This window comes from Pseudomonas nitroreducens (assembly GCF_010994165.1).
GTDB lineage: Bacteria > Pseudomonadota > Gammaproteobacteria > Pseudomonadales > Pseudomonadaceae > Pseudomonas > Pseudomonas nitroreducens.
The window spans coordinates 1-225526 of sequence record NZ_WMBX01000005.1 but is presented as its reverse complement, the minus strand read 5'-3'; the positions used below and the strand labels follow the sequence as shown (position 1 = coordinate 225526).

General features: G+C 65.1%; 209 protein-coding genes, 3 tRNA genes, 1 other RNA gene and 1 pseudogene (1 of these 214 cut by a window edge). 114 read left to right on the top strand and 100 right to left on the bottom strand.

The genetic code is table 11. The annotated features are described in order from the left end of the window. The 12 genes from GJV37_RS22675 to GJV37_RS22620 form a co-directional block, all read right to left on the bottom strand. Window positions 1-669: the beginning of a hybrid sensor histidine kinase/response regulator gene (locus GJV37_RS22675; RefSeq protein WP_170858909.1), read on the bottom strand. 2142 nt of this gene lie to the left of the window's left edge; only the first 669 of its 2811 coding nucleotides appear in the window; the start codon lies at window positions 667-669; its stop codon lies off the left edge, out of view. Window positions 670-794: 125 nt separating this feature from the next. Beyond that, window positions 795-2084, bottom strand: a complete 1290-nt coding sequence (gene purD, locus GJV37_RS22670) for a phosphoribosylamine--glycine ligase (protein ID WP_170858910.1) — start codon at window positions 2082-2084, stop codon at window positions 795-797. Between the two features lie 250 nt (window positions 2085-2334). Continuing rightward, complete coding sequence (gene purH / locus GJV37_RS22665; RefSeq protein ID WP_193452965.1) at window positions 2335-3942, bottom strand: bifunctional phosphoribosylaminoimidazolecarboxamide formyltransferase/IMP cyclohydrolase; 1608 nt, start codon at window positions 3940-3942, stop codon at window positions 2335-2337. A gap of 87 nt (window positions 3943-4029) precedes the next feature. Further along, on the bottom strand, window positions 4030-4350 hold the full coding sequence (gene fis / locus GJV37_RS22660; protein WP_024766365.1) for a DNA-binding transcriptional regulator Fis: 321 nt from the start codon (window positions 4348-4350) through the stop codon (window positions 4030-4032). Beyond that, window positions 4347-5354 carry a tRNA dihydrouridine synthase DusB gene (dusB, locus tag GJV37_RS22655; RefSeq protein ID WP_037007535.1) on the bottom strand — a complete coding sequence of 336 codons (1008 nt, stop codon included), beginning with the start codon at window positions 5352-5354 and terminating at the stop codon, window positions 4347-4349. Before dusB ends, fis begins: the two co-directional genes overlap by 4 nt. A gap of 222 nt (window positions 5355-5576) precedes the next feature. Continuing rightward, window positions 5577-7184, bottom strand: a complete 1608-nt coding sequence (locus tag GJV37_RS22650) for a DUF3426 domain-containing protein (protein WP_084358591.1) — start codon at window positions 7182-7184, stop codon at window positions 5577-5579. A gap of 61 nt (window positions 7185-7245) precedes the next feature. Further along, a complete protein-coding gene (prmA, locus tag GJV37_RS22645; protein WP_193452964.1) occupies window positions 7246-8124 on the bottom strand; it encodes a 50S ribosomal protein L11 methyltransferase in 879 nt (292 codons plus the stop codon). A 184-nt stretch (window positions 8125-8308) separates the two neighbouring features. Beyond that, entirely contained in the window at window positions 8309-9658 is a 1350-nt protein-coding gene (accC, locus tag GJV37_RS22640) for an acetyl-CoA carboxylase biotin carboxylase subunit (protein ID WP_024766369.1), read from the bottom strand. A 17-nt stretch (window positions 9659-9675) separates the two neighbouring features. Further along, window positions 9676-10143: an acetyl-CoA carboxylase biotin carboxyl carrier protein gene (gene accB, locus GJV37_RS22635; RefSeq protein ID WP_038803357.1), complete on the bottom strand. Its 468-nt coding sequence runs from the start codon at window positions 10141-10143 to the stop codon at window positions 9676-9678. Between the two features lie 24 nt (window positions 10144-10167). Then, on the bottom strand, window positions 10168-10611 hold the full coding sequence (gene aroQ / locus GJV37_RS22630) for a type II 3-dehydroquinate dehydratase (RefSeq protein WP_015479055.1): 444 nt from the start codon (window positions 10609-10611) through the stop codon (window positions 10168-10170). A gap of 350 nt (window positions 10612-10961) precedes the next feature. Beyond that, window positions 10962-12815, bottom strand: a complete 1854-nt coding sequence (locus GJV37_RS22625; RefSeq protein WP_193452984.1) for a protein-disulfide reductase DsbD — start codon at window positions 12813-12815, stop codon at window positions 10962-10964. Window positions 12816-12961: 146 nt separating this feature from the next. Further along, window positions 12962-13870, bottom strand: a complete 909-nt coding sequence (locus GJV37_RS22620) for a LysR family transcriptional regulator (RefSeq protein WP_193452963.1) — start codon at window positions 13868-13870, stop codon at window positions 12962-12964. Between the two features lie 115 nt (window positions 13871-13985). Here GJV37_RS22620 and GJV37_RS22615 point away from each other — a divergent pair, with 115 nt between their 5' ends. Then, window positions 13986-15077 (top strand): polyamine ABC transporter substrate-binding protein, encoded by a 1092-nt coding sequence (locus tag GJV37_RS22615; protein WP_170858913.1) that lies wholly within the window; start codon window positions 13986-13988, stop codon window positions 15075-15077. Window positions 15078-15231: 154 nt separating this feature from the next. Further along, a complete protein-coding gene (speB, locus tag GJV37_RS22610; protein WP_170858914.1) occupies window positions 15232-16194 on the top strand; it encodes an agmatinase in 963 nt (320 codons plus the stop codon). An 87-nt stretch (window positions 16195-16281) separates the two neighbouring features. On the opposite strand, the gene GJV37_RS29880 is transcribed toward speB, so the two are convergent. After that, window positions 16282-16869 (bottom strand): methyl-accepting chemotaxis protein, encoded by a 588-nt coding sequence (locus tag GJV37_RS29880; protein WP_425326842.1) that lies wholly within the window; start codon window positions 16867-16869, stop codon window positions 16282-16284. 1512 nt (window positions 16870-18381) lie between these two features. Beyond that, entirely contained in the window at window positions 18382-19992 is a 1611-nt protein-coding gene (locus GJV37_RS22600; RefSeq protein WP_084358586.1) for a GGDEF domain-containing response regulator, read from the bottom strand. Between the two features lie 288 nt (window positions 19993-20280). On the opposite strand from GJV37_RS22600, the gene GJV37_RS22595 reads away from it, so the two are divergent. From GJV37_RS22595 to speA, 4 genes are all read left to right on the top strand, one after another. Then, the gene (locus GJV37_RS22595; protein ID WP_024766968.1) at window positions 20281-21345 is read left to right on the top strand and encodes a DUF2333 family protein; all 1065 of its coding nucleotides are present in this window, start codon (window positions 20281-20283) and stop codon (window positions 21343-21345) included. Window positions 21346-21348: 3 nt separating this feature from the next. After that, a complete protein-coding gene (locus GJV37_RS22590; RefSeq protein WP_065085527.1) occupies window positions 21349-21888 on the top strand; it encodes an NUDIX hydrolase in 540 nt (179 codons plus the stop codon). A gap of 309 nt (window positions 21889-22197) precedes the next feature. After that, a complete protein-coding gene (locus GJV37_RS22585; protein WP_024766966.1) occupies window positions 22198-22569 on the top strand; it encodes a translation initiation factor Sui1 in 372 nt (123 codons plus the stop codon). 285 nt (window positions 22570-22854) lie between these two features. After that, window positions 22855-24768, top strand: coding sequence for an arginine decarboxylase (speA, locus tag GJV37_RS22580; RefSeq protein WP_037013811.1), 1914 nt, complete (start codon window positions 22855-22857; stop codon window positions 24766-24768). Between the two features lie 284 nt (window positions 24769-25052). On the opposite strand, the gene GJV37_RS22575 is transcribed toward speA, so the two are convergent. From GJV37_RS22575 to pdxR, 4 genes are all read right to left on the bottom strand, one after another. Next, window positions 25053-25754: an anaerobic ribonucleoside-triphosphate reductase activating protein gene (locus GJV37_RS22575; RefSeq protein ID WP_170858917.1), complete on the bottom strand. Its 702-nt coding sequence runs from the start codon at window positions 25752-25754 to the stop codon at window positions 25053-25055. After that, window positions 25751-25897: an anaerobic ribonucleoside-triphosphate reductase gene (gene nrdD, locus GJV37_RS29690; RefSeq protein WP_024766965.1), complete on the bottom strand. Its 147-nt coding sequence runs from the start codon at window positions 25895-25897 to the stop codon at window positions 25751-25753. Before nrdD ends, GJV37_RS22575 begins: the two co-directional genes overlap by 4 nt. A gap of 41 nt (window positions 25898-25938) precedes the next feature. Further along, the gene (locus GJV37_RS22565; protein ID WP_170858918.1) at window positions 25939-27957 is read right to left on the bottom strand and encodes a ribonucleoside triphosphate reductase; all 2019 of its coding nucleotides are present in this window, start codon (window positions 27955-27957) and stop codon (window positions 25939-25941) included. Between the two features lie 156 nt (window positions 27958-28113). After that, window positions 28114-29544: a MocR-like pyridoxine biosynthesis transcription factor PdxR gene (pdxR, locus tag GJV37_RS22560; RefSeq protein ID WP_170858919.1), complete on the bottom strand. Its 1431-nt coding sequence runs from the start codon at window positions 29542-29544 to the stop codon at window positions 28114-28116. Between the two features lie 262 nt (window positions 29545-29806). Between pdxR and cbpA the strand changes: the two genes are divergently transcribed. Continuing rightward, the gene (cbpA, locus tag GJV37_RS22555) at window positions 29807-30772 is read left to right on the top strand and encodes a curved DNA-binding protein (RefSeq protein WP_037011687.1); all 966 of its coding nucleotides are present in this window, start codon (window positions 29807-29809) and stop codon (window positions 30770-30772) included. Beyond that, window positions 30769-31071 carry a chaperone modulator CbpM gene (locus GJV37_RS22550; protein ID WP_024766161.1) on the top strand — a complete coding sequence of 101 codons (303 nt, stop codon included), beginning with the start codon at window positions 30769-30771 and terminating at the stop codon, window positions 31069-31071. The genes cbpA and GJV37_RS22550 overlap by 4 nt, the downstream gene beginning before the upstream one ends. A 4-nt stretch (window positions 31072-31075) precedes the next feature. Here GJV37_RS22550 and GJV37_RS22545 read toward each other — a convergent pair whose 3' ends face one another. Both GJV37_RS22545 and GJV37_RS22540 read right to left on the bottom strand, forming a co-directional pair. Further along, window positions 31076-31831: a hypothetical protein gene (locus GJV37_RS22545; RefSeq protein ID WP_193452961.1), complete on the bottom strand. Its 756-nt coding sequence runs from the start codon at window positions 31829-31831 to the stop codon at window positions 31076-31078. 159 nt (window positions 31832-31990) lie between these two features. Continuing rightward, on the bottom strand, window positions 31991-32551 hold the full coding sequence (locus tag GJV37_RS22540) for an NADPH-dependent FMN reductase (protein ID WP_193452960.1): 561 nt from the start codon (window positions 32549-32551) through the stop codon (window positions 31991-31993). A gap of 186 nt (window positions 32552-32737) precedes the next feature. On the opposite strand from GJV37_RS22540, the gene GJV37_RS22535 reads away from it, so the two are divergent. The 3 genes from GJV37_RS22535 to GJV37_RS22525 are packed head-to-tail and all read left to right on the top strand — an operon-like array spanning window position 32738 to window position 34837. Continuing rightward, window positions 32738-33478: an NAD-dependent epimerase/dehydratase family protein gene (locus tag GJV37_RS22535; protein WP_037011683.1), complete on the top strand. Its 741-nt coding sequence runs from the start codon at window positions 32738-32740 to the stop codon at window positions 33476-33478. Then, window positions 33475-33969: a cupin domain-containing protein gene (locus tag GJV37_RS22530; protein ID WP_024766165.1), complete on the top strand. Its 495-nt coding sequence runs from the start codon at window positions 33475-33477 to the stop codon at window positions 33967-33969. Before GJV37_RS22535 ends, GJV37_RS22530 begins: the two co-directional genes overlap by 4 nt. Window positions 33970-33991: 22 nt before the next feature. Then, window positions 33992-34837: an arylamine N-acetyltransferase family protein gene (locus GJV37_RS22525; RefSeq protein ID WP_193452959.1), complete on the top strand. Its 846-nt coding sequence runs from the start codon at window positions 33992-33994 to the stop codon at window positions 34835-34837. A gap of 6 nt (window positions 34838-34843) precedes the next feature. Here GJV37_RS22525 and GJV37_RS22520 read toward each other — a convergent pair whose 3' ends face one another. The 8 genes from GJV37_RS22520 to GJV37_RS22485 all read right to left on the bottom strand — a co-directional run bounded on the left by GJV37_RS22520 (window position 34844) and on the right by GJV37_RS22485 (window position 40699). Continuing rightward, complete coding sequence (locus GJV37_RS22520) at window positions 34844-35482, bottom strand: hypothetical protein (protein WP_024766167.1); 639 nt, start codon at window positions 35480-35482, stop codon at window positions 34844-34846. Window positions 35483-35604: 122 nt separating this feature from the next. Then, window positions 35605-36060, bottom strand: a complete 456-nt coding sequence (locus GJV37_RS22515; RefSeq protein WP_024766168.1) for a DUF2214 family protein — start codon at window positions 36058-36060, stop codon at window positions 35605-35607. Window positions 36061-36096: 36 nt separating this feature from the next. After that, complete coding sequence (locus tag GJV37_RS22510) at window positions 36097-37140, bottom strand: sensor domain-containing diguanylate cyclase (protein ID WP_193452958.1); 1044 nt, start codon at window positions 37138-37140, stop codon at window positions 36097-36099. Between the two features lie 17 nt (window positions 37141-37157). Beyond that, window positions 37158-38507, bottom strand: coding sequence for an MATE family efflux transporter (locus GJV37_RS22505; RefSeq protein ID WP_038803363.1), 1350 nt, complete (start codon window positions 38505-38507; stop codon window positions 37158-37160). Between the two features lie 64 nt (window positions 38508-38571). Continuing rightward, complete coding sequence (locus GJV37_RS22500; RefSeq protein ID WP_024766170.1) at window positions 38572-38973, bottom strand: YkgJ family cysteine cluster protein; 402 nt, start codon at window positions 38971-38973, stop codon at window positions 38572-38574. 82 nt (window positions 38974-39055) lie between these two features. Beyond that, window positions 39056-39595, bottom strand: coding sequence for an isopentenyl-diphosphate Delta-isomerase (gene idi, locus GJV37_RS22495; RefSeq protein WP_170858923.1), 540 nt, complete (start codon window positions 39593-39595; stop codon window positions 39056-39058). Next, the gene (locus tag GJV37_RS22490) at window positions 39592-40173 is read right to left on the bottom strand and encodes an NUDIX hydrolase (RefSeq protein ID WP_170858924.1); all 582 of its coding nucleotides are present in this window, start codon (window positions 40171-40173) and stop codon (window positions 39592-39594) included. The genes idi and GJV37_RS22490 overlap by 4 nt, the downstream gene beginning before the upstream one ends. A 76-nt stretch (window positions 40174-40249) precedes the next feature. Continuing rightward, the gene (locus GJV37_RS22485; RefSeq protein WP_024766173.1) at window positions 40250-40699 is read right to left on the bottom strand and encodes a DMT family transporter; all 450 of its coding nucleotides are present in this window, start codon (window positions 40697-40699) and stop codon (window positions 40250-40252) included. A gap of 126 nt (window positions 40700-40825) precedes the next feature. On the opposite strand from GJV37_RS22485, the gene GJV37_RS22480 reads away from it, so the two are divergent. Beyond that, window positions 40826-41230: an SRPBCC family protein gene (locus GJV37_RS22480; protein WP_024766174.1), complete on the top strand. Its 405-nt coding sequence runs from the start codon at window positions 40826-40828 to the stop codon at window positions 41228-41230. Window positions 41231-41240: 10 nt separating this feature from the next. Here GJV37_RS22480 and GJV37_RS22475 read toward each other — a convergent pair whose 3' ends face one another. The 3 genes from GJV37_RS22475 to GJV37_RS22465 form a co-directional block, all read right to left on the bottom strand. Further along, window positions 41241-41528 carry a HigA family addiction module antitoxin gene (locus tag GJV37_RS22475; RefSeq protein ID WP_037011676.1) on the bottom strand — a complete coding sequence of 96 codons (288 nt, stop codon included), beginning with the start codon at window positions 41526-41528 and terminating at the stop codon, window positions 41241-41243. Between the two features lie 15 nt (window positions 41529-41543). After that, complete coding sequence (locus GJV37_RS22470) at window positions 41544-41822, bottom strand: type II toxin-antitoxin system RelE/ParE family toxin (RefSeq protein WP_024766176.1); 279 nt, start codon at window positions 41820-41822, stop codon at window positions 41544-41546. A 79-nt stretch (window positions 41823-41901) separates the two neighbouring features. After that, window positions 41902-43938: an FAD-dependent oxidoreductase gene (locus GJV37_RS22465; protein WP_170858925.1), complete on the bottom strand. Its 2037-nt coding sequence runs from the start codon at window positions 43936-43938 to the stop codon at window positions 41902-41904. A 520-nt stretch (window positions 43939-44458) separates the two neighbouring features. On the opposite strand from GJV37_RS22465, the gene fdnG reads away from it, so the two are divergent. From fdnG to GJV37_RS29575, 8 genes are all read left to right on the top strand, one after another. Further along, entirely contained in the window at window positions 44459-47536 is a 3078-nt protein-coding gene (gene fdnG, locus GJV37_RS22460) for a formate dehydrogenase-N subunit alpha (protein WP_170858926.1), read from the top strand. A gap of 8 nt (window positions 47537-47544) precedes the next feature. Then, entirely contained in the window at window positions 47545-48477 is a 933-nt protein-coding gene (fdxH, locus tag GJV37_RS22455; protein WP_084358572.1) for a formate dehydrogenase subunit beta, read from the top strand. Window positions 48478-48533: 56 nt separating this feature from the next. After that, window positions 48534-49160 (top strand): formate dehydrogenase subunit gamma, encoded by a 627-nt coding sequence (locus GJV37_RS22450; RefSeq protein WP_024766181.1) that lies wholly within the window; start codon window positions 48534-48536, stop codon window positions 49158-49160. Between the two features lie 126 nt (window positions 49161-49286). Continuing rightward, a complete protein-coding gene (gene fdhE / locus GJV37_RS22445; protein WP_170858927.1) occupies window positions 49287-50219 on the top strand; it encodes a formate dehydrogenase accessory protein FdhE in 933 nt (310 codons plus the stop codon). 154 nt (window positions 50220-50373) lie between these two features. Beyond that, a complete protein-coding gene (gene selA, locus GJV37_RS22440; protein ID WP_170858928.1) occupies window positions 50374-51780 on the top strand; it encodes an L-seryl-tRNA(Sec) selenium transferase in 1407 nt (468 codons plus the stop codon). Next, entirely contained in the window at window positions 51777-53699 is a 1923-nt protein-coding gene (gene selB / locus GJV37_RS22435; RefSeq protein WP_170858929.1) for a selenocysteine-specific translation elongation factor, read from the top strand. The genes selA and selB overlap by 4 nt, the downstream gene beginning before the upstream one ends. Window positions 53700-53798: 99 nt before the next feature. Then, a complete protein-coding gene (locus tag GJV37_RS22430) occupies window positions 53799-54077 on the top strand; it encodes a hypothetical protein (protein ID WP_024766185.1) in 279 nt (92 codons plus the stop codon). Next, on the top strand, window positions 54074-54253 hold the full coding sequence (locus tag GJV37_RS29575; protein WP_246228415.1) for a type II toxin-antitoxin system RelE/ParE family toxin: 180 nt from the start codon (window positions 54074-54076) through the stop codon (window positions 54251-54253). The genes GJV37_RS22430 and GJV37_RS29575 overlap by 4 nt, the downstream gene beginning before the upstream one ends. Window positions 54254-54553: 300 nt before the next feature. Here the strand turns inward: GJV37_RS29575 and GJV37_RS22420 are convergent, their stop codons facing one another. Both GJV37_RS22420 and GJV37_RS22415 read right to left on the bottom strand, forming a co-directional pair. Next, complete coding sequence (locus GJV37_RS22420) at window positions 54554-56008, bottom strand: alpha/beta hydrolase (protein ID WP_170858930.1); 1455 nt, start codon at window positions 56006-56008, stop codon at window positions 54554-54556. Between the two features lie 65 nt (window positions 56009-56073). Beyond that, window positions 56074-56544 carry a hypothetical protein gene (locus GJV37_RS22415; protein ID WP_037017410.1) on the bottom strand — a complete coding sequence of 157 codons (471 nt, stop codon included), beginning with the start codon at window positions 56542-56544 and terminating at the stop codon, window positions 56074-56076. 246 nt (window positions 56545-56790) lie between these two features. Between GJV37_RS22415 and GJV37_RS22410 the strand changes: the two genes are divergently transcribed. Both GJV37_RS22410 and GJV37_RS22405 read left to right on the top strand, forming a co-directional pair. After that, window positions 56791-56886, top strand: a tRNA-Sec gene (locus GJV37_RS22410). A gap of 103 nt (window positions 56887-56989) precedes the next feature. Next, the gene (locus GJV37_RS22405) at window positions 56990-57400 is read left to right on the top strand and encodes a hypothetical protein (protein ID WP_024766189.1); all 411 of its coding nucleotides are present in this window, start codon (window positions 56990-56992) and stop codon (window positions 57398-57400) included. Here GJV37_RS22405 and GJV37_RS22400 read toward each other — a convergent pair. The 4 genes from GJV37_RS22400 to GJV37_RS22385 all read right to left on the bottom strand — a co-directional run bounded on the left by GJV37_RS22400 (window position 57397) and on the right by GJV37_RS22385 (window position 59156). Continuing rightward, a complete protein-coding gene (locus tag GJV37_RS22400; RefSeq protein WP_170858931.1) occupies window positions 57397-57618 on the bottom strand; it encodes a DUF6434 domain-containing protein in 222 nt (73 codons plus the stop codon). The genes GJV37_RS22405 and GJV37_RS22400 overlap by 4 nt on opposite strands. An 82-nt stretch (window positions 57619-57700) precedes the next feature. Next, window positions 57701-57904, bottom strand: coding sequence for a hypothetical protein (locus GJV37_RS22395; RefSeq protein ID WP_169936344.1), 204 nt, complete (start codon window positions 57902-57904; stop codon window positions 57701-57703). Window positions 57905-57958: 54 nt separating this feature from the next. Continuing rightward, window positions 57959-58585, bottom strand: coding sequence for a GrpB family protein (locus GJV37_RS22390; protein ID WP_170858932.1), 627 nt, complete (start codon window positions 58583-58585; stop codon window positions 57959-57961). 133 nt (window positions 58586-58718) lie between these two features. Next, window positions 58719-59156, bottom strand: a complete 438-nt coding sequence (locus GJV37_RS22385) for an anti-virulence regulator CigR family protein (RefSeq protein WP_037017399.1) — start codon at window positions 59154-59156, stop codon at window positions 58719-58721. Between the two features lie 178 nt (window positions 59157-59334). On the opposite strand from GJV37_RS22385, the pseudogene GJV37_RS29875 reads away from it, so the two are divergent. Beyond that, window positions 59335-59481, top strand: a pseudogene (locus GJV37_RS29875) (hypothetical protein); the annotation flags it as partial. A gap of 360 nt (window positions 59482-59841) precedes the next feature. On the opposite strand, the gene GJV37_RS22375 reads toward GJV37_RS29875, so the two are convergent. The 9 genes from GJV37_RS22375 to GJV37_RS22335 form a co-directional block, all read right to left on the bottom strand. Continuing rightward, the gene (locus tag GJV37_RS22375) at window positions 59842-60525 is read right to left on the bottom strand and encodes a M15 family metallopeptidase (protein WP_083196177.1); all 684 of its coding nucleotides are present in this window, start codon (window positions 60523-60525) and stop codon (window positions 59842-59844) included. Beyond that, window positions 60522-60983 (bottom strand): glycine cleavage system protein H, encoded by a 462-nt coding sequence (locus GJV37_RS22370; RefSeq protein WP_170858933.1) that lies wholly within the window; start codon window positions 60981-60983, stop codon window positions 60522-60524. The genes GJV37_RS22375 and GJV37_RS22370 overlap by 4 nt, the downstream gene beginning before the upstream one ends. Beyond that, window positions 60980-61354: a DsrE family protein gene (locus tag GJV37_RS22365; RefSeq protein WP_024766197.1), complete on the bottom strand. Its 375-nt coding sequence runs from the start codon at window positions 61352-61354 to the stop codon at window positions 60980-60982. The genes GJV37_RS22370 and GJV37_RS22365 overlap by 4 nt, the downstream gene beginning before the upstream one ends. Beyond that, the gene (locus tag GJV37_RS22360; protein WP_037017383.1) at window positions 61341-61835 is read right to left on the bottom strand and encodes a GNAT family N-acetyltransferase; all 495 of its coding nucleotides are present in this window, start codon (window positions 61833-61835) and stop codon (window positions 61341-61343) included. The genes GJV37_RS22365 and GJV37_RS22360 overlap by 14 nt, the downstream gene beginning before the upstream one ends. A 13-nt stretch (window positions 61836-61848) precedes the next feature. Beyond that, complete coding sequence (locus GJV37_RS22355) at window positions 61849-62409, bottom strand: DUF4136 domain-containing protein (RefSeq protein WP_037017378.1); 561 nt, start codon at window positions 62407-62409, stop codon at window positions 61849-61851. Window positions 62410-62525: 116 nt separating this feature from the next. Continuing rightward, window positions 62526-63122, bottom strand: coding sequence for a DUF4136 domain-containing protein (locus GJV37_RS22350; RefSeq protein WP_170858934.1), 597 nt, complete (start codon window positions 63120-63122; stop codon window positions 62526-62528). A 53-nt stretch (window positions 63123-63175) separates the two neighbouring features. Next, window positions 63176-63946, bottom strand: a complete 771-nt coding sequence (locus GJV37_RS22345) for a methyltransferase (protein ID WP_065085499.1) — start codon at window positions 63944-63946, stop codon at window positions 63176-63178. Then, on the bottom strand, window positions 63943-64260 hold the full coding sequence (locus GJV37_RS22340) for a nucleotide pyrophosphohydrolase (protein WP_024766201.1): 318 nt from the start codon (window positions 64258-64260) through the stop codon (window positions 63943-63945). The genes GJV37_RS22345 and GJV37_RS22340 overlap by 4 nt, the downstream gene beginning before the upstream one ends. 47 nt (window positions 64261-64307) lie before the next feature. Beyond that, the gene (locus GJV37_RS22335) at window positions 64308-65165 is read right to left on the bottom strand and encodes a MaoC family dehydratase (protein WP_170858935.1); all 858 of its coding nucleotides are present in this window, start codon (window positions 65163-65165) and stop codon (window positions 64308-64310) included. A 204-nt stretch (window positions 65166-65369) separates the two neighbouring features. On the opposite strand from GJV37_RS22335, the gene GJV37_RS22330 reads away from it, so the two are divergent. Together GJV37_RS22330 and GJV37_RS22325 are read left to right on the top strand one after the other, a co-directional pair. After that, window positions 65370-66377, top strand: coding sequence for an AraC family transcriptional regulator (locus GJV37_RS22330; protein WP_037017366.1), 1008 nt, complete (start codon window positions 65370-65372; stop codon window positions 66375-66377). A 63-nt stretch (window positions 66378-66440) separates the two neighbouring features. Next, on the top strand, window positions 66441-66842 hold the full coding sequence (locus GJV37_RS22325) for an EF-hand domain-containing protein (protein ID WP_170858936.1): 402 nt from the start codon (window positions 66441-66443) through the stop codon (window positions 66840-66842). Between the two features lie 266 nt (window positions 66843-67108). Here GJV37_RS22325 and GJV37_RS22320 read toward each other — a convergent pair whose 3' ends face one another. Further along, window positions 67109-68464: a 3-oxoacyl-ACP reductase gene (locus tag GJV37_RS22320; RefSeq protein WP_170858937.1), complete on the bottom strand. Its 1356-nt coding sequence runs from the start codon at window positions 68462-68464 to the stop codon at window positions 67109-67111. 168 nt (window positions 68465-68632) lie between these two features. On the opposite strand from GJV37_RS22320, the gene GJV37_RS22315 reads away from it, so the two are divergent. Beyond that, window positions 68633-69910 (top strand): acetyl-CoA C-acetyltransferase, encoded by a 1278-nt coding sequence (locus tag GJV37_RS22315; RefSeq protein ID WP_037017360.1) that lies wholly within the window; start codon window positions 68633-68635, stop codon window positions 69908-69910. 357 nt (window positions 69911-70267) lie between these two features. Here GJV37_RS22315 and GJV37_RS22310 read toward each other — a convergent pair whose 3' ends face one another. Further along, window positions 70268-70714, bottom strand: coding sequence for an Lrp/AsnC family transcriptional regulator (locus GJV37_RS22310; protein ID WP_065085495.1), 447 nt, complete (start codon window positions 70712-70714; stop codon window positions 70268-70270). A gap of 178 nt (window positions 70715-70892) precedes the next feature. Here GJV37_RS22310 and yedA point away from each other — a divergent pair, with 178 nt between their 5' ends. Continuing rightward, window positions 70893-71780, top strand: a complete 888-nt coding sequence (gene yedA / locus GJV37_RS22305) for a drug/metabolite exporter YedA (protein ID WP_024766206.1) — start codon at window positions 70893-70895, stop codon at window positions 71778-71780. Window positions 71781-71844: 64 nt separating this feature from the next. Here the strand turns inward: yedA and GJV37_RS22300 are convergent, their stop codons facing one another. Both GJV37_RS22300 and GJV37_RS22295 read right to left on the bottom strand, forming a co-directional pair. Beyond that, window positions 71845-73428: a rhodanese-related sulfurtransferase gene (locus GJV37_RS22300; protein WP_170858938.1), complete on the bottom strand. Its 1584-nt coding sequence runs from the start codon at window positions 73426-73428 to the stop codon at window positions 71845-71847. Further along, window positions 73425-74030 (bottom strand): 3-mercaptopropionate dioxygenase, encoded by a 606-nt coding sequence (locus GJV37_RS22295; protein ID WP_037016387.1) that lies wholly within the window; start codon window positions 74028-74030, stop codon window positions 73425-73427. The genes GJV37_RS22300 and GJV37_RS22295 overlap by 4 nt, the downstream gene beginning before the upstream one ends. 113 nt (window positions 74031-74143) lie before the next feature. Here GJV37_RS22295 and GJV37_RS22290 point away from each other — a divergent pair, with 113 nt between their 5' ends. From GJV37_RS22290 to GJV37_RS22245, 10 genes are all read left to right on the top strand, one after another. Then, the gene (locus GJV37_RS22290; RefSeq protein WP_193452957.1) at window positions 74144-75040 is read left to right on the top strand and encodes a LysR family transcriptional regulator; all 897 of its coding nucleotides are present in this window, start codon (window positions 74144-74146) and stop codon (window positions 75038-75040) included. Window positions 75041-75275: 235 nt separating this feature from the next. Next, the gene (locus GJV37_RS22285; protein ID WP_170858940.1) at window positions 75276-76343 is read left to right on the top strand and encodes an LLM class flavin-dependent oxidoreductase; all 1068 of its coding nucleotides are present in this window, start codon (window positions 75276-75278) and stop codon (window positions 76341-76343) included. Between the two features lie 11 nt (window positions 76344-76354). Beyond that, window positions 76355-77299, top strand: a complete 945-nt coding sequence (locus GJV37_RS22280) for an ABC transporter substrate-binding protein (protein ID WP_024764756.1) — start codon at window positions 76355-76357, stop codon at window positions 77297-77299. A 193-nt stretch (window positions 77300-77492) separates the two neighbouring features. Next, entirely contained in the window at window positions 77493-78389 is an 897-nt protein-coding gene (locus GJV37_RS22275; RefSeq protein ID WP_170858941.1) for an acyl-CoA dehydrogenase family protein, read from the top strand. 174 nt (window positions 78390-78563) lie between these two features. Beyond that, the gene (locus GJV37_RS22270) at window positions 78564-79535 is read left to right on the top strand and encodes an aliphatic sulfonate ABC transporter substrate-binding protein (RefSeq protein WP_037015267.1); all 972 of its coding nucleotides are present in this window, start codon (window positions 78564-78566) and stop codon (window positions 79533-79535) included. Between the two features lie 80 nt (window positions 79536-79615). Next, complete coding sequence (gene tauA / locus GJV37_RS22265) at window positions 79616-80626, top strand: taurine ABC transporter substrate-binding protein (protein ID WP_024764758.1); 1011 nt, start codon at window positions 79616-79618, stop codon at window positions 80624-80626. Window positions 80627-80734: 108 nt separating this feature from the next. Then, window positions 80735-81526 carry a taurine ABC transporter ATP-binding protein gene (locus GJV37_RS22260; RefSeq protein WP_037015270.1) on the top strand — a complete coding sequence of 264 codons (792 nt, stop codon included), beginning with the start codon at window positions 80735-80737 and terminating at the stop codon, window positions 81524-81526. Then, the gene (locus tag GJV37_RS22255; RefSeq protein ID WP_065085489.1) at window positions 81516-82334 is read left to right on the top strand and encodes an ABC transporter permease subunit; all 819 of its coding nucleotides are present in this window, start codon (window positions 81516-81518) and stop codon (window positions 82332-82334) included. Before GJV37_RS22260 ends, GJV37_RS22255 begins: the two co-directional genes overlap by 11 nt. Window positions 82335-82436: 102 nt before the next feature. After that, entirely contained in the window at window positions 82437-83273 is an 837-nt protein-coding gene (tauD, locus tag GJV37_RS22250) for a taurine dioxygenase (RefSeq protein WP_024764760.1), read from the top strand. 240 nt (window positions 83274-83513) lie between these two features. After that, a complete protein-coding gene (locus tag GJV37_RS22245; RefSeq protein ID WP_084358555.1) occupies window positions 83514-85553 on the top strand; it encodes an OPT family oligopeptide transporter in 2040 nt (679 codons plus the stop codon). Window positions 85554-85610: 57 nt separating this feature from the next. Here the strand turns inward: GJV37_RS22245 and betT are convergent, their stop codons facing one another. Continuing rightward, window positions 85611-87569 carry a choline transporter BetT gene (gene betT, locus GJV37_RS22240; protein WP_089285845.1) on the bottom strand — a complete coding sequence of 653 codons (1959 nt, stop codon included), beginning with the start codon at window positions 87567-87569 and terminating at the stop codon, window positions 85611-85613. 773 nt (window positions 87570-88342) lie between these two features. Between betT and GJV37_RS22235 the strand changes: the two genes are divergently transcribed. Continuing rightward, entirely contained in the window at window positions 88343-88678 is a 336-nt protein-coding gene (locus GJV37_RS22235; protein WP_024764762.1) for a hypothetical protein, read from the top strand. A 58-nt stretch (window positions 88679-88736) separates the two neighbouring features. On the opposite strand, the gene GJV37_RS22230 is transcribed toward GJV37_RS22235, so the two are convergent. From GJV37_RS22230 to GJV37_RS22220, 3 genes are all read right to left on the bottom strand, one after another. Further along, on the bottom strand, window positions 88737-89696 hold the full coding sequence (locus GJV37_RS22230; RefSeq protein WP_193452956.1) for a sigma 54-interacting transcriptional regulator: 960 nt from the start codon (window positions 89694-89696) through the stop codon (window positions 88737-88739). Between the two features lie 19 nt (window positions 89697-89715). Then, window positions 89716-90906 (bottom strand): trans-sulfuration enzyme family protein, encoded by a 1191-nt coding sequence (locus tag GJV37_RS22225; protein ID WP_193452955.1) that lies wholly within the window; start codon window positions 90904-90906, stop codon window positions 89716-89718. A gap of 118 nt (window positions 90907-91024) precedes the next feature. Next, window positions 91025-91804 (bottom strand): MetQ/NlpA family ABC transporter substrate-binding protein, encoded by a 780-nt coding sequence (locus tag GJV37_RS22220; protein ID WP_037015272.1) that lies wholly within the window; start codon window positions 91802-91804, stop codon window positions 91025-91027. 474 nt (window positions 91805-92278) lie between these two features. Here GJV37_RS22220 and GJV37_RS22215 point away from each other — a divergent pair, with 474 nt between their 5' ends. Genes GJV37_RS22215 through GJV37_RS22205 form a run of 3 tightly spaced genes read left to right on the top strand, consistent with a single transcriptional unit; the run spans window position 92279 to window position 94889 of the window. Next, window positions 92279-93718 carry a cytochrome ubiquinol oxidase subunit I gene (locus GJV37_RS22215; protein ID WP_084358551.1) on the top strand — a complete coding sequence of 480 codons (1440 nt, stop codon included), beginning with the start codon at window positions 92279-92281 and terminating at the stop codon, window positions 93716-93718. A gap of 2 nt (window positions 93719-93720) precedes the next feature. After that, entirely contained in the window at window positions 93721-94728 is a 1008-nt protein-coding gene (cydB, locus tag GJV37_RS22210) for a cytochrome d ubiquinol oxidase subunit II (protein WP_024764767.1), read from the top strand. A gap of 11 nt (window positions 94729-94739) precedes the next feature. Beyond that, a complete protein-coding gene (locus GJV37_RS22205; protein WP_037007166.1) occupies window positions 94740-94889 on the top strand; it encodes a DUF2474 domain-containing protein in 150 nt (49 codons plus the stop codon). Window positions 94890-94972: 83 nt separating this feature from the next. Here the strand turns inward: GJV37_RS22205 and GJV37_RS22200 are convergent, their stop codons facing one another. Beyond that, window positions 94973-96184, bottom strand: coding sequence for an MFS transporter (locus GJV37_RS22200; protein WP_024764768.1), 1212 nt, complete (start codon window positions 96182-96184; stop codon window positions 94973-94975). A 332-nt stretch (window positions 96185-96516) separates the two neighbouring features. Here GJV37_RS22200 and GJV37_RS22195 point away from each other — a divergent pair, with 332 nt between their 5' ends. Genes GJV37_RS22195 through GJV37_RS22175 form a run of 5 tightly spaced genes read left to right on the top strand, consistent with a single transcriptional unit; the run spans window position 96517 to window position 102632 of the window. Further along, a complete protein-coding gene (locus GJV37_RS22195; protein WP_170858948.1) occupies window positions 96517-99348 on the top strand; it encodes a xanthine dehydrogenase family protein molybdopterin-binding subunit in 2832 nt (943 codons plus the stop codon). Further along, window positions 99341-99880 carry a (2Fe-2S)-binding protein gene (locus tag GJV37_RS22190; RefSeq protein ID WP_084358549.1) on the top strand — a complete coding sequence of 180 codons (540 nt, stop codon included), beginning with the start codon at window positions 99341-99343 and terminating at the stop codon, window positions 99878-99880. Before GJV37_RS22195 ends, GJV37_RS22190 begins: the two co-directional genes overlap by 8 nt. Before the next feature lie 2 nt (window positions 99881-99882). Continuing rightward, window positions 99883-101094, top strand: a complete 1212-nt coding sequence (locus tag GJV37_RS22185; RefSeq protein WP_170858949.1) for a cytochrome c — start codon at window positions 99883-99885, stop codon at window positions 101092-101094. A 3-nt stretch (window positions 101095-101097) separates the two neighbouring features. Next, on the top strand, window positions 101098-102069 hold the full coding sequence (locus GJV37_RS22180) for an XdhC family protein (protein ID WP_170858950.1): 972 nt from the start codon (window positions 101098-101100) through the stop codon (window positions 102067-102069). Continuing rightward, window positions 102066-102632: a nucleotidyltransferase family protein gene (locus GJV37_RS22175; protein WP_170858951.1), complete on the top strand. Its 567-nt coding sequence runs from the start codon at window positions 102066-102068 to the stop codon at window positions 102630-102632. The genes GJV37_RS22180 and GJV37_RS22175 overlap by 4 nt, the downstream gene beginning before the upstream one ends. A 112-nt stretch (window positions 102633-102744) precedes the next feature. Here the strand turns inward: GJV37_RS22175 and GJV37_RS22170 are convergent, their stop codons facing one another. Beyond that, complete coding sequence (locus tag GJV37_RS22170; protein WP_170858952.1) at window positions 102745-103608, bottom strand: alpha/beta fold hydrolase; 864 nt, start codon at window positions 103606-103608, stop codon at window positions 102745-102747. Between the two features lie 65 nt (window positions 103609-103673). Further along, complete coding sequence (locus GJV37_RS22165; RefSeq protein WP_170858953.1) at window positions 103674-104798, bottom strand: methyltransferase; 1125 nt, start codon at window positions 104796-104798, stop codon at window positions 103674-103676. Window positions 104799-105141: 343 nt separating this feature from the next. Between GJV37_RS22165 and GJV37_RS22160 the strand changes: the two genes are divergently transcribed. From GJV37_RS22160 to GJV37_RS22150, 3 genes are all read left to right on the top strand, one after another. Further along, window positions 105142-106134, top strand: a complete 993-nt coding sequence (locus GJV37_RS22160; protein ID WP_170858954.1) for a TRAP transporter substrate-binding protein — start codon at window positions 105142-105144, stop codon at window positions 106132-106134. A 120-nt stretch (window positions 106135-106254) separates the two neighbouring features. Then, window positions 106255-107031 (top strand): ferredoxin--NADP reductase, encoded by a 777-nt coding sequence (locus GJV37_RS22155; RefSeq protein ID WP_170858955.1) that lies wholly within the window; start codon window positions 106255-106257, stop codon window positions 107029-107031. Between the two features lie 230 nt (window positions 107032-107261). Beyond that, the gene (locus GJV37_RS22150) at window positions 107262-108812 is read left to right on the top strand and encodes a TerC family protein (RefSeq protein ID WP_024764777.1); all 1551 of its coding nucleotides are present in this window, start codon (window positions 107262-107264) and stop codon (window positions 108810-108812) included. A gap of 24 nt (window positions 108813-108836) precedes the next feature. Here the strand turns inward: GJV37_RS22150 and mscL are convergent, their stop codons facing one another. Beyond that, entirely contained in the window at window positions 108837-109253 is a 417-nt protein-coding gene (mscL, locus tag GJV37_RS22145; RefSeq protein WP_024764778.1) for a large-conductance mechanosensitive channel protein MscL, read from the bottom strand. A gap of 185 nt (window positions 109254-109438) precedes the next feature. Between mscL and GJV37_RS22140 the strand changes: the two genes are divergently transcribed. The 3 genes from GJV37_RS22140 to radA all read left to right on the top strand — a co-directional run bounded on the left by GJV37_RS22140 (window position 109439) and on the right by radA (window position 111434). Beyond that, entirely contained in the window at window positions 109439-109681 is a 243-nt protein-coding gene (locus tag GJV37_RS22140) for an HP1242/YdcH family protein (protein WP_024764779.1), read from the top strand. Window positions 109682-109757: 76 nt separating this feature from the next. After that, window positions 109758-110000 carry a hypothetical protein gene (locus tag GJV37_RS22135; RefSeq protein ID WP_024764780.1) on the top strand — a complete coding sequence of 81 codons (243 nt, stop codon included), beginning with the start codon at window positions 109758-109760 and terminating at the stop codon, window positions 109998-110000. 54 nt (window positions 110001-110054) lie between these two features. Next, entirely contained in the window at window positions 110055-111434 is a 1380-nt protein-coding gene (gene radA / locus GJV37_RS22130) for a DNA repair protein RadA (protein WP_024764781.1), read from the top strand. A gap of 20 nt (window positions 111435-111454) precedes the next feature. On the opposite strand, the gene GJV37_RS22125 is transcribed toward radA, so the two are convergent. Next, a complete protein-coding gene (locus GJV37_RS22125; RefSeq protein WP_024764782.1) occupies window positions 111455-111823 on the bottom strand; it encodes a PilZ domain-containing protein in 369 nt (122 codons plus the stop codon). Window positions 111824-112002: 179 nt separating this feature from the next. Here GJV37_RS22125 and GJV37_RS22120 point away from each other — a divergent pair, with 179 nt between their 5' ends. From GJV37_RS22120 to yjiA, 4 genes are all read left to right on the top strand, one after another. Continuing rightward, on the top strand, window positions 112003-112512 hold the full coding sequence (locus GJV37_RS22120) for a DUF3015 domain-containing protein (RefSeq protein ID WP_024764783.1): 510 nt from the start codon (window positions 112003-112005) through the stop codon (window positions 112510-112512). Between the two features lie 188 nt (window positions 112513-112700). Continuing rightward, a complete protein-coding gene (locus GJV37_RS22115; protein ID WP_024764784.1) occupies window positions 112701-114767 on the top strand; it encodes a carbon starvation CstA family protein in 2067 nt (688 codons plus the stop codon). Between the two features lie 12 nt (window positions 114768-114779). Beyond that, entirely contained in the window at window positions 114780-114983 is a 204-nt protein-coding gene (locus GJV37_RS22110) for a YbdD/YjiX family protein (RefSeq protein WP_015478970.1), read from the top strand. A gap of 191 nt (window positions 114984-115174) precedes the next feature. Then, a complete protein-coding gene (yjiA, locus tag GJV37_RS22105) occupies window positions 115175-116173 on the top strand; it encodes a GTPase (RefSeq protein WP_193452954.1) in 999 nt (332 codons plus the stop codon). A gap of 150 nt (window positions 116174-116323) precedes the next feature. Here yjiA and GJV37_RS22100 read toward each other — a convergent pair whose 3' ends face one another. Beyond that, the gene (locus tag GJV37_RS22100) at window positions 116324-117010 is read right to left on the bottom strand and encodes a GntR family transcriptional regulator (RefSeq protein ID WP_024764787.1); all 687 of its coding nucleotides are present in this window, start codon (window positions 117008-117010) and stop codon (window positions 116324-116326) included. A gap of 140 nt (window positions 117011-117150) precedes the next feature. Here GJV37_RS22100 and GJV37_RS22095 point away from each other — a divergent pair, with 140 nt between their 5' ends. From GJV37_RS22095 to GJV37_RS22065, 7 genes are all read left to right on the top strand, one after another. Beyond that, entirely contained in the window at window positions 117151-118221 is a 1071-nt protein-coding gene (locus GJV37_RS22095; protein ID WP_193452953.1) for an ABC transporter ATP-binding protein, read from the top strand. 1 nt (window position 118222) lies between these two features. After that, window positions 118223-119131 (top strand): ABC transporter permease, encoded by a 909-nt coding sequence (locus GJV37_RS22090; RefSeq protein WP_193452952.1) that lies wholly within the window; start codon window positions 118223-118225, stop codon window positions 119129-119131. Then, on the top strand, window positions 119128-119919 hold the full coding sequence (locus tag GJV37_RS22085; protein WP_038803366.1) for an ABC transporter permease: 792 nt from the start codon (window positions 119128-119130) through the stop codon (window positions 119917-119919). The genes GJV37_RS22090 and GJV37_RS22085 overlap by 4 nt, the downstream gene beginning before the upstream one ends. 42 nt (window positions 119920-119961) lie before the next feature. After that, window positions 119962-121014 (top strand): extracellular solute-binding protein, encoded by a 1053-nt coding sequence (locus GJV37_RS22080; protein WP_024764790.1) that lies wholly within the window; start codon window positions 119962-119964, stop codon window positions 121012-121014. Between the two features lie 218 nt (window positions 121015-121232). Further along, window positions 121233-122432 carry an amidohydrolase family protein gene (locus GJV37_RS22075; protein WP_024764791.1) on the top strand — a complete coding sequence of 400 codons (1200 nt, stop codon included), beginning with the start codon at window positions 121233-121235 and terminating at the stop codon, window positions 122430-122432. Next, on the top strand, window positions 122429-123928 hold the full coding sequence (locus GJV37_RS22070) for an amidohydrolase family protein (RefSeq protein WP_193452951.1): 1500 nt from the start codon (window positions 122429-122431) through the stop codon (window positions 123926-123928). Before GJV37_RS22075 ends, GJV37_RS22070 begins: the two co-directional genes overlap by 4 nt. An 11-nt stretch (window positions 123929-123939) precedes the next feature. Then, window positions 123940-124611, top strand: a complete 672-nt coding sequence (locus GJV37_RS22065; protein ID WP_193452950.1) for a flavin reductase family protein — start codon at window positions 123940-123942, stop codon at window positions 124609-124611. Window positions 124612-124761: 150 nt separating this feature from the next. Here the strand turns inward: GJV37_RS22065 and GJV37_RS22060 are convergent, their stop codons facing one another. Together GJV37_RS22060 and GJV37_RS22055 are read right to left on the bottom strand one after the other, a co-directional pair. Next, window positions 124762-126246, bottom strand: a complete 1485-nt coding sequence (locus GJV37_RS22060; RefSeq protein WP_193452949.1) for an APC family permease — start codon at window positions 126244-126246, stop codon at window positions 124762-124764. A 131-nt stretch (window positions 126247-126377) separates the two neighbouring features. After that, window positions 126378-127871 carry an aldehyde dehydrogenase gene (locus tag GJV37_RS22055; RefSeq protein WP_170858962.1) on the bottom strand — a complete coding sequence of 498 codons (1494 nt, stop codon included), beginning with the start codon at window positions 127869-127871 and terminating at the stop codon, window positions 126378-126380. A 304-nt stretch (window positions 127872-128175) separates the two neighbouring features. On the opposite strand from GJV37_RS22055, the gene GJV37_RS22050 reads away from it, so the two are divergent. From GJV37_RS22050 to GJV37_RS22035, 4 genes are all read left to right on the top strand, one after another. Beyond that, window positions 128176-128922: a FadR/GntR family transcriptional regulator gene (locus GJV37_RS22050; RefSeq protein ID WP_037016039.1), complete on the top strand. Its 747-nt coding sequence runs from the start codon at window positions 128176-128178 to the stop codon at window positions 128920-128922. A 109-nt stretch (window positions 128923-129031) separates the two neighbouring features. Further along, on the top strand, window positions 129032-129787 hold the full coding sequence (locus tag GJV37_RS22045; protein WP_024764808.1) for a cache domain-containing protein: 756 nt from the start codon (window positions 129032-129034) through the stop codon (window positions 129785-129787). 61 nt (window positions 129788-129848) lie between these two features. Beyond that, entirely contained in the window at window positions 129849-130520 is a 672-nt protein-coding gene (locus GJV37_RS22040; protein WP_193452948.1) for a YceH family protein, read from the top strand. Between the two features lie 109 nt (window positions 130521-130629). Continuing rightward, window positions 130630-130932 carry a hypothetical protein gene (locus GJV37_RS22035; protein WP_193452947.1) on the top strand — a complete coding sequence of 101 codons (303 nt, stop codon included), beginning with the start codon at window positions 130630-130632 and terminating at the stop codon, window positions 130930-130932. 61 nt (window positions 130933-130993) lie between these two features. Here GJV37_RS22035 and ssrA read toward each other — a convergent pair. The 10 genes from ssrA to GJV37_RS21985 form a co-directional block, all read right to left on the bottom strand. Continuing rightward, window positions 130994-131351, bottom strand: a transfer-messenger RNA (tmRNA) gene (gene ssrA, locus GJV37_RS22030). A 73-nt stretch (window positions 131352-131424) separates the two neighbouring features. Next, complete coding sequence (locus GJV37_RS22025; RefSeq protein WP_024764811.1) at window positions 131425-132102, bottom strand: type 1 glutamine amidotransferase domain-containing protein; 678 nt, start codon at window positions 132100-132102, stop codon at window positions 131425-131427. A gap of 86 nt (window positions 132103-132188) precedes the next feature. Further along, on the bottom strand, window positions 132189-133202 hold the full coding sequence (locus tag GJV37_RS22020) for a sodium:calcium antiporter (RefSeq protein WP_065085402.1): 1014 nt from the start codon (window positions 133200-133202) through the stop codon (window positions 132189-132191). Window positions 133203-133602: 400 nt separating this feature from the next. Continuing rightward, window positions 133603-136887, bottom strand: a complete 3285-nt coding sequence (locus GJV37_RS22015) for an acetyl-CoA carboxylase family protein (protein WP_193452946.1) — start codon at window positions 136885-136887, stop codon at window positions 133603-133605. Window positions 136888-137037: 150 nt separating this feature from the next. Further along, window positions 137038-137304: a hypothetical protein gene (locus GJV37_RS22010; RefSeq protein WP_024764813.1), complete on the bottom strand. Its 267-nt coding sequence runs from the start codon at window positions 137302-137304 to the stop codon at window positions 137038-137040. Between the two features lie 86 nt (window positions 137305-137390). Further along, window positions 137391-138743 carry a sensor histidine kinase gene (locus tag GJV37_RS22005; RefSeq protein ID WP_084358673.1) on the bottom strand — a complete coding sequence of 451 codons (1353 nt, stop codon included), beginning with the start codon at window positions 138741-138743 and terminating at the stop codon, window positions 137391-137393. Window positions 138744-138790: 47 nt separating this feature from the next. Beyond that, the gene (locus GJV37_RS22000) at window positions 138791-139468 is read right to left on the bottom strand and encodes a response regulator (protein WP_037017122.1); all 678 of its coding nucleotides are present in this window, start codon (window positions 139466-139468) and stop codon (window positions 138791-138793) included. A gap of 206 nt (window positions 139469-139674) precedes the next feature. Then, window positions 139675-142485: an FAD-binding and (Fe-S)-binding domain-containing protein gene (locus tag GJV37_RS21995; RefSeq protein WP_193452945.1), complete on the bottom strand. Its 2811-nt coding sequence runs from the start codon at window positions 142483-142485 to the stop codon at window positions 139675-139677. Window positions 142486-142679: 194 nt separating this feature from the next. Next, on the bottom strand, window positions 142680-143825 hold the full coding sequence (gene lldD, locus GJV37_RS21990) for an FMN-dependent L-lactate dehydrogenase LldD (protein WP_024764816.1): 1146 nt from the start codon (window positions 143823-143825) through the stop codon (window positions 142680-142682). A 161-nt stretch (window positions 143826-143986) separates the two neighbouring features. Further along, entirely contained in the window at window positions 143987-145666 is a 1680-nt protein-coding gene (locus GJV37_RS21985; protein ID WP_170859944.1) for a lactate permease LctP family transporter, read from the bottom strand. 340 nt (window positions 145667-146006) lie between these two features. Between GJV37_RS21985 and GJV37_RS21980 the strand changes: the two genes are divergently transcribed. Continuing rightward, window positions 146007-146783: an FCD domain-containing protein gene (locus GJV37_RS21980; RefSeq protein WP_024765303.1), complete on the top strand. Its 777-nt coding sequence runs from the start codon at window positions 146007-146009 to the stop codon at window positions 146781-146783. 36 nt (window positions 146784-146819) lie between these two features. On the opposite strand, the gene smpB is transcribed toward GJV37_RS21980, so the two are convergent. Further along, entirely contained in the window at window positions 146820-147299 is a 480-nt protein-coding gene (smpB, locus tag GJV37_RS21975; RefSeq protein WP_024765304.1) for an SsrA-binding protein SmpB, read from the bottom strand. Window positions 147300-147475: 176 nt separating this feature from the next. On the opposite strand from smpB, the gene GJV37_RS21970 reads away from it, so the two are divergent. Together GJV37_RS21970 and GJV37_RS21965 are read left to right on the top strand one after the other, a co-directional pair. Then, window positions 147476-147910, top strand: coding sequence for a type II toxin-antitoxin system RatA family toxin (locus GJV37_RS21970; RefSeq protein ID WP_024765305.1), 435 nt, complete (start codon window positions 147476-147478; stop codon window positions 147908-147910). Then, window positions 147903-148211: an RnfH family protein gene (locus GJV37_RS21965; protein ID WP_170859945.1), complete on the top strand. Its 309-nt coding sequence runs from the start codon at window positions 147903-147905 to the stop codon at window positions 148209-148211. Before GJV37_RS21970 ends, GJV37_RS21965 begins: the two co-directional genes overlap by 8 nt. 72 nt (window positions 148212-148283) lie before the next feature. On the opposite strand, the gene GJV37_RS21960 is transcribed toward GJV37_RS21965, so the two are convergent. Further along, window positions 148284-148820, bottom strand: coding sequence for an outer membrane protein assembly factor BamE (locus GJV37_RS21960; RefSeq protein WP_024765307.1), 537 nt, complete (start codon window positions 148818-148820; stop codon window positions 148284-148286). Between the two features lie 96 nt (window positions 148821-148916). On the opposite strand from GJV37_RS21960, the gene fur reads away from it, so the two are divergent. Next, on the top strand, window positions 148917-149321 hold the full coding sequence (gene fur / locus GJV37_RS21955) for a ferric iron uptake transcriptional regulator (protein WP_009613072.1): 405 nt from the start codon (window positions 148917-148919) through the stop codon (window positions 149319-149321). A 73-nt stretch (window positions 149322-149394) separates the two neighbouring features. On the opposite strand, the gene recN is transcribed toward fur, so the two are convergent. Next, window positions 149395-151071, bottom strand: coding sequence for a DNA repair protein RecN (recN, locus tag GJV37_RS21950; RefSeq protein WP_170859946.1), 1677 nt, complete (start codon window positions 151069-151071; stop codon window positions 149395-149397). 198 nt (window positions 151072-151269) lie between these two features. Between recN and grpE the strand changes: the two genes are divergently transcribed. From grpE to GJV37_RS21905, 9 genes are all read left to right on the top strand, one after another. Further along, window positions 151270-151833 carry a nucleotide exchange factor GrpE gene (gene grpE, locus GJV37_RS21945; RefSeq protein ID WP_024765309.1) on the top strand — a complete coding sequence of 188 codons (564 nt, stop codon included), beginning with the start codon at window positions 151270-151272 and terminating at the stop codon, window positions 151831-151833. A gap of 90 nt (window positions 151834-151923) precedes the next feature. Continuing rightward, window positions 151924-153840 carry a molecular chaperone DnaK gene (dnaK, locus tag GJV37_RS21940; protein ID WP_065085396.1) on the top strand — a complete coding sequence of 639 codons (1917 nt, stop codon included), beginning with the start codon at window positions 151924-151926 and terminating at the stop codon, window positions 153838-153840. A 122-nt stretch (window positions 153841-153962) separates the two neighbouring features. After that, window positions 153963-155093: a molecular chaperone DnaJ gene (gene dnaJ, locus GJV37_RS21935; RefSeq protein WP_038803372.1), complete on the top strand. Its 1131-nt coding sequence runs from the start codon at window positions 153963-153965 to the stop codon at window positions 155091-155093. A gap of 57 nt (window positions 155094-155150) precedes the next feature. Then, a complete protein-coding gene (dapB, locus tag GJV37_RS21930) occupies window positions 155151-155957 on the top strand; it encodes a 4-hydroxy-tetrahydrodipicolinate reductase (protein ID WP_170859947.1) in 807 nt (268 codons plus the stop codon). A gap of 188 nt (window positions 155958-156145) precedes the next feature. Beyond that, window positions 156146-157282 carry a glutamine-hydrolyzing carbamoyl-phosphate synthase small subunit gene (carA, locus tag GJV37_RS21925; RefSeq protein ID WP_170859948.1) on the top strand — a complete coding sequence of 379 codons (1137 nt, stop codon included), beginning with the start codon at window positions 156146-156148 and terminating at the stop codon, window positions 157280-157282. 28 nt (window positions 157283-157310) lie between these two features. Continuing rightward, window positions 157311-157964 (top strand): leucine efflux protein LeuE, encoded by a 654-nt coding sequence (leuE, locus tag GJV37_RS21920; RefSeq protein ID WP_024765313.1) that lies wholly within the window; start codon window positions 157311-157313, stop codon window positions 157962-157964. Window positions 157965-157983: 19 nt separating this feature from the next. Beyond that, window positions 157984-161205: a carbamoyl-phosphate synthase large subunit gene (gene carB / locus GJV37_RS21915; protein ID WP_038803373.1), complete on the top strand. Its 3222-nt coding sequence runs from the start codon at window positions 157984-157986 to the stop codon at window positions 161203-161205. Next, window positions 161202-161678 (top strand): transcription elongation factor GreA, encoded by a 477-nt coding sequence (gene greA, locus GJV37_RS21910; RefSeq protein ID WP_017518953.1) that lies wholly within the window; start codon window positions 161202-161204, stop codon window positions 161676-161678. The genes carB and greA overlap by 4 nt, the downstream gene beginning before the upstream one ends. A 10-nt stretch (window positions 161679-161688) precedes the next feature. Next, a complete protein-coding gene (locus GJV37_RS21905; protein WP_024765314.1) occupies window positions 161689-162093 on the top strand; it encodes a hypothetical protein in 405 nt (134 codons plus the stop codon). A gap of 42 nt (window positions 162094-162135) precedes the next feature. Here the strand turns inward: GJV37_RS21905 and GJV37_RS21900 are convergent, their stop codons facing one another. After that, window positions 162136-162450: a YhbY family RNA-binding protein gene (locus GJV37_RS21900; protein ID WP_024765315.1), complete on the bottom strand. Its 315-nt coding sequence runs from the start codon at window positions 162448-162450 to the stop codon at window positions 162136-162138. A 79-nt stretch (window positions 162451-162529) separates the two neighbouring features. Between GJV37_RS21900 and rlmE the strand changes: the two genes are divergently transcribed. From rlmE to GJV37_RS21810, 18 genes are all read left to right on the top strand, one after another. Then, window positions 162530-163153 (top strand): 23S rRNA (uridine(2552)-2'-O)-methyltransferase RlmE, encoded by a 624-nt coding sequence (gene rlmE / locus GJV37_RS21895; RefSeq protein ID WP_065085392.1) that lies wholly within the window; start codon window positions 162530-162532, stop codon window positions 163151-163153. Window positions 163154-163354: 201 nt separating this feature from the next. Beyond that, window positions 163355-165271: an ATP-dependent zinc metalloprotease FtsH gene (ftsH, locus tag GJV37_RS21890; RefSeq protein ID WP_065085391.1), complete on the top strand. Its 1917-nt coding sequence runs from the start codon at window positions 163355-163357 to the stop codon at window positions 165269-165271. Between the two features lie 9 nt (window positions 165272-165280). Continuing rightward, window positions 165281-166150: a dihydropteroate synthase gene (folP, locus tag GJV37_RS21885; RefSeq protein ID WP_170859949.1), complete on the top strand. Its 870-nt coding sequence runs from the start codon at window positions 165281-165283 to the stop codon at window positions 166148-166150. After that, window positions 166147-167487, top strand: coding sequence for a phosphoglucosamine mutase (glmM, locus tag GJV37_RS21880; RefSeq protein ID WP_024765318.1), 1341 nt, complete (start codon window positions 166147-166149; stop codon window positions 167485-167487). Before folP ends, glmM begins: the two co-directional genes overlap by 4 nt. Window positions 167488-167552: 65 nt before the next feature. Continuing rightward, complete coding sequence (tpiA, locus tag GJV37_RS21875) at window positions 167553-168308, top strand: triose-phosphate isomerase (RefSeq protein WP_024765319.1); 756 nt, start codon at window positions 167553-167555, stop codon at window positions 168306-168308. A 2-nt stretch (window positions 168309-168310) separates the two neighbouring features. After that, a complete protein-coding gene (gene secG, locus GJV37_RS21870) occupies window positions 168311-168703 on the top strand; it encodes a preprotein translocase subunit SecG (RefSeq protein WP_024765320.1) in 393 nt (130 codons plus the stop codon). A gap of 16 nt (window positions 168704-168719) precedes the next feature. Continuing rightward, window positions 168720-168805: transfer RNA gene (locus GJV37_RS21865), tRNA-Leu, on the top strand. A gap of 92 nt (window positions 168806-168897) precedes the next feature. Next, window positions 168898-168974 (top strand) — tRNA-Met (locus tag GJV37_RS21860). Between the two features lie 127 nt (window positions 168975-169101). Further along, the gene (gene rimP, locus GJV37_RS21855; protein ID WP_024765321.1) at window positions 169102-169560 is read left to right on the top strand and encodes a ribosome maturation factor RimP; all 459 of its coding nucleotides are present in this window, start codon (window positions 169102-169104) and stop codon (window positions 169558-169560) included. 45 nt (window positions 169561-169605) lie between these two features. Then, window positions 169606-171087, top strand: coding sequence for a transcription termination factor NusA (gene nusA / locus GJV37_RS21850; protein ID WP_038803375.1), 1482 nt, complete (start codon window positions 169606-169608; stop codon window positions 171085-171087). 27 nt (window positions 171088-171114) lie between these two features. After that, window positions 171115-173640 carry a translation initiation factor IF-2 gene (infB, locus tag GJV37_RS21845; protein WP_084358520.1) on the top strand — a complete coding sequence of 842 codons (2526 nt, stop codon included), beginning with the start codon at window positions 171115-171117 and terminating at the stop codon, window positions 173638-173640. A gap of 106 nt (window positions 173641-173746) precedes the next feature. Beyond that, window positions 173747-174136: a 30S ribosome-binding factor RbfA gene (gene rbfA, locus GJV37_RS21840; protein ID WP_024765327.1), complete on the top strand. Its 390-nt coding sequence runs from the start codon at window positions 173747-173749 to the stop codon at window positions 174134-174136. A 3-nt stretch (window positions 174137-174139) separates the two neighbouring features. Next, window positions 174140-175054 (top strand): tRNA pseudouridine(55) synthase TruB, encoded by a 915-nt coding sequence (truB, locus tag GJV37_RS21835; RefSeq protein WP_037014352.1) that lies wholly within the window; start codon window positions 174140-174142, stop codon window positions 175052-175054. Between the two features lie 98 nt (window positions 175055-175152). Beyond that, on the top strand, window positions 175153-175422 hold the full coding sequence (gene rpsO / locus GJV37_RS21830; RefSeq protein ID WP_017518939.1) for a 30S ribosomal protein S15: 270 nt from the start codon (window positions 175153-175155) through the stop codon (window positions 175420-175422). Between the two features lie 169 nt (window positions 175423-175591). Continuing rightward, a complete protein-coding gene (gene pnp / locus GJV37_RS21825) occupies window positions 175592-177697 on the top strand; it encodes a polyribonucleotide nucleotidyltransferase (RefSeq protein WP_037014346.1) in 2106 nt (701 codons plus the stop codon). 94 nt (window positions 177698-177791) lie between these two features. Next, window positions 177792-179213 (top strand): DUF4013 domain-containing protein, encoded by a 1422-nt coding sequence (locus GJV37_RS21820; protein ID WP_170859951.1) that lies wholly within the window; start codon window positions 177792-177794, stop codon window positions 179211-179213. Between the two features lie 193 nt (window positions 179214-179406). Beyond that, window positions 179407-179754 carry a BON domain-containing protein gene (locus GJV37_RS21815; protein ID WP_024765330.1) on the top strand — a complete coding sequence of 116 codons (348 nt, stop codon included), beginning with the start codon at window positions 179407-179409 and terminating at the stop codon, window positions 179752-179754. 46 nt (window positions 179755-179800) lie between these two features. Then, entirely contained in the window at window positions 179801-179998 is a 198-nt protein-coding gene (locus tag GJV37_RS21810) for a CsbD family protein (RefSeq protein WP_024765331.1), read from the top strand. A gap of 63 nt (window positions 179999-180061) precedes the next feature. On the opposite strand, the gene GJV37_RS21805 is transcribed toward GJV37_RS21810, so the two are convergent. The 19 genes from GJV37_RS21805 to dksA all read right to left on the bottom strand — a co-directional run bounded on the left by GJV37_RS21805 (window position 180062) and on the right by dksA (window position 203543). Further along, entirely contained in the window at window positions 180062-181516 is a 1455-nt protein-coding gene (locus GJV37_RS21805) for a rhomboid family intramembrane serine protease (RefSeq protein ID WP_170859952.1), read from the bottom strand. 65 nt (window positions 181517-181581) lie between these two features. Continuing rightward, on the bottom strand, window positions 181582-181905 hold the full coding sequence (locus tag GJV37_RS21800; RefSeq protein WP_024765333.1) for a DUF2845 domain-containing protein: 324 nt from the start codon (window positions 181903-181905) through the stop codon (window positions 181582-181584). Then, a complete protein-coding gene (locus GJV37_RS21795; protein ID WP_024765334.1) occupies window positions 181902-182192 on the bottom strand; it encodes a DUF2845 domain-containing protein in 291 nt (96 codons plus the stop codon). Before GJV37_RS21795 ends, GJV37_RS21800 begins: the two co-directional genes overlap by 4 nt. Window positions 182193-182203: 11 nt before the next feature. Beyond that, window positions 182204-185353 (bottom strand): DUF748 domain-containing protein, encoded by a 3150-nt coding sequence (locus GJV37_RS21790; protein WP_170859953.1) that lies wholly within the window; start codon window positions 185351-185353, stop codon window positions 182204-182206. Window positions 185354-185453: 100 nt separating this feature from the next. Continuing rightward, window positions 185454-186134, bottom strand: a complete 681-nt coding sequence (locus tag GJV37_RS21785) for a response regulator transcription factor (RefSeq protein WP_226045591.1) — start codon at window positions 186132-186134, stop codon at window positions 185454-185456. Window positions 186135-186259: 125 nt separating this feature from the next. After that, window positions 186260-187438, bottom strand: coding sequence for an acetyl-CoA C-acetyltransferase (locus GJV37_RS21780; protein WP_084358516.1), 1179 nt, complete (start codon window positions 187436-187438; stop codon window positions 186260-186262). Window positions 187439-187537: 99 nt separating this feature from the next. After that, on the bottom strand, window positions 187538-188416 hold the full coding sequence (locus tag GJV37_RS21775; RefSeq protein ID WP_170859955.1) for an oxygenase MpaB family protein: 879 nt from the start codon (window positions 188414-188416) through the stop codon (window positions 187538-187540). A gap of 82 nt (window positions 188417-188498) precedes the next feature. Next, window positions 188499-190436 (bottom strand): acetate--CoA ligase, encoded by a 1938-nt coding sequence (gene acs, locus GJV37_RS21770; RefSeq protein ID WP_037014337.1) that lies wholly within the window; start codon window positions 190434-190436, stop codon window positions 188499-188501. Window positions 190437-190679: 243 nt separating this feature from the next. Next, window positions 190680-192344 carry a glucose-6-phosphate isomerase gene (gene pgi / locus GJV37_RS21765; protein WP_024765339.1) on the bottom strand — a complete coding sequence of 555 codons (1665 nt, stop codon included), beginning with the start codon at window positions 192342-192344 and terminating at the stop codon, window positions 190680-190682. A gap of 89 nt (window positions 192345-192433) precedes the next feature. After that, on the bottom strand, window positions 192434-192814 hold the full coding sequence (panD, locus tag GJV37_RS21760; RefSeq protein ID WP_037014327.1) for an aspartate 1-decarboxylase: 381 nt from the start codon (window positions 192812-192814) through the stop codon (window positions 192434-192436). 122 nt (window positions 192815-192936) lie between these two features. Further along, on the bottom strand, window positions 192937-193788 hold the full coding sequence (gene panC / locus GJV37_RS21755) for a pantoate--beta-alanine ligase (protein WP_170859956.1): 852 nt from the start codon (window positions 193786-193788) through the stop codon (window positions 192937-192939). After that, the gene (gene panB / locus GJV37_RS21750) at window positions 193788-194585 is read right to left on the bottom strand and encodes a 3-methyl-2-oxobutanoate hydroxymethyltransferase (RefSeq protein ID WP_024765342.1); all 798 of its coding nucleotides are present in this window, start codon (window positions 194583-194585) and stop codon (window positions 193788-193790) included. Before panB ends, panC begins: the two co-directional genes overlap by 1 nt. A gap of 141 nt (window positions 194586-194726) precedes the next feature. Then, window positions 194727-195212 carry a 2-amino-4-hydroxy-6-hydroxymethyldihydropteridine diphosphokinase gene (folK, locus tag GJV37_RS21745; RefSeq protein ID WP_054910796.1) on the bottom strand — a complete coding sequence of 162 codons (486 nt, stop codon included), beginning with the start codon at window positions 195210-195212 and terminating at the stop codon, window positions 194727-194729. Beyond that, window positions 195209-196612 (bottom strand): polynucleotide adenylyltransferase PcnB, encoded by a 1404-nt coding sequence (locus tag GJV37_RS21740; RefSeq protein WP_054910797.1) that lies wholly within the window; start codon window positions 196610-196612, stop codon window positions 195209-195211. The genes folK and GJV37_RS21740 overlap by 4 nt, the downstream gene beginning before the upstream one ends. Before the next feature lie 754 nt (window positions 196613-197366). Further along, a complete protein-coding gene (locus GJV37_RS21735; RefSeq protein ID WP_038803379.1) occupies window positions 197367-198803 on the bottom strand; it encodes a sigma-54-dependent transcriptional regulator in 1437 nt (478 codons plus the stop codon). Window positions 198804-198829: 26 nt separating this feature from the next. Then, window positions 198830-201781: a sensor histidine kinase gene (locus tag GJV37_RS21730; protein ID WP_054910799.1), complete on the bottom strand. Its 2952-nt coding sequence runs from the start codon at window positions 201779-201781 to the stop codon at window positions 198830-198832. After that, on the bottom strand, window positions 201765-201941 hold the full coding sequence (locus tag GJV37_RS21725) for a hypothetical protein (protein WP_015478907.1): 177 nt from the start codon (window positions 201939-201941) through the stop codon (window positions 201765-201767). Before GJV37_RS21725 ends, GJV37_RS21730 begins: the two co-directional genes overlap by 17 nt. Before the next feature lie 202 nt (window positions 201942-202143). Continuing rightward, a complete protein-coding gene (gene gluQRS / locus GJV37_RS21720; RefSeq protein WP_170859959.1) occupies window positions 202144-203031 on the bottom strand; it encodes a tRNA glutamyl-Q(34) synthetase GluQRS in 888 nt (295 codons plus the stop codon). A 68-nt stretch (window positions 203032-203099) separates the two neighbouring features. Beyond that, the gene (dksA, locus tag GJV37_RS21715; protein ID WP_015478905.1) at window positions 203100-203543 is read right to left on the bottom strand and encodes an RNA polymerase-binding protein DksA; all 444 of its coding nucleotides are present in this window, start codon (window positions 203541-203543) and stop codon (window positions 203100-203102) included. A 333-nt stretch (window positions 203544-203876) separates the two neighbouring features. Here dksA and GJV37_RS21710 point away from each other — a divergent pair, with 333 nt between their 5' ends. Both GJV37_RS21710 and sfsA read left to right on the top strand, forming a co-directional pair. Further along, window positions 203877-205049: a pyridoxal phosphate-dependent aminotransferase gene (locus GJV37_RS21710; RefSeq protein ID WP_024765345.1), complete on the top strand. Its 1173-nt coding sequence runs from the start codon at window positions 203877-203879 to the stop codon at window positions 205047-205049. Next, the gene (gene sfsA / locus GJV37_RS21705) at window positions 205049-205756 is read left to right on the top strand and encodes a DNA/RNA nuclease SfsA (RefSeq protein ID WP_065085380.1); all 708 of its coding nucleotides are present in this window, start codon (window positions 205049-205051) and stop codon (window positions 205754-205756) included. Before GJV37_RS21710 ends, sfsA begins: the two co-directional genes overlap by 1 nt. 28 nt (window positions 205757-205784) lie before the next feature. Here the strand turns inward: sfsA and GJV37_RS21700 are convergent, their stop codons facing one another. Continuing rightward, the gene (locus tag GJV37_RS21700; RefSeq protein WP_065085379.1) at window positions 205785-206114 is read right to left on the bottom strand and encodes a Rieske (2Fe-2S) protein; all 330 of its coding nucleotides are present in this window, start codon (window positions 206112-206114) and stop codon (window positions 205785-205787) included. Window positions 206115-206354: 240 nt separating this feature from the next. Here GJV37_RS21700 and GJV37_RS21695 point away from each other — a divergent pair, with 240 nt between their 5' ends. The 5 genes from GJV37_RS21695 to GJV37_RS21675 are packed head-to-tail and all read left to right on the top strand — an operon-like array spanning window position 206355 to window position 211039. Beyond that, window positions 206355-207410: a hemin-degrading factor gene (locus GJV37_RS21695; RefSeq protein WP_170859960.1), complete on the top strand. Its 1056-nt coding sequence runs from the start codon at window positions 206355-206357 to the stop codon at window positions 207408-207410. Between the two features lie 26 nt (window positions 207411-207436). Then, window positions 207437-208330 (top strand): heme/hemin ABC transporter substrate-binding protein, encoded by an 894-nt coding sequence (locus GJV37_RS21690; protein WP_024765349.1) that lies wholly within the window; start codon window positions 207437-207439, stop codon window positions 208328-208330. Between the two features lie 50 nt (window positions 208331-208380). Beyond that, window positions 208381-209364 carry a FecCD family ABC transporter permease gene (locus GJV37_RS21685; RefSeq protein ID WP_089285844.1) on the top strand — a complete coding sequence of 328 codons (984 nt, stop codon included), beginning with the start codon at window positions 208381-208383 and terminating at the stop codon, window positions 209362-209364. Then, a complete protein-coding gene (locus tag GJV37_RS21680) occupies window positions 209364-210131 on the top strand; it encodes a heme ABC transporter ATP-binding protein (protein ID WP_037014309.1) in 768 nt (255 codons plus the stop codon). The genes GJV37_RS21685 and GJV37_RS21680 overlap by 1 nt, the downstream gene beginning before the upstream one ends. Before the next feature lie 11 nt (window positions 210132-210142). Beyond that, the gene (locus tag GJV37_RS21675; RefSeq protein WP_170859961.1) at window positions 210143-211039 is read left to right on the top strand and encodes a ChaN family lipoprotein; all 897 of its coding nucleotides are present in this window, start codon (window positions 210143-210145) and stop codon (window positions 211037-211039) included. 539 nt (window positions 211040-211578) lie between these two features. On the opposite strand, the gene GJV37_RS21670 is transcribed toward GJV37_RS21675, so the two are convergent. From GJV37_RS21670 to GJV37_RS21660, 3 genes are all read right to left on the bottom strand, one after another. After that, window positions 211579-212379 (bottom strand): Crp/Fnr family transcriptional regulator, encoded by an 801-nt coding sequence (locus GJV37_RS21670; protein ID WP_024767177.1) that lies wholly within the window; start codon window positions 212377-212379, stop codon window positions 211579-211581. A 104-nt stretch (window positions 212380-212483) separates the two neighbouring features. Then, entirely contained in the window at window positions 212484-212756 is a 273-nt protein-coding gene (locus GJV37_RS21665; RefSeq protein ID WP_024767178.1) for a TfoX/Sxy family protein, read from the bottom strand. A 230-nt stretch (window positions 212757-212986) separates the two neighbouring features. Then, the gene (locus GJV37_RS21660) at window positions 212987-214549 is read right to left on the bottom strand and encodes a bifunctional aminoglycoside phosphotransferase/ATP-binding protein (protein WP_170859962.1); all 1563 of its coding nucleotides are present in this window, start codon (window positions 214547-214549) and stop codon (window positions 212987-212989) included. Window positions 214550-214766: 217 nt separating this feature from the next. Between GJV37_RS21660 and mrcB the strand changes: the two genes are divergently transcribed. Genes mrcB through GJV37_RS21645 form a run of 3 tightly spaced genes read left to right on the top strand, consistent with a single transcriptional unit; the run spans window position 214767 to window position 218255 of the window. Beyond that, on the top strand, window positions 214767-217091 hold the full coding sequence (mrcB, locus tag GJV37_RS21655; RefSeq protein ID WP_024767180.1) for a penicillin-binding protein 1B: 2325 nt from the start codon (window positions 214767-214769) through the stop codon (window positions 217089-217091). Between the two features lie 16 nt (window positions 217092-217107). Continuing rightward, window positions 217108-217926, top strand: coding sequence for a tetratricopeptide repeat protein (locus GJV37_RS21650; RefSeq protein WP_170859963.1), 819 nt, complete (start codon window positions 217108-217110; stop codon window positions 217924-217926). Further along, the gene (locus GJV37_RS21645; protein ID WP_024767182.1) at window positions 217926-218255 is read left to right on the top strand and encodes a YqcC family protein; all 330 of its coding nucleotides are present in this window, start codon (window positions 217926-217928) and stop codon (window positions 218253-218255) included. Before GJV37_RS21650 ends, GJV37_RS21645 begins: the two co-directional genes overlap by 1 nt. A gap of 7 nt (window positions 218256-218262) precedes the next feature. On the opposite strand, the gene GJV37_RS21640 is transcribed toward GJV37_RS21645, so the two are convergent. After that, complete coding sequence (locus GJV37_RS21640) at window positions 218263-218715, bottom strand: DUF4124 domain-containing protein (RefSeq protein WP_065085374.1); 453 nt, start codon at window positions 218713-218715, stop codon at window positions 218263-218265. A gap of 403 nt (window positions 218716-219118) precedes the next feature. Here GJV37_RS21640 and GJV37_RS21635 point away from each other — a divergent pair, with 403 nt between their 5' ends. From GJV37_RS21635 to msrQ, 6 genes are all read left to right on the top strand, one after another. After that, window positions 219119-220849 (top strand): acetolactate synthase 3 large subunit, encoded by a 1731-nt coding sequence (locus GJV37_RS21635; RefSeq protein WP_024767184.1) that lies wholly within the window; start codon window positions 219119-219121, stop codon window positions 220847-220849. A 2-nt stretch (window positions 220850-220851) separates the two neighbouring features. Further along, a complete protein-coding gene (ilvN, locus tag GJV37_RS21630; protein ID WP_017516326.1) occupies window positions 220852-221343 on the top strand; it encodes an acetolactate synthase small subunit in 492 nt (163 codons plus the stop codon). A gap of 44 nt (window positions 221344-221387) precedes the next feature. Further along, window positions 221388-222404, top strand: coding sequence for a ketol-acid reductoisomerase (ilvC, locus tag GJV37_RS21625; protein WP_017516327.1), 1017 nt, complete (start codon window positions 221388-221390; stop codon window positions 222402-222404). A 149-nt stretch (window positions 222405-222553) separates the two neighbouring features. Continuing rightward, on the top strand, window positions 222554-223378 hold the full coding sequence (gene pssA, locus GJV37_RS21620; RefSeq protein ID WP_017516328.1) for a CDP-diacylglycerol--serine O-phosphatidyltransferase: 825 nt from the start codon (window positions 222554-222556) through the stop codon (window positions 223376-223378). Between the two features lie 57 nt (window positions 223379-223435). Further along, the gene (msrP, locus tag GJV37_RS21615) at window positions 223436-224446 is read left to right on the top strand and encodes a protein-methionine-sulfoxide reductase catalytic subunit MsrP (RefSeq protein WP_170859964.1); all 1011 of its coding nucleotides are present in this window, start codon (window positions 223436-223438) and stop codon (window positions 224444-224446) included. After that, window positions 224446-225054 carry a protein-methionine-sulfoxide reductase heme-binding subunit MsrQ gene (gene msrQ, locus GJV37_RS21610; RefSeq protein ID WP_170859965.1) on the top strand — a complete coding sequence of 203 codons (609 nt, stop codon included), beginning with the start codon at window positions 224446-224448 and terminating at the stop codon, window positions 225052-225054. The genes msrP and msrQ overlap by 1 nt, the downstream gene beginning before the upstream one ends. Window positions 225055-225526: the final 472 nt, after the last annotated feature.

The following is a 225526-nucleotide window of genomic DNA, read 5'->3' as shown; positions in this document are numbered from 1 at the left end:
GGGGCTGAGCAGGCCGAACAGGTTGAGGCAGGCCAGCAGCAGGCTGGCGTGTACGCCGGCCAGCCACAGTCCGCTGGCAACGCGGGTATAGGCGAAGCGCACGAGGTTGTAGGCCAGCAGCATGGCCAGGCAGCCGATCAGCACGCCGAAGTGCAGCGGGCGCTGGTCGTTGCTCGGCTGGCCGGCGGCCTCGATGCTGATGTTCGGCCGCAGTGGCATCGTCGAGGCGAGGCGCAGGTAGAGGTCCAGCGGCGCGGCGGCGGCGCGCAGGGGGATCACCAGGTCACTGTTGAGCAGCGGGCGCTGCACTGGGGAGAGGTTGCCGGCGCTCTTCTGCTCGAGCACCTTCTGCCCGTCGAGAATGAACATCTCGAAGCTGTCCAGGCTCGGCGCGAACAGGCGCAGTTGCTGGGGCTCGTCGCTGGCGGGAAGACGGAAGTGCAGCCAGGTCGCGCCGGGGCCGGCGGGGGCGTGCAGGTCGTTGATGTCGAGGGGGCTGAAAAGGGTGCGGTAGCGCGGGGAGATCACGTCCTGCAGTTGCAGGCGGGCGTCATTGTCGTGAAGCTGGGACCAGCCGGGATCCTGGCTTGCCGCGTAGGTCGGAAGACAGACCAGAGCGGCCAGCAGCAAGCTGACGAGGAGTCCTGTGGCAGTCCAGAGCCGACGCACGGCGAAGTCCCTTCGGTAGTGAGTGGGCGGATTATAGCCAAGTGTGCTGAAGGCCGTAATCCACCCGTGCACGCGGGGACCGGTGCAGCGGAGGCGTCCGACGAGGGACGCCTCCGGCCGTCGGATCAGCCTTCGCCGCGCTCGCGGGCGATGGCGCGATAACCGATGTCGGTGCGGTAGAAACTGCCGTTCCAGCGAATCTTCTCGGCCAGGCGGTAAGCCTGTTGCTGCGCGGAGGAAACGGTCGGGCCGATGGCCGTGGCGCACAGCACGCGGCCGCCGGCGGTGACGATCTGGCCGTCCTTGAGCGCGGTGCCGGCGTGGAACACCTTGCCGTCGAGCTTGGCGGCTTCGTCCAGGCCTTCGATGACGTCACCCTTGGCGTAGTCGCCCGGGTAGCCGCCCGCGGCGATCACCACGCCCACGGTGGGACGCGGGTCCCAGGTGGCTTCGACCTTGTCCAGCGCCTTGGCCAGTGCGGCTTCGACCAGCAGGACCAGGGAAGACTCCAGGCGGACCATGATCGGCTGGGTTTCCGGGTCGCCGAAGCGGCAGTTGAACTCGATGACCTTCGGCGCGCCGCTCTTGTCGATCATCAGGCCGGCATACAGGAAGCCGGTGTAGACGTTGCCTTCCTCGGCCATGCCGCGCACGGTCGGGTAGATCACTTCGTCCATCACGCGCTGGTGCACGTCGGCGGTGACCACCGGAGCGGGGGAGTACGCGCCCATGCCGCCGGTGTTCGGGCCGCTGTCGCCATCGCCGACGCGCTTGTGGTCCTGGCTGGTGGCCATGGGCAGCACGTTCTGGCCATCGACCATGACGATGAAGCTGGCTTCCTCGCCGTCGAGGAACTCTTCGATCACCACGCGCGAACCGGCGTCACCGAAGGCGTTGCCGGCGAGCATGTCGCGCACGGCTTCCTCGGCTTCGGCCAGGGTCATGGCGACGATCACGCCCTTGCCCGCGGCGAGGCCGTCGGCCTTGATCACGATGGGCGCGCCTTTCTCTTTCAGGTAGGCCAGCGCCGGCTCGACTTCGGTGAAGTTCTGGTAGTCGGCGGTGGGGATCTGGTGGCGTGCGAGGAAGTCCTTGGTGAAGGCCTTGGAACCTTCCAGCTGCGCAGCGCCGGCGGTGGGGCCGAAGATATCCAGGCCACGGGCGCGGAACAGGTCGACCACGCCTTTGACCAGCGGCGCCTCGGGGCCGACGATGGTCAGTTGCACGTTCTTCGCGGCGAAATCGGCCAGCTCTTCCAGGGCCAGCACGTCGATGGCGACGTTCTCGCACTTGGGCTCAAGGGCGGTGCCGGCGTTGCCCGGCGCGACGAAGACCTTCTGTACGCGCGAATCCTGCGCGACCTTCCAGGCCAGCGCATGCTCGCGACCGCCGCTGCCGATGATGAGTACGTTCATTGGAGTTCTCCTGAACAGTTCCGGCAGTGCCGGATCGTTGGGTATCGCTTCGCTCGCGGAGCGCCGCCCGACCCAACCTACGAATTCTTTATGACCAGTCCTCTCTCAATGGACCGATCTCAAGGGGCGCAATCGGGCTCGTAGATGCAAGGCGCCTGGCCCTTCACCCAGCGGAGTTGCCTTCTGGCAATGAGCATGGGGGAAGGGCCGGGCAACGCCGCAGATGCGAGTCCGAGTGCGTCCTTACCGCTTAATGGCGGAAGTGGCGCATGCCGGTGAACACCATGGCGATTCCCGCCTCATCCGCTGCGGCGATCACTTCGTTGTCACGCATCGAACCACCCGGCTGGATCACCGCGGTGATGCCGGCCTTGGCAGCGTTGTCGATGCCGTCGCGGAACGGGAAGAAGGCGTCGGAAGCCATGACTGCACCCTTCACTTCCAGGCCAGCGTGCTCGGCCTTGATGGCGGCGATGCGGGCGGAGTTCACGCGGCTCATCTGGCCGGCGCCGACGCCCACGGTCTGACGCGCCTTGGCGTAGACGATGGCGTTGGACTTGACGAACTTGGCGACTTTCCAGGCGAAGATCAGGTCGTGGATTTCCTGCTCGCTCGGCGCGCGCTGGGTGACGATCTTCAGGTCATCGGCGGTGATCATGCCGATGTCGCGGCTCTGTACCAGCAGGCCGCCGTTGACGCGCTTGAAGTCCCAGCCCGGCGCACGCTCGGCCGGCCACTCGCCGCATTCGAGCAGGCGCACGTTGGCCTTGGCAGCGACCACGGCACGGGCGGCTTCGGAGATTTTTGGGGCGATGATGACTTCGACGAACTGGCGCTCGACGATGGCCTGGGCGGTGTCGCCGTCCAGCTCGCGGTTGAAGGCGATGATACCGCCGAAGGCCGACTCGGTGTCGGTGGCGTAGGCCAGGTCATAGGCCTTGCGGATGCCGCCCTCGTTCTCCGGGACCACGGCCACGCCGCACGGGTTGGCGTGCTTGACGATGACGCAGGCCGGCTTGACGAAGCTTTTCACGCACTCCAGCGCGGCGTCGGTGTCGGCCACGTTGTTGAACGACAGTTCCTTGCCCTGCAGCTGGATGGCGGTGGAGACGCTGGCTTCGCCCTTCTTCGCCTCGACGTAGAAGGCCGCGCTCTGGTGCGGGTTCTCGCCGTAGCGCATTTCCTGCGCCTTGATGAACTGGCTGTTGAAGGTGCGCGGGAAAGCGCCGCGATCTTCGGTGGACAGGGTGTCGCGCGCCTGGTCGATGGTGCCCAGGTAGTTGGCGATCATGCCGTCGTAGGCCGAGGTGTGCTCGAAGGCCTTCAGGGCCAGGTCGAAGCGCTGGGCGTAGGTCAGGCCGCCGGCTTTCAGGGCGCTGACGATACTGGCGTAATCGCCGGCGTTGACCACGATTGCGACGTCCTTGTGGTTCTTCGCCGCGCTGCGAACCATGGTCGGGCCGCCGATGTCGATGTTCTCGATGGCGGTCGGCAGGTCGCAGTCGGCCTTGGCCACGGTCGCTTCGAACGGGTAGAGGTTGACCGCCACCAGGTCGATCGGCTTGATGCCGTGCTGCTCCATCACCGCGCCGTCGAGGTCACGACGGCCGAGGATGCCGCCGTGGATCTTCGGGTGCAGGGTCTTCACGCGGCCGTCCATCATCTCCGGGAAGCCGGTGTAGTCGGCCACTTCCACGGCGGCGATGCCATTGTCCTTGAGCAGCTTGTAGGTGCCGCCGGTGGAGAGGATCTCCACGCCGAGGGCTGCCAGCTCACGGGCGAAATCGACGACGCCGGTCTTGTCGGAAACGCTGATCAGCGCACGGCGGACGGGCAGGCGGGTGGTTTGGTCGGTCATAACGGCTTCCACAAAGGCTTCGGGCTTTTCGCGTGTCAGGCGTGGGCCCGGCTGACCTTGCGGTCGCGGGCCCGCGCCTGCCACCTGTCAGAGAAGATCGTACTGCTTGAGTTTCTTGCGCAGGGTGCCGCGGTTCAGCCCCAGCAGTTCGGAGGCTTTGGTCTGGTTACCCTTCACGTGGTTCATGACGGTTTCCAGCAGCGGCGCTTCGACTTCGCAAAGCACCATGTTGTACACGTCCGTGACCGGCTGCCCTTCGAGATGGGCGAAATAGTTATGCAGTGCCTTTTCCACGCTGTCGCGGAGGGTCTGGCCCTCCTGCGTCGGAGTGGTCAGGTGCTGTTTAAGGTTGGCATTGTCGCTCACGGGTGTCATTCCACTCACTAATGTCTCGGTCATCGTTGTCATGCGGCCACCCCTTCTCCGTTATTGTGGCGCTCGGCGAAGAACTGCCTGACGCTGGCGCTCTGTGCATCCGTGTCCTGCAAACGATTGAACTGGGCGCGGAACTCCGCCGCGCCCGGTTGGGTTGCGAGGTACCAGCCCACATGCTTGCGGGCAATGCGCACACCCATTTCCTCCCCATAAAACGCATGCAATGCAGCGAGGTGTTCGAGCAGGATGCTCTGCACCTCGTGCAGACTCGGCGCCGGCAATAGCTCGCCGGTGCTCAGGTAATGATCGATCTCGCGGAAGATCCAGGGATTGCCCTGGGCGGCGCGGCCGATCAGCAGGGCATCCACGCCCGTCTGTTCGAATACCTGCCGTGCCTTGCGCGGTGAGTCGATATCACCGTTGGCGAAGACCGGAATCGAAACCGCCTGCTTGATCGCCGCGATGGTTTCGTACTCCGCTTCGCCGGTGTAGAGGTCGGCACGGGTCCTGCCGTGTACCGCCAGCGCCTGGATGCCCGACTGCTCGGCGATCCGCGCCACCGTCACACCGTTCTTGTTCGACCGGTCCCAACCGGTGCGAATCTTCAGGGTGACGGGAACCTCTACCGCCGCGACCACCGCCTCGAGGATATCGGCCACCAGCCGTTCATCCTTCATCAGCGCGGAACCCGCGGCCTTGTTACACACCTTCTTTGCCGGACAGCCCATGTTGATGTCGATGATCTGCGCGCCGAGCTCCACATTGCGCTGGGCAGCTTCCGCGAGCATCTGCGGGTCGCCGCCGGCGATCTGCACCGAACGCGGCTGATCTTCGTTGTCGTGCTGCAGGCGCAGGCGCGACTTGCGGCTGTTCCACAGGCGGACGTCGCTGGTGACCATCTCCGATACCACCATGCCGGCGCCAAGGCGGCGGCACAGCTGGCGGAACGGACGATCGGTGACGCCGGCCATCGGGGCCAGGATCAGTCTGTTGGGCAGTGTGTAGGAGCCGATGCGTACCACCGACTGGATTTCCATGGTCAATGGGGCGGGAACACCGAGGCGCCGCGCGTTGTACCACTCGCGGATGCGTTTCGGAGCCTGCCACCGGTGCTAGCAAAAAAGGGAGGGCATGATACCCGCTCTCGATGACCGGATAAAGGCGATTTTGGATAAATTCTGAACAGCTTCGGGCTTAGCACCCAAGGTAGGAAGACGAGCGGAACTGGCGCGCTCAGGCGCTTTGAGCTACCCGCCGGGTCATTCCGGCGAGTGGAAGCTCAGGCTGTAGTTCACCGCTTTCGGGCCCGGATCGAGGATGTCCAGGGAGATGTGGATCGGCGTCTGCGGCGGCATCTCGCTCTGCCCGGCCAGTTCGCCGGAGAGATATTCGCTGGGCTTGAAACGGCGGCTGGCGATCAGTTGGCCGTTGAGGTCGGCGAAGCGCATTTCCAGCAGCGGGAAGGGCTGGGAGAAGTTGGCGCGGTTGTAGATGATCGCGTCCACGACCAGCGCGCCGCTGAAGTCAGGGTGGCTGCGCACCACCAGGTTACTGCTGCGGATCTGCTCCACGTCGACCTTGGACGGCAGGGTGCAGCCCAGCTCCGGGCAGGCCTGGGCGAACCAGGGACGGTACTGGTCCTGGCGGGCCAGTTCGTCGAAGTGATAAGCGATGTACTGGCCGGCGAGGCCGGCCAGGGCCAGGAGGACCAGCAGCAGCCAGAACAGGCGGAGGCCCCAGCGGCTCTTGGGTTTCTGCCAGTCCAGTTGCAGCGGTTCGTCGCTCAGGTCGTGCAGGCCGGCGCTGCCCAACCCCGGTTCGGCGCGGCGGCTGTCGGCCAGCGGCGGCTCTTCGTCCCCGGCGTCGACGGCGTTGGGCTCGTCCTCATCGCGGCGGGCGCTGAAAGCGGGGAGCTTCTCGTCGTCGGTCTCGGCTCGCAGGGGAGCGGGGTCGATGCGCGGTTCGTGCGCCGGTTCGTCCTCCGGCTCTTCCGACTCGGGTTCCTGGTCGGCTACGGCTACCAGGCGTGCGCTGGCGGGCGGCTCCTCCAGTTCGTCGGCAGGCAGTTGGCCGAGGCTGGGTTCCTGGCGGGACACACGGCTGGCGCCTTTCTGTTCCTCTTCGATCAAGGCCTCGGCCCAGCGTTCGTCGTGCGGGTCGCGCTTCTCTTCCTGGCGAGTCTGCAGGGCTTCGCTGGGGCGCGGCGCGCGTTCGATACTGAGAAACTCCTGGGACAGCTCGAACTCGTCGAGCTTGGCCAGTTCCTCGTCGAGATTGAGGCTGTCCAGGTCGAGATCGTCGTGGATCCACAGCGTCTCGTCTTTCTTTGCCGTCACGGGAGAGGGTTTGGCTGGCTCGCTGATCACGGTTGCCGCCGGGGCGATCACCGTGGTCGCGGCAATGGCCGGGGTGGGCTCGGGAGCCGGTGTCGGTTTTGCTTCCACCTTCGCTTCAGCGATGGCGGGTTTTTCCGCCACATCGCTGGAGTGCCGCGCGGCATGGGGTGCCAGCGGCCAGCCAAGGGTGGCGGTGCCGGGGGGGCTCGCTACGGCTGGCTTCTCGGGGGTGAAGGTGCTGAAGGCCGGCGTGGGAATCGGCGCCGCGGCGACCGGCTCCGGAGCTTTCGGCGGAGTCGCTGGTATGACCGGCTCCGGGGTGGTTGCCGGTTCGGCGGCTTCAATGGGGCGCGCCGCGTTGGCTGCCGCTGCCGGCGCCTGGGTCGGCTCGCCCACCAGGTTCTGTGGCGCGCTGAACACCTTCAGGCAGGTTCCGCAGCGCACAGCACCGCTGGCCGCGCCCAGTTGCGCCGCGTTGACGCGGAATCGGGTCTGGCAATGGGGGCACTGGGTGATGAAGCTGTCGCTCATGCGGCGGTCCGGCGGAAAAAATCTGGCGGTTAGTCTAACTCAAGCCCCGTACGGCGGGCACTCAGCGGCGGCGGCCGCTGATGCGGATCCAGCCATCGCGCTCGGCGGTCGGGTCGAGGTCGAAGGCCCCGGCATAGGCCGCGCGCACTTCATCGGCCTGCTCGGCGAGGATGCCTGAGAGGGTCAGCAGGCCGCCGGATTTCACCAGCCCGGTGAGCTGCTCTGCCAATGTGACCAGCGGGCCGGCCAGAATGTTCGCCACCAGGACGTCCGCTGGTTCCTTCGGCAGATCAGCGGGCAGGTAGACGGGGAACTTCTCCGGCTCGATGCCGTTGCGCGAGGCGTTGTCGCGCGAGGCTTCCAGCGCCTGCGGGTCGATATCGGTGCCAGTTGCCTGCGCGGCGCCCAGCAGCAGCGCGGCGATGGCGAGGATGCCCGAGCCGCAGCCGAAATCCAGTACCTGCTGGCCGGCCAGCTCCTGGCCGTCTAGCCATTCCAGGCACAGCGCGGTGGTCGGGTGGGTGCCGGTGCCGAAGGCCAGGCCCGGATCGAGCAGCAGGTTCACCGCTTCCGGCTCCGGGGCGTCGTGCCAGCTGGGGACGATCCACAGGCGGCGGCCGAAGCGCATCGGCTTGAAGTTGTCCATCCAGCTGCGTTCCCAGTCCTGGTCGGCGATGTGCTCGATCTGGTGCTGGGGCAGTTCGCCGCCGGTCAGCAGGGTCAGATGGGCGATCAACGAGGTTTCGTCGGTGTCTGCCTCGAACAGCGCGAGCAGGTGGGTGTGACTCCACAGCGGCGTGGTGCCCAGGTCCGGCTCGAAGATCGGCTGGTCTTCGGCGTCCATGAAGGTCACCGATACGGCGCCGACTTCCTGCAGTGCATCTTCATAGGTTTCCGCCTGATCCGGGGTGATGGCGAGTCGGACTTGGAGCCAGGGCATGGGCGGAACCTCGATCGTGCTGGGATGGTGCTGGAAAGACAGCGGGCCGCCTGGGCGGCCCGCAGATAAAGGCGGCAAGCTTACTGCACGGCACCTTGCCATGCCAGCGGGCTGGGTCCGCAAAGCACAAGGGCCGCCCGGAGGCAGCCCTTGTGGTGGAGGCGAAGCAGCTTTCGACAGGCGCTTAGTGCTTGTCCATGCCCAGCTTCTTCTCCAGGTAGTGGATGTTCACGCCACCTTTGCAGAACTCTTTGTCGCGGACCAGCTCCTTGTGCAGCTCGGTGTTGGTCTTGATGCCATCGACGATCAGCTCGTCCAGCGCGTTGCGCATGCGCGCCATGGCTTCATCGCGGTCCTTGCCGTAGGTGATGATCTTGCCCACCAGCGAGTCGTAGTTCGGCGGTACGGCGTAGCCGCTGTACAGGTGCGAATCCACGCGCACGCCATTGCCGCCCGGTGCGTGGAAGTGCTTCACCTTGCCGGGGCTGGGCATGAAGGTCTTCGGGTCTTCGGCGTTGATCCGGCATTCCAGCGCATGGCCACGGATGACCACGTCTTCCTGCTTGATCGACAGCTTGTTGCCCGAGGCGATGCTGAGCATCTCCTTGACGATGTCGATGCCCGTGACCATCTCCGACACCGGATGCTCCACCTGCACGCGGGTGTTCATCTCGATGAAGTAGAAGCGGCCGTTCTCGTAGAGGAACTCGAAGGTGCCGGCACCACGGTAGCCGATTTCCACGCAGGCCTGGACGCAGCGGGCCAGCACTTCGGCGCGGGCCTTCTCGTCGATGCCCGGGGCTGGGGCTTCTTCCAGCACCTTCTGGTGACGACGCTGCAGGGAGCAGTCGCGGTCGCCCAGGTGGATGGCGTTGCCCTGGCCGTCGGAGAGCACCTGGACTTCCACGTGGCGCGGGTTGGTCAGGAACTTCTCCAGGTAGACCATCGAGTTGCCGAACGCCGCTCCCGCTTCGGTGCGGGTCAGCTTGGCGGACTTGATCAGGTCTTCCTCGTGGTGCACCACGCGCATGCCGCGACCACCACCGCCACCGGCGGCCTTGATGATCACCGGGTAGCCCACCTCGCGGGCAATCGCCAGCGCGGTTTCTTCGTCTTCGGGCAGCGGGCCGTCGGAGCCCGGTACGGTCGGCACGCCGGCTTTCTTCATGGCGTCCTTGGCGGACACCTTGTCACCCATCAGGCGGATGACGTCGGCGCTCGGGCCGATGAAGGTGAAGCCGGAGCGTTCGACCTGCTCGGCGAAGTCGGCGTTCTCGGCAAGGAAGCCGTAGCCGGGGTGGATACCCACGGCGCCGGTGACCTCGGCCGCGGCGATGATCGCCGGGATGTGCAGGTAGGACTGCGCGGCCGGGGCCGGACCGATGCAGACCGCTTCGTCGGCCAGCGACAGGTGCATCAGCTCACGGTCGGCGGTCGAGTGCACGGCCACTGTCTTGATGCCCAGCTCCTTGCAAGCGCGCAGGATGCGCAGCGCAATTTCGCCGCGGTTGGCGATCAGTACTTTTTCCAACATCGCAGGCTCCCCGCGCTTTAAACGATGGTGAACAGGGGCTGGTCGAACTCGACCGGCTGACCGTTCTCCACGAGGATCTGACCGATCACGCCGCTGGTCTCGGCCTCGATGTGGTTCATCATCTTCATGGCTTCGACGATGCAGAGGATGTCGCCTTTCTTCACGCTCTGGCCGACTTCGACGAAGTTGGCGGAAGTCGGCGACGCAGCGCGGTAGAAGGTGCCGACCATCGGCGAGCGCACGGCGCCGGCGAGGTTCTGTGCAGCCGGAGCGGCTTCGGCGGCCGGCGCGGCAGCGGCGGGAGCTGCAGCCGGGGCGGCGACAGGGGCCGGAGCGTAGGCCGGGGCGGCGGCGTAGACCGGCTGGGCGGCGGTCTTGCTGTGACGGCTGATGCGTACGGACTCTTCGCCCTCTTTGATCTCCAGTTCGTCGATGCCGGATTCTTCGAGCAGTTCGATCAGTTTCTTGACTTTACGGATGTCCATCAGTGTTCGCTCTCCCAGGTGAGGTCACGGGCGTTCAAGTTGTTCGAGGGCGGATTCCAGGGCCAGGCGGTAGCCTGTGGCGCCCAGGCCGCAGATCACCCCTACCGCCACGTCGGAGAAGTAGGAGTGATGCCGGAAAGGTTCACGTTTGTGCACGTTGGAGAGGTGCACTTCGATGAATGGGATGCTCACTGCGAGCAATGCGTCACGTAGAGCGACACTTGTATGCGTAAACGCGGCCGGATTGATCAGGATGAAGTCCACGCCTTCGTTGCGCGCGGCGTGTATCCGGTCGATCAGTTCGTACTCGGCGTTGCTCTGCAGGTGCATCAGGTGGTGGCCGGCCTCGCGGGCGCGGCGCTCCAGGTCCTGGTTGATCTGCTCAAGGGTGACGGAGCCGTACTTGTCGGGCTCGCGGGTGCCCAGCAGGTTGAGGTTCGGCCCGTGCAGTACCAGTAAGGTCGCCATCTGGATGCGGTAGTCCTTGTTATTGGCGGGAAAAGATAGGGCGGGACTATGCCGGAAAGCCGGCGTGACTGTCCAGTCATGCGGGTTTTGCCGTAGATGTCAGCATGTTGCCAGCCGATTACGGCAGAACCGTTGCAGTCAAACTGTGATCAGAAGCTGCTTGCAACCTGCTGCGCGTCGGCATGGCCGCGTGAAAAACGGGGGGCGGAAGCCGCTTGCGGCTAACGCACTTCAGTGCGGCCCCGAAGGGGCGAGCGCAGCGAGTCATGCTCATTTGCTACTCGTAAACTCCGCTTCCTCCCCCGTTTTTGCCTTGCCCTGCCCCAGCTCGCGAGATTGCAAGCAGGTTCTTAGGAGCGCGTTCCCGCCTGTTTGAGGCGGTCGGCGAGGGTGGCGGCGTCGGTCTCGCCGATGATGCGCAGATCGCTCCATTCGTCGCCTTCTGGCGAGAAGAACAGCAGTGCCGGCGGGCCGAACAGGTTGTAGCGGTCGAGCAGGGCGCGCTGTTCCTCGGTACTGGCGGTCATGTCGAAACGCAGCAGGACGAAGCCGGGCAGCTGTGACTGGACCTCCGGCGCTGGCAGCACCTGGCGCTCGATGATCTTGCAGCTGATGCACCAGTCGGCGTACCAGTCCAGCAGTACCGGGCGGCCGGCGGACCGGGCACTGGCCAGGGCGGCATTGAGTTGCGCGGGGCTGGTGATGTTCTGCCAGTCGCCAGGCGTGGAACTGGGTGGGCCGGCATGGATGCGCTGACCGCTGCGCCCCAGCGGGTGCAGCGGGTCGGATTCACCGCGCTGGGCGCCGGTCCAGGCGGCCACGGCGTAGACCAGCAGCATCAGGCCAAACAGTTGCCCAAGGCGCTGCAGCGGCTTCTTCGGCCCCAGCTCGAGGGTGCCGATGGCCAGGGCGACGCCGCCGGCGAGGGTGCCCCAGAGCGTCAGCGCTACCGGGCCGGAGACCAGTCGTTCGAGCATCCAGATGGCCACGGCCAGCAGCATCACGCCGAAGACGTTGCGCACGCCGTTCATCCAGGCGCCGCTCTTGGGCAGCAGTGCCCCACCGCCGACGGCGAAGATCACCAGCGGCGTGCCCATGCCCAGGCCGAGGGAGAACAGCAGCAGGCCGCCGCCCATTGCATCACCGGTGCTGCTGATATAGAGCAGCAGGCCGGCCAGCGGAGCGGTGACGCAGGGTGACACCAGCAGGCTGGAGAGCACACCGAGGGTCGCCGCGCCGGCGATGGAGCCGCCCCGGGTGTTGTTGGCCATGTTGTCCAGGCGTTCGCGCAGGAAGCCCGGCAGGCGCATCTCGAACACGCCGAACATGGCCACGGCGAAGACCACGAAGAACGCCGCGAAGGGAATCAGCACCCAGGGCGACTGCAGCATCGCCTGCAGGTTGAGCTTGGCGCCGAACAGGCCCATCAGGGTGCCGAGCACCGCGTAGCAGGCGGCCATCGGCAGCACGTAGGCCAGCGACAGCGCCAGGCCGCGCATGCCGCCCGGACGGCCGCGCAGGACCACGCCGGAGAGGATCGGCAGCATCGGCAGCACGCAGGGGGTGAAGGTCAGCGCCAGGCCCAGCAGGAAGAAGATCACCAGAGCGCGGCCGAGCTTCTTGATCTTGCCCGGTTCGTGGTCGCCCAGCAGGCTGGCCAGCGGGTTGCCGGAAGCGGCGGCGGACTTTGCGGCAGAGGCGGGCGCGGGGCCTGTCACCACGCTGGCGGCCTGGCCGTCGGCGATCTGCAGGCGGGTGGTTTCCGGCGCGTAGCAAAGGCCCTTGTCGGCGCAGCCCTGGTAGCTGACGACGAGAGTGAAGGGCTTGTGCTGCGGGTTGACCAGCGGGATGTCGATGTCGGTGATGGCGTAGTAGACGACGGTGTCGCCGAAATAATCGTCGTGGTGCTGCTTGCCCGGCGGCAGCTTCACTTCGCCGACGCTCACGCCGCTGTCGGCGGGTTCGACCTTGAAGCTGAACCGGTGCTGGTACAGGTAGTAGCCGTCGGCATTGATGAAGCGCAGTTTCACCTGCTGGCTGTCGCTGTCCTCGACGCTGACGCGGAAGGCCTCGGCCACCGGCAGGAAGTCGCCCTTGGCCGGTTGCGCGACGGCGAAGCCGCCCTTGTCGGCGGGTTTGTCGAACAGGCCGGCGGAGGCGGGCAGGGCGACGAGGAGCAGGAGCAGGGTAAGCAGGCGGCGCATGGACATCTCGCGGACTACAGGGGTGGCGGGCATGATAGCGGAAAGCTTCCGGCGCAGCCCGAGGCGATGCCCGACGAGCTGTCACAAGAAGTGATCGGCCGCTTGGGACTGCGCCAGAGCGGTCGGGTTCCCCTGCTGCTCCTGCGTCAATCCGTCGCGTGCTGGCCGAAGGCTGCCAGCAGGTCGCTGACGAAAGCCTGTTCGGCGTCGCCGGGATGGCGACCGCGATGTCGCGTCAGGCTGAAGGCTACGTCGAAATCCAACTCGCCGGGCAGCAGCTCGCGCAATTGGCCGCATTCGATCCAGGGCTGGGCGACGTGCCGGGGCAGATAGCCGATGTGCGCGCCGGAGAGGATGAAGGCCAGGCTGCCGTCCACCTGCTCGCAGCGTGCGCTGCTGCGACTGGTCTGCAACGGTTCGTCGGCGGCGATGAAGCGGTAGGGGTGCAGCACCTGGTCGGCGTCCGCGAGGGAATCACGGGTCGGCTTCCTTTCCTTGAAGGCCGGGTGGCCGGTGCCGCAGTACAGTCCCTGCGGTTCGATGAACAAGGTGCGGTGCTGCAACGCGGCCTGGGTGCCGGCGAAGTAGCCGACCGCCAGGTGCAGCCGGTCCTGCAGGAGCAGGCGCTCCAGTTCGGCCGGCGTGGCGGTGAGCAGGTCGAGGGTGACCGCCTCGTTGCGCTGGCGGAAGCGCCGGATGGCGTCGGACAGCCGCGCCAGCACGCTCTCTTCGAGGCTTTCCGACAGGCCGATGCGCACCTCGCCGAGCAGTTTGTCGGCCACCCCGCGCGCCTTGTCGCGGAAGTCCTCGATGCACAGGAACAGCCGCCGCGTCGCCTGCAACAGATGCTCACCCTTGGGCGTCAGGCGGAAGCCGCCCTTGCCGCGTTCGCACAGGCGGTAGCCCAGGCGCGTCTCCAGCTTGGCCATCTGGATGCTGATGCTTGGCTGGCTCAGCCCCAGTTCGCCCTGGGCGGCGCTGAAGCCGCCGCATTCGACCACGGTGACGAACAGGCGCAGCAGCTGCAGGTCGAGATCGCGCAATTGGCTGAGCATGGTCGTCCCCAAACATTGTTATGAAGAAATGCCAAAGTAATTAACTTTGTATTTTTGCAAAGTAAAGCCCAGCCCATGCTCGCCCCATAACCACAACAACTCCGAGGCGATGATCATGCGTGTGTTCTTCCGGGCGACTCTCGCGGCGCTGACCGTGGCGCTGGCCGTGCCCCTGCAGGCGCAGGAGCGGGTGCTCAACCTGTACAACTGGGCGGATTATGTCGGCGCGGATGCGCTGCAACGCTTCCAGAAGGAAACCGGCATCCGCGTCAAATACGACACCTTCGACAGCGCCGAGGTGCTCGACAGCAAGCTGATGACCGGCCGCAGCGGCTATGACGTCGTCTTCCCGGCCAGCAGCGGGCTGGCCCGCGCCATCCAGGCCAAGGCAGTGCAGCCGATGGACGATGGGCAGCTGAAGAACGTCGCCAACCTCGATCCGGAACTGCTGGCGAAACTCGCAACCATCGATCCGGGCAACCGCTTCGGCGTGCCCTACACCTGGGGCACCGTGGGCCTGGCGATCAACAAGGACGCGGTGCTCAAGCGTATTCCCGATGCGCCGCTGGACAGCCTCGACCTGCTGTTCAAGCCCGAGTACGCCGGCCGCCTGGCCGACTGCGGCATCTCGCTGATCGATTCGCCCCAGGAAGTCATCAGCGTGGCGCTGAACTACCTGGGCAAGTCGCCCTACAGCACCGAGCCGGCCGACCTTGCCCAGGTGCGCGAGTTGCTGGCCAAGCTGCAACCCAACGTTCGCTACATCGCCAGCGGCAAGCACATCAATGACCTGGCCAACGGTTCGCTGTGTGTCGCGCTGACCTACACCGGCGACGCGCTGATGGGCGCCGCGCAAGCGAAGCAGGCGAAGAAGCCGTTCGAGGTGATCTACCGGATACCCAAGGAGGGCACGCTGATCTGGTTCGACACCATGGCCATCCCGGTGGACGCCCCCCACCCGCAGGAAGCCCGCGCCTTCATCGACTTCATGCTGCGCCCGGAGTCCATCGCCGAGCTGACCAATACCCTGTATTTCGCCAACGCCAACCAGAAGGCCACGCCGCTGCTCAATGCTGACGTGGCAGGCGACCCGGACATCTACCCGCCGGCGGCGATGCGCCAGAAGCTGTTCGGCGAGCAGTTGCTGACCCTCAAGCAACAGCGTGACCGGACGCGGTTGTGGTCGGCGTTCCGGACCCGTAGCTGACGAGCAGGCCGGCTTTCGTAGGGCGCATAACGCGCCAGCGTTATCCGTCGAGCTGAACCAGGGCCGGCGGATAACCTGTTCCAGGTTATGCGCCCTACGCAGGGGACGTTCACCCGAAGCACCGTGACCCACCGATAACCAAGATGAGGAAGCCATGGATCTCGCAAACGACAACGACCAGGCCATCACCCGCGACAGCCTCTACGGCACCGCTGCCGAATCCACGTACGCCGGCATCACCAGCTTCATGCGCCGCCGTTACAGCCGCGACCTGCGCGGCGTCGACCTGGTGGTCAGCGGCGTGCCGTTCGACACCGCCACCACCAACCGCCCCGGCAGCCGCTTCGGGCCGCGGGCGATCCGTGCCGCCTCGGTGCAGATGGCCTGGGCCCGGCATTTCCCCTGGGAGTTCGACCCCTTCGACCACCTGGCGGTGATCGACTACGGCGACTGCTCCTTCGACCACGGCGTGCCGCAGGAAACCCCGGACGTCATCGAAGCCCACGCTGCGCGCATCCTCGATGCCAGCTGCGCGCTGCTGACCCTGGGCGGCGACCACTTCATCAGCTACCCGCTGCTCAAGGCCCACGCGAAGAAGCACGGCCCGCTGTCGCTGATCCACTTCGACGCGCACAGCGACACCTGGCCCGACGAGGACTGCCAGCGCATCGACCACGGCACCATGTTCTACCACGCGGCCCGCGAGGGACTGGTCGACCCGTCGCGCTCCGTGCAGGTCGGCCTGCGCACCACCAACGACGACGTGATGGGCTTCCAGGTGCTGGACGCCCGTGAAGTCCATCGCAACTCGCCGCAAGCCATCGCCGAGCGCATCCGCACGCGGGTCGGCGACAACCCGGTGTACCTGACCTTCGACATCGACTGCCTCGACCCTGCCTTCGCTCCGGGCACCGGCACGCCGGTCTGCGGCGGGCTGAGTTCGCACCAGGCACTGGAAATCCTCCGCGCACTGCGTGGCATCAACCTGGTGGGGATGGACGTGGTGGAAGTCGCGCCGCCCTACGACAACGCCGAGATCACTGCCCTGGCCGGCGCGACCCTGGCGATGGAGATGGTTTGCCTGTACGCGGCACGGCACAAGCTGGGCGAGTGTTGATCGCCCACCTCCTCAATCACGGGGAAACTCGTACGTAGGATGGCGTGGAGCGCAACGATACCCATCCTACGAAGAGTCTGGGCGAAATCAGACGCGGAACGCCCGCACCGCCGTATGCAATGCCCCGCCCAGTTCCTGCAGCTGCTCGCCCTGGCTGCGTCCCTGGCCGATCAGGCGCAGGTTCTGGCTGCCCAACTCGTGGATGCGCTCGCTATGCGAGCGGATCTCGCTGACCGCGCCGCTCTGCTGCGCGGAGCTTTCGGCGATGCGTTCGGCCATGCTGGCGATGGTGCGGATGGCGCCGACCACTTCGTCCAGCGCGCCCTCGGCTGCGCCGGCCTGGTTGGCGGTGATTTCCGCATGCTCGACCTGGCTACGCATCGCTTCCACCGATTGCCGCGCGGCCTGTTGCAGACGTTTGGTGAGCTGCTGGATTTCCTCGGTGGCGCAGGCGGTGCGCAAGGCCAGAGAGCGCACTTCCTCGGCCACCACGGCGAACCCGCGGCCTTGTTCACCGGCGCGCGCGGCCTCGATGGCGGCGTTGAGCGCCAGCAGGTTGGTCTGGTCGGCGATGGAGCGGATCACCCCCAGCACGTTGCCGATGGTGGCCGATTCCTCCGCCAGGTTCTCGATGGCCTGGGCGTTGCTCTGCACTTCGTCCACCAGCGCGCGCATGCCATTGAGGCTGTTGCCGATGACCTGCTGCCCCTGTTCGACGGCCGTGCCGGCGGCATGGCTGGCCGAGGCCGCCTGGCTGGCGTCGCCGGCCACCTGCTGGATGGCCGCTTCCATATCGCCCAGCGCGTCGCGGATTTCCCCTGTGTCGCTGGCCTGGCGCTCGGCGCCGGCGTGCAGTCCGCCGCTGAGTTCGGCCAGGGCGCGGCTGCTGCCGGCCACTTCCTCGGCGCGCTGGTGGATAGTGCCGACCAGGGTGCCGAGGAAGTCGCGCAGGCGATTCAGCGATTCCTGCAGTTCCACCAGGTCGCGGGTACGGGTGTTCAGCGCGATGGGGGTGGCGAAGTCCCCGCGCGCCCAGGTCGAGAGCGCCGGGACCAGTTGACCGAGCACGCGCGCCAGGCGACGTTGCAGGGTGTCGATGAGCAGCGCGGTGGCGAGGATCAGGGCGATCAGCGCGCCCTGGATGATGCGTACCTGCGTCTGGATCTTCGAGCGCTCCTCGCGCACCTGCGGCTCCAGCGTCGCCAGGGCCTGCTGCACGGCGACCAGGCGCTGGGCGGTGGCGCTGGCCAGCTGCTGGCGCTGGGCGATCAGTTGGCGGGTGCGGTTGAGTTCGTCGGGGTAGCGGCGCAATACGCTGGCGAGGTCGCGCTTGAGGGTGACGCCGCGATCCTCGCTCTGCGCCTCGGCGGCCGGCCGGGATTCCAGGCCCATCATCGCGGCGAAGTCGTCGGAGGCAGAGGCCTGCTGTTCCAGCACGCCGAGCAGCGGCAGGGCGTCGATGCGCTCGGCCAGCTGGCGCAGGGTTTCCAGCTCGCGCTGGATATCCTCGGCCAGCGCCGGGTTGCCGCTTTCCACCAGCTTGGCGCGCGCGTGGGCCAGGCGTGTCAGGTGCAGGCCGGCCTGCAGTAGCGGGGTACGGTACTCGGCGGCGGTAGGGTTCTGGCTGGCGTCGGCATAGGTGCCGAGCTGGTCCAGCGCGGCCAGCAGGTCACGCTCGGCCTGCAGCAGCAGACCCTGCGGATCACCCGCCAGCTTGCCGGCGGCGAGCAACTGGTTGCCGCTGAACTGGTGCAGTTCGTCGAGGCTCTGGCCGAGCAATTGGCTGAGGCTGTCCGGCAGTTGCGGCAGCTCCGCGGCCAGTTCGTCCAATGCCTGCTGCGCGGCTTTCTGCTTGAGTGCGTCGCCGCTGGCGAGGTACGCCTGGATGTTCTGCGCCACCTTGCGCTCGAAGCCCTGGGAGAGTTCCAGGTAGCGGTCCATCAGCGTGAAGGGGCGCTCCAGCGCGCGTTGCGACCACCACAGGGTGGCGCCCAGCGCGAGACACACGAGCAGGAGCAGGACGGTGTTGAGGTTGGTGAGCAGCTTGAGGCGCATGGCAGGTCACGACCGACAGCGAAAAAACGGCGAGCCCTGAACCTATTGCAGTTTGGTTACCGGCTGATGACACGGTGCCATCATTTGGTCGGAATGTGTCGCGGCAGAGCGCCGCGCTGCCACTGCCGGGTGTTACTTGAAGACCTCGACGCGATTGCGGCCACCGTGCTTGGCGGTGTACAGCGCCTCGTCGGCCTGCTTGGCGAGGGTCTTGATGTCCATCTCCTCGCCGAGTTCGGCGATGCCGCAGCTGAAGGTGCAGGAGAGGTCATGGGGCTGCGCCGGATAGTGGATCTCGGCGAAGCGCTGGCGGATTTCCTCCAGTACCTTGCGCGCCGACTCGGCGTCGGTGTCCGGCAGCACCACTGCGAATTCCTCGCCGCCGTAGCGGCCGATGTGATCGGTCTTGCGCAGGCGCTGCTTGAGGAACAGCGCCAGGCTCTTGATCACCCGGTCGCCCATGGGGTGGCCGTAGGTGTCGTTGACCCGCTTGAAGTGGTCGATATCGAGCATCGCGAAGGTCAGCGGGCGCTCGTCGCGGCGGGCGCGGAAGCGAGCGTCATCCAGCAGCTGCAGGGTATGGGTGTGGTTGTACAGGCCGGTCAGGCTGTCGCGCACCATCCGCGCTTTGAGGCTGCGGGCGCGGGCGGCGCGGTTGCGCACGGTGGCGATCAGGTGGCGCGGCTTGATCGGCTTGGTGAGGAAGTCGTCGCCGCCTTCGCTCATGGCGTCCAGCTGCTTGTCCAGGTCGTCCTCGGCGGACAGGTAGATGATCGGCACGCTGACATGGCGCTCGTGCTGGCGTATCACCTTGGCCAGCTCGGTGCCCAGGCACTCGGGCATGTACATGTCGAGGATGATCAGGTCCGGCTGGAACTCGGCCAGCTCGGCCATCACCGACAGCGGCGCGGTAAGGGCGCGGGTGACGATGCCGGCGCTGTTGAGGACCATCTCGGTGTGCGCGGCCTGGGCGCGGGAGTCGTCGACGATCAGCACGCGGAACGGCTCGTAGTGCGCCACGCGGGTCAGCGTCTCGATCTTCTCCAGCAGGCCGGAAGCGTCCAGGGCGCCGCTGAAGAAGTCCTGGCCACCGGCGCGGGCAGCCGCCAGGCGGGTCGGGGTGTCGGTTTCCTCATGGCTGAAGAACAGCACCGGCAGCTTCTGCTTGAGGCCGGCCTGGGCTTCGTCGGCCAGGGCCAGGCCCTGGCCGTTGGCAAAGTCGATTTCCATGACGATGGCTGCCGGATGGCGGTCGGCCATGGCGGCACGGAAGGCGTTGGCATGCTCGCAGGGCTGCGCGGCCATGCCGAAGAATTCCAGCTGCTGGGCCAGGCGCTCAGCGCGCTCAAGGTCCTGCAGGGCCAGGTAGACCGGCTTGCGCAGCGGTGGCAGGTGGGTATGTTCGAACTGGTCGCCATGGCGCAGGCCGGTGCGCGACAGGCGCTGCATCAGCCGGTTCAGCTCGGTGATCAGCTCGCTGGAGAGGCGCCCGCGGTTGTCCTGCACGGCGCGCAGGCATTGGTCGATGGCCTTGGCGAGGTCGGCGTGCTCGGCCTGCTCGAAGCGTTCGGCATAGCGCTGCAGGCGCAGGCAGGCCTCGGCCAGCTCGGCCATGCCGGCGCTGTTCCACTCCGAGCGCGACAGGCGCTGCCAGACCTCCAGCAGGTGGCGGGCCTGGTGTATCACCCGCTGGGCGAAGTGATGCTTGAGGCGGTCGAGGGATGGATCGTCGAGCTCGGTCATCGCGCGCTTCTTTATAGGGCCGTACCGGCGGCCTGCGGGGCGAATATGTTTCCGCCGTGATACACACTGATGGCCCTATGCTACCAATCCTTGATGGCAATAACAGTGCCTTCGGTCAAACATCTCAAGCTTTGTAATTCGCACCATTACCTAGCACCATGCGCAGGGTAGGCTGCGCTGGCCTGCCCGGGTGCGGCATGCTTGCGCAGCGAGGCCTAAAATCGCGGCACCCTGGGGCCGGTTGTGGGTCCAAGCTATCTTCGAATTCGGGACATCAAGGAACTTGCCATGTGGAACTGGAAGAAACGCGGCTCCGTGCGTGATCGCGTGGATGACACGGTAGACAATGCACGCGCCTACTTCGGCGGCCCCTGGCTGGGTCGCGTGCTGGGCGGCCTGCTGGGTGCCTACCTGGTGGTCTGCGGGGTGATCGGCTGGTACTGGAGCCAGGAACCGGATCTGTTCCCCGTGCAGCAGAACGCCCAGGCCGCCGCCGAGCGCGCCGGCCGGCAGATGGTGGTGGGCTACACCACGGTGGAAACCCTCAAGGAAGTGGTCGCCACCATCCTCAACAAGCCGGGCGGCTACCTGTCCAACGACATCTTCCCGCCGGGCGTCTGGCTGGACAACATGCCCAGCTGGGAATATGGCGCCCTGGTCCAGGTGCGCGACCTGTCCCGCGCGCTGCGCAAGGACTTCGCCCGCTCCCAGTCGCAGTCCACCGAGGACGCCGACCTGGCGCGCGCCGAGCCGCGCTTCAACTTCGACAACAAGAGCTGGGCGCTGCCGTCCTCGGAGTCCGAGTACGCCGAAGGCATCAAGTCCCTGGACCGCTACCTCGGCCGCCTGTCCGCCGATCCGGCCGGCGCGCAGTTCTACGCCCGCGCCGACAGCCTGAACAACTGGCTGGGTGACGTCTCCACCCGCCTGGGCTCGCTGTCCCAGCGCCTCTCGGCCAGCGTTGGCCGGGTCAAGCTGAACACCAACATCACGCCGATGCAGCCGGTCGCGCCCGGCCAGGCGCCGCAGGTCGAGGAAGTGGTCCAGGAAACCCCCTGGATGCAGATCGACAACGTGTTCTACGAAGCCCGTGGCCAGGCCTGGGCGCTGTCGCACATCCTGCGTGCCATCGAGGTGGACTTCGCCGACGTGCTGGCGAAGAAGAACGCTACCGTCAGCGTGCGCCAGATCATCCGTGAACTGGAGGCCGCCGAGGCGCCGCTGTGGAGCCCGATGGTCCTCAACGGCAGCGGCTTTGGCGTGCTGGCCAACCACTCGCTGGTGATGGCCAACTACATCTCCCGCGCCAACGCCGCGATCATCGACCTGCGCCAGCTGCTGGCCCAGGGCTGATCGATGGAAGGCATCAGCCGCAAGGAGGCCGCCCACCGGGCGGCCTCGGACGCCGAGAAGATCGCCTGGGTCGACGATGACGACCAGTTGCTGGGCAGCCTGCCGCGCGCCGAACTGCGCGCGCGCGGGCTGATCGGCCGGGGCACCTTCATCCTGCTGTTCAACTCTGCCGGCGAGCTGTGCGTGCACCGCCGTACCCTGAGCAAGGCGGTCTACCCCGGCTACTGGGACCCGGCAGCCGGCGGCATGGTCCAGGCCGAGGAAAGCTACGCCGAGTCCGCCGCCCGCGAGCTGGAGGAAGAGCTGGGCATCGCCGGCGTCGAGTTGCGTCCCCACGGCACGTTCTTCTTCGACCAGCCGGACAACCGCCTCTGGTGCGCGGTGTTCTCCGCCGTTTCCGATGCGCCTCTGACATTGCAGCCCGAGGAAGTGCTGGAAGCGAAATTCATCGACCCGCACCAGGCGCTGGCCGAGGCCAAGGCGGGCACACCTTATTGCCCGGATTCGCTGGCGGCGTTGCGCAAGTACCTGGTCAGTTTCTGACGTCGGGTTGCTTTTCGTAGGAGCGAGCTTGCTCGCGAACTGAGCCCCGCTGCGGGGTTTGTTCGCGAGCAGGCTCGCTCCTACAGGCACCCCAAGACTCCGGTTGGGTTGGGCATGTCGCCAAACCACCGATCAATGACGCATTTTCGCTCTTAGCATTTGCCTCCAATGCTGCTAAATTGCGCGACCTTTCCGGCAGGGTCCTCCGCCGGGAATTGCGCAGCCCCTGCCTGAGTGGGGCGTCGCGGTCGGCACCCGCCGGCCATTCGTTGACCTGGCCCGAAGAGGCCAATCCTGGGGAAACGCCCGGTGGTCAAGAAAGCATCCTCCCTGTCCGCCCTCGGCGGGCTCGTCTACTCCACTGATTCCGGCCGGCACTGCCCGGACTGCAATCAGCCCGTTGGCGCGTGCATCTGCAAGCAGGCCGAGATTCCGGCCGGCGATGGCATCGCTCGCGTGCGTCGTGAAACCAAGGGCCGCGGTGGCAAGACCGTGACCACGGTGACCGGCGTGCCGCTGGCGGCCGATGCGCTGAAAGACCTGGCGACCGCGCTGAAGAAGCGCTGCGGCACGGGTGGCGCGCTGAAGGACGGCATCATCGAAATCCAGGGCGACCACGTCGACCTGCTGCTCGAAGAGCTGACCAAACGCGGCCTCAAGGCGAAGAAATCCGGCGGCTGAGCCGTCTCTCCCGAACGATTCTCCTCTGCAGAGAAGGGGTTCCAGGCGATGTGCGTTGCGTGCATTGCCGGCAAGCCCTTTCCCTAGATGGGAGATTTATCGGCGCGCCCTGGGCGTGTCGTCGGATTTTCCTAAACTTACCGCCAACCCCGGCGGTCAACACGGCAACGTCACGAGGCCCGGCTAGGTTTACACCACCAGGCTTTGACGACTCACCCGCACGCCGGGCGGGCGCCTGCACACATTCGCGCAATTCATTCGTGCTACTTGAGGAGACCACCCCGCATGGCCGCTAGACGGACCCGCAAAGACGACGGCAGCAACTGGACCGTGGCAGACAGCCGCAGCATCTACGGAATTCGCCACTGGGGCGCTGGCTACTACGCCATCAACGACGCCGGTAACGTGGAAGTTCGCCCGCAGGGCGCTGATGCCCAGCCGATCGATCTGCACGGGCTGGTCGAGCAGCTGCGCGAGGCCGGCCTGTCGCTGCCGCTGCTGGTGCGTTTCCCGGACATCCTGCAGGACCGCGTGCGCAAGCTCACCGGCGCCTTCGATGCCAATATCGCGCGTCTGGAATACACCAGCCGTTACACCGCGCTGTACCCGATCAAGGTGAACCAGCAGGAAGCGGTGGTGGAAAGCATCATCGCCACGCAGAACGTCTCCATCGGCCTGGAAGCAGGTTCCAAGCCCGAGCTGATGGCCGTGCTGGCGCTGGCGCCCAAGGGCGGCACCATCGTCTGCAATGGCTACAAGGATCGCGAGTTCATCAAGCTGGCGCTGATGGGGCAGAAGCTCGGCCACAACGTGTTCATCGTGATCGAGAAGGAATCCGAGGTGCAGCTGGTGATCGAGGAAGCCGCCGTGATCGGCGTGCTGCCCCAGGTCGGCCTGCGCGTGCGCCTGTCCTCGCTGGCGTCCTCCAAGTGGGCCGATACCGGCGGCGAGAAGGCCAAGTTCGGCCTGTCCGCCGCGCAGCTGCTGTCGGTGGTCGAGCGCTTCCGCGCCGCCGGCCTGGACCAGGGCGTGCGCCTGCTGCACTTCCACATGGGCTCGCAGATCGCCAACCTGGCCGATTACCAGCACGGCTTCAAGGAAGCCATCCGCTACTACGGCGAACTGCGTGCCCTCGGCCTGCCGGTGGACCACGTGGACGTGGGCGGCGGCCTGGGCGTGGACTACGACGGCACCCACTCGCGCAACGCCAGCTCGATCAACTACGACATCGACGACTACGCCGGTGTGGTGGTGGGCATGCTCAAGGAATTCTGCGACGCGCAAGGCCTGCCGCACCCGCACATCTTTTCCGAGAGCGGCCGCGCGCTGACCGCGCACCACGCGGTGCTGATCACCCAGGTCACCGACGTCGAGCGCCATAACGACGAAGTGCCGAAGATCACCGACCTCGCCGAGCAGCCGGAGATCGTCCAGTGGCTGGCCGACCTGCTCGGCCCGACCGATGCCGAGATGGTCACCGAGACCTACTGGCGCGCCACCCACTACATGAGCGACGCCGCTGCGCAGTACGCCGAGGGCAAGATCAGCCTGGCGCAGAAGGCCCTGGCCGAGCAGTGCTACTTCGCCATCTGCCGCCGCCTGCACAACCAGCTCAAGGCACATCAGCGTTCGCACCGCCAGGTGCTCGACGAGCTGAACGACAAGCTGGCCGACAAGTACATCTGCAACTTCTCGGTGTTCCAGAGCCTGCCCGACACCTGGGCCATCGGCCAGGTGCTGCCGATCCTGCCGATCCACCGCCTGGGCGAGGAGCCGACCCGCCGCGCGGTGCTGCAGGACCTGACCTGCGACTCCGACGGCAAGATCACTCAATACGTCGACGAGCAGAGCATCGAGACCAGCATGCCGGTGCACGATGTGAAGGAAGGCGAGGACTACCTGATCGGCACCTTCCTGGTCGGCGCCTACCAGGAAATCCTCGGCGACATGCACAACCTGTTCGGCGATACCGATTCGGTGAACGTCTACCAGAACGCCGACGGCAGCTACTACCACGCCGGCATCGAGACCCACGACACCATCGAGGACATGCTGCGCTACGTGCACCTGTCGCCCGAGGAGCTGATGACCCACTACCGCGACAAGGTGGCCGGGGCCAAGCTCACCGTGCGCGAGCGCACGCAATTCCTCGACGCCCTGCGTCTGGGGTTGACCCGGTCGGCTTACCTGTCGTCCTGATGACTTGGCGGTCCGCGTAAGCAACAGCCCTGCTTCGGCGGGGCTTTTCTTTGCCTGCGAATTACTAACGCCGCGGGTCCGTTGTAGGAGCGAGCTTGCTCGCGAACCGACGTCCGCAGCAGGGGGGCGTTCGCGAGCAAGCACTGGGCGTCCCCCTCGTTCCTACAGAAGATTCTGTGCCGCTGCGGGATATTGGCGTTCGGGGTTGCCCTCACCCTCAGCGGGAGAGGGCTGGGGTGAGGGGGATGTGCTCGCCCGGAGCTCCCGGAAGTTGGCCGTGGTTCCTAGCTGTCCTGGCGCAACTCGAAGTGCGGGAAAAGCGCTTCCAACTCTCGCCAGAAATCCTTGGCACCGTGGGGCGCAGGACTAGCGAGCAACTGTGGATCGAGCTGCCGCCCGTTGCGGGCCAGTTGCACCACGAAGTTTTCCACACCCATTCCGCGCAGGCGCAGGGCCAGGCGCCGGAGTTTATCCAGATCGAACAACTGCCAATGCACGGTCGTCCGGCATTCGTGGTTCACGCCGCTCTCCAGCAACAGTTCCAGGCTGCGCCAGTTGGCTAGTCCACTGCGTTTTACGCCGGTGATGGCGTCCATGTCCTCGGCCAGCCCCTTCACGTCGAACCCGACCCAGTCTGCCTGGGGCAGTGCACGGGCAAGGGAATCCGGACGGATACCGGCGCTGTGCAGGCCGATGCGAAACCCCATCTCGCGCACGTTCGCCATGGCATCGGGCAGGGCGTTCTGCAACGTTGCTTCGCCGCCGCTGAAGACGACGCCCTGCAACAATCCCTGGCGACGACGGAGGAAGGCGAGGATGTCGTCCCAGTGGATTTCCGCTGGGCCCCGCGCCGGGATCAGCCCCGGGTTGTGGCAGTACCGGCAGCGCCACGCGCAGCCCTGGCAGAACAGCACGCAGGCGAGCAGGCCGGGATAGTCGAGGGTGGTCAGGGGCACCAGGCCCCCGACCCTGAGCGTGGCGCTCATCGCGTCTCGCGAAAGTGGCGGCGCTCGCGGTGCTCGGATTGCTTGCCGGCGTTGAAGGCCGACACCGGGCGGTGATAACCCATTACGCGGGTCCACACCTCGCAGCGCTGGCGCTGGCTTTCGGGCAATTGGTTCGCGGTCATCGGTAGTGCTCCTTTTTGCGGGGATGAAAGTGAACGGAGGATCAGCCGCCACAGCAGCTCTTGGGCGCGGCCTTCTGCAGCGCGGCTGCGTCGCACTTCGGGCAGAACTCGTGTTCGCCGGCGAGGTAGCCGTGTACGGGGCAGATGGAGAAGGTCGGCGTCACCGTCAGGTAGGGCAGGCGGAAGCGCCCGAGGGCGGTGCGCACCAGGGTCTTGCAGGCCTCGGCGCTGGAGATGCGTTCGGCCATGTACAGGTGCAGCACGGTGCCGCCGGTGTACTTGCACTGCAGCGCGTCCTGCAGCTCCAGCGCCTCGAACGGATCGTCGGTGAGGCCCACCGGCAACTGCGAGGAGTTGGTGTAGTAGGGCGCATCCGGCGTGCCGGCCTGGAGGATGCCGGCGTGGCGCTTGCGGTCCTCGCGGGCGAAGCGGTAGGTGGTGCCTTCGGCCGGGGTGGCTTCGAGGTTGTAGAGGTGGCCGCTGTCTTCCTGGAAGCGCACCAGTCGCGCCCGTACATGGTCCAGCAGCTCCAGTGCGATCTGCCGGCCGGACTCGGTGTGCAGGCCTTCGCGGTCACCGGTGAAGTTGCGCACCATCTCGTGCAGGCCGTTCACACCGATGGTGGAGAAGTGATTGCGCAGGGTGCCGAGGTAACGTTTGGTGTACGGGTAGAGCCCGGCATCCATGTGCTGCTGGATGACCTTGCGCTTGACCTCCAGGCTGTCGAAGGCCAGCTCCAGCAGGTAGTCGAGCTGGGCGTAGAGGGCGGCAGCGTCGCCGCGATGGCGATAGCCCAGGCGCGCGCAGTTGAGGGTCACCACGCCCAGCGAACCGGTCTGCTCCGCCGAGCCGAACAGCCCATTGCCGCGCTTGAGCAGCTCGCGCACGTCCAGTTGCAGGCGGCAGCACATGGAGCGCACCTGGTTGGGCTGCATGTCCGAATTGAGGAAGTTCTGGAAGTACGGCAGGCCGTAGCGCGCGGTCATCTCGAAGAGGCGCGTGGCGTTGTCGCTGTCCCAGGGGAAATCGTGGGTGATGTTGTAGGTCGGGATCGGGAAGGTGAACACCCGGCCGTGGGCGTCGCCGGCCTGCATCACTTCGATGTAGGCGCGGTTGATCAGGTCCATCTCGGCCTGCAGGTCACCGTAGGCGAACGGCATCTCCACGCCGCCGACGTAGGGAACCTGCTCGCGCAGGTCTTCCGGGCAGACCCAGTCGAAGGTCAGGTTGGTGAAGGGCGTCTGGGTGCCCCAGCGCGACGGCACGTTGAGGTTGTAGATGAACTCCTGCAGCGCCTGGCGCACCTGTTGATAACTCAGGCCGTCCTTGCGCACATAGGGCGCGAGGTAGGTGTCGAAGGAGCTGAAGGCCTGGGCGCCGGCCCACTCGTTCTGCAGTGTGCCGAGGAAGTTGACCATCTGCCCCAGCGCGCTGGACAGGTGCTTCGGCGGCCCTGCCTCGACCCGCCCCGGTACACCGTTCAGGCCTTCGCTGAGCAGGGTGCGCAGCGACCAGCCGGCGCAGTAGCCGGCGAGCATGTCGAGGTCGTGGATGTGCAGGTCCGCCTCGCGGTGGGCGACGGCGATGCCCTCGCTGTACACCTCGTCCAGCCAGTAGTTGGCGGTGACCTTGCCCGACACGTTGAGGATCAGCCCGCCCAGGGAGTAACCCTGGTTGGCGTTGGCGCGCACCCGCCAGTCTTCGCGCGACAGGTATTCGTTCATCGAAGCGGCGACATCCACCAGCGTCTTGCGCTCGCGCCGCAGGCGTCCGTGGCGTTCGCGGTAGACGATGTAGGCGCGCGCGGTGGGGTAGTGGCCGGCTTCCATCAGGGCGCGCTCGACCACGTCCTGCACCTGTTCCACGTCGAGATCATTCTGCGCCGGCAGGCGCGCCAGCACGCGGCGGGTCAGCTCCTGAGCGTGGGGCGCGGAGAACTCGCCGCTGGCGTCGCCGGCGGCGGCAATGGCGCGTTCGATCTTGCTCGGGTCGAAGACTACGGCGTTGCCATTGCGCTTGCGCAGGCTGGCGGGAAGGGGGGCGGTCCGTGTCAGAGGCATTGGCTGGATTCCACAACATGATGTGTCTCGATTTATTCGAGACAACAAGATGTTGTGGAAATCTAACGACTTCGTCTGAAGGAAAATTGACCTCGGTCAACGTCACCTGTCAGCCAGGTTTCGCCATCGGAGGTATTGACCGCCGCTCGGCGTGAATCAGTCCAGCAACGGCGCCAACCGCTCTGCCAGGCGTCCTGCGAGCTTCTCGTCGCTGACGTTGGTGAAACTCATGAGCAGTGCCGGCTCGCGCCTGGCCTCCATGCACCAGGCGTTCAGCGCTTGCAGACCGAGACCGTCCGCGTGGGCGCGACGGGCGACGGCGAGGTCATCCTGTTCCAGCGCGCCGACCAGGTGCAGGCCCCCGGGCGTGTCGGCGAAGCGCAGGCGCTCGCCGAGGCGATCTTCCAGCGCGCTGCGCAACCACTGGCGGCGCAGTGCGTAAAGCGTGCGGGTGCGCTTGAGGTGACGGGCGAAATGGCCTTCCTGCATGAAGTCGCAGAGGGTCGCCTGGAGCAGCTCGGCGCAGCCTGAGGTGAATACCTGCTGGGTGCGCACGAAGTCTTCCACCAGTTCCGCCGGTACCACGAGATAGCCCAGGCGCAGCGCCGGGTAGAGCACCTTGCTGAAGGTGCCGGTGTAGAGCACGCGGCCTGCGCGGTCGAGGCTTTTCAGCGCCGGCAGGGGGAAGCCGGCATAGCGGTATTCGCTGTCGTAGTCGTCCTCGACGATCCAGGCGCCGCTGCTCGCCGCCCAGTCCAGCAGGGCCAGGCGCCGCGGCAGGCTGAGGGCGACGCCGGTGGGGCTTTGCTGCGACGGCGTGATCAGGGCGAAGCGCGCATCCGGCGCGCGGGCAATGCCGTCCTCCACACGCAGGCCGTCTGCATCCACCGCGACCGGCACCGGCACGCCGCCGGCGCGGCGCAGCAGTTCGCGGCCGCGCGGGTAGCCGGGGTCCTCGTGCCAGAAGCGCTGGCCGGGCTCCAGCAAAGTGCGGCTGATCAGGTCCAGCGCACCCTGGTAACCCGCGCAGATGAATACCTGTGCCGGGTCGCAGGCGATGCCGCGGGAGATGCCCAGGTAGCCCGCCACCGCCTCGCGCAGCGGGCCGTAGCCGCAGGGTTCCGGGTATGCCAGCATCGAGGCGCCCTGCTGGCGCAGGCGGCGTGCGCACAGGCGTGACCAGAGCGCGCGGGGGAAGGCGTCCAGTGCCGGCACGCCGAGCTGGAACGGCCGCAGGGCTGGGCCGTGGGCGATCAGGCCGGGCAGACTGCGCTCTACGGTCGCAGGGGGGGCGACGACGGGCAGGGCAGCCTCCGTGCGGCCGGCGAGTTGCGGGGAGACCACGGTGCCGGCCGGCCCGCGCGCTAGCAGGTAGCCTTCGCTGGTCAGCAACTGGTAGGCCAGTTCGACGGTGCCGCGCGCTACGCCCAGGTCGCCGGCCAGCCCTCGTACTGGGGGCACCCGCTCGCCCGGCCGCAGTGCGCCACGGGTGATGGCGTCGCGGATGCGCCCATAGAGCTGCCGATAGATCGGCAGCTCATGGCTGGGGTCCAGCGGCTGGCGGAACGAGTCGGTGGGTGTGCTCATGGCCTGGAAGGTTCGTGAGTAGGTGGGGGAAATGACTATGCCATGACCGGTATCAAGTCGTCCCGGCAGACCCGATGCAGGATCAGCGTCTAGGCTTGCAGGCAGTGTTGAAAAGCGGGCGCGACGCCTCCATCTGGTAGGTCAGAACCCGCTTTTCCACCTGTTCGCCTCGCAGTGCGCGCAGCGGCTTCGGCTGCCCGCGCGAATCCCCCGTGTCCCAGGCGCCGACAGGTCCAACGCATGTGAGGAGTGACCGCTACCGATGGAATTCAAGGATTACTACGCGGCGCTCGGGGTCGAACCCGACGCCGATGAGAAGGCGATCAAGACCGCCTACCGCAAGCTCGCGCGCAAGTACCATCCGGACGTCAGCAAGGAGCCGGACGCCGAGACGCACTTCAAGGAGGTCTCCGAGGCCTACGAAGTGCTGAAGAGCCCGGAAAAGCGCGCCGAGTACGACGAACTGCGTCGTTACGGTCCGCAGGGGCCGCAGTTCGAGGCGCCCCCTGGCTGGCAACCGCGCGGAGGCTTCGACGGCCCGCCGCCAGGGCACGAGCAGGACTTCAGCGACTTCTTCGAGCAGATTTTCGGCGGCCGCGCAGGTCCCCAAGGCGGCTTCGGTGGCGCTCGCCAACCGCGCCAGCACCGTGGCCAGGACATCGAGATGGAGGTGCCGCTGTTCCTCGAGGAGACCTTGTCCGGCGAGAACCGGCCGATCAGCTTCAGCCTGCCCAGCTACGACGAGTACGGTCGCAAGCTGCCGCCGCAGAACAAGTCGCTGAACGTGAAGATCCCCGTGGGCACCGCCGACGGCGAACGCATCCGCCTCAAGGGGCAGGGCGCGCCAGGTATCAACGGCGGGCCGGCGGGCGACCTGTACCTGGTGATTCGCCTGGTACCGCACCCGGTGTTCGACGTCGATGGCCGCGACCTCATCGTCACCGTACCGGTGGCGCCCTGGGAAGCGGCGCTCGGTGCCAAGGTGGAAGTGCCCACCCTCGGTGGCCGAATCAACCTCGGCATCCCGGCCAACAGCCAGGCCGGCCAGCGCCTGCGCATCAAGGGCAAGGGCCTGCCGAACAAGGGCGATGCCGCCGCCGGCGATCTCTACGCCGTGCTCAAGGTGGTGATGCCGAAGACGGCGGACGAGGCGACCCGCAAACTCTGGGAAGAACTGGCTGCCAAGGCGGCCTTCGACCCCCGTGCCGAATGGGGTAAACGCGCATGACGACGACAGTGATGGTGGTGGACCTCGACGAGCTCTGCCAGTCGGTGAACCTCCCCCGCGACGTGCTCGTCGAAATCGTCGAGGTGGGCATCGTGGAGCCCCGTGAGCAAGGCGCAGGGCACTGGGTTTTCGATTACCAGGCGGTCAGCGTGGTGCGCCGTGCCGTGCGCCTGCGCCGCGAGTTCGAACTGGACTGGCCGGGCATCGCGCTGGCGCTCCGGCTGCTGGACGAAGTCGACGAACTGCGCGCGGAGAACCGTTACCTGCGCCAGCGCCTGGCGCGCCTGCTGGAAGACTAGGCCGCTACTGCGATGCCGCTGCCGTGGCGGCATCCAGCGGGATGAACTGCACCAGACCGATGATCGGCGCGGCGAGGATACCTTGCACATAGTTGATGCCGCTGCGGCGCAGGCTTTCGTCGCTGGTTTGGGCGAGCAGCTCCAGACGCCCGATCATGCGGCCGAACTCGCGCTCGAAGGACAGGTTGCGCCCGGCGGCACTGATCTCGTTGGAGAGCAGCAAGGGTTGGCCACTGGTATCGGTCCGGCTGGCCAGCAGCCAGGCGGCGACCTCGATGTTCCAGGCCGCGTTGGCGGTCTTCTGCGAATTCAGCCCGCTGAGCAGGTGCTGGGTGGTGGTGCCGCCATAAAGCTCCATCAGCATGCTGCCGATCCCATAGATCAGGGCGCCGGCGCGATCGCCCTGGAACTCCATTTCGAAGGCCACCGGCAGGGCGGCGACGGAACGCTTGTCGCCCAAGCCGATCAGCGGGCGCTGCTCGAGGATGGCCTCCATCACGTTCTGGTGCGCCTCTTCCCGCGACCGGGCGCCGGTTTTCCTCCACTCCCTCGGGTTGCGCTTGTAGAGCTTGTCCAGCAGCCGTGAGAGGCTTTCCAGGTTATCGCCCATCGCCAGGTTGGCGGCGCGGTTGGCATCGTTCTGTAGCAGCTGCCCGGCCTTGAAGCTTTCACCATCGATATCCTTCTTCACCGGCGGCGATGTGCAGCCAGCGAACAGGGCAAGGGCGAGGGTGCAGAACGAGACGTGGCGGGGGAACATGGATGGTCCGGGCGGGAAAGGCGAGCCTGAACCATGGCGTGCGCGAGGCTGTGCAGCCAGTTGGATCAACGGTGAAGGGCAATCTGAGCAGAGGCCTGCGACCGGCTGCTCAGATTGGTGAGGCGGGAAGGCGCCGGCGAGTGTCGGAGCCTGCGGTGTTCAACGTGGCTGGTTCTGTTCGATCCAGCCGGCGAAGGCGTCGATGATGCTCTGCAGGAAGGGCTGGGTCTTTTCCGACAGCTTGCCGGCTTCGTCGAAGAAGCCGCCGGCACCGCCCAGGTAGGCCTCGGGTTGCTGCAGCACCGGCATGTTGAGGAATACCAGGGACTGGCGCAGGTGGTGGTTGGCGCCGAAGCCGCCGATGGCGCCTGGCGATGCGCTGACCACGGCGCAGGGCTTGGCGTTCCAGGCGCTCTTGCCGTACGGCCGGGAGCCGACGTCGATGGCGTTCTTCAGCACGCCCGGCACCGAGCGGTTGTACTCGGGCGTGACGAAAAGCACCGCGTCGGCTCGGCCGATGCGCTCGCGAAAGGCAGCGTAGCTGGCGGGCGGGGCGCCTGCGTCGAGCTCTTCGTTGTACAGCGGCAGGTCGCCGATCTCGACGATTTCCAGCTTCAGGTTGGTCGGCGCCAGTGCGGCGAATGCCTTGGCGATCTTGCGATTCAGGGATTCCTTGCGCAGGCTGCCGACGACCACGGCAACATCGAAGACTTGGCTCATGACGACTCCTCGGGAAAGCGGTAGTTGAGTCGTTTGTTATAGACGATGCCGGCGGTCCTGGCCGGACCTGGATCAAGAAGGCCGGTCGCATGTCCCAGTCATTCGGCACGATCTTGGCTCTGTGGGGTAGGGCATCACGCTCCTAGAGTGAGGCCATGTCCTGAATTGCCCGAGTCGAGGTCCACCATGTGCATGAAAGTGTTTTTTGCCGGCGCCAGCGGTGCCATTGGCCAGCGCCTGCTGCCCTTGTTGCTGGAGCGTGGCTATGAGGTGCTGGCGATGAGCCGCTCGCCCGAGCGCGCCGCTCGCATCGAGGCTGCCGGCGCTCGGGCGCTGGTGCTGGATGTCTTCGATGGCGACGGTCTGCGGGACGCCGTACAGGCGTTCGGACCGCGCTGGGTGATCCATCAGCTGACCGATCTGCCCGCCGGTCTCGATCCGGCGCAGATGCCCGCCGCCCAGCCGCGCAATGCCCGCGTGCGCCGCGAAGGCACTGCCAACCTGGTGGCGGCTGCGCGTGCCGCCGGCGTCGAGCGCATGGTCGCGCAGAGCATCGCCTGGGCCTACCGGGCCGGCGAGCAGCCATTGCACGAGGAGCAACCGCTGGACCTTGGCGCCGAAGGCCCGCGCGCCATCAGTGTCGGCGGCGTAGCAGCGCTGGAAAATGCCGTGCTCGGCGCCCAACCGATGGAAGGCATCGTGCTGCGCTACGGCCGGCTCTATGGTCCCGGAACAGGAGCTGAAACGGCTGATCCGCGGCTATCCGTGCATGTCGATGACGCGGCTCGTGCCGCGCTGCTGGCGCTGGAGTGGGGCGCCCACGGTGTCTACAACATCGCCGAGCAGGACGTCGAGGTCAGCTCTGCCAAGGCCCGCCACCGGCTTGGCTGGCAGCCGGGCTTTCGCCTGGCGGGGACACCGGCATGAATCCGGCCGCGGGCCGCGAGTGGCGCATCGGGTTGGCGCTGGCGGCAGCTGTTGCGGCGGGTGCATTGCTCTGGCATCCCGCATCGCGCCCAGTGGTGCTTCTTGCCGAAAGCCATGGCGGGCACTCCGCCGACGTGCGGCCGGCTACGCAGGTGAAGCGCCTTTCCTGCGAGCCGCTGGCGGATATGCCCGGCAAGGTCGTCACCACGTTGCAGGTGGATTTCCCGCCCGGGGGCTTCACGCCCGCTCACCGCCATCCCGGCGCGGTGACTGCCATCGTGCTCAGCGGCCAGGTCCGCTCGCAGATGCAGGGCCTGCCGGCGCAGATTTACGGACCGGGGGAAACCTGGTTCGAGCCCAGCCGCGAGCTGCACCTCTTCGCCGAGAACCCCAGCGCCAGCGAACCCGCGCGGCTGCTGGCGGTGATCGTCAGCGAGGAGAATTGCGGGCCGCTGGTGATTCCCGAACCCACTGCCCGGAGCACGCCTTGATGCTTCGCGAAAGGAGACTCGCATGACCCCGCTCACCCCCTTCGACACCGCCCAGCTCGATGCCACCCTGGCGCGCCTTGGCCTGTCGTCGGAGCGCCCCGCCCCGACCCTGGAGAACCTCGACCGGCTGATCGTTGCGGCATTGCACCGGTTGCCCTTCGAGAACCTCGACGTCCTGCTGGACAAGCCGGTGTTGATCGAGCCGGACGCGGTGTTCGAGAAGGTAGTCGAGCGTCATCGCGGCGGCTACTGCTTCGAGCTCAACAGCCTGTTCGCGCGCCTGCTGACCAGCCTGGATTACCGGGTGACGCTGCTGGTGGCGAGGGTGCGCTGGGGGCTTGCGGCGGATGCGCCGCTGACGCCGCAGACCCACCTGCTGCTGCGGGTCGACCTGGAGGAAGGAGCCCATCTGGTGGATATCGGCTTTGGCGGCCCGGCCTCGCCGCGCGCCCTGCCGTTGCACGTGGATGAGGAGCTGCCCGGTGGCTGGCGCATCAGCCGCAGCGCGGATGGAGAGCTGGAAATGGCGACGCGCTCTGCGTCCGGCTGGCAGACGCTTTACCGCTTCACCCTGGGGGCCCAGCACTGGGCCGATTACACCATGCGCAACTGGTACACCTCGACCTACCCGCAGAGCGTGTTCCGCAATTCCCTGCGCGTGGCGCTGAGCGAAGAGGGCGCACGGTTGTCGCTGCTCAACGGGCAGTTCAGCCGGCGGACGACGGAAGGTGATGTCGAGCAGTCCAACATCGCTGATGTGGATGAACTGCTGGCAGTCCTGCGCCAGCGCTTCCACCTGCAGCCCGTGCCGGCAGAGATCGAGCCCCTGCGCATGCGGCTTGCGCAACTGTTGCCGCCGAACAGCTGAGAGGGGTTATTGACCGGAAGCGGTGACGGTGGCGGGTACGTCGGGTGCCGCACCGATGGCCAGGCGCACGGTCCGGCCCGCCAGGTCACTGCGTCGCAGCGTACCGCCCGGCGTGGCATCGAACCAGCGGCCTTGCAGGTCTGATGCACTGCATTGCAGTCGCCGCTCGATGGTGCTGCCCGCTTCGGCCGGCGGCAACAGCCAGCGGCATTGGCCATCGAAGATGATCGCTCCTTGGCGCGGTGGTTCCCAGGCGGAGGCAGGCAGGTGATCGCGGAATGACAGGATGGCGAAGGCCTGGTCCGGTTGGACCACATCGTTGGGGTGAGAGGCGGACTCACCGTCGAGCTGGATCTGGATGCGGCTGAGCTGGCGCGTGCAGCCGTCAGCGCGAGCGATCAGTGGCACCTGGAAACTGACGCGCTGGGGTCGCGCAGCATGCCCCGGCGTATTGAACAGGTGATGACTGACGCTCTGCTTCGTCGCTCCGGAGCAGGTACCGCCTGGGGACGGAAGATATTGGGCGTCGCCGCGGAGTTGGAAGTCTCCCGGCAGGTCTGCTTCCAGCGTGAATTCATCGCTGGCGCAGCCGCCCAGGACGGCGAAGGCCAGGAGGATACTGAAGCGGAAGGCGAAGTGGGGCATGTATGAAGCCTGCGGCAGTCGTAGCTGCGCAGAAGCATCCACTCCTCGCGGAAGCGCCTGAAGCGGATCAGTCCTTTTCAAATGTAGGAAAGTGGCAAACCGCACGAGTCATGTGACTCGGCTCAACCGATCATCCCGAAACCGCGCGCCATCAGGCTCGCCAGCAGCGGCAGGATCAGCAGCGCGAGCAGTTCGACGCGGATGGTCATGATCACCCGCTTCGCCTGGCGCTCGCTGGGCGCCGGCACGCGCCCGGCCTTGAGCTCGTTGCGCCAGTTGAGGAAGGTCATGGTTGGCAGGATCGACAGCAGCGCCACCAGGACGAACAGGCCGATCTTGGCGTGGAAGATACTGTTGTGCAGGTAATACTCGGTGCCCTTGGCGAACCACACCACGCGTGCCGCGCCGGTCAACAGGACCAGGCCGGCGCAGGCGCCGTAGGCGAGGTCGACGATGACCAGGCTGCGCGCCCGCGACAGGTCCAGGGGCAGGCGGAACAACTGGTGCTCCAGCACCAGCAGGGCAAACAGAATGAAGATCGACAGGTAGTGCAGGTACGCGGCAATGGCTTGGGCCATGGAGGCTTCCTCGGATGGGGCCTTCTTATTGGGGATTCAGGCTTGGGCCGATGACGCGTGGAAAACCACCCGGTTGCGTCCGGCCTGCTTGGCACTGTAAAGCGCGGCGTCGGCGCGTTCCAGTGCCTGGTCCACGGCTTCCTCGCCGACCAGCAGGGTGCAGCCGATGCTCAGGCTCACCGGCAGTGGCCCGCTGGCCAACGGCACCGGCTCGTTGCCGATCAACTGGCGCACGCGTTCGGCGACCCGCTGCAATTCCTCGCCGTCCTTCACCTTGAGCAGCGCGACGAATTCCTCTCCGCCCTGGCGCACCAGCAGGTCGTCGGGGCGTAGCGCGGCGCGCAGGCGTCGGGCACATTCGCACAGCACCTGGTCACCGGCGGCATGGCCATGCTGGTCGTTGATCGACTTGAAGAAGTCGAGGTCGGCATACAGCACGCCCAGCTGCGCATGGCTTTCCCGCGCCATCCGGCATTCGCGCTCCTGGAAGGTCAGCAGGCCGCCCCGGTTCCACAGCTGGGTCAGCGGGTCGAGCAGGGCCTTGCGCTGTTCGCGGTCCATCTCCACGCGCAGGTCGCGGTTGTTCTGGATCAGTGTGCGCAGTTGCAGGTAGCCCTCGGCTAGGGTGGCGAGGTCGCGGAAATTTGCCTGTTGCGCCTGGGGCATGCTGCGCGGGCGCGGGTCGACCATGCACAGGGTGCCGATGGCCTGCCCATTGCCGGCGCGCAGCGGGCGCCCGGCGTAGAAGCGGATGTAGGGCGGGCCGAGCACCAGCGGGTTGTCGGCGAAACGTGCGTCGAGGGTGGCGTCGGGTACCAGCAGGGTGTCCTCGCCAAGAATCGCGTAGCCGCAGAAGGACACGTCGCGCGTCGTCTCGTTGGCGTCGAGGCCGACGCGGGCCTTGAACCACTGGCGGTCCTGGTCGATCAGGCTGATCAGAACCGTGTCGACCTTCACCAGGTCCTGGGTCAGCTGGACCAGCGTGTCCAGGTAGTGCTCGGCCGGGGTGTCGAGCAGGTTCATCTCATCCAGGGTCTGCTGACGCAGGGTTTCGTCAACGGGAATGGGACAAGCCGGCATGGCGTCTCCTCAACTGGTCAGGGGCTGGCAGGCACCTGCCAGGCATCTTGGCGCGTGAGCCTCCAGGCGTAGAGGGCGAGGATCACGCCGCGCAGCAACATGAAGCATAGGAAGGTTAGCCATAAACCGTGATTTCCCCAGCCCTGCAGCGCGATGCCCAGCGGCAGGCTGGCGGCACAGGCGAGCAGCATGGCGTTGCGCATCTCGCGGGCGCGGGTGGCGCCGATGAACAGGCCGTCGAGCAGATAGCTCCACATGCCGATCAGCGGCAGGCAGGCGAGGTAGGGCAGGTACTGGTCGGCGGTGGCGCGTACTTCGGGGATGTCGCTCTGGAGGGCGATGAACAGGTGCCCGGCGAAGGTGAAAAGGGCAACGAACAGCAGGCTGGCGATCAGTGACCAGCCGCAGGCGACCACCAGCGAACGACGCAGCGCGGTGCGGTCGCGGCTGCCGATGGCGTGCCCGCACAGGGCCTCCACCGCATGGGCGAGTCCGTCGAGGGCGTAGGAGGTGACCATCAGCCCGTTCAGCAGCAAGGCATTGGCGGCCACCGTGGCGTCGCCCAGGCGGGTGCCCTGCACCGTCAGCAGGAAGAACACGCCCTGCAGCGCCAGGCTGCGGATGAATATATCGCGGTTGACCATCAGCAGTGGGCGCCAACTGGCCCAGGCGCGCAGGCGAGTCCAGTCCGGCTGGCCGGAGTAGCGCGCCAGGGTCCCGCGGGTCAGCGCCAGGCCGAGCAGGGCGCCACTCCATTCGGCGAGCACGGAGGCCTTCGCCGCACCGGCGACGCCCCAGCCCAGGCCGATCACGAACCAGAGGCTGAGAACGATGTTGATGACGTTGGTGGTCAGCAGGATCGCCAGTGGCGCGCGGGCGTTCTGCGTCCCGAGGAACCAGCCGACCAGCGCGTAGGTGGCCAGCGCTGCCGGCAGGCCGAACAGGCGGATGTGGAAGAACTCGCGAGCCAGGGAGTCCAGCTCTGCGGAGGGGCGCATCAGCGCGAGCACGGGGCCGGTCAGCGGGATCGCCAGCAAGCCGAGCAGCAGCGCCAGACCCAGGGCCAACAGGAGACTCTGGCCGAGTATCCGCCGCAGCGCGCCGCCATCGTCACGCCCGGTCGCCTGCGCGGCAAAACCGGTGGTGCCCATGCGCAGGAAGCCCAGTACGCCCACCAGCAGGGTATAGAGCCCGCCGCCGACGGCCACCGCGCCGAGTTGGTGCGCGTGCGGCAGGTGACCGATCACCGCGCTGTCGACCAGGGTAACCAGCGGCACGGAGACGTTGGAAAGGATCATCGGCGCGGCGAGCGCCCAGACACGGCGGTGGGTTGGCGAATGCCGCCAGGCTTCGAGCAGGGAATTCATTCGGGGCTCCTGAGCAGGCCCGCAGTATAGCGAGCCGGGAGCCACCGATTTCAGCGGACGAAGGTCAGCCGGCTCTCTTGCGATAGGCGCAGTAGCCAGGGCGCGGGCCGACCTGCGGGTGGTTGCGACAGGTGTCCGGGCGCTTGGCGTAGACACTGCAGAGGCGGGTCTTGCGGTCGAGGAAGTAGCAGTCGCCGTTGCTGGTGCGGGTCAGGGTGAAGATGCCGCTCTTCTGGTTGAAGCGCTCGACGATGCCTTCCTTCAGCAAGCGTTTGGCGATGTTCTTTGCCGGCTCGTCGCGCTCGAATTCGTCGACGACGCCGATCCGGATCAGGTCGTTGACGTTGACTTCCGCCGGCATGGTGCAGCAGGTGGCGTTGCAGTCCTTGCACAGGCCCGAGGTGTACTTGGCCCAGGTTTCCAGGCGGTCCAGTTCAGCGTTGGCGATCAGCGGTGGTTTTCTCATGGGGGGCATTCGGCGGGGCGTTGCAAAGGTGCGCATCATAGTGGTGAGGCAGGGCAATTGCGCGCTCTTTCGACGAAGGGCCTCAGAGTGCCGTCAGCCCGCCGTGCTCCCGAAGGTGGGCGTTGAGCGCTGGATAGCAGAGGCGGAACCAGGGGGTGAAGCGGTCCGGGGCGGCGGCCATTTCCATTTCCAGGTCGGCCAGGGTGATGTAACGAAAATCGTCGGCCTCCTCCGGATCGGGCTGGGGTGGCTGATCGTCCACGGCGGCGAAGATATGCCCGTACTCGTTCTCGATGAGGCCGCCGGGCAGCTCCAGGCAGTAGCTGAACTCGAACAACTTGTGCAGGTGTGCATGGACACCCATCTCCTCGCCCAGCCGGCGTTCGGCGGCGTCGAGGGCGGTTTCGTCGGGGTAGGGGTGACCGCAGCAACTGTTGCTCCACAGTCCGCCGCAGTGGTATTTGGCTTGCGCGCGGCGTTGCAGCAGCAGTTCCCCTGCCGGGTTGAACAGATAGACCGAGATTGCCCGATGCCGCAGGCCCTGTCGGTGCGCCTCGAGTTTTTCCAGTGTGCCGACGGGGTTGTCGTGCTCGTCGACCAGAATCACCTGGATATCCGTCATGCAAGATCTCCCTCGGGGAATCCGAAACGCAGCCGGCCCAGGCGCAACAGGCCCAGTAGCAGGCAACTGAGGTGGCCGTTGTCGAGCAGCGAGCCGTCCAGCAGGCGCGTCTGCACCTCCGCCAGCGGCAGCGTCAGCACGACGATGTGCTCGTCGTCGTCCGGCTGCGGTTCGCGTACGCGTTGCCCCCCTGTGGCGAGGAAGGCATGCAGCAGGTTGTCATGGGTGCCGGGGTTGGGTGAGAGCGACAGCAACGGCTCGACCTGGTCGAACACATAGCCGGTCTCTTCCAGAAGCTCGCGCCGAATGGCATGCTCGCGGTCGGCGTCGTCCGGCTTGACCCAGCCGCCGGGCAGCTCCACTACCCAGCCTCGAACGCCATGGCGGTACTGGCGCACGAGGAGCAGCTCGCCATCGCGGGTCAGCGCCGTGGCATTGACCCAGTCCGGGTACTCGAGAACGTAGGCGGTTTCCGGCTCGTCACGGCCGGGCCAGCGCAGGCGGTCGCGACGCAGGTTGAAGGTGCGGGAGCCGAATAGCCATTCCGACGGCTCGTCGCTGTGCGGGAGTGTATCCATGGCGTGACTCGGCACGGTCCGGGTCCCAGCAGCATAGCCAGTGTGGCTTGGTTGTCGGGCCCGCCCGTCGGTCCGCTCAGCCCCTGCGGATCATCCAGATACCGATGGCGATGGCGACCATGCCGGCGACCTTCATAGCGCTGACCGGCGCTTCCTTGAAGCCGGCCCAGCCGAAGTGGTCCAGGGCCAGCGCCATGCCCAGTTGCCCAGCGAGGACCAGCACCATGAACATCAGCGCACCGACGCGCGGCGCGGCGAAAGCGGCGATGAAGATGAAGAACATCCCCAGGAAACCGCCGCACCACTGCCACCAGGGCATCCCGCGCATCGCTGCGAGGCTGGGGAATTCACGGTTGGCCAGGGTCAGCGCGAGCAGGCCGAGCATGCCGACAAAGAAGGAAATCAGCGCGGCGGCCAGTACGCTGGACACTTGCTTGGCCAGTTGACCGTTGATGCCCGCCTGCAACGGCAGGCAGGCGCCGGCGATCAGCGGCAGGACGAACATCCACCAGGGCGGCGTAGGCATGGGAAACTCCAGAAACGGCTCGCGGGCAGGGCGGCGAAGGGCCGTCCTGCGATCGAACGATGAAATGTAGCCGCGTAGTATGCACCAGACCGGAGCATTGCTCCCGTCCCGATGGAGGTCCCGATCATGGCCACCCGCGCTTCCCGCGTCCTCAGCGTCCGCATCGAGCGGACTCGCGATGCGGCCTACGACTTCCTCGCCGACCCGAATAACTTTCCTTACTGGGCTTCCGGGCTGTGCAGCGCCATCGCGCCGCTTGAAGGCGACCTGTGGCTGGCGCAGACACCCCAGGGGCCCCTGCGCGTGCGCTTTTCGCCGCGCAACGGGTTCGGCGTGCTGGACCACGATGTGCTACCCGAGCAGGCACCGGCCATTCATATCCCGCTGCGGCTGATCCCCAATGGCGATGGCTGCGAGTTGCAGCTGACCCTGCTGCGTCAGCCGCAGATGGACGACGCCACCTTCGAGCGCGATGCGCAGTGGGTGGAGCGCGACCTGCAGGCGATCAAGGTATTGCTTGAGTCGGCGTGAATCAGCGGGATCAGGCGACGGCTTTCAGCCGAGCGATGGGCGGGTGAGCTTGCTGGCTGACCTGCCAGAGGTCGTATGCGGCCTGCATGGCCAGCCAATGGCGGGCAGTCCCCAGGCCCGCCTGCTCCAGGCGCCAGGCCAGGTCGGCGCTGATCGGCGCGCGGCCATGGAGAACCTTGGACAGGTGCGGGCGGCTTATGCCGAGGTGGGTTGCCAGTGCCGTCACGGACAGGCATAGCTCCGGCAAGACATCCTCGAGCAGGACTTCTCCGGGATGAGGCGGATTATGCATCGCCATGCTCTGCTCCTTCGGTCAGTGATAGTCGAGATAGTCCAGCAACTCTGCGTCGCTGTCGATGAAGCGGAAAATCACCCGCCAATTGCCCGAGACATTGACGGCCCAGTAACCGGCCAACGAGCCTTTGAGTCCATGCAGGCGGTAACCGGGCAGGTCCATATCTCTGGGGCCATTGGCTGTATCCAGAGCGGCGAGGATGCGTTGCAGCTTGGGCACGTGGTCAGCCCGCACGCCGCGAGGATCACCGTACTGATAAAGGGCGCGCAGCCCTTTGTGGCGGAAGCTCCTGATCATCGCTGGACTGTAATCTAACAGATTACAGTCTCCCTAGCTGAGATACTTGTGGGAAGTCTTCACTTGCCGGGCGCACGTCCTACAACCGCGCGGCCAGTTCGGCGCCCTCGCGGATGGCCCGTTTGGCATCCAGCTCCCGCGCCACGCTGGCGCCGCCGATGACGTGGTAGCGCAGGTTCTCCGCCGCCAGTGTCGGTTGCAGTTCCAGCAGGGGTTCCTGGCCGGCGCAGATCACCACATTGTCGACGGCCAGGCATTGCTCTTCGCCATCGATGCGGATGTGCAGGCCTTCATCATCGATGCGCAGGTACTCGACGCCGCCAAGCATTCGTACACCGTGATGCCTGAGGTGGGCGCGGTGCACCCAGCCGCTGGTCTTGCCCAGCCCGGCTCCCGGTTGCCCGGCCTTGCGCTGCAGCAGCCAGAGCTGCCGGCGGGGAGCGGCGGCGACCGGCGGGATCAGCCCGCCACCCGTGGCATTGTCCAGATCGATGCCCCACTGGCCGAGCCATTCGCCCAGCGGTTGCGGCCCATCGCGGTCGGTCAGCAGGAAGCTGGCGACGTCGAAGCCGATGCCGCCGGCGCCGATCAGTGCGACCTTCGCGCCCACCGGTGCGCCGCGCAGCACGTCGAGGTAGCTCAGCACCTTGGCGTGGGCGATGCACGGGATCGACGGCGTGCGCGGCTGGATGCCGGTGGCGACTATCACCTCGTCGTACTCGCCGCTCAGTTCGCCGCGCTGGATACGCCGGCCCAGTTGCACCTGGACGCCCAGCTCGCCCAGTCGCACGGCGAAGTAGCGCAATGTCTCGTGGAATTCCTCCTTGCCCGGCACGCGCTTGGCCAGGTTGAACTGCCCGCCGATCTCCCCGGCAGCCTCGAACAGTGTCACGCGATGGCCGCGCTCGGCGGCGACGCAGGCGGCGGACAACCCGGCCGGTCCCGCGCCGATCACCGCGATGCGTTTGTGGACGCGCGCCTTGCGGTAACGCAGTTCGGTCTCGAAGGCTGCACGCGGGTTGACCAGGCAACTGGCGCGGCGATTGGCAAAGGCGTGGTCCAGGCAGGCCTGGTTGCAGGCGATGCAGGTGTTGATCGAGTCCGCGCGGCCGGCAGCGGCCTTCTCCACGAACTGTGGGTCGGCCAGCAGCGGCCGGGCCATGGAGACCAGGTCGGCGTGGCCCTCGGCGAGCAGCCGCTCGGCGACTTCCGGCGTGTTGATGCGGTTGCTGGCGATCACCGGCACGCGCAACTCACGGCGCAGGCGTGCGGTGACGTCGGCGAAGGCGGCGCGCGGCACCGAGGTGACGATGGTCGGCACCCGCGATTCGTGCCAGCCGACGCCGGTGTTGAGCAGGTCGATCCCCGCGCCTTCGAGGGCTCGTGCAACGGTGCGGACTTCGTCCCAGTTGTTGCCGCCTTCCACCAGGTCGAGCAGCGACAGGCGGTAGCTGATGACGAAGCGTTCGCCCAGCGCGCGACGCGTGCGGCGCACGATCTCCAGCGGCAGGCGCATGCGGTTGCCCAGGTCGCCACCCCAGCGGTCCTGGCGCTGGTTGGTGCGTGGGCAGAGAAACTGGTTCAGCAGGTAGCCCTCGCTGCCCATGATCTCCACGCCGTCGTAGCCGGCGGCGTGGGCGAGCTTCGCGCAGCGCACGAAGGCGGCGATGGTCCGCAGGATGCCGCGCTCGGAGAGCTCGCGCGGGGCGAACCAGCTGATTGGCGATTTCAGCGGCGAGGCCGAGACCACCAGCGGGTGATAACCGTAGCGCCCGGCATGGAGGATCTGCAGGAGGATGCGCCCGCCCTCGCGGTGCACCGCCTGAGTCAGGCGGCGGTGCGCCGGCACCTGCAGGCCGCTGGTCAGGCTGCTGCCCAGCGGCAGCAGCCAGCCTTCGCGGTTGGGGGCGAAGCCGCCAGTGATGATCAGACCGACGCCGCCGCGCGCGCGCTCTCGATAGTAGGCGGCGAGCTTGCCGAAGTCCCAGAGGCGATCTTCCAGCCCGGTATGCATCGAGCCCATCACCACGCGGTTGCGTAGCTGGAGGGCGCCCAGGTCGAGCGGGGCGAGCAGGTGAGGAAAAGGCGAGGCGGCGGACGGCATGGAAGCACTCATGGGCAATCAGGTCCTGCCACCCTAATGGGCCGGCGGTGGGTCGGTTAACGGCCCGGCTGCCGTTCCGTTCGGGCATTTCGGTCAAGCGTTTCGATTTGACAGACTGGCCACAGGTTCCAGACTTGTCCCATGGCAGGGCTTCGTGCCCCGAACGCTGGCTGAAGTGACGGAGGTCGTCATGAAAGCGATAAGAACAAGACATGCGCGCCATTACCTGCTTGTTGCCCTCATCGGTGTGGCCCTGCTCGGACTGCACGAAACCCTCCAGCCGGATCGCGCGCAGTCCGCCTGTCGTTTCGATGGGGCCTCTATCTCCTGCGCCTACCCGCCCGTTGCCCATTTAGGGGTACTCGCCAGTCCGTTCTGAGTGACGCACTGACGCGCGTCAATGCGCCGCAAAGTCTCCGCGTGCATGGTCTGCCCCGCTCAAAGCTGGCGCATTGCGTCCGCTTGGCTATCTTTTAAGCAGCAAGGGTCCGGCCATGCACCGGACGTACGCTGCCTGATCAGGAGACGCACGATGGATATGAACCGTCGGCAATTTTTCAAGGTCTGCGCCGTGGGCCTTGGAGGATCGAGCCTGGCGGCACTCGGGATGGCACCCCCGGATGCATTCGCCGACCAGATCCGCCATTTCAAGCTTGCGCGCACCGTCGAGACCCGCAACACCTGCCCGTACTGCTCGGTGGGCTGCGGCATCCTCATGTACAGCCAGGGTGATGCGGCGAAGAACGTCTCGCAGAACATCATCCACATCGAGGGTGATTCCGATCACCCGGTCAACCGCGGCACGCTTTGCCCAAAGGGCGCCGGCCTGCTCGATTTCGTCCACAGCCCCAATCGCCTGAAGTACCCGCAGATTCGCGAAGCGGGTTCGAGCGAGTGGAAGCGCATCGGCTGGGACGAGGCGCTGGACCGCATCGCCAAACTGGTGAAGGAAGATCGTGACGCCAACTTCATCGAGAAGAACGCCCAGGGCCAGACGGTGAACCGCTGGCTGACCACCGGCTTCCTGGCCGCGTCGGCGTCTTCCAACGAAGCGGGCTACATCACCCACAAGGTGATGCGTTCCCTGGGACTGCTGGCATTCGACAACCAAGCGCGTGTCTGACACGGCCCGACGGTGGCAAGTCTTGCCCCGACGTTTGGCCGTGGCGCCATGACCAACCATTGGACCGACATCAAGAATGCCGATCTGATTCTGATCATGGGCGGAAACGCCGCTGAAGCGCATCCGTGCGGCTTCAAGTGGGTGACCGAAGCCAAGGCGCACAACAAGGCGCGCCTGCTGGTGGTCGACCCAAGATTCACCCGTTCCGCTTCGGTGGCCGACTACTACGCGCCCATCCGCACCGGCACGGACATCGCCTTCCTCGGCGGACTGATCAACTACCTGCTGGAAAACGACAGGTACCAGAAGGAATACGTGCACAACTACACCGACGTCTCCTTCATCGTGAAGGAAGGCTTCGGCTTCGACGACGGCCTGTTCAACGGCTACGACGCGGAGAAGCGCACCTATCCGGACAAATCGTCCTGGCAGTACGAACTGGGCGAGGACGGTTTCGCCAAGGTCGACCCGACCCTGACGCACCCGCGCTGCGTGTTCAACCTGATGAAGCAGCACTACAGCCGCTATACGCCGGACGTGGTGAGCAACATCTGTGGCACGCCCAAGGACATGATGCTCAAGGTGTGGGAGGAGATATCCACCACCGCCGCACCGGGCAAGGTGATGACCATCATGTACGCCCTGGGCTGGACCCAGCACTCGGTGGGCGCGCAGATGATCCGTACCGGCGCGATGGTCCAACTGCTGCTGGGCAACATCGGTATGCCCGGCGGCGGCATGAACGCCCTGCGCGGTCACTCCAACATCCAGGGCCTGACCGACCTCGGGCTGCTGTCCAACTCGCTGCCCGGCTACATGACCCTGGCCGGCGATGCCGAGCAGGACTTCACCGCTTACCTCGCCAAGCGTACGTCCAAGCCGCTGCGTCCGGGGCAGTTGTCCTATTGGCAGAACTATCCCAAGTTCCACGTCAGCCTGATGAAATCCTGGTTCGGCAAATCCGCGACCAAGGAAAACAACTGGTGCTACGACTGGCTGCCCAAGCTGGACATGCCCGGCGCCGGCTACGACGTGCTGCGCTACTTCGACATGATGTACCAGGGCAAGGTCAACGGTTACTTCTGCCAGGGCTTCAATCCCATCGCCTCGTTCCCCAACAAGGCCAAAGTCAGCGCTGCGCTGGCCAAGCTGAAGTGGATGGTGGTGATGGACCCGCTGGCCACCGAAACTTCCGAGTTCTGGCGCAATGCCGGCGAGCACAACGACGTCGACACCAAGGCCATCCAGACCACGGTGTTCCGCCTGCCCACCAGTTGTTTCGCCGAGGAGGACGGCTCCATCGTCAACTCCGGCCGCTGGCTGCAATGGCACTGGAAGGGCGCCGAGCCGCCGGGTGAAGCGCGCACCGACATCGCCATCATGAGCGGCCTGCTGCATCGCCTGCGCGAAGCCTATCGCAAGGACGGCGGCAAGTTCCCAGACCCGATCCTGGGCCTGGACTGGCCGTACCTGACGCCCGACGAACCGACTCCGGAGGAGATCGCCAAGGAGTACAACGGCAAGGCACTGGCCGACCTCGTCGACCCCGCCAATGGCATGGTACTGGCGAAGGCGGGCGAGCAGTTGCCCGGCTTTGCGCTGCTGCGTGACGACGGCAGTACTGCCAGTGGCTGCTGGATCTTCGCCGGCTCCTGGACGCAGCAGGGCAACCAGATGGGCCGCCGCGACAACAGCGACCCCTATGCCATGGGCCAGACCCTGGGCTGGGCCTGGGCGTGGCCGGCCAACCGGCGCATCCTCTACAACCGCGCCTCGGCCGACGTCAGCGGCAAGCCGTGGGACCCGCTGAAGAAACGTCTGGTGTGGTGGAACGGCAAGGCCTGGGGCGGCACCGACATCCCGGACTTCAAGCCCGACTCGGCGCCGGAAGCGGGGATGAACCCGTTCATCATGAACCCCGAAGGCGTGGCGCGCTTCTTCGCCGTCGACAAGATGGCCGAGGGCCCGTTCCCCGAGCACTACGAGCCGTTCGAGACGCCGATCGGCGTCAACCCGCTGCACAAGAACCCGCAGGCGATCAGCAGCCCGGCGGCGCGGGTGTTCAAGAACGACATGGAGCTGTTCGGCACGGCGAAGGAATTTCCGTACGCCGCGACCACCTACCGGCTCACCGAGCACTTCCACTTCTGGACCAAGCATTGCCGCCTGAATGCCATCGTCCAGCCGGAGCAGTTCGTCGAGATCGGCGAGGCGTTGGCCAAGGAAATCGGCATCAAGGCCGGCGACCGCGTGAAGGTGTCCTCCAACCGCGGCTTCATCAAGGCGGTGGCGGTGGTGACCAAGCGCATCCGTCCGCTGCAGGTCAACGGCCAGACCGTGCACCATGTGGGCATTCCCCTGCACTGGGGCTTCTCCGGCGTGGCGCGCAACGGCTACCTGACCAACACCCTGACCCCCTTCGTGGGTGACGGGAACACGCAGACGCCGGAGTTCAAGTCCTTCCTCGTCAACGTGGAAAAGGCGTGAGGTGACCCATGAGTAGCCAAGACATCTACGCCCGCTCCGCCACCACCTTGCCGTCGCCCTCGGTGCGGCACGAGGAGGAAGTGGCCAAGCTGATCGACGTGTCCAAGTGCATCGGTTGCAAGGCCTGCCAGGTCGCCTGCTCGGAATGGAACGAGCTGCGCGACGAGGTGGGCCACAACCACGGTACCTACGACAACCCGATCGACCTGACGGACCAGTCCTGGACGGTCATGCGCTTCACCGAGCACGAGAACCCCAACGGCAACCTCGAGTGGCTGATCCGCAAGGACGGCTGCATGCATTGCGAGGAGCCGGGTTGCCTGAAGGCCTGCCCGAGCCCTGGGGCGATCGTGAAGTACGCCAACGGCATCGTCGACTTCAACCAGGACCACTGCATCGGCTGCGGCTACTGCATCACCGGCTGCCCGTTCAACATCCCGCGGATCTCGCAGAAGGACCACAAGGCGTACAAGTGCACCCTGTGTTCCGACCGCGTGGCCGTGGGCATGGAGCCGGCCTGCGTGAAGACCTGTCCGACCGGCGCCATCGTCTTCGGTACCAAGGAGGACATGAAGGAACACGCTGCCGAGCGCATCGTCGACCTGAAGTCCCGTGGCTTCGAGCACGCGGGTCTGTATGACCCCGAAGGCGTCGGCGGCACGCACGTGATGTACGTGCTGCACCATGCCGACCAGCCGTCGCTGTATGCCGGGTTGCCCGACAAACCGGCGATCAGCCCGCTGGTCAGCCTGTGGAAAGGCCTGACCAAGCCGCTGGGCCTGCTGGCCATGGCCGGCGTGGTGCTGGCCGGGTTCTTCCACTACACCCGCATCGGCCCCAACCGGGTCGAGGAGGACGAGGAAGACGGCCCCGACCCGCAGGCGCCGGTGCACAAGGTCGACCCATCGGTGCATGACTATGATCCGCGCGATCCCCGCTGACTGACGTCCGCCCTCCTCGCGGGGGGGCGGAAAAGGGCAGCAAGGAGCCCGACGACATGAAAAAAGATATCCAGCGTTACAACGCCAACGAACGGAGCAACCACTGGATGGTGGCCATTCTGTTCTTCCTCGCCGGCCTCTCGGGGCTGGCGCTGTTCCATCCGGCCATGTTCTGGCTGACCAACCTGTTCGGCGGCGGGCCGTGGACGCGCATTCTCCATCCCTTCCTCGGGGTGGCGATGTTCCTGTTCTTCCTCGGCCTGGTGATCCGCTTCGCCCACCACAACCTGGTGGAAAAGCGCGATGTGCAGTGGCTGAAACAATGGCGCGACGTGGTGACCAACCGCGAGGAGAACCTCCCCGAGGTCGGGCGCTACAACGCCGGGCAGAAGCTGCTGTTCTGGACCCTGCTGCTGTGCATGCTGGTGCTGCTGGTGACCGGCTTCGTGATGTGGCGGGCGTACTTCAGCCACTTCTTCGGCATCGACATCATCCGCATCGCCTCGCTGCTGCATGCCTTCGCCGCCTTCGTACTCATCTGCAGCATCCTGGTGCACATCTACGCCGGCCTCTGGGTGAAGGGTTCGATGGGCGCCATGCTCTACGGCTGGGTCAGCCGCGGCTGGGCGCGCAAGCACCACGCTGCCTGGCTCAAGGACGTGGACAAGGGCAAGGGCCACTGACCCTCGACGTAATCGCCGGCTGAGGCCAGTGCACTCGCCGGCACGAACCATCCCCTCTCTCTTCCGGGAGAGGGCTAGGGAGAGGGGCTATTCAGGCCCCGCTCCGAACCCAACAAGGAGTCCTGCGTGTCAGGCCGAATTCTTGAACCTGGGCAGATCGAAGCTGCCGCAAACATCCCGCCGCTGTTCAATCTCCCTCTCCAAGGCCTGTTCTCCCGCCGCGCCGCACGCCTGCGCGAACTGGCACCGGATAATCCGCTGCAGGGCTACCTGGAGCTGATTGCCGGGGTCTGCGACGCTCAGCAGGTGCTGCTGGACCGCAAGCTGTTCCTGCCCACGCCGGATGCCGCCGCGCTGGCCCGCAGCCAGGAACACCGCATGCCGCCGCTGGCCTACGAAGTCCTGGTGCGCGAAGGTGCGTGGCTGCCGCTGCTGGATGCTTTCCTCGATGCCTATGAGCTCACCGCCAACCCGGCCGTGGTCGAGGCGCTGAAGACACTGCGCAACGCCGACTCCGGCCAGCGCAAGGCCTGGGCACTGGGCCTGCTCAACGGCCAGTTCGACCTGCTGCCGCCAGCCCTGGTGCCCTTCCTCGGCGCCGTACTGCAGGTCGCCTTCAGCCAGTGGCTGCTGCAACTGCCGGAAGACACCCTGGTGGAAACCGACAGCCAGGCCCTCTGCCCGGCCTGCGGTGCGCCGCCGGTGGCCGGGATGATCCGCCACCAGGGCAAGCACGCCGGGCTGCGTTATCTGGCCTGCTCGCTGTGCTCCTGCGAATGGCACTACGTGCGCGTGAAGTGCAGCCACTGCGCCGAGAGCAAGGGGCTGGCCTACTACTCATTGCAGCGCGAAGGCGTGGCCAGCGACCAGGCGCCGCTCAAGGCCGAAACCTGCCCTGGCTGCCAGTCCTACCTCAAGCAGTTCTACCTGCAGCACGACAAGCACGCGGAACCCCAGGCGGACGACCTGGCCAGCCTCGCCCTGGACATTCGTCTCGCCGAAGACGGCTATCTGCGCACCGCACCGAATCTGCTGCTCGCACCGGGTGGCTCTTCGTAGGATGCGGTGAAGCGAAGCGATACCCATCAAGCACAGCATGGGTATCGCAGGCTCCACCCATCCTACGAACGCAGAGCGACAACGGCGGATAACGCGTTCCGCGTTATGCGCCCTACACTGACTCCAGCCATCGACTCCGCATTAAGGTTCGTCCATGACCTCGGTACGTTTGCCCTCCATCGACCGCCTGCTGCGCAGCCCGGCCTGCCAGCCTTTGCAGCAACGCTATGGCCGTGAGGCCCTGCTCAAGACCCTGCGCGACCTGCTAGACGAGCTGCGTGACCCCGCGCGCCATGGCCAACTGGCAGCAGTCGAGCTGGAAGAGTCCGTGCTCGCCGGCCGTGCCGGCGAACGCCTCGCCGCGCACCACGCCAGCCGCGTGCGGCGGGTGTTCAACCTCACCGGTACCGTGCTGCACACCAACCTCGGCCGCGCGCTGTTGCCGGAGGAGGCCATCGAAGCCATCACGATGGCGGCGCGCTACCCGCTCAACCTCGAATTCGACCTCGCCACCGGCAAGCGTGGCGACCGCGACGACCTCATCACCGGGCTGATCCGCGAGCTCACCGGCGCCGAGGCCGTCACCGTGGTCAACAACAACGCCGCCGCCGTGCTGCTGGCGCTCAACAGCCTGGGCGCGCGCAAGGAAGGGGTCATTTCCCGTGGCGAGCTGATCGAGATCGGCGGCGCCTTTCGCATCCCCGATATCATGTCCCGCGCCGGGGTGAAGCTGGTCGAGGTCGGCACCACCAACCGCACCCACGCCAAGGACTACGAAGCCGTCATCGGCCCGCGCTCCGGCCTGCTGATGCGCGTGCACACCAGCAACTACAGTGTGCAGGGCTTCACTGCCAGCGTGTCGACGCCGCAACTGGCACAGATCGCCCACACCCATGGTTTGCCGCTGCTGGAGGATCTGGGCAGCGGCACCCTGGTCGATCTCACCCGCTGGGGCCTGCCCAAGGAGCCGACCGTGCAGGAGGCTCTGCGCGACGGTGCCGACATCGTCACCTTCAGCGGCGACAAGTTGCTTGGCGGCCCGCAAGCCGGGCTGATCCTGGGCAGCAGGGAGCTGATCGGTCGGATCAAGAAGAACCCCCTCAAGCGCGCCCTGCGCGTGGACAAGCTGACCCTTGCCGCGCTGGAGGCCGTGCTCAATCTCTACCGCGACCCCGACCGCCTCGCCGAGCGCCTTACCAGCCTGCGCTTGCTCAGCCGGCCGCAGGCCGATATCCGCACCCAGGCGCAACGACTTGCGCCGGCCTTCGCTGCGCTGCTTGGCGATCGCTGGAGCGTCAGCGCCGTGGATGCCCTGGGCATGATCGGCAGCGGCGCACAGCCGGTTGCGCGGCTGCCCAGCGCTGCATTGTGCCTGCGACCGAACCAGCCCAAGCGCCAGCGTGGCCGCGCATTGCTGGACCTTGAAGAGCGCCTGCGCTGCCTGCCGATCCCGGTGCTCGGCCGCATTGACGACGACGCGCTGTGGCTCGACCTGCGCCAGCTCGACGACGAGCCCGGCTTCGTCGGGCAACTGCCTCTGCTGGCCGAGGGCGAGGCGTGATCGTCGGCACCGCCGGGCACATCGACCACGGCAAGACGTCCCTGCTGCGCGCCCTCACCGGCGTCGAAGGCGACCGCCGCCCGGCCGAACGCGAGCGCGGTATCACCATCGACCTGGGCTATGTCTACGCAGAGCTCGGCGACGGTGCGTTGACAGGTTTTATCGACGTGCCGGGGCACGAGCGCTTCGTCCACAACATGCTCGCCGGCGCCAGCGGCATCGACCTGGTGTTGCTGGTGGTCGCCGCCGACGACGGCGTGATGCCGCAGACCCGCGAACACCTGGCTATTGTCGAACTGCTCGGGATACGCCGCGCCATCGTTGCGCTGACCAAGGCCGACCGCGTGCTGTCCGAGCGGGTGGAGCAGGTTACGGACGATCTGCACGAACTGCTGGCGGCCGGGCCCTTTGCCGGTGCACCGGTCATTGCGGTTTCCAGCGTCAATGGCGAGGGCATCGACATCCTGCGCGACGCTCTTCGCGAGGCGGCCCGCGAGACTCGCGAGCTGGCGGCGAACGGTGGATTCCGCCTGGCGGTGGATCGCGCGTTCAGCGTCAGCGGAGCGGGCATCGTCGTGACCGGAACGGCTTTTGCCGGCCACGTCCAGGTCGGCGATGAGCTGTTGCTGGGCACTGCCGGCCGCCGCGTTCGCGTGCGTGGCCTGCATGCACAGAACCGCGAAGCGCAGCAGGCCCACGCCGGCCAGCGGGTGGCGGTGAATATCGCCGGCGAGCGGCTGAGCCTCGACAAGATTCACCGCGGCGACTGGCTGATCGCCCCGGAGCTTTACGCACCCACCACGCGCATCGATATCGACCTGCAGTTGCTGCCCGGCGAAAGCCGTGCCTTTGCACACTGGACGCCGGTGCATGTCCACCTTGGCGCGCAAGACGTCACCGGCCGCGTCGCACTACTGGAAGGCGAGCGACTGCAGCCTGGCGAACGTGCCTTCGCGCAGCTGGTGCTGAATGCACCCAGCCATGCCGTACACGGCGACCACCTGGTGCTGCGTGACCAGTCCGCGCAACGCACCCTTGGCGGCGGCCGCGTGCTCGACCCGTTCGCCCCGGCGCGCAATCGGCGCAGCCCGGAGCGCCTGGAGCAGTTGCGCGCACTGCAGGGCGACAGCCTCGAAGGTGCCTTGCCAACCCTGCTGGCGCACGCCGGCAATGGCCTCGATCCCGCGCTCTTGGCGCGCCAGTTCAACCGCCCGCGCGAGGGCTGGCAACTGCCCGGCGAACTGGTTGAGATCCATACACGGCTCGGAGCACGGCTGTTCGCCGCCGAGCGCTGGTCCGCGCTGCAGCAGCAACTGCTCGATGCCCTGCAACGCTTTCACGCCGAAGCCCCCGACGAACTCGGCCCCGACCGTGATCGCTTGCGCCGCTACGCTTTCTCTTCGCTGGAACGGACGGTCTTCATCGCCCTGCTGGAAAGCCTGCTGGCGACCGGGCAGCTTGCCAGCAGCGGTCCCTGGCTGCACTTGCCGGATCACCGGGTACAACTGGTCGAGGCCGACGAGAAGCTGCGCGAACGCCTCTGGCCTCTGTTGCTGGCGGGCTCCTTCGACCCGCCCTGGGTACGCGACCTGGCTCGGGAGCTGGAGGAGGAGGAGGCCGACGTGCGCCTGTTGTTGCGCAAGCTCGCCCGCCTGGGCCAACTGCACCAGGTGGTGAAGGACCTGTTCTACCCCGAGCAGACCCTGCGCCAACTGGCCGGCCACGCCCTGCAACTGCGCGACGAAGCCGGCATCATCCGCGCCGCCACCTTCCGCGACCGCATCGGCATCGGCCGCAAGCGCTGCATCCAGTTGCTGGAGTACTTCGACCGCATCGGCTTCACCCGCCGCTTCGGCAATGAGCGACGGATCAGGGAGGATTCGGCGTTGGCGCAGGGCACGTCCGACGACAATTCCTGACTATTGGTCGGAAGCGGATTCCACTGAACAGCGGGGATCGCCTACAGTGAGGTGGGTGTATACAAGGTATATACTTTTTCATCACCAGGTAATTCCCCCATGAGCAAAGAAGCCGTATTCACCATGAAGCTCGAACCCGAGTTGCGCGCCGAGTTCATGGCCGCCGCCGAGGCGGCTCATCGCCCTGCGTCTCAGGTCATGCGCGAACTGATGCGGGATTTCATACGCCAGCAGCGCCAGGCTCAGGACTACGACGAGTATCTGCAGGCCAAGGTCGAGGCGGGGCGTGCTTCGATGGCTGTGGGAGACGGGCGTTCGGACGAAGAAGTCGAGGCGGTATTTGCGGCGCTTCGATCAAGGGCAACCGAGCGTAAATGAAGGTCTTCTGGACGCGGGATGCCCAGCAGGATCGTCTCGATATCTGGGAATACCTTGCCTCCGAAAACCCAGGCGCAGCCGCGCACATGGACATCCTTTTCAGCACTACCGCCGCCAGGCTCAGGAGCTTCCCGATGATGGGCAAGCCCGCCGAATTCCCGGCACGCGTGAGCTGATCCCCCATGAGAGCTACCGGCTGGTCTATCAGATCGAGGCCGACGTCCTGTGGGTTCTCGCGCTGGTGCACACATCCAGGATGTGGCCGCCGTTGGGCGATGATCAACGCCATCAACAGTGAGCCGCGCGGTTAGCGCCAATGCTCGGTTGGTACCGCCGAAGATGCCTTCTGAACACTCTATTCCCCGCATCCTTCGATAGCCTTGTTCTCTAGCGGGAAGTGGGCCCAATGCGTTCCTGGCTGATTCGGCGGTTCATCACCGACAGCTGACCGCCGCCTTTCCGGACATGGGCAGGCGTTAGCGTGATGGCAAAACCTGATCCACCCGCTGCACGAGGTAGTCATAGAACGGGTTGGACGTCACGCGCTGGAACAGGTCCAGCCCGACGATCAGTACGCCCCGTTCACCGCGGGGCGTGAGGGTGCCCAGGTGGATGCCGAAGTCTTCCGATGGGTCCGGGTGCTGGCCATACAGCGCATCGTTGGGCGGGAAGGGCAGCGCCACGTGGGACAGGGAGAACAGCTCCGGTGGGTAGCTTACCGCTAGCGGCTGGCTCTCTTGTCGCTGGCTGTGGGCAGGCGTATGCAGAGCTGCAACCTGGCTGCCCAGCGGGCTGTTGGAGATTACCGTCAGGTCGTAGTTGCGCTGGCGCTCCGGCAGCAGGCGGTCGCCCAGTGTGGCCATTTCCGGGCGCAGCAGTGGGCCGTAGTTCAGCGAGCGGTTGAGGTCGAACAGCACCAGTTCGCTACCGTTGTCCGGCAGCCGGTCGTACAGGTTGCTGATCACCGCTGGAGTGCTGACGGTGCTGTCGGCCAGGGACTGGAACGTGAGGATCGATGGCAGGCGAGCGAGGCTGCCGCGGCGATTGGCGCTCTCCAGACTGCGCTGGACAGCGTCGGTCAACTCCACCGTCTGGCGTGCTGCGGCGATGGGGAAGGAGTTGTATTTGAAGGGGTTGAACTCCGGGAGTACGTTGAGCCACGCCGCCTTGGCGAAGGCCGGCAATAGCGCTGGCAAACCGGCGAACCCGGCGAACTGGGCGTAACGGGTGACGCCGATCATCGGCGAGATCAGCACCAGTTGCTTCGGCATGACCAGGCTCGCGTCGTCCAGTGCATCCAGGCTGTACTTCATCGCCAGTGCGCCACCGTTGGAGAAGCCCACCATCAGCAGCGGTGCGCCCTTGGGCAATTGCGCCGATGCCTCGCGCACAGCCAGCCGGGTGGCGGCCATCCAGTCTTCCCAGTCCGCATCGGTCAGTCCGGCGGGTACCGTGCCGTGGCCCGGCATGCGGATCGCGATGACCACGAAACCCTGTTGCCGCAGGTGCTCGCCCAGGTGGCGCAGGCTATAGGGTGAATCGGTCAGCCCATGCAACAGCACTGCCGCGCCGCGCACTTCGCCGGCTGGATGCATCTCGTAGGAACGGTTCCAGTCGGTGGCGAAGTGGCCGGGGTAGACCTTGCTCTTATCGAAATAGCGGTTGTAGGCCACCCGCTCGAAGGGCTGCAGGCTGGCCGCCATTTCCTTGCGCATGGCCTGCATGAGCCTGTCTTCGGCGGCCAGGTAACCGGTCCAGTCCAGGTGGTCGATTTCGTTGCTGCGCAGGTCGTTCGGTACCCAGGTATGCCAGGGCTCCAGCGGCGGGATGTTGCGCAGCGCGGCGACCCGCAGCCCCAGTGCCAGTACGACGATGGCGAGGATGGCGATGACTACCCAGAGCAGTGCCCTGGTGAGTTTGGCGTTCAGCATGGAGTTCCCTTGTCAGCGTGCGGGACAAGCATAGAGCCCCAGTCGCCACAAAGTCCGCCAGTGGCTCAAATGGCCGCGATCGCTTCGGCATAAGCGGAGTTGCCGATGCCCACCTGGGCCCAGACGGGGCGCGTCTCGTTGCCCTGGCGGTCGTATTGTTCGTCCGCATCCCACAACGTGATGATCTGGCCGGGGAACAGGTACTCACTGTCGGTGAATTCGTGGGCGCCGGAGTCATCCGTCGAGGCGATCAACGAGAACAGCTCGCCGGCCGACAGGGAAAACACGTCCACACCCTGGTAGCGAGCGAGGTATCGCTCGTTCTGGGAGATACCGATGAACCAGACCAGCCCTTGCTCATCGCATTCGGCCTGGATCGCCGCCTGGCAGAAGTAATCCGTTGGCCCGTTGGACGATTCCAGCGGGAAACCGGCGGCAGCCAGCGCGTCGCGCGCCATGGCTCGCGTGTCGCCCAGACAGACCGGGCCGATGCCCTGATGTGGGCAAATCTCGAGGATGGGTAGAGTGGGCTTCATGCCGTTGTAGCTCCCTGGGTTACTGCTAGCGAGGTTAGAGCACGGGCAGCCAGATTGCCGTCTTTTTCTGGCCAGTAAATAGCAATTTGATTGTACTTGGCCATATTTGTATGACGGACTGCGGGGAATGGCGTCACGTTCCAGCCAGCGCTGCGGCATCACTGCGCTGGCATCCAGCGTGGCAACAATGGCAACATCCGGGCTCCCGCTTTCGCCGCTGCATTCGCGCAGCTGGCTTCTGACCAGGGAAGGCAATCACGCCCGGTGGCGTGGCCGGGCTTCAAACCCGGTGGGGGACGGCAGCCGTTCCTGGGTGAGTTCGACTCTCACTGCCTTCCGCCAATTCCCCGGTTTCGACTTCTTCCGCCCTCGGCACAGGCTGAGCAGGCATGAGCTATTGTCTGCCTGGGATCATCAAGGCTGCGCCGTCGGGAGGGCTCTGGCCATGGTCAGGCTGGACCAGTTCACCGAAGAGCACCTGGAGTTGGGCGATCTTTGGCGGTTGCAGGATGGGCGACGGGAAGAATGTTTTCTGATCCCGCTGATGGCGACTCAGGCCGGGCAATTGGGCCCCTTGCTTGTTCGCGCATTGTTTCGATTACCGTCCGGTGCTCAGCTACAGGGCTTGATGGCTTATGACGCAGAGCGCGATGACGTCTACGCGCTGCAGGTGCTGATTGGCGGAGAAAGTTTCTCCTTCAACAAGTACCTGCCAGAAGTGTCCTTCGAAGAAGTACTGGCGCTGGCTGATCGTCTGGGCGTCGGAGCGGGTGGGGTCCTGCCCGTGCGTTACAGCGTTGTACGGGGCGCCATGCCCATTCGCGACGGCCGCTTTACTCTGTGGATCGGTTGTTAACGAGTAGTCGCGCCGCCCTCGCGCCGCCGCCACTCATCGACCACCGCGCCCATGTCCGCTGGCGCGCCGCTGCGTATCCAGGTCATGAAGGCGCGGTCGAAATGGAAGTCGTCGCCGCAGTGCTGGGTCATGAAGCGGCGGACGTTCTGGGTGTTGCGGTAGTGGCTATCCAGCGGGGTCTGCCGGGTGATCGGGGCGCTGTGCCAGTCGAAGGCCATGGCGTCGATTCCTGTGCCTTGGGGAGTTGCCGTTATAGCGCACTCGGCAGCCGCTGGCGCGGTCTGCCGAGGTGTTGCGACGTCACTGGCCCCACATCATCCGCTGTTGCTGCGCCGAATAATCGTCGCTTTGCAGGCGCATGCGGGTGGGCTGGCGTTCAAGGTTGTCTTCGCCGAAGGATTCGCGCACGGGCGATTCGATGGCACCGAAGTGGTTGTAGTGCGGGGCGTCGGCGCAGCCGACCAGGGTGAAGCAGGCGAAGGTGACCACGGAGAGCTTGAGCATGGGACTTCCTCCTGAGGGGAGCCCCGAGCTTCGGCCGGCTGGATTAACGGCGGATTAACGCCGGCTGTCCGGCCCCTGGATTTCGCCGCCGTGGGCTGCGTCGCCGTCGCGGTGGTGCTCCGGCGGGTTGAGCGCGCGCCCCAGTATCTGCGCGACGACCTCGTCCTTGCCTTCGGTGTAGGCGTCGCGGTCGGTGGGGAAGCGCTGTGCCAGGTCGTGTTTCACCTGCGCGTAGAGTCGGGCGTCGTCGGGGTGGGTGCGCAGCCAGTCGCGGAACAGCAGTCGCCGCGAGGCTTCGCTCAGCTCCATGACGTGGACATGATGGGTGCGCCCGCTGCCCAGCGGCGGCATGCCTTTGACGAAGAACAGTCGCGAGGTGTCGGGATTCTCCGCCCAGTACTGGTAACCCAGCCCTTGCAGCGGTTCGATGATCCGGTGCGGGTCGCTGCCCGGCGGCGGCAGCAGGAGGATGTCGATGATCGGCTTGGCATCCATCCCCGGTACGGCGGTGCTGCCGATGTGCTCGATACCCAGACCGGGGAGCTCGACCTGTTGGGCGATGGCGGCGGCTTCCTCGGCGAATCGTTGTGGCCAGTGGGGATCGGCTGCAACGACTTCGATGCGGTCGTCTTCGGCGTTGCTCCAGCGCTGGCCGTCGAATTCGGGGGCTTGCGGGCTCATGTGGAAACTCCGGCGATAGCGGTGGGAGGGCGAGGATTGGAGGCTGATCGGGCCGACGGAGTTCCGAGTCAATCCTGCAGGAGCGCCCCGTGGTCGCGATCGCGGCATCACCCTCTCCTGCAGCTCAAACCAATCAATCCAGCACGTTATGCAGCACTTCGTAGATGACGCCGGTGGCGATGGTCACCAGCAGCAGGTCGGTGCCTGCCTGCTGCCACTCGTAGCCGTCGTAGTGGGGCAGACGGCCGATCAGGCGGCCGTCGAGCTTCTTCGCGATGCCTGGTGGCAGAGGCTTGCCGCGCGCGAGGTTCTTCTGGATGCCCGGCGGTAGCGTGGCGCCCGGATTCCAGTAGTTGCGGTTGTCGTTGAGGATGACCTGCACGCCGCTGACGTCGATGCTCGGGCCGCCGCCCTGCCAATTGTTGCCGCCCTGGCCGGCGTTGCCCCGATTGCCGTGCTGAGCGTTGTTGCCGTGCCCCTTGTTCTTGCCCGGGTCGGCCAATAGCAGTGGGCTGCTACCCAGCAGCGTGAAGCCGATGACGGCAGCCAAGAGGGTGTTGAGTCTGGACATATCCGTGTTGCTTCCCTGTTTAAGTTCCTGTGAGGTACAGCGTAGCCGTTATGACGCTACCGCGGCAGCGATGGAGTTGGTACCGGCGTGCTGGCATTTCGTCGGAAGGCCACGAACTGCGGGGGCTGCAGCAAGTCATACAGGTATCTCAACCCCCCGCCCCTGGAGCGATAACAAGATGAAAATGTCCCTGGTTGTTGCGGTAGCCTGTGCATTCGCACTCGGCACGACAGCCTTGCTGCCCGCCGACCTCTCGCCGATCGGTTCGGTCTATGCCAAAGGCGGTGGCGGTGGTGGAAACGGTGGTGGTAATGGCGGCGGTCACGGCGGTGGCAATGCCGGCGGCAACGGTGGTGGCCATGGCGGCGGCAAGGGCGGCCCCGGCGGTAACCACGGCAGCAACAGCAATGGCGCGAACGATGGCGGCGAGCATGCCGGCAAGGCCACCCGCGACCATGGCCTGAGCGGTAATCACTACGGCAGCACCAAGAACGACAGCAAGGGCCACGGCCAGACGACTTCCTCGGTGGCGCATTCCAAGGACACCCGTGGCCTGTCCAAGGCGACGGCGATTTCCGCGACGACGCCGGGCACCCACAACACCAAGGGACTGGACGGCGCTGGCGACAACTCCAGCAAGCACGACGACGATTGATTTCCCGCGGCCAGGGAAGGCCGCTATCGCTTACTGCACCGGGAAATCGAAGTAGGTCTTCGGGTAGGGCTCGGCCTTCAGGGTGTAGTGCCACCACTCGGCGCCATAAGGCTCGAAGCCGTGGCGCAGCATGGCCTGGCGCAGGGTTTCTCGGTTGCGCGTCTGCTGCACGCTGACCAGCGCGGTGCCGTGATGGGAGATGGGCCCGAAGAAGTCGAACGGGCTGCCCATGTCCAGTTCTTCCCCGGAGCTGGAGTCCACCAGCGTGAGGTCGACGGTGCTGCCGCGCGAGTGGCCGGAATGCTTGGCGATATAGCCGTCGCGGAACAGTGCAGGCTTGTCCAGCGCGGGGTAATAGCGGGCCTTCTGGCGAATGTCCTGCGGGTCGGCGGCCCAGCGGCGGAACTCATCCACGGCGCGCTGCGGGCGATAGCCATCGAAGATCTTCAGTGCCAGGCCGCTCAGGGCGACGTCCTTCTCCACCGCCGCCAATGCGCTGGCTGCTTCGCGGGTCAGGATGATCCGCGCTTTCTGGTAACCGTCGATGGGCTCGCCGACGAAGTTGTCGGCGCCGGCGTAGCGCACCTCATAGCGCGCGGATTTCAGTACCTGGTCGAGATAGACGAAGCCGTCCTGCGTGGGCTGGTCTGCGTACAGTGCCGGGCTGGCCAGCAGGCAGAGCAGTAGCGCGAGGCATCTGCCTTCCCGGCTCATGGGCGCAGCGCCTGGACCCCGTCGTCATCCGGGTCGAAATTGTCCAGGTGCATGCGCTGCTCGAAGGCTTTCAGCGCGGCCTCGCCGTACAGGAAACGGCCACGGGCGCTGGCCCAGTCGTCGGGCTTCAGGCGCACCATCCAGCCCTCGCCGTAGCAGTCCTGGTTGATCAGGCCGGGGCGACGCACCACGGCTTCGTTGCTGGCGAGAACGGTACCGTCCAGCGGGCTGCGCGCCGAGGAAGCAGCCTTGGCGAACTCCACCACGCCGAAGCTGCGGTCGCAATCGATGTGCCAGCCATCGCGCTTGGGGGTGAAGGCGAAGATCTGCCCGTAGATCGCACAGCCGTATGAGGTGAGGCCGATTGTGACGGCGCCGTTTTCTTCCTCGCGCAGCCAGAGGTTGTACTCGGGGGCGTAGAGCAGCTGATCCGGGAATTCGAGGCCTTGCAGCTTCACAGGGTCAGTACCCGGTCATACTCGAGGATCATGCGCGCCATCTCGCCGCCGCTGGCGATCTCGTCGACCTCTTCGATCAGTCGGCTCTCATCGATGCTGATACCCGGTGCGCGGCACATCAGCAGGCGCGCGCCGGCTTCCTTGGCCTGCTGGATGAAATGGCTGATGGGCTCGCCACCCTCCGCGGCATAAAGGTGATCGGCGATGTCCTGAAAGGCCAGGCGCGTGCCTTCGCCACTGAGGAACAGGGTGACCTGTGCGTCCATGCAGGCCAGCAGCGTGGCGGTGTAGAAAGGCGCGGCGCAGCGCGCCGGGGTGCTCGGGCCGCTGCTGACGATGATCAGCACCCGCTGGACTTCAGGCGTGGACAAGGGATTTCTCCAGTTGGACCAGGGCGACACGCCGGCCTTGCGGGTCGGCGCGCTCGACGATGCCCTGCGGCCGATAGCCCAGGCGTGCGTAAAGCAGCAGGCCGGCGGCGTTGGCGTTGAAGCAGGACACTTTCATGACCTGTGCCTTGTACTGGTCGCGGGCGAGATGCTCCATGACCTCGATCAGGTACTGCGCCACGCCGCTGCGCCGTGCCCAGGGCGCGACCATCATGTTGCCCAGCGCGCAGGACTCATTGGCTTGCCACTGGTAGAAGTTGGCGAAGCCGGCGACCCGGCCATCGAGCAGCGCCACGGTGCTTGCGCGCCGTTCGGCCATGGCGGCGGCGAGCTGGCCGATGGTCAACGGCCAGCTCGCCTTGGGGTAGCAGTAGAAGAGTTCGTCGGCGTCCCGGGGAAAGCCGACCACCTCGCCGAGGTCGTCGGCGAGGGCGGGGCGGTGTTGCAGGGCGGGTTGCTTCACGTGCTCACCAGACTCAGTGCGGCGGGTACTGGGCGATGATCTTCTGCACCGTCTCGCGGATTGCCGCTTCGCGCTCGGCGGGCGTCGGTGGGCTGCTGCGCATGATCTGCTCGCCGCTGCCGCGCCAGACCAGCTTGCCGTCCTTGCCGTCGAGCATGTCGACCTGGATGGTGGCGACCTTGTAGGTCACGCTGCGGGTCTCGGCCATGGGCGGCGGGCCCCAGTAGCCACCCCAGTAACCGCCCCAGTAGCCACCGGTGTAGGTGGTCACCTGATCCTGGCGCTGGTCGACGATCAGGTAGGCGCGGATCTTCACATCGCCCGGGTTGCCGTCCTGGGCCTTGCGCAGGCCGCGCTGGTCGAACTGGTCGGCAACCGCGTCGCTGATGCGTTGCTCGGTGAGGTCGCTCTTGATGCGAGGGTCATCCGGGCGGTATTCGAACGCTGGCTGAGCCCAGCTCCAGGTCTGGTAGCGCGAGAAGTCGCGGGTGGTGTCGTAGTCGCGGCTGACACTGGTGGTTTCGCAGGCGGCGAGGCCGAGCAGCAGGCCTAAGAGCAGCAAACGGCGGATCATGGTTGGATTACTCCTGACAGAGCTTTCATCCAAGCGCAGAGTCCGCGCAAAGGCAAGCGGCAGACGGGTCGCGGCGCCAAGGATGAATTCTGGCAAGGTTTGCGGCCAGTCGGCGATCAGCCCGGCGGGTAACCGTCCATGGCCTTGTGCGCGGCTTCGCGCAGCGCGCGGGCCTGGTCGGCCTGGCTGCTACCGTCTTCGTACTCGGCGCTGCCGCTCCATACCTGCTGGCGGTTGTGCGCATCGAAGAGCGCGATGCGCACCACGCTGACGGTGACCACGTAGGTGCGGGTGACCGGGTAGGAGGCGCCGTAGCCGCCATACCACGGGTCGTTCCAGCGGCCGTAGCCGCCGTAGTAACCGCCGTTGTAGTAGTCGGTGGTCTGGCGGGTGCGCTGCTCGCTGGATAGATGGGCGCTGACGGTCAGGTCCGCCGGCGTATTCGGGCGAGCCGGGCGCAGGCCGCGCTGATCCAGTGCCTCACTGACGGCATCCTGCAGCGGGCCACCGAAGCCGGTGCCGTCCATCCAGCTCCACGAGCGGAAGCGCCCGTAGTCCAGCGGCGGCGCGGGATAGCTGCCCGGATCGAGACCGGGATTGGCCGCCTGCGCGGGGGCCGGTGGCATCAGCAGCGAGGTGGCGGTGTAGGGGTTCGGGCCCTGGCAGGCGGCGAGGGCGGCGAACAGTGGCAGGACCAGCAGATGACGCAGCATGACGGACTCCCGCACGCTCACTTCGATTGGCGTGCGCAGTGGCAACTCTGCACCTAATCCTGTGGCCGGCACAGCCAGTGCAGGTAGCGGCCGAGGCCGGCGAAGGCAGGATGTCGACGGTATTGCAGTTCCATCTCCACCAGGTCCAGCGGCTCGGCCTTGTGCTGGAACTCCACCGGCATGTAGTCGTGGAACACCCGCACGCCGCTGCGCACCTCGATGCTCCAGTGACCGGCCATGGCAGCCTCCAGTACGCGCGGATCGAGCGGTTCCTGCGGGGTCAGGCTTTGGCCCTCGCCGGCGAAGCGGTTCTTGCGCAGCTTGCGGAAATGCCCCTTGAGCAGGTTGCGGTAGATCAGCGCATCGCGGTTGTAGAAGGCCAGGGACAGCCAGCCATCGGCGCGGGTCAGTTGGTGCAGCACGGGAAGTATGGCCAGCGGCTCGGCCAGCCATTCCAGCACGGCGTGGCAGATCACCAGGTCGTAGGGCTCGTTGAGCTGGCCGAGCAGGTCCTGCCAGGGAGCCTCGATGAAGGTGGCGTTCAGACCCGCTTCCTCGAAACGCTGGCGCGCGGCCACGAGCATCGGTGCGGCCGGTTCGGCGAGGGTGACTTCATGGCCGCGCCCGGCCAACCACAGCGACATGTGGCCCAGGCCCGCGCCGATGTCGAGTACCCGCAGCGGGCGATCGGGCAAGGCTTCGGCCAGGTCGGCCTGGAGCACGGCGAGGCGGATGGCGCCCTTGGCGCCGCCGTAGATCTTCTCGGCAAAGCGGGTGGCCAGTTCGTCGAAGTGACGGTCGCCGGTCTTCGGGGATTCGCTCACTTGGCGCCTCCTTCGATGAAGCGCCGTTCGCTGTCGGCCAGCTTGGCGAGTACCGCCTGGTTCATGTCGATGCCCAGTTCTGCGCACATCAGCAGCAGGTAGAGCACGATATCGCCGACCTCCTGGCCGGCGTGGGCGAGTTTCTCCGGTGGCAACTGGCGCGATTCGTCCTCGCGCAGCCACTGGAAGATTTCCACCAGTTCGGCCATTTCCACGCTGGCCGCCATGGCCAGGTTCTTCGGGCTGTGGAAGCGACTCCAGTCGTTGTGGTCGCGGATGGCGTGCAGGCGTGCGGTGATGGCTTCGAGGTTCATTGCAGATGGGGCTCCAGCGTCAGCCCCATAGCTTCAAGCCTGGCGCTTCAAACGTCCAGCGGGCCCCAACTGCCGGCCATATGCGGCAGGTCGTCCCTGCCGCGCAGGCTGAATTGCCCGACAGGCGCGGGCTCGCTGGCCAGCAGGGTGACGGAGGAGGGCAGCAGGACGGGCTTCTGGAAGCGCACATCGACCCGATAACCGGCGGCCGGCAGGCGCTCGCCCAGGGCGGCCAGGCTGCGCGCCTTGTTCCACAGGCCGTGGGCGATGGCGCGAGGGAAGCCGAACAGTTTTGCGCTGGCAGCCGACAGGTGGATCGGGTTGTAGTCGCCGGCGACGCGGGCGTAACGCCGGCCGATGTCCGCCGGGCAGTTCCACGCGTCGATCTGCTGCAACGGCAACTCGGCCTCTTCGTGGCGCGCCGCTGGCGAGCCGTCCAGGCGCATGCCGCGGAACAGGATGCGGCTGTCGCCTTCCCAGAGCAGGCCGAGCTGGTCGTGCAACTGGGTGATGATGCTGAAGGTCACGCCTTTCTCGTGGGGCTGCAGGTCCGCCACCCGCACGCTGACGTTGAAGGGGCCCAGCCCGCCCAGCGGCCGCAACACGCTGATACGGTTTTCCAGGTGTACCAGGCCCAGCAGCGGGAACGGGAAGCTCGCGTCGGTGAGCAGTCCCATCTGCAGGCCAAAGGCGAGGATGTGCGGATAGGTAGGCGGCAACAGGTGGTTATCGGTGAAACCGCAGACCTTGCGGTAGCGCTCCAGGTGCTTCGGGTCGACCGTGACCGGGCAGCGCACGCCGCGGGTTGGCAGGCTGCGGCCACGCACGCCACGGCGCAGCGCCGCGCGAACGAACAGGCCGGTGAGGGCGGGTGGGGCGGACAGGTCGAGCCAATCGCGGGGCATCGGGTATCTCCTGAGGGGCATTCATTCAGCTTAGCCAGTGCTCGGCCCCAGGCATTGGCCGTGGCAACGCGGCGCGCGGCAGGCAAGTCAATCTGACCCGCCATTGCTTGGATATTTCCCTCAACCTGCTTCCTGATTCTCTTGAGGGGCGATAAGAAAGCTGCCTAAGATGGGCCCGCCCCATGGATAACTAGAAAAAACACCATGCGTGATCTGACCGACGATGTGGCGCTGATGCGCCCGGTGATCGACGCCCTGCGCGCCAGCGGTACCGACCCCGACCGCGTGCTGGCCCGCGTCGGCCTGCCCGCTGGCAGCCTGCCTGCCGGACGATTCCCCCACAGCGCTCAGAACCTGTTCTGGAAAGCCGCCGCCGAAGAGTGCGGCGAAGAGCATGTCGGCCTCTACCTGGCCGGACACCTGCCCGCATTCCATGGCTTGCTGCTGGAATACCTGTTCCTGTCCAGCGCCACGTTCGGCGAAGGGCTGCGCCATGCCCTGCGCTACGTGCGCCTGCTCTCCGACACCCTCAACGCGCGCCTGGAAGTCGAGGGCGAGAAGGCCGTGCTGCTGCTCGGCCACAGCGCCGGGACCAACCGGCACTTTCCCGAAATGCTGGCCGGTGCGGTCGTGCGCCTGTTCCACGCCCTCACCGAAGGTGACTTCAAGCCCCACGAAGTGCAGTTGATGCATGCGGAAGGCGCGCCGGCCGGGCGTTATCGCGAAGTCTACGGCTGCCCCGCCGTGCTGGGTGCCGAGCGTTATGCCCTGGTCTTCGACGCCGCCGTGCTGGACAAGGCCTCGCGCCATGCCGCTCCCGAGCTGCTGCGCATGCACGAGTCACTGGCTCGCCGGCAACTGGCGGAAGTGGAACGGCTGGACCTGGTGCGCAAGGTACGCGAGCTGATCGGCGTGCTGCTGGTGGATGGCGGCGCAACGCTGGAACAGGTCGCCGCGCGGCTGGACATGCCGGCTCGCCGCCTGCGCGAACGCCTGGCCATGGCGGGAGTGCGTTTCAATGACCTGGTGACCGACTACCGCTGTCGCCTGGCCAAGGAACTGCTGCTCAAGACCGACGAGCGCATCGAGGTGATCGTCGAGCGGACCGGCTTTTCCGAACCCAGCACCTTCTACCGTGCCTTCAAGCGCTGGGTCGGCGAGACCCCCGTGGAGTTCCGCCGCCGCGGCCGCCCGCAACCGCCGGCGGAGTGATCGAACCCTTTCGAGCCCGCCTGTGGATAGGCTTTCCCGGTCAGTCCCACCTTGGAATCACCGATGCAAAGCCGAATCCGCCACGCCTTCCTGCTGTCTGCCTCTCTGTTGTCCGCGCCCTGCGCCTTTGCGGGAGAAATGGGCGAAACGGCCTTCTCCCGCCTGGATGCCAACGGCGACGGTTACATCGAGGCCAGCGACATGGCGCCGATGCGCGTGCGCATGTTCCACCGGCTGGACCGTAATCAGGACGGCTTGCTGACCCGCGAGGAAGTGACGCCGCCAAATCCCAGCGTGCAGGTCTCGCCCAATGCCATCGCCTGGCCGGACCATGACGGTGACGGCAAGGTCAGCCAGGCGGAGTTCATGATCCAGGAGCCGGCGTTGATCGTGCGTGCGGACCGCGATGGCGACCACCGGGTGAGCGCGGAGGAGTTTCGCGAGTTGATCGCGGCGCGACATTGACCGGCCGGCGCGACAGATGACCGGTTTGATGGCCGGATCGAGAGCATGGCGGGGCAGGGGAGAGCGGCTTTATGTAGGGCGAATGACGCGCCAGCGTTATCCGCCATCAAGGGGCCGGCGGATAACCTGTTCCAGGTTATGCGCCCTGCGGCCTGTGGCGTGGTTCGTAGGATGGGTGGAGCCCAAGCGATACCCATGCTGTTGCAGGGATTGATGGGTATCGCTTCGCTCCACGCCATCCTGCAGATGGAGTCAATTGGAGCGGATCAGGCGCCCAGCAGACTCTGCCCACACACCCGCAGCACCTGGCCGCTCACTGCGCCGGAGCCCGGCTGGGCGAACCAGGCCACCGCTTCGGCGACGTCCTGCGGCAGGCCGCCCTGGCCCATGGAGTTCATCCGTCGGCCGGCCTCGCGAATGGTCAATGGGATGGCGGCGGTCATCTGGGTTTCGATGAAGCCCGGTGCCACCGCGTTGATGCTGATGCCCTTCTTGCCCAGCGCCGGCGCCCAGGCCTGCGCCAGGCCGATCAGGCCGGACTTGCTCACCGCGTAGTTGGTCTGGCCCATGTTGCCGGCGATGCCGCTGATGGAGGCGAGCAGCACCACGCGGCCATCGTCATGCAGCTTGTTCGCGTCCAGCAGGGCCTGGGTCAGCACCTGCGGCGCCTTGAGGTTCACCTCGATCACCGAATTCCAGAACGCTTCGCTCATCTTGGCGACGGTCTTGTCGCGGGTGATGCCGGCGTTGTGCACCACGATATCGACGCCATCGGGCAGCGCCGCCACCAGTTGCTCTCCAGCATCAGCGGCGCAGATATCCAGCGCCACGCCACGGCCACCCAGGCGCGCGGCGAGGGCGTCGAGCGCGTCCTTGGCCGGTGGCACATCCAGCAGCACCACCTCGGCGCCGTCACGGGCCAGGGTCTCGGCAATGGCCGCACCGATACCGCGAGCGGCGCCGGTCACCAGTGCGCGCTTGCCCACCAGCGGGCGGCTCCAGTCCTGCACCTGCTTGTCGTAGGCAGACAGGCGCACGACCTGCCCGGAGACATACGCGCTCTTTGGCGAAAGGAAGAAGCGCAATGCACCTTCGAGCTGGTCCTCGGCTCCCTTGCCGACATACACCAGTTGCACGTTGCCGCCGCGGCGGATTTCCTTGCCGAGCGAGCGGCTGAAGCCTTCGAGGCTGCGCTGCACGCTGGCGGCGATGGGGTCTTTGATCGATTCCGGCGCGCGGCCGAGGATCACCACGTGCGGGCATTTATCCAGGCCCTTGAGGGCGCCCTGGAAGAAGGTGCGCAGTTCGATCGTCTGCTCGAAACGGGTCAGGCCGCTGGCATCGAAGACGATGGCCTTGAGCTTGGGGCCGTGCTCGGCGGTCCAGCGCGGCAGGCCGTACTGGCCGTCGCTGAAGGCGAAGATCGAATCGGTCAGGCGCTCGGCGAAGGGCAGCACGGCCTCGTTCAGGTTGCCCTCGCCACCGAGCAGCAGCGCCCCATCCACCGGCCGCGTGCGCCCGGCGCTCCAGCGCTCCAGGCGAACCGGCGCAGGCAGGCCGAGGGCGCCGACCAGGCGGCGGCCGACGTTGGAGTTGGCGAAGGCAATGTAGCGATCGGTCATGGAACGGGCTCCTGAACGGATTCTCTAAAGTGCTGACCACTCTACGCAGGCAGGGGTTCGACGCAATTGACCGCGCTGACCTGCGCAACGGCGGGGCGGCCAATGCGACACAAGCGGCTAAGGTTAGCCTTGACCGCACTTTAACGCTCATCCATCCAGGAGCTCTGCATGACCCAATTGCGCCGGGTCGCCATCGTCGGCGGCAACCGTATTCCCTTCGCCCGCTCCAACACCCTGTACTCCACGGCGAGCAACCAGGAGATGCTGACCTCCGCGCTGGACGGCCTGATCGAGCGCTACAAGCTGCACGGCGAGCGCCTGGGCGAGGTGGTCGCCGGCGCAGTGCTCAAGCATTCGCGCGACTTCAACCTGACCCGCGAGTGCGTGCTGGGCACGCGCCTGGCGCCGGAAACTCCGGCCTATGACATCCAGCAGGCCTGCGGTACCGGCCTGGAAGCGGCGATTCTCGTGGCCAACAAGATCGCCCTCGGGCAGATCGACTGCGGCATCGCCGGCGGCGTGGACACCACCTCCGATGCGCCCATCGGCGTCAACGAAGGGCTGCGCAAGATCCTGCTGGAAGCCAACCGCGGCAAGTCCAACGCCGAGAAGATCAAAAGCCTGCTGAAGATCCGCCCGCGTCACCTGATGCCGCACATCCCGAAGAACGGCGAGCCGCGCACCGGGCTGTCGATGGGCGAACACTGCGAGCTGATGGCGCAGACCTGGGCCATCCCCCGCGACGAGCAGGACAAGCTGGCCTACGAGAGCCACCACAAGCTGGCCGCCGCCTACGACGAGGGCTGGCAGAACGACCTGATGACGCCGTTTCGCGGCCTGGTGCGCGACCAGAACCTGCGCCCGGATATCAACCTGGAAAAGATCGGCACCCTCAAGCCGGTGTTCGAGAAGGGCCCGCGCGGTACCCTGACGGCGGCCAACTCCACGCCGCTGACCGATGGCGCTTCCGTGGTGCTGCTGGCCAGCGAGGAGTGGGCGAAGGCGCGGGGCCTGCCGATCCTGGCGTACTTCAAGGATGGCGAAGCAGCGGCGGTGGACTTCGTCGGCGGCCACGAAGGCCTGTTGATGGCGCCGGTTTACGCAGTGCCGCGCCTGCTGGCGCGCAACGGCCTGACCCTGCAGGACTTCGACTTCTATGAAATCCATGAAGCCTTCGCCGCCCAGGTGCTGTGCACCCTCAAGGCCTGGGAAGACGCGGACTACTGCAGGGAGCGCCTGGGGTTGGACGCGCCGCTGGGTTCCATCGACCGCAGCAAGCTCAACGTGAAGGGCAGTTCGCTGGCAGCCGGCCACCCGTTTGCCGCCACTGGCGGGCGCATCGTCGCCAACCTGGCCAAGCTGCTGGATGCCGCCGGCAAGGGGCGCGGGCTGATCTCGATCTGCGCCGCGGGCGGCCAGGGTGTGACCGCGATCATCGAACGGTAATCCAATACAACGGGGCGGCCCTCTTCGCCGCCCCGCGATGTAGCAACTCCGTGACTTCAGGCGGCACCGCGCGAGCGGCGCCGCCTTTTTTTATCCTACGAAGAGCAGAGCGTAGGGCGCATAACCTGGAACAGGTTATCCGCCGATAGGGGAGTGGCGGATAACGCTGGCGCGTTATGCGCCCTCCGAAACTGCGAGGGAGCTGTAGGAGCGAGCTTGCTCGCGAATACCGGTTACGCCGAAGTTCGGGCTGCTCGCGAGCAAGCTCGCTCCTACAGAAAGGCGGCGAGCGGGGCCTCGCCAGGTCGCTTCCGTAGGAGAGAGTCTTCCCCCTGCAATTGCCTTCTAGAAAGGTCCTCAGCCACCCTGCAACATCGCCGGATGGATTCGCCGGGAGAAGGGCGTGGAGAGCACCAGTGAAGTCTTGCTGGTGCCGAACTGGGCGAGGCGGTCGATCAGCTCTTCCAGTTCCTGGGTGCAGCTCACCGCCACCTTGAGCATCACGCAGGCTTCGCCGGTGATGCGGTAGCAGTCGATGATCTGCGGGATTTCCAGCAATGGGTCGAGCATGGTCTTGCTGCGATGGTCGTTCAGGCGCAGTTCGATCAAGCACTGGATCGAACGGCCCATCTTCGACAGGTCTACGCTGGCGTGGTAGCCGGTGATCACGCCTTCGGCCTCCAGGCGCGCCACGCGGTCGGCCACGGCGGGAGGCGAGAGGTTGATGCGTCGGGCCAGTTCGGCGAAGGACAGGCGGCCGTCTTCCAGCAGGGCGGCGAGCAGGGCGCGGTCGTATTTGTCCATCAGTCTTGCCTCGGCATTCTGGTTAAAACAGATTCAACGGAAAATGACCGGAAAATCCATCGATTGAAAAGTGTTACGCCGCTATTGGCGTTGTCTGTGCCTTATCCGTGGGTGGATGCCTGCATAAAATGAATCGCCCCACCCGCCTTGTCGAGCCCCTTTCATGACCACCCTGCCCATGCCCAGAGCCCGCGTCTCCCTGACCCTGATCGCCGCGTTTTTCGCCCTCTATTTCATCTGGGGCTCGACCTACCTGGTCATCCGTATCGGCGTGGAATCCTGGCCGCCGATGCTGATGGCCGGCTGCCGCTTCATCATCGCCGGGGCGATCCTGTTCGCCTGGATGCTCTGGCGCGGCGCGCCGCTGCCGAGCCTCAAGCAGTGCTTGTCGGCGGGCGCCATTGGCATCCTCCTGCTCAGTTGCGGCAATGGCGGGGTGACGGTGGCCGAGCACTGGGGCGTGGCTTCGGGTGTGGCGGCGTTGGCCGTGGCAACCGTGCCGCTGTTCACCCTGGTGTTCGGGCGCTTCTTCGGCAACAGGACCAACGCGCTGGAGTGGGCCGGCATCGCCCTGGGCCTGCTCGGCATCGTGCTGCTCAACCTCGGCTCGAACCTGCAGGGCAGCCCGGCGGGCGCGGCGCTGATCATCTTTGCGGCGGCCACCTGGGCCTTCGGCTCGGTGTGGAGCCGGCGCCTGGACCTGCCCGCCGGCGCCATGGCCAGCGCGGTGGAGATGCTGGTGGGTGGCGGCGTGCTGCTGCTGGGCAGCCTGCTCAGCGGCGAGCGCCTGGAGCAGATGCCCACCGCCGCCGGCTGGGGCGCGCTGGCCTACCTGGTGGTCTTCGGCTCGATCATCGCCTTCAGCGCCTACATGTACCTGCTGGCCAATGTGCGCCCGGCGGCGGCGACCAGTTACGCCTACGTCAACCCGGCGGTGGCGGTCATGCTCGGCGTGGTATTCGCCGGCGAGCACATCGGCCTGGCGGAATCCCTGGCGATGGCGGTGATCATCAGCGCGGTGGTCTTGATCGGCCTGCCGCAGTGGCGACGCGGCCCCGCGAACTGATCCCGGAACGCAAAGCGCCCGCCCACAGGAGACTGTGGGCGGGCGCTGTGTTTTCCGGCTCAGGTCAGATCACGAAGAAGCCGTGGGTGCCGTCGCGGCCCAGTTGCTCGACCAGGCCGAACTCCCAGTCCAGATAGCCCTGCATGGCTTCTCGGGGGTTGTCGGTGCCTTCGTACGGACGGCGGTAGCGGTCGATGCGCGGCGCCGCCAGATGGCTTTCGCCTTCCTCGGTGGGCAGGCCGGCGGCGACCCAGGCACCGGTGCCGCCATCGAGCAGGAACACCGGCTTGTTGCTCAGGGCTTCCACTTCCGCCACGGCGAAGCGCGCCAGCAGGCTGCTGCCGCAGGTGAGCACATAACGCTCGGCATTGCCCAGTTGCGCCACTGCCTGCTTCAGCTGGCTGCGCAGGGCCCAGGCGGCGCCGGGGATGTGGCGCTTCACGTAGTTGGCGCTGGCGGTGAAGTCGAGCACGGCGGTGCCCGGTTCGCGCAGCCAGTCGGCCAGGGTCTGCGGGCTGATGGTCTCGGCCTGCGGCTTGGGCGGCAGCGGTGCACTCCACGCGCCCTGTTCGCTGAAGTCGGCGGCAGACAACCCGTCCAGCACTGCCACCTGCCAGCCCATCTGGGCCAGCCAGGAAGCGCTCATGTTGGCGCGTACGCCGTCGTTGTCCACCAGCACCAGACGCGCACCGCGCACGCTGGCGACGTGGTCGGTTTCCTGCACCAGCTGGCCGCCGGGAGTCGAGCGCGAACCCGGCAGGTGGCCGGCTTCGTATTCTTCCGGCGTGCGCACGTCGAACAGGTAGGTGGTGCGCTCGGTTTCGCCCTGCCATTGGCGCAGGCCGGCCAGGTCGATACGCGCGACGTTTGCGCGGTCGGCCACGGCGCGGGCGCGCTGGGCGGCGGATTCGCGGGTACTGGCGGAAACCTCGGCGAAGCGCCGTGCCTGCCCGTGTTCCAGCTGCTGGCCGGCCAGGGTCCAGCCGATGGTGCCGTTGCGCAGCGCCGACACCGGGTTGGGAATGCCGGCGTTCACCAGCGACTGGGTGCCGATGATGCTGCGGGTGCGCCCGGCGCAGTTGACGATGACGCGGGTGGCCGGGTTCGGCGCCAGTTCGGCGACGCGCAGCACCAGTTCGGCGCCCGGCACGCTGACGCCGCTGGGGATGCTCATGGTCTGGTATTCGTCGAAGCGGCGGGCGTCGAGCACCACCACGTCGGCCTGGGCGTCGAGCAGCGCCTTCACTTCCTCGGCGGCCAGCGACGGGGTGTGGCGCTCGGCCTCCACCAGTTCGCCGAACGACTTGCTCGGCACGTTCACGTCCTTGAACAGCTCGCCACCGGCCTCGCGCCAGCCGGCGATCCCGCCGTCGAGAATGGCCACGTCGCTGTAGCCCAGCGCCAGCAGGCGCTGCGCGGCGATCTGCGCCAGGCCTTCGCCGTCGTCATAGACGGTGACCGGCGTATCGCGGCGCGGCACGCGGGCGTAGATCTCCAGCTCCAGCTTGGACAGCGGCACGTTGGCGGCGAACAGCGGGTGTTCCTGGGCGAATGGGTCTTCCTCGCGCACATCCAGCAATGCCAACTCCTGGCGGGCGAGGAGGGCGGCGCGGATATCGTGGAAGGAACGACGGATGATCTGGCTCATGCAGGGTTCTCTTTCGACAGGTCCCAGATATTGGGCAACTGGCTGTTGGAATAGCCGGAGATGAAGGGTTTCTCTTCGCCTTCGGCACTGAAGACAGCACGCCGAACCGCGCCGATGTTGGCACCGTAGACGTGGATGCTGATGGACGGCCGGTCGGCGAAGGCGTTGCTGACCTGGTGGATGTCGCCGATGCGGGGTGACACTGCCTCCACTTCGCCGGGCTCCAGGCGATGCGGCTCGCCCTCGGGCTGCAGGCGGCCATCGGCGGCGAAGGCGAACGGCTGCGAATACTCGGCGCCGCGCAGCATGCCGATCAGACCCCAGACGCGGTGGTCGTGCACTGGCGTGCGCTGACCCGGGCCCCAGACGAAGCTGACCACCGAAAAGCGCTGCCGCGAATCGGCGTGCAGCAGGTACTGCTGGTAGCGCTGCGGGTCGGGGCGGGCGTAGTCCTCGGGTAGCCAGTCGTCATGGCGCACCAGTTCGGCGAGCAACGGGCGGGCTTCGGCGAGCAGCGCGGCTTCGTCGGGAGCGGTGTCGATCACGGCTGCCAGATCGCCGATGAACTGGCGCAGGCGGTCGAGGCGAAGGGAGGCTGACATGCGGGGGATTCACTCCGGAAGGTTCTGGCGCTACGGTAGCAAACGCATTTTTATTCCTGAAATGCATTTTGAATCTAAGCTAATATGCGAGAAATGCAATTGGTGCCAGCCCCATGAAGATCGACGACATCGATGCCTTCGTCGCGGTGATCCGCAACGCCTCCCTCAGCCAGGCCGCCGAGAGCCTTGGCCTGACCCAGTCAGCCATCACCCGGCGGGTGCAGAGCCTGGAGGAGTCCCTCGGGGTGGCGCTGCTGGACCGCAACACCAAGCCGCTCAAACCCACTGCCGCCGGGCGCCGCGTGTTCGAGCAGTGCTTGCGGGTGATGCGCGAGGTGGACGGCCTGCGTGAGCTGGTGGCCGGCGACAGCGCGCCCAGCGGCGTGTTGCGCCTGGGCGTGCCGCAGAGCATCGGCGAGGTGGTGTTGCTGGAGGCCCTGCGGCGGCTGGCCGGTGAATACCCGGAGCTGCGCGCGCAGGTCAGCAGCGGGTGGGGCAGCCATCTGCTGGCTCGGCTGGAGAATGCCGAGCTGGACGCGGCCGTGGTGCTGTTCCCGCCGAGCAAGGTGTTCCCCGATGACCTCGGCGCCACCGCGCTGGGCCGCATGGAATTGTGCGTGGTGGCCGCGCGCGACAGTGAGGTGAAGGCCCGCCGCCTGCTCGACTGCTACCAGCACGGCTGGGTGCTCAACCCCGACGGCTGTGGTTTCCGCGCCGGCCTGCAACGCGCGCTGGCCGATCAGGGGCTGGGCTTGCAACTGAACCTGGAAACCTTCGGCAGCGAGCTGCAGCTGGGCCTTGTGGCCGAAGGGCGCGGGCTGGGCCTCGTGCCGGCGCCAGCCCTGGCGCGCAGTCGCTACCGCGACCAGTTGCGCGTGCTGCAACTGGACGACTTCCAGCCGCTGATCCAGCTCTGGCTGGTGCGCCCGCGCCTGCTGGGCAATCTCGAATCGCCGGCGCGGCTGTTCGGTGATGCGGTGGCTGAAGGTCTCGACATCGCGGCGGCCTGATTCGCCGCACCTGCTGCCCTTGTGGAAACGCGAAAATCCCGCTCTGCAACTTGGTCGTGCCTGAATATGCGTATTTAGCATATTAGGATATGACAAAAATGAATTTCCATCATGAAGAACTTGCCTATAGCTTCTAAGAACAACGTCAAAACCGACGTTTTCCTTATAACGAAAGCCGCCGACCTTATGCAGCGGCCCAGGCGAGGGCAACACAGTGAGCGTGGAAATTCTCGGCATGATCACCGCCACCCCGAGTTCCGAGGTGGACCAGCCGCTGGGGGAGGCGGTGGATGCCGGATTCGTCCGGCGCTTTGCCCAGGCCCATGAGGACGCTGGTTTCGACCGCGTGCTGGTGGGGTATTTCAGCAATGCCGCCGAAGGAGCGGTGGTCAGTTCCTTCGTCGCTGCCGCTACCCGGCGCCTGGGCATCCTGCTGGCCTATCGACCCGGAGTGATCGCGCCGCCCCTGGCTGCCCGGCAACTTGCCACTCTCGATCAGTTCAGCGATGGCCGCCTGGCCCTCAACGTGGTCAGCGGCGGCAACGACGAAGACCTCGCCCGCGACGGCGACTACCTCGAACACGACCGCCGCTACGCCCGCACCGATGAATACCTGCAAGCGCTGCGCGGCATCTGGAGCGCTGAAGGCCCGGTGGACTTCGATGGCGAGTTCTATCGCTTCCAGGGCGCCTCGCCCGCCGTGCGCCCGCAGCAGAAACCGCACATCCCGATCTACTTCAGCGGCTCCTCGGATGCCGCCATCGACGTTGCGGCGAAGCACGCGGACACCTACATGCTCTGGGGCGAACCGCTGGCCGCCGTCGACGGTCACATCCGCCGCGTGCGGGCTGCCGCGCATGCCCAGGGGCGTGATCCTCGCTTCTCGGTGTCCTTCCGCCCCATCGTCGCCGATACCGAGGAAGCCGCCTGGAAGCGCGCCGCCGAAGTGCTCGAACAGGTCCGGGAGAACCGCACCCGCCTGGGCCTGCCGCTCAATGACCACCAGCCGGAAAACGTTGGCTCCCAGCGCCTGCTGGCCGCGGCGCAGCAGGGCGAGGTGCTCGATACACGCCTGTGGACCGGCGTGGCCCGGCTTACCGGTGCGCGCTGGAACTCCACCGCGCTGGTCGGCACGCCCGAGCAGGTCGCCGCCGCGCTGGGCGAGTACTACCGCCTGGGCGTTTCCACCTTCCTGATCCGTGGCTTCGACCCGCTCGGCGATGCCGTGCGCTACGGCCAGGGCCTGATTCCCGCCATCCACGACCATATCGCCCGTCTGCCGCAACTGCGGCGCGCCGGCTGAGGAGCTTTTCGATGAACCTGAAGCAACGCCTGCGCGCCACCTTCGCCGCGCTCGTCCTGGGCGCGCCGCTGGCCCAGGCCGCCGACCTGCCGACCTTGCGGGTGGGCGACCAGAACTACTACAACGTGCGCGCATCGATGGAAGCGTCCGGTGTGCTTGAAGGCGCGCCTTACACCGTCGACTGGAAGCACTTCCAGTCCGCCGCGCCGGTGGCCGAAGGCCTGCAGGCCGGTGCGCTGGACCTGGGCTTCCTCGGCGACTCGGGCTTCATCTTCCTCGCCGCCAAGGGCGCGCCGGTGAAGCTGATCGGCATCTCCCGGCAGAACCCGGACACCATTGCCCTGCTGGTGCCCAAGGATTCGCCGGTGAAGACCATCGCCGACCTCAAGGGCAAGAAGGTCGCCTACTGGCCGGGCGCCTGGAGCCAGCAATTGACCCTGCGTGCGCTGGAGAAGGCCGGCTTGCCCAGCGATTACGTTGAGTTCGTCAAGCTGATGCCCATCGACGCCGCCGCCGCATTGCCACGCGGCAGCATCGATGCCTTCCCGGTGTGGGAGCCCTACATCTCGCAGCAGATCGTGTTCTCCGGCGCGCGCCCGATCCTCACTGCCCGCGACCTGATGCCGGGGCTGTCGAGCATCGCTGCCAACGCCAATTCCATCGATCCCAAGCGCGAGCAGATCGCCGATTTCCTTGGCCGCCTGCAGAAGGCCCGCGCCTGGGTCGAGGCGCACAAGGAGCAGTACGCCGACATCTGGGCGAAAAAGGCCAACCTCGACCAGTCCGTGTCGCGCCACTGGATCGGCCAGGCCGCCATGAGCGTCGGCCCGGTGGATAAACAGGCCGCCGCCGATTACCAGGGCACCGCCGACTTCCTCCTGCAGACCGGCGCGCTGCCCAAGGCTTTCGATACCTCCAGCGTGATCGATACCTCCTTCGCCACCTCATTCCACTGAATGGCGGGTTCTCAGCTAAGGCAAAAAGGTTATTTAACCTTGTGACGGTGCTTGGATATGGTTCTAAGTGCCGCCCTGGCCGCCGGCTCTGCCCGACGGCGTAACGGGGTTGTTCCAGGCTCAGTTTCCGCTTCAGTCCACCCGCGCGCCCAACGCCCAGGCCACTGATCCTCGCGTCTTTCCAGAGGTGTCCATGAGCGTTGTTCCATTCCGGCTGGCTGCGACCCGGCCGGTCGCACCGCCTGTTCCCAGCACGGCCGGATCCTGGGCTCGCGCCCTGCGCGAGTCCGGCCTGCTGCGGCTGTCCCTGCCGGCTCAACTGGGCGGTAGCGCCAGTCCCTGGCAGGACATCCTGCAAACCCTGCGCGATCTCTGCGAGCGGGACGGCGGGCTGGCCCGGCTGTTCGCCGTCCACCACCTGCAGCTGGCGCGGGTCAGCCTGCTGGGCAGCCGCGAGCAGGTGCAGCGCCTGCTCAACCTGACGCTGTTGCGCGAGCCGCTGTGGGGTGCGCTGGGGGGCGGGCAGTCGCTGCAGGCCGCCGAACATGTTCGCGGTGGTTTCCGCGTCAATGGCGCGGAGTGGGACGCCTTCACCGTCGAAGCCGCCGACTGGCTGGTGCTGCGCGCCTGGTACGAACCCGGTCGCGATTTCCTCCTCGCCGCGCTACCTGGCGCCCGTGCTGGCCTGGTGCTGCGCGGCGGTGCGCAGTGCAACGAACTGCGTCTGCACCCGGAAGACATCCTCCTGCCGCCGGGGCTGGCGATCACGCCTCGGCGTTCGCTGTGCGATGGCCTGGCCCTGCTGCTGGAAGCCAACGTCGCCCTCGGTCTTGCACTGCATGCGGCAGAGCGGCTGGAACTGGCGCAGAGCTCTGAGTTGTTGCGGCTTCTCGGGCTGGGACTGGTGCTCAGCGAACAGGCCGCCGCGCAATTGGACGACGACATCGCCGCTGGCGCCGGGCTGAGCTTCAGCCGCAGCAGCCATTTCTCCAACCTGGCCATCCAGGCGCTGGCGGTGGCTCGTGAGGCCGCGCAGTCGAGTCTCCGCGCGGAAGGCTTGAGGGCCCGGCTGCTGGGGGCTGCGCACTGATCGGCGGGTAAATCCGTCCGGCATTAGTTAAGAACTAAAAATTATTTATTTTGGATTTTTTATGCCTGTAATCTTCGCTCTACCGGACCACCGGACTCATCCAGCATCACCTGACCTGTCCAGTGGTCCGCCTCGCTCTGCGGGCGGCCAACCCGTACCCGAGGAGCCGTATCCATGTCCCGCAGTCATTTCCTGCGCCGTTTCGCCGTTGGCCTCAGCGCGTCGGTCGCCCTGTTCGGCGCCCTGTCCGCCCAGGCCGAGCAGACCCTGCGCATCGGCTTCCAGAAGTCCTCCACGCTGCTGACCGTGGTTAAAGCCCAGGGCAACCTGGAGCGCGAGCTGGGCAAGCAGGGCATCAAGGTCACCTGGCATGAGTTCCCCAGCGGCCTGCCGCTGCTCGAATCGCTGAATGTGGGCAACGTCGACCTGTCCGCCGACGTCGCCGATACCGTACCCGTCTTCGCCCAGGCCGCCGGCGCGCAGCTGACCTATTTCGCCCGCGAAACCCCGTCGCCCACCGCGCAGTCGATCCTGGTGCCGCACGATTCGCCGCTCAACTCCCTGGCCGATCTCAAAGGCAAGCGTGTGGCCGTGACCAAGGCCGCCGGCAGCCACTACCTGCTGATCGCCGCCCTGCAGAAGGCCGGGCTGAAGTTCTCCGACATCCAGCCGGCGTACCTCACTCCCGCCGATGGCCGTGCCGCCTTCGAGAACCACAAGGTCGATGCCTGGGTGACCTGGGACCCGTACGTGGCCAGCGCCCAGCGTCAGCAGAACGCCCGCGTGCTGGTCGATGGCAAGGGCCTGGCCAGCTACCAGCGCTACTACCTGGCGTCCACCGAGTACGCCAAGGCTCACCCGGAAGTGCTCAAGCAGGTCTTCGCCGAACTGCAGAAGACCGGCCGCTGGGTGAAGGAACACCCCAGCGACGCCGCCAAGGTGCTCGGCCCGCTGTGGGGCAACCTCGATGTCGCCACCGTCGAACAGGCCAATGCCCGCCGCAGCTATGACGTTCAGCCGGTGCGCAAGGACGGCCTCGACGAGCAGCAACGCATTGCCGACGCCTTCTACGCCGAAGGCCTGCTGCCCAAGCCTGTCGATGCCCGCGCGGTGCCGGTGTGGCAGCCGGACGTGGCGAGCAACTGATCCCCTATTTCCCGCCGCTCTCCCGAGCGGCCCGTCACGGCCCGGCCGGCCGCCTTTGTACGCATATCCAGGAGCTCCACATGAAACACATCAGTGCCCCGCGCCGCCTGCTGGCCGCGCTTGCCCTGGTCGGCGTCGCTGGCGCCGCCCAGGCCGATATCACCCTCGGCTACCAGACCGGCATCGACCCGACCAAGGTGCCCCAGGCCGACGGTACCTACGAGAAAGTCATCGGCGAGAAGCTCGACTGGCGCCGCTTCAACAGCGGCCCGGAAGTGGTCGCCGCCATTGCCTCGGGCGACGTGCAACTGGGCAACCTCGGCTCCAGCCCGCTGGCCGCCGCGACTTCCCGTGGCCTGCCGATCGTCGCCTTCATCGTCTCCGCGCAGATCAACGCCGCCGAGGCCCTGGTGGTGCGCAACGGCAGCAAGATCGAGAAGCCCGAGGACCTGGTCGGCAAGACCATCGCCACGCCCTTCGTGTCGACCTCGCACTACAGCCTGCTGGGCGCGCTCAAGCACTGGAACATCGACCCCGGCAAAGTGAAGATCGTCAACCTCAACCCCACCGAGATCGCCGCCGCCTGGCGCCGTGGCGACATCGATGGCGCCTTCGTCTGGTCGCCCGCCCTGGGCGAGATCAAGAAATCCGGCAAGGTACTGACCGACGCCGCCGAAGTCGGCCAGTGGGGCGCACCGACCTTCGAGGTCTGGGTCGCTCGCAAGGACTTCGCCGAGAAGCACCCGGAAGTCATCGCCAAGTTCGCCAAGGTCAGCCTGGACTCCTTCGCCGACTACAACGCCCACAAGGCCGAGTGGACCGCCGATTCCGAACAGGTGAAGAAGATCGCCAAGCTGACCGGCGCCGATCCGAAGGACGTGCCCGAGTTGCTGGCCGGTTCGGCCTTCCCCGAGTCCCAGGCGCAGCTGTCTTCCGCGCTGCTGGGTGGTGGCACCGCCAAGGACATCGCTGGCACCGCTGCCTTCCTGAAAGAGCAGAAGCGCGTGCCTTCGGTACTCAAGGACTACTCGCCCTACGTCAGCGCGGAATACGTGCGCCAGGCGGAGAGCGTGCAGGTGGGGCAGCGCTGATCGACCTGCAGCGGGGCACCCTCTCCCCAACCCTCTCCCTTCCAGGAAGAGGGTTGGGCGGAGGGTTGGCACCGCAGCATCCCTTTCTCACCCTACGGAGGGCAGAACATGAGCCGTCTGACGGCCGAGGCGGTCAGCCTCACTTTCCAGCAGCGCGGACGCGAGCGCGTCGTGCTGCAGGACCTCACTCTCAGCCTGGCCAAGGGCGAATCCCTGGTGGTGCTCGGCCCGTCCGGCTGCGGCAAGTCCAGCCTGCTCAACGTGCTGGCGGGCTTCCAGGCGCCTGACAGCGGTCGCGTGCAGATCGATGGCCGGACCCTCGAAGGTCCTGGCGGTGAACGCGGCGTGGTGTTCCAGGATGACGCCCTGATGCCCTGGCTCAACGCCCTGGACAATGTGGCCCTGGGCTTGCGCATTCGCGGCGTCGGCGCTGCCGAGCGCAATGCGCGTGCCCACGAAGTATTGAAGCTGGTGGGCCTGGGCGAGCACGCGGACTACCGCATCTCGCAACTTTCCGGCGGCCAGCGGCAGCGCCTGGGCCTCGCCCGCGCACTGGCGGTGGAACCGGATTTCCTCCTGCTCGACGAACCCTTCGGCGCGCTCGACGCGCTGACCCGCGAACGCATGCAGGTGCTGACCCTCGACTTGTGGCGCAAGACCGGCAAGGGCCTGTTCCTGATTACCCACAGCGTCGACGAAGCGCTGTTCCTCGCCACTGACCTGGTGGTGATGGACGGGCCACCGGCGCGCATCGTCAAGCGCCTGTCGCTGGACTTCGCCCGCCGCTACGCCGCCGGCGAGCCGGTGCGCAGCATCAAGTCCGACCCGGAATTCGCGCGTCTGCGCCAACTGCTTCTCGATGAGTTCCTCGAAGAACCGGAGGCCGAGCATGCCCACTGAAACCCTCGCCGCCAAACTCCCCGCCGCCGCGCCGAAATCCCGCAGCGTACCGGGTGATTACCGCCGCTGGGCCGCCGCCGGCAGCATCGTCGGCGTCTTCGTGCTCTGGTGGCTGGCCACGCATCTGGGCTGGGTCGACACCCTGTTCCTGCCGGCCCCGGAGCAACTGGTGGAGGCCTTCCAGCGTGTGCTGGCCGAAGGTTACGTCGACGCCTCGCTGTGGCAACACGTCGGCACCAGCCTGATGCGTGTGCTGCTGGCGCTGGGCGCGGCGGTGCTGACGGCAATTCCGCTGGGCATCCTGATGGGCCTCAATCCGCTGGTCAGCGCGGCGTTCGATCCGCTGGTGGAGTTCTATCGCCCGGTGCCGCCGCTGGCCTACCTGCCGCTGATCGTCATCTGGTTCGGCATCGGCGAGCTGTCCAAGGTGCTGCTCATCTACCTTGCCCTGTTCGCGCCGCTGCTGATCGCTACTGCCGCCGGTGTCCGCCGCGTGGACAAGTCGCGCATCCAGGCCGTGCGCTGCCTGGGCGCGAGCCGCCTGCAGGTGGTGCGTCACGTCATCCTCCCCAGCGCGCTGCCGGAAGTCCTGACCGGCCTGCGCATCGCCCTGGGCGTGGGCTGGTCGACCCTGGTCGCCGCCGAGCTGATCGCCGCCAACCGCGGCCTGGGCTTCATGGTGCAGTCCGCCGCGCAGTTCCTCGCCACCGACGTGGTGGTGCTGGGCATCCTGCTGATCGCCGCCATCGCGCTGAGCTTCGAGCTGGGGCTGCGCTGGCTGCAGAAGCGGTTTGCGTCCTGGGAATAACCGCTTCCTTCTTCAAGAACACTGATCCGACGCCCTCACCACGCAGGTGAGGGACAGGGCAGAGCACGCCTCTTCCCGTGAACCTCACGAGAGAACACGAACATGACCACCCTGAGCATCGAACCCATCAGCCCGGCCCTGGGCGCCGTCGTTTCCGGCGTGCGCCTGGCCGATCCGCTGGACGACGCGGCGCAGCGCCAGATCGAGCAGGCCCTGCTCGATCACCACGTGCTGTTTTTCCGCGATCAGCCGCTGACGCCGAGCCAGCAGGCGAACTTCGCTGCGCGCTTCGGTGACCTGCACATCCACCCGATCTACCCCAGCTCGCCGGAACAGCGCGAAGTCATCGTCCTCGATACCGCCGTCACCGATGTGCGTGACAACGCCATCTGGCACACCGACGTGACCTTCCTGGAAACCCCGGCCCTGGGCGCCGTGCTCGCCGCCAAGCAGCTGCCGCCCTACGGTGGCGATACCCTTTGGGCCAGCGGCATCGCGGCGTTCGAGGCGCTGTCGAAGCCACTGCAGCAACTCCTCGACGGCCTTACCGCGACCCACGACATCAGCAAGTCCTTCCCGCAGGAGCGCTTCGGTGCCACCGACGCGGATCGCGCGCGGCTGGAAGAGGCGCGGAGGAAGAACCCGCCGCGCAGCCACCCGGTGATCCGTACGCACCCGGTCACCGGGCGCAAGGCGCTGTTCGTCAGCGACGGCTTCACCACCCGCATCAACGAGCTGGAGCCGGCGGAAAGCCGCGCCATTCTCGACCTGCTGTTCGCCCACTTCGCGCGTCCTGAGTTCACCGTGCGCTGGCGCTGGAAGGAAAACGACGTGGCCTTCTGGGACAACCGCGTAACCCAGCACTACGCGGTGGACGATTACCGCCCGCAGCGGCGGGTGATGCACCGGGCGACGATTCTCGGGGACAAACCGTTCTGACCGGCTCTTCTGTAGGAGCGAGCTTGCTCGCGAACGGATTTCATCGGTGTGTCGGTGTTGTGCGGTTCGCGAGCAAGGACTGGGCGTCCCTTTCGCTCCTGCAGGGGCAATTTCCCTTCATCCCCGTGACTTAAGGCAACAAAGCCGCACGGCAGACCGCATTCGTCGCCATTCTGGGTCGCGGCGGCTGGCGCACTGTCCTACGCTTTGGCAGTTGCGCTTTATGAAGAGACTGCCTACATGCAAGAACGGATTCCCGACGAGTCCAACCTCGCCGAGCTGACGGTTCGCGGCCTGATCCTCGGCGCGCTGATCACCGTGGTGTTCACCGCTTCCAACGTCTACCTCGGCCTCAAGGTCGGCCTGACGTTCGCCTCGTCGATTCCTGCGGCAGTCATTTCCATGGCCGTGCTGCGCTACTTCTCCGGCTCCAACATTCTCGAGAACAACATGGTGCAGACCCAGGCCTCGGCGGCCGGCACCCTGTCCTCGATCATCTTCATCCTTCCGGGCCTCTTGATGATCGGCTACTGGAGCGGCTTCCCGTTCTGGCAGACGGCGGCCATCTGCTCCATCGGCGGCATCCTCGGCGTGCTCTACACCATCCCGCTGCGTCGGGTCATGGTGGTGCAGAGCAGCCTGCCGTACCCCGAGGGCGTGGCGGCGGCGGAGATCCTCCGTGTCGGCAGCCAGGACGAGGAAGAGGAGAAGGCCGGCAAGCCTGCGAAAGCCGGCGGCCCGGGCCTGCGCGACATCCTTGCCGGCGGCGTGGTCGCGGCGGCCTTCAGCCTGTTCAGCAGTGGCTTCAAGGTGCTCGCCGAAGGCTTCAGCTTCTGGATCACCGCCGGGCAGGCGGCGTTCCGCCTGTCCACCGGCTTCTCCCTGGCGCTGGTCGGCGCCGGCTACCTGATGGGCATCACCGCCGGCATCGCCATCCTGATCGGCGTGGTCATCGCCTGGGGCGTGGCCGTGCCGCTGCTCTCGGTGAACAGCGTGCTGGCGGCGGGGCAAACGCTGCCGGAGCTGGCCACCAAACTGTGGAGCAGCCAGGTGCGCTTCCTCGGCGCCGGCACCATCGGCATCGCCGCACTGTGGACCCTGGCGACGCTGTTCAAACCCATGGTGCAGGGCGTCTGGTCGTCGCTCAGTGCCGTGCGCGGCCGCGGCGAAGCCAGCGACCTGCGCACCGAGCAGGACCTCTCCGCCAAATGGATAGTCGCCATCGCCGGCTTCCTGCTGGTAGCGCTGTTCGTGGTCTTCTCCTACTTCCTCAGCGACGCGGCGCCGGACCTGAAGGGCGTCGGCTTCTGGGGACTGGTGGCGGTCTGCGTGATCTTCGCCTTCTTCTTCGGCTTCCTGATCGCCGCCGCCTGCGGCTACATGGCGGGCCTGGTCGGCTCGTCGAGCAGCCCGATCTCCGGCATCGGCATCATCGCGGTGATCCTGGTGTCGCTGCTGATTCTCGGCGTCGGATCGCTGGAGACCGGTTTCCTCGACCAGCAGGGCGGCAAGCTCGCCATTGCCCTGGCGCTGTTCACCACCTCGGTGGTGATCGCCATCGCGGCGATTTCCAACGACAACCTGCAGGACCTGAAGACCGGTTATCTGGTCGGCGCCACGCCGTGGCGCCAGCAGGTGGCGCTGATCGTCGGCTGCCTGGTCGGCGCGCTGGTGATCCCGCCGGTGCTGGAGCTGCTGTTCAACGCCTATGGCTTCACCGGCGCATTGCCGCGCGAGGGCATGGACCCGAACGCCGCCCTGGCTGCACCGCAGGCAACGCTGATGACCGCCATCGCCAGCGGGATCTTCCACAACGCGCTGAACTGGAACATGATCCTCATCGGCGTGGCGCTGGGCATCGCGCTGATCCTGGTGGATGTGCTGCTGCGCCGCACCGGCAAGGCCAGCCTGCCGGTGCTCGCCGTCGGCCTGGGCATCTACCTGCCGCCCACCATCGGCATGACCCTGGTGGTCGGCGCGGTGATCGCCTGGCTGCTGGAAACGGCGCTGGCCAAGCGCGCGGCAGCCGCCGGCAAGGATGTGGAGAAGTACTCCGACGAGCCCAAGCGCCGTGGCGTGCTGCTGGCTTCGGGCCTGATCGTGGGCGAGAGCCTGATGGGTATCCTGCTGGCGGCCGTGATCGGCACCACTGGCACGGACGCACCGCTGGCGCTGGTCGGCGGCGGCTTCGAGGACACCGCGCAGTGGCTTGGCCTGGTGGTCTTCGTGGCGATCTGCGTGCTGTTCTACCGCAAGGTGCTGGGCGGCACACGCGGCTGATCCATCGCCGTGATGTGAAAAAGGCGCCTGTGGGCGCCTTTCTCGTTTCAGCCTGGTTCAACGCACCAAGTGCAGGAACTGCAGGTGCCGCTCGTACTGGTCGAGCATGTCGTTGATGATCTGCTCCTTGCTGTAGCCCATCAGGTCATAGTCCTGGCTGCCTTCGGAGAGGTGCACCTCGGCGCGGAAGTAGCGGCGGTTCTTCAGGTGCAGGCCGCCCATGCCGGCGCGGGCGAAGGACGGGGTGAAGTAGCCGCGCATCGACACTTGGTAGAGGAACGTGTGCTGCTCGCCGTGGCCGATTTCCAGCACCAGCTCCAGGTTGCTCAGGTCCAGGTCCGAATCCACCTGCAGGCCCTTCTCGCGGAAGACCTCGGAGACCTCGGCGATCGCCGGGCTGACCACATCGACCATGAAGCGGTACACCTCGTCGCGCGTGGGAAAGTGCACGGCCTGGGAGATACGCCGCTTCCAGCCGCCGGGCTTGGCCGAGGGCGGTGGCGCCAGGGAGTGGGTGCGCGCGCGCTGGCGCTGGGATTCGAGGTAGAACGCCTTGTGTAGGCCCCACATCATCAGCAGCAGGATCAGCGAGAAGGGCAGCGAGGTCAGCACCACTGCGGACTTCAGCGCATCGATGCTGCCGGCGAACAGCAGGCCGCCGGTGACCAGCGCGGTGGCCACGCCCCAGAACACCCGCAGCCACTTCGGGCCGTCATCGTCGGCGTTGCCGCCGTGGGCGGAGAGCGTGGAGAGCACCACGGTGCCGGAGTCCGCCGAGGTGACGAAGAAGACGAAGCTGACCAGCACCGTCACCGCGATCACTACACGGCTCGCGGGGTAGTTCTGCAGCATCTGGTACAGCGCCATGGACGGATCGGCAATGGCCACGCGGCCCAGTTCGCTGAAGCCATGGTTGAGTACCTGATCCAGTGCGCTGTTGCCGAAGATCGACATCCACGCCAGGGTGAAGCCCAGCGGGATGAAGAGCACGCCGAAGACGAACTCGCGGATCGTCCGCCCGCGCGAGATGCGCGCGATGAACAGCCCGACGAAAGGCGCCCAGGCGATCCACCAGGCCCAGTAGAACACCGTCCAGCCACCCAGCCAGTCGCTGCCGTCCTTGCCGTAGGCGTAGAGGTCGAAGCTCTTGGTCGGCAGGCTGCCGAGGTAGTCGCCGATATTCTGCACCAGGGTGTTGAGCAGGTGCTGGGTGGGGCCGGCGAACAGCACGAAGAGCAGCAGCGCGCAGGCCAGCAGCATGTTGATGTCAGAGAGCAGGCGGATGCCCTTGTCCACGCCTGATACAGCGACCAGGATCGCCGCGCCCATCATCAGCGCGATCAACGTCATCTGCACCGGATGGCTGTGGGCGATGCCGAACAGGAAGTCCAGCCCGGCGTTGAGTTGCAGCACGCCGAAGCCCATGTCCGCGCCCAGGCCGAACACCGTGGCGATGATGCCGAAGCAGTCCACGGTGTAGCCGATGGGGCCGTTGATGCGCTTGCCGATCAGCGGGTAGAGCGCCGAGCGCAGCGCCAGCGGCAGGTTGTGCCGGTAGGCGAAGTAGGCCAGGGCCATCGCCACCAGGGCGAACACGCCCCAGCCATGCAGGCCCCAGTGCAGGAACAGCAGCTGCATCGCCTGCCGCGCCGCTTCCGGCGTGCCGGCTTCGCCTTGCGGTGGCTGGGCGAAGTGGGTCAGCGGCTCCGAGACGCAGAAGAAGAACAAAGTGATGCTGATGCCGGCGGCGAAGAGCATGCCGGCCCAGGACAGGTAGCTGAATTCCGGCTCGTCGTGGTCGGCACCGAGCTTGATCTTTCCGTAGCCGGAAAGCGCGGTGACCACCACGAAGATCAGGTACAGCGTCATCGCCAGCAGGTAGTACCAGCCGACGGTATCGGCGGCCCAGGACTGTGCGGCGAGCAGCCATTCACCGGCCCGTTGGGGCAGGCTGATGACGATCAGGGCGAAGAGAAGGATCAGCGCGGCCGCACCGTAGAAGACCGGTGGGTTCATGCGCATGGAGGGTGAGGGTGTTACGGACGGGGGCGATTGTGCAACGGACAAAACGGGCGGGGTCCCTCTGACTTTTCCTTGAACAAGCATTCAATGAAAACACGGGATGGCCCTGGAAAGCCAATCGGCGGGACCGATGGTCCCGCCGCCGGCCCTGTCAAAAGGGCCGAGCGGAGCGGGTACTGCTTACTTGCGGCGGTTCTTTTTCGCCTCACGGATCTCACGGCGTTCCGGGTCGGCCTTCGCGGGCGCAGTCAGGAAAGCGGTGGCGGCGAAGAAGTTAGCAAGAGCGGCAAAGCTGGTCACGATAGTCTCCAATGGCGCCGGGGAAAATGGGTCCCGACCGCCTGTTAGCCATTTTCCCTGAAGATTGTGACAAAAAGAAGTGAATGGTCTCGATGGCAGGTATTGATATGGTCGATGAGACTGATTTTTACGATATTTGCGAGTAATAGTCATGTTTTTGACTGTTTGCTCAGGATTCCCTCCTGCCGACCTGCGGGTCGGCCCGGCCTTTCACTGCGACCATTCGTCGCCAAAGGTGAAACGGTTCAGCGCAGGCTCTGGCTTTTACGCGATAGACGGCTGTCAACGGCGAGAAACAGGTATTCCCTTAGCACAATCGCCGAAATAGAGCGGGTTCAAGTCTGGAAGCTTGAACGAGTGTGCAGTTTTTCGTGAAAAACTTGTGAATCGGCTATGGCGATTGACTTGTTGATTCCGTTAGTCTCCCCCGGCAGGACAAAAAACCACCAACAGGGAGCATCATCGAGATGGACTTCAAACGCATCGCCCTTGCCACTGCACTCTTCGCCTCGCTGGCTGGCTGCCAGACCATGACCACCAACCAGGCCATCGTTCCGCTGCAGGCCGCCACCGCCCAGATGATCGGTCTGGCTTCCTCCGACGAGCTGGTCGTCAGCGACGTCAAGGCCGGTCAGCCGGACGCCCTGGGTGGCCAGGAACTCTCCTACGTCGCCACCACCACCAAAGGCCGCGTGTTCAACTGCACCTCGCGCATGATGCCGGGCCTGCTGACCGATCCGGCCAAGCTGACCAACCCGTCGTGCACTCCAGTGGTCGCGCACTCCAACACCGCCACCAAGTAAGACTGCCCCGTCGCCCGTGCGCGGCCCTTCGGGTCGCGCTGGCGACTACAGCGCGGCATCAGCCGCGCTCGCGCTCCAGGCGTTGCAGCAGCGCACGCAACTGCGCCTCGACGCCGGGCTGGCGCACCAGGCGCTCCAGTGCCGCTTCGTTCACTTCCGTTTTCCCGCCTGGCCCCGCTACGCCGCCTGACCCGGCCGCGCCGCCCGAAAAATTCAGGTGCTCCGGGCGAATCTCTTCGTCCGGGCTGACCAGCAAGGCGAAGTGGATGACGTTCTCCAGCTCGCGGATATTGCCCGGCCACGAATAGCTTTCCAGCGCGCGCTGGGTGTCGCTGGCGATCTGTGGCACCGGCAGTTCCAGGCGTTGCGCGTGCACGCCTAGGAAGTACTCGGCCAGCGGCTGGATATCGCCGATGCGCTCGCGCAGCGGCGGCAAGGTCAGGTTGCCGTCGTGCAGGTATTGCTGCAGTCCTTCGAGGAATTTCCCCGCCTTCACCGCCTGCCCCAGGTCGATACTGGTGGCGGCGACCAGACGCACGTCCACCGGCACCGGCTCGCGCGCGCCGACGCGCAGCACTTCACGTTCCTGCAGCACGCGCAGCAGCTTCTGTTGCAGCGACAGCGGCAGGTCGGCGATCTCGTCGAGATAGAGGGTGCCGCCATTGGCCGAGCCGAACCAGCCGGCGCGGCTGCCCACCGGGCCGTTGTGCGCGCCTGGCGCGTAGCCGAACAGCTCGGCGTCGGCGTAGTTGCGGCTCAGCGCGCTGCAGCTCACCGCGACGAACAGGCCGGGGCGCTCGCTGGCGCGGTGGATGTGACGGGCCAGCAGCTCCTTGCCGGTGCCGGTCTCGCCATGGATCAGCACCGGTTGCGGCAATGGCGCCAGGCGCTCTACCTCGTCGCGCACTTCGTGGGAGCGAGGGTCGAAGAACACCAGCGCCTTGGCGCGGATGCTCAGCGGGCTCTTGTCGGCGTCGGGGAAGGTCAGCAGCGGTAGCGGTGCGTGGGGGGCGTTCATGGAAAATCTCCTTCTGCTCTTACAGCGCGTCCAGCGCCTGCAGGAAGTCACTGACGATGTCCTCGCTGTCCTCGATGCCCACCGAGACTCGGATGGTGCCGTCGTGGATATCCAGCGCGGTCAGCGCCTCGGCGGACAGCGCACGGTGCGAGGTCTTGCCGGGGTGGGTGATGCTGCTGGCGACACCGGCCAGCGACGGGGCGAAGGCGGCCAGTTGCAGCGCGCCGATCAGCGCGTCGACCTGGTCCAGGCCGCCCTTCAGGGTGAAGCTGAGCATGCCCGAGTGGCCTTTGCGGAACAGGCGTTGCGCCAGTGCGTGGTCCGGGTGCGAGGGCAGGCCGGGATAGTAGACGCGCTCCACCTGCGGGTGCGCCTCGAGGGCCTCGGCCAGTGCCTGGGCGTTCTGCGAATGCGCGCGCATGCGCAGTGCGAGGGTTTTCGCGCCACGGAAGTTCAGCCAGCTCTCGAAGGGACTGGCGCTGCCGCCGGCGTTGATCTGGAAACGCCGCGCCGCGGCGATCCATTGTGCGTCGCCGACCAGTGCGCCACCCATGGCGTCGCTGTGGCCGTTCAGGTATTTGGTCGTGCTGTGGATCACCAGGTCGGCACCATCGCGCAGCGGCTGGTAGAGCACCGGCGAGAGGAAGGTGTTGTCCACCAGCAGCTTGAGGCCCTGGCGGTGGGCGAGATCGGCCAGCGCCGGGACATTGCTCACGCGCACCAGCGGGTTGGAGGCGGTCTCGGTGTAGATCAGTTTCGTGGTCGGGGTGATCGCCGCTTTCACCGCGGCCAGGTCGTTGAGGTCGACCAGGGTGGAGGCGATGCCGAAGCGTGTCAGCTCTTTCTCGATCAGGCTCTGGGTGGTGCCGTACAGCTCGCGGCTGGCGATCAGGTGATCACCGGCGCCGAGCACGCCGAGCAGCGCGGCGGAAATGGCCGCCATGCCGGAGGCGGAGAACAGCGCGTCCTCGCCGCCTTCCAGGTCGCGCAGCAATTCCTCCACGGCGCTGTGGTTGGGGTTGCCGATGCGCGTGTACATGTAGTTGTCGGGGTTGCCGGCGAGAAAGTCGTCGACCTGCTCCAGGGAGTCGTAGACGAACACCGAGCTCTGGTAGATCGGCTGGCTCTTGGCACGGGTGACCATGCGCCGGTCGGCGTCGTGGCCGCTGTGTACGGCGCGGGTGGAAGGGCCTTTGGCGTGGTCGCTCATGGCAAGTCCTTGGGAAAGAAAAACGCCGGTGGAACCTGCCCACCGGCGTTGAAGCGGGTGCGCCAAGGGCGCGCCCAGCGTGGGAGTCGTTGCGCCCGGCGGATGGCCGGGCGACGGATCAGAAGGCGGGCACCACGGCGCCGTTGTACTTCTTCTCGATGAAGGCTTTGACTTCCGGGCTGGTCAGGGCGGCGGAGAGCTTCTTCAGCGCATCGCTGTCCTTGTTGTCCGGTCGCGCCACCAGGTAGTTCACGTAGGGCGAGTTGCGGTCTTCGAGGATCAGCGCGTCCTTCACCGGGTTGAGCTTGGCTTCCAGCGCGTAGTTGGTGTTGATCAGGTCCAGGTCGACCTGGTCCAGCACGCGCGGCAGCAGGGCCGATTCCAGCTCCTTGAACTTCAGGTGCTTGGGGTTCTCGGCGATGTCTTTCGGGGTGGCCAGGGCGTTGCTCGGGTCCTTGAGCTTGATCACGCCGGCCTTTTGTAGCAGGAGCAGGGCGCGGCCGCTGTTGCTGCCTTCGTTGGGCAGGGCGACGGTGGCGCCGTCCGGCAATTGGTCGATGGACTTGTATTTCTTCGAGTAGCCGCCGAAGGGCTCGACGTGCACGCCGGTCACGGTGACCAGGTTGGTGCCCTTGCCCTTGTTGAAGTTATCCAGGTACGGCTTGGTCTGGAAGTAGTTGGCATCCAGGCGCTTTTCGGCGACCTGCACGTTGGGCTGTACGTAGTCGGTGAAGACCTTGATCTCCAGGTCCACGCCTTCCTTGGCCAGGGTCGGCTTGATCAGCTCGAGGATCTCGGCGTGGGGGATCGGGGTGGCAGCGACAACGAGCTTCTCGTTGGCGAAGGCAGAGGTGCTGAAGGCAGCGGCGAGGGCGGTCAGAAGCAGCAGCTTTTTCATTGCGATGTCCTTGTGGGGCAGATGACCGCTGGCGTCCGGGCCGGCCGGGATGGGGCCTTCGTACGGGCGGTGGATTCTAGTTCCGCAGCTCACCTGGCAGCGGTTGAGACGAAAGTTACCCGGCTTTTTTATTCCAATAAAATATTAATTTTTCATTTTCATATTCGATTTTGTTCATATCGAACGGCCTGATCGGATGAGACATCCTGTCGCGCGACACCCCGTCGCGCGGCAACCCACCACTCCAGCCCGCGCCGCGGGCACGCGTAAAATCGAGTCGTTTTCTTGAGCGGCGTCAATGCGGATGGCGGTCCATTCTGATTGGGCGGCAAAAGAAACCCGAACCGACAGGAGATCGGCGGCTCGAAAAAGATCCATCAAGCAACACAGACATCACGCAAGAACGCCCTGCGCATGCGCAAGGTACGGTGCCGACCCTCCGTGGGGTGGGCGTCAGCCTGAAGAGGAATCGTCATGTTCGGATTAGAGGCGCTCGACCTGGCCCGGATCCAGTTCGCCTTTACCGTGTCCTTCCACATCATCTTCCCTGCCATCACCATCGGCCTCGCCAGCTACCTGGCAGTGCTCGAAGGGCTGTGGCTGAAGACCCAGGAGGAGGTCTACCGCGACCTCTATCACTTCTGGTCGAAGATATTCGCCGTCAACTTCGGCATGGGCGTGGTCTCCGGCCTCGTCATGGCCTATCAGTTCGGCACCAACTGGAGCGCCTTCTCGGCGTTCGCCGGGAGCGTCACCGGCCCGCTGCTGACCTACGAAGTGCTGACCGCCTTCTTCCTCGAGGCCGGCTTCCTCGGCGTCATGCTTTTTGGCTGGCACCGCGTCGGCCCCGGCCTGCACTTCTTCGCCACGGTGATGGTGGCGATCGGCACGCTGATCTCGACCTTCTGGATCCTCGCTTCCAACAGCTGGATGCAGACCCCGCAGGGCCACGAGATCGTCAATGGCGTGGTGGTGCCGGTGGACTGGGTGGCGATCATCTTCAACCCGTCCTTCCCCTATCGCCTGCTGCACATGGCGATCGCCTCGTTCGTTGCCACCGCCTTCTTCGTTGGCGCCTCGGCGGCCTGGCACCTGCTGCGTGGCCGTGACAACCCGGCGATCCGCAAGATGCTCTCGATGGCGATGTGGATGGCGCTGATCGTCGCGCCGATCCAGGCCATGGTCGGTGACGCCCACGGCCTCAACACGCTGAAGCACCAGCCGGCGAAGATCGCCGCGATGGAAGGCCACTGGGATAACAGCAGCGGCGAACCGACCCCGTTGATCCTGTTCGGCTGGCCGGACATGGAGCGCGAGGAAACCCGCTTCAAGGTCGAGATTCCGGTACTCGGCAGCCTGATCCTGAATCACAGCCTGACCGAGCCGATCCCGGCGCTGAAGGATTTCCCGAAGGCCGACCGGCCCAATTCCACCATCGTGTTCTGGTCGTTCCGCATCATGGCCGGCCTGGGGATGCTGATGATCTTCGTCGGCCTGTGGAGCGCCTGGCTGCGCTGGCGCAAGCGGCTGTTCGAGAGTCGCGCCTTCCTCAAGCTGGTGCTGTGGATGGGGCCGTCCGGCCTGATCGCGATCCTCGCCGGCTGGTTCACCACCGAGATCGGTCGCCAGCCGTGGGTGGTCTACGGGCTGATGCGTACCAGCGATGCGGTGTCCAACCACAGCGTGACGCAGATGAGCATCACCCTGGTGATGTTCGTGGTGGTGTACTTCTCGCTGTTCGGCGTGGGCATCGGCTACATGATGCGCCTGGTGCGCAAGGGCCCGATCACCCATGAAGGGCGCGAAACCAGCCAGGGTGGCGCCGGCCAGCAACGCACTCCGGCGCGGCCGCTGTCGGCGACCGCCGAGGGCCTCGACGACGATGAAACCGACAGTCCGGCAGGGAGGAACTGAGCATGGGCATCGACCTTCCGCTGATCTGGGCGATCATCATCATCTTCGGCGTGATGATGTATGTGGTGATGGACGGCTTCGACCTGGGGATCGGCATGCTCTATCCGTTCTGCCAGGACGAGGGCGACCGTGACGTCATGATGAACACCGTGGCGCCGGTCTGGGACGGCAACGAGACCTGGCTGGTATTGGGCGGCGCGGCGTTGTTCGGCGCCTTCCCGGTGGCCTATTCGGCGGTACTCTCGGCGCTGTACCTGCCGCTGATCCTGATGCTGATGGGGCTGATCTTCCGCGGCGTGGCCTTCGAGTTCCGCTTCAAGGCCCGGCCGGCGAAACGGCACATCTGGGACAAGTCGTTCATCGTCGGTTCGCTGGTGGCGACCTTCTTCCAGGGCGTGGCGCTGGGGGCCTTCATCGAGGGCATCCCGGTGGAAAACCGCGCCTTCGCCGGCGGCGCGCTGGACTGGCTGGCACCGTTCCCGCTGTTCTGCGGCCTGGGCCTGGTGGTGGCATACACCCTGCTGGGCTGCACCTGGCTGATCATGAAAACCGAGGGGCCTCTACAGCAGCGCATGCATGACCTGGCGAAGCCCCTGGCGTTGGTGCTGCTGGCAGTGATCGGCATCGTCAGCCTGTGGACGCCGCTGGCCCACGAGGACATCGCCCAGCGCTGGTTCAGCCTGCCGAACCTGTTCTGGTTCCTGCCGGTGCCGCTGCTGGTGCTGCTGACCTTCTACAGCCTGCTGCGCTCGGTGGCGCGCAATGACCATGTGAAGCCGTTCCTGCTCACCCTGGCGCTGATCTTCCTGGGCTACAGCGGGCTGGGCATCAGCCTGTGGCCGAACATCATCCCGCCGTCGATGTCGATCTGGGACGCCGCGGCGCCGCCGCAGAGCCTGGGCTTCATGCTGGTGGGCGCGCTGTTCATCATCCCCTTCATCCTCGTCTACACCGCGTGGAGCTACTACGTGTTCCGCGGCAAGGTGAAGCACGGCGACGGCTACCACTAGAGGTGCGCGTGATGACCCATGAAGAGCAGGAGAAGGCGCCGCTGCGCAAGCGGCTCGGCTGGCTGGTACTGATCTGGGCGCTGAGCGTCGCCGGCCTGGGCGTTGCGGCCTGGCTGATGCGCCTGTTCATGAGCGCGGCGGGGCTGGGCACGCCGCACTAGCCGCGCAATCGATCCCATCCGGGCGCCGTCCCCCGGCGCCCGTTCCCACATCCCTCGCCGGTGCTTCCAGCGGGGGATTTTTTTCAGTGCAGCTTGTCGCGCTTGGCCAGGGTGGGGAATAGCTTCATCCAAGCACCGGTGACGACCAGTGTGCCGACGCCGCCGAGTACAACCGCCGGCACCGTGCCGAGCCAGTGGGCGGTAACGCCGGATTCGAATTCGCCCAACTGGTTCGAGGCACCGATGAACAGGCCGTTCACCGCGCTGACCCGGCCACGCATCTCGTCCGGGGTTTCCAACTGCACGAAGGCGCCGCGGATGACCATGCTGATCATGTCCGCCGCGCCCAGCACCACCAGCACCGCCAGGGAGAACCAGAAGGACGTCGACAGGCCGAAGGCGATGGTGGTGACCCCGAACACGCCCACGGCGGCGAACATGATGCGCCCGACGTTGCGCTCGATGGGGAAGCGCGCCAGCCAGAACGACATCAGCAGTGCGCCCACCGCCGGGGCCGAGCGCAGCAGGCCCAGGCCCCAGGGGCCGGTCAGCAGGATGTCCTTGGCGAACACCGGCAGCAGTGCGGTGGCGCCGCCCAGCAGCACGGCGAACAGGTCCAGCGAGATGGCGCCGAAGATGTCCGGGCGGCTGCGGATGAAGCGGATGCCCGCCAGCAGCGACTCCAGCGTGGCCTTGCCCTGGGCGGCCGGCGCCTGGCGCGAGGGCAGGGTGAGCACCAGGGTGCAGGCGATGAAGTACAGCACTGCGGTGGGCGTGTAGACCCAGAAGGCGCCGAAGGCATAGAGGAAGCCGCCGAAGGCCGGCGCAGCGATGGTCGCCGCCTGCATGGCCGAGGCGGACGCGGCGACGGCACGGGGGAACAGTGCCGTGGGCACGATGTTCGGCAGCAGCGCCTGGGTGGTCGGCATCTCGAAGGCCCGCGCGGTGCCCAGCAGGAAGGCCATCACGAAGATCATCTCGCGGGTCACGTTGTCGGTGCTGGCGCCCACCACCAGCGCCACGGCGATCAGGCCCTGGCCGACCTGGCAGAGCGAAGCGATGCGGCGGCGGTCGTAGCGATCGGCGACGTGACCGGTGTGCAGCATGAAGAGCACGCGCGGGGTGAATTCCACCAACCCGACCAGGCCCAGGTCGAGCACGTTGTGGGTCAGTTCGTAGATATGCCAGCCAATGGCCACGGTGATCATCTGGAAGGCGCTGGCGGTGCAGACGCGGGCCAGCCAGAAGGCGAGAAAAGGGCGGTGACGCAGCAGGGACGTGGCTTCGGCGGTCATCTTGGAGGCTTATCTGGAAGGTTCGTTAGGAGGCTAAGCAAGGGCCATGCAGCGTAGCACGGCGTAACACTTTTCCGCTTGTCGCCGAGGGTTTTTGCTATTGGCGAATAGTCTCGACCCGTCGACTAAAATTTTCATCTCCGCGACAAGCTGTCCGATTGACTTTGCTTCGCACTATTGAGGTGCGTTAAAGTTGACAGAAGAGTCAGGTTTTCCTGCAGGATCTTTCCTCCGGCGCCATCCCCGAGACGCCCGCGATTCCGCGGCCTCCGAACTCTCTCCAGCACCGAAAAAACGACATGGGCGGGCCTTCACCGTCCAGAGGATGAACCATGTCCAACCGTGATATTTCCCGGCGCGCCTTCCTGCAGGGCGGGCTGATTGCCGGTGTCAGCGTGACCATGGCGCCGCTCGGCAGCCGGGCCTTCGCTGCCCTGATGGAAAACTCCGTCACCGTCTCCCCGCAGCAGTGGATGGGCCACGACGGCAAGGCGCGCTTCCGTAACGACGCGCTGTCCAAGGTCTGCGGCAACAAGGTGTTCGCCCGCGACATCCGCTCCAAGGACATGCCCGGCTGGCCGCAGCAGCAGGGCCACGCCATGCTGCTCAAGACCATCAAGGCCGACCGCATCTTCGACGGTATCGACCTCGCCTGGCTGGGCGCCGAGCTGCAACCGGACCGCATCGTCACCGCCGAGGACCTGGATAAGGACGGCATCGTCTTCCCCGAAGCCCATGCCCCGGACCCGCTGCTGCCGCGCGGCAAGGTACCGATGTTCATCGGCCACCCGGTGGCGATCCTGATCTGGAACGACTTCGAGCGCTTCCGTCAGGCCAAGCTGAAGATGAAGTTCAACGACAAGGCGATCCGCTACGGTGCGCAGGCCCCGCTGTACCAGGGCGACCCCTACGGCAGCTTCCGCTACGTGCGTGTGGGCGGGGCGACTTCGGCCGATCCGGACGAGTTTTCCAGCCTCAAGGACTCGATCCTCTTCCCGATGATCCGCGAGCGCAAACCGGTGTGGAACCAGCAGCCCAACCAGCACGGTGACCTCACCGAGCAGGGCCTGTTCTACGCGCAGAAGATCAAGGACCAGATCGAAAACCCGCCGGAGAACTGGCTGGTCTTCGACGAACGCTACAAGACCCCGTCCATCGAGCCGGCCGCCATGGAGCCGGACAACGGCAACGGCTGGTACGACCCGGCGAGCAAGACCCTGCACTTCGTGGTCGCCACCCAGTGCCCGTTCGAGGCGGCCTACGAGACGGCGCACATGATCGCCCCGTCGCGCTTCGGCCTGGCCAAACTGAACATGCACCCCGGCTACACCGTGGGTTACGGCTCCAAGGACCACAACATCTTCGTCTACTACGCGGCCCTGGCGGCGCTGTACGGCAACGGTGTACCGGTGCGCCTGGCCAACGACCGCTACGAGCAGTTCCAGAGCGGCATCAAGCGCCACCCGTTCGACATCCGCTACCAGCTCGCGGTGGACAAGAAGGACATGACCTTCAAGATCTTCCGCACCGAGATGAGCGTGGACGGCGGCGGCCGCATCAACTACAGCCCGTCCGTGGCCGCCGTGGGCGCCACCGCCGCGCAGTCGATCTACTACATGCCGCAGAACGACCTGCAGGTGACCGCCTACCATTCCCGCGCCGTCGAGGCCGGCTCCATGCGTGGCTACGGCACCCTGCAGAGCATGGCCGCGACCGAGATGATGGTGGACGAGATCGCCGGTCGCCTGGGCGTGGACGCCATCGAACTGCGCCGCGTCAACGCGCTGAAGTCGGGCATGAAGAACACCCAGGGCGCGATCCCTGCCGGTGCGCTGCGCCTGCACGAAATCCTCGACAAGGCCGCCGCCCACGAGTGGTGGAAGACCCGCGACGCACGCAAGCAGTCGATGGACGCCAAGGACCCGGACCACTGGTACGGCGTCGGCTTCGCCATCTGCCAGAAGGACTTCGGCACCGGCTCGGAAGCGCCCATGGCGAGCATCGAGTTCGATGCCACCGGCAAGGTGCACATGCGCCACATCGGCATCGAGATCGGCACTGGCATGTCGACCTCCCAGGCGCTGGTGGTGGCCGACTTCCTCGGCAAACCGGCGGACGAGATGAAGACCGCCGAAACCGAGTGGCCGGAACTGCAGCTGATCAGCGGCGAAGACCCCTACACCATGAGCCAGCCGACCCAGGACGAGAAGCTGCGCAACCCGCGCTGGGTCGGCAAGTACGCCTCGGCGTCGTCGGCGACCAACTCGGCCTACTACTTCAGCCACGCCACCCGCGAAGCGGCACGCGTGCTGTTCAACCACGGCCTGTGGCCGGCGGCCCTGGAAATCTGGCGTCGCGGCCCGTTCAACGGCGCCGCCAACCCGCTGGTGGTGCGCCGCGAGGACGCCCACTGGGTCGACGGCAAGCTCACCGCCAACGGCCTGCAGCCACTGTCGTTCGCCGAACTGGCGCAGGTCGCTCACGAGAAGGGCCTGGTCACTGGCGCCACCGTCCACGGCTTCAACCGCTGGAGCTGGGCCGAGTGCGACTTCGTCATCGACGGCGTGCGCGACCGCCTGCCGCTGGACGCCCTGGCCGTGAAGTACGGCGACGGCGCGCCGGGTGTGAAGAAGGCGCAGATGAACAGCGCCGGCTTCCACCTGCTGGATCGCCAGAACGTGGCCTATCCGCCGGTGCAGCTGAACAACGCCGCCGTGACCTACTACAGCCCGGTGGCGACCATCGTCGAGCTGAAGGTGAACAAGGGCAACGGCGAAGTCAGTGTGCTCAACCATCACAGCTGGATCGAGTGTGGCCGCGTGCTGGTGCCGGAACTGGTGAAAGGCCAGATCGAAGGCGGCACCGCCATGGGCATCGGCCACGCATTGCTGGAAGACATGCCGCTGTACGAGGGTGGCCCGGGCGAGGGCGACTGGAACTTCAACCGCTACCGTCTCCCGAAGGCGAAGGACGTGGCCGTCTGGCAGCAGAGCTCGGAAATCCTTCCGCCGCTCTCGCCCAGCGATCCGTCCAAGGGCATCGCCGAAGTGGTGATGATCCCGGTGGTCGGCGCCATCGGCAACGCCGTGGCCCACGCCATCGGCAAGCGCGTCCGCGACCTGCCCATCACCCCCGCTCGCATCAAGGAGGCCCTCAATGGCTAAGCGTCCGCTCAACCTGACCTTGAATGGTCAAACCGTCGGTCCGGTCGAGGTTCCCGAGGACCTGCCGATGATCGACTACCTGCACGAATACCAGAACCTCACCGGTTCGCGCCTGGGCTGCGGCCAGGGCATCTGCCATGCCTGCGTGGTGATCGTCGACAACCCCGACGGCACCAGTGAGGAAGTGCGCACCTGCATCACCGGCGCGCACTACTTCGAAGGCAAGAAGGTGCGCACCATCGAGGGCCACGCCAAGCGCGAGGAAGACGGTTCGGTGAAGGAACTGAACCCGATCCAGCAGAAGTTCGTCGACCGCTTCGCCTTCCAGTGCAGCTACTGCGCACCGGGCTTCGTCAACGCCGCCACCGTGCTGGTGGAGAAGGCCCAGCGCCAGCCGTTGAAGAAGAGCGAACTGGAGTCGACCATCGAGGCGAGCCTCGGCCACCACATCTGTCGCTGCACCGGGTACGTGCGTTACTACGACGCCACCCGCGAAGTGCTGACCGATCTCGGCCTGGTCAAGGAGGGCTAAGCATGCAGCGCATTCTTTCCGGCCTCGCGCTGGCTGTCGGCCTCGGCCTGGCGCTCAGCGCACAAGCCGCTGACCAGGAGCTGATCAAGCGCGGCGAGTACGTCTCCCGCGCTGCCGACTGCATGGCCTGCCACACCGCCGAGGGCGGCGCGCCGTTCGCCGGCGGCCTGCCGATCCACTCGCCGTTCGGCACCATCTATGGCAGCAACATCACCCCGGACAAGGACTTCGGCATCGGCAACTACAGCGCCGACGACTTCTTTGCCGCCCTCACCGAGGGCAAGCGCAAGGACGGCGCCAACCTCTATCCGGCCATGCCCTACACCTCGTACCACCTCATCAAGCGCGAGGACAGCGATGCCCTCTACGCCTACCTGATGAGCCAGACGCCGGTGCACCGTGCCGCGCCGCAAACCAGCCTGAGCTTCCCGTTCAACGTACGGATGGGCCTGAGTGGCTGGAACATGCTCTACGGCAAGAGCGTCCAGCTGGAAAACACCGAGGGCAAGAGCGAGCCCTACAAGCGCGGCCAGTACCTGGTGGAAGTGCTCGGCCACTGCGGCGAGTGCCACACCCCGCGCAACCAGATCGGCGCCCTGGAGCAGGACAAGCGCCTGACCGGCGGCCTGCTCAACGGCTACAGCGCTCCGAGCCTGCTGGCCCAGGACCTGGCCGAGCGCGGCTGGACCAGCGCCGACCTGACCGGCTTCCTCAAGCACGGCATGAGCCCGCAAGGCAGCATGTTCAACGAGATGTTCCCGGTGATGCACCTAAGCACCCAGCACCTGGGTGACGAGGACCTCGCCGCCATGTCGACCTACCTGCTCGGCGAACAGCCGCCGCAGGCCAAGGTGATCCAGGCGGTGGCCGAGGATCAGCTCAGCGACAGCGCCAAGCGCGGCCGCCAGCAGTACCTCAACGTCTGCGCCGGCTGTCACGGCAACGATGGCGAGGGCAAGCCGCACATCGCCGTGGCCATGCAGGGCAACACCACCCTGCGCCTGGCCGATTCGCGCAACCTGGCCAAGGTCATCGTCGAAGGCATCCGCGAGCAGCAGTTCACCGGTTTCGAGCGCATGCAGCCGATGCCGGGCTTTGCTGACAAGCTCAGTGACGAGCAACTCACGGACCTGATCAACTACCTGCGCCAGGCCTGGGGTGGCCTGCCGGGCGACATGGGCGTACAACAGGTCGCTCAACTCAAAGCGGAGTGAGTCGTGCAGCATCTCGATCTGCAAGTAGTCCGGCAGGCGCTCCAGTGGTCCAACGCAGGCCAGCGCGTGTGGCTGTGCAGCGTGCTCTTCACCTATGGCTCGGCGCCCCGCGCGCCGGGCTCGTTGCTGGCGGTCAACGCCAGCGGCCAGTGGGTGGGTTCGCTGTCCGGCGGCTGCGTCGAGGATGACTTTCTCGAACGCGTCGCCGAAGGCGAGTTCAGCGAGCCGGTAGTCGTCGTGCGCTATGGCGACGGCACCGATACCCGCACGAACATCCGCCTGCCCTGCGGCGGCATCCTCGACGTCCTGGTGGAAAACCTCGCGCCCGATTGCGACGTGCAGGCCCACCTGCGCGAGCTGGAGTCGGCGCTGCTCGGCCAGCGTCGCCTGCTGCGCGAAGTGAGCCTGCAGGACGGCAGCCGCCGTCTGAGTGACGACCATGAGCACGGCCCGCGCGTGGAGCGGGACGAAGCCAGTGTTCGCTTGCGCGTCGGTGCGGCACAGCGTCTGCTGCTGGCCGGTTATTCCAGCGTTGCGCATTTCTGCGCGGAGTTCGGCAAGGGCCTGGGCTTCGAAGTGATCCTCTGTGATCCCCGCGAAGAGGCGCTCGATGGCGTGGTGCTGGACGGCATCGAAATCCGCCGCGAGCTGCCGTCGATCTTCATCGCCAACGGCGGCTGCCACGCGGACACCGCCGTGGTGGCGCTGACCCACGATCCGAAGATCGACGACCTGGCGATGCTCGAAGCGGTGCGCACCGAAGCGTTCTACATTGGCGTCATGGGTTCGCGCACCACTTCCGACAAACGCCGCGAACGCCTGCACCGCATCGGTGGCCTGAACGAGACGGAGCTGGCGCGCGTGCACGCGCCCATCGGCCTCAATCTGGGTAGCAAGACCCCGGCGGAAATCGCCCTGGCCGTGCTCGCCGACATCCTGCGCACGCGCAGCGGCATTGCCCGCGAGGCGCTGTGACGGTGGTGGCGCTGGTCCTGGCCGCCGGCCAGGGCTCGCGCTTCGGCGCGGACAAGCGCCGCGCGGTTCTTCCGGATGGGCGCAGCCTGCTCGCGCATAGCGTCGAGCGGGCCCAGGCCGTGTTCGACGACGTGCGGGTGGTGCTGCGTGCTGGCGAGCAGGCGGATGCCTTCGGCCTGCCAGCCGGCTGCCGTGTCATCCACAGCCCGGACGCAGCGCTTGGCATGGGGCGCAGCCTCGCCGCGGGTGCAGCCTCATTGCTGGACTCCGACGCCCAGGCCGTGGCCATCCTGCTTGGCGACATGCCGTGGATCGCACCGGAAACCCTGCGTGCGCTGGCCGATGCGGCCGGTGCCTCGACCATTCTCTTTCCGCTTCACGATGGCCAGCGTGGCCACCCCGTGCTGTTCGGTCGTGACTTCTGGCCGGAACTGACGCAGCTCACTGGCGATGAAGGCGCCCGCGCGGTGGTGCAGGCGCATCGTGACAGTTGCGTCGTCGTCGAAGTGAAAGACGCGGGTGTCTTGCGAGACGTAGACACGCCGGAAGTCCTGCGCTCCTGAAGGGGTCGCGAACAAGGACTGGGCGTCCCCCTCGTTCCTGCAAGGTGGCGCTGGAGTTCTCCTGTAGGAGCGAGCTTGCTCGCGAGTCCCGGCAGCACCGAATCTCGCGGTTTCAGCGCTGTTCCAGCCACTGCGCGATACGCGGCCAGATTTCCTGGCTGGCATTGCGCGACAGCAGCAGTCGGTTATGGCTGTAATCCTCTTTCGCGCCGGTCGCCAGGCCGAACAGCTCCAGCTTCACGTCGTTGCCGCCGAACGCTTCCACCAGGGCCTCGCACCCGGCAACCGGAGCGATGAAGGTATCGCCGCTACCTGCCACGCCCAGCACCGGTAAATCGACGTTCGCCAGTCCCGCCAGATAGTCGAACCCCGCCAGCGAGTCGAAGCGTCGCCGCAGGTTCCACTGGCACCACTGGCGCATCAGCCGTGCGCTCTCTGCCTCCGGCCCGACGCTCTTCGCCCGGCTCGGCGCGACGCGCCGCCAGCGCAGCAGCCAGTCGTAGCCGAGCACGGCCAGCCGATGAGAAAGACTGGCCCCGGCCGCCGTGGCCTGGGAGCCGATCAGCACCATCGAGCGCAGCCGCCGCTGCGCCAGTTCGGGATGGCGCGCCGCCCACATCGAGACGATCAGCCCGCCGCCGGAATGGCCGATCCAGTGCAGCGCCGTTTGCCCGCTGCGCAGGCTCACCGCATCGAGAATCGCCGGCACGTCCTGCTCGGCGACATCATCGAAGCTGTGGATAAAACCGTTGCGCTCACTGTCGCCATGTCCGCGCCATTCGAACAGCCAGCAGGCGAACCCTTGTCCGGCGAGGTAGTTGGCCAGCCCCTGGCAACTTCGATGGTTGGAAAAGGTGCCGTGGGTCAGCACGACGGGCACGCCATCCGCAGGGCCCACGAGGCGCAGCGCCAGGTTGACGCCGTCGGCGCTGCGGATCAGTTCCGGTGTAGAGGGGGAGGGCTCTTGTGCGGTCATGGCGTGCGTCCTGGCGAAGGCGATCCATGCTGCTCCGGCGCGCGGGCCGGAGCAATGCCAGTCGCTTATTTGGTCGCTTTCAGCACCACGAATTTCGGATTTGCCGCCACCTGCTCCACGCCGCGGAACAGGCGCTTGAGCTTGGCGTGGTAGCCCAGGTGGCGGTTGCCGACGATCCACAGCTCGCCACCCGTCACGAGCGCCGCGCGGGCCTGCTGGAACATGCGCCAGGCGAGGAAGTCGCCGACTACTTGCTGCTGGTGGAAGGGCGGGTTGCACAGCACCAGATCCAGCGAGTCGGCAGGTTGGCTGGCCAGGCCATCGTCGGGATGGATATCCACAGGTCGGTCGCCGAGGGCCGCTTGCCAGTTCTCGCGGGCCGACTGCACGGCCATGTAGGACTCATCCACCAGGGTCAGCTCGGCCTGCGGATTGAGCAGGGCGAAGGCAATGCCCAGCACGCCGTTGCCGCAGCCCAGGTCCGCTGCGCGCACGGTGTGGTGGGTCTGCGGCAGGTGCGGGAGGAAGGCGCGGGTGCCGATGTCCAGGCCGTCGCGGCAGAACACGTTGGCGTGGTTGACCAGCGTGAGTGCCGGTTTGTCCAGGCGGTAGCGCGTGGGGTAGGGCGACGCGGGGGCCGGGCGTGGTTCGGCGGTCGCGACCAGCAGGCGGGCTTTCTTCACCGCCAGCGAGGCCTGCATCGGGCCGATGTACTTCTCCAGCAGATCACCGGCGGCGCGCGGCAGGTGCTTGATCATGCCGGCGGCGACCACCTTGGCGCCCGGCGCGAGCTGGCCGTGCAGGCGGATCAGTTGTTCCTCCAGCAGCGCCAGGGTCTTGGGCACGCGCACCAGCACCTGGTCGAACGGGCCCTGCGGCGTTTCGCTGGAGCGCACGAAGGTCAGCGGGGCGTCGGCCAGGCCGTTGCGTTCCAGATTGCGCTGCAGGGCGATGAAACCCAGGTGTGAATCGCCGCTGCTGGTCACCTTCACATGGGGCGCGAGGCTGGCGGCGAGTGCGCCGAAACTGTCGTTGAGCACCAGCACCCGGCTATCCACGCCAACGCCCTGTTCGTGGAGGTGCGCGAGCAGGTATTCGTCCGCCGCATCGAAGGCCTGCAGCGGGTCTTCGCGCTGTTCGGGGTGGCGGACCAGGTCGAGCTGGGCGAAGGGGCTGGCGAGGACGGGCATGGGACTCTCGAACGAAGTAGGGCTGGGAACAGCTGGAGCTGGAAGTCGCAATGAGACGAGGCTGATTGCAATGAGATTGTCATCAAACTGCGAAGCAGTTGGCCATCATCCGCTTGTGCGGGGCGGCGTTATACCGAAAAATTATGACCTATCCGCCCGCTGTCGTCTTTGCATCGCTGCGCGGCGGCCTCCCAATAATAACCGGGCGCTCCAGGCGACCCGGTAGGGCCCGATCCCGGAGCTGCGCTCCGCCGACCGACGGCCACCACTCCAAGTCTTCACGAATCCTCGACACGCGACGCTCGTTCGCGCGCCGGGCTATTGCCATTGCATAAGGATGTCGATGTACAAGTCGTTGCTCGGGGTGGCCCTGTCCGCCCTTTTCCTCGTGGCTCCAGCGGCCTTCGCCGATGCGCCCATCGTGATCAAGTTCTCCCACGTCGTCGCCGACGACACGCCCAAGGGCCGTGGCGCGCTGCTGTTCAAGAAGCTGGTGGAGGAGCGCCTGGCCGGCCAGGTGAAGGTCGAGGTATACCCCAACTCCACGCTGTTCGGCGATGCCGACGAACTGCAGGCCCTGCAGGACGGCAAGGTGCAGATGCTGGCGCCATCGCTGTCGAAGTTCGAGGGCTACACCAAGCAGCTGGAGGTCTTCGACCTGCCGTTCCTGTTCGATGACCTGGAGGCGGTGAAGCGCTTCCAGAAGCGCGACAAGAGCCGTGAGCTGCTGCACTCCATGGCGCGCTCGGGCATCTACGGCCTGGGCTACTGGAACAACGGCATGAAGCAGCTTTCCGCCAACCGCGAGCTGCGCGCGCCAGCCGATGCCAAGGGTCTGGCCTTCCGCATCCAGCCGTCCTCGGTGATCAACGCGCAGTTCGGCCTGCTCGATGCCACGGCGGTGAAGATGCCCTTCGCCGAGACCCTCAAGGCGCTGCAGGACGGCAAGGTGCAGGGCACCGAGAACACCTGGTCGAACATCGGCAGCCAGAAGCTGGATACCGCGCAGCCGTTCATCACCGAGACCAACCACGGTGTGCTCAGCTACATGGTGATCAGCAACCAGAAGTTCTGGAACAGCATGCCGTACCCGGTGCGCACCCAACTTGAGAGCATCATCGAAGAGGTCACCGTCGAGGTGAACAAGGACGCCGAAGCGCTGAACCAGAAGGAACGTGACCATGTGGTGGCCAACGGCAAGGCGCGCATCATCGCCCTGACGCCGGCCGAGCGTGATGCCTGGCGCACCGCCATGCAGCCGTTGTGGAAGCAGTTCGAAGGGGAGATCGGCACCGACGTGCTGCGCGCCGCCCAGGTGGTAAACCGCAAGCACTGATCCCCTGGCAGTGATCTGGAGCAGGCTTGTGGCGATCTCCCCGGATAGCCACAAGCCTTGCGGGTGTTTCTATCGCCCTGAATACGGGAAAATGGACCGTTGCCTGCAAAGGAGCGGACGATGACCGCCAGCGAAGAGAAGTTCACCCGCCAGACCCTGGTGGAGGTGCAGACGCTCACCCCGAGCCTGTTCACCCTGCGCACCACCCGCGACAGCGGCTACCGCTTCCGCGCCGGGCAGTTCGCCCGCCTGGGCGTGTACAAGCCCAGCGGCAGCATCGTCTGGCGCGCCTATTCGATGGTCTCGGCTCCCCACGACGACTTCCTCGAGTTCTTCTCCATCGTCGTTCCGGGCGGCGAATTCACCAGCGAGCTCAGCCGCCTGCGCGTCGGCGACCAGTTGCTGGTGGATCGCCAGGCTTTCGGTTTCCTCACACTCGATCGCTTCCCCGATGGTCGCGACCTGTGGCTGCTGTCCACCGGCACCGGCCTGGCGCCGTTCCTGTCGATCCTGCAGGACTTCGAGGTGTGGGAGCGCTTCGAGACCATCAAGCTGGTCTACAGCGCCCGCGAGGAAAAGGAGCTGGCCTACCGCGACCTGATCGCCAGCTTCGGCGCGATGGAGCACCTGGCCGAACATATCCACAAGCTGCAGTTCATTCCGGTGGTCACCCGCGAGCAGGTGCCCGGCTGCCTGAATGCGCGAATCACCACGCTGATCGAGAACGGCGAGCTGGAACGCGCCGCCGGGCTGGAACTCAACCCTGAGCATTCGCGGGTGATGCTCTGCGGCAACCCGCAGATGATCGAGGACACCCGTGCGGTGCTGAAGGCCCGCGGCATGAGCCTGGCGCTGACGCGCAAGCCCGGCCAGATCGCCGTGGAAAACTATTGGTAAGTGTCGCTCGATAGATTTTGAAAAGATTGTCCGCTGAGGGCACCCCGTCTTTGCCCTTAGGATAGGCGTCCGTTTCCCCTTTTTCGGACCTCGATGGACAGTCAAAGTACGAAGCCGACCCCGGTGCCTACCCCCGTAGAGCCGGTGATCGGCGAACCTCCCCCGGCACCCGCGCTCGCGGATGCTGCTTCCCGGCCTGCCATGGCGCGCACCCAGCGAGGTGAGTCCACATGGAATGGCTGATGGACCCCACGGCCTGGCTTGGCCTGCTCACCCTGATCCTGCTCGAGCTGGTGCTCGGCATCGACAACCTGGTCTTCATCGCGATCCTCGCGGACAAGCTGCCGCCGCACCTGCGCGACCGCGCGCGGCTGATCGGCCTGTCGCTGGCGCTGCTGATGCGCCTGGGCCTGCTGGCGAGCATTTCCTGGCTGGTCACGCTCACCGAGCCGTTGATCGAAGTATTCGGCAAGAGCTTCTCCGGCCGTGACCTGATCATGCTGTTCGGTGGCCTGTTCCTGTTGTTCAAGGCGACCCTGGAGCTGCACGAGCGCCTGGAAGGCCGCGTGCACACTTCCAATGGCAAGCGCGTCTATGCCGCCTTCTGGCCGGTAGTGGCGCAGATCGTGGTGCTGGACGCGGTGTTCTCCCTCGACGCGGTGATCACCGCCGTGGGCATGGTCGACCAGCTGGAAGTGATGATGATCGCGGTCATCTTCTCCATCGGCCTGATGATGGTCGCGAGCAAGCCGCTGACCCGCTTCGTCAACGAGCACCCGACGGTAATCATGCTCTGCCTGGGCTTCCTGCTGATGATCGGCTTCAGCCTGACCGCCGAAGGCCTGGGCTTCCACATCCCGAAAGGCTACCTGTACGCCGCCATCGGCTTCAGCCTGCTGATCGAGATGGCCAACCAGCTGGTGCGCTGGAAGCGCCAGAAGAGCCAGCGTGGGCAACGCGGCCTGCGCCAGCGCACCGCGCACGCCGTGCTGCGCCTGATGGGTGGCAGGGTGGATGCCGACGAGGTGGGCGAGGAGATCGCTGACCTGGTCGGCCCGGCGGAGGGCAGCGAGGCGCCGTTCGACCGCCGCGAGCGGGTGATGATCAGTGGCGTGCTGGGCCTGGCCGAGCGCCCGGTGAAAGCCGTGATGATCGACCGCCAGCGGATGCACCGTGTGGACGTCGCCGACAGCCCGGAGGACATCCGCCGCGCGCTGCTGGAGTCGCCGTACTCCCGATTGCTGGTGATCCGCGCAGGCAATATCGACGAGCCGCTGGGTTATGTGCACAAGAAGGAACTGTTCGCGGACCTGTTGCAGGGCCGAGAGCTGGACATCCTGCCGCTGTTGCGCGAGCCGTTGAGCCTTCCGGACAGCAGCACCGTGCTGGGCGCGCTGGAACTGATGCGCGAGGCCTCGACCCACCTGGCCTTCGTGGTCAACGAGTTCGGCGGCTTCGAAGGCATGCTGAGCATGACCGACGTACTGGAGGCCATCGCCGGCGAGCTGCCCGATGCCAGCGAAGTCTCCGGCACTGATATCGAGCCCGATGCCGCTGGCTACCGGGTGGACGGTGCGGTGACGCTGAGTGCGCTCGCCGAGCGGGTCGGCTTCCACGCGCGCCCGACAGCGGAGTACCAGACTCTCGGCGGGCTGGCGCTCAAGCACCTTGGCCGCTTGCCGGCCAAGGGAGACACGCTGGAGCTGGGCGGCTGGCGCCTGGAAGTGACGGACGTCAGCGAGCGGCGCATAGGCCGCGTGCTGCTGACGCCGCCAGCCTGACCCGGCTGATGGTCAGCGATCTGCTCAGGGAGCGCGGTTGTTCTGCTGCTTGAGCAGGTCGCGGATCTCGGTCAGCAGGGTTTCCTCGGGGGTCGGCACCGGCGGAACGCTGGGCTCCACGGCCTCTTCGCGCTTGAGGCGGTTGATCGCCTTCACGCCCATGAAGATGGCGAAGGCGACGATGATGAAGTCCAGGCAGGTCTGAATGAACTTGCCGTAGGCCAGGACCACCGCGGGCACGTCGCCTTCGGCGGCCTTGAGCGTGATCGCCAGGTCGGAAAAGTCCACGCCTCCGATCAGCAGGCCGATGGGCGGCATGATCACGTCGCCGACGAAGGACGAGACGATCTTGCCGAACGCGGCGCCGATGATGATACCGACGGCCATGTCGACGACGTTGCCCTTGACGGCGAAGGCCTTGAATTCGCTAAGCAGACTCATGCACTGACTCCTTGTTACGCAAGATAGAGAGGGACAGGCGCAGTTTAGCGGCCTGTCGTCGTCTGAACACCCCGGTGGCGTCCAATTCACACCGTATGACCGGCGGCGCTGGGCGGGTTCACAACCTGGTCTAGGCTTACCGGGCAACCCATCTACGCCCACGGATCCACAAAAGGAGGCCCGCCATGCCGCTCGAACATCATCCGCTGTCCCGCGAATTTCCCGAGCAGAAGGCCCTGATGACCCGCTTGCACGGCAAAGACGCCAATTTCACCCGCATGGCCGCCAGCTACGAGGAACTGGACAGGAAGATCTACGACATCGAGGACGGCCGCGAAGCGATGGACGATCTCGCTCTCAACTCCCTCAAACTGCAACGCGTGACACTGAAGGACGAGATCGCCGACCTGCTCAAGCGATCCGGTTGAGCTTGACCAGAGTCAAGGGTGTTGGATGGAGCAAGGCGTAGGCTCCTGTCATCCTTTTCCAACCGGTGCCACCGCCATGCGTAAAGTCATTTCGTCCTCTGGCAAGTCCGTCACCAAGCCCTGCAAGCGTAATGTCGAAGCCCTGCGTGCCCAGGAGCGCCTGGTGCGCATGAAGTTGCAGTACGAATTGCTGGATCAGCGCATCGGCCGCGTGGAGGAGGGCATAGAACGCCCCGACTGCACGCTGGCTTCGCTGCTGATGCGCCGCGAAAGCCTCAAGCACGACATGGAAAGCCAGTACCGCCGCCTGGCGAGCTGAAGCGCCTGGCCCGATTGGCTATGATGCGGGCTTTGTCTTTGACGGAGTCCGCCCATGGCCAAGGCCAAGCGCATGTACGGCTGCACCGAGTGCGGCGCCACCTATCCCAAATGGGCCGGGCAATGCCCTGACTGCGGCGCCTGGAACACACTGGTCGAGGCCGTCATCGACACCACGCCCACCGGTGGCTCTGGCAGCAGCAGCTCCGGCCGCGGCGGTTGGGCTGGCCAGCAGGCCAACATCAAGACCCTCGCCGAAGTCAGCGTCGAGGAGATGCCGCGCTTCTCCACCGCCTCGGCGGAACTGGACCGTGCCCTGGGCGGCGGCCTGGTCGACGGCTCGGTGGTGCTGATCGGCGGCGACCCCGGTATCGGCAAGTCCACCATCCTTCTGCAAACCCTCTGCAACATCGCCACGCGCCTGCCGGCGCTTTATGTCACCGGCGAGGAGTCCCAGCAGCAGGTCGCCATGCGCGCCCGCCGCCTGGGCCTGCCCGAAGACAAGCTCAAGGTCATGACCGAGACCTGCATCGAGACCATCATCGCCACGGCGCGCCAGGAGCAGCCCAAGGTGATGGTGATCGACTCGATCCAGACCATCTTCACCGAGCAGTTGCAATCCGCGCCCGGCGGCGTCGCCCAGGTGCGCGAGAGCGCGGCGCTGCTGGTGCGCTTCGCCAAGCAGAGCGGCACGGCAATCTTCCTGGTCGGCCACGTCACCAAGGAAGGTTCGCTGGCGGGCCCGCGCGTGCTGGAACACATGGTCGACACCGTGCTGTATTTCGAGGGCGAATCCGATGGCCGCCTGCGCTTGCTGCGAGCGGTGAAGAACCGCTTTGGCGCGGTGAACGAGTTGGGTGTTTTCGCCATGACCGACCGCGGACTCAAGGAGGTTTCCAACCCGTCGGCAATCTTCCTCACCCGTGCTCAGGAGTCGGTGCCGGGCAGCGTGGTCATGGCTACCTGGGAAGGTTCGCGGCCGATGCTGGTGGAAGTGCAGGCGCTGGTCGACACCAGCCACCTGGCCAACCCGCGCCGGGTGACCCTGGGCCTGGACCAGAACCGTCTGGCCATGCTGCTGGCGGTCCTGCATCGCCACGGCGGTATCCCCACTTACGACCAGGACGTATTCCTCAACGTGGTCGGCGGGGTGAAGGTGCTGGAAACCGCATCGGACCTGGCGCTGATGGCGGCGGTGATGTCCAGCCTGCGCAACCGGCCGCTGGATCACCAGTTGCTGGTGTTCGGCGAGGTCGGCCTGTCCGGCGAGGTGCGCCCGGTGCCCAGTGGTCAGGAGCGTCTGAAGGAAGCCGCCAAGCACGGCTTCAAGCGCGCCATCGTGCCCAAGGGCAACGCGCCCAAGGAGTCACCGCCCGGCCTGCAGGTCATCGCCGTAACGCGCCTGGAGCAGGCGCTGGATGCGTTGTTCGAATAGAGGCTCTTTGTAGGATCGGCTCAATGCTCGCTGAGCAACATCAGCTCACGCTCCAGCAGCGATTCGTCCCCCAGGTTCAGCTCCACCAGGCGGCGCAGATGGCTGATGGAGTCCAGGTCGATGTGCCGGCAGTTGAACCCCAGCAGGCCTTCACGCTCCCAGGCGAGGTCGGCCTCCATATAGACGTTGACGTCGAAGCCCAGGTAGATGCGCACCTGCACCGGTTCTTGCGCGACTATGTTCCAGTGCTCCGGACGTTGCACCAGCAGCCCCTGGAGGGACAGGTCCAGCAGCGTCACCTTCCAGCGCAGGTCGCCCTGGCTGATCTCGGTGCCGGCGTCGAAGGCGATGCGCTGGAAGCGCCGGCGCTCGTCGTGATCGTCAGTCATGTCGTGGCTCTCCGGCCGTTTCTGCTTCGCCTCACTATAGACGTAAGCCCTTACTGACGCGTCGTACACCGGTTGCTGACGTTTCGTCCGTCAGACGCTGCTCGCGCGGGTTTGACAGTCAGCTGACCCTCGCCAAAGCTCCATGTGCGTCTAACCACTACAACTGCGGAGTGCAGAGCATGGACAATAAACTCATCAAGGGTCTGATCTTTGGGGTTATCAGCGTTGCCAGCCTGGCAGCGCACGCGGACGAAGCCGGCCAGAGCGGCAAGGGCTGCGGCTGGGGCAACATGGTCTTCGACGGTCAACGAGGCCTGTTCCCGCACCTGCTGGCCACCACCACCAACGGCACCTCGGGTAACGCCACCTTCGGCCTGACTTCCGGTACCAACGGTTGCGACGCCAGCCAGCGCATCACCTACGGCGGCCGCTCGATCTTCGCCATGAACGGCATGCTCGACAACATCGCCGAGAACATGGCGCAGGGACATGGCGAGGCTCTGGATGCCTACGCTGTTCTGCTGGGCATTCCGGTGCAGGATCGCGCGCACTTCGCTCAAGTCACCCAGCAGCATTTCGGGGAGATCTTCGCTTCCAAGGACGCCACCGGCGAGCAGGTGCTGAACAACACCCTGGCGGTGATGAGCCGCGATCAGGTACTGGCGCAGTACGCCAAGCAACCGGCCTGATCCCTCCGTGCACCACCCAAGGCCCGCCTTTCGGCGGGTCTTTTCATTTCCTGACTCCAGGGTCGGAACGCGTTGACCTCCGGCAATAAGCGCGTAACCGCCCTAGACTAAGGTCGTATGAATGGGTCGCTGGAAAAGACTAGAATTTTTCTGCGAATTCTCGCCTTCAAACTGTCGGAAGCCTCGCTATGAACAATAACAACAGCCTGCTACGTCACCTTGCCTGGCTGGCGGTGGCGATAGTCGGTGCATTTGCCTTGGGAGTCGTGGCGCTACGCCGCGGCGAAGCCATCAACGCACTGTGGATCGTCGTCGCAGCCGTCGCCATCTATCTGGTCGCCTACCGCTACTACAGCCTGTTCATCGCCACCAAGGTGATGCAACTGGACCCCAATCGAGCGACCCCTGCGGTCCTCAACAACGACGGCCTGGACTACGTCCCGACCAATAAGCACATCCTCTTCGGTCACCATTTCGCCGCCATCGCCGGCGCCGGCCCGCTGGTCGGCCCCGTGCTGGCGGCGCAGATGGGCTACCTGCCCGGTACGCTCTGGCTGATCGCCGGCGTCGTATTGGCCGGCGCCGTGCAGGACTTCATGGTGCTGTTCATCTCCAGCCGCCGCAACGGGCGCTCCCTGGGTGAACTGGTCCGCGAGGAAATGGGGCAGGTGGCGGGGACCATCGCCCTGTTCGGCGCGTTCCTGATCATGATCATCATCCTTGCGGTGCTCGCGCTGATCGTGGTGAAGGCCCTGGCCGAAAGCCCGTGGGGCATGTTCACCGTACTGGCGACCATCCCGATCGCGCTGTTCATGGGCGTGTACATGCGCTACATCCGCCCGGGCCGTATCGGCGAGATTTCCGTGGTGGGCATCGTGCTGCTGCTGGGCTCCATCTGGCTCGGTGGCCAGATTGCCGCCAGCCCCGAATGGGCCCCGGTGTTCACCTTCCATGGTGTGCAGATCGTCTGGATGCTGATCGCCTACGGCGCCATCGCCTCGGTGCTGCCCGTGTGGCTGCTGCTGGCGCCGCGTGACTATCTGTCGACCTTCCTCAAGATCGGCACCATCATCGCCCTGGCCATCGGCATCGTGATCGTCTCGCCGGAGCTGAAGATGCCGGCCCTGACCCAGTTCACCGATGGCACCGGCCCGGTGTGGAAGGGCGGCCTGTTCCCGTTCCTGTTCATCACCATCGCCTGTGGCGCCGTGTCCGGCTTCCACGCGCTGATCTCCTCGGGCACCACGCCCAAGCTGCTCAACCGCGAACCCGACGCCCGCTACATCGGCTACGGCGGCATGCTGATGGAGTCCTTCGTGGCCATCATGGCGATGGTTGCCGCCTCGGTCATCGAGCCGGGCATCTACTTCGCCATGAACAGCCCGCCGGCCGTGGTCGGCACCGACGTCACCGCAGTGGCCGCGACCGTCAGCAGCTGGGGCTTCACCATCACTCCGGAAGTACTGGCCCAGACCGCCAAGGACATCGGCGAGACCACCATCCTGGCCCGTGCCGGTGGTGCGCCGACCCTCGCCGTTGGGATCGCGCACATCCTTCATCAGGTGCTGCCGGGTGAGAACACCATGGCCTTCTGGTACCACTTCGCGATCCTCTTCGAGGCGCTGTTCATCCTCACCGCGGTGGACGCCGGCACCCGTGCCGGGCGCTTCATGCTGCAGGATCTGCTGGGCAACTTCGTCCCGGCGCTGAAGAAGACCGAATCCTGGACCGCCAACATCGTCGGCACCGGCGGCTGCGTCGCGCTGTGGGGCTGGCTGCTGTACCAGGGCGTGGTCGATCCGCTGGGTGGCATCAACACCTTGTGGCCGCTGTTCGGCATCTCCAACCAGATGCTCGCCGGCATCGCGCTGATGCTTGCCACCGTCGTGCTGATCAAGATGAAGCGCCAGCAGTACGTCTGGGTCACCGCCCTGCCGGCCGCCTGGCTGTTGATCTGCACCACCACCGCCGGCCTGATCAAGCTGTTCGACAGCAACCCGGCCGTGGGCTTCATCGCCCTGGGCAAGAAGTACTCCGCCGGCCTGGACGCCGGGCAGATCATCGCCCCGGCCAAGGATATCGGCCAGATGCAGCACGTGATGATGAACGCCTACATCAACGCCGGCCTCACCGTGCTGTTCCTGCTGGTGGTGTTCAGCGTGCTGGTGTACGCGATCAAGGTGGGCGCCAGCGCCTGGACCAAGAAGGAACGCACCGACAAGGAAGCTCCGTTCCAGCCGATCCCGGACGCCTGACGGAGGTTCATCATGTTCAACGACCTCAGCCGCATGGGTAAGTATCTCGGGCAGGCCGCGCGCATGCTGGTTGGCATGCCCGATTACGACACCTATGTTCAGCACATGCAGAACAAGCATCCGGACAAGACTCCGATGACCTACGAGGAGTTCTTCCGCGAGCGCCAGGAAGCGCGCTATGGCGGCGGCAAGGGGAGGCCGATCCGCTGCTGCTGATGCGATGAAACTGGCTGCGTGGCCGATGCTGCGTTGCCAGCGGCCGGAAAAATGCTCATCTACTGAAGTAGACTCCGCTTTTTCCGGCCACTGGCGCCTTGCCTCGCCTGCCTCGTCGACGTTTCATAAATAGAAATGCGGGCCGCGAGCGATCGCGGCCCGTTTTCTTTTCCGATTGCCTGGATGTTCCCATGACCGATTCCGCAAGCGTGCCGCAGATTCCGGTGACTGTTCTCACCGGCTTCCTCGGGGCCGGCAAGACCACCCTGCTCAAGTACATCCTCAAGGCCGAGCACGGCCTGAAGATCGCCGTGATCGAGAACGAATTCAGCGAGACGCCCATCGATGCCCAATTGCTCGGCGACGATGCGGTGCAGGTGACGACGCTGTCCAACGGCTGCGTCTGCTGCACCATCAATAACGACCTCGAGCGTGCGCTCTACGTCCTGCTGGAGCGCCGCGACAACGGCGAGCTGGACTTCGACCGCCTGGTGATCGAGTGCACCGGCCTGGCCGACCCGGCGCCGGTGGCGCAGACTTTCTTCGTCGACGAGACCCTGCGCGAGCGCTACCTGCTCGACGGCATCATCACCCTGGTAGACGCCGCCAATGCCGACCGCCACCTGCAGGAAGCGATCGCCCAGGCCCAGGTCGGTTTCGGCGACCGTATCCTGGTGAGCAAGCGCGACCTGGTGTCGCCGGAGCAATACGAAGCATTGGTCGAGCGCCTGCAGCGCATCAATCGGCGCGCCGAAATCCACTCGGTGGTGCACGGCACCATCGAACTGGAGCGCCTGCTCGACGTGCGCGGTTTCAACCTCAACGCCGACGTTGGCCTGCGCCCGTTGCTGCGCCCGGTGCGCCCGGCGGCGACTACCACCGACCGCATCACCACCCTGGTGCTGCGCAGCGACCAGCCGCTGGAAATCGAACGTCTCAGTGAGTTCATGGACGACCTGTTGCAATGGCACGGCAACTCGCTGCTGCGCTACAAGGGCGTATTGAACATCGCCGGCGAGGAGCGCCGCCTAGTGTTCCAGGGCGTGCTGCGGCTCTATGGATTCGACTGGGATACCGAGTGGAAAGGTGACGAGCAGCGCGAGAGTGTCATCGTCTTCATCGGCGACAACCTGCCTGAAGAGGAAATTCGCCGGGGCTTCGATCGCATCACGGGCGGCCCGACCGCCTGAATGACGAACGCCCGCTGGAAGTCGGGCGTTTTCTCTGCACGCTTTTCGTAGGGCGGATAACGCGCCAGCGTTATCCGCCGGACTGTATCTGGTGGATAACCTGTTCCAGGTTATGCACCCCAAGCCCCATGTTCTTGTGCGGGCAGCCCCTCAGCCACCAATCAGATGCTTGAGCGGGTGGTAATCCGCCTTAAGGTTCCCCGCCGCCTTGATGATCGCCTGCTCGATGGCGTTCAGGTGCATGCAGGTCAGCTCGATGGCCGCCGCCTGGTTGCCCGCCTCGATGTACTCGATCAGCCGCTGGTGCTCGTTGCCGCGGCAGGTCTCGTGCTGGTCGTCGTCCAGGGTCGTGGCATAGAGCGAGGCGCGCTCGATCAGCTTGCGGAAGAAATCCAGCAGCACCGGGTTGTTCAGCGCCGCCGCCAGCTTGAGGTGAAACTCGCCGAGCAGATGGACGAACCGCGCGTGGTCGTGGTCGTGGGTCGCCTCTTCCAGCGCCACGTGGTCGCGCAGGTCCTGGATGATCGCGCTGTCCGCGCGGCGGCAGAGTTCGCTGACGATACCGATCTCGATCAGCCGCCGGGTTTCGAACAGGGAGCGGATCTCCTCGTCGCTGGGTAACGCCACCCATGCACCCTTGTTGAGCGCGCTGGACACCAGCCCATCCGCTTCCAGATGTTTCAGCGCCGCGCGCACCGAAGTGCGGCTGACCTTGAACAAATCCGCCAATGCCGCCTCGCCGAGCTTCATGCCCGGGCGCAGGCTGCGCTTGCTGATCGCCTCGTAAACCCCTTGGTAGACGCGTTCCACCGTGGATTCGGGGTGCTTCTCCGTCATGAGCGACTCCGCCTCTTGCTTGACCCGTCAAAGGATGCCGCAAAACCGTCCGCGCAAAACCAGTTGCAGAAGAAAAATACATCAGCTATTTCTAGATTGCATTCAAATATTGCATACAAAAACAAGAGGAATGCACCAAAATGAATCACTCGTCGTCAGTCGAGGTGCGTCGGGTCAGCAAGCGTTACACCGATGATCCCAGCGTCGCTCCCGCCCTCAACGAAGTGTCGGTCGACATCGCCCATAACGAGTTCTTCACCCTGCTGGGGCCGTCCGGCTGCGGCAAGACCACGCTGCTGCGCAGCATCGCCGGGTTCGAGAACGTCACCTCCGGCGACATCCTCGTCGGCGGCGAGCGGGTCAACGACCTGCCGCCCTACCGTCGTCGTATCAACACCGTGTTCCAGAGCTATGCGCTGTTCCCGCACATGTCGGTGAGCGAGAACATCGCTTTCGGCCTGGAGATGCAGGGCCTGCAGCGCTCGGAGATTCCGAAGCGGGTGAAGGAAATGCTCGCGCTGGTGCAGATGGAACACCTGGCGCGACGCAAGCCGGCCGAGCTGTCCGGCGGTCAGCAACAGCGCGTGGCCCTGGCCCGGGCGCTGGCGCCCAAGCCATCGGTCCTGCTACTCGACGAACCGCTGTCCGCGCTGGACCTGAAGCTGCGCAAGGAAATGCAGGTCGAGCTCAAGCGCGTGCAGGAAGAGGCGGGCATCACCTTCATCTTCGTCACCCACGACCAGGAAGAAGCGCTGACCCTGTCCGACCGCATCGCCGTGATGTCCCACGGCAACATCATGCAGATCGGCACGCCCAACGAAATCTACGAACGCCCGACGCATCGCTTCGTCGCGCAGTTCATCGGCGACATCAACTTCCTTCCCGGCCAGATGCGCCAGGGCGGCTTCCACCCCAACGCCATGGCCGCGGAAATCCCCTGCGAGATGCCGGCGGGCCTGAGCAGCGCCAGCGTGCAACTGGCCTTCCGCCCGGAGCGCTCGAAGTTGGTCGACCCGTCGCAGCCGCACCACCTGCGTGCGGTGATCGAGACGGTGATGTACGTCGGCACCGCCACGCTGTATCGCTGCCGCCTGCCCGATGCCTCGCAGATCACCCTGCGCGAGAGCAACGAGGGCGGCCGCGCCCGTGACGTCGGCGAGGCCGTGGCGGTGCACCTGCCGCCGCAGGCCTGCCTGCTGATGGAGGCTTGAGATGAAGGAGTCGCCCACCACCCGACGCCTGTTGCTGCTCAGCCCGGTGGCCCTGACGCTGCTCGGGCTGATTGCCATCCCGCTGGCGATCATGGGCTACATCAGCCTGCTGCCGCGCAACCTCTACGGCGGCGTCGACTGGCACGCCGACTGGCAGATCCAGAGTTATGTGCAGCTGTTCTTCCAAGAGGATTTCGACGGCAACCTGGAGCCCAACTGGGTCTACGCCCAGGCGCTGCTGCGCTCGCTGTTCCAGGCCGGCGGCACCACGCTGCTGTGCTTCCTCTTCGGCTTCCCGGTGGCGCTGTGGATGACCAGCCTGAGCGAGCGCTCGCGCAACCTCATGGTGCTGCTGATCACCATCCCGTTCTGGACCAACCTGCTGATCCGCAACTACGCCTGGCTGATCATCCTGCGCGAGCACGGCTGGATCGCCCAGACAGTCAACGCGCTGTTTCCCCAGGCTGGCGGCATCACCCTGCTGTACAACGACTTCGCAGTCTGCGTCGGGCTGGTCTACAGCTTCCTGCCGTTCATGATCCTGCCGATCTACTCGACCCTGGAGAAGCTCGACTGGCGTCTCGTCGAGGCCGCCTACGACCTTGGTGCCAACCGCTGGAAGGCACTGCGTCGGGTGATCCTGCCGCTGTCCATGCCGGGCGTGATCGCCGGCTCCCTGCTGGTGTTCGTGCCAAGCCTGGGCGCCTTCATCACCCCCGCCATCCTCGGCGGCGGCAAGACGCTGATGATCGGCAACCTGATCCAGCAACAGTTCGGCACCGCGCGCAACTGGCCCCTGGGCGGTTCGCTGTCGTTCCTGCTGCTGGCGATCATGCTGCTCGCGCTGATCGCGTTCGCCCTGTACAGCCGCCGCGCGGCCAAGGCCGTCCACCTGGGAGCCTCGACATGATCGCCCAGCACCTGAAGAAACTCCCCGGCACCCGCGAAACCAGCTTGCTGGTGCTGGCCTATCTGTACCTGCCGATCTTCGTGTTGATCGCCTACAGCTTCAACGCCAACCGCTCGGCCACGGTGTGGACCGAATTCTCCTTCGCCTGGTACGGCAAGATCGTCGCCAACCCCTCGATCCAGGCCGCTGCATTCAACTCGCTGGTGGTCGCCGGCTTCGCTACCGTGCTGTCCACGGCGATTGCCCTGGCGGCGGCGCTGGCGACCTCGCGGCCGTTCTACGGGCGGCGGCTGGTGGAAGGCGGGATCAACCTGCCGCTGATCCTGCCGGAGATCGTCATCGCGGTGGCCACGCTGCTGCTGTTCATGTCGCTGGGCATCAAGCTTGGCCTGCTGACGGTGATCGTCGCCCATGTCGGCTTCTGCATTCCCTTCGCTTACCTGCCGATCCGCGCGCGCCTGAACGATCTGGACAAGAGCCTGCTGGAAGCCGCCGGAGATTTGTACGCCAGCCCGTACCAGGTGTTCCGCCGGGTGACGCTGCCGCTGCTGTGGCCGGCGGTGCTGTCCGGTGCGGTGCTGGCGTTCGTGGTCAGCCTCGACGACTTCATCATGACCTTCTTCGTCGCCGGCCCCGGCTCGACGACGCTGCCGGTCTACATCTTCTCGGCCATCAAGGCCGGGGTGACGCCCGAGATCAATGCCATCTCGACTCTCATGCTGGTGATTTCCATCGTCCTCGTGGTGCTGTCGTACTGGCTTGGCCAACGCGGCAAACCCGACGCTTGATAACGACTGCCGACCCTGACCTTTAGCTTTTCGGAGAGCCCTATGAAGTTGAATGCCCTGCGTCACGGCCTTGCCGGTTTGTCCCTCGTCCTGCTGGCCGCGGGCGTCGCCCAGGCCGAGGAACCCAAGCAGCTGTTCTTCTACAACTGGACCGACTACTACCCGGTGGAACTGCTGGCCAAGTTCGAGAAGGAGACCGGCATCAAGGTCACCATGGACGGCTACGACAGCAATGAAACCCTGCTGGCGAAACTGCAGGCCGGCGGTGCGGCATACGACGTGATCGTGCCGTCGCACTCGATCATGCAGACGCTGATCAACCAGGACCTGCTGCTGGAAATCGACACGCCCACGCTGGCCAACTTCCAGTTCGTCAAACCGGCCTTCCGCGATCCGGGCTTCGATCCCGGTCGCAAGTACTCGGCGCCCTACCTGTGGGGCACCACCGGTTTCTCCTACGACAGCGCGCGGGTGCCGGGCGGCAAGCTGGATGACTCGTGGAAGGAGTTCTTCGAGCCGCGTCCGGAGCTGCAGGGGCAGGTCGCCGCGCTCGACACGCCGAGCAGCCTGATCAACGCCGCCGCTCATTACCTCAACGTCGACGAGTGCACCGAGAACCCGCAGGATGCGAAGAAGATTCTCGAACTGCTGCAGAAGCAGAAGCCCTTCCTGAAGATGTACAGCTCGGACAACACCGTAGACCGCATGGCCTCCGGCGAAGTGGTGCTGATGCAGAACTGGAACGGCTCCACCGCCCGCGCCACCTTGCAGAAGAGCACCATCAAGTACGTCTACCCGCGCGAGGGCGTGGCGTCCTTCCAGGACAACTTTGCCGTGCCGAAAAGCGCGCCGCATCCGGAGAACGCCAAGGTCTTCATCAACTGGATGATGAAGCCGGAGAACGCCGCCGCGGTGACCAACGCCATCGCCTATTCCAATGGCATCCAGACCGACCAGTTGCTCGACGCCAAGTGGAAGGTCATGGACGCCATCAACATGCCCGAGGAATACGCACAGCGCCTGCGCCTGGAAAAGGAGTGCAGCAACAAGTCCCGCGAGCTGCAGGACCGCATCTGGTCCAAGCTGAAGGGCTGATGGTCCGACCGGGCTCCGTACCCGGGGCTGCTCTTCATAGGACCGAGGGGGACGCCTAGTCCTTGCTCGCGAACAGACTCCGGGTTGACCGACGTTGTGCGGTTCGCGAGCAAGCTCGCTCCTACCAGTTTGAACCCGGAGCGCGCGCCTTCGAGCTCATTGGCGGATAACCGCAAGCGGTTATCCGCCCTACGTTTTCAACAAGATCCGAGGTCCCCATGACCGACAGCTACTGGCTGCGCAACATCCGTCCGCTCGGTAACGCGGCGGAAGATTTCCTGATCCACAACGGCCGCATCGCCGAGCGCCGCCCGGCGAGCGGCGTCGCCATTGCACCGGACGACGTCGACGGTGCCGGCCAGCTCCTGCTGCCGCCGCTGGTAGAGAGCCATTGCCACCTGGACAAGACACTCTGGGGCCAACCCTGGCGGCCTAACAGCGCCGGGCCGACGCTCAAGGACTACATTGCCAACGAACGCCGCGTTCTGCGCGAGATCGAGGCGCCGATTTCCGAGCGTGCCGGCGCGCTGCTGGAGCAGTGCATCGCCCGCGGCTCGCTGACCTTCCGTTGCCACGTGGACATCGACCCCGAGCTGGGCCTGCGCCATGTGGTCGCCATGCAGGCGCTACGCGAACGGTACGCTGATCTGATCGACATGCAGTTCGTGGTCTTCCCGCAGACCGGCCTAGTCAGTCGCCCTGGCACCGCCGAGCTGATGCGCGAGGCGATGCAACTGGGCGTGGAAAACGTCGGCGGCCTCGACCCCTGTGGCATCGACGACGACCCCATCGCCCAGCTGGATATCGTCTTCGGCCTGGCCGTGGAATTCGGCCGGGGCGTCGATATCCATCTGCACGACAAGGGCGAGCTGGGTCTCTGGCAGATCGCCCGCATCGCCGATTACACCGAGCGCCACGGTCTGCAAGGCAAGGTCATGATCAGCCACGCCTACTGCCTGGGCATGGCGCCCTGGGAGCAGGTCGAGCCGCTGGCCGAGCGGCTCTCCGAGCTGGGCATTTCCCTGATGAGCTCCGCTCCGGCCGATACCCCGGTGCCGCCGTTCCTCGCCTTGCGCGAAGCCGGCGTGAACCTGTGCCTGGGCAGCGATGGCATCCGCGATGCCTGGTCGCCCATGGGCAACGGCGACATGCTCGAACGCGCCATGCTGTTGGCCTTCCGCTTCGACCTGTGCAAGGACGACGACCTTGCCGCCGCCTTCGCCGCTGCCACTGCCAACGGCGCTCGCGCGCTGGGCCGGGAGCCGGCGCGTATCGAGGTCGGTGCGCCAGCGGACTTCCTCCTGCTACCGGTCGAATCCCTCGGCGAGGCCGTGGTCGCGCGTCCAGCGCAGCGTCAGGTATTCAAGGCCGGCAGGCTGATCGCCGAGCATGGGCGGCTGCTGGAGTCGCGCCTGTGAGCAGTGCGCGCCTCGGCCTGAAAGCCAGCTTCGTGGTCGGCTTCGACGGCACGCAGCATGTGCTCTGGCGTCACGGCGAAGTCGTGTTCGAGGACGGGAAAATACTCTTCGTCGGACGCGGCTTTCCTGGTGACGTCGGCCAGTGGATCGATTACGGCCACGCGCTGGTCGGCCCCGGTTTCATTGATCTTGATGCGCTGGGCGATCTCGATTCCACGGTGCTCACCCTGGATAACGGCGCCGAATGGAACATGGGCCGCGTCTGGTCCGAGGACTATCTGCGCGCCGGCCCGAGCGAGTGCTACAGCGCGGACGAGGAGCTGTTCAAATACCGTTACGCCTTCACCCAGCTGATCCGCAACGGCATCACCACCGCCATGCCGATCACCTCCATGTACTACCGGCGCTGGGCCGAGCACTACGACGAATTCGCCGGGGTTGCCGCGCTCTCCGGTGAGTTGGGCCTGCGCACCTATCTCGGTCCCTGCTACATGAGCGGGATGACCTACGCTCGCGCTGACGGCAGCCCCGCGCAGCACTGGGATGAAGCCGCAGGGCTCGCCGGATTGAAGGAAGCCGAACGCTTCTTCCGCGACTTCGACGGTGCACACAATAGCCTGGTACGCGGCGCGCTGTTGCCCGATCGCATCGAAACCTGCACACCCGCGCTGCTGGAACGCACCGCCGCCATCCAGCGTGAACTGAACGCGCCGCTGCGCCTGCACTGCTGCCAGTCGCGCTACGAAGTGGAGCTGGTGCGTCGTCTGCGCGACACGTCCTCGCTGCAGTGGCTTGACCATTATGGCTTGCTCAACCCGCGCAGCGTGCTGCCCCACGGCATCCTGCACAGCGGCGATCACGAATTGCAGCGCCTCGCCGACACCGGCGCAAGCCTGGTGCATTGCCCCGTGGTGTTTGCCCGCGAGGGTGACGCGCTGGATTCCTTCGGTGCCTACCGCGCGCGCGGCATCAATCTCGCCATGGGCACCGACACCTTCCCGGCGGACATGCTCGACAACCTGCGCCAGGGCCTGAACATCGCGCGGGTGAAGGAGGGTGATGCCGAGCACACGCGCATGCTCGATCTGTACAACGCCGCCACCCTCGGCGGTGCCCAGGCGCTGGGCCGCGATGACCTCGGCCGTCTCGCCGTCGGCGCGCGTGCGGACATCACGGTGTTCCGCCTGGGTGATTTCCACCAGGGGCCATTCTTCGATCCGCTGAAGAACCTGTTCACCGCCGGCCGCGGCGACGATTGCATCGCCAGCTTCATCGACGGCCGCAGCGTGATGCAGGGCGGCCAGGTGATCGGCGTCGATTACGCCGACCTGCAACACCGCGCTGACGCACTGTTCCAGAAACAGATGCAGCACCACGCAGAGCGTGCCTTTGGCAACCCGCCGTGGCGCACGCTGTTCCGTTCCGCGATTCCCTTTGCCGACTCGTACAGCACCGCCGCACCGCTGCTCGATGCCCACGCACCGCAGGCTCATTGAAGGATCAATCCATGCTCAGCTTCGACTTCCAGCAGCTGTCCGCCCGCGAGAAATACAAAATCCTCATCGGCAGCGTCGTGCCGCGGCCCATCGCGCTGGTCACGACCATCGACTCGGAAGGTCGGGCCAATGCCGCGCCCTTCAGCTTCTTCAACGCCCTTTCTGCCGACCCGCCGATCCTCGCCCTGGGCGTGGAGAACTACAGCGACCTGAGCCCGAAGGACACCACGCTGAACATCCGTAACAATCAGGAATTCACCGTGAACATCGTCTCCGACGCGCTGGTGGAAGCCATGAACGTCTGCGCCGTGCCCTTCGAGCCAGGCTTCGACGAACTGGTCGCCGCCGGCCTCACCGCCATCCCCGGCACCCGCGTTGGCTGCCCGCGCATCGGCGAGGCGCCGGTGGCGCTGGAGTGTCGGCGGATGATGGCACTGTCCATCGGCCAGTCGCGGGAGATCATCCTCGGCGAAGTGCTGATGGCCCATGTGCGCGACGAGCTGATCGACCCGGCCACGCTGTACATCGACCAGCTCGGCCTCGATGCCATCGGCCGCATGGGCGGGCATGGCTACGCGCGCACGCGGGAGTATTTCGACTTGCCGACGCGGTCGCTCAAGCAGTGGATGGAGGCTCCCGGCGCAGGGCAGCGCCTCTGGCCCGAAACCGAAGAGCTTGCCTGAACCCTTGTAGGAGCGAGCTTGCTCGCGAACCCGCCCAACGCCGAATTACCCGGTGAATCCGTTCGCGAGCAAGCTCGCTCCTTCACAAAACTTTCCGCAGAAATGAGAATGCCCGGCATCCTGCCGGGCGTTTTCATTTCACTCCAACACTTACTGCTGATGCAGCTTCCACGCATCCCCGTGGGGCGCGGTGCCCTTGTCGTAGGGTCGAAACAGGGTCATGTAGGCCAGGCCCAGGACGATCACGATGCCGCCCACCAGGATGATCCCGTAGTTCAGGTACCAGGGCGCATCCGGCGTGCGCGGCCAGGACATGTTGATGATCGCCAGCACGCCGTAGGTCAGCGCCAGGATGTTCACGATCCAGCCCCAGTTGCCCAGGGTGAAGGCGCCGCTCGGCTTCCAGCCACGCAGGCGGGCGAACAGCGCGCCGCCGACGATCATCTGGAACGACAGGTAGATGCCGATGGCGGCGAAGCTCACCACCATGGCGATGGCGTTCTGCAGATAGAAACCGGCGCAGACGATCACGCTTGGGATCACGCCGCAGGCGATCAGTGCAGCCACCGGTACGTGGGTGTTGGGCGACAGGCGTTTGAGCAGGCCGCTGCCCATCACCATTTCGTCGCGGGCGTAGGAGTAGAGCAGGCGGCTGGCGGCGGCCTGCAGGCTGAGCACGCAGGAGACGAACGAGACGATGATCACCGCCATCACCAGGCGCGCGCCGGCCACGCCGAAGGCGTTGTCGAGGATGGTGGTCATCGGGTCCTTGTCGGTTCCGGAGATCACTGCCTGCATGTCCGGTACCGCGAGGATCAGCGCCAGGGCGGCGAAGATGGCCGCGCCGCCGCCGATCCAGATGGTCATGCGCATGGCCTTGGGAATCCGGCGGCTGGGGTTCGGGGTTTCCTCGGCGACATCACCGCAGGCCTCGAAGCCGTAGTAGAGGAACATCCCCGCCAGCGAGGCGGTGAGGAAGGCCGGCCAGTAGCTGCCGTCGATGCGGATGTCGAAGGTGTTGAACAGCACCGAGAACGGCTGGTGACGCTCGAAGATCAGCAGGTAGGTGCCGATCACCAGCGCGCCGAGCAGTTCGCAGATAAAGCCGAACATCGCCACGCGGGCCAGCAGCTTGGTGCCGGACAGGTTGAGCAGGGTGGCGATCACCGTCAGCGCCAGGGCGACGAAGGTGTTGGTCACCGGCGTGGATTCGAAGCCGAGCAGTGTGGCGATGTACGGGCCCGCGCCAAGTGCCACGGCGGCGATGGTCACGCACAGCGACACGGAGTAGATCCAGCCGACCATCCAGGCCCAGCGCTTGCCCACCAGGCGTCGCGCCCAGGGATACACGCCACCGGAGATGGGGAACTGCGAGACGACTTCGCAGAAGATCAGGCACACCAGCATCTGCCCGATACCCACCAGCAGGTAGGACCAGAACATTGGCGGTCCGCCGGCGGCCAGGCACAGGCCGAACAGGGTGTACACGCCGACCACCGGCGAGAGGTAGGTGAAGCCCAGGGCGAAGTTCTGCCAGAGGGTCATGCTGCGTTTGAAATTGGAGGTGTAGCCCAGCGCGCGTAGTTGCTCCGCGTCGCGGTCCAGGGCGGCGCCTGGCTGGATAGAGCTGTTCATCGTGGGGTTCCTGTCTGAGGTTTTCGCGTCGGCAGCCAATCGGGTGCAACGGAAAGCGTTGTTGTTATTGTTCGGCGCGCGGCATCAGCCGCGCGCCGTCTTGCTCCAAACCTCTCGTGTTCCGGATCGCGTTACAGCTTGATCCAGGTCGCCTTCAGCTCGGTGTACTTGTCGAAGGCGTGCAGCGACTTGTCGCGGCCATTGCCAGACTGCTTGAAGCCGCCGAAGGGCGCGGTCATGTCGCCGCCGTCGTACATGTTCACCCACACGCTGCCGGCGCGCAGGGCACGAGCGGTGAGGTGGGCCTTGGAGATGTCACGGGTCCAGACTGCCGCCGCCAGCCCGTACGGGGTGTCGTTGGCGATGCGGATCGCTTCTTCGGCGTCCTCGAACTCGATGACCGAGAGCACCGGGCCGAAGATTTCCTCGCGGGCGATCTTCATCGCGTTGCTCACGCCGTCGAACAGGGTCGGCTCGACGTAGGTGCCACCGGTTTCCTCCAGCACGCGCTTACCGCCGGTGAGGATCTTCGCGCCTTCGTCCTGGCCTGCCTGGATATAGCCGAGCACCTGCTCCAGCTGGCGACCATCGACCAGGGCGCCGACGTTGGTTTCCGGGTCCAGCGGATGGCCAGCTTTCCAGCCTTTGAGCGCCTCGACCACCAGCGGCAGGAACTTTGCCTTGATCGACTTCTGCACCAGCAGGCGAGATCCGGCGGTGCAGACTTCGCCCTGGTTGAAGGCGATGGCGGCGGCGGCTGCTTCGGCGGCGGCCTGCAGGTCCGGTGCGTCCTCGAAGACGATGTTCGGGCTCTTGCCGCCAGCTTCCAGCCAGACGCGCTTCATGTTCGATTCGCCGGCGTAGACCAGCAGCTGCTTGGCGATCTTGGTGGAGCCGGTGAAGACCGCGGTATCCACATCCATGTGCAGCGCCAGGGCCTTGCCGACGGTATGGCCGTAGCCGGGCAGCACGTTCAGCACCCCGGCCGGCAGGCCAGCGTCGATGGCCAGCTGGGCGATGCGGATGGCGGTCAGCGGCGAGCGCTCGGACGGCTTGAGAATCACCGAGTTGCCGGTGGCCAGCGCCGGGCCAAGCTTCCAGGCCGCCATCATCAGCGGGAAGTTCCACGGCACGATGGCGGCGACCACGCCCACCGGTTCGCGGGTGACCAGGCCGAGCTGGTCATGGGCGGTCGCAGCGACTTCGTCGTAGACCTTGTCGATGGCCTCGCCGCTCCAGCGCAGGGAGTCGGCGGCGCCTGGCAGGTCGACGTTCAGCGAATCGCCAATGGGCTTGCCCATGTCCAGGGTTTCCAGCAGCGCCAGCTCCTCGGCATGTTCTTCCAGCAGGGCGGCGAAGCGGATCATCACGGCCTTGCGGGTGGCTGGCGCTTCACGCGACCAGACGCCGGAGTCGAAGGTGGCGCGGGCGCTCTGCACGGCACGCTCGGCGTCGGCGGCGTCACAGCTGGCGACCTTGGCCAGCAGACGGCCATCCACCGGGCTGATGCAATCGAAGGTGTCGCCGGAGGCGGCGGCGAGGTACTCGCCCTGGATGAAGGCGCGGCCTTCGATCTTCAAGGCCTTGGCGCGGGCTTCCCATTCGGCGCGGTTTGGCTGGCTCATGCGTATCGCTCCTCGTTCTTGCTGTTGTGGGCGGAGACGGCCTGCGGACCGTCGCTGGAAAATACATTTGAAACCATATCTTAAGATTTTGCGGTTGCCAATACAGGTCGAAGAATGAACGTTTCAAAGCTCTTTTCAGAGCGAAATACCTTGCTGAAAGTGCCGAAAGCGATTTAAAAATATGGAGACATAGTTTTGAACGAAGGTGCTGCCAGCCTGCAGATAGACTTCGTCATCACCGCCAGAACAGGAACTTTTCGCGCAGGAAGCGTCCGTCCCAAGCGCCCCCTTCGCACTGCCGCCTATGAACGAATTCAGGAAAGTCCGCCCCGCCAGCTTCATGCGCCTGCGCCAGGAAGGGCGCACCGAGGAAGTCGCGCGCCGTCTGGTGGAGATGGTCGATCTCGGCCTCTACGCCGAGGGCGAGCAACTGCCCAGCGAAAGCGAGTTGGCCATGCAGTTCGGCGTCGCCACCGTGACCCTGCGCGATGCGCTGGCGGATTTGCGCGAACGCGGCGTGATCGAAACCCGCCGTGGGCGTAATGGCGGGAGTTTTGTCTGCTCGCCGCAGCACACGTCCGAGGACGCTCTGCTGGGGCAACTGCGCCAGATGAGTGCGCTGGAACTGCGCGACCTGGGCGACGAGCATGTCGCCATCGCCGGCGCCGCTGCGCGCCTGGCGGCGCAACGCTCCACCTCCGATGAGCAGGCGCGCATCGCTCAGTACCTGGATGCGCTGGCGAACGCCACGACTCGGCAGGAACAACGCCGCGCCGATGCGCGTTTCCATATCGAGATTGCCGTCGCCGCCCAGTCCGTGCGCCTGACCCACGCGGAGACGCGCCTGCAGGCGGAAATCGGCGAATGGCTTTGGCTGCTGGTGGAAGGCTTTCCGGGCGCTGCGGCCATCGAGCAGGAACACCGCGCCATTCTCGAAGCGATCAGTGCGGGCGACTCGAATCTCGCCAGCGCGCTGGCCGAAGCCCACGTCACCCGGGGCATCAGGCGGCTGATCAATCTGCGCCTGAGCTTGCTGGCCGACGACGGCTGAGTGGCACAACGCTTGCTGCTTTCCCGGCGCGCACGAGTGGGTGCGCAGCGAACCGACTGAGCGGGCCTCTCTGGCCTGCGCGATAACAAGAACAGCGAGGCACCCGGTCATGTCCAGCGAACAACCCTCGGATGAACTCCAGCGCTGCGCCCAGCGCATTGACGCTTCCATCCGTAACGTTTTCCAGCGTCTCGACGAACTGGCGGGCGACGTCGTGGCGATCTGGCGGGCGCTGGCGGAGGAAGGCAAGCGTCCGTCCTCGAAGGATCTCGGTGCACTGCGCCCGCGCATCCAGCACGACCTCACCGATGACGGTACGCGTCTGCACGGCACCGGCGTGGTGATCGAGCCGGGCGAACTGGCCGACCAGGACATGTACCTGGAGTGGTGGTACCACGGCCGCGGCGACAAGGTCGTGCCCATGAGCCTGAACTTCAACCGGCGCAGCGAGAGCTTCTACAACTACCTCAACATGCCCTGGTTCTCGCGCCCGCGCGCCAGCGGCCAGCCCTCGGTGGTCGGGCCCTTCGTCGATCTCTATGGCACCGACCTGTACATCCTCGCCTTCTCCGTGCCGATCCAGGTGGACGGTCGCTTCATCGGCGTCGCCGCCGCCGATATTGCCCTGCATGAGTTCGAGGGCGTGTTGCTGGGCAACCTGATGCAGATGGGGCATGAGGCCCTGGTGGTCAACGGCGAGGGCCGCGTGGTGGCCGCAAACACTGCCAACTGGTTCGCTGGCGACCTTGCCTACCGCTCGCTGGGGCGCGATGCGCAGGGCCGCGAACAGGAGCTGGCAGCATCCTTTTCCCACTGGGCAGTCATCGAGCGACCGCTGAACCGCCGACTGTCCGGCGCGGCCTGAGGCTGCCAAACGCTGCGCAATTGGCTAGGCTAGGGCGGTTCCCAACCTGACGGAAACCGCCATGAGCCAGTCGCTCGACACACTGCCCGACTTCGAACCGCTGAGCGCCGTGGATGCTCGCGTACTCGGATGCCTGATCGAAAAGCAGCTCACCACGCCCGAAGCCTACCCGCTGACCCTCAACGCCCTGGTCACCGCCTGCAACCAGAAGACCAGCCGCGACCCGGTGATGAACCTGACTTCCGGCCAGGTCGGCCAATCCCTGCGCCACCTCGAAGGCCGCGAGATGACCCGCCTGGTGATGGGCAGCCGCGCCGACCGCTGGGAGCAGCGCCTGGACAAGGCGCTGGAGCTGGTCAAGCCGCAGGTGATACTGCTCGGCCTGCTGTTCCTGCGCGGCCCGCAGACGCTCAACGAACTGCTCACCCGCAGCCAGCGCATGCACGACTTCGACGACACCGAGGAAGTTCGCCACCAGCTCGAACGCCTCGCCGGCCGCGGCATGGCCGTGCAGTTGGAACGCCTGGGCGGCCAGCGCGAAGACCGCTATATGCATTTGCTGGGCACCGAGGAGGACCGCGAGGCCGCCATCGCCGCCAGCGGTAGCCGTGCCTCTGGGGAGCGCAGTGACGGCGACGGTCATGACGAAGGGCGACTGGTCGAGCTGGAAGGCCGCATTGCGGCTCTCGAAGAGCGTCTCGCCTTGCTGGAGCTGGGCGTCTCGCGCGACTGATGCGATGCACCGCGCAGGTGGACCCAGGTCAATCTGCGCGACGCTAATCCAGCGTTAAGATTTGCCGCCGATAGTTAGGCTTGACCCTTGCTGCACCCGGAGCTTTCTCATGAGTCATAAACCCTCCCAGGCCCAGCTGAATGCAGTGCTCAGCCAGCTCACAGAAAGCGACTTCAAATCCATCAGCGATCTGAGCGGGCCGCGCGAAGCCAACCTCCTCGCCATACGTGAGCTGTTTCGCCAGGGGCTTATCAATGGTGTGCTGATTGATGACCCTTTCGGTACCGAAGACGACGACGGCCCGCTGCTGTGCAATGCCGAACGGTTGCGCCTGCGGAAGCCTTGTGCCCAAACGGTAGGGGAAGAGCGTGCCGAGTTGCTGATGCCGCGGCTGGGGTTCCTCACGCTCTAGGCAAATCGCAGACAAGAAAAAAGGCGCTGTGCTTGGGGCTCAGCGCCTTTTTCTTTGGACTTGGTGGAGCCGGGGGGATTTGAACCCCCGTCCGCCAGTTCTCCGCTGTCGGTTCTACATGCTTAGCCATCTCTACTAGGTTAACTCCTCGCGGCCCGAGTGGCAGGGCGCTTGGAGCGAGCTGTATGAGTTTTAGCCGTTACGTCTACAGCGAACTTGGCGGCGATCCTGTTCTATATGACAGACCTAATCTTCGGGTTTACAGGCATCCCCTAGGGTCTGCTAGCGGCACTTAGGCTGCTAGGGCGTAGTTGTCGTCGTTGGCAACTATAAAGTTGTGGCAGCTGATTTACGAGAACTGTCACCTACTCGGCATGCCCCTAGAGTTTTGTTACCGGCGTCGAATCCTAATCGGCCCCAAAACCTGTCAAGGTCGGGATTCATTCTACGGGAAAGCCGCCCCGATAGCCACCGGGGCGGTGTGAAGGCTTGTCAGGCCAGGAATTTCAGGACGGCTTCGGCCACGGCCTCGGAGGATGCGGGGTTCTGACCGGTGATCAGGCCGCGGTCGACTTCGACGTGGCTCTGCCAGTCCGGGCCCTTGCTGTAGCGGGCGCCGTTGGCTTTGAGCATGTCCTGGACGAGGAAGGGCACGACGTCGGTGAGGCCGACGGCTTCCTCTTCGCTGTTGGAGAAACCGGTGACGTGGCGGCCCTGCACCAGCGGTTGGCCGTCCAGTCCACGTGGATGGCGGAACACGGCCGGGGCGTGGCAGACGGCGGAGACGGTCTTGCCGCTGGAGTGGAAGGCTTCGATCAGGGCCACCGAGGCGCGGTCCTCGGCCAGGTCCCAGAGGGGGCCGTGGCCGCCGGGGTAGAAGACGGCATCGAAGTCGTCGGCCTTCACCTCGCTGAGCTTCACGGTGCTGGCCAGCGCGGCCTGGGCTTCGCTGTCCTGGCGGAAGCGCAGGGTGGCCGGGGTTTGTGCGTCTTCCTCGTCGCTCTTGGGGTCCAGCGGTGGTTGGCCGCCTTTGGGCGAGGCCAGCGTCAGGCTGGCGCCGGCATCCTTGAAGACATAGTAGGGCGCGGCGAACTCCTCGAGCCAGAACCCGGTTTTCTTGCCGGTATTGCCGAGCTGGTCGTGGGAGGTCAGGACTACCAGGATTTTCATGCTCACTCCTTCGGCGTATCGCTAGTCGTGCGGCTGCCGCCGAAGCGGCAGCCCGGACTGTCAGTGTAGGCAATGAGCCGCGCGCGTCAGCGCGACAGGGTGACACCCAGATAGGCGGCATACAGCACGCCGTTGAGCAGCAGCACCCAGACCGGCAATCCACTGCTGCGCTGGGCGTTGAGTCGTAGCCAAAACGCGGCGCCCAGCGTGATCAGCACGCCGGTGAGGACCTCGATGCGCGGCTGCCAGGGCGTGAGCAGGATGCCGATGGCGGGCAGCAGGGTGCCCTGGAAGACCATGGCGCCACTGATGTTGCCGAAGGCCAGGGTGTCGCGGCCGCGGCGGACCCAGAGGATGCTGTTGATCTTCTCCGGCAGCTCCGTGGCGATGGGGATGATCAGCAGCGACAGCAGCAGCGCGGAGAGGCCCAGCAGGTGCGACAGGCCTTCCACCCCATGGATGAAGCCTTTCGCGCCCAGCACCAGCAGCGCCACACCCAGCAACAGCTGGAGCAGGATGGTGGCGAGGTTGGTCGGCAGGCCGATGCGCGACAGGTACATGTGGTGGTCGGCTTCGGTGCCGTGGCCGTCGTCCACCAGGCTCCGCGAGGCGCGCAGGGTCAGGGTGATGTAGGCGACGTAGGTGAGTACCAGCAGCACGCTGAGGGCGATGCGCACGGAGCGCAATTGCGCTGGTACGAACATGGCGATGGTGGCGAAGCTGAAGGCGACCAGGAAGAAGTTCAGGTCACGCTGCAGGCCGCTGCGTTCCGGGCGGATGCGTCCGAGTAGGCCGCGGGCGCGCCAGGCGAAGCAGGCCATCAGGCAGGTGGAGAGGGTAGAGAGCATCAGTGGTGCGCCGAGGATGGCGCCGACGCCGACTTCCTCGTTGAGCGTGATGTTGCTCGTGCCGGCGAACAGGGCGAGCAGCGGGATCAGGGTTTCCGGCAGCGCCGTGCCGACGGCGGCGAACAGCGAGCCGGTGACGCCTTCGGAGATACCCAGGCGTTCGCCGAAGTGTTCCAGTGCGTTGGTGAAGAGTTCGGCGGCGACCAGGATCACCAGCAGCATGCCGAGCAGTTCGAGGATGAAGGTCAGCATGCGTGCAGCTCCAGACAGGTGGAGCGAAGAATGGGGTGGTGCATCACGGTGAAGCTCCCGGCCGGTGTAGTACCCATGACCACGCATCTCCCCGGCCGTTGCGGAGATCACGTGGTCAAAGGTCTTGCCAGGCTAGTCTGCTGGCGACGCCATGGCCTGAAATCCGTCTACGATCTGCTGCGCGTCGGCATAACTGCGTTGAGAACAGCTGAGAAATGCTCATTTACTATTCGTAAACTGCGCTTTCTCCGCTGCTCTCGCCTTGTTCTGCTCTAGCTCGCGAGATCGTCAACTGATTTGGGCCAAGTGTGTTGACGTCGCCCCCGTTCGCGGAACGGTCGGCTACTCCCCAATGACGCCGCGCATTTTAGCGGATCGGCCGCGCAGCTCAACCCATGGCTTACCAGGTATCGATCAGTGGACGCTTTTTCCCCTGGCGCTGCGCCGGACGTGGCGTCGAAGCCAGCCCGCGGAGCAGCCAGCGACGGGTGTCGGCCGGGTCGATGACGTCGTCGATCTCCAGGTAGCTCGCCATATTCAGGCCCTTGCCGTTGCGGTAGGCCGCGGCGACCAGCTTGTCGAACAGCGCCTGGCGCTCCTGCGCATCTTCCACGGCAGCCAGTTCCTTGGCGTAACCGAGACGGATAGCACCTTCCAGGCCCATGGCGCCGAATTCGCCGCTGGGCCAGGCCACGGTGAACAGCGCCGCGTGGAAGCTGCCGGCGGCCATGGCCTGTGCGCCGAGGCCGTAGCCTTTGCGCAGCACGACGGTGAAGACGGGCACCGTAAGGCTGGCGGCAGTGACGAACATGCGCGAAACGTGGCGCACGGTGGCGGTCTTTTCCGCCTCCGGGCCGACCATGAAGCCGGGGGTGTCGCACAGCGAGATGATCGGCAGGTCGAAGGCATCGCACAACTGCATGAAGCGCGCGGCCTTGTCGCCGGCCTCGGCATCGATGGCGCCGCCCAGGTGCATGGGGTTGTTGGCGATCAGGCCGAAGGGTTTGCCTTCGATGCGCACCAGCGCGGTGATCATTCCGGCGGCGAAGCCACGGCGCAGCTCCAGCACCGAGCCACTGTCCGCCAATTGTTCGATGACCTGGCGGATGTCGTAGACGCGCAGACGATTCTCCGGCACCGCATGGCGCAGCAGGCGCTGGTCGGCGCACTGCCAGTCGGTGATGTCACCCTGGAAGTAGGCGAGGTACTGGCGGGCGATACGGGTGGCTTCGGCTTCATCTTCCACCAGCACGTCGATCACCCCGTTGGCGCTCTGCACGTCGCTGGGGCCGACTTCCTCGGGGGAGAATTTGCCCAGGCCGCCGCCTTCGATCATGGCCGGGCCGGCCATCCCCAGGCTGGTGTCGCGGGTGGCGATGATCACGTCGCAGCAGCCGAGCAGGGCGGCGTTGCCGGCGAAGCAGCGTCCGGAGACCACGCCCACCAGCGGCACCAGCCCGGAGAGCCGCGCCAGGCCGACGAAGCTCATGTTGTCCAGCCCGGCCACGCCGACGAAGTCGGTATCGCCGGGGCGCCCTCCGCCGCCTTCGGCGTAGAGCACCAGCGGGATGCGCCATTGCTCGGCAAGGTGCAGCATGCGGTCGGTCTTCTTGTGGTTCATCACCCCCTGGGTACCGGCGAACACCGTGTAGTCGTAGGCCAGCACCAGGCAACGGGCCTTCTCGTCGCCGAATTGCGCGGCGTTGATACTGCCCAGGCCGCTGACCAGGCCGTCGGCGGGGCTGCTGGCGATCAATTCCTCGACGCTGCGGCGACGACGCTGGGCGGCGATGGCCAATGCGCCGTATTCGATGAAGCTGCCTTCATCGAGCAGGTCGGCGAGGTTTTCGCGCGTGGTGCGCTTGCCGTTTCGGTGGCGCTTGGCGACAGCGTCCGAGCGGCGCTCGTCGAGGCCGATGGCGTGGCGTTCGATGACTTCCGCGAGGTCCGCGCGGATGGCGTCGAGAGCGATGGCGGCGCTGCTTTCGTGGTCCTGCGCTTCGATGTCGGCCGGCTCAACGAACAGCAGCGCTTCGCCTTCGCCGAGGCTATCGCCGGGGGTGGCAGCCAGGCTATGGACGATGCCGCTGGCGCCGGCCTTTACCTCGAACTCCATCTTCATCGCCTCGACCACGGCGATGGTCTGGCCTAGGGCGACGGCGTCGCCGGGAGCCACCTGCAGGCTGACGAGGACTCCCGCACTGGGCGTGGCCAGCGGAACGCAGCCGGTGGGGGCTTCACTCGCGCGCTGGGCTTGCGGCGCAGCGCTGGCGTGGCTGAAAAATCGGTGCGGGTGGGTGTGGTCCTGCGCATCGAGCAGCGCCGGCAGGTGTTCTTCGATATAGCGCGTGGTGACCTGGTTGTCCGCCACTGCAGGATGGCGCAGCAGGTTGAGCAGCAGCGGAATATTGCTCGCCACACCTTCGAGGCGGAATTCGCAGAGGGCGCGGTAGGCGCGCTGCACCAGCTGTGGATAACCGCTGCTGCCGTGGACGATCAGCTTGGCCAGCAGCGAGTCGTAACCGGCGCTGTTGCGGTAGCCGGCGTAACCGTAGCCGTCCACGCGCAGGCCGGGGCCGCTGGGTGGTTCGTAAGCGCTGAGGGTGCCGCAGGCCAGATGCGGTGTGCCATCGCTGGCGAGGCTTTCCAGGTTGATCCGCAGTTGCAGGGCGTGGCCGCGCGGCGCGGGAATCTCGGCCTGAGTCAGGTTCAGCTCGGCGAGGCTGGCGCCGGCGGCGATGCGCAGTTGCGCCTGTACCAGGTCGATGCCGGTGACCGCTTCGGTGACGGTGTGTTCCACCTGCAGGCGCGGGTTGGCTTCCATGAACACGAAGTCGCCGCTGTCCTCGTCCAGGAGGAATTCGAAGGTGCCCAGCCCGCGATATTTCACTGCCTCGGCCAGGCGCACGGCGGCGGCGAGGATGGCGCCGCGCAGGCGTGGGTGCAGGTTGGGGCTCGGGGCGATCTCCAGCAGCTTCTGGTTGCGTCGCTGCAGGGTACAGTCGCGTTCCCACAGGTGGCTGACGCTGCGGCCGTCGCCGATCACCTGCACTTCGATGTGTCGGGCGCGCTGGATCAGGCGCTCGACGTAGAGGCGATCATCGCCGAAGGCCGCGCGGGCTTCGGCCTGACAGCGGGTGTAGGCGTCGGGGATTTCCTCGCCGCTGCGCACCGCGCGCATGCCGCGGCCACCGCCGCCGGCCAGTGCCTTGATCATCATTCCGGCGCCGGCGGGCAGTTCGCGGAAGAAGCGCTCGGCGTCTTGCTGCGAAGTGGCGTGATTGCTGCCGGCGACCAGTGCTACACCGTGGTCGCGGGCGAGATCGCGGGCGCGGGCCTTGTCGCCGAAGGCCTCCAGCACGTCTGCCGATGGGCCGACGAAGGTCAGGCCGGCGGCTTCGCAGCGGCGGGCGAAGTCGGCGTTCTCGGAGAGGAAGCCGTAACCGGGGTGCACCGCGTCGCAGCCTTGGGCCAGGGCGATGTCGATGATCTGTTGCTGATCGAGGTAGGCGCTGGCACCGCGTCCCTTGAGGGCAGCAGCCTGGTCGGTCTGGCGAGTGTGCAACGAGGCGGCGTCGTCTTCGGCGAAGATCGCCAGCGTGTGGATACCCAGCTCGGCGGCGGCGCGGGCAATGCGGATGGCGATTTCGCCACGGTTGGCGATGAGCAAGCGGGAGACGGGCATGGCGATTCCGTTGTGATTCTTGTGATCGGGAATCGCACCATCTTAGGGAGCGGCGGAGTCGGGGGAACGAACTGCGGCCTCGCGAATGGCGCAGGCTTCGCCGCCGTTATGGGCGGCGACCGGCGCAGTGGCCGGTCACCGCGACCGGGGTCACCCGTTGGCTCCGCCGTCGCCGGCGTTGTCCTTGAGCAGCTTCAGGGCTTTTTCGGTGTGCGCGATGCATTCCTTGGTGTTGCCGGCGGCCTGGGCCTGGGCGGCCTTTTCCTGCAGGCGCATCGCCTGTTCCTGGGCCTGGGTGTTGTTGGTGGTGGTTTTCACCGCGTCGTCGACTTTCTGCAGGTTGGTGCTGCACAGGTCGTCAGCAAAGGCCGGCGAGGCCAGCAGGGCGGCGGTGATGAGCAGGGCGGCGCGTTTCATGGCAGTTCTCCTGTCACGTTGGACCGATGGTCGGCGGCCCGGAAAGGCCGGCCGTACAGGGTGGACTGCGGTTTTTTACGCGGGGTTCAGAGTATTTGGCCGGTTGTTGTCGGGAGTTCGACGCAAACGCCAAGGCCTGCGCCTTCCAGCCCTTCGTGCAGGCTGATGCGCCCGCGGTGGATTTCCACGATGCGCTTGACGATGGGCAGGCCCAGCCCGCTGCCGCTGCTGCTGGCGACGCTGGGGCTGCGGTAGAAGCGGGTGAAGATCGCCGCGCGCTCGGCGGGGGCGACGCCGGGGCCGTTGTCGCGGACCCAGAGCGTCAGACGGTCGCTGCTGGTTTCCAGGGTGACGGAAACGCGGCCGCCTTCGGGGGTGTAGCGCAAGGCATTGCCGACCAGGTTGGTGAGCATCACCCCGAGCCAGGCGGCGACGCCTGGCAGGGTGGCTTCCTGGCTGTCGAGAGTCAGGTCGATCTGCTTGTCGATGGCCTGGGGCGCGAGGTCGGCGATGGTGTCTTCGGCCAGCAGGCGCAGGTCCACGGGGGCGAAGATCTCGTGCAGTTCTTCGGCGTCCAGACGGGCCAGGAGGAGAATCTGCTCCATCAGCGCGCTGATCCGCTCGACACTGCGGCTGACCTGTTGCAGGCCATGGGCGTGGGCTGCAGGGTCGGAAGAGCGCAGCGCTACCTGGGCGTGGGTGCGCAGGCTCGCCAATGGTGTGCGGATTTCGTGGGCGGCATCGCTGGTCAGCCGGCGTTCGGCCTCCATCGCCGAGTTCAGGCGCTCCAGCAGCAGGTTCAGTTCGTTGACCAGGCTGTGTACCTCCACTGGCGCCCGGCTCAAGGCCAGTGGGTGCAGACTGTGGGCGCTGCGCTGGTGCACCTGCTCGATCAGGCTGCGCAAGGGAGCCAGACCCTGGCGCACGCCGAACCACACCAGCACACCGATCAGCGGCAGCGCCAGCAATAGCGGGAACAGAGCGCTGAACAGCAAGAGGTGCAGCGTCTTGTGGCGGTAATGCAGGTTCTCGAAGACCCAGATGCGCACTTCGTCGGCGCCCGGCGTGGCCATCTGCAGTACACGCCAGTTGACGTCGCCGCTGAGCAGGTCGGAGAAGCCCGGCGGTTGTGCCTCGATGCCGTTCGGGGGCTTGTGCGTGGCGAGCAGCGGTTGGCCGCGATACCAGATAGCGTAGCCAAGTGAGGCTTCGCGGCGAAGCAGCGGCAGCCCTTCGATGGCTTTGCGGCTGCGCGCGAGGATTTCCATGGCGTCGCTGGACTGCGGATCGATGGCGTCGGCGATGTCCACCAGGCTCAGGGCGGCCTGGCCGAAGTCGATCATGTCCTGGTCGTAGAGGCGGTTCACCTGTTCGCGGGTCAACTGATAGGTGAACAGCCCGGCCACCAGCCACAGCAGGGAAACGCCGCCGATCAGCATCAGCAGCAGGCGCCGGCTGATGGAGCCGGCGCGGCGCGGCGTGCCGCTCAAGGTTGGGTGGCGCCTTCGGGGCGGTCGATTCCGTAGCCGATGCCGCGCACGGTGCGGATCAGGCTGTTGCCCAGTTTGCGCCGCAGGTGGTGAATGTGGACTTCGATGGCGTTGCTCTCCAGGTCACCGTCCCAGCCGTAGAGGGCTTCCACCAGTCGCGCACGGGACAGCACCTTGCCGCGTTGCTCCAGCAGCAGGCGTAGCAGCGCGTATTCGCGCGGGGCCAGATCGACCGGTGCGCCCGCCAGGCTGACCTGGTGGGTGGCCGGGTCCAGTGAGAGTTCACCATGTTTCAGCAGCGGTGCGGCGCGCCCGGTATGGCGACGGGTGAGGGCGCGGACGCGGGCCAGCAGCTCGTCGAGGTCGAAGGGTTTGGTCAGGTAGTCGTCGGCGCCGGCGTCCAGGCCTGCCACGCGATCAGCCACCTTGTCGCGGGCGGTGAGGATCAGGACCGGCGTCAGGTCGCCGCGCCGACGCAGGCTGCGCAGCACCTCCAGACCGTCCTTGCGCGGCAGGCCAAGGTCGAGCACCAGCAGGTCGAACTCGTCGGTTTCCAGCGCCTGCTCGGCGGCGACACCGTCGTTCACCCAGTCCACGGTGTCGCCTTCCAGCCCCAGCCCCGCGCGAATGCCATCGCCCAGCAACTGGTCGTCTTCCGCCAACAGGATTCTCATCTTCGCTCCCTTATCGCGCAGCGCCGCCGCGGCCATCCCGAGCAGGATAGCCGCCGCGGCGGTTTTGCGGCAGAGGGTGACAGCGCCGGCTTAACAGGGCGTTAACAAGGGGATGACGCCGTGGGCTGGGGTCGAGCGCGGACAGAGTCCGCTCCCTCGTTGGCCGGGGGCCGGCAGGAGCCAGCCATGTTCGCGACCCACCAGCGTTAGAGAGGGCGCGCCCGAGTCACGCGGTCCACCAGATAGACCACCCCGCGATAGTCGATGCCGCCGTGGGCGGACAAGCCGATTTCGCAGGTGCGGCTGGTGGAGACGCCTTCCTCGCAGTACTGCACCGCGTCCTTGAGCGTGCGCAGCGAGTGGGCGTTGAGCTCGGGCGTGGTGAAGCCCTTGTCGCCAGCGAAGCCACAGCAGTGGATGCCCTCGGGGATCACGACTTCGCGGGTGCAGCGCTTGACCAGCTCGATCAGCGCCTGGCTTTCGCCCAGGTGCTGGGTGCTGCAGGTGACATGCACGGCCACCGGCTTGTCCTGCGGCTGGAAGTCCAGGCGCTCGACCAGGTGGGTGCGGATGAACTTCACCGGGTCGTAGATCTTCAACCGGTCGTCCGCCAGGTCCTGCACCAGGCGCAGGGTGCAGGGGCTGGTGTCGCAGTAGATCGGATCGAGGCCGCCACGGCTGGCGCGCAGCAGCTCGGCGAGCAGCTCGTCGCGCTTGGCGTCAGCCTGCTGCTGGTAGCCCTTGGAGGCGAAAGGCTGGCCGCAGCAGAGGTTGTCGGCGTTGTCCGGGAAGATCACCTGATAGCCGGCTTTCTCCAGCAACTGACGAGTCTTGTCGATCAGCGGCATCTGTTCCTCGTCCGCCGCCGCCGGACCCATGGCGCGGGACACGCAGGCAGTCAGGTAGACCACGCGTGGGCGGCTGTCATCGAGTGTGCGCGGCGCTGCTGCGAGGCGCACCGGTTGCGGCATTGCCGGCGTCCACTGCGGCACACGGCCCTTGCTGGCGTGGCTCAGGGAGGCGCTGAGGCGGGCCAGGCGAGGCGCACCGAGCAGCATGCGCGCACCGTTGGCCGCATGCAGCATGAACTTCGTGCCCTTGATGGCGGTTGAGAAGTTGCGTGCCAGCCAGGTGGCAGTACCGGCGTGGTGCGCCTCTTCGCCGCGCAACTTCCTGATCAGCTCGCCGGTGTTGATGTTCACCGGGCAGCGCTGGGCGCACAGACCGGTGGCGGCGCAGGTGTCGATGCCCTGGTACTGGTAGTCGCGCTCCAGTTCGGTGGTGTCGATGCCGGCGCGGCGCTTGGCCTGGATGTCGCGCCACATCACGATGCGCTGGCGCGGGCTCAGGGTCAGCCCCTTGGACGGGCAGACCGGCTCGCAGAAGCCGCATTCGATGCACTTGTCGACGATCTCGTCGGCGGCCGGCAGCGGCTTGAGGTTCTTCAGGTGCAGCTGCGGGTCGTCGGTCAGCACCACGCCGGGATTGAGGATGCCAGTGGGGTCGAGGAGGCGCTTGAGTTGCCACATCAGCTGGTAGGCGTCATGGCCCCACTCCAGCTCGACGAAGGGCGCCATGTTGCGCCCAGTGCCGTGTTCGGCCTTCAGCGAGCCGCCGTACTCCACGGCGACCAAGTGCGCGACGTCGTCCATGAAGGCCGAGTAGCGGGTGATCTGTTCGGGGGACTCGAAGCCCTGGGTGAAGACGAAGTGCAGGTTCCCCTCCAGCGCGTGGCCGAACAGGATGGCTTCGTCGTAGCCGTGCTTGTCGAACAGCCCGATCAGGCGGTTCACGCCCTCGGCGAGCTGTTCGACGGGGAAGGTGACGTCCTCGATGATCACCGTGGTGCCAGTCTCACGCACCGCGCCGACGGCCGGGAAGGTGTCCTTGCGAATGCGCCAGAGCTGGTTGTAGACGACCGGGTCTTCGCTGAAGTCGACCTGCTTCTCAACCGGGTAATCGGCGATGGAGGCCATGATTTGTTCAAGCTGTTCGTGCAGTAGCGACTGGGTCGCCGCGCGGGATTCGATGAGCAGCGCGCAGGCGCCTTCGGAGAGGCTCTTCACCCATACCGGCATGCCTTGCATGTTTTCCACCGAGCGCAGGCTGCGGCGGTCCAGCAGCTCCACGGCGGAGACCGGTTGCTGCTTGAGCACGGTCACGGCCTTGCAGCAGGTTTCCACGTCGGGGAAGACGATCAGCGCGCTGGCCTTGTGCGGGTGATCCGGCACGGTGTCGTAGGTCACTGCGCTGATGAAGCCCAGGGTGCCCTCGGAGCCGACCATCAGGTGGGTGAGGATATCCAGCGGCTCGTCGTAATCGACCAGCGCATTGAGTGACAGCCCGGTGGTGTTCTTCAGGCGGTACTTGTGGCGGATTTTCGCGGCCAGCGAGGGGTTGGCGCGGGTCTGTCGGCCCAGTTCGGCGAGCTGCTCGAGCAACGCGCCGTGGCTTTCGCGGAAGGCGGCGATGCTCCCGGGCAACTCGCTGTCCAGCAGGGTGCCATCGGCCAGCAGCAGGCGCATGCCGGCGAGGGTGTGGTAGCTGTTCTGCGCCGTTCCGCAGCACATGCCGCTGGCATTGTTGGCGACGATGCCGCCGATCTTGCAGGCGTTGATCGAGGCCGGGTCCGGGCCGATCTTGCGGCCGAAAGGCGCCAGCCAGGCGTTGGCCTGGGCACCGATGACGCCGGGCTGCAGGCGGATCTGCGTGCCGCCTTCGCGAATGTCGCGGCCATTCCAGTTGTCACCCAGCACCAGCAGTACCGAGTCGCTCACGGCCTGGCCGGAGAGGCTGGTGCCGGCAGCTCGGAAGGTCACTGCGACCTGGTGGGCGTGGGCGGATTTGAGCAGCGTGGCGACTTCATCCTCGCTCTCGACGCGGATCACCAGCTTGGGGATCAGCCGATAGAAGCTGGCATCGGTGCCGAAGGCCAGGGTCGAGAGCGGGTCGTCGAAACGGCGTTCGCGGGGAATCAGGTGTTCTACCGTATCGAGGAAGGCGGCGGGGAGGCTCATGGCAGCTCCATTCATCATCGGTGAGCGTGGGCCGCTGGACGGCCCATCGGTGTTCTTTTTTTGCGTACACAAGGTGCGCTTTTTGCCGGGATGCTCCCAGGCTACCGCTCTCGTAGGGTGTATAACGCGCCAGCGTCATACACCACAGGAACGTCGCATAGCCCGTTCCAGGTTATGCGCGCTACGAAGAGCGATTACGCGCCCAGTTCGCGCACCAGCGAATCACGGGTGATCTCGCCGATGGTCTTGGTGCCAGTGAGCACCATGGCCACGCGCATTTCCTTCTCGAACAGGTCCAGCAAGTTCTTCACGCCGGCCTCGCCGTGGGTGGCCAGGGCGTAGAGGAAGGCGCGGCCAATGAGCACAGTGTCCGCGCCCAGGGCGATCATGCGCACCACATCCAGGCCGTTGCGGATGCCCGAGTCGGCGAGGATCTTCAGGTCGCCTTTCACCGCATCGGCAATCGCCGGCAGAGCGCGGGCGCTGGAGAGCACGCCGTCGAGCTGGCGGCCGCCGTGGTTGGAGACGACGATGCCGTCGGCGCCGAATTTCACCGCGTCCTTGGCATCTTCCGGATCGAGGATGCCCTTGATGATCATCGGGCCGTCCCAGAACTCGCGGATCCACTCCAGGTCCTTCCAGGAAATCGACGGGTCGAAGTTGGCGCCCAGCCAGCCGATATAGTCGGCAAGGCCGGTGGGGTTGCCGCGGTACTTGGAGATGTTGCCCAGATCATGGGGCTTGCCCAGCAGGCCGACGTCCAGCGCCCAGGCCGGGTGGGTCATGGCCTGCCAGACACGGCGCAGCGGCGCGTTCGGGCCGCTCATGCCGGAGTGGGCGTCGCGGTAGCGGGCGCCGGGCACCGGCATGTCGACGGTGAACACCAGGGTCTTCACACCGGCGGCCTTGGCGCGCTCCAGCGCGTTGCGCATGAAGCCGCGGTCCTTGAGCACGTAGAGCTGGAACCACATGGGGCGGTCGATGGCCGGGGCGACTTCCTCGATAGGGCAGACCGACACCGTGGACAGCGTGAAGGGAATGCCTTTGGCGGCCGCTGCGCGGGCTGCCTGTACTTCACCGCGCCGGGCGTACATGCCGGTCAGGCCGACCGGGGCCAGGGCGATGGGCATGCTCAACGTCTCGTCGAACAGCTTCGTCTCCAGGCTCAGTTCGGACATGTTCTTCAGCACGCGCTGGCGCAGGGCGATGCTGGCCAGGTCGTCGACGTTGTTGCGCAGGGTGCGCTCGGCGTAGGCGCCACCGTCGGCGTAGTGGAAGAGGAACGGCGGCAGCTTGCGTTGGGCCGCGGGGCGGTAGTCGGTAGAGGCAGAAATGATCATGGGCGTCCCATCGTTGAAGGTCTGTCGATTAAGGCGTCACGGTGACGGCAGGAACCCTGAACAAGCTAGACGCTTTGCCGGGCTTGTTGCAGCTATCGCGTGGCGCCTGGGCCGGCCGCCCCGCCGTTCTGTCTGTGAACGACGGGGCGGCGATGACTCCCTTAATGCACGAGCATGCCGGTGAAGATGTACGCCTGCGCGAGGGTGATCAGGCCCACCATGGCGGCGAACATCAGGCTGTGCTTGAGGGTGAAACGGAACAGGTCGGACTCCTTGCCGACCATGCCGGTGGCGGCGCAGGCCACGGCAATGGACTGCGGCGAGATCATCTTGCCGGTCACGCCACCGCTGGTGTTCGCCGCGACCAGGAGGGTGTCGTTGACGCCGATCTGGTGCGCGGTGGTGGCTTGCAGCGAGCTGAACAGCGCGTTGGAGGAGGTATCCGAACCGGTGAGGAACACGCCCAGCCAGCCGAGGAAAGGCGAGAAGAACGGGAACGCTGCGCCGGTGCCGGCCAGGACCAGCGCCAGGGTGGTGGACATGCCCGAGTAGTTGGTGACGAAGGCGAAGGCCAGCACCATGCCGATGGAGAGAATCGGCCACTTCAGCTCAAGCAGGGTTTCCTTGAAGGTGGTCAGACCAGTTTTCGCAGTGATCCGCAGAACAAGCATCGAGATCACGGCGGAGAGGAAGATCGCGGTGCCGGTGGCGGAAATCGGGTCCAGCTTGAACACCGCGGCAATCGGCGTCGGGTTGGCGACGATGGGGGCGGTTTTCACCACCAGCTGGTCCAGGTGCGGGATGGAGAAGTTGAACACCAGGCTATACAGCGCGCCGCCCGGGGCAAACAACGCCTTGAACGGCTTCAGGGTCCAGAGGGTGACCAGTACGGTCAGTATCAGGAAGGGCGACCAGGCTTTGAGGATTTCGCCGAAGCTGTAGGGCGACGGTTCGGTACTGCGAGCGCCGTTGCCGCTGCCCATGACCGCCGCGCCACCTGCGTTAGCGACCACTGCACGCTCGCTGGCCGGCTGCCAGACCTTGAGGAACAGGGTCAGGGAAATCAGGCTGACCAGCGCGGAGGTGATGTCCGGCAGCTCCGGGCCGATGAAGTTGGAGGTGAAGTACTGAGTGATGGCGAAGCTGCCCCCGGCGACCAGGGCGGCCGGCCAGGTTTCCTTCACGCCCTTGAGGCCGTCCATCATGAACACCAGCCAGAACGGTACGAGGATCGACAGGAACGGCAGTTGGCGGCCGGTCATGGCGCCGATCTTGAAGGCGTCGATACCGGTGACCTGGCCGGCCACGATGATCGGGATGCCCAGGGCGCCGAAGGCCACCGGCGCGGTGTTGGCGATCAGGCACAGGCCGGCAGCGTACAGCGGGTTGAAGCCCAGGCCGACGAGTAGGGCGGCAGTGATTGCCACCGGTGCGCCGAAGCCCGCCGCACCTTCAAGGAACGCGCCGAAGGAGAAGCCAATCAGCAGCACCTGCAGGCGCTGGTCGCCGGTGATCGACAGCACCGAGCTGCGGATCACTTCGAACTGGCCGCTCTTGACCGTGAGTTTGTAGAGGAACACCGCCGCGACGATGATCCAGGCGATCGGCCACAGTCCGTAGGCGAAGCCATAGCCGGCAGCGGCGATGGCCATGTCGGCGGGCATGCCGAAGGCGGCAATGGCGATGATGACGGAAAGGGCGAGGGTGATGCTGCCGGCGACGTGGCCCTTGAGGCGGAACACGGCGAGGGCGAGGAAGAAGAACACGATCGGGATGACGGCGACCAGCGCGGACAGGCCGAGGCTGCCGAGCGGGGTATAGATCTGCTGCCAGGTTTGCATCTGTGTTGGCTCCCTAATTGTTTTTGGGTGGAGGGCCTGGTTGCCGGTCGGGCGATTCCGGTGCGCTTGTGGCGCGTGGGCAGACGGTCGACTGATCGCGGCTTTATGTTGTGGTGCAATCCAGCTTGCGGTAAATTGGTATTACCAATTTACAAGGCTGAGCGCTCAGGGTAAAAGCCCTGCTGGCGACGTGTCAATTTACTGCTCTGCGACTTTTGTCGAGGGCGCTCGGGAACGTGAGCTGGTCTTGTTGCCGGCGGCGCCACTGGGTAGGCTGCCGCGCGCTGTGCAGAGCGCGTCTGGAGCGCGGCTCAGAGTGAGAGAGCGAGGGGGCACGAAGATGAGTTTTGGTCAGGTCAAGCAGCGCCGTTTGTCGGACGACATCGTCGAGCGGCTGGAAGCGATGATCCTCGAGGGCACTCTCAAGGCTGGCGAGCGCTTGCCCGCCGAGCGCGTGCTGGCCGAGCAGTTCGGCGTGTCGCGGCCCTCACTGCGCGAGGCGATCCAGAAGCTCGGCGCCAAGGGGCTGCTGGTCAGTCGCCAGGGCGGAGGCAACTATGTCAGCGAGGGGTTGGGCTCCATGTTCAGCGATCCGCTGCTGCACCTGCTGGAAAGCAATCCGGAGGCACAGCGCGATCTGCTGGAGTTCCGCCACACCCTGGAAGGCTCCTGCGCCTATTACGCGGCGTTGCGAGCGACCGAGGTGGATCACCAGCGCCTGAAGCAGTCCTTCGATACGCTGCAGGATTGCTATCTGCGGGTGGGCAAGGTCAGTCGTGCGGAGGAGGGGGCGGCGGACGCGGCGTTCCATCTGGCCATCGCCGAGGCCAGCCACAACGCCGTGCTGCTGCACACCATTCGTGGCCTGTTCGATTTGCTCAAGCGCAATGTGGTGACCAATATCGGCGGGATGTACGCACAGCGTGACGAGACGCGCGAGCAACTGATGCGTCAGCACCGCGAGTTGTACGAGGCGATTATTGGCGGGCACGCGGAAGCGGCGCGGGAGATTTCCCAGCGGCATATCGACTACGTGCAGGAAGTGCTGGCCGAGGTGCAGGCGAAGGAATTGCGCCTGCAACGCGCGCAGCGACGCCAGGGCGCGGTGGACGCCTGACCGGCAACACGCCCTCGCAGGAGGGCGCTTGGAGGCTCAGTCGTCCTTGCCGTGACGAATGGCGCGCTGGATTTCCCGGTCGGAGTCGCGCTCCTTCTCGGTGCCGCGCTTGTCGTACTCTTTCTTGCCCTTGGCCAGTGCGATCTCGCACTTGATCAGGTGCTTCTTCCAGTACATCGACAGCGCAACGCAGGCGTAGCCCTTCTGCTGCACGGCGCCGAACAGCTTGCCCAGCTCGCGCTTGTGCAGCAGCAGCTTGCGCGTGCGCACCGGGTCGGCGATGACGTGGGTGCTGGCAGTGGTCAGCGGCGTGATGTGACTGCCGAGCAGCCAGGCCTCGCCATCCTTGAGCAGCACGTAGCTGTCCACCAGCTGCGCCTTGCCGGCGCGCAGGCTTTTCACTTCCCAGCCGGCCAGGGCGATGCCTGCCTCGAAGCGCTGCTCGATGAAGTAGTCGTGCAGAGCCTTCTTGTTCTGCGCGATGGTCCCCGAAGGGTGTTTCTTCTGTTTAGCCATAGGCCGCGCATTATAGGGAGTCACTCGCCGCGCCGCTATCGGGACAGCATGCGACGGCATGCAAGCTTGAGGGTGCGTGGCTAATCTCGGAGAATGCGCGCTGTTTTTTTGATCAGAGGGCGCTGCTGTCCGGTCAGATGTCGGTCAGATGCCCCACAACACAAAGCGAGAAATCTATGAGCACGCATATCCAGCGTTCGGCCCTGCTGCCCTATCCGGCGAAGGCGCTGTACGACCTGGTCAACGATGTGGCGCGCTACCCGGAGTTCCTGCCCTGGTGTTCGGCTTCCACCGTACTGGCGGAAAGCGATACGGCCATGCGCGCCGAGCTGACCGTGGCCAAGGGCAGCATTACCCAGCGCTTCACCACCCGTAACGTGCTGGTGCCGGGGCAGAGCATCGAGATGAACCTCGAGGAGGGGCCGTTCACCCAGCTGCATGGCGTGTGGACCTTCAAGGCGCTGGGTGACAAGGCCTGCAAGATTTCCCTGGACCTGACCTTCGACTACGCCGGAGCGCTGGTGAAAGCCACGCTCGGCCCGCTGTTCACCCAGGCAGCGAACACCATGGTCGACGCCTTCTGCCAGCGTGCCAAGCAGCTGCATGGTTGAATCCGCGAGTATCGCCATCGAGGTGGTCTATGCCTTGCCGGAAAAGCAGATGCTGCTGCGCCTGAGTGTTCCCCGTGGCACTCGGATGCGCGAGGCGGTGGCGCTGTCGGATATTTCCGCTCATTTTCCCGATCTGGATGTGCAGAGCTGTCCGCTGGGCATCTTCGGCAAGGTAGTGGCCAGGCCCGACGAGCGCGTGCTGGAAGAAGGGGAGCGGGTAGAAATCTATCGCCCGCTGATCGCCGATCCCAAGGAAGTGCGCAAGCACCGCGCGGCGAGAGCCAAGGCGGCGCGCGGCTGATACTTCGGTGATGAAACCACGGCCAACAAAAAAGCCCGGCATTGGCCGGGCTTTTTTGTTGGCACGAATCCCTTACTGCGGATTCTTGTCCAGCGGTTCCGGAGTCGGGATCGGTACGGTTTCCACCTGATCGACTTCCTTCTGGATCTGCTCTTCCACGGAGCCGGGCTTGGCCGGTTGCTCCTTGGGTTGCTCGGGCTGCTGCTGAGGCGCTTCCGGGGCCAGTGGCGGGGTGACGCCGTCCTTGCCGAGGATCGATTCGTCGCGACTGACGCCAGGCATGAAGTCACCGTTCAGGCCGACCAACTGGTCGTTCTGGCCGAAATACAGGCTCATCCGCTCCTGCTGGCGCTGACCGCCGCCGGGCTGGATGCTGTACAGGTAATCCCAGCGATTGGGGTGGAAAGTATCCACGATCAACGGGTTGCCCATGATAAACCGCACTTGGCGTCGGGTCATTCCGGGCTTCAACTGGTCTATCATATCCTGCGTTACAACGTTGCCCTGCTGGATATCGATCTTGTAGACCCCCGGGAACGAGCAACCGGCGAGTGCGGCGAGTCCCAGCCCGAAAGCGAGACTGGTCAGCATGAGCTTGGCGTTTTGCATCAAGGGGTGACTTCCACTATCTTGGCTGAGCGACGAAATCCCGATCATACCTGTATTGAGGGGTGCTGCGAAGCATTCCGCGGCGAGAAAGCACACATGGTTGAAAATAGCGAACTGCGCAAAGCCGGACTCAAGGTCACGCTGCCGCGCGTCAAGATCCTCCAGATGCTCGACTCCGCCGAGCAGCGCCATATGAGCGCAGAGGATGTTTACAAGGCGCTGATGGAGGCGGGTGAAGACGTTGGTCTGGCCACCGTCTACCGCGTCCTGACCCAGTTCGAAGCCGCCGGCCTGGTGGTGCGCCACAACTTCGACGGCGGCCATGCCGTCTTCGAGCTGGCCGACAGCGGTCACCATGACCACATGGTCTGCGTCGACACCGGCGAAGTCATCGAGTTCATGGACTCTGAAATCGAGAAACGCCAGAAAGAGATCGTCAAGGAGCGCGGCTTCGAGCTCGTCGATCACAACCTGGTGCTCTACGTGCGCAAGAAGAAGTAAGCGTACGCAGATGCAGAAACGGCGACCCTCGGGTCGCCGTTTTCGTTTGTGCTCGCTCCTTCCAAGAAAGGGGTCAATCCTGCACGGCGGAGTCCACCATCTTGCGCGCGTGGGCCAGGGATTCTTTGGTCAGGTCGACGCCGCCGAGCATGCGGGCGACTTCCTCGATGCGTTCGGCTTTTTTCAGGTTGGCCACGGCGGTGCGGGTTTCGCTGGTGTCGCGGTCCTTGTGCACGAACAGGTGCTGGTGGCCCTGTGCGGCGACCTGCGGCAGGTGGGTGACGGTCAGCACCTGGCCGCGATCGCCGAGGCGGCGCAGCAACTGGCCGACCACTTCGGCGGTGGGGCCACCGATGCCGACGTCCACCTCGTCGAAGACCAGGGTGGGAATGCGCGAGGTCTGCGCGGTGATCACCTGGATGGCCAGGCTGATGCGCGACAGCTCACCGCCCGAGGCGACTTTCGCCAGGCCTTTCATGGGTTGGCCGGGGTTGGCGCTGACCAGGAATTCCAGCTGTTCCAGGCCGTTCACCTGAGGCTCATCGGAGGTGGCGTCGCGCAAATCGATGGAGAAGCGGCCCCCAGGCATCCCCAGGCGCTGCATTTCCACTTCCACGGCCTTGGCCAGTTGTGGTGCGGCGGCGCGACGAAGTTGGCTAAGCTCTGCAGCTTTCTCCTGGTAATGACGAGCGTAGGCGGCGAGCTCTTCGCCCAGGCGGTCGACGGCTTCGTCGTCGGCATTCAGCGCTTCCAGCTCGTCCAGCAGGCGTTGTTGCAGATCCTGTAGTTCGTGGGGCTGCACGCGGTGCTTGCGGGCGAGGCTATAGATAGCATCCATGCGCTCTTCCAGCTGCTGCAGGCGCAGGGGGTCGGCGTCGAAGTGGTCGACGAAACGGTTCAGTTCGCCGATAGCTTCCTCCACCTGTATTTGCGCGCTGGACAGCAGGTTCACCGCTTCGCTCAAGGCGATTGGCTGGCTCTGGAAGGCGGTGAGCCGATTGAGACTGGAAGTCAGCGCCGACAGCACATTGCCGGCGTCGTTTTCGCTGCACAGTTCGACCACCTGGCGGCAGGCGGCGATCAGGCTGCCGGCGTTGCTCTGGGTCTTGTGTTCGGCTTCCAGAGCCTCCAGTTCATTGTCACCCAGGCCGAGATTCTCCAGTTCTTCCAGCTGATAGCTGAGCAACTGATGACGAGCGCGCTGTTCGTCGCCGTTGCGTGACAGGCGGTCCAGTTCCTGGTGGGTCTGCTTCCAGCGTTGCGCGGCGAGGTGCACCTGGCGCGCCAGATCCTGGCTGCCGGCAAATTCGTCGAGCAGGCGGCGGTGGGTATCGGCCTTGAGCAGCGACTGGTGTTCGTGCTGGCTGTGGATGTCGATCAGCAGTTCGCCCAGGTGCTTGAGGTCAGCGAGTGGGCAGGGTGTGCCATTGATGTAGGCGCGGGAGCGACCTTCGGCGGTGATCACCCGGCGCAGGATGCACGGGCCATCCTGTTCCAGGTCGCGCTCTGCGAGCCAGTCGCGGGCTTCGGCAATCGCGCTGACATCGAAGCTGGCGAGAATGTCGGCCTTGTCGCAGCCGGGGCGTACCACGCCGCTGTCGGCACGGTCGCCCAGGGCAAGGCCGAGGGCGTCGAGCATGATCGACTTGCCGGCGCCGGTTTCGCCGGTGATCACGGTCATGCCGGCGGCGAGCTCGAGATCGAGGTGCTCGACGATGGCGTAGTTGTGAACGGACAGATGAACCAACATGGGCGGCGGCTCCGCAAAGATGTCTGTTTATTTATACAGTATTTTTTGCGGCTGGCAATTCTCCCTCGTCGCTTGCTGGTTGGTCCCTGAAGTCCCAGCCCTTGAAGTAAAAAAAAAGCGCCCCATATACACGCCAGAGCCGCGGACCATTGGGTTCGCCTTGTTTTCAAAGGCTTATTTTCTTTTTAGGAGAGTGGCATGTCTGACGAACAACAGACTCAGGATTCCCAGTTCAACGAGCAGCCCGAAGCCGGCGCTACCGGGGATCTGAACGCCCGCGTGCTGGAGCTGGAAGAACAGGTGGCGGCGGCGAAGGACCAGAGCCTGCGCGCTGTTGCCGAGTTGCAGAACGTCCGCCGCCGTGCCGAGCAGGACGTGGAGAAGGCGCACAAGTTCGCGTTGGAGAAATTCGCCGGCGACTTGCTGCCGATCGTCGATACCCTCGAGCGGGCGCTGGAGATGTCGAACCCGGAAGACGAAGCGATCAAGCCGATGCGCGAAGGCATCGAGCTGACGCTGAAGATGTTCCACGACACGCTGGTGCGCTACAACCTTGAGCCGGTCGACCCGCACGGCGAGCCGTTCAACCCCGAGCACCACCAGGCAATGGCCATGGAAGAGAGCATCCGCCTCGAGCCGGGCAGTGTGGTCAAGGTGTTCCAGAAGGGCTACCTGCTCAACGGTCGCCTGCTGCGCCCGGCCATGGTCGTGGTCAGCAAGGCGCCGGAACAAACTCCGCCTTCGATCGACGAGAAGGCTTGAAATCCATCACCCGGTCCCCATCTGGGTAATCAACCGAGCCAAAGACCCGCAACAGGGTCAGCGCGGAATCTAATTTCTGGAGAGTGAATTATGGGCAAAATCATTGGTATCGACCTGGGGACCACCAACTCCTGTGTGTCCATCCTGGAGAACGGTAACGTCAAGGTCATCGAGAACGCCGAAGGCGCTCGTACCACCCCGTCGATCATTGGCTACGCCAACGATGGCGAAATCCTGGTGGGTCAGCCGGCGAAGCGCCAGGCTGTGACCAACCCGAAGAACACTTTGTATGCGGTCAAGCGTCTGATCGGCCGTCGCTTCGAAGAAGATGTCGTACAGAAAGACATCAAGATGGTGCCTTACAACATCGTCAAGGCTGACAACGGCGATGCGTGGGTCGAGGCCAAGGGCCAGAAGATGGCTCCGCCGCAGGTCTCCGCCGAAGTCCTGAAGAAGATGAAGAAGACTGCCGAGGACTACCTGGGCGAGCCGGTTACCGAAGCGGTCATCACCGTCCCGGCCTACTTCAACGACAGCCAGCGTCAGGCCACCAAGGATGCCGGCCGCATTGCCGGTCTGGACGTCAAGCGCATCATCAACGAGCCGACCGCGGCTGCGCTGGCCTATGGCCTGGACAAGGCCAAGGGCGACCACACCATCATTGTCTATGACCTGGGTGGCGGTACCTTCGACGTTTCCGTGATCGAAATTGCCGAAGTAGACGGCGAGCACCAGTTCGAAGTGCTGGCCACCAACGGCGACACCTTCCTGGGGGGTGAAGACTTCGACCTGCGCCTGATCGACTACCTCGTCGAGGAGTTCAAGAAAGAATCCGGCATGGACCTCAAGGGCGACCCGTTGGCCATGCAGCGCCTGAAGGAAGCTGCCGAGAAGGCCAAGATCGAGCTGTCCTCGACCCAGCAGACCGACGTCAACCTGCCGTACGTCACCGCTGACGCTTCCGGCCCGAAACACCTGAACGTCAAGGTGTCCCGCGCCAAGCTGGAATCCCTGGTGGAAGATCTGGTTGCTCGCACCATCGAGCCGTGCCGCGTTGCGCTGAAAGATGCGGGCCTCGATGTCTCGAAGATCGACGAAGTGATCCTGGTCGGCGGTCAGACCCGCATGCCGCTGGTGCAGAAGACCGTTGCCGAGTTCTTCGGCAAGGAAGCGCGCAAGGACGTCAACCCGGACGAAGCCGTTGCCATGGGTGCTGCCATCCAGGGCGCCGTGCTGGCCGGCGACGTGAAGGACGTGCTGCTGCTCGACGTCACCCCGCTCACCCTGGGTATCGAAACCCTCGGTGGCGTGATGACCGCGCTGATCGACAAGAACACCACCATCCCGACCAAGAAGTCGCAGGTGTTCTCCACTGCCGATGACAACCAGGGCGCCGTGACCATCCACGTGCTGCAGGGCGAGCGCAAGCAAGCCGCGCAGAACAAGTCGCTGGGCAAGTTCGACCTGGCCGACATCCCGCCGGCTCCGCGCGGCGTGCCGCAGATCGAAGTGACCTTCGACATCGACGCCAACGGCATCCTGCACGTCGGCGCCAAGGACAAGGCTACCGGCAAGCAGCAGTCCATTGTGATCAAGGCTTCCTCCGGTCTGTCCGAGGATGAGATCCAGCAGATGGTCCGCGACGCCGAGGCGAATGCCGAGGAAGACCGCAAGTTCGAGGAGCTGGCCGCTGCCCGCAACCAGGGCGATGCACTGGTCCATGCGACTCGCAAGATGGTCACCGAGGCTGGCGACAAGGCCACTGCCGAGGAGAAGGCTGCCATCGAGAAGGCTCTCGGCGAGCTGGAAGTGGCCGTGAAAGGCGACGACAAGGCCGAGATCGAAGCGAAGATGAACGCGCTGTCCCAGGCGTCCACTCCGCTGGCGCAGAAGATGTACGCCGAACAGCCGCAGCCGGGTGCTGCCGCTCAGGGCGAGACCGCTGACGACAAGGCTGGCGACGACGTCGTCGACGCCGAGTTCGAAGAGGTCAAGGAGAACAAGTAAGCCGCGTGCTTGCTTCCGCTCCGGCGCACCGACCAGCGTGTCGGTGCGCATGAAACGTCACGCGGGGGCTTGCTCCCGCGTTGGCGTGTCTGGGGGAACGGTTTTTAGAGTGCAGGAAAGTTATGGCCAAACGTGATTTTTACGAGGTACTGGGTGTCGAGCGCGGCGCCAGCGAAGCGGACCTGAAGAAGGCCTATCGCCGGCTCGCCATGAAGTTCCACCCGGACCGCAATCCCGGCGACAAGGAGGCCGAGGATAAATTCAAGGAGGCCAACGAGGCGTACGAGGTCCTGTCCGACGCCAGCAAACGTGCGGCCTACGATCAGTACGGCCATGCCGGTGTCGATCCGCAGATGGGTGGCGGCGGTGCAGGCTTTGGTGGCGCAAGCTTCTCGGACATCTTCGGTGATGTCTTCAGTGACTTCTTCGGTGGTGGTGGCGGACGCGGCGGCTCTCGCGGCGGCCCGGCCCGTGGCGCGGACCTGCGCTACACCCTCGACCTGGACCTGGAAGACGCGGTGCGCGGCACTACCGTGACCATCCGCGTTCCGACCCTGGTCGGCTGCAAGACCTGCAGCGGCAGTGGCGCCAAGCCCGGCACTACGCCGGTCACCTGTACCACCTGCGGTGGTATCGGCCAGGTGCGCATGCAGCAGGGCTTCTTCTCGGTGCAGCAGACCTGCCCGCGCTGCCATGGCAGCGGCAAGATGATCACCGACCCTTGTGGCTCCTGCCACGGCCAGGGTCGTGTGGAAGAGCACAAGACCCTGTCGGTGAAAGTGCCGGCCGGCGTCGATACCGGTGACCGCATCCGCCTGACCGGCGAAGGCGAGGCCGGCGCCCACGGTGGCCCGGCGGGCGATCTGTATGTGGTGGTGAACGTGCGTGAGCACGACATCTTCCAGCGTGACGGCAAGCACCTGTACTGCGAAGTGCCGATCAGCTTCGCCGATGCTGCCCTGGGGGGCGAGCTGGAAGTGCCGACCCTGGATGGACGCGTGAAGCTGAAGATCCCCGAAGGCACCCAGACCGGCAAGCTGTTCCGTCTGCGCGGTAAGGGCGTTGCCCCGGTGCGCGGCGGCGGTGCCGGCGACCTGATGTGTCGCGTGGTGGTGGAGACGCCAGTGCAGCTGGACAAGCGTCAGCGCGAGCTGCTCGAAGAGTTCCGTGGCACCCTGCAGGGCAACTCCTCCAATTCGCCCAAGGCCAGTGGCTGGTTCGAGGGCATGAAGCGCTTCTTCGACGATCTGTGATACAGGGCCCCGGCGGTGCGAATCGCCCGGGGCCTTTTTAGCTTGGAGCTGTTTTATATGCGACGTATAGCCGTAATGGGCGCCGCCGGGCGCATGGGCAAGACCCTGATCGAGGCCGTGCAGCAGACTGGCGGCAGCGCTGGCCTGACTGCTGCGGTAGACCGCCCGGACAGCACCCTGGTGGGCGCCGACGCGGGCGAGCTGGCCGGCCTGGGCCGTATTGGTGTGCCGCTGTCGGGCGACCTGGCCAAGGTGGTCGACGAGTTCGATGTGCTGATCGACTTCACTCATCCGACCGTGACCCTGAAGAACCTGGAAGTCTGCCGCAAGGCCGGCAAGGCCATGGTCATCGGCACCACGGGCTTTTCCGCGGCCGAGAAGGAGCTGCTGAACGAAGCGGCGAAGGACATCCCGATCGTCTTCGCAGCCAACTACAGCGTGGGCGTGAACCTCTGCCTGAAGCTACTCGATACCGCCGCCCGCGTGCTGGGTGACGATGTGGATATCGAGATCCTCGAGGCGCATCACCGTCACAAGGTCGACGCGCCCTCCGGCACCGCGCTGCGCATGGGTGAAGTGGTCGCCAGCGCCCTGGGTCGTGATCTCGAGAAGGTGGCTGTCTACGGTCGTGAAGGTCAGACCGGCGCTCGTTCGCGCGAGACCATCGGTTTTGCCACCGTACGTGCTGGCGACGTGGTGGGCGACCACACCGTGCTGTTCGCCGCGGATGGCGAGCGCGTGGAAATCACCCACAAGGCCTCGAGCCGCATGACCTTTGCTCGTGGCGCCGTGCGTGCCGCGCAATGGCTGGAAGGGCAGGCCAGCGGCCTGTACGACATGCAGGACGTACTTGGCCTTCGCTGAGTGGCATGGCCGTACGTCGTGCAAAAGGTGGACCATGATGTCGCATTTCTGTAAACTACAGCTTTAGTGTGTCCACTAAAAGCAGCGCAGCATGAATCACATAAAAAGCGGGATGACTTCTTCTGATGTCATCCCGCTTTTTTACAATCTGCGCACGCCCAGCCAGGCTTGAACTACGGGAGGTCTTCTTGACTAAGCCAGCCATACTTGCACTTGCCGACGGCAGCGTTTTTCGCGGTGAAGCCATCGGCGCCGACGGCCAGACCGTCGGAGAGGTGGTGTTCAACACCGCCATGACCGGCTACCAGGAAATCCTTACCGATCCTTCCTACGCCCAACAGATCGTCACCCTGACCTACCCGCACATCGGTAACACCGGCACCACGCCCGAAGACGCCGAGTCGAACAAGGTCTGGGCCGCCGGCCTGATCATTCGTGACCTGCCGCTGCTGTCCAGCAGCTGGCGCGACAAGCAGTCCCTGCCGGACTACCTGAAAGAGAACGGCACCGTTGCCATCGCTGGCATCGACACCCGCCGCCTGACCCGCATCCTGCGCGAAAAGGGTTCGCAGAACGGCTGCATCCTGGCTGGCGACGACGCCACCGAGGAAAAAGCCCTCGAACTGGCGCGCGGCTTCCCGGGCCTGAAGGGCATGGACCTGGCGAAAGTCGTGTCCTCCACCGAGAAGTACGAGTGGCGTTCCAGCGTCTGGAACCTGGAAACCGACAGTCATCCGGAAATCGCCGCCGCCGACCTGCCGTACCACGTAGTCGCCTACGACTTCGGCGTGAAGCTGAACATCCTGCGCATGCTGGTCGCCCGCGGCTGCCGCCTGACCGTGGTGCCGGCGCAGACCCCGGCGAGCGAAGTGCTGGCCCTGAACCCGGACGGCATCTTCCTTTCCAACGGACCTGGCGACCCCGAGCCGTGCGACTACGCCATCCAGGCCATCCGCGAGTTCCTCGACACCGAGACGCCGATCTTCGGCATCTGTCTGGGTCACCAACTGCTGGCCCTGGCTTCCGGCGCGAAAACCGTGAAGATGGGCCACGGCCACCATGGCGCCAACCACCCGGTGCAGGATCTGGATTCGGGTGTGGTGATGATCACCAGCCAGAACCACGGTTTTGCCGTGGACGAGGCAAGCATGCCGGCCAACCTGCGCGCCACCCACAAGTCGCTGTTCGACGGCACCCTGCAGGGCGTCGAGCGTACCGATAGAGTGGCCTTCAGCTTCCAGGGCCACCCGGAAGCCAGCCCCGGCCCGCACGACGTTGCCCCGCTGTTCGACCGCTTCATCGCGGCGATGGCCGAGCGCCGCTGAGTCCGAGCTCGAAGAGGGAAAGAAGATGATGCCGACCCTGGGAATCACCGACCTCTGGACCTATGTCCTGGGTACGTTGTTCATCGTCCTGTTGCCGGGGCCGAACTCGCTGTTCGTCCTCGCCACTGCCGCCCAGCGCGGCGTGGCCTCGGGCTACCGGGCGGCGAGCGCGGTGTTCCTGGGCGATGCGATCCTGATGTTCCTGTCGGCGCTGGGTATCGCCTCGGTCCTCAAGGCCGAGCCGATGCTGTTCCTGGGCCTGAAGTACGTCGGCGCCGCCTACCTGTTCTACTTAGGGGTAGGCATGCTCCGTGGAGGCTGGCAGAAGCTGCGCCAACCACTGGATGCGGCCGCCGCGCCGGCCAAGGAAGTGGACGTCAACCAGCCGTTCCGCAAGGCGCTGCTGCTGAGCCTGTCCAACCCCAAGGCGATCCTCTTCTTCATCTCCTTCTTCATCCAGTTCGTCGACCCGGGTTACGCCTATCCCGGCCTGTCGTTCCTGGTACTGGGCACGATCCTCGAGATCATCAGCGCCTTGTACCTGAGTTTCCTGATTTTCTCCGGTGTGCGTCTGGCGGCCTGGTTCCGTCGGCGGCAACGGCTGGCTGCCGGCGCTTCGAGCGGCGTCGGCGCCCTGTTCGTCGGCTTTGGCGTGAAGCTGGCCAGCGCAACCCTTTCCTGAATATTGCAACGAGAGTCCCATGCCCAAGCGTACAGACATCAAGAGCATCCTGATCCTCGGCGCCGGCCCGATCGTCATCGGCCAGGCCTGCGAGTTCGACTACTCCGGCGCACAGGCCTGCAAGGCCCTGAAGGAAGAAGGCTTCCGTGTCATCCTGGTGAACTCCAACCCGGCCACCATCATGACCGACCCGGCCATGGCCGACGCCACCTACATCGAACCGATCAAGTGGCAGACCGTCGCCAAGATCATCGAGAAGGAACGCCCCGACGCGCTGCTGCCGACCATGGGCGGCCAGACCGCGCTGAACTGCGCCCTGGACCTGGAGCGTCACGGCGTTCTGGAGCAGTTCGGCGTGGAAATGATCGGCGCCAACGCCGACACCATCGACAAGGCCGAAGACCGTTCGCGCTTCGACAAGGCCATGCGTGATATCGGCCTGGCCTGCCCGCGCTCGGGTATCGCCCACAGCATGGAAGAAGCCTACGGCGTGCTGGAGAAGGTCAACTTCCCGTGCATCATCCGCCCGTCCTTCACCATGGGCGGCACCGGCGGCGGCATTGCCTACAACCGGGAGGAATTCGAAGAAATCTGCACCCGCGGTCTGGATCTGTCGCCGACCAACGAACTGCTGATCGACGAATCGCTGATCGGCTGGAAGGAATACGAGATGGAAGTTGTCCGCGACAAGAAGGACAACTGCATCATCGTCTGCGCCATCGAGAACTTCGACCCGATGGGCGTGCACACCGGTGACTCGATCACCGTCGCGCCGGCGCAGACCCTGACCGACAAGGAATACCAGATCATGCGCAACGCCTCGCTGGCGGTGCTGCGTGAGATCGGGGTGGAAACCGGCGGTTCCAACGTGCAGTTCGGCATCTGCCCGAACACCGGCCGCATGGTGGTGATCGAGATGAACCCGCGCGTATCGCGTTCCTCGGCGCTGGCGTCCAAGGCCACCGGCTTCCCGATCGCCAAGATCGCCGCCAAGCTGGCTGTCGGCTACACCCTCGACGAACTGCAGAACGACATCACTGGCGGCCGCACCCCGGCGTCCTTCGAGCCGGCGATCGACTACGTCGTCACCAAGATCCCGCGTTTCGCCTTCGAGAAATTCCCCAAAGCCGACGCCCGCCTGACCACCCAGATGAAATCCGTGGGTGAAGTCATGGCCATCGGCCGTACCTTCCAGGAGTCCGTGCAGAAAGCCCTGCGCGGCCTGGAAGTCGGCGCCACCGGTTTCGATCCGAAGCTCGACCTGAGCAACCCGGAAGCCGAGAGCATCCTCAAGCGCGAGCTGACCGTGCCCAATGCCGACCGCATCTGGTACGTCGCCGACGCCTTCCGCGCCGGCAAGAGCATTGCCGAAGTCTTCGACCTGACCCGCATCGACGAGTGGTTCCTGGTGCAGATCGAAGACCTGATCAAGGACGAGGAGCGTGTAAAGACCCTGGGTCTGTCCGCCATCGATCGCGACCTGATGCTCAAGCTCAAGCGCAAGGGCTTCTCCGATGCGCGCCTGGCCACCCTGCTGGGTGTGACCGAGAAGAACCTGCGCAACCATCGCCACAAGCTCAAGGTGCTGCCGGTGTACAAGCGCGTGGACACCTGCGCCGCCGAGTTCGCCACCGACACCGCCTACATGTACTCGACCTACGAGGAAGAGTGCGAAGCCAATCCGTCGACTCGCGACAAGATCATGATCCTGGGCGGCGGTCCGAACCGCATCGGCCAGGGTATCGAGTTCGACTACTGCTGCGTACACGCCGCGCTGGCCATGCGTGAAGACGGTTACGAGACCATCATGGTCAACTGCAACCCGGAAACCGTTTCCACCGACTACGACACCTCCGATCGCCTGTACTTCGAGCCGGTGACCCTGGAAGACGTGCTGGAAATCGTCCGCGTCGAGCAGCCCAAGGGCGTCATCGTGCAGTACGGCGGCCAGACCCCGCTGAAACTCTGCCGCGCCCTGGAAGAAGCCGGCGTACCGATCATCGGTACCAGCCCGGACGCCATCGACCGCGCCGAAGACCGCGAGCGCTTCCAGCAGATGGTCCAGCGTCTGAACCTGCGCCAGCCGGCCAACGCCACCGCGCGCAGCGAAGACCAGGCCCTGGAGCTGTCGAAGAACATCGGCTACCCGATGGTGGTGCGCCCGTCGTACGTACTGGGCGGCCGCGCCATGGAAATCGTCTACCAGGAAGAAGAGCTCAAGCGCTACATGCGCGAGGCCGTGAAGGTTTCCAACGACAGCCCGGTGCTGCTGGACCGCTTCCTGAACTGCGCCATCGAAGTCGACATCGATGCGGTGTGCGACGGCGAGACCGTGGTGATCGGCGCCATCATGCAGCACATCGAGCAGGCTGGCGTGCACTCCGGTGACTCCGCCTGCTCGCTGCCGCCGTACTCGCTGCCGCAGCACATCCAGGATGAGATTCGCGAACAGGTCAAGAAGATGGCCCTGGAGCTCGGCGTGGTCGGCCTGATGAACGTGCAGATGGCCGTTCAGGGCGAGGACATCTATGTGATCGAGGTGAACCCGCGTGCGTCCCGTACCGTGCCGTTCGTCTCCAAGTGCATCGGCGAGTCGCTGGCGAAAGTGGCGGCCCGCGTCATGGCTGGCAAGTCCCTGGCCGAAGTCGGCTTCACCGAAGAGGTGATCCCGCCTTACTATAGCGTCAAGGAAGCGGTGTTCCCGTTCGCCAAGTTCCCCGGCGTCGACCCGATCCTCGGCCCAGAGATGAAGTCCACTGGCGAGGTGATGGGTGTCGGCGACAGCTTCGGTGAGGCCTTCGCGAAAGCCCAGCTGGGCGCCAGTGAAATCCTGCCGAACGCCGGTTGCGCCTTCATCAGCGTCCGCGAGGACGACAAGCCGCAAGCCGTTCAGGTCGCCCGCGATCTGGTCGCGCTGGGCTTCGAGGTAGTCGCCACCGCCGGCACCGCCAAGGTGATCGAGGCTGCCGGCCTGCCGGTGCGTCGCGTGAACAAGGTGACTGAGGGCCGTCCTCACGTGGTCGACATGATCAAGAACGACGAAGTCACTCTGATCATCAACACCACCGAAGGCCGCCAGTCCATCGCTGACTCGTATTCCATCCGTCGTAACGCCCTGCAGCACAAGATCTACTGCACCACCACCATCGCGGCGGGGCAGGCGATCTGTGAGGCGCTCAAGTTCGGTCCCGAGAAGACCGTTCGCCGTCTGCAGGATCTCCATGCAGGAATCAACGCATGAGCAAATTTCCAATGACCGTCCAGGGCGCTCGCGCCCTGGAAGAAGAACTGAAATACCTGAAGACCGTTCTGCGTCCGCAGATCACCCAGGCCATCGCCGAAGCGCGTGAACTGGGCGACCTCAAGGAAAACGCCGAGTACCACGCCGCCCGTGAGCAGCAGGGCATGTCCGAGGCTCGCATCCGCGACATCGAGGCCAAGCTGTCCAACGCGCAGATCATCGACGTGACCACCATTCCGCACAGTGGCAAGGTGATCTTCGGTACTACCGTGGACATCGCCAACGTCGAGACCGACGAGACGGTGACCTACCAGATCGTCGGTGACGACGAGGCGGACATCAAGAACAGCAAGATCTCCGTCAACTCGCCGATCGCCCGTGCGCTGATCGGCAAGACCGAAGGCGATGCCGTTCTGGTGAAGACTCCGGGTGGCGATGTCGAGTACGAGATCGTTGAAGTCCGCCACGCCTGATCGGCAACCACTGAACGCAGGCGCCATCAGTTGGCTGCTGGCCCAGACATTCTGGGTCGGCGGCCTTTGGCTGCTTCAGTTCGTGGTGCTGCCGGCGCTGGACAAGATCGGCCTGGCGCCGCTGCTGGTGGAGTCCGTCGCTGACGCGCTGAAGCCGCTGCTGCTGGGTTTTGCCGGTTTCTGTGCAGTGCTGCAGGGGCTGGTGCTCTGGCAGGCCCGTGGCGCCGTCGCCTTCCTGCGGGAAGTGCGCGGACAACTGCTGCTGGCGGTGCTGGGGATGACCCTGACTTTCTTCGTCGTGCGCCAATTCGTGCCGGATGCCCAGCGCTGGTTCTGGTTCAACTATCTGGTGGTGGCGCTGTTCGGTCTGCTGCTGGTGCTGCAGCCGGTACCGGGGCGGGACGAGCGGGCCTGACGCGGCGGAGCCTTGCCGGCTCCGCGTTGCCGGTCTTGACTGTCAGAGCCCGCTGAAACGGCTGATGTTCGACAGGTTCTTGTTCGGCTTCGGATTGCGACGGTAGATCAGTGCCATCTTGCCGATGGTCTGAACCAGTTCGCAACTGCCGTTCTGGCAAAGTTCGTCGATCAGTGCGCGACGGTCGTCGCGTTCAGTGATGCGGAACTGCACCTTGATCAGTTCATGATCGTTGAGCGCGCGCTCAAGCTCGGCCATCACACCTTCCGAAAGACCGTTTTCAGCAACGGTCAATACCGGTTTCAGGTGATGCCCGATAGATTTGAACTGCTTTTTCTGCTCCTGAGAGAGCGCCATAATCTGACCCCTGGTAAAAAAGGCGGATATTCTACCCGAGTTTCGGTACTACCGGGATGCCGCTCAGACGAGGTAATACGTGGCCCGTTCCAAGACTAGCCATCGCTGGCTGAAAGAACATTTCGACGATCCGTACGTGAAGATGGCACAGCGCGACGGCTATCGCTCGCGTGCCAGCTACAAGCTGTTGGAAATCCAGGAGAAGGATCGCATCCTGCGTCCCGGCATGACCGTGGTCGACCTCGGCGCGGCGCCGGGCGGCTGGTCGCAGGTCACCAGCCGGGTGATCGGCGATAAGGGCACCCTGATCGCCTCGGACATCCTGCCGATGGACAGCATCCCGGATGTGACCTTCATCCAGGGGGACTTCACCGAGGACGAAGTCTTCGCCCAGTTGCTCGAGGCCATCGGAGAAAATCCGGTAGACCTTGTGATTTCCGATATGGCCCCCAATATGAGTGGATTGCCCGCCGTGGACATGCCTCGTGCCATGTTCCTCTGCGAGCTGGCCCTGGACCTGTGCACCCGTGTGCTGCGTCCGGGGGGCGATTTCCTGATCAAGATTTTCCAGGGTGAGGGTTTCGACGCTTACCACAAGCAGGTTCGCGAGAACTTCGAGAAGGTGCAGATGCGCAAGCCGCTGTCGTCACGCGACCGTTCACGGGAGCAGTATCTGCTCGCACGAGGCTTTCGCGGCGCCTAGACTGGAATGATTGGGCAGGCTTCTGGTCTATGCCTTGCAGGTTTTGCTTGTACCGGTGAAAGCCGGGGTTCATAAAGGGTTACAGACGGCGCCTGCCTGGCGGCGGGCGTTGTGTAGTAATTTTGGCCGGAAGGAGTCTGGCCGTCGTGAGAAGCGGTTTCCAGGGCGGAGCCGGCTTCAGAGGGTAGTCAATTGAACGACATGGCAAAGAACCTGATTCTGTGGCTGATCATCGCGGCGGTACTCGTCACTGTGATGAACAACTTCTCCAGCCCGAGCGAGCCGCAGACGCTCAACTATTCGGACTTCATCCAGCAGGTGAAGGACGGTAAGGTCGAGCGCGTGACCGTGGACGGCGCGGTCATCACTGGCAAGCGCCAGGACGGTGACACCTTCAAGACCATCCGCCCGGCCATCGCCGACAACGGCCTGATCGGCGACCTGGTCAACAACAACGTCGTTGTCGAAGGCAAGCAGCCCGAGCAGCAGAGCATCTGGACTCAGCTCCTGGTGGCCAGTTTCCCTATCCTGGTGATCATCGCCGTCTTCATGTTCTTCATGCGCCAGATGCAGGGCGGCGGCGGTGGCCGCGGCGGCCCGATGAGCTTCGGCAAGAGCAAGGCGCGCCTGCTGTCGGAAGACCAGGTGAAGACCACCTTCGCCGACGTCGCCGGTTGCGACGAGGCCAAGGAAGAGGTCAGCGAACTGGTGGAATTCCTCCGCGATCCGGGCAAGTTCCAGCGCCTGGGCGGTCGTATCCCGCGCGGCGTGCTGATGGTCGGCCCGCCCGGTACCGGTAAGACTCTGCTCGCCAAGGCGATCGCCGGCGAAGCCAAGGTGCCGTTCTTCACCATTTCCGGTTCGGACTTCGTGGAAATGTTCGTCGGCGTGGGCGCCTCGCGCGTTCGCGACATGTTCGACCAGGCCAAGAAGCACGCTCCCTGCATCATCTTCATCGACGAAATCGACGCCGTCGGTCGCCATCGTGGCGCCGGCCTGGGTGGCGGTCACGATGAGCGCGAGCAGACCCTCAACCAGTTGCTGGTGGAGATGGACGGCTTCGAGATGAATGACGGCATCATCGTCATCGCCGCGACCAACCGTCCGGACGTGCTCGACCCCGCGCTGCTGCGTCCGGGCCGCTTCGACCGCCAGGTGGTGGTTGGCCTGCCGGACATCCGCGGTCGTGAGCAGATTCTCAAAGTACACATGCGCAAGGTTCCGCTGGGCGACAACGTCGATCCGGCCGTGATCGCGCGCGGTACACCGGGCTTCTCCGGTGCCGACCTGGCCAATCTGGTCAACGAGGCCTCTCTGTTCGCTGCCCGTTCCAACAAGCGTATCGTCGACATGCGCGAATTCGAACTGGCCAAGGACAAGATCATGATGGGCGCCGAGCGCAAGACCATGGTCATGTCCGAGAAAGAGAAGAAGAACACCGCGTTCCACGAGGCCGGCCACGCTATCGTTGGCCGCCTGGTTCCGGAGCACGATCCGGTCTACAAGGTTTCCATCATTCCGCGCGGCCGCGCCCTGGGCGTGACCATGTTCCTGCCGGAAGAGGATCGTTACAGCCTGTCCAAGCGCGCTCTGGAAAGCCAGATCTGCTCGCTGTTCGGTGGCCGTATCGCCGAAGAGATGACCCTGGGCTTCGAAGGTGTAACCACCGGTGCCTCCAACGACATCATGCGGGCCACCCAGCTGGCGCGGAACATGGTGACCAAGTGGGGCCTGTCGGAAAAGCTCGGTCCGCTGATGTACGCGGAAGAAGAGGGCGAGGTGTTCTTGGGTCGTAGTGCCGGTAGCCAGCACGCTAACGTGTCCGGCGAAACCGCCAAGCTGATCGACCAGGAAGTGCGCCGCATCATCGACGACTGCTACGGCACCGCCAAGCGTCTGCTGGAAGAGAATCGCGACAAGCTCGACATGATGGCCGACGCGCTGATGAAGTACGAAACCATCGACGCCGATCAGATCGACGACATCATGGCCGGTCGTACCCCGCGCGAGCCGCGTGACTGGCAGGGGGGCAACTCCGGCTCTTCCGGCAACGCAGCCGCGCCCCGTGATGAAGGTCGCCAGGAAAACCCCATTGGCGGGCCTGCCGGCGAACACTGAGAGCACTGAATGAGTTCGTTGTACCACCCGACCCGGTTGCCTTGCGGCAACCGGGTTCTTGATTTAAGCCGCCCGCACGTCATGGGCATCCTCAATGTCACTCCCGACTCCTTCTCCGACGGCGGGCGCTTCAATCGGCATGATGCTGCATTGCGCCATGCGGCGGAGATGGTCGCGGCCGGCGCCACACTGATCGATATCGGCGGCGAGTCGACCCGTCCCGGCGCTCGCGTGGTTTCGCCCACCGAGGAGTTGGAGCGCGTCGCGCCGGTGGTCGAGGCGATTGCCCGCGAGCTGGATGTAGTGATCTCGGTGGATACCTCCACCCCGGCGGTGATGCGTGAAACCGCTCGTCTCGGGGCAGGCTTGATCAACGATGTGCGCTCACTGCAGCGTGATGGAGCCCTGGATGCCGCTGTGGACACGGGGCTTCCGGTTTGCCTGATGCATATGCGCGGCGAGCCGGGAAACATGCAGGACGATCCGCGTTATCCGAATATCCTCGAGGAAGTCCGCGACTTCCTCGAGGAGCGCATCGCCGTCTGCGAAGCCGTGGGCATTGCCCGGGAACGGATCGTCATCGATCCTGGCTTCGGTTTTGCCAAGACGCAGAGTCATAACCTGAATCTGTTCCGGCAGATGGAATGCCTGATGTCGTTGGGCTGTCCATTGCTGGTCGGTGTCTCGCGCAAGAGCATGGTCGGGCGCGCGCTTGGTCGTGAGGTGGGCGAGCGCCTGTACGGCAGCCTGGCCCTTGCGGCTCTGGCGGTCGCCAAGGGAGCCAGCATCATCCGCGTCCATGATGTCGCCGAGACGGTGGATGTGGTTCGAATGATTCACGCAGTGGAAAGTGCAACAGAAGAGGGGATGTCCGCATGAGCAGGAAGTATTTTGGTACCGATGGAATTCGCGGACGCGTAGGCACCCCGCCGATCACCCCAGACTTCGTGCTCAAGCTGGGCTGGGCCGTGGGCATGGCTTTCCGTCAGCAAGGCAAGTGTCGCGTGCTGGTGGGCAAGGACACGCGGATTTCCGGCTACATGTTCGAGTCCGCGCTGGAGGCTGGCTTGTCCGCCGCCGGTGCCGACGTGATGCTGCTCGGCCCCATGCCGACCCCGGGTATCGCCTATCTGACCCGTACCTTCCACGCCGAGGCGGGTATCGTCATCAGTGCCTCGCACAATCCGCACGACGACAACGGCATCAAATTCTTCTCCGGCCAGGGCACTAAGCTACCGGACGAGGTGGAGCTGATCATCGAGGAGCTTCTCGATGCGCCGATGACTGTCGTCGAGTCCGCCCGCCTGGGCAAGGTCTCGCGGATCAACGATGCCGCCGGCCGCTACATCGAGTTCTGCAAGAGCAGCGTGCCATCGAACACCAGTTTCGCTGGTCTGCGTATCGCGCTCGATTGCGCCCATGGTGCGACCTACAAGATCGCTCCCAATGTATTCCGGGAGCTGGGTGCCGAAGTGTTCGTCATCGGTGCGGAGCCCAACGGCCTGAACATCAATGACAAGTGCGGCTCCACCCATATGGGGGCGTTGCAGGAGGCCGTGCTGGCCCATCATGCGGATATCGGCATCGCCTTCGATGGCGACGGCGACCGGGTGATGTTGGTCGATCACACCGGCACCATCGTCGATGGTGACGAGATCCTCTACCTCATTGCGCGTGACATGCTTGATCGTGGCAAGCTGCACGGTGGCGTGGTAGGGACACTGATGAGCAACCTCGGGCTGGAGCTCGCTCTGCAGGAACTGCACATTCCCTTCGCCCGCGCCAAGGTAGGGGATCGCTACGTGATGTCCGAGCTGCAGTCGCGCAACTGGCAGTTGGGTGGAGAGAATTCCGGCCATGTTGTCTGTTGCCAGCACACCACGACCGGCGATGCGATCATCGCCGCGCTGCAGGTGCTGATGGCGCTGAAAACCCGAGGTCAGAACCTGGCTGAGGCGCGCATGGGCATTCGCAAGTGTCCGCAAGTGCTGATCAACGTGCGCTTTGCTGGTGGCGGGGTGGACCCGTTGGAGCATCCGGCGGTGAAGGAAGCCTGCGCCAAGGTGACCGAAGAGATGGCCGGTCGTGGTCGGGTGCTGCTGCGTAAATCTGGCACCGAGCCACTGGTACGGGTGATGGTCGAAGGCGACGAGGAAGCACGCGTGCGCGCCTATGCCGAGCAGCTGGCGAAAGTGGTTACAGAGGTATGTGCTTGATTTCTCTTGTCAGTTCCAAAAGCGTCGAGTAATATCTGCGCCCACTTTGCTCAGCGAGGTACAGCATGCGTCGACCCTTGGTGGCCGGTAATTGGAAAATGCACGGTACCCGCTCCAGCGTAACGGAGCTGATCAAAGGCCTGCGTCAACTGGCTCTTCCCACGGGTGTCGATGTGGCGGTGTTTCCGCCTTGTCTGTACATCAATCAGGCTGTTCAAGGTCTGAATGGAAAGGCGGTTGCCGTCGGTGCGCAGAATTGCGCGGTTGAGCCGATGCAGGGCGCCCTGACAGGCGAAGTTGCAGCCAGCCAGTTGGCGGATGCGAGCTGTTCCCTGGTGCTGGTCGGTCATTCCGAGCGTCGCCTGATTCTGGGTGAGAGCGATGGTGTGGTCAGTCGCAAGTTTGCGGCGGCTCAATCGTGTGGCCTGATTCCGATCCTGTGCGTGGGGGAAACCCGTGAGCAGCGTGAGGCGGGCAAGACTCTTGAGGTTGTCGGGCGCCAGTTGGGCTCGGTAATCGAAGATCTCGGTGTCGGGGCTTTTTCCCGCGCCGTTGTGGCTTACGAGCCGGTGTGGGCGATTGGGACGGGGCTGACCGCTTCTCCCGAGCAGGCCCAGGAAGTACATGCGGCGATTCGCTCGCAGATCTCGGCGGAAAACGCAGAGGTGGCAAGCGGCCTTCGTCTCCTGTACGGCGGCAGCGTCAAGGCAGCCAGTGCTGCCCAGCTGTTCGCGATGCCGGATATCGATGGGGGGCTCATTGGTGGGGCTTCCCTGAATGCGGATGAGTTCGGTGCGATCTGTCGCGCCGCAGGAAACTGAAGATGTTGGAAACAGTTGTAATCGTGATTCACCTGCTGATGGCGCTGGGTCTGGTTGTGCTGGTCCTGCTTCAGCAAGGCAAGGGTGCCGACGCCGGTGCGTCGTTCGGTGCAGGTGCTTCGGCCACCGTTTTCGGTAGCCAAGGTTCTGCTACCTTCCTGAGCCGCTTTACTGCTATACTCGCTGCGGTTTTTTTCATTACCAGCTTGGGTTTAGCGTATTTTGCTAAAGAAAAAGCTGATATGATTCGTCACGCTGGGCTTCCTGATCCGGCAGTGATGGAGCAGAAGCAGGAACAAGCTCCGGCAGCTAGCGATGTGCCGGGCGCGCAAGGGCAACCTCAAGCCCCTGCAGGCGGTAACGGCGACGTTCCGGCGGCTCCTGAGCAGAAGTAAGCAGGCAAGAGTTTTTGCCGAGGTGGTGGAATTGGTAGACACGCTACCTTGAGGTGGTAGTGGCCATAGGCTGTAGGGGTTCGAGTCCCCTCCTCGGTACCATATACGAAAGGGCCCGCAGTGCGGGCCTTGTCGTTTCGGAGTTTCGGTTGACCTTCAAGGGGCTCAACCGTATAATTTCGCACCAGCTTTGACGCGGGATGGAGCAGTCTGGTAGCTCGTCGGGCTCATAACCCGAAGGTCGTTGGTTCAAATCCAGCTCCCGCAACCAGTTTGGCAGAGCCCCTTTTCAGGGGCTTTTTGCTAGCTGGACAGTCCGCGCCGCCGGTTCAGGGCGGTCCTTAAGGGATGGGCGTTTCGCCCATTTTTTGTTTCTACAGCATACGCGAGGCGATCAGGTGTCGAGCAAGCTAGAACAGTTGCAGGCCTTGTTGGCCCCTGTAGTAGAAGCGCTCGGCTATGAGTGCTGGGGCCTGGAGTTCATTTCCCAAGGTCGCCATTCCCTGCTCCGGGTTTATATCGACCGTGCGGAAGGCATCCTGATCGACGACTGCGAGATCGTCAGTCGTCAGGTCAGTGGCATCCTCGACGTGGAAGACCCGATCAGTGGCGAATACACCCTGGAGGTGTCGTCGCCCGGTATGGATCGGCCGCTCTTCACGCTCGAACAGTTCGCCCGCTATGTCGGCGAGCAGGTGAAGATCAAGCTGCGCACGCCCTTCGAACGGCGGCGCAATTTCCAGGGCATTCTCCGTGGTGTGGAGGAGCAGGATGTGGTGGTCCTGGTGGACGACCATGAATACCTGCTGCCGGTCGACTCGATCGACAAGGCCAACATCATTCCCCGATTTGAGTGAGCCGCCAGAGCGCGGATTCCAATGGATTGAAAGGCGAGGCGTACGATGAGCAAAGAAGTACTGCTGGTTGTTGAGTCGGTATCCAACGAGAAGGGTGTTCCGCCTGGCGTGATTTTCGAAGCGCTGGAGCTGGCCCTGGCAACCGCGACCAAAAAACGTTTCGAGGACGACGTTGACCTGCGCGTGGAAATCAACCGCGCCAACGGCAACTACGAAACCTTCCGTCGCTGGACCATCGTCGAAGACGAGGATTACTCCAATCCGGCGTCTGAACTGACCGTCGAAGACGTGCAGGAAGAGCACCCCGGCATGAAGGCCGGTGAAGTCATCGAAGAGAAGATCGAGTCCATCGAGTTCGGCCGCATCGCCGCACAGACCGCCAAGCAGGTCATCGTGCAGAAGGTTCGCGAAGCCGAGCGCGCTCAGGTGGTCGACGCCTACCGCGAGAAGGTCAACGAGATCATCTCCGGCACCGTCAAGAAGGTCACCCGCGACAATGTGATCGTCGACCTGGGCAACAACGCCGAAGCGCTGCTGGCCCGCGACCAGATCATCCCGCGTGAAACCTTCCGCGTCGGCACCCGCGTGCGTGCCCTGCTGAAGGAAATCCGCAGCGAGAACCGCGGCCCTCAGCTGATCCTGTCGCGTACCGCGCCGGAAATGCTGATCGAGCTGTTCCGCATCGAAGTACCGGAAATCGCCGAGCAGCTGATCGACGTGATGGCCGCCGCCCGTGACCCGGGTTCGCGCGCCAAGATCGCCGTTCGCTCCAAGGACAAGCGTATCGACCCGCAGGGCGCCTGCATCGGTATGCGTGGTTCCCGCGTCCAGGCCGTCTCCGGCGAACTGGGTGGCGAGCGTGTGGACATCGTCCTTTGGGATGACAACCCCGCGCAGTTCGTGATCAATGCCATGGCTCCGGCCGAAGTGGCGGCGATCATCGTCGACGAAGATACCCACACCATGGATATCGCCGTTGCCGAAGACAACCTGGCCCAGGCCATTGGCCGTAGTGGCCAGAACGTACGTCTGGCCAGCCAGCTCACCGGCTGGACCCTGAACGTGATGACCGAGGCCGATATCCAGGCCAAACAGCAGGCTGAAACTGGCGACATCCTGCAGCGTTTCGTCGACGAGCTGGATGTCGACGAAGAGCTCGCCCAGGTACTGGTGGAGGAAGGCTTCACCACCCTGGAAGAAATCGCCTACGTACCGATGGAAGAGATGCTCAGCATCGACGGCTTCGACGAAGACATCGTCAACGAGCTGCGCTCGCGCGCCAAGGATCGCCTGCTGACCAAAGCCATCGCCACTGAAGAAAAACTTGCCGACGCCCAACCTGCCGAAGACCTGCTCAGCCTCGATGGTATGACCAAAGAGCTGGCCGTGGACCTGGCGCTGCGCGGTGTAACCACCCGTGAAGATCTGGCCGAGCAATCGATTGACGATCTGCTCGACATCGACGGCATGGATGAAGAGCGTGCTGGCAAGTTGATCATGGCCGCCCGGGCCCATTGGTTCGAGTAAGCATTCGCGGCCTGAGGAGAGAAGTGCATGACGCAAGTCACGGTGAAAGAACTGGCCAAGACGGTCGATACGCCGGTGGAGCGCCTGCTGCAGCAGATGCGCGAAGCGGGCCTACCCCATAACAATGCCGAGCAGGTAGTGACCGACAGCGAGAAGCAAGCGCTGCTGGCCCACCTGAAGGGCAGCCACGGTGATCGCGCGGATGAGCCGCGCAAGATCACCCTGCAACGCAAGACCACTTCGACCTTGAAAGTCGCTGGCAGCAAGACCGTCAGCGTCGAGGTTCGCAAGAAGAAAACCTACGTCAAGCGCGATCCTGAAGAGCTCGAGGCCGAGCGCCAGCGTGAGCTGGAAGAGCAGCGTGCCGCTGAAGAAGCTGTGCGTCTGAAGGCTGAGGAAGAGGCCCGTCAGCGTGCCGCTGAGGAAGAGGCCCGCCGCCAGGCGGATGCCGCTCGCCAGGCTGCCAGCTCTGCGCCTGCCGCTGCTGCGGTTGCTGCCGACGCCCCGCGCGCCGCGGCTCCTGCTCCGGCGGCGCCGGTCGCTGCTGCTCCTGCTGCGGACGACCGCAAGAAGGAAGAGCCCCGCCGTGCGCCCAAGCGCGACGAGGAAGACGAGCGCCGCGATCGCAAACATGCCCAGCATCGCCCGTCGATCAAGGAAAAGGAAAAGACCACCGCGCCGCGCGTCGTGCGCAGTGGTGGTGACGACGACGACAGCTTTGGCCGTCGCGGCGGTGGCCGTGGCAAGGGCAAGCTGAAGAAGCGTAACCAGCACGGGTTCCAGAGCCCGACAGGACCGATTGTGCGTGAAGTAAATATCGGTGAGACCATCACCGTGGCCGAACTGGCTGCGCAGATGTCGGTGAAGGGCGCTGAAGTCGTCAAGTTCATGTTCAAGATGGGCACCCCGGTGACCATCAACCAGGTACTCGACCAGGAGACCGCCCAGTTGATCGCCGAAGAGCTCGGCCACAAGGTCAAGCTGGTCAGCGAGAACGCCCTGGAAGAGCAACTGGCCGAGTCGTTGAAGTTCGAAGGTGAAGCCGTTTCCCGTGCGCCGGTCGTGACCGTGATGGGCCACGTCGACCACGGCAAGACCTCGCTGCTCGACTACATCCGTCGCGCCAAGGTGGCAGCTGGCGAAGCCGGTGGCATCACCCAGCACATCGGTGCCTACCACGTGGAAACCGACCGCGGCATGGTCACCTTCCTCGACACCCCTGGCCACGCTGCGTTCACCGCGATGCGTGCCCGTGGTGCCCAGGCGACCGACATCGTCATTCTCGTGGTGGCCGCGGACGACGGCGTGATGCCGCAGACCCAGGAGGCCGTGCAGCACGCGAAAGCCGCTGGCGTGCCGATCGTGGTCGCGGTGAACAAGATCGACAAGCCGGACGCCAACCCGGACAACATCAAGAATGGCCTGGCCGCTCTGGATGTGATCCCGGAAGAGTGGGGTGGCGATGCTCCCTTCGTCCATGTATCCGCCAAGGTGGGTACCGGCGTCGACGAGTTGCTCGAAGCCGTGCTGCTGCAGGCTGAAGTACTCGAACTCAAAGCCACTCCGTCGGCTCCGGGCCGTGGCGTGGTGGTCGAGTCCCGTCTGGACAAGGGCCGTGGCCCTGTAGCCACTGTACTGGTTCAGGATGGCACCCTGCGTCAGGGCGACATGGTGCTGGTCGGCGTCAACTACGGGCGCGTCCGTGCGATGCTCGACGAGAACGGCAAGCCGATCAAGGAAGCCGGTCCGTCGATTCCGGTCGAGATCCTCGGTCTGGACGGCACCCCGGATGCCGGTGACGAGATGACCGTGGTCGCCGACGAGAAGAAGGCCCGCGAAGTCGCTCTGTTCCGCCAGGGCAAGTTCCGCGAAGTGAAACTGGCTCGTGCCCACGCCGGCAAGCTGGAAAACATCTTCGAGAACATGGGCCAGGAAGAGAAGAAGACCCTCAACATCGTCCTCAAGTCCGATGTCCGTGGTTCGCTGGAAGCCCTGCAGGGCTCGCTCAGTGGCTTGGGCAACGACGAGGTGCAGGTTCGCGTGGTCGGCGGCGGCGTCGGTGGTATCACCGAATCCGATGCCAACCTGGCGCTGGCCTCCAACGCGGTGCTGTTCGGCTTCAATGTTCGTGCTGATGCGGGTGCGCGCAAGATCGTCGAGACCGAAGGCCTCGACATGCGTTACTACAACGTGATCTACGACATCATCGAAGACGTCAAGAAAGCCCTGACCGGCATGCTCGGCAGCGATGTTCGCGAGAACATCCTGGGTATCGCCGAAGTGCGTGACGTGTTCCGTTCGCCGAAGTTCGGCGCGGTCGCCGGCTGCATGGTCACCGAGGGTCTGGTGCACCGCAACCGTCCGATCCGCGTGCTTCGCGACGACGTGGTGATCTTCGAAGGCGAGCTGGAATCCCTGCGTCGCTTCAAGGATGACGTCGCCGAAGTGCGTGCCGGCATGGAATGCGGTATCGGCGTGAAGAGCTACAACGACGTTCGCGTCGGCGACAAGATCGAAGTGTTCGAGAAGGTCGAAGTCGCTCGTACTCTGTAAGGGTATTCGAGCGTGAACGCAGCGCCCGGGCCAGCTTGAAAGCTGCCCCGGGCGTTTGCCGCTTTCAGGCCCGGAGCCTTCTGGCTCGGGTAAGCAGGTTAGGAAAATGGCCAAAGAGTACAGCCGTACCCAGCGTATCGGCGACCAGATGCAGCGCGAACTGGCGCTGCTGATCCAGCGTGAAATCAAGGACCCCCGTCTGGGCCTGGTGACTATCACCGGCGTCGACGTGGCCCGTGACCTGTCCCATGCCAAGGTGTACGTCACCGTGATGGGCCAGGACGACAACGCCGAAGTGGTGAAGCAGAACACCAGCATTCTCAACGATGCCGCGGGCTTCCTGCGCATGCAGTTGGGCAAGGCGATGAAGCTGCGCACCGTGCCGCAACTGCACTTCAGCTATGACGCCAGTATCCGCCGTGGTGCCGAGCTGTCGGCGCTGATCGAGCGCGCAGTGGCAGCCGATCGCCGTCATGGCGGCGATGCCGAGGAGTAACGCGTGGCCCAGGTGAAACGCATTCGCCGTGCGGTCAACGGCGTGCTGATTCTCGACAAGCCGCGTGGCATGAGCTCCAACCAGGCCCTGCAGAAGGTGCGCTGGCTGCTCAATGCCGAGAAGGCCGGCCATACCGGCAGCCTCGACCCGCTGGCCACCGGTGTCCTGCCGCTGTGCTTCGGCGAGGCGACCAAGTTCTCCCAGTACCTGCTCGATGCCGACAAGGGCTACGAGACCGTCGCCCAACTGGGCGTGACCACCACCACCGGTGATGCCGAGGGTGAGGTCCTAGAGCAGCGCGAGGTGACCATTGGTCGGGACGCCATCGAGGCCATGCTGCCACGCTTCCGTGGCGACATAGAGCAGGTGCCGCCGATGTACTCGGCCCTGAAGAAGGACGGTCAGCCGTTGTACAAGCTGGCTCGTGCAGGAGAGGTAGTGGAGCGCGAGGCGCGTTCTGTTACTATTGCGCGCCTGGATTTGCTCGCCTTCGAGTCGCCCTGTGCGACGCTGGCCGTTTCCTGCAGCAAGGGCACCTATATCCGCACCCTGGTCGAAGACCTCGGCCGCGAACTTGGGTGTGGTGCACACGTTGCCGCCCTGCGCCGGACCCAGGCCGGACCTTTCCAGCTGAACCAGTCGGTGACGTTGGAGGCGCTCGAGAAAGTCCATGCCGAGGGCGGCAACGAAGCCCTCGACCGTTTCCTGCTGCCGGTGGATGCCGGCCTGGAACACTGGCCGCTGTTGCAGCTCTCCGAGCACAGCGCCTATTACTGGCTGCATGGCCAGCCAGTACGCGCTCCCGAAATGCCGAAGTTCGGCATGCTGCGGGTGCAGGATCACGAAGGTCGCTTCATCGGAATCGGTGAAGTGGTCGAAGACGGGCGCCTGGCGCCGCGTCGACTGATTCGGTCGTAAGGCCGGAACCGAGGGTGGCTGTCAGCAGGCACGGTCACTCCTCTTACTATGAACACAGGGAGAAGTCCCTGGCCTGTTACCTCAGAGGAAGCCCCATCATGGCACTGAGCGTCCAAGAAAAAGCCCAGATCGTTAACGAGTACAAGCAAGCTGAAGGCGACACCGGTTCCCCGGAAGTGCAGGTTGCACTGCTGTCCGCCAACATCAACAAGCTGCAGGACCACTTCAAGGCCAACGGCAAAGACCACCACTCCCGTCGTGGCCTGATCCGTATGGTCAACCAGCGCCGCAAGCTGCTGGACTACCTGAAGAGCAAGGACACCTCTCGTTACAGCGCCCTGATCGGTCGCCTGGGCCTGCGTCGCTAAGACGGCAAGCCTGAAGTGGGAAGCTGGGAGTCCGGGGTCGTTGGGCGGTGTATACCGCTCATCGGCTCTGGCTCCCGGCTTTCTCGCTTTTATAGGGAATGAAAACGGGTCCGACTCCCGGCATTTCCACAATTTCCCCCAAGGCAACTAAAGAGAAGGTAGAGAAACCGTGAACCCGGTAATCAAGAAATTCCAGTTCGGTCAGTCGACCGTCACCCTCGAGACTGGCCGCATTGCCCGCCAGGCCACCGGCGCCGTGCTGGTCACCATGGACGACGTCACCGTGCTTTGCACCGTCGTCGGCGCCAAGCAGGCCGACCCGAGCAAGAGCTTCTTCCCGCTCTCCGTGCACTATCAGGAGAAGACCTACGCAGCCGGCCGCATCCCCGGTGGCTTCTTCAAGCGTGAAGGCCGTCCTTCGGAGAAGGAAACCCTGACCTCGCGCCTGATCGATCGCCCGATCCGCCCGCTGTTCCCCGAAGGTTTCATGAACGAAGTGCAGGTTGTCTGCACCGTCGTTTCCACCAACAAGAAGTCCGATCCGGACATCGCTGCCATGATCGGCACTTCCGCCGCCCTGGCCATCTCCGGCATTCCGTTCGCCGGCCCGATCGGCGCTGCCCGCGTTGGTTTCCACCCGGAAATCGGCTACATCCTCAACCCGACCTACGAGCAGCAGCAGAGCTCCAGCCTCGACATGGTCGTGGCCGGTACCTCCGACGCCGTGCTGATGGTTGAGTCCGAAGCCGACGAACTGACCGAAGACCAGATGCTGGGTGCCGTTCTGTTCGCCCACGAAGAGTTCCAGGCCGTCATCCGTGCCGTTGCCGAGCTGGCAACCGAAGCTGGCAAGCCGAGCTGGAACTGGACCGCGCCGGTCGAGAACACTGCCCTGGTCAACACCATCAAGGCCGAGTTTGGTGCCGCCATCTCCGAAGCCTACACCGTCACCGTCAAGCAGGACCGTTACGCGGCCCTGGATGCCCTGCGCGAGCAGATCGTCGCCAAGTTCGCCGGTGAAGGCGAAGGCCAGTTCTCCGCAGGTGAAGTCAAAGAGGTCTTCGGCCTGCTGGAATACCGTACCGTTCGCGAAAACATCGTCAACGGCAAGCCGCGTATCGACGGCCGCGACACCCGCACCGTTCGTCCGCTGAAGATCGAAGTCGGCGTACTGGGCAAGACCCACGGCTCGGCGCTGTTCACCCGTGGTGAAACCCAGGCTCTGGTCGTTGCCACCCTCGGCACCGCCCGTGACGCCCAGCTGCTCGATACCCTCGAAGGCGAGCGCAAAGACCCCTTCATGCTGCACTACAACTTCCCGCCGTTCTCGGTTGGCGAGTGTGGCCGCATGGGCAGCGCTGGCCGTCGTGAAATCGGCCACGGCCGTCTGGCACGCCGCAGCGTTGCTGCCATGCTGCCGAGCCAGGACGAGTTCCCCTACACCATCCGCGTGGTTTCCGAGATCACCGAATCCAACGGTTCCAGCTCCATGGCTTCCGTCTGCGGTGCTTCCCTGGCGCTGATGGACGCCGGTGTTCCGGTCAAGGCGCCGGTGGCCGGTATCGCCATGGGCCTGGTGAAGGAAGGTGACAAGTTCGCCATCCTGACCGACATCCTGGGTGACGAAGACCACCTGGGCGACATGGACTTCAAGGTCGCCGGTACCGACAAGGGCGTGACCGCCCTGCAGATGGACATCAAGATCAACGGCATCACCGAAGAGATCATGGAGATCGCCCTGGGCCAGGCCCTGGAAGCTCGCCTGAACATCCTCGGCCAGATGAACCAGATCATCGCCGCCCCGCGCGCCGAGCTGTCGGAGAACGCTCCGACCATGATCCAGATGAAGATCGACACCGACAAGATCCGCGACGTCATCGGCAAGGGCGGCGCCACCATTCGTAGCATCTGCGAAGAGACCAAGGCCTCGATCGACATCGAGGACGATGGCAGCGTGAAGATCTACGGCGAAACCAAGGAAGCTGCCGAGGCTGCCAAGCAGCGCGTCCTGGGTATCACCGCGGAAGCCGAGATCGGCAAGATCTACGTCGGCAAGGTCGAGCGCATCGTGGACTTCGGTGCCTTCGTCAACATCCTGCCGGGCAAGGACGGTCTGGTGCACATCTCGCAGATCAGCGACAAGCGCATCGACAAGGTCACCGACGTTCTGCAGGAAGGCCAGGAAGTCAAAGTCCTGGTTCTGGACGTGGACAACCGTGGCCGCATCAAGCTGTCCATCAAGGACGTAGCCGCTGCTGAAGCCTCTGGCGTCTAAGCGGTAGCGAAATGAAGAGAGGGCCCCTTGCGGGCCCTCTTTTTTTGCCTTGAGAATGCGCTTTCCGCCGATCTCGCTCCAAGGATGCCCCGAGATGGACAAGCGCTACTGTCATTACCACAGTGCCCAGCCCGCGACCTGGCACTGTCAGCCTTGCGAGCGCCATTACGGCGACTGCTGCATTCCGCTCAATGCCGATGCGCCGGAGTACGCGCCGTCGTGCCCGTTGTGCCGGGGCCATCTGCGCTACCTCGGCGCGGCGAATACCGCGCAACCTTTCTGGGAGCGCCTGCCGAAGTTCTTCGCCTACGGATTCCAGGCCGGGCCATTGGCCTTCTGTGTCTTGCTGGCACTGGCCTGTGTGTTCATGCCGCCGATGTTCGTGCTCTGGATCGCCCTGTTCAGCGTGGCGACCAAATACCTGCATAGCGTGATCGAAACGGCGAGTTTTGGCGGCCAGGAAGCTCCAGGCCTGCTCGAAGCCTTCAGCCCCGACAGTCTGCGGATGTTCTTCCAGCAACTGGCGGTATTCCTGATCGCCCTGGTGCTGCTGTGGCTGGCTGCCGATTTCCACAGCGAGGCGATCTACTGGGCAGCCAATATCGCGGTCATGCTGGTTCTGCCGGCGAGCATCATCCGGCTGTCCCTGGACAAGAGCCTGGGGGCCGCGCTGAGCCCCAGCGAAGTGGGGCAGGTGATCGCGGCCATGGGCTGGCGTTACCTGATCCTCTGCGTGTTCCTGTTCATCCTCTGGCAGTCGCCCACTTATGTCGCCTGGCTTCTCTCCAACGGGCTGCCGCGGGTGGTGATGGTCCCGGTGGTGGCAGGCCTGACGGGTTATTTCGCCGTGGTGATGTGCGCCATGATGGGCTATGCCGTGTTCCAGTATCAGGGCCAACTGGGCTACGTATCCGCCGGGGAGGACGCCCCGGCCGGCTACGCCGCGCCGGAATGGCACCGCCGCAAGGCACTGGCCGAGGCGGAGGTACGAGTCAAGGAGGGACAGACCGGCGTGGCGCTGGAAATCCTCGTCGCGGCGCTGCGCGAAGGCCGCCAGGATCTCAAGCTGAATGAGCGCTATCACCAGTTGCTCTTCGCCCTGAACGAGCGTGCGGAATGCCTGAATCACCTGCCGCACTACCTGAGCCTGGCCAGCCGGCTCAACCCGCAGCTGGCTGCCAGCGCCTTCCTGAATGCCCGGCAACTGCAGGCGGATTACCTGCCCGAGGACCCGAGCGTCTGCGAACGCATTGCCGAGGTGCTGATCGAGCGCCACAAGGCCCGCGAGGGGCTGAGCCTGCTGCGCAACCTGCACAAGCGCTACCCAGATTACCCCGGCATTCCCCGCGCCTACCTGATGGCGGCACGGGCGTTTTCGGAGGAGCTGGGGCAGGTGGAACCCGCCCAGCAGTTGCTGGCTTTCATTCGCCAGCGTTATCCGGCGTTCGAGCAGATGGGCGAGGTGGTGCAGCTTGAGGCCGTGCTGGCGAAGTTGGGCAGGAGCTCAGGTACCTGATCGTGCAACCTGCATGGAGCGCAGCGGCAGACTTTGCAAACTGCAAGCGGTCGCTGTTTGGGTTTACTTGTTAAGTTGTTGATTAATAAGGTTTTTACTGGATCGTAAAAGCTGGCACAGGGCTTGCGATAGTCCTAGTGCAACTGCAGCCAGGAACGGGCCGCAGTTTTCCAACAATTCAGGAGAAACCGCCATGAAACGTTTCAACAAACTGGCCCTTGCCGCTGCCACCGCAACCGCTCTGAGCTTCTCGTTCGCCAACTCGGTGTTCGCCCAGCCGACGACTCTGGCCGCCAATGACACCGTCCAGAAAACTGAAGAGGCGGTTTCCGACACCTGGATCACCAGCAAGGTGAAATCCAGCCTGATCGCCGACAAGGACATCAGTGGCACCAACATCAAGGTCGAGACCAACAAAGGTGTGGTTTCGCTCTCCGGTAACGTCAAGACCGACGCCGAGAAGGAACTCGCGATCAAGACCGCCAAGGGCATCAAAGGCGTGACCGCTGTGTCCGCCGACGGCCTGAAATCGGTCGAGTAAGCACCACGGGTTCTCACCCCATCCAACTCCGAACAGGAGGATCGCCATGAACACTGACGTCATCAAAGGCAAGTGGAAGCAGCTCTCCGGCTCGCTCAAGGAGAAGTGGGGCAAGCTCACTGACGACGACCTGCAGGCGGCGGACGGACACGCCGAATACCTGGTGGGCAAACTGCAGGAGCGCTACGGCTGGACCCGCGAGAAAGCGGAAGAGGAAGTCCGCGACTTCAGCCGCCACCTGTAGCGCCTGAACCCAGGGATGATCAAGGCCCCGCCGGTACGCCGGCGGGGCTTTTTCATGGGTGAATCAAGGGGCCAGGTGTTGCTGGTATATCGTCAGTTGGCGGGTCGGGTCGGCTTCCGGGTAGTGCTGACGGAGGAAGCGTGACAGTTCGTGCACGGTCTGCAGGTCACCCTTCTGGCCAACCTGCTTGGCCAGTTGCAGGGTCAGGCCCGGCAGCATTTCGGGACGCAGGGCGGAGCGCGCCAGCCGGCGCCAGCTGCTTAGTGCCTGCACGGACTCATTGCGATGTAGCAGCTTGCGCAGCAGGTGTAATTGAATGGCCGGATGTGCAAGCAGCCCGGTATCGCTGGCGGCACTTTCCTCAGCCAGTCTGCGCAGCAGTGAGTCGGCCGCCGGGGAGGGCGGCAGGGCGAACAACTGCTTGAGGGTTTCGCTCATCAAGCCCCGGTCCTGCCTCCCTTTGGCTAAGCCATACAGGCGCTCGACCAGCAAAGGTTGCCCCGGGAACTGCCGCAGCAACTCCGCACCGCGCGCGGCGGCCTGGTCGAGGGCGAAGCGGCCGATCTGCTCATCCAACGATGCCAGGGCGCGCTTGAAAGGGGCTTCTGGGTCTTCCTTCGCCAGGTAGGCCTCGTCGACCGGCATCCGCCCAAGTTTGCGCGGCAGCCAGACGGCGAGGAAGCCGGAGACCAGCCCGCCGATGTGCGCGTAGTAGTTCACATGATCGGCGGCACGCAGCAGCCCGAACAGTTCCTTGCCCAGCCACAGCGGCAGGATCCACAGCGCTGGTGCCGTCAGATAGCCCATCAGCGGTCCGAGCCAGTAGAAGAACTGGATGCGCCGCAGGCCATAGGCGCCGATGTACATGCCCATCAGGCCGGAGATGGCGCCGGAGGCACCGATGCCCGGTACCCAGGACGGATCTAGCGCCCACCACAGCAGGCTGGAGCAGAAGCCACTGAACAGGTAGAGGCCCAGATACAGGGCTCGTCCCAAGGCTGCTTCCAGAGCGAAGCCGAAGATGAACAGGAACACCATGTTGCCGGCCAGGTGCCAGAAGCTGCCATGAAGGAACATCGAGCCGAACAGGCCCTGAACGGTGAACCGCTCGGGGATGAAGCCGAAGCGCAGGCTGCTGGTCAGGTCGCGGGCGGCTTCCGCTTTCAGGCGCGCGGCCTGCCAGGCGCTGTCCTGCTGGAAGGCCGGCAGCGCGCGCAGCTCATGGCCGAACTCCAGGTCCGAGAGAACGAGCCAGGCCAACTGTTGACGCGGCAAGGCCTCCAGGGCGCGCTGCTGGTCGGCTTCCAGGCGGTCGCGGCGCTCCAGCGAGGCGCTGAACAAGGGGCGTTCATGACCCAGCAGGTCCTGGTCGAGATAGACGCGTACGGCCTCTTCGCGCCGGGCGCTATCGCCCCCCTGGTAGCCGAAGTAGATCAGGACGTTGATGACGATGAGCAGCAGCGTGATGACGGGAGGCTTTTTCCAGTCCAGCGGATGCTCGGCGGGGACGATGACCATGGCGACCGGTCCTTGGCGCAAGTGGCGTGAGTGGCGGCGAGACTAGCACCTCGCCAGCACGGCTGTCAGTTGCCGCTGCGCTTGCTCTGGATGTCGCTCAGCCGATTGCCCTCGAAGCGGACGAAATACAACATGCCGCTCCAGGGGCCGTAGATCCATTCTTCCACGGCCACTTCCATGGATTCGCCGTAGCGGGGGCCAGGCACCTGCTTGTAGCCCAGGAAGGAACGGCTGACTGGCTCGCCGCAGCGGCTGAGCACGTCGCTGGTGACATCGCCGGTGCTGATGAGCTTGCTGTTGCAGCGCAAGCTGGCGGCCTGCGCGTCCAGCGCAATGACAGTGAGCGGTAACACAAGCGCGACCAGGCGCAGAGTGAAGAGGGGCTTCAATTGCGTTTGAACTCGATGCTTTTGAGTTTGTTGGCCTCGAAGGTGAGGATGTAGCTGGTGCCGTTGCGCGGCCCGTACACCCACTCCTCGACCCGGTACTCGCGGTGGTCGTAGCCGCTGAGGGTATAGCCGACTTCATCGCGGTGATCCGGCGCGCCGCACTTCTGCTCGACTTCCCAGGCACGGTCGCCGGCGTTGATCAGGGAACTACCGCAGCGCATGCTTTCCGCCTGGGCGCCCGCCGCGCAAAGCAGCAGGGCGCAGGACATCCAGGTCAGGGCTTTCATCGAACGACTCCTTACTCGCTATCGAGGTGAAGCTGGGCGGCCACTTTGCCACCATTCTCCGCTTCGCCGAAGCTGACGTCGATGAGGTAGATGCGGTCGTCCCCCAGGCCGCCCTTGCTGACCAGATAGTCCTTGATCTGGGTCGCGCGCTCCTGACCGAGCTTGCGCAGCAGCAATTGGCTGTCGCTCCAGGAGTCGAGCACGGCCTGGCGCATCTTCGCCGAACGCTCGTCCTTGCTCAGGTCCTGCCACTCCGCCGGAGGTTGTTTCTTCAGGCGCGCACGGTAGACGCCTTCGAGCAGGATCGGCTGCAGATCCTCCGGGACTTCCAACTGGCTGGCGTCACTGGGCACCTTGTCGCCGCGGCGCTGCAACATGCTGTAGTAGTTCTTCTGGTATTCCTGTTTCAGGCGCTTGTCGGCCAGCAGCGGGCCGTCGCTGGCTGCGGCGGCGACACCTTCGACTTCCAGCTTCAGGGCTGGGCGCTGCTTGAGCGCGCCGACCAGTTTGTCGAGGTTGGCCTGGGCGGCGGAATCCAGCTCGCTGGAGCCGGGTGCGAAGGTCACGCTGCCCAGGTCCTCGTCGCCGCCGCCGGCGAGCCCGGCGATGAATTTGAAGGGTGCCTGCACCGCGCGTACCACCAGGTTGCGCAGGGTCTGCCAGACGATGGGCATGACGCTGAACTGCGGGTTGTTCAGGTCGCCCTCCACCGGCAGCTGGATATCGATGTTGCCGTTGGCGTCCTTGAGCAGCGCGATCGCCAGTTTCACCGGCAGGTCCACAGCATCGGGGCTGTCGACCTTCTCGCCCAGTTGCAGGTGCTCTACCAGCACCTTGTTGTCGGCCTTCAGCTTGCCCTGGGTTATCTGGTAGTGCAGGTCCAGGTTCAGCCGGCCCTTGCGGATGCGATAGCCGGCGAACTTGCCGGAGTAGGGCGTCAGGGTGGTCAGCTCGACGCGCTTGAAGCTGGTGGCGATGTCCAGCTTCTCCAGCGGCGAGAAGGGGTTGAGGCTGCCCTTGATGGTGACCGGGGCGTACTTGTCGACCTTGCCCTTCACGTCCACCGAGGCGGGTGTCGGATTGCGGTTGTCGATGGTGCCGATCTCACCGCCCAGCTGCTGGATGGCGGTGGCGAAGTCCGGGCGCAGGGTCAGGTCGGCGAAGTTGGCCGAACCGTTGTTGATCTTCACCCCGCCGATACGGATGCCCAGCGGCTTGCTGTTGACACTGCCGCCTTTGTTCGCGGAGGACGATGCGGATTCCGGTTGCGCGATGATCAGCTCGCTGACGTTGGTGCTGCGGTCCTCGTTGATGATGAAGCGTGCGTAGGGCTCTTCCAGCGACACCGTCTGGATCAGGAGGCTGTCGCCATGCTTGTAGGCCAGGCCGTTGAGGGTCAGCTTGGTCCATTTGACGAAGTCGCGGCTCTTGAGGGTGTCCAGGGTATGCAACTGCGTGACCTGAGCGCTGCCGTTGACGCTGAAAGCCAGCGGCTCGGTGCCCTTGAGGTCGACATCGAGGTCGCTGGCCAGCAGACCGCTGCGCAGTTCCAGGCGGATGAACGGATCGATGTAGGCCTGGGCGACGCGCAGGTCGATGTCGCGGGTGGAGACCTTGAGCTTCGCGCTGACCGGGTTGGGGATGACCTGGCCGCTGGCCTCGATCTGGCCGCGGGGGCCGAGACCGGTCTTGAGCTTGAGCTGCAGGGGCGAGGTCAGGCCGCTGTCGAGGTTCTGCAGGTCGAGGTCCAGCGGGCCGACTTCGAGACTCACCGGCTTGCTCGGTGCGCGATCGGCCAGGTGGGCCTTGTAGCCGCGCAACTGGGTGTCGCGCAGGACCACGTGCCAAGTCTTCTTCGGCTCAGCCGGTGCGGCGGGCTGGGCACCTGCGGGCTGCGGTTGGGTCGTTGAAGCGGCCACGGCTGCTGGCGGAGTCTTGGCTGCATCGGTGGGCTTGCCTTGCGCTTTGTCCTCGGCCTCGGGGGTGACCACGGCCGTCTGCTGTTCCTTGGCGGCCTTCGCCGGGGGCGTTTGCGGCTGGCCGGTGGCAGTCTCGCCGGACGCCGCCTTGGCTTCGCTGGTGGGCTTCTCGGCAGGCTTCTGCTCGGGGGCGGCCTGTGCCTGAGGCGTTGGCTCCTCGGGGCGCTTGTAGGGTTTGAAGTCGGCGAAGAGCTTCTGCCAGTCAAGCTGCCCGTCCTTCTCCCGCGCAGCCCAGGCTTCCAGACCCTGGCTGCGAATCTGACCAACGATCACTTCCTGCTTGGCGAGGTCCAGCGCGGTGTCGGCGACATCCAGGGTGGCGAGCTTGGCGAGCGGCTTGCCTTCAGGTGATGTCAGGTCGAGGTCGCGCAACTTGATGGTCGTCTTGTCCAGCAGCAGCTGGGTGTCCTTCGACAGGTCCAGGTGGTAGTCGGAGGCGACGCTGAGCATGCCGTTATTCAGATTGAGCGGAGCGTTGTCACGCACATAGGGCCACCAGGCCTTCAGCGGCACATCGTCGACAGTGAAGCTGCCCTTGGAGGTGAACGGCACGATGCTCAGGTCGCCTTTCCAGTCGAGCTTGCCACCGTGCGGGCCGGTGGCGACCAGGGTCATTTCGGCACCGTCGTCAGGCAGCGTGCTGAGGTTGTGCAGCTCGAACCCCAACGGGTCGAAGACGAACTCCACCGGCTCGCTGGGGCGACGGTCGAGGAAATGCAGACTGCCTTCGGCCAGCCGTATGCGGTCGATGCGCAGCGGGAAGGGATCGCTCGGTTCCGCCGGCGGGGGAGTCGGTTCGCTCGGGGGGAGCTTGAACAGCCTGGTGAGATTCAGCGTGCCGTTCTCGGCGAACAGCAACTCGGTGTGCGGTGCATCGAGTTCGACATCCGCCAGGTGCAACTGGCGCTTCCACAGGCTATCGAGTTCGAGGTTGGCGTAGAGGCGGCGGAAACGTACCTGTTCCTGCCCCTCTTCGCCCAGGTGCAATCCCCAGAGGGTGAGCTCCAGGCTGAAGGGATTGAATTCTATGCGTTCCAGGCGCGCTGGGCCCGTCGAGTATTGAGCCAGTTGTTGGTTGGCTACGCGCAGGCCAATGCCGGGGAGAATGAGAAAACCCAGCAGGCAGTAGAGGGAGACCAGCAACAAGACCGCGCCGATGGCGCGTTTCAATCCTTTGGGCATGGCGAGAGTCGTTTCCGTCGTGACGTGCAGAACCAGTATGGCACGGCTGGGATGGTTCGATTCGAAAGTCGCCTTCGGACGCGGTTTTCAGTGATGTCTGTCAGTCGTTCAGGCGATTGGTGCGGGCGAACTCAACGAGGTCCACGAGGCTTTCAAGGTTCAGCTTCTCCAGAATGCGCGTCTTGTAGGTGCTGACGGTCTTCTGGCTGAGGAAGAGCTCCTCGGCGATGTCCTTGTTGCTCATGCCTCTCACCAGGCTGCGCAGCACCACCAGTTCGCGCGGCGTCAGGCTGGCCACCGGGTCGGCGTTCTTGTCGATGCTCAGTGACTTTTCCGGGAAGCAGCGATAGCCCGAGACCAGCATGCGAGCGGCGTTGAGAATGGCGCTGGTGTCCTTGTTCTTGCTGACGAAGCCATGCGCACCCGCGGCTTCGACCTTGCTCGAGTACAGGCGTTCATCCTGCGAGCTCAAGACCAGCAGGCGGATGTTCTCGTCGAAAATATGGATACGCGCCAGCAGGTCGAGGCCGTCCATCCCTGGCAGGTTGAGGTCCAGTATCACGAGGTCCGGCCGTTCCTTGCGGACAGCGTCCAGACCGCCATGACCATCGGCTGCCTCGCGTGCTACCTCGAACTGAGGATCCTGTTCAAGCAGCGAACGGATCGCCAAACGCATCGCGGGGTGATCCTCGATCAGCACCACACGTTTCTTCATGGTTGACTCCCTGAGTCCAAACAATTGCGCGCATTGATCTTGAAGATAGACCAGTTGTTCAAGCACCTACGGAATATTCCTATGCGTAGGACCGAAAGCATGCGGAGAATCAACTTAGGAGGGCATGGGCCTGCAATCGTGCGTGGAGACTTGCTGTGCAGACGGAATTCTGCTCAGCAAGTCCCGATAGGTCAGCGCTGCAGAGCCAGTGCCACACCTTGGCCGCCGCCGATACAGAGCGTCGCGAGGCCCTTTTTCGCGTCGCGGCGCAGCATCTCGTGCAGCAGGGTGACCAGTACGCGGCAGCCCGATGCGCCGATGGGATGGCCAAGGGCGATGGCGCCGCCGTTGACGTTCACCTTCGAGGCATCCCAGCCCAGTTCCTTGCCCACAGACAATGCCTGGGCGGCGAACGCCTCGTTGGCCTCGATCAGGTCCAGGTCGGCGAGCTGCCAACCGGCCTTCTCCAGGCAGCGGCGGGTAGCCGAGACCGGGCCGATGCCCATGATGGCAGGGTCGACACCGGCGTTGGCATAAGCGGCGATACGGGCCAGGACCGGCAGGCCCAGTTCCGCAGCCTTGGCCGCGCTCATCAGCAACACGGCGGCCGCGCCATCATTGAGGGTCGAAGCGTTGCCGGCGGTGACGCTGCCGTCCTTCTTGAACGCCGGCTTGAGCTTGGCCAGGGATTCTGCGGTGGTGCCGGCGCGGGGCTGCTCGTCGGTGTCGAAGCGCAGGGCTTCGCCCTTGCGCTGGGGAATCTCGATGGCGGTGATTTCGGTCTTGAAGCGCCCCGCTTCAATGGCCTCGGCGGCCTTGCGTTGCGATTCGGCGGCGAAGGCGTCCTGGTCCTCCCGGCTGATGCCGTACTTCTCCACCAGGTTTTCGGCGGTGATGCCCATGTGGTAATCGTTGAAGGCATCCCACAGGCCGTCCTGAATCATGCTGTCGACCAGTTTGGCGTGGCCCATGCGCAGGCCGGTACGGGCGCCAGGCATGACGTAGGGGGCGAGGCTCATGCTTTCCTGGCCGCCGGCGATGACGATATCGGCGTCACCACAGCGGATGGCCTGCGCAGCCAGGTGCAAGGCCTTGAGCCCGGAGCCGCAGACCTTGTTCACCGTCATCGCCGGCACCGTGTTGGGCAGGCCTGCGGCAATGGAAGCCTGGCGCGCCGGGTTCTGGCCGGCACCGGCGGTCAGTGTCTGGCCGAGGATGACTTCATCCACCCGGGCCGGATCCAGGCCGGTCTGTTGCAGCAGGCTGCGAATCACCGCGGCGCCCAGTTCATGGGCCGGCAATGTGGCGAGCGAACCCTGGAAGCTGCCGATGGCGGTACGGGTGGCAGCGACGATGACGACTTCTTGCATGACGCGAATCCTCTGGCTGGCGCGGCAACGGCCGCAGCGAAGGAGCATGGTTGCACGCTCGCCGCCGGCTCACCACCCTCCGAACCGAGTGGTCACGTTTCAGCGCAGAGGGGGCAGCCCCATTCGCCGGCGCGCGCGGTGCAGCGAACCGTTGCGCACCGCCCAGCGCAACAGCGGCACGCTGCGCTTCACGCTGGAACGGATCAGCTGGCGCTGCAGGCTGCCAAGGCTCAGGCCAAGCTGGTCAGTCGCCCACTCCGGGAGCAGGTCGATGCCGGCGCGCATCATCAGCATGCCGAAGGGCTTGGCAAGGAAGCTGGGGGCAGGGGCGTTGAAGAGCACGCTGACCACTTCTCGGGTGCGTTCGTCGTAGCGAAGCTGTGGGCGCATGTGTTGCAGGTAGGCCGCAACCTCCACCCGCGAGCGCGGGACATTGCGTGCACCGAGGCGCTCGGCGATCAGGGCTATCTCGTCGTAGTAGCGGTCCTGTTCTTCGCCGGAAAGATTCGGGTTCAGGTAGCGCAGGTGCGAGGCAAGGAAGCAACTGACTTCGGCGACGTGCACCCAGGTAAGCAAGTCCGGGTCGCTGGCCGCATAGGGGGTGCCGTCGGGAAGGGTGCCGTGGACGCCGTCGTGGATGCGTCGCACGCGCTCGATCAGCTTCTCGGCGTCACCGCGCGAACCGTAGGTGGTAGCGGAGATGAACTGCCCGGTGCGGCGCAGGCGGCCGAGCATGTCGGCGCGGAAGTTGGAGTGGTCCCACACTCCACCGAGCGCGGCCGGATGGAGCATCTGCAGGAGCAGGGCGCTGATGCCGCCAATGAGCATCGAGCTGAAGTCGCCATGGACTTTCCAGCAGATGGATTCCGGCCCGAACAGGCCGGGATCGCCCTTGGGCGACTCGAAGTCGACCCCGCCCAGGGCGAGGCCGGTCAGGCTGAGTACCTGGCTTTCGATATGACGGCGAACGGTTTCCATTGCGGCGGACAGGCCTCGGGGCAAGGACGACAGGTCTGTTCCATAAACCTAGCATCTTTGCGCCCTCGGCCTGTAGCGCAGGTCAACGGTTGAGGCGGTTGTCGATCAGCCCCTGGACCACGCTGGGGTCCGCCAGGGTCGAGGTATCGCCGAGGTTTTCCAGTTCGTTGCAGGCGATCTTGCGCAGGATGCGCCGCATGATCTTGCCCGAGCGCGTCTTGGGCAGGCCCGGCGCCCACTGCAGCATTTCCGGCTTGGCGAAGCTGCCGATCTCCTTGCTCACCAGGGCCAGCAGTTCCTGCTTGAGTGCGTCGCTGGGCTCGATGCCGTTCATGGTGGTGACGAAGGCATAGATGCCCTGGCCCTTGAGGTCGTGCGGATAGCCGACCACGGCGGCCTCGGCGACCGAGTCATGCAGCACCAGCGCGCTCTCCACCTCGGCGGTGCCGATGCGATGGCCGGAGACGTTGATCACGTCGTCCACACGGCCGGTGATCCAGTAGTAGCCATCTTCGTCGCGGCGCGCGCCGTCGCCGGTGAAGTAGTAGCCGGGGTAGGGTTTGAAGTACGTATCGATCATCCGCTGGTGATCACCGTAGACACTGCGGATCTGGCTGGGCCAGCTGGCTTTCACGGCGAGTACGCCGGAGCCGGGACCATCGATTTCCTTGCCCTGCTCATCCAGCAGTACCGGTTGCACGCCGAAGAAGGGGCGGGTCGCCGAGCCGGGCTTGAGGTCGGTGGCGCCGGGCAGCGGAGTGATCAGGATGCTGCCGGTTTCGGTCTGCCACCAGGTGTCGACGATGGGGCAGCGCTTCTCGCCGACGACTTCGTAGTACCACTCCCAGGCTTCCGGGTTGATCGGCTCGCCCACTGAGCCGAGCAGGCGCAGACTGCTACGGCTGGTCTTCTGCACGGGAGCATCGCCTTCGCGCATCAACGCGCGGATGGCAGTGGGTGCGGTGTAGAAGATGTTCACCTGGTGCTTGTCGATCACCTGCCAGAAGCGCGAGGCGTCCGGGTAGTTCGGCACGCCTTCGAACATCAGCGTGGTGGCGCCGTTGGCCAGCGGGCCGTAGACGATGTAGCTGTGGCCGGTGACCCAGCCCACGTCTGCGGTGCACCAGTAGATGTCGCCGTCGTGGTAGTCGAACACGTACTTGTGGGTCATCGCCGCGCCCAGCAGGTAGCCGCCGGTGGTGTGCAGCACGCCCTTGGGTTTGCCGGTCGAGCCGGAGGTGTAGAGGATGAACAGCGGATCCTCGGCATCCATCGGCTCTGGTGCGCAGTCCTCGCTGGCCTCGCGCAGGGCCTCGTGGTACCAGAGGTCGCGGCCTTCGACCCACGGGATCTCGCCCTGGGTGCGCTCGACCACGACCACGGTGGACACGTTCGGGCAGTCCGCCAGGGCTTTTTCCACATTCTTCTTCAGCGGGACGTACTTGCCGCCGCGCACGCCTTCGTCGGCGGTGATCACGGTGCGACAATCGGCATCGTTGATGCGGTCCCGCAGGGCGTCCGGGGAGAAACCGCCGAACACCACCGAATGGATCGCACCGATCCGTGCGCAGGCCAGCATCGCGTAGGCAGCTTCGGGGATCATCGGCATGTAGATGCAGACCCGGTCGCCTTTCCCGACACCGCGGCTCTTGAGCACATTGGCCAGGCGGCAGACATGGCTGTGCAGCTTGCGGTAGGTGATGTTGGCGGATTCGGCCGGGTTATCGCCTTCCCAGATGATCGCGACCTGCTCGGCGCGCTGTTCGAGGTGGCGGTCGATGCAGTTGTAGGTGACGTTGAGCTCGCCGCCCTTGAACCAGGTCGCCTGGCCCTTCGCGAGGTCGCCGTGGTGCACCGAGTGCCAGGGCTTGAACCAGTCGAGGAAGGTCTTGGCCTGCTCGCCCCAGAAGGTATGCGGGTCGTCTACCGACTGCTGGTAGAGGCGCTGGTAGGCATCGTTGTCGAGGTAGGCACGCTTGCGTACGGCCTCCGGCACGGGGTGAAGGCTGATCTCATGCATGGGGAATCCTTGTTGTTGTTTAGCCGAGATGTCCCAAGGGTGCATCCAAGGCAAGGCGGGTTCAAGGGTTGTCCATGCAGTTTCGACGCGCCACCAGACGGGAACGTTCCCGCGCGGGTGTTCTGATCGGTGCTGCAGAGCGCTAGGCGCAGAGGTGGGGAGGGCGGATGGAGCTGAGGGGGATGGCGGAGAGTGCCGGGCCGAGCAAACGGGTGAGCAGGCGCTCACCCGTTCGTAAATCCATCAGCCGCGGTGACGGCCGCGGAAGAAGTCGATCAGGCCCTGGGTGGAACCGTCCTCGGCGGCGCTTTCCTCGCTGCCGACCAGGCGCCCGTAGACCGCCTTGCCCAGCTCCTTGCCCAGCTCCACGCCCCACTGGTCGAAGGCGTTGATGCCCCAGAGGATGCTCTGCACGTAGACCTTGTGCTCGTACATGGCGATCAGCGCGCCCAGGCGGCGGGCGCTGATGCGCTCGAGCACCAGGGTGTTGCTCGGGCGGTTGCCCGGGATCACCTTGTGCGGTGCCAGGCGCTGCACTTCGGCCTCGTCCACGCCCTTGGCGCGCAGTTCGGCCTCGGCTTCGGCGCGGCTCTTGCCGACCATCAGCGCCTGGCTCTGCGACAGGCAGTTGGCGTACAGCCACTGGTGGTGGTCGGCGACCGGGTTGTAGCTGGACACCGGGACGATGAAGTCGGCCGGGATCAGGTGGGTGCCTTGGTGCAGCAACTGGTGGTACGCGTGCTGGCCGTTGCAGCCCACGCCACCCCAGATCACCGGGCCGGTGCCGGCGGACACCGGGGTGCCGTCCTGGCGCACGCTCTTGCCGTTGGATTCCATGTCCAGCTGCTGCAGGTGATCGGTGATGTTCCGCAGGTAGTAGTCGTAGGGCAGGATCGCGTGGCTGCGCGCGCCCCAGAAGTCGCCGTACCACACGCCGAGCAGGCCCAGCAGCACCGGGATGTTCTTCTCGAACGGCGCGGTGAGGAAGTGCTGGTCCATGCTGTAGGCGCCGGACAGCAGTTCCTTGAAGTTGTTGATGCCCACCGACATCGCGATTGGCAGGCCGATGGCCGACCACAGTGAGTAACGGCCGCCGACCCAGTCCCACATCGGGAAGACGTTTTCCGGGCGGATGCCGAAGGCGGAAGCGGCTTCCTTGTTGCTGGAAACGGCGATGAAGTGCCGGTACAGCTCCGCCTCGCTACCGCCCTGGGCCAGGTACCAGGCGCGGGCGGCCTGGGCGTTTTTCAGGGTTTCCAGGGTACCGAAGGATTTCGAGGAGACAATGAACAGCGTGGTCTCGGCGTTGAGCTTGGCGGTCATCTCGCGGAATTCACTGCCGTCGATGTTCGCCAGATAGTGGCAACGCACGCCTTTCTGGGCGAAGGGCAGCAGCGCTTCGGAGACCAGTTGCGGGCCGAGGAAGGAGCCACCGATGCCGATGTTCACCACATCGGTGATCGGCTTCTCGGTGTAGCCGCGCCACAGGCCGTTGTGCACGGCGGCGACCAGTTCGGTCATCTGGTGCAGCACGCGGTGCACCTCGGGCATCACATCGTTGCCGTCCACCAGCACCTTATCGCCGATAGGGCGGCGCAACGCGGTGTGCAGCACCGGGCGGCGCTCGGAGGCATTGATCACCTCGCCGCGGAACATGGACTGGATGGCCTCGCCCAGCTTGGCTTCCTCGGCGAGCTTCACCAGCAGGTCGAGGGTGTCCTGGCGGATCAGGTTCTTCGAGAAGTCGAGGAACAGGCCGCAGGCGCTGAGGGAGAAGCGCTTGAAGCGCTCCGGGTCCTGGGCGAATGCCTCGCGCATGGTGAAGCTCTGCAGTTCCTGGCGGTGGGCGGCCAATGCCTTCCAGCTCGCCAGTTGGGTGGCATCCAGCGGGGTGAGGTGGTGTTCCATGACGTACCTTCGGGTAAGACGGGCGTGTTTGAGCTTGAGGCTTTCGAACGGAAAAGATGCCCGGTGGTTCCGGGCGTCGTCTCTTCGGATCAGGCGAGCTGGACCGGGATCGCGTTGCTGGTATGGCTCAGCTCGTTACCGGGAGCCATGTACAACATGCGCGGCTTGTAGCCTTCCAGCTCGGCGTCGCTGAACTGAGCGTACGCGCAGATGATCACGCGGTCACCCACCTTGGCCCTGTGAGCGGCGGCGCCGTTGACGGAAATCATCCGCGAGCCCTCCTCGCCACGGATAGCGTAGGTGGTGAAGCGTTCGCCGTTGTCGACGTTGTAGATCTGGATCTGTTCGTACTCGCGGATTCCGGCGAGATCGAGCCATTCGCCGTCGATGGCGCAGGAGCCTTCATAGTCGAGCACGGCGTGGGTGACTTCGGCGCGGTGCAGTTTGGCTTTGAGCATGATGCTCTGCATGACGTGGCTCCTGTTTTTCTTCTGGTCGAGGAGAGCGGGGCGAGTATGCCCGAGCACCCGAAGTCGCTCAAGGCCGCGGTTGGCGCGGCTTCGAGGCGAAAATTCGGGTGTCGGGCGGGGAATCAGTCGATGTGGAAGGCGAGGTTGTCGATCAGCCGGGTGGTGCCCAGGAAGGCGGCAACCAGAATCACCAACTGATGATCCTCTGCGGTGGCGGGGCGCAGACCGGCGGATTCGCGGGCTTCGAGGTAATCGATACGCAGGCCGGCCGCTTCGATCTGCCGGCTGCCTTCTGCCAGCAGCGCGGGGAAGTCGCGCTCGCCCTGGCGGATGCACTCGGCCAGTTGCCTCAGAGTGCGCTGCAGCACCGGCGCGACGGCGCGTTGCTCGTCGGTCAGGTAACCGTTGCGGGAGGACAGCGCCAGGCCATCCTCCGCGCGCACGGTCGGCTCGCCGAAGATCTGGATCGGCAGGTTCAGGTCACGCACCAGCTTGCGGATCACCGCCAACTGCTGGAAGTCCTTCTCGCCGAACAGCGCCATGTCCGGCTGGACCATGTTGAACAGCTTGCAGACCACGGTGGCGACGCCATCGAAGTGGCCCGGTCGGCTGCCGCCGCACAGGCCTTCGGAAACGCCGGTCACGTGCAGGCGGGTCTGGCCGTCCATGCCGTCCGGGTACATCTCCTCGACGGTGGGGGCGAACAGCAGGTGGCAACCGGCGCTGAGCAGCTTCTCCTGGTCGGCGGCAAGGGTGCGTGGGTATTTTTCCAGATCTTCGCTGGGGCCGAACTGCAGCGGGTTGACGAAGATGCTGGCGACCACGAAATCGGCGCGCTGGCCGGCCTTGGTCACCAGCGCGGCGTGCCCGGCGTGCAGGTTGCCCATGGTCGGCACCAGCGCGATGCGCTTGCCTTCGCTACGGGCGCGCGCCACGGCGGCACGCAGCTCGCGGACTGTCTTCACTGTGTTCATCAGGCGAAACCGTGCTCCGGGCCAGGGAAGGTGCCGTCCTTCACGGCCTTCACATAGGCAGTGAAAGCGGACTGTATATCGGGCTGGCCTTCGAGGAAGTTCTTCACGAACTTCGGCGAACGACCGGACAGTGACAGGCCGAGCAAGTCATGCATCACCAGCACCTGGCCGTCGGTGCCGGCACCGGCGCCGATACCGATGACCGGGATCTTCACGGCTTCGGTGATTTCCTTCGCCAGGGCGGACGGTACGCACTCCAGCAGCAATACAGCAGCACCAGCCTGCTCCAGGGCAATGGCATCGGCACGCAACTGGCGCGCCTGGGCTTCCTGGCGACCTTGCACCTTGAAACCGCCGAACAGGTTGACTGCCTGCGGGGTGAGGCCCAGGTGTGCGCACACGGGGATGCCCATCTGCGCCAGGCGGACGATCGGTTCGGCGAGCCAGGAGCCGCCTTCGAGCTTGACCATATGGGCGCCGGCTTGCATCACTTTGACCGAGTCGCGCAGCAACTGGTCCAGGGAAGTGCCGGATTCGAACGGCAGGTCGGTGACGATCAGTGCACCCTTGTTACCGCGTTTGACCGCAGCGGTGTGGTAGGCCATGTCTTCGACGGTCACCGGCAGCGTGCTGTCGTGACCTTGCAGCACCATACCCAGGGAGTCACCGATCAGCAGCATTTCGGCACCGGCCAGGCTGGCGGTGTGGGCGAAAGTGGCATCGTAGGAGGTCAGCATCGCGATCTTTTCGCCGCTTTGCTTGAGACCTTGCAGGGTGGTCAGGGTGACATCAGGCATGAAAGTGTCCTCGGTTCTGCGCCGGGCAGGGGCAAACGGGGCCCTATAGTCCGGATCGAAAAAGGCGAAGTCAATTGCAGGTGTTACCGGACTGTTACGGCGTTACTGTCAGTGCGCCCCACACCTGGGGCGCAGCATGCCTCAGGACAGGCGCTCGAGGCCGCTGAACGGACAGGCGGCGAGCAGCTCGGGCAGGGTACGACCGTCGGGGAAACGCAGTTGTGGGGCCAGGTCTGCCAGCGGGTAGAGCACGAAGGCGCGGGCGTGCATGTGGTAGTGAGGGACAGTGAGGCGCGGCTCGTCGATCACCCGGTCACCGAACAGCAGGATATCGAGATCGAGGGTGCGTGGTCCCCAGCGCTCGTCCTTGCGTACGCGCCCTTGTTCCAGCTCGATGGTCTGCAGGGCATCCAGCAGGGCGAGTGGTTCCAGGTCGGTATCCAGCGCGGCCACGGCATTGACGTAACGTGGTTGGTCCGGCGGGCCCAGAGGATCGCTGGCGTACAGCGGGGAAACCACCGCTACCTTGCTGGCAGGAATCTGCGCCATGGCCTTCAGAGCGGCTTCCAGCTGCTGGCGCGGCTCGGCGAGATTGCTACCGAGCCCGATGTACACGCGCTCGCTCATTCGCTGCTGGTGCCTTCGGTGCGTGGGCCGCGACGGCGGCGGTTGTTGCCGCCCCGCCGGCGCTTGCGCGGGGCTGCGCCGGCTTCTTCCTGCTGGCTGGCCAGGTTGCGGATCATGCCGCGGCGCTCGCCGTCGCTGGCTTCCTGGTAGTCGGTCCACCAGTCGCCGAGACCTCCGGTTTCCTCGCCGGCACTCTCGCGCAGCAGTAGGAAGTCGTAGCCGGCGCGGAAACGCGGATTTTCCAGTAGCAGATCGGCCTTCTTGCCCTGACGGCGAGGCAGGCGCTCCTGCATGTCCCAGATCTCGCGGATCGGGATGGTGAAACGCTTGGGCACCGCAGTGCGGCGGCATTGTTCCAGGATCAGCTCGTGGGCGGCTTCCTGCATCGCCGGGATCGGCGGCATGCCGCGGTCCTGCAGCTTCAGCACGCGGGCGGGCAGGGCCGGCCAAAGCAGTGCGGCGAACAGGAAGGCCGGGGTGACCGGCTTGCCCAGGCGAATGCGCTCGTCGGTGTTGGCCAGGGCCTGGCGCATCAGCTTGCCGGCGTATTCCGGGTCATCCTTCAGCGCCTTGGCGCTCGCCGGGAACAGCGGAGCGAACAGGTCGTATTCGTTGAGCAATTCGAAGGTGCGCTCGGCCTTGCCGCTGAGGAACAGCTTGAGCACCTCGTCGAACAGGCGCGCGGACGGAATCTCGTTGAGCAGCGGGGCGAGACGGCGGATCGGCGCAGCGCTGTGCTTCTCGATCTCGAAATCCAGTTTGGCGGCAAAACGCACCGCGCGCAGCATGCGTACCGGGTCTTCAAGGTAACGCTGCTCCGGGTCGCCGATCAGGCGGATCAGGCGGTTGCGGATATCGCGCACGCCATGGGCGTAGTCGAGGATGCGTTCGCCGGTAACGTCGAAGTACAGGGCGTTGATGGTGAAGTCGCGGCGCTGGGCGTCGTCTTCCAGGGTGCCATAGACGTTGTCGCGCAGGATGCGGCCGGCTTCGTTACGCGAAGCGTGGGCGCTGTCGGTATCGTCTTCGCTGACCGGATGGTTGGCGCGGAAGGTGGCGACTTCGATTATCTCGCGGCCGAAATGGACATGGACCAGCTTGAAGCGGCGACCGATCACCCGCGCGTTGCGGAATTCGGCGCGCACCTGCTCCGGGGTGGCGCTGGTGGCGACGTCGAAGTCCTTGGGCGGAATGCCGAGCAGCGGGTCTCGTACGCCACCGCCGACGATGTAGGCCTGGTAGCCGGCCTTCGTCAGGCGCTCCACGACGTTCACCGCGTTCCTGCTGAACTGTTCCCGCCGCAGCGAGTGCTGATGATTGCCAACGACTTCCGGAGTAGTGCGGACAGCGCGCGGACGGCGCAATGGGGATCGGATGGACTGGATCAGCTTTTTCAGCATGTGTGCACTATCGGGAATGGGTGTATGGATGGCGTCTGCAGCGCCGCGCGTTCACGGCGTTTCCTGGAGGATAGCGGGTGCCTGCTGCTGCCTGGAAACAATTGGCAGCAAATCGTCTGCCGTCTGCGCCGCGGCGATTCTAGCATTGTGGGGTGGGATGATGAAGAAAACTGGGGAAAGGGACTTGCGGGGAGAAGGGGAGAGGGTGTAGCGAAAGCTACTGGGGGAGCCGAGGCTCCCCCCCAAATAGGTGCGTGCTTTGTTTTTATTATGATTACCGGGCTTGTTGTTTTTGTTTGTAGACCCGACCCTCGAAGCTATCTGCTTCGGGGAACCTTCCACACTTGGAAGGTGTTCAATAGCAAACGGATTGCTTTGGTCGCTGAGTGAGCAATGATCTTGCGATCCAACCAGTTTTGCGTGCTGCCTCAAGACAGTTTTATTCTTCTTGACCGGTTGCGGGACTGCTCCCGACGGCTACCCTTCTCCAAAAGAATCAGTTAGCTGCGCCTCCGCGATTTTGTTTTTGTTGTGCTGGAGTCGTTTCGTCTTGTTCTTATTTTGAGTGGTCGTGCTTGTTATTGTTGTTGTGCCAATAACAAAGCAGATGCCGTGCCAACTTTTGCGAATCCTTATTTTTCAAGGGTTTGCGAGGATTCACCTCCGAACGACAGGCACAAAAAAGCCGGGTTTCCGTTACCGATGAACCCGGCTTTGTTACGGAGCATGTCTCCGGTAACAGTGTGGTGACCTGTTACGAGTCCGCCGCAGCACCCGATTTGCGGCGTGGAATGCCCAGGCGCTGGCGACGTTCCCACAGGCATTTGCGGCTGATGCCCAGCTTGCGGGCCAGCTCGGTCTCGGTCATGTGGTCCTGGTGTTCGAGGACGAAGTGCTGGAAGTAGTCCTCCAGCGACAGATCCTCGGTGGGCTCGTGATTGCTGGCGCTGCCGTTGGTCGGGCGCAGGTCGCCATCATCGCCGAAGTCGTCTTCCAGATCGTCCAGCTCGATGTCGATGCCCAGCAGGTCGGCAGGGATTTCCTGGCTTTCGCTGAGGATCACAGCGCGCTCGATGGCGTTCTCCAGTTCGCGCACGTTACCCGGCCACGGGTAGTGACGGATGGCCTGCTCGGCTTCGTGAGAGAAGGTCAGCGCCGGGCGCCCCATCTGGGAGCACTGACGCGCCAGGAAGGAGCGGGCGATTTCCATGACGTCGGCTCCGCGCTCGCGCAGGGGCGGCAGCTTCAGCGAGATGACGTGCAGGCGGTAATAGAGGTCTTCGCGGAACTGGCCGGTCTTGGCCAGCATTTTCAGGTCGCGGTGGGTGGCAGCGATCAGGCGGACGTCGACCTTCTGCGACTGCACCGAGCCGACCCGGCGGATCTCGCCCTCCTGCAATACGCGCAGCAGGCGTGCCTGGGCTTCCAGCGGCAGTTCGCCGATCTCGTCGAGGAACAGGGTGCCGCCGTCGGCGGCTTCCACCAGGCCTGCGCGACCCGCGCTGGCGCCGGTGAATGCGCCTTTCTCGTGGCCGAACAGTTCGGACTCGATCAGGGTTTCCGGGATCGCGGCGCAGTTCACCGAGATCAGCGGCGCCTTGGTGCGCTTGGACAGGTTGTGCAGCGCACGGGCGACCAGTTCCTTGCCGGTACCGGACTCACCCTGGATCAGCACATTGGAATCAGTCGGCGCGACCTTGCGGATCTTGGTGTAGAGCTCCTGCATGGGCGGACAGGAGCCGATGATGCCGATATCGCCATCCGCGGCGGCGGTGTTACCGCTGCTACGCTCGGCGGCCTTGGCGTTACCGCGGGCTTCGGCGGGGGCGTTTCGGTTCTCCTGGCGATCCTTGAGGATGCGCGCCACAGCCTGGAGCATCTCGTCGTGGTCGAACGGCTTGGCGATGTAGTCCACCGCGCCCATCTTCATCGAGTCCACCGCCGAGCGCAGGCTGGCGTAGCTGGTCATGATCAGCACCGGGGTGCCCTGGGCCAGCTTGATCAGTTCGGTGCCGGGGGCGCCGGGCAGGCGCAGGTCGCTGACGATCATGTCGAACGACGGGATGCTGTAGCGCTCCTGTGCCTCCTGCACCGAGCCAGCCTCGCTGACCTGGTACTGGTTCCGCTCGAGCAACCGTCGCAGGGCGGAACGGATGATGGTTTCGTCTTCGACGATGAGGATATGTGCCATGTATTCAGCTCTCTCGACGTGCTCGTTTACTGCTCGGCCGTCGGGCCAGGATGCCGCGGCAAGGTGACGCTGATGCGGGTACCGCATTCGCGTTCCGGGTCTGCCGGGCTGTCTATGGTGATTTGCCCATAATGCTCTTCCACGATCGAATAGACCAGCGCGAGGCCCAGGCCGGTTCCTTTGCCCGGGTCCTTGGTGGTGAAGAACGGCTCGAACAGGCGGTCGATGATCGATTTGGGTATGCCGCTGCCTTCGTCCTCGACGATCAGGTCGACGGTTTGCTCGGAGGCTTCGCTGCGCACGCGGATCGCGCCGTTGGGCGGCGAGGCGTCGCGGGCGTTGGAGAGCAGGTTGATCAGCACCTGCGCCAGGCGCTGGGAGTCGCCTTCCACCCAGTGTTCCGGGTCGCACAGGTTGAAGAACTGCACGTCGACGCTGCGCTTGTTCAGCGAGAGCAGGCCGATGGCTTCCTGGGCGACGTCCGCCAGGCATACCGGCTCGGCCGCGACCTGTTTGCCGCCGGCGTGGGCGAAGCTCATCAGTGACTGCACGATGCGCGAGACGCGCTTGGTCTGCTCGAGGATCTGCCCGCTGATCTCGGTCAGTTCGCTATCGCCCTCGCGCTCTTCCCGCAGGTTCTGCGCCAGGCAGGCGATGCCGGTGATGGGGTTGCCGATCTCGTGGGCGACACCGGCGGCCAGGCGGCCGATGGAAGCCAGGCGCTCGGAGTGGATCAGCTTGTCTTCCAGGGACTGGGTTTCGGTGAGGTCTTCAACCAGCAGTACCAGGCCGCTGTTACCGGGCGCGAGCGGTTCCTCGATCGCCGCCTTGTGCAGGTTGAGCCAGCGGGTCTGGCCTTCGATGGACAGGCGCTGCTTGTGCAGGTGCTCGTCCGGCGCATCGATGAAGCCTTCCAGCAGGCCGCGCCACGGGTCGGGCAGGGCGGCCAGGCGGGAGCCGACCACGCGTTGCGCGCTGACGCCGGTGAGGTCCTCGATGGCGCGGTTCCACATGAGGATTTCCTGGTCCTTGGCCAGCGAGCAGACGCCCATGGGCAGGTCCTGCAGGGTCTGGCGGTGGTAGCGGCGCAGGGTGTCGAGTTCGGCGGCCAGGCCGGTGAGACGGGAGTGGTAATCCTCCAGGCGGCTCTCGATGAAGTGGATGTCCTCGGTGACGTAGGCTTCGCTGCTGGCCTTGTAGGGCAGGAAGGTTTCCACCATGTCCTGCGCCACGCTCGGCCCCATCAGGCCGGAGAGGTTCGCCTCGATGCGGTCGCGCAGACGGCGCAGGGCGTAGGGGCGGCGTTCGTCGAAGGGCAGGTGGAGGTCGCGAAGGGCCTGCTCCACTTCGCGCTGGGCGGTCTTCGCGCCCAGCGGCTTGGCCAGTTGGCTGGCGAATTCCTGCGGGGACACGGCGATCAGCTCGCGGCGCTGCGGGCGGCGGACATTGTCCACGGCGCAGGCTTCGGCGGCGCCCTTCTCTTCATCGCTGGCTTCGGTGAACAGCGAGACCAGGGTGAACACCAGCACGTTGGCGGCCAGCGAGGCGAGCGCCGCGAGGTGCCAGGTGGTGTCGTCCAGTACGTAGAGCGAGTTGAACAGCGGCAGATAGATGCTCTGCATGTTCGCGACCAGCGGGGTGAGCATGGTCGCGCCCCACACCAGCATGCCCGCCACCAGGCCGGCGATGAAGCCGCGGCGGTTGGCGGTCGGCCAGTAGAGCACGGCCAGCGCGCCGGGGAGGAACTGCAGGGTGGCGACGAAGGAGACGATGCCGAGGTTGGACAGGTCCTGCTCGGCGCCCAGCAGCAGGTAGAAGGCATAGCCGGCCATGATGATCGCGGCGATCAGGGCGCGGCGTGTCCATTTCAGCCAGCGGTAGATGTTGCCCTCGGCCGGCGGCTGGTAGAGCGGCAGCACCAGGTGGTTGAGCACCATGCCCGAGAGCGCCAGGGTCATCACGATGATCAGGCCGCTGGCGGCGGAGATGCCGCCGATGAAGGCGGTCAGCGCCAGCGCCGGGCTGTCCACCGAGATGCCCAGGCCGAGGGTGAAGTATTCCGGGTTGGTCGAGGCGCCCAGGTGCAGGCCGGCCCAGAGGATCGGCGGCACTGCCAGGCTCATCGGCAGCAGGAACAGGGGCAGGCCCCAGCTGGCGCTGAGCAGCGAGCGCGGGTTGAGGTTCTCGGTGAAGGTCATGTGGAACATGTGCGGCATCACGATGGCCGCGGCGAAGAACACCAGCAGCAGCGTGCGCCAAGGGCCTTCGGCGAGTGGCGTGTGCAGGGTGCTCAGTGCTTCCTGGTTCTGCAGCAGCCAGACTTCCAGGCCGTCGGGGCCGCCGAACACGCCATACAGCGCGAACAGGCCGATGGAGCAGAGCGCCACCAGCTTCACCAGCGACTCGAAGGCGATCGCCATCACCAGCCCTTCATGGCGCTCGCGGGTGGCGATATGGCGCGCGCCGAAGAGAATGGCGAACAGCGTAATCAGCGCGCAGAACGCCAGCGCCGCGCGGTTGGGCTCCGACTCGCGGGTGAGGATGCTGATCGAGTCGGTGACTGCCTGGATCTGCAAGGCCAGCATCGGCAGCACGCCGATCAGCATGAACAACGTGGTCAGCGCACCGGCCCAGGTGCTGCGGAAGCGGAAGGCGAACAGGTCGGCCAGCGAGGACAGCTGGTACGCCCGCGTGATGCGCAGGATCGGATAGAGCAGCACCGGGGCAAGCAGGAAGGCTCCGGAAACGCCCAGGTAGATCGCCAGGAAGCCGTAGCCGTACTGGTAGGCCAGCCCGACCGTGCCATAGAACGCCCACGCGCTGGCATACACGCCCAGCGACAGGGTGTAGATCAACGGGTGGCGCACCAGCCGGCGCGGGATGAAGCCGCGCTCGGTGATCCAGGCGACACCGAAAAGGACCATCAGGTAAGCGGCGCTGATCAGGATCAGCTGGGTGAGGCTAAAGCTCGTCAGCATCGCGCTGGCTCTGCAGGATGAAGGTGACGACGATCAGGATCAGCCACAGCAGATACGGGCGGTACCAGGCGCCGTGGGGATCGATCCACCAGTCCATGATGGCCGGTGAGAACAGGTAGATGCCCACGACCAGGAGCAACACCAGTCGGTAGATGTACATGTCGTCTCTCTCTTGGTTCGGCGGGCAGGCTACCTGTGCGCACAGTCGCCGGCAAGCCGACCCGGCTCTTGCCGAAGGAGCGGCAGACCTTGTGGGAGCGAGCGTGCTCGCGAACAAGCCCCCGCAGCGGGATTCGGGTTCGCGAGCAAGGGCTAGGCGCCCCCCCCCTCGGTCCTGCGAAGAGCCGCTGCTGTTTACCAGTCTAGAGCTGCGCGTCTTCCAGCGTCAGGCTATGGGGGATGGCGTCGGCATTCCAGTGCCTGATGCCCCAGGTGAGGACATCACCCGGAGCGCCTTGCGCCAGCCCGGCGGGCGGATTCTGACCCAGCGCCTTCAGGGCGCGTACCAGCAGCGGCGACGCCTGTGCGGCTTCCAGGGGCGGCGAGCGGTAGGACTTGCCCAGCTTGTGGCCATCGGGCTGGATGATCAGCGGGACGTGCAGATAGCGCGGCGCGGCGATGCCCAGCAGTTCCTGCAGATAGAGCTGGCGCGGGGTGTTGTCCAGCAGGTCGGCGCCGCGGACGATGTCGGTGACACCCTGCCAGGCATCGTCCAGCACCACCGCCAGTTGATAGGCGAACAGCCCGTCGCGGCGGCGGATGATGAAGTCACCCACTTCGCGGCCCAGATGCTGGTGGAATTCGCCCTGCAGGCGGTCGGTGAAGCGATAGTCCAGTTCCGGCACGCGGATGCGGATGGCGACGTCGCCGTGCCAGTCATGCTGGGCGTCGCGGCAGGTGCCGGGATAGATGCCGTTACTGCCTTCGAGCTGCTTGCGCGAGCAGGTGCAGGCGTAGGCCAGGCCGCTGCGCAGCCATTGTTCGACCTGCGCGGAGTAGGCTGCGTGGCGGTCGCTCTGGCGCTCCACCGGGCCGTCCCACTCGAAGCCGTAGCGTTCCAGGGTTTCCAGGATGGCCGCCTGGGCGCCGGGCATTTCCCGTGGCGGGTCGAGGTCTTCCATGCGCACCAGCCACTTTCCACCCACCGAGCGCGCATCCAGGTAGGAAGCGACAGCGGCCACCAGCGAGCCGAAGTGCAGGTAGCCGCTGGGCGTGGGGGCGAAGCGTCCGATGTACTGGGTGGCGGGCATGGCGGCTCATCAGATGGCAGCAGAAACGAAACGGGGCGCCGCAGCGCCCCGTTCGGGATCAACCAGGCTCAGGAGCCCAGCTGCTTTTCCTTGATTTCCGCCAGGGTCTTGCAGTCGATGCACAGGGTGGCGGTGGGGCGGGCTTCCAGACGGCGGATGCCGATCTCGACGCCGCAGGAATCGCACCAGCCGTAGTCGTTGTCTTCGATCAGTTGCAGGGTCTCGTCGATCTTCTTGATCAGCTTGCGCTCGCGGTCGCGGGCGCGCAGCTCGAGGCTGAACTCTTCTTCCTGGCTGGCACGGTCGGCCGGGTCCGGGAAGTTGGCCGCTTCGTCCTGCATGTGGTGCACAGTGCGGTCCACTTCTTCCATCAGCTCAACTTTCCATTTGTTGAGGATGGAGGTGAAGTGCGCGCGCATGCGATCGCTCATGTACTCCTCGCCCTTGGTTTCCTGGTAGGGCTCGAAGCCACGAATCAGTTGGCTGCTCTGTTGTTTTGCTTTGGTGGGCATGGATGACCGCCTCTCACTCTCGCTAATCCTCTCGCGGATGGTCCCTCTCCGGCACCGCCGGCCCCGCGCTCGCAGCGGGCGAACTTACCAGAACGATAACGGGGACGCTACTCCCGGTTGTCGAGGCTGGCAGTGCCCGCACATACCTGACTGCCAGCTTGCCGACCCACTGGTCGCGACCAGCGAGTTTCTCGGCAAACCTTCGCAGAATCGCTGGTGTTTGCCAGACGAAGCCTGCAAATTCCCAAGCGCCACACTGTCTATGCGCGGCTGCCCAGTATCCATCAGTGGCCTGTTAGAATCCCGGCTCTGTCGCAAAGTTCGGAATATTGCATGGCCACCACCTTCAGTGCGCGCAGTCGCGCCATCGAACCCTTCCACGTCATGGCGCTGCTGGCGCGGGCCAACGAGCTGCAGGCCGCGGGCCACGACGTCATACACCTGGAAATCGGCGAGCCGGACTTCACCACCGCGGCGCCCATCGTCGAGGCCGGGCAGCAGGCCCTGGCAAATGGTCACACGCGCTATACCGCCGCACGTGGCCTGCCGGCTCTGCGCGAAGCCATTGCCGGCTTCTACGCCCAGCGCTACGGCCTGTCGATCGACCCGCAGCGCATTCTCGTCACGCCCGGCGGGTCCGGCGCCCTGTTGCTCGCCAGCAGCCTGCTGGTGGACCCGGGCAAGCACTGGCTGCTGGCCGATCCGGGGTACCCGTGCAATCGCCACTTTCTGCGCCTGGTGGAAGGCGCCGCCCAGCTGGTGCCGGTCGGCCCGGAGAGCCGTTACCAGCTCACCCCGGAGCTCGTCGAACGGCACTGGGATCAGGACAGTGTAGGCGCTCTGGCCGCATCGCCGGCGAATCCTACGGGCACCCTCTTGCACAAGGATGAACTCGCCGCGCTGTCGTCCACACTCAAGGCGCGCGGCGGCCATCTGGTGGTGGACGAGATCTACCACGGCCTGACCTACGGCATCGACGCGTCCAGCGTCCTGGAGGTGGATGACGACGCCTTCGTTCTCAACAGTTTCTCCAAATATTTCGGCATGACCGGCTGGCGCCTGGGATGGCTGGTGGCGCCGCCGGATGCAGTGGGGGAGCTGGAGAAGCTGGCGCAGAACCTCTACATCAGCGCGCCGAGCATGGCCCAGCACGCCGCGCTGGCCTGCTTCGAGCCGGCCACCCTGGCGATCCTCGAGGAGCGCCGCGAAGAATTCCGCCGCCGCCGTGACTACCTGCTGCCGGCATTGCGCGAGCTGGGCTTCGGCATCGCCGTGGAACCGGAAGGTGCCTTCTATCTGTACGCGGATATCAGCGCCTTCGGCGGTGACGCCTTTGCCTTCTGCCAGCACTTCATCGAGACCGAGCACGTCGCCTTCACGCCCGGCGTCGACTTCGGGCGTTACCAGGCGTCGCACCATGTGCGTTTCGCCTATACGCAGAGCGTCGAGCGCCTGCAGCAGGCGGTGGAACGCATTGCCCGCGGCCTCAAGACCTGGCGCCCCTGATGCGCTTCGAGCCGGCGCTGGAAGAGGCGCGCCTGATCAAACGCTACAAGCGCTTCCTGGCGGACATCGAGACCGCCAGCGGCGAATTGCTCACCATCCACTGCCCGAACACCGGCTCGATGCTCAATTGCATGAGCGAAGGTTGCCGCGTCTGGTTCAGCCGCTCCGATGATCCCAAGCGCAAGCTGCCCGGTACCTGGGAACTGGTGGAGACGCCGCAGGGCCGCCTGGCTTGCGTTAACACCGGGCGGGCCAATCGGCTGGTGGAAGAGGCGCTGCTGGCCGGTACGGTGACCGAGTTGGCCGGCTTCGATGAACTGCGCCGCGAGGTTGCCTACGGGCAGGAAAACAGCCGCGCGGACTTCCGCCTGATGTACGCCGGCAAGCCGGTGTTCGTGGAGGTGAAGAGCGTGACCCTGGGCTTCGACGACACCACCGTCGCCGCCTTCCCCGACGCCGTTACCCAGCGCGGCGCCAAGCACCTGCGCGAACTGGCGGCGCTGGCGCGCGACGGTATGCGCGCGGTGCTGCTGTATGCGGTGAACCTGTCGGAGATCGAAGCGGTGCGCCCGGCGAAGGAGATCGATCCGGCCTATGCGGCGGCGCTGGCCGAGGCGCGTACTGCTGGAGTGGAAGTGCTGGCGTATGGGGCGCGGATTGATACCCAGGAGATGTTTCTGGACCGGCCGCTGAAAGTGTTGCTCTAGTCGCTCGCGAACCGGCCCGGAACCGTTCCTATCCTGGGTCGCTTTCGTCCAGCCAGATCCCCTGTTCATCCTCTCGGCAGGGCAGCGCTTGCAGAACATCCCCCAGGCACGGCCCCTGGATGCACTCGCCGGTCTCGATCAGGAACAGCGCGCCATGATGGCCGCATTGCAGCAGGCGGCCGCTGTCATCGAGAACGTTCTCGGCATCGTAGCCCAGGGGGATTTCCCGGTGCGGGCAGCGGTTGCGGTAGGCGTACACGCGGCCTTCGCGGCGCACGGCGAAGAGGTTCAGGCCGGCGGCCTTGAAGCCCCGGCTCTGGCCTTCGGCCAGGTCATGCGGGGCGCAGAGCAGGATCATTCGACACGGTCTCCATCAGGGCAGCCATTATCCGCGCGTGGATGGCAGGACCGGAAGAGGGTGCACTTCCGTGTGCTGAAGTTGGTGCTCGCCGGGAGCCCGGCGAAATCGGCGCCGACCTTAAGCCTCTCTGCAATCTAATGCAAATAATTATCAAATAGATTTCCTGATTTCCCTGTGGCAAGGTTCGTCCATGCTGCCGCACCGCGGCAGGCCACCTTTCGAACGAGGAATTCTGCAATGACGACCCTGACTGCGCCGGCCTCCGAGCTGTACCGCGCCTGGCAAGCGCTGCGCGCCGAGAAACCGCGCCTGCGCGCCCGCGATGCGGCGCACCACCTGGCCGTGAGCGAAGCCGAGCTGACGGCCAGCCGCCTGGGGGTGGACGCCGTACGTCTGCGCACCGACTGGGCCGAGCTGCTGCCGGCACTGGGCGAGCTGGGGCAGATCATGGCGCTGACCCGCAACGAGCATTGTGTGCACGAGCGCAAGGGGCCGTACCGCGACGTGACCGTTTCCGCCAATGGCCAGATGGGCCTGGTGGTTTCCCCGGACATCGACCTGCGCCTGTTCCTCGGCGGCTGGGCCAGCGCCTTCGCCGTCAGCGAGGAGACCGCCCACGGTACCCAGCGCAGCATTCAGGTCTTCGACCGCCAGGGCACCGCCGTGCACAAGGTGTTCCTCACCGAGCAGAGCGACCTCGCCGCCTGGGACCCGCTGGTGCGCAGCTTCACCGCTGCCGAGCAGCGCGCCGATCTGGAGCTGGTACCGCTCGAGCCCAAGGCAGTTGCGCTGGCCGACGGCGAAATCGACGTTGCTGCCTTGCGTGAGGGCTGGGCGGCCCTGAAGGACACCCACCATTTTTTCGCCTTGCTGAAGAAGCACAAGGTCCAGCGCACCCAGGCGCTGCGCCTGGCCGGCCGCGAGTGGGCCGAGCCCCTGGATACTGCCGAGCTGCCGCGCCTGCTGGAGGCTGCCGGTGCAAGCCAGTTGCCGATCATGCTCTTCGTCGGCAACGCCCATTGCATCCAGATCCACACCGGCACCGTGGAAAACCTCAAGTGGATGGACAACTGGTTCAACGTCCTCGATCCGCTGTTCAACCTGCATCTGAAGACGCCGGGCGTGGTCGAGTTGTGGCGCGTGCGCAAGCCGAGCAGCGATGGCGTGATCACCAGCTGGGAAGCCTTCGATGCTCAGGGCGAATTGGTGCTGCAAGTGTTTGGCGCACGAAAGCCGGGAGTTCCGGAGTTGCAGGGCTGGCGCGAACTTGCTGAATCCTTCCCGGCACTCTGAGGGCCGACACGATGAAGAAAGCTTCCATGACTGCCCGTCCGCTGCTGGCCGGGCTGCTCACCGGCCTCTGCCTGACGGCCACCAGCGCGCTGGCCGATGCGCTGCCGCAGCGCTGGGTGAGCGCTGGTGGTTCGCTCAGCGAATGGGTCGTTGCCCTGGGGGGCGAGGCCAAGCTGGTCGGCGTCGATACCACCAGCCTGCATCCGGCTTCGCTGCAGGGGTTGCCGAAGATCGGCTACCAGCGACAGCTCGCCGCCGAAGGCATCCTGGCGCTGCAGCCGGATATTCTGCTGGGCAGCGAGGAAATGGGCCCGCCGCCGGTCCTGCAGCAATTGCGTGCCGCGGGCGTGCGGATCGAAACACTGTCGGCCAAGGCTGACGAAAAGACCGTGCACGACACTATCCAGCGCCTGGGCGAACTGCTCGGCGCGGTGGACAAGGCGAAACGGGCCGAGTCGGACTTCGATGCACGCCTTGCCGCGCAGGACGCCTGGGTGAAGAAGGCCCAGGCCGCACAGGCCGCTCCCGGTGTCGTGCTGCTGGTCGGGCATGCCGGCGGCAACCTGCTGGTGGCCGGGCAGGACACCTCCGGCGACTGGCTGATCCAGCATGCTGGCGGCCGTAACCTCGCTACCCATACCGGCTACAAGACGCTCTCCAGCGAGGCGCTCACCGCGCTGAACCCGCAGGTGGTGGTGCTCAGCGACCGCGCCCTGGACGGCGACAAGGCACGTGCCGCATTGACCCAGCAGAATCCCGGCCTCGCCGCGACCAGCGCAGTGCGCGAGGGCCGCGTGCTGGTGCTCGACCCGACCCTGCTGGTCGGTGGCCTCGGTCCGCGCATCCCCGACGGGCTGGCTAGCCTCGCCCAGGCCTTTTATCCTTCCGCGCAGGCCCTGAACACGGAAAGTCGTCCTTGACCCGGATCGTTACCGCTCGACCGTTGTTCCTGTTCCTCGGTTTTCTCCTGCTGCTGGTCGTCTGGCTCTCACTGGCCCTCGGGCCGGTGAGCCTGCCGCTGGGCGATACCCTGCGCGCGCTGGCGCACATGCTCGGGCTGCCGGTGTCCGTCGACGGGCTCGGCCAGGCTGAACTGATCGTCGGGCAGATCCGCCTGCCGCGCACCTTGCTGGGCATCGCCACCGGCGGCGTGCTGGCGCTGGCCGGTGTGGCGATGCAGGGCTTGTTCCGCAACCCGCTGGCCGACCCCGGCCTGATCGGAGTTTCCAGCGGTGCCGCGCTGGGGGCCGCCATTGCCATCGTCTTCGGCGCCTCCATCGGCGGGCTGCCGGAAGTCTTTGCTCCTTATTTGTTGTCTGCCTGCGCCTTTGTCGGTGGCCTGCTGGTGACGGCGCTGGTGTATCGGCTGGGTCGCCACAATGGCCAGACCAGTGTGGCAACCATGTTGCTGGCCGGCATCGCGCTGACGGCATTGGCCGGCGCGCTGATCGGGCTGTTCACCTACCTCGCCGACGACGCCACGTTGCGCACGCTGACCTTCTGGAACCTCGGCAGCCTCAATGGCGCGAGCTACCCGCGTCTGTGGCCACTGCTGCTGATCACGTTGCTGGTAGCCTGCTGGTTGCCGCGTCGGGTGAATGCGTTGAATGCGCTGTTGCTGGGTGAGTCCGAGGCGCGCCACCTGGGCTTCGACGTCGAGCGACTGAAAATCGAACTGATCCTCTGCACTGCCCTCGGTGTGGGCGCGGCGGTGGCGGCGGCCGGGATGATCGGCTTCATCGGCCTGGTCGTGCCGCACCTGCTGCGGCTGATCGTCGGCCCGGATCACCGCGTGCTGCTGCCGGCATCGATGTTCGGCGGTGCGATCCTTCTGCTATTGGCCGACCTGATCGCTCGCCTGGCGCTGGCGCCGGCGGAGCTCCCGATCGGCATCGTCACTGCGCTGATCGGCGCGCCGTTCTTTCTCTATCTGCTGGTCCGGGGGCGCTCCTGATGCTGTGCGCAGACAAGCTGCGGGTGAATCGCGGCTCCCAGGTCGTCCTGCAGGATGTGAGCGTGACGCTGCAGCCGGGCGAAGTGCTCGGTGTGCTCGGCCCCAACGGCGCGGGCAAGAGCACGCTGCTCGGCGCCTTGAATGGTGAATTGCCGCTTACCAGCGGAGCGGTGAGCCTCGACGGTCGCCCGCTGGAGTCGTGGCAGGGCCCCGAGCGCGCGCGGCGGCTGGCTGTTCTGCCGCAATCGTCCTCGCTGAACTTCGCCTTTTCCGTCGAGGCGGTGGTGGGGTTCGGCCGGCTGCCTCACGACACTGGCCGCCAGCGCGATGAAACAATCATCCGCGAAGCGATGCGCGCCGCGGATGCCTCGCACCTTGCCGGGCGCAGCTACCTGGCGCTGTCCGGCGGTGAGCGCCAGCGCGTGCACCTGGCTCGGGTGCTGGCGCAGCTCTGGCCGGGCGGAGAGGAGCAGATCCTGCTGCTGGACGAACCGACGTCCGCCCTCGACCCGTTGCACCAGCACACCACGCTGCAGGCTGTGCAAGAGTTCGCCGGGCGTGGCGCGGCAGTGCTGGTCATCCTGCACGACCTGAACCTTGCGGCGCGCTACTGTGACCGCCTGTTGTTGCTGCACGAGGCGCGTGCACATCTGCTCGGCACGCCGCGCGAGGTGCTTCAGGCCGAACCCCTGCGCACGGTCTTCGGCCTCGACGTGCTGGTTCAGGAGCACCCGGAGCGCGGCCATCCGCTGATCATCGCGCGCTGATAGGAGTCGCCATGAAGAAGGTCCTGCTCGTCCCGCTGCTGGCGTTGCTCGCTGCCTGCCAAGGCCAGGTGGCTGCGCCGCCGCTGCCAGACTGGCAAAGCCCGGAAGAGCGCGACAGCGCCGCGCTGGGGGTGATCCGCGATCTGCGCAGCGGCGAGCAACTTTCCCCCGCGCAGCTGCTTGATCGACTTGCAGCGGCACCGCGGGTAATCGTTGGTGAGCAGCACGACAATCCGGATCACCATGCCCTCGAGCTCTGGCTGGTGCGCGCCCTGGCCGAGCGTCGCCCGAGTGGCAGTGTGCTGCTGGAAATGCTCGCCCCTGACCAGCAGAGCGCAGTCAGCGCCGCCCAGGCATCCGCCGCGAAGGGCGACATGCCAAACGACCTGATCGCTGCGCTGCGCTGGCAGCCGGGCTGGGACTGGTCACAATACGGTCCGCTGGTGATCTGGCTGGTGAAGCAGCCGGCGCCACTACTGGCGGCCAACCTGGATCGTGACGAGATCATGAAGATCTACCGGACCAAGCCGCAGCTGCAAGGCTCGGCGTCTACAGCAGCGTCGGTGCGCAATGCATTGCTGGAGGACATCCGTGGTTCCCATTGTGGCCTGCTGCCCGAGAGCCAGTACCCGGCGATGCTGGCGGTGCAGCAGCAGCGCGACCGGCGCATGGCCGAAGTTTTCAAGGCAGCTCCTGAACCCTCCGTGCTGATCGCCGGCGGCTTTCATGCGCGGCGCGATCTGGGAGTGCCGCTGCATCTGAAGGATATCGACGCGGCGCAAGGGCTGAAGGTGGTGATGCTGGCGGAAGTCGGCAAGCCCGTGGAGCCCGGCCAGGCGGATTACCTGTGGTATACGCCGGCCCAGCCCGCCACCGATTACTGTGCGCAGATGCGCGGTAGCCTGTAAGTCACACGACGGAGCCGGAAGGCTCCGTTTTTCATAGGCTCGCTGTCAGAACGACGCGCAAGAAATCGCGGGCAAAAAAGACCCGGCAAAGTGCCGGGTCTAAAACCGTGATTAGCCTGATGAGGAGATAATCTGAAGAGTCCGACTGCGTGGTCTCTCTAGCTTATCCAACTGGCCTCGCAGCCAGTTGTTGTAATAATAACCATTATCATTTGAGAGTCAACAGCTTTTCTGCGACTGATGCGAAGTTTTTTCTGCGGATTGGCGATGGGGCGGAAAGGTAAAAACCGGGGCAAAAAAAAGACCCGGCAAAGTGCCGGGTCGAAACCGTGATTAGCCTGATGAGGAGATAATCTGAAGAGTCCGACTGCGTGGTCTCTTGAGGTTATCGATCTGGCCTCGCGACCAGATGAATCAATAATAATCATTATCATTTGAGAGTCAACCTCTTTTCTGCAGATTTTTTCTCATCGACGAATGAGCTACCGCGGTAACGAAAAAGCCCGGCGCAAGGCCGGGCTTTCTCAAAGGGCTGAGGCTCAGTCCGGCTGGCGCTGCAGGCGCAACTGGGTGACTTCCTTGTTCAGCAGGTCGATGCGGCGTGCCATGCCCTCGATGAGGCTGTGGGCGATGCGCGGGTTGCTCTGCATCAGGCTGAGGAACTGGTCCTTGGGGATCACCATCACGGTGCACGGCTCGCTGGCGATGACCGACGCGCTGCGCTTCTCGCGGGTGAACACGGCCATGGCGCCGAAGATTTCGTCCTTCTGCACGTCACCGACCTTCTGCCCATCGACGAAGGCCTCGGCGTGGCCTTCGATGATGATGAACACGTGCTCGGCGTCATCACCCTGCTGGATCAGCTGCGCGCCGGCGGCGAAATGCTGGAAGCCGGTAGCCGGGCGGATTTCCGGTTGCTTGAGGTGCGCCAGCGCGTCGGACAGCAGCGCGGTGTGGCCGATCAGGTAGTGCAGGAACTGCTCCTGGCGCTCCTCGTCGCTGTGGATATGGCGGAACACTTCGCTGCGCGAATAGGGAATCAGGCACAGAGGTTCTTCGCTGACGTAACGGCACGGTGGCAGCTCGATACCCTGGCGCAGGCCGACCAGGTCGCCTTCCTGCAGGTAGAACAGCGGGCGCTCATCCACCAGCGCATGGACCAGGCCATTCTCGATGAGGAACAGATGCTTGCCGGGCAACTCGCCTTCCAGGTCGTCGGATCGCTCCAGGCGGATGGCTTCGCCAGCGGGTTCCAGGCCGGCGAGCAATTGCGCCGGAATGCCCTGCAGGCGATTGATCAGTCGATCGGCGTAGGCAGGTTGTTCACCGAGTAGGTACATGGCCGTAATTCCTTGATATGGCGACGGTCGAGGGCGCACGAAGGGCCCTGAGACCATAAGCGGACAGGCACCTTGCGTAAACATTTTCCCACAGAGCTTGTGAGCTAGCTCTTGTTACGTGCGGGAAATGTCTCAAGCTCGCCGAGAAGGGCTGCCTTGTGCGCGGGAGGAAGGTCGTTCCAGTGCACATCCAGCAGGGCACCCTCGATGGCGTAAAGGAGCACCTTGGAGGCACGGAAGCCCCGGGCGCGCACGGCCCGGTAAGCGCCGACCGCCCCCAGACGGCGCAGGTCGCCAGCGTTGTGGATGCCCACGGCGTGGAGCCACTGGGCAGAGGTCTTGCCGAGGTTCTTCAGGTGCAGCAGTTCGTCGTTCATCGTCGGTCCTTGCGATGGGCACGATGGGTGTCAGGTCTTGAAAAGGCCGAGAACTGCTCGTAGCGGCCGGACACACCCTGGAAGTGTAGCGGTGGATGAGAAAAGCGTGGCGTTGTGACATCGCCCTGAAAGCGGGGCAGGGCGATGTGGCGCAGGCAGGGCGCGCCGTGCGGCGCTGCCCACCGGCCGGAGTCATCGCGTGGCGGTGATTCCGGCCGACAAACGGTGGATCAGAGGCCCGGCAGGCGCTGGCGGATGCTGGCGACCAGGGTGTCGAGGCTGGCGGCGTCGGGGGTGTCGACGCGCTTGCTGTGTTGCTGCTCTTCGGCGCTGAGAGGGTCGCGACTGGCCTGCTGCGCCTGGATCACTTCCAGGGTCGCGTCGGAGGGGTCATTGCCCTCGGCCTGACGCTGGGTCAGCCAACTGCTGATCACCGCTTCCGGCGCCTGGCAGTCGAGGATCAGGAAGGGCACCCCGGTTTCCTCGGCAATTTCCCAGGCAGCGGCACGTTGCTCCTGCTTGAGGAAAGTCGCGTCCAGCACGACCGGGTAGCCGGCACGCAGGATATCAACGGCCAGCTCGTTGAGGCGTTGGTAGGTCGCGGTGGTGGCGTCGCCAGCATAGATGCCGGCCTTCAGTTGGCCTTGCTGGTCGGCCTGCTGTTCGCCGAACAGGCGCTTGCGCTCCACGTCCGAACGCAGGCGAATGGCGCCCAGTGCTTCTACCAGCCGCAGTGCGACCTGGCTCTTACCGACGGCGGAAACACCGACGGTCACCGCGAGGAAGCGCGAGGGAATGGCGCTGTAGCTCTCCGCCAGGTTGGCGTAGTTGCGATACTGGCGCAGCGTCGCGGCCTTCTGCACGGCGTCAGTCTGGTGCGCCAGGCTGAACAGCGCGATCTTGGCGCGGACCAGGGCGCGGTAAGCCTTGTAGAAATTCAGCAGGGCCAGCGACTGGTAGTCACCGGTGTATTCCAGGTACTGGCTGACGAAGCGTCGCGACAGGCACTTCAGGCCGCGGTCTTCCAGGTCCATGGCGAGGAAGGCGTAGTCGGCGGTGACATCGGTGAAGCGGAAGGGCTCGTTGAACTCGATGCAGTCGAACAGCACTACCTTGCCGTCGATGATCGCGGCGTTACCCAGATGGATGTCGCCGTGGCATTCGCGGATGAAGCCATTGGCCTTGCGCTGCTCGAACACGCCGTGCAGGCGCTCGAAGCTGGACTCCGCCCAGGCCTCCAGGGCATCCAGTTGCAGCAGGTCGGCTTTGTCCGAGAGCAGCGGACGGATCTGTTCGAAGTTCTGCCGCACCGGCGCCAGGCAGGCGTCCGGAGTGCCTAGTGGGTGCTCGCTGGGGACGACCGGGGTGCGCAGGTGGAAGTCGGCGATCTGATGGGCAAGGCCGTCGATATGCTGGGCGCTAAGTTCGCCGCGGGCCTGAACTTCGCTGAGCAACTGGCTCTGCGGGAATTCGCGGCACTGGATCATGTATTCGATGGCCGGGCCGTCGCCGCCGATCTGCGGGGCGGATTCGCTGCCGGTAATGGCGATGACGTCGAGGTACAGGCCTTCGGTCAGACGCTGGTTCAGGCGCAGCTCTTCCTCGCAGAAGTGCTTGCGCTTGGCAAGGTCGGTGAAGTCGAGGAAGCCGAAGTTCACCGGTTTCTTGATCTTGTAGACATGGGAGCCAGTGAGCAGCACCCAGGAAATGTGGGTTTCGATGACCCGGAAACCGTCGACCGGATGGGGGAAGAGGGCGGGGTTCTGCAGGGCTGCGAGTAGGGTCTGGCTCACGTGATGTCCTTTCCGGTCGAATTTTCTAAAGGCGGGCATTATGGCGGCTGGGTCGGCAGGTGCAAACTCTGCAGCCGGCCGGCAACCAAATGGCCATCGCGGGGTCATAGCTCGGCCACTGCCGTTCTTGTTGGATGCGCGGCAGTTCGCATCAAGCCCGGACGCCCGCTGGAGCGGCGTCTGTCTCCTGTGGACAAAGTACGTATAATGCGCCGCCATGACGCGTCCCCGATCTTCCAAACCTCGTAAAAAAAGCGGCAAATCGTCGCCTGCCATGCGCAAGTGGCTGGGCTGGGCTCTCAAGCTCGGTCTGGTTGGTGTCGTGGTGCTGGCCGGTTTTGCCGTGTACCTCGATGCGGTTGTCCAGGAGAAATTCTCCGGCAAGCGCTGGACCATTCCCGCCAAGGTCTACGCCCGGCCGCTGGAGCTGTTCGTCGGCCTGAAACTGGGCAAGGACGACTTCCTGCGCGAGCTGGATGCGCTGGGCTATCGCCGCGAGGCCTCGGTCGCAGGCCCTGGCGCCGTGTCGGTGTCCGGCAACGCCGTCGACCTCAATACCCGTGGCTTCCAGTTCTATGAAGGCGCCGAGCCTGCGCAGCGCATTCGCGTGCGCTTCTCCGGCGACTACGTGGCTGGCCTGAGTCGCGCCAATGGTGGCGACCTCGCTGTCGCGCGCATGGAGCCGCTGCTGATCGGCGGCCTGTATCCGGCACATAACGAAGACCGCATCCTGATCAAGCTGGATCAGGTGCCGCCTTACCTGATCGATACCCTGGTGGCCGTGGAGGACCGCGACTTCTGGACCCACCACGGAGTCTCGATCAAGTCCATCGCCCGGGCGGTCTGGGTCAACGCCAGCGCCGGCCAGCTGCGCCAGGGTGGCAGCACGCTGACCCAGCAACTGGTGAAGAACTTCTTCCTGACCAACGAGCGCAGCCTGTCGCGCAAGCTCACCGAAGCCATGATGGCGGTGCTGCTGGAACTGCATTACGACAAGCGCGAAATCCTCGAGGGCTACCTCAACGAGGTGTTCCTCGGTCAGGACGGCCAGCGCTCGGTGAACGGCTTCGGCCTCGCCAGCCAGTACTTCTTCAGCCAGCCGCTATCGGAGCTGAAGCTGCCCCAGGTGGCTTTGCTCGTTGGCATGGTGAAGGGGCCTTCCTATTACAACCCGCGTCGGAATCCGGAGCGTGCGCTGGAACGCCGCAACGTGGTGCTCGACGTGCTTGCCGAGCAGGGTGTGATCACCGCCCAGGAAGCGGCTGCCGCCAAGCAGGCGCCGCTGGGTGTGACCACTCAGGGCAGCATGGCCAACAGCTCCTATCCGGCCTTCCTCGACCTGGTGAAACGCCAGTTGCGCGAGGACTATCGCGACGAGGACCTGACCGAAGAAGGCCTGCGGATCTTCACCAGCTTCGACCCCATCCTGCAGATGAAGGCCGAGTCCGCCGTCAGCGAAACCTTCAAGCGCCTGGAAGGCCGCAAGGGCGTCGCCGAGACCGAAACCGCGATGGTCGTGACCAACCCGGAAACCGGCGAAATCCAGGCGCTGCTCGGCAGCCGTGACCCGCGCTTCGCCGGCTTCAATCGTGCGGTAGATGCGGTGCGGCCGATCGGTTCGCTGGTCAAGCCGGCGGTCTACCTGACCGCGCTGGAGCGTCCGAGCCAGTACACCCTGACCAGCTACATCCAGGACCAGCCGTTCCAGGTGAAGGGCAAGGATGGCCAGGTGTGGACGCCGAAGAACTATGAGGGCACCGCCAACGGCACCATCTTCCTCTACCAGGGGCTGGCCCGTTCGCTGAACCTGTCCACGGCCAGGCTGGGTCTCGACCTGGGCGTGCCGAACGTCCTGAAGACGCTGGAGCGCCTGGGCGTGTCGCCGAATTGGCCGGCCTATCCGTCGATGCTGCTGGGCGCGGGCGCGCTGAGCCCGATGCAAGTGGCGACCATGTACCAGACGATTGCCAGTGGCGGCTTCAATACCCCGCTGCGCAGCATCCGCAGTGTGCTGGCGGCCGACGGGCAGCCGCTCAAGCGTTATCCGTTCCAGGTCCAGCAGCGTTTCGATCCGGGCGCCATCTACCTGCTGCAGAGCGCCATGCAGCGCGTGATGCGCGAAGGCACCGGGCGCTCGGTCTACAACCAGTTGCCGGCGTCCCTCACCCTGGCGGGCAAGACCGGTACCACCAACGATTCTCGCGACAGCTGGTTCTCCGGTTTCGGCCAGGACCTGCTGGCGGTGGTGTGGATCGGTCGCGACGACAATGGCAAGACTCCGCTCACCGGTGCCACCGGTGCGCTGCAGATCTGGACCAGCTTCATGCGCAAGGCCAATCCCGCGCCGCTGGACATGCCGATGCCGGATAATGTCGTGCAGGCCTGGGTCGATCCGCATACCGGGCAGGGCACTGACGCCAACTGCCCGGGCGCAGTGCAGATGCCTTATATTCGTGGAAGCGAACCTGCGCTGGGCGCAGGTTGCGGAAACCAGACGCCAGCCGGCGAAGTCATGGACTGGGTGCGCGGCTGGTTGAACTGATGCAAGAGGATTGGAAGTGAGAAAAGCTTGGTTTGCAGCGTCGGCGACTCTGGCGCTTCTGTCCGGTTGTGCGACCCCGCAGCAGGGTGCGATTCCCGTGCAGGACTCCGGTACCTCCGTCTCCAACTCGGAGCGCGTTGGCCGCAGCGGTGGCAACACCCAGGCGCCAGTTCGTGCCGGTGCCGGCCAGAGCATCCCGCAGGGTGACTCCGGGGTTACCGTGATGGTCCCGCAGGATGCCGGCATGGCGCCGATCCAGACTTTCCCGGCGCAGAGCGGCGCCGCGCCGATCAGCACCTCGCCGATGACCACGGCGCCGGGAGCAACGGGAACGAGCTACTCGCAGCAGCCAATCTCCACCAGTGGTGGCATCACCTCCAATGGTGGTTTCCAGTCGCAGACCTACCAGCAGCCGATCAATCAGGCTCAGCAGGCTGCGCCGACCACCCAGAACTACCAGGGGCCTTCCGGCATTCCGTCGAGCAACACTGGCCTCTCGGCGGACGAGCAGCTGGATGGACCGGTGCTGGCGCTGCTCACCTCCGCCTCGCAGCAGCAGGGTGGTGGTGACCTCAACGGCGCTGCCGCCAGCCTGGAGCGCGCCCAGCGCATTGCTCCACGCGAGCCGCAGGTGCTCTACAAGCTGGCCCAGGTGCGCCTGGCACAGGGCGATGCTGCGCAAGCCGAACAGGTGGCGCTGCGTGGCCTGTCACTGGCCAACGGTCGCCCGACCATGCAGGCCAGTCTGTGGGATCTGATCGCCAAGTGTCGTGACCAGCAGGGCAATACCGCTGGCGCCGCCGAGGCACGGCAGAAAGCCAAGGTGACCCTGTAATGGACGGGCGCGTGCTGGCCGTCGCCGATCAGTTGCTGCTGATCGAGCGGGAGCTGCGTGCAATCGGTCTGTGGGGAAGCGAAAGCCCGTCGCCGGACAGGCTTTCCAGCGTCGAACCCTTCTGCGTGGATACGCTGGCGCTGGAGGAGTGGCTGCAGTGGATATTTCTGCCGCGGATGAAGCTGATCATCGAGAGCGGCGCGGACCTGCCCACTGCCTCGGGGATCCGTGCCATCGCGGAAATGGCTTATGCCAATGAGGGCGCGCGGGTGGCTGGTCTGCTCGATGCGCTCGGCGCCTTCGACCAGTTGATCAGCCCGACGCCCTGAGCGGGCGTCAGTTGCAGTTCTCGCGCAGGCTCTTTTCGCTGGCCGCGATACGGTCCTGACGTTCCTCTTCGGTGATGCGGCGAAGCTCGCCCTCACCATTGTCCACGCGGATGCGCGGATTGTTCTTCAACTGGGCCATGTCGTTACGTAGTTTGTCGCACTGCTTGAGGCGTTCGGCTTCCTGCTGCGCGACTTCCTGGCGCACCTTTTCGTCGGCGGCCTTCTGCTTTTCGTCCGCGCTGGGCGCGAGTTTCGGCAGGGCGTCGGCGGGCGGCGGGAAGTTGCTGCTGGCCTTGGGCGGTGCGGTGTTGGTGTTCACGGTGGCAGCATCGGCACCTTGTGGTGGCTGTGCCCCGAAGTGGGTGATGCCCTGGGCATCGACCCATTTGTAGACCTGCGCGGCCATCACGGTCGGGGCCAGTGCGAGCAGCAGGCTGCCCATGAAAATCGTCCGTCGCATGCTTTGTCGATCCTTGGGGTGCGGAGTCTGTCGGTAACTATAACCAAATCGCGGGCTTATTCACTCTGAGAAAGTTCACATCCCCGCTTCATTCAAAGCCATATATGGCTTGACTTGGCCGCTTCGTTTCAGAAGAATCCAAGGTTCGCTGCAGTGGGCCGGCCGCAAGCTGGTTTTACTCGGCAGACAAGAGGTGCTACCCGCGCCGCAAAGTTTCACCCTGTTTCGCGTTACCTCGCGCTGGGTGGAGGCTCTCCGTAACACAAACAGGAGTGTCTCCAGGTTCTGCTCAATCGGCAGTCGACGTAGCCGGCGATTACATTCGCCCATGTCTGCCGGGCAGCCATCCAAGTCGGTCCCCCACGTTGGGGGTTTCCGTATATAGCGTTCTAGAGGTGACAACGTGGAACTTTTATCCGGCGCTGAAATGGTCGTCCGCTCCCTGCGTGACGAAGGCGTTAAGTACATCTACGGGTACCCGGGCGGTGCCCTCCTGCATATCTACGACGCTCTCTTCAAAGAGAACGAAGTAACCCACATCCTGGTTCGCCACGAGCAGGCCGCTACCCACATGGCCGACGGCTATGCGCGGGCCACCGGCAAGCCCGGCGTGGTGCTGGTGACCTCCGGTCCCGGCGCGACCAATGCCGTCACCGGCATCGCCACCGCCTACATGGACTCCATCCCGATGGTGGTGATCTCCGGCCAGGTGGCGAGCAACATGGTTGGTACCGACGCGTTCCAGGAAACCGACATGGTCGGTATCTCCCGCCCGATCGTGAAGCACAGCTTCATCATCAAGCACCCGTCGGAAATCCCTGAGGTCATCAAGAAGGCCTTCTATATCGCCCAGTCCGGCCGTCCCGGCCCGGTGGTGATCGATATTCCGAAGGACATGGGCGATCCGACCCAGAAGTTCGAATACAACTACCCGAAGAAGGTGAAGCTGCGCTCCTACAGCCCGGCGGTCCGTGGCCACTCCGGCCAGATCCGCAAGGCCGCCGAGATGATGCTCGCCGCCAAGCGCCCGATCATCTACGCCGGTGGTGGCGTGATCATGGGCAATGCCGCCGAGCCGCTGACTGAGGTCGCGCGCATGCTCAACGTGCCGGTCACCAACACCCTGATGGGCCTGGGTGGCTATCCGGGTACCGATCGCCAGTTCGTCGGCATGCTCGGCATGCACGGCAGCTACACCGCGAACCTCGCGATGCACCACGCTGACGTGATCTTTGCCGTCGGCGCGCGTTTCGACGATCGCGTGATCAACGGCGAGACCGCAGCCAAGTTCTGCCCGAATGCCAAGATCATCCACGTCGACATCGACCCGGCCTCGATCTCCAAGACCGTCAAGGCCGACATCCCGATCGTCGGCCCGGTGGACAGCGTCCTGACCGAAATGGTCGCGATCCTCAAGGAAATCGGCGAGACCCCGAACAAGGAAGCCCAGGCGGCCTGGTGGAAGCAGATCGAGGAATGGCGTGGCACCCGCGGCCTGTTCCCCTACAGCATGGGCGACGGCAGCATCATCAAGCCGCAGACCGTGATCGAGACCCTCTGCGAAGTCACCAACGGTGATGCCTTCGTCGCTTCCGACGTGGGTCAGCACCAGATGTTCGCGGCGCAGTACTACCGCTTCAACAAGCCCAATCGCTGGATCAACTCTGGTGGCCTGGGCACCATGGGCTTCGGCTTCCCGGCCGCCATGGGTGTGAAGTTGAACTTCCCTGACGCAGACGTTGCGTGCGTGACCGGTGAAGGCAGCATCCAGATGAACATCCAGGAGCTGTCCACCTGCCTGCAGTACGACCTGCCGGTGAAGATCGTCAACCTGAACAACGGTGCGCTGGGCATGGTCCGCCAATGGCAGGACATGCAGTACAACAGCCGCTACTCGCACTCCTACATGGAATCGCTGCCGGACTTCGTCAAGCTGGCTGAAGCGTATGGCCACGTCGGCATGCGCATCACCGACCTGAAGGACCTGAAGCCGATGATGGAAGAAGCCTTCGCGATGAAGAATCGCCTGGTCTTCCTCGACATCCAGGTTGATACCAGCGAGCACGTCTACCCGATGCAGATCCGCGGTGGTGCGATGCGCGACATGTGGCTGAGCAAGACGGAGCGTACCTGATCATGCGACACATCATTTCCCTGCTGCTGGAAAACGAACCCGGCGCGCTGTCCCGCGTCGTCGGCCTGTTCTCCCAGCGCAACTACAACATCGAAAGCCTGACCGTCGCCCCGACCGAGGACCCGACGCTGTCGCGCCTGACCCTGACCACCGCCGGTCAGGACGAAGTCATCGAGCAGATCACCAAGAACCTCAACAAGCTCATCGAGGTGGTAAAACTGGTGAATCTCTCGGAGAGCGCGCATATCGAGCGCGAGCTGATGCTGGTGAAAGTGAAGGCTACCGGCGCCCAGCGCGCCGAGGTCAAGCGCACCACCGACATCTTCCGCGGACAGATCGTCGACGTCACCAGCAGCGTCTACACCGTGCAGCTGGCCGGCACCAGCGACAAGCTGGACAGCTTCATCCAGGCCATCGGCACCGCGTCGATCCTCGAAGTTGTCCGCAGCGGCGTCACCGGTATTGCCCGTGGCGACAAGACTCTCAGCATCTGATTTGAAATACGGCCCACGAGGCCAACTGACAGGGGATTACCCAAATGCGCGTTTTCTACGATAAAGACTGTGACCTCTCCATCGTTCAGGGCAAGAAAGTTGCCATCATCGGTTACGGCTCCCAGGGCCATGCACACGCCTGCAACCTGAAAGACTCCGGCGTCGACGTCACCGTCGGCCTGCGTGCGGGTTCTTCTTCCGTTGCCAAGGCTCAGAACCACGGCCTGAAAGTCGCCGAAGTGGCCGAAGCCGTTGCCGCTGCCGACCTGGTCATGATCCTGACTCCGGACGAGTTCCAGGGCCGTCTGTACAAGGACGAGATCGAGCCGAACCTGAAAAAAGGCGCCACCCTGGCTTTCGCCCACGGCTTCTCCATCCATTACAACCAGGTCGTACCGCGCGCTGACCTCGACGTGATCATGATCGCGCCGAAGGCCCCGGGCCACACCGTACGCTCCGAGTTCGTGAAAGGCGGCGGCATCCCCGACCTGATCGCGATCTACCAGGACGCTTCGGGCAATGCCAAGAACGTCGCTCTGTCCTACGCCTGCGGCGTTGGCGGCGGCCGTACCGGCATCATCGAAACCACCTTCAAGGACGAGACCGAAACCGACCTGTTCGGCGAGCAGGCCGTTCTGTGCGGCGGTTGCGTCGAGCTGGTGAAAGCCGGTTTCGAAACCCTGGTCGAAGCCGGTTACGCTCCGGAAATGGCCTACTTCGAGTGCCTGCACGAACTGAAGCTGATCGTGGACCTCATGTACGAAGGCGGCATCGCCAACATGAACTACTCGATCTCGAACAACGCCGAATACGGCGAGTACGTAACCGGTCCGGAAGTGATCAACGCCGAATCCCGTCAGGCCATGCGCAACGCTCTGAAGCGCATCCAGGACGGCGAATACGCCAAGATGTTCATCTCCGAAGGCGCTACCAACTACCCGTCGATGACCGCCAAGCGCCGCAACAACGCCGCTCACGGTATCGAAGTCATCGGCGAGCAACTGCGCGCCATGATGCCGTGGATTGCTGCCAACAAGATCGTCGACAAGACCAAGAACTAAGGTCCTTTCGACAAACGAGGAAACGCGGCGCTTGCCGCGTTTTTTCGTTTAGGGGCGGTGATCTGGTATAAAGCGGGGGTGCCGGACGTGTCCACGCAAAAGCGTGCACCGGCAAATCTCAGCCTCAACGAGTTCTCAAGGAATCGTCCATGAGTGAAGGTCACGAGGAGCCGAACAAGGCTTCCGACACCGAAGAAAGTCTGCTGCCCATCGATGAGCACATCGAAGAGGGCCATGACGCAGAAGGTCGCAAGGTTCGTCATCGCGGCATCTACCTGCTGCCTAACCTGTTCACTACTGCAGCACTGTTTACCGGCCTCTACGCCATCATCAATGCCATGAACGGCGATTTCTCCAACGCCGCCATCGCCATCTTCGTCGCCATGGTCCTCGACGGCCTCGACGGTCGTGTGGCCCGTCTGACCAATACCCAGAGTGCTTTCGGCGCCGAGTACGACTCGCTGTCCGACATGGTCGCCTTCGGAGTAGCTCCGGCGCTGGTCGCTTTCGAGTGGGCGCTGAGCAGCCTGGGCAAGGTCGGCTGGATGGTCGCCTTCATCTATGTTGCTGGTGCCGCTCTGCGTCTGGCGCGTTTCAATACCCAGGTGGGCAAGGCTGACAAGCGCTACTTCATCGGTCTGGCCAGCCCGGCTGCCGCGGCGCTGGTTGCCGGTACGGTGTGGGCGTTCGCCGACTTCGACGTTCAGGGCGCCAAGGTTTCCCTGCTGGTTGCGCTGATGGTCGCCGCCGCCGGCATGCTGATGGTCAGCAATATCAAGTACTACAGCTTCAAGGATCTTGACCTGCGCGGCCGCGTGCCGTTCATGGCAATCCTTGTAGTGGTGCTGGCATTCGCCGTGGTCTTCACCGACCCGCCGCGCATCCTGCTCCTGCTGTTCCTTGCATACGCAACCTCCGGCCCGGTGCAATACTTGTTGCAATTGCGCCGTCGCAAGCAGCCGCCTGCCGTGTAATTTCCAGCGGGCTCCGCAGTCTACTGGCGCATACAGCCAGTTGTTGCGGAGCCCGTCATGCTGATCAAGTCGTCCCGCCTTTCCGATTGCCACGAATCGGAAGTCATGCCCGAATCCCTCTATCTCTCCCGTCGCCACTTTCTCGGTGGTGCGATGGCGGCTGCGGCTCTATCCGGATTGCCGCGTCTGGGTTTTGCCGAGGGCGGTCGCTATGCCGATGTCGCCGAAGCGGCTGCCCCTTCCTGGCTCACGGAAAAGCTCGCCGCTACACGCTGGGATGCCGTCACGGTAAAAGATGAAGCCATCACACCGTTCAAGGACGCGACCACCTACAACAATTTCTACGAATTCGGCCCGGACAAGGGGGATCCCGCTGCCAATGCGGGTGCCTTGAAGACCGAGCCATGGTCCGTAGTGATCGATGGGGAGGTGGGTAAACCCGGCAAGTACGCGCTCGAGGACTTCATCAAACCCTATCTGCTGGAGGAGCGCGTCTACCGATTGCGCTGCGTCGAGGCTTGGTCGATGGTCATTCCGTGGATCGGCTTTCCGATCTCCGAGCTGATCAAGCGGGTCGAACCGACCAGCAAGGCGAAATACCTGCGCTTCGAAACCCTGGTGGATCGCAAGGATATGCCGGGTGTGCAATCCAACTTCGCCTTGATCGATTGGCCCTATGTGGAAGGGCTGCGCATGGATGAGGCGATGCATCCCTTGGCGATTCTGGCTGTCGGCATGTACGGCCGGGTACTGGCGAACCAGAACGGAGCGCCGCTGCGTCTGGTGGTGCCGTGGAAATACGGCTTCAAGGGAGCCAAGTCCATTGTGCGGATCAGCTTCGTCGAGGAGCAGCCGAAGACTACCTGGCAGAGTCTGGCTTCGGACGAGTATGGCTTCTATGCCAACGTCAATCCGACGGTAGACCATCCGCGCTGGAGCCAGGCGCGCGAACGTCGTCTGCCCAGTGGACTATTCAGCCCCAATGTTCGTCCTACCCTCATGTTCAACGGCTATGCCGATGAGGTCGCTTCGCTTTATGCGGGCATGGATCTGAGGAAGGACTACTGATGCGCTATCCGTTCTGGCGGGCCGGGGTATTTCTGGCTGCATCGGCGCCGCCACTCTTCTGGCTGTACCAGGCTTGGATCTTCGATCTGGGGCCGGACCCGGGCAAGGCGCTGGTGGACAGGCTGGGCCAGGGCGGTCTCGTCCTGTTGCTCATTACCCTGGCGATGACGCCTCTGCAGAAAGTCACCCGGTGGGGTGGCTGGGTACAGGTTCGCCGCCAGCTGGGTCTCTGGTGCTTCACCTATATAGTGCTGCACCTGAGTGCCTATGCCGTCTTCATCCTTGGGTTGGACTGGGCCCAATTGGGAGTGGAGCTGAGCAAGCGGCCCTACATCATTGTCGGCTTCGGGGCGTTCCTCGGGTTGCTGGCCCTGGCTATCACTTCCAACCGCTACAGCATGCGAAAGCTGGGGGCGAGCTGGAAGAAACTGCATCGCCTGATATATGTCATCCTCGGTTTGGGGTTGTTGCATATGCTGTGGGTCGTGCGGTCTGATCTGGAACGCTGGGCGGTCTATGCGATCGTAGGGCTTGTACTGATGCTCCTGCGCACGCCTCCGATAGCTCGTCAGCTGCCTCGATTGCGCAGTCGACCGACCGCCGGCTGAAGAAAGTTTAAATTAGTCGTTGACGGCCAATTTAAACTCCCTATAATGCGCACCACTCCCAGTGACGAAGCGCTGAAAGAACTTGAAAATCAAGTACTTACAGAGATTAGAGGTTGGGAGTGGTGATCAGGCAGGTGATTCGCTTGCCGCTCTTCATTAGCTGCTCCGGCAGCGAGCTGAAAAGAAGGTCGCCGAGGTGCTTGACAGTGAGTTTGATCGCTGTAGAATGCGCCTCCCGCTGATGAGAGGTTTGACTTCTCGGAAGCCCAAGCGATTGAGTAGAAAAGAAATTTTCGAAAAATAAAGCTTGACGAAAGATGAGGTTAGCGTAGAATGCGCGCCTCGGTTGAGACGAAAGCCTTAACCAGCTGCTCTTTAACAAGTTGAATCAAGCAATTCGTGTGGGTGCTTGTGATGTAAGACTGATGATCGACTGATTATCAGCAACGCAAGTAACACTCGTGAATTCGAG

What these genes read in the sequence shown, in the direction of transcription:
- GJV37_RS22010 (WP_024764813.1), bottom strand. Translation starts at nt 137,304, where the DNA reads ATGAAACGCGCCGCCCTGCTCATCACCGCCGCCCTGCTGGCCTCGCCG.
- pssA (WP_017516328.1), top strand. Translation starts at nt 222,554, where the DNA reads ATGAGTGAAGGTCACGAGGAGCCGAACAAGGCTTCCGACACCGAAGAA.
- nusA (WP_038803375.1), top strand. Translation starts at nt 169,606, where the DNA reads ATGAGCAAAGAAGTACTGCTGGTTGTTGAGTCGGTATCCAACGAGAAG.
- ilvC (WP_017516327.1), top strand. Translation starts at nt 221,388, where the DNA reads ATGCGCGTTTTCTACGATAAAGACTGTGACCTCTCCATCGTTCAGGGC.
- infB (WP_084358520.1), top strand. Translation starts at nt 171,115, where the DNA reads ATGACGCAAGTCACGGTGAAAGAACTGGCCAAGACGGTCGATACGCCG.
- GJV37_RS22525 (WP_193452959.1), top strand. Translation starts at nt 33,992, where the DNA reads ATGACCCCGCTCACCCCCTTCGACACCGCCCAGCTCGATGCCACCCTG.
- GJV37_RS22590 (WP_065085527.1), top strand. Translation starts at nt 21,349, where the DNA reads ATGGAAGGCATCAGCCGCAAGGAGGCCGCCCACCGGGCGGCCTCGGAC.
- folK (WP_054910796.1), bottom strand. Translation starts at nt 195,212, where the DNA reads ATGAGCGAGCGCGTGTACATCGGGCTCGGTAGCAATCTCGCCGAGCCG.
- GJV37_RS22235 (WP_024764762.1), top strand. Translation starts at nt 88,343, where the DNA reads ATGGACTTCAAACGCATCGCCCTTGCCACTGCACTCTTCGCCTCGCTG.
- GJV37_RS21810 (WP_024765331.1), top strand. Translation starts at nt 179,801, where the DNA reads ATGAACACTGACGTCATCAAAGGCAAGTGGAAGCAGCTCTCCGGCTCG.
- GJV37_RS22535 (WP_037011683.1), top strand. Translation starts at nt 32,738, where the DNA reads ATGTGCATGAAAGTGTTTTTTGCCGGCGCCAGCGGTGCCATTGGCCAG.
- GJV37_RS22375 (WP_083196177.1), bottom strand. Translation starts at nt 60,525, where the DNA reads ATGAGCCGGGAAGGCAGATGCCTCGCGCTACTGCTCTGCCTGCTGGCC.
- GJV37_RS21665 (WP_024767178.1), bottom strand. Translation starts at nt 212,756, where the DNA reads ATGAACGACGAACTGCTGCACCTGAAGAACCTCGGCAAGACCTCTGCC.
- yedA (WP_024766206.1), top strand. Translation starts at nt 70,893, where the DNA reads ATGCCCAGAGCCCGCGTCTCCCTGACCCTGATCGCCGCGTTTTTCGCC.
- GJV37_RS22220 (WP_037015272.1), bottom strand. Translation starts at nt 91,804, where the DNA reads ATGAAAAAGCTGCTGCTTCTGACCGCCCTCGCCGCTGCCTTCAGCACC.
- GJV37_RS22040 (WP_193452948.1), top strand. Translation starts at nt 129,849, where the DNA reads ATGAGCCAGTCGCTCGACACACTGCCCGACTTCGAACCGCTGAGCGCC.
- GJV37_RS22620 (WP_193452963.1), bottom strand. Translation starts at nt 13,870, where the DNA reads ATGCTCAGCCAATTGCGCGATCTCGACCTGCAGCTGCTGCGCCTGTTC.
- fis (WP_024766365.1), bottom strand. Translation starts at nt 4,350, where the DNA reads ATGACAACGATGACCGAGACATTAGTGAGTGGAATGACACCCGTGAGC.
- aroQ (WP_015479055.1), bottom strand. Translation starts at nt 10,611, where the DNA reads ATGGCGACCTTACTGGTACTGCACGGGCCGAACCTCAACCTGCTGGGC.
- GJV37_RS21965 (WP_170859945.1), top strand. Translation starts at nt 147,903, where the DNA reads ATGGTTGAATCCGCGAGTATCGCCATCGAGGTGGTCTATGCCTTGCCG.
- sfsA (WP_065085380.1), top strand. Translation starts at nt 205,049, where the DNA reads ATGCGCTTCGAGCCGGCGCTGGAAGAGGCGCGCCTGATCAAACGCTAC.
- GJV37_RS22490 (WP_170858924.1), bottom strand. Translation starts at nt 40,173, where the DNA reads ATGGATACACTCCCGCACAGCGACGAGCCGTCGGAATGGCTATTCGGC.
- GJV37_RS22420 (WP_170858930.1), bottom strand. Translation starts at nt 56,008, where the DNA reads ATGCTGAACGCCAAACTCACCAGGGCACTGCTCTGGGTAGTCATCGCC.
- GJV37_RS22465 (WP_170858925.1), bottom strand. Translation starts at nt 43,938, where the DNA reads ATGAGTGCTTCCATGCCGTCCGCCGCCTCGCCTTTTCCTCACCTGCTC.
- GJV37_RS22625 (WP_193452984.1), bottom strand. Translation starts at nt 12,815, where the DNA reads ATGCGCCGCCTGCTTACCCTGCTCCTGCTCCTCGTCGCCCTGCCCGCC.
- GJV37_RS22225 (WP_193452955.1), bottom strand. Translation starts at nt 90,906, where the DNA reads ATGAGCGACCACGCCAAAGGCCCTTCCACCCGCGCCGTACACAGCGGC.
- GJV37_RS22095 (WP_193452953.1), top strand. Translation starts at nt 117,151, where the DNA reads ATGAATCACTCGTCGTCAGTCGAGGTGCGTCGGGTCAGCAAGCGTTAC.
- leuE (WP_024765313.1), top strand. Translation starts at nt 157,311, where the DNA reads ATGCCGACCCTGGGAATCACCGACCTCTGGACCTATGTCCTGGGTACG.
- GJV37_RS22060 (WP_193452949.1), bottom strand. Translation starts at nt 126,246, where the DNA reads ATGAACAGCTCTATCCAGCCAGGCGCCGCCCTGGACCGCGACGCGGAG.
- rbfA (WP_024765327.1), top strand. Translation starts at nt 173,747, where the DNA reads ATGGCCAAAGAGTACAGCCGTACCCAGCGTATCGGCGACCAGATGCAG.
- GJV37_RS22480 (WP_024766174.1), top strand. Translation starts at nt 40,826, where the DNA reads ATGGCCACCCGCGCTTCCCGCGTCCTCAGCGTCCGCATCGAGCGGACT.
- GJV37_RS22065 (WP_193452950.1), top strand. Translation starts at nt 123,940, where the DNA reads ATGCTCAGCTTCGACTTCCAGCAGCTGTCCGCCCGCGAGAAATACAAA.
- GJV37_RS22340 (WP_024766201.1), bottom strand. Translation starts at nt 64,260, where the DNA reads ATGAACCTCGAAGCCATCACCGCACGCCTGCACGCCATCCGCGACCAC.
- radA (WP_024764781.1), top strand. Translation starts at nt 110,055, where the DNA reads ATGGCCAAGGCCAAGCGCATGTACGGCTGCACCGAGTGCGGCGCCACC.
- GJV37_RS22615 (WP_170858913.1), top strand. Translation starts at nt 13,986, where the DNA reads ATGCGTGTGTTCTTCCGGGCGACTCTCGCGGCGCTGACCGTGGCGCTG.
- GJV37_RS21690 (WP_024765349.1), top strand. Translation starts at nt 207,437, where the DNA reads ATGACTGCCCGTCCGCTGCTGGCCGGGCTGCTCACCGGCCTCTGCCTG.
- GJV37_RS22335 (WP_170858935.1), bottom strand. Translation starts at nt 65,165, where the DNA reads ATGCCCCGCGATTGGCTCGACCTGTCCGCCCCACCCGCCCTCACCGGC.
- GJV37_RS22190 (WP_084358549.1), top strand. Translation starts at nt 99,341, where the DNA reads ATGGCTAAGCGTCCGCTCAACCTGACCTTGAATGGTCAAACCGTCGGT.
- GJV37_RS22330 (WP_037017366.1), top strand. Translation starts at nt 65,370, where the DNA reads ATGCGTGATCTGACCGACGATGTGGCGCTGATGCGCCCGGTGATCGAC.
- dapB (WP_170859947.1), top strand. Translation starts at nt 155,151, where the DNA reads ATGCGACGTATAGCCGTAATGGGCGCCGCCGGGCGCATGGGCAAGACC.
- GJV37_RS21680 (WP_037014309.1), top strand. Translation starts at nt 209,364, where the DNA reads ATGCTGTGCGCAGACAAGCTGCGGGTGAATCGCGGCTCCCAGGTCGTC.
- cydB (WP_024764767.1), top strand. Translation starts at nt 93,721, where the DNA reads ATGGGCATCGACCTTCCGCTGATCTGGGCGATCATCATCATCTTCGGC.
- GJV37_RS22510 (WP_193452958.1), bottom strand. Translation starts at nt 37,140, where the DNA reads ATGCCGGCTTGTCCCATTCCCGTTGACGAAACCCTGCGTCAGCAGACC.
- GJV37_RS22110 (WP_015478970.1), top strand. Translation starts at nt 114,780, where the DNA reads ATGTTCAACGACCTCAGCCGCATGGGTAAGTATCTCGGGCAGGCCGCG.
- GJV37_RS22545 (WP_193452961.1), bottom strand. Translation starts at nt 31,831, where the DNA reads ATGTTCCCCCGCCACGTCTCGTTCTGCACCCTCGCCCTTGCCCTGTTC.
- recN (WP_170859946.1), bottom strand. Translation starts at nt 151,071, where the DNA reads ATGTTGGTTCATCTGTCCGTTCACAACTACGCCATCGTCGAGCACCTC.
- GJV37_RS22385 (WP_037017399.1), bottom strand. Translation starts at nt 59,156, where the DNA reads ATGTCCAGACTCAACACCCTCTTGGCTGCCGTCATCGGCTTCACGCTG.
- GJV37_RS22270 (WP_037015267.1), top strand. Translation starts at nt 78,564, where the DNA reads ATGTCCCGCAGTCATTTCCTGCGCCGTTTCGCCGTTGGCCTCAGCGCG.
- GJV37_RS22310 (WP_065085495.1), bottom strand. Translation starts at nt 70,714, where the DNA reads ATGGACAAATACGACCGCGCCCTGCTCGCCGCCCTGCTGGAAGACGGC.
- accC (WP_024766369.1), bottom strand. Translation starts at nt 9,658, where the DNA reads ATGTTGGAAAAAGTACTGATCGCCAACCGCGGCGAAATTGCGCTGCGC.
- GJV37_RS21725 (WP_015478907.1), bottom strand. Translation starts at nt 201,941, where the DNA reads ATGTACATCTACCGACTGGTGTTGCTCCTGGTCGTGGGCATCTACCTG.
- GJV37_RS22050 (WP_037016039.1), top strand. Translation starts at nt 128,176, where the DNA reads ATGAACGAATTCAGGAAAGTCCGCCCCGCCAGCTTCATGCGCCTGCGC.
- GJV37_RS22415 (WP_037017410.1), bottom strand. Translation starts at nt 56,544, where the DNA reads ATGAAGCCCACTCTACCCATCCTCGAGATTTGCCCACATCAGGGCATC.
- GJV37_RS22135 (WP_024764780.1), top strand. Translation starts at nt 109,758, where the DNA reads ATGCGTAAAGTCATTTCGTCCTCTGGCAAGTCCGTCACCAAGCCCTGC.
- GJV37_RS29880 (WP_425326842.1), bottom strand. Translation starts at nt 16,869, where the DNA reads ATGCGCGCGCTGGTGGACGAAGTGCAGAGCAACGCCCAGGCCATCGAG.
- GJV37_RS22350 (WP_170858934.1), bottom strand. Translation starts at nt 63,122, where the DNA reads ATGCTGCGTCATCTGCTGGTCCTGCCACTGTTCGCCGCCCTCGCCGCC.
- gluQRS (WP_170859959.1), bottom strand. Translation starts at nt 203,031, where the DNA reads ATGCCCGCCACCCAGTACATCGGACGCTTCGCCCCCACGCCCAGCGGC.
- GJV37_RS22125 (WP_024764782.1), bottom strand. Translation starts at nt 111,823, where the DNA reads ATGACTGACGATCACGACGAGCGCCGGCGCTTCCAGCGCATCGCCTTC.
- GJV37_RS22255 (WP_065085489.1), top strand. Translation starts at nt 81,516, where the DNA reads ATGCCCACTGAAACCCTCGCCGCCAAACTCCCCGCCGCCGCGCCGAAA.
- GJV37_RS22395 (WP_169936344.1), bottom strand. Translation starts at nt 57,904, where the DNA reads ATGCTCAAGCTCTCCGTGGTCACCTTCGCCTGCTTCACCCTGGTCGGC.
- GJV37_RS22600 (WP_084358586.1), bottom strand. Translation starts at nt 19,992, where the DNA reads ATGACCGAGCTCGACGATCCATCCCTCGACCGCCTCAAGCATCACTTC.
- GJV37_RS22450 (WP_024766181.1), top strand. Translation starts at nt 48,534, where the DNA reads ATGAAAAAAGATATCCAGCGTTACAACGCCAACGAACGGAGCAACCAC.
- GJV37_RS21740 (WP_054910797.1), bottom strand. Translation starts at nt 196,612, where the DNA reads ATGCTGAAAAAGCTGATCCAGTCCATCCGATCCCCATTGCGCCGTCCG.
- GJV37_RS21700 (WP_065085379.1), bottom strand. Translation starts at nt 206,114, where the DNA reads ATGATCCTGCTCTGCGCCCCGCATGACCTGGCCGAAGGCCAGAGCCGG.
- GJV37_RS22280 (WP_024764756.1), top strand. Translation starts at nt 76,355, where the DNA reads ATGAACCTGAAGCAACGCCTGCGCGCCACCTTCGCCGCGCTCGTCCTG.
- msrQ (WP_170859965.1), top strand. Translation starts at nt 224,446, where the DNA reads ATGCGCTATCCGTTCTGGCGGGCCGGGGTATTTCTGGCTGCATCGGCG.
- GJV37_RS22565 (WP_170858918.1), bottom strand. Translation starts at nt 27,957, where the DNA reads ATGCCTCTGACACGGACCGCCCCCCTTCCCGCCAGCCTGCGCAAGCGC.
- GJV37_RS22100 (WP_024764787.1), bottom strand. Translation starts at nt 117,010, where the DNA reads ATGACGGAGAAGCACCCCGAATCCACGGTGGAACGCGTCTACCAAGGG.
- GJV37_RS22295 (WP_037016387.1), bottom strand. Translation starts at nt 74,030, where the DNA reads ATGTCAGCCTCCCTTCGCCTCGACCGCCTGCGCCAGTTCATCGGCGAT.
- fdxH (WP_084358572.1), top strand. Translation starts at nt 47,545, where the DNA reads ATGAGTAGCCAAGACATCTACGCCCGCTCCGCCACCACCTTGCCGTCG.
- GJV37_RS22290 (WP_193452957.1), top strand. Translation starts at nt 74,144, where the DNA reads ATGAAGATCGACGACATCGATGCCTTCGTCGCGGTGATCCGCAACGCC.
- GJV37_RS22085 (WP_038803366.1), top strand. Translation starts at nt 119,128, where the DNA reads ATGATCGCCCAGCACCTGAAGAAACTCCCCGGCACCCGCGAAACCAGC.
- msrP (WP_170859964.1), top strand. Translation starts at nt 223,436, where the DNA reads ATGCTGATCAAGTCGTCCCGCCTTTCCGATTGCCACGAATCGGAAGTC.
- GJV37_RS22400 (WP_170858931.1), bottom strand. Translation starts at nt 57,618, where the DNA reads ATGGCCTTCGACTGGCACAGCGCCCCGATCACCCGGCAGACCCCGCTG.
- dusB (WP_037007535.1), bottom strand. Translation starts at nt 5,354, where the DNA reads ATGGAAATCCAGTCGGTGGTACGCATCGGCTCCTACACACTGCCCAAC.
- GJV37_RS21900 (WP_024765315.1), bottom strand. Translation starts at nt 162,450, where the DNA reads ATGGCGCTCTCTCAGGAGCAGAAAAAGCAGTTCAAATCTATCGGGCAT.
- GJV37_RS22160 (WP_170858954.1), top strand. Translation starts at nt 105,142, where the DNA reads ATGTACAAGTCGTTGCTCGGGGTGGCCCTGTCCGCCCTTTTCCTCGTG.
- GJV37_RS22025 (WP_024764811.1), bottom strand. Translation starts at nt 132,102, where the DNA reads ATGAAAATCCTGGTAGTCCTGACCTCCCACGACCAGCTCGGCAATACC.
- acs (WP_037014337.1), bottom strand. Translation starts at nt 190,436, where the DNA reads ATGCATGAGATCAGCCTTCACCCCGTGCCGGAGGCCGTACGCAAGCGT.
- betT (WP_089285845.1), bottom strand. Translation starts at nt 87,569, where the DNA reads ATGAACCCACCGGTCTTCTACGGTGCGGCCGCGCTGATCCTTCTCTTC.
- cbpA (WP_037011687.1), top strand. Translation starts at nt 29,807, where the DNA reads ATGGAATTCAAGGATTACTACGCGGCGCTCGGGGTCGAACCCGACGCC.
- tauA (WP_024764758.1), top strand. Translation starts at nt 79,616, where the DNA reads ATGAAACACATCAGTGCCCCGCGCCGCCTGCTGGCCGCGCTTGCCCTG.
- idi (WP_170858923.1), bottom strand. Translation starts at nt 39,595, where the DNA reads ATGACGGATATCCAGGTGATTCTGGTCGACGAGCACGACAACCCCGTC.
- greA (WP_017518953.1), top strand. Translation starts at nt 161,202, where the DNA reads ATGAGCAAATTTCCAATGACCGTCCAGGGCGCTCGCGCCCTGGAAGAA.
- pdxR (WP_170858919.1), bottom strand. Translation starts at nt 29,544, where the DNA reads ATGAGCACACCCACCGACTCGTTCCGCCAGCCGCTGGACCCCAGCCAT.
- GJV37_RS21730 (WP_054910799.1), bottom strand. Translation starts at nt 201,781, where the DNA reads ATGCTGACGAGCTTTAGCCTCACCCAGCTGATCCTGATCAGCGCCGCT.
- GJV37_RS22325 (WP_170858936.1), top strand. Translation starts at nt 66,441, where the DNA reads ATGCAAAGCCGAATCCGCCACGCCTTCCTGCTGTCTGCCTCTCTGTTG.
- purD (WP_170858910.1), bottom strand. Translation starts at nt 2,084, where the DNA reads ATGAACGTACTCATCATCGGCAGCGGCGGTCGCGAGCATGCGCTGGCC.
- GJV37_RS22285 (WP_170858940.1), top strand. Translation starts at nt 75,276, where the DNA reads ATGATCACCGCCACCCCGAGTTCCGAGGTGGACCAGCCGCTGGGGGAG.
- GJV37_RS22155 (WP_170858955.1), top strand. Translation starts at nt 106,255, where the DNA reads ATGACCGCCAGCGAAGAGAAGTTCACCCGCCAGACCCTGGTGGAGGTG.
- GJV37_RS22195 (WP_170858948.1), top strand. Translation starts at nt 96,517, where the DNA reads ATGTCCAACCGTGATATTTCCCGGCGCGCCTTCCTGCAGGGCGGGCTG.
- GJV37_RS21820 (WP_170859951.1), top strand. Translation starts at nt 177,792, where the DNA reads ATGGACAAGCGCTACTGTCATTACCACAGTGCCCAGCCCGCGACCTGG.
- GJV37_RS22090 (WP_193452952.1), top strand. Translation starts at nt 118,223, where the DNA reads ATGAAGGAGTCGCCCACCACCCGACGCCTGTTGCTGCTCAGCCCGGTG.
- GJV37_RS22300 (WP_170858938.1), bottom strand. Translation starts at nt 73,428, where the DNA reads ATGAGCCAGATCATCCGTCGTTCCTTCCACGATATCCGCGCCGCCCTC.
- GJV37_RS22320 (WP_170858937.1), bottom strand. Translation starts at nt 68,464, where the DNA reads ATGACCGATCGCTACATTGCCTTCGCCAACTCCAACGTCGGCCGCCGC.
- GJV37_RS29575 (WP_246228415.1), top strand. Translation starts at nt 54,074, where the DNA reads ATGAAGGTCTTCTGGACGCGGGATGCCCAGCAGGATCGTCTCGATATC.
- GJV37_RS22185 (WP_170858949.1), top strand. Translation starts at nt 99,883, where the DNA reads ATGCAGCGCATTCTTTCCGGCCTCGCGCTGGCTGTCGGCCTCGGCCTG.
- carB (WP_038803373.1), top strand. Translation starts at nt 157,984, where the DNA reads ATGCCCAAGCGTACAGACATCAAGAGCATCCTGATCCTCGGCGCCGGC.
- GJV37_RS22275 (WP_170858941.1), top strand. Translation starts at nt 77,493, where the DNA reads ATGAGCGTTGTTCCATTCCGGCTGGCTGCGACCCGGCCGGTCGCACCG.
- nrdD (WP_024766965.1), bottom strand. Translation starts at nt 25,897, where the DNA reads ATGACCGCGAACCAATTGCCCGAAAGCCAGCGCCAGCGCTGCGAGGTG.
- grpE (WP_024765309.1), top strand. Translation starts at nt 151,270, where the DNA reads ATGTCTGACGAACAACAGACTCAGGATTCCCAGTTCAACGAGCAGCCC.
- speA (WP_037013811.1), top strand. Translation starts at nt 22,855, where the DNA reads ATGGCCGCTAGACGGACCCGCAAAGACGACGGCAGCAACTGGACCGTG.
- tauD (WP_024764760.1), top strand. Translation starts at nt 82,437, where the DNA reads ATGACCACCCTGAGCATCGAACCCATCAGCCCGGCCCTGGGCGCCGTC.
- GJV37_RS22245 (WP_084358555.1), top strand. Translation starts at nt 83,514, where the DNA reads ATGCAAGAACGGATTCCCGACGAGTCCAACCTCGCCGAGCTGACGGTT.
- GJV37_RS22260 (WP_037015270.1), top strand. Translation starts at nt 80,735, where the DNA reads ATGAGCCGTCTGACGGCCGAGGCGGTCAGCCTCACTTTCCAGCAGCGC.
- GJV37_RS21805 (WP_170859952.1), bottom strand. Translation starts at nt 181,516, where the DNA reads ATGGTCATCGTCCCCGCCGAGCATCCGCTGGACTGGAAAAAGCCTCCC.
- fur (WP_009613072.1), top strand. Translation starts at nt 148,917, where the DNA reads ATGGTTGAAAATAGCGAACTGCGCAAAGCCGGACTCAAGGTCACGCTG.
- GJV37_RS22075 (WP_024764791.1), top strand. Translation starts at nt 121,233, where the DNA reads ATGACCGACAGCTACTGGCTGCGCAACATCCGTCCGCTCGGTAACGCG.
- GJV37_RS22205 (WP_037007166.1), top strand. Translation starts at nt 94,740, where the DNA reads ATGACCCATGAAGAGCAGGAGAAGGCGCCGCTGCGCAAGCGGCTCGGC.
- GJV37_RS22505 (WP_038803363.1), bottom strand. Translation starts at nt 38,507, where the DNA reads ATGAATTCCCTGCTCGAAGCCTGGCGGCATTCGCCAACCCACCGCCGT.
- lldD (WP_024764816.1), bottom strand. Translation starts at nt 143,825, where the DNA reads ATGATCATTTCTGCCTCTACCGACTACCGCCCCGCGGCCCAACGCAAG.
- GJV37_RS22575 (WP_170858917.1), bottom strand. Translation starts at nt 25,754, where the DNA reads ATGAGCGCCACGCTCAGGGTCGGGGGCCTGGTGCCCCTGACCACCCTC.
- GJV37_RS22485 (WP_024766173.1), bottom strand. Translation starts at nt 40,699, where the DNA reads ATGCCTACGCCGCCCTGGTGGATGTTCGTCCTGCCGCTGATCGCCGGC.
- GJV37_RS21995 (WP_193452945.1), bottom strand. Translation starts at nt 142,485, where the DNA reads ATGAGCCTCCCCGCCGCCTTCCTCGATACGGTAGAACACCTGATTCCC.
- GJV37_RS21790 (WP_170859953.1), bottom strand. Translation starts at nt 185,353, where the DNA reads ATGCCCAAAGGATTGAAACGCGCCATCGGCGCGGTCTTGTTGCTGGTC.
- GJV37_RS22355 (WP_037017378.1), bottom strand. Translation starts at nt 62,409, where the DNA reads ATGATCCGCCGTTTGCTGCTCTTAGGCCTGCTGCTCGGCCTCGCCGCC.
- GJV37_RS22055 (WP_170858962.1), bottom strand. Translation starts at nt 127,871, where the DNA reads ATGAGCCAGCCAAACCGCGCCGAATGGGAAGCCCGCGCCAAGGCCTTG.
- GJV37_RS22230 (WP_193452956.1), bottom strand. Translation starts at nt 89,696, where the DNA reads ATGAACGCCCCCCACGCACCGCTACCGCTGCTGACCTTCCCCGACGCC.
- GJV37_RS21980 (WP_024765303.1), top strand. Translation starts at nt 146,007, where the DNA reads ATGAGTTTTGGTCAGGTCAAGCAGCGCCGTTTGTCGGACGACATCGTC.
- secG (WP_024765320.1), top strand. Translation starts at nt 168,311, where the DNA reads ATGTTGGAAACAGTTGTAATCGTGATTCACCTGCTGATGGCGCTGGGT.
- GJV37_RS21815 (WP_024765330.1), top strand. Translation starts at nt 179,407, where the DNA reads ATGAAACGTTTCAACAAACTGGCCCTTGCCGCTGCCACCGCAACCGCT.
- GJV37_RS22150 (WP_024764777.1), top strand. Translation starts at nt 107,262, where the DNA reads ATGGAATGGCTGATGGACCCCACGGCCTGGCTTGGCCTGCTCACCCTG.
- GJV37_RS22530 (WP_024766165.1), top strand. Translation starts at nt 33,475, where the DNA reads ATGAATCCGGCCGCGGGCCGCGAGTGGCGCATCGGGTTGGCGCTGGCG.
- prmA (WP_193452964.1), bottom strand. Translation starts at nt 8,124, where the DNA reads ATGCCCTGGCTCCAAGTCCGACTCGCCATCACCCCGGATCAGGCGGAA.
- folP (WP_170859949.1), top strand. Translation starts at nt 165,281, where the DNA reads ATGAGTTCGTTGTACCACCCGACCCGGTTGCCTTGCGGCAACCGGGTT.
- GJV37_RS21695 (WP_170859960.1), top strand. Translation starts at nt 206,355, where the DNA reads ATGACGACCCTGACTGCGCCGGCCTCCGAGCTGTACCGCGCCTGGCAA.
- GJV37_RS22120 (WP_024764783.1), top strand. Translation starts at nt 112,003, where the DNA reads ATGGACAATAAACTCATCAAGGGTCTGATCTTTGGGGTTATCAGCGTT.
- dnaJ (WP_038803372.1), top strand. Translation starts at nt 153,963, where the DNA reads ATGGCCAAACGTGATTTTTACGAGGTACTGGGTGTCGAGCGCGGCGCC.
- GJV37_RS22000 (WP_037017122.1), bottom strand. Translation starts at nt 139,468, where the DNA reads ATGAGAATCCTGTTGGCGGAAGACGACCAGTTGCTGGGCGATGGCATT.
- GJV37_RS22470 (WP_024766176.1), bottom strand. Translation starts at nt 41,822, where the DNA reads ATGATCAGGAGCTTCCGCCACAAAGGGCTGCGCGCCCTTTATCAGTAC.
- mscL (WP_024764778.1), bottom strand. Translation starts at nt 109,253, where the DNA reads ATGAGTCTGCTTAGCGAATTCAAGGCCTTCGCCGTCAAGGGCAACGTC.
- GJV37_RS22550 (WP_024766161.1), top strand. Translation starts at nt 30,769, where the DNA reads ATGACGACGACAGTGATGGTGGTGGACCTCGACGAGCTCTGCCAGTCG.
- GJV37_RS22165 (WP_170858953.1), bottom strand. Translation starts at nt 104,798, where the DNA reads ATGCCCGTCCTCGCCAGCCCCTTCGCCCAGCTCGACCTGGTCCGCCAC.
- smpB (WP_024765304.1), bottom strand. Translation starts at nt 147,299, where the DNA reads ATGGCTAAACAGAAGAAACACCCTTCGGGGACCATCGCGCAGAACAAG.
- GJV37_RS22005 (WP_084358673.1), bottom strand. Translation starts at nt 138,743, where the DNA reads ATGCTGATCGGCGGCGTTTCCCTGCTGTGGCTGGTGGCCGGGCTGTTC.
- GJV37_RS22500 (WP_024766170.1), bottom strand. Translation starts at nt 38,973, where the DNA reads ATGAGAAAACCACCGCTGATCGCCAACGCTGAACTGGACCGCCTGGAA.
- GJV37_RS22390 (WP_170858932.1), bottom strand. Translation starts at nt 58,585, where the DNA reads ATGAGCCCGCAAGCCCCCGAATTCGACGGCCAGCGCTGGAGCAACGCC.
- dnaK (WP_065085396.1), top strand. Translation starts at nt 151,924, where the DNA reads ATGGGCAAAATCATTGGTATCGACCTGGGGACCACCAACTCCTGTGTG.
- selA (WP_170858928.1), top strand. Translation starts at nt 50,374, where the DNA reads ATGACCTCGGTACGTTTGCCCTCCATCGACCGCCTGCTGCGCAGCCCG.
- GJV37_RS21775 (WP_170859955.1), bottom strand. Translation starts at nt 188,416, where the DNA reads ATGGAAACCGTTCGCCGTCATATCGAAAGCCAGGTACTCAGCCTGACC.
- GJV37_RS21780 (WP_084358516.1), bottom strand. Translation starts at nt 187,438, where the DNA reads ATGCAAGAAGTCGTCATCGTCGCTGCCACCCGTACCGCCATCGGCAGC.
- GJV37_RS22015 (WP_193452946.1), bottom strand. Translation starts at nt 136,887, where the DNA reads ATGCCCGTCTCCCGCTTGCTCATCGCCAACCGTGGCGAAATCGCCATC.
- GJV37_RS21735 (WP_038803379.1), bottom strand. Translation starts at nt 198,803, where the DNA reads ATGGCACATATCCTCATCGTCGAAGACGAAACCATCATCCGTTCCGCC.
- GJV37_RS22215 (WP_084358551.1), top strand. Translation starts at nt 92,279, where the DNA reads ATGTTCGGATTAGAGGCGCTCGACCTGGCCCGGATCCAGTTCGCCTTT.
- accB (WP_038803357.1), bottom strand. Translation starts at nt 10,143, where the DNA reads ATGGACATCCGTAAAGTCAAGAAACTGATCGAACTGCTCGAAGAATCC.
- GJV37_RS21960 (WP_024765307.1), bottom strand. Translation starts at nt 148,820, where the DNA reads ATGCAAAACGCCAAGCTCATGCTGACCAGTCTCGCTTTCGGGCTGGGA.
- GJV37_RS21710 (WP_024765345.1), top strand. Translation starts at nt 203,877, where the DNA reads ATGGCCACCACCTTCAGTGCGCGCAGTCGCGCCATCGAACCCTTCCAC.
- rpsO (WP_017518939.1), top strand. Translation starts at nt 175,153, where the DNA reads ATGGCACTGAGCGTCCAAGAAAAAGCCCAGATCGTTAACGAGTACAAG.
- GJV37_RS22200 (WP_024764768.1), bottom strand. Translation starts at nt 96,184, where the DNA reads ATGACCGCCGAAGCCACGTCCCTGCTGCGTCACCGCCCTTTTCTCGCC.
- GJV37_RS22140 (WP_024764779.1), top strand. Translation starts at nt 109,439, where the DNA reads ATGCCGCTCGAACATCATCCGCTGTCCCGCGAATTTCCCGAGCAGAAG.
- GJV37_RS22520 (WP_024766167.1), bottom strand. Translation starts at nt 35,482, where the DNA reads ATGCCCCACTTCGCCTTCCGCTTCAGTATCCTCCTGGCCTTCGCCGTC.
- panC (WP_170859956.1), bottom strand. Translation starts at nt 193,788, where the DNA reads ATGAACACAGTGAAGACAGTCCGCGAGCTGCGTGCCGCCGTGGCGCGC.
- GJV37_RS22475 (WP_037011676.1), bottom strand. Translation starts at nt 41,528, where the DNA reads ATGGCGATGCATAATCCGCCTCATCCCGGAGAAGTCCTGCTCGAGGAT.
- dksA (WP_015478905.1), bottom strand. Translation starts at nt 203,543, where the DNA reads ATGCCCACCAAAGCAAAACAACAGAGCAGCCAACTGATTCGTGGCTTC.
- GJV37_RS21970 (WP_024765305.1), top strand. Translation starts at nt 147,476, where the DNA reads ATGAGCACGCATATCCAGCGTTCGGCCCTGCTGCCCTATCCGGCGAAG.
- GJV37_RS22115 (WP_024764784.1), top strand. Translation starts at nt 112,701, where the DNA reads ATGAACAATAACAACAGCCTGCTACGTCACCTTGCCTGGCTGGCGGTG.
- tpiA (WP_024765319.1), top strand. Translation starts at nt 167,553, where the DNA reads ATGCGTCGACCCTTGGTGGCCGGTAATTGGAAAATGCACGGTACCCGC.
- GJV37_RS22540 (WP_193452960.1), bottom strand. Translation starts at nt 32,551, where the DNA reads ATGAGCCAAGTCTTCGATGTTGCCGTGGTCGTCGGCAGCCTGCGCAAG.
- GJV37_RS22315 (WP_037017360.1), top strand. Translation starts at nt 68,633, where the DNA reads ATGACCCAATTGCGCCGGGTCGCCATCGTCGGCGGCAACCGTATTCCC.
- panB (WP_024765342.1), bottom strand. Translation starts at nt 194,585, where the DNA reads ATGCCTGATGTCACCCTGACCACCCTGCAAGGTCTCAAGCAAAGCGGC.
- GJV37_RS22170 (WP_170858952.1), bottom strand. Translation starts at nt 103,608, where the DNA reads ATGACCGCACAAGAGCCCTCCCCCTCTACACCGGAACTGATCCGCAGC.
- glmM (WP_024765318.1), top strand. Translation starts at nt 166,147, where the DNA reads ATGAGCAGGAAGTATTTTGGTACCGATGGAATTCGCGGACGCGTAGGC.
- pgi (WP_024765339.1), bottom strand. Translation starts at nt 192,344, where the DNA reads ATGGAACACCACCTCACCCCGCTGGATGCCACCCAACTGGCGAGCTGG.
- ilvN (WP_017516326.1), top strand. Translation starts at nt 220,852, where the DNA reads ATGCGACACATCATTTCCCTGCTGCTGGAAAACGAACCCGGCGCGCTG.
- GJV37_RS22430 (WP_024766185.1), top strand. Translation starts at nt 53,799, where the DNA reads ATGAGCAAAGAAGCCGTATTCACCATGAAGCTCGAACCCGAGTTGCGC.
- GJV37_RS21670 (WP_024767177.1), bottom strand. Translation starts at nt 212,379, where the DNA reads ATGTACCTACTCGGTGAACAACCTGCCTACGCCGATCGACTGATCAAT.
- GJV37_RS21675 (WP_170859961.1), top strand. Translation starts at nt 210,143, where the DNA reads ATGAAGAAGGTCCTGCTCGTCCCGCTGCTGGCGTTGCTCGCTGCCTGC.
- speB (WP_170858914.1), top strand. Translation starts at nt 15,232, where the DNA reads ATGGATCTCGCAAACGACAACGACCAGGCCATCACCCGCGACAGCCTC.
- GJV37_RS22080 (WP_024764790.1), top strand. Translation starts at nt 119,962, where the DNA reads ATGAAGTTGAATGCCCTGCGTCACGGCCTTGCCGGTTTGTCCCTCGTC.
- GJV37_RS21795 (WP_024765334.1), bottom strand. Translation starts at nt 182,192, where the DNA reads ATGAAAGCCCTGACCTGGATGTCCTGCGCCCTGCTGCTTTGCGCGGCG.
- mrcB (WP_024767180.1), top strand. Translation starts at nt 214,767, where the DNA reads ATGACGCGTCCCCGATCTTCCAAACCTCGTAAAAAAAGCGGCAAATCG.
- GJV37_RS21985 (WP_170859944.1), bottom strand. Translation starts at nt 145,666, where the DNA reads ATGCAAACCTGGCAGCAGATCTATACCCCGCTCGGCAGCCTCGGCCTG.
- purH (WP_193452965.1), bottom strand. Translation starts at nt 3,942, where the DNA reads ATGACCGACCAAACCACCCGCCTGCCCGTCCGCCGTGCGCTGATCAGC.
- ftsH (WP_065085391.1), top strand. Translation starts at nt 163,355, where the DNA reads ATGGCAAAGAACCTGATTCTGTGGCTGATCATCGCGGCGGTACTCGTC.
- GJV37_RS22650 (WP_084358591.1), bottom strand. Translation starts at nt 7,184, where the DNA reads ATGAGCGACAGCTTCATCACCCAGTGCCCCCATTGCCAGACCCGATTC.
- GJV37_RS21645 (WP_024767182.1), top strand. Translation starts at nt 217,926, where the DNA reads ATGGACGGGCGCGTGCTGGCCGTCGCCGATCAGTTGCTGCTGATCGAG.
- GJV37_RS22515 (WP_024766168.1), bottom strand. Translation starts at nt 36,060, where the DNA reads ATGGCCCAAGCCATTGCCGCGTACCTGCACTACCTGTCGATCTTCATT.
- GJV37_RS22045 (WP_024764808.1), top strand. Translation starts at nt 129,032, where the DNA reads ATGTCCAGCGAACAACCCTCGGATGAACTCCAGCGCTGCGCCCAGCGC.
- GJV37_RS22035 (WP_193452947.1), top strand. Translation starts at nt 130,630, where the DNA reads ATGAGTCATAAACCCTCCCAGGCCCAGCTGAATGCAGTGCTCAGCCAG.
- panD (WP_037014327.1), bottom strand. Translation starts at nt 192,814, where the DNA reads ATGCAGAGCATCATGCTCAAAGCCAAACTGCACCGCGCCGAAGTCACC.
- GJV37_RS21640 (WP_065085374.1), bottom strand. Translation starts at nt 218,715, where the DNA reads ATGCGACGGACGATTTTCATGGGCAGCCTGCTGCTCGCACTGGCCCCG.
- GJV37_RS22595 (WP_024766968.1), top strand. Translation starts at nt 20,281, where the DNA reads ATGTGGAACTGGAAGAAACGCGGCTCCGTGCGTGATCGCGTGGATGAC.
- GJV37_RS22020 (WP_065085402.1), bottom strand. Translation starts at nt 133,202, where the DNA reads ATGCTGACCTTCATCCTCGAACTGCTCGGCATGCTGCTGGTGATCCTG.
- GJV37_RS22405 (WP_024766189.1), top strand. Translation starts at nt 56,990, where the DNA reads ATGGTCAGGCTGGACCAGTTCACCGAAGAGCACCTGGAGTTGGGCGAT.
- yjiA (WP_193452954.1), top strand. Translation starts at nt 115,175, where the DNA reads ATGACCGATTCCGCAAGCGTGCCGCAGATTCCGGTGACTGTTCTCACC.